The organism is Streptomyces sp. A18 (genome assembly GCF_059026065.1).
Genome location: NZ_JBWLKL010000006.1, coordinates 222,225 through 398,527 on the forward strand (window position 1 = coordinate 222,225; position 176,303 = coordinate 398,527).

General features: G+C 70.3%; 155 protein-coding genes, 1 tRNA gene and 1 pseudogene (1 of these 157 only partly in view). 58 read left to right on the top strand and 99 right to left on the bottom strand.

The features are described 5' to 3' along the window. Both AC5P1C_RS12990 and AC5P1C_RS12995 read right to left on the bottom strand, forming a co-directional pair. Positions 1-286, bottom strand: the start of a protein-coding gene (locus AC5P1C_RS12990; RefSeq protein WP_493865911.1) for an FUSC family protein. It extends 1,331 nt beyond the left edge of the window; 286 of the gene's 1,617 nt are visible here — the first part of the coding sequence; its start codon is at positions 284-286; its stop codon lies off the left edge, out of view. Positions 287-726: 440 nt separating this feature from the next. Then, positions 727-1,632 carry an NAD(P)-dependent oxidoreductase gene (locus AC5P1C_RS12995; RefSeq protein WP_493865912.1) on the bottom strand — a complete coding sequence of 302 codons (906 nt, stop codon included), beginning with the start codon at positions 1,630-1,632 and terminating at the stop codon, positions 727-729. A gap of 157 nt (positions 1,633-1,789) precedes the next feature. Between AC5P1C_RS12995 and AC5P1C_RS13000 the strand changes: the two genes are divergently transcribed. Both AC5P1C_RS13000 and AC5P1C_RS13005 read left to right on the top strand, forming a co-directional pair. Further along, entirely contained in the window at positions 1,790-2,125 is a 336-nt protein-coding gene (locus AC5P1C_RS13000; RefSeq protein ID WP_493865913.1) for a winged helix-turn-helix transcriptional regulator, read from the top strand. 73 nt (positions 2,126-2,198) lie between these two features. Continuing rightward, complete coding sequence (locus AC5P1C_RS13005; RefSeq protein ID WP_493865914.1) at positions 2,199-2,828, top strand: DUF4291 domain-containing protein; 630 nt, start codon at positions 2,199-2,201, stop codon at positions 2,826-2,828. Positions 2,829-2,873: 45 nt separating this feature from the next. Here AC5P1C_RS13005 and AC5P1C_RS13010 read toward each other — a convergent pair whose 3' ends face one another. Both AC5P1C_RS13010 and AC5P1C_RS13015 read right to left on the bottom strand, forming a co-directional pair. Then, entirely contained in the window at positions 2,874-4,187 is a 1,314-nt protein-coding gene (locus tag AC5P1C_RS13010) for an SWIM zinc finger family protein (protein WP_493865915.1), read from the bottom strand. A 200-nt stretch (positions 4,188-4,387) separates the two neighbouring features. Beyond that, a complete protein-coding gene (locus tag AC5P1C_RS13015) occupies positions 4,388-7,387 on the bottom strand; it encodes an SCO1167/SCO6262 family helicase (protein ID WP_493866063.1) in 3,000 nt (999 codons plus the stop codon). Between the two features lie 225 nt (positions 7,388-7,612). Between AC5P1C_RS13015 and AC5P1C_RS13020 the strand changes: the two genes are divergently transcribed. Continuing rightward, positions 7,613-8,029, top strand: a complete 417-nt coding sequence (locus AC5P1C_RS13020) for a RidA family protein (protein WP_493865916.1) — start codon at positions 7,613-7,615, stop codon at positions 8,027-8,029. Between the two features lie 3 nt (positions 8,030-8,032). On the opposite strand, the gene AC5P1C_RS13025 is transcribed toward AC5P1C_RS13020, so the two are convergent. The 3 genes from AC5P1C_RS13025 to AC5P1C_RS13035 all read right to left on the bottom strand — a co-directional run bounded on the left by AC5P1C_RS13025 (position 8,033) and on the right by AC5P1C_RS13035 (position 11,442). Beyond that, a complete protein-coding gene (locus AC5P1C_RS13025; RefSeq protein ID WP_493865917.1) occupies positions 8,033-8,995 on the bottom strand; it encodes a glycoside hydrolase family 6 protein in 963 nt (320 codons plus the stop codon). A 234-nt stretch (positions 8,996-9,229) separates the two neighbouring features. Beyond that, entirely contained in the window at positions 9,230-9,946 is a 717-nt protein-coding gene (locus AC5P1C_RS13030; RefSeq protein ID WP_493865918.1) for an aspartate/glutamate racemase family protein, read from the bottom strand. Beyond that, positions 9,946-11,442: an NCS1 family nucleobase:cation symporter-1 gene (locus AC5P1C_RS13035; RefSeq protein WP_493865919.1), complete on the bottom strand. Its 1,497-nt coding sequence runs from the start codon at positions 11,440-11,442 to the stop codon at positions 9,946-9,948. Before AC5P1C_RS13035 ends, AC5P1C_RS13030 begins: the two co-directional genes overlap by 1 nt. Positions 11,443-11,602: 160 nt before the next feature. On the opposite strand from AC5P1C_RS13035, the gene AC5P1C_RS13040 reads away from it, so the two are divergent. Next, complete coding sequence (locus AC5P1C_RS13040) at positions 11,603-12,259, top strand: GntR family transcriptional regulator (RefSeq protein ID WP_493865920.1); 657 nt, start codon at positions 11,603-11,605, stop codon at positions 12,257-12,259. A gap of 143 nt (positions 12,260-12,402) precedes the next feature. Here AC5P1C_RS13040 and pip read toward each other — a convergent pair whose 3' ends face one another. The 4 genes from pip to AC5P1C_RS13060 all read right to left on the bottom strand — a co-directional run bounded on the left by pip (position 12,403) and on the right by AC5P1C_RS13060 (position 17,578). Further along, positions 12,403-13,359: a prolyl aminopeptidase gene (gene pip / locus AC5P1C_RS13045; RefSeq protein WP_493865921.1), complete on the bottom strand. Its 957-nt coding sequence runs from the start codon at positions 13,357-13,359 to the stop codon at positions 12,403-12,405. Positions 13,360-13,467: 108 nt separating this feature from the next. After that, on the bottom strand, positions 13,468-14,682 hold the full coding sequence (locus AC5P1C_RS13050; protein ID WP_493865922.1) for an MFS transporter: 1,215 nt from the start codon (positions 14,680-14,682) through the stop codon (positions 13,468-13,470). Next, positions 14,679-16,205 carry a YfcC family protein gene (locus tag AC5P1C_RS13055; RefSeq protein ID WP_493865923.1) on the bottom strand — a complete coding sequence of 509 codons (1,527 nt, stop codon included), beginning with the start codon at positions 16,203-16,205 and terminating at the stop codon, positions 14,679-14,681. The genes AC5P1C_RS13050 and AC5P1C_RS13055 overlap by 4 nt, the downstream gene beginning before the upstream one ends. Then, entirely contained in the window at positions 16,202-17,578 is a 1,377-nt protein-coding gene (locus AC5P1C_RS13060) for a M20/M25/M40 family metallo-hydrolase (RefSeq protein WP_493865924.1), read from the bottom strand. Before AC5P1C_RS13060 ends, AC5P1C_RS13055 begins: the two co-directional genes overlap by 4 nt. Positions 17,579-17,787: 209 nt before the next feature. On the opposite strand from AC5P1C_RS13060, the gene AC5P1C_RS13065 reads away from it, so the two are divergent. Further along, positions 17,788-18,354, top strand: coding sequence for an RNA-binding S4 domain-containing protein (locus AC5P1C_RS13065; protein WP_493865925.1), 567 nt, complete (start codon positions 17,788-17,790; stop codon positions 18,352-18,354). Between the two features lie 37 nt (positions 18,355-18,391). Here the strand turns inward: AC5P1C_RS13065 and AC5P1C_RS13070 are convergent, their stop codons facing one another. The 3 genes from AC5P1C_RS13070 to AC5P1C_RS13080 all read right to left on the bottom strand — a co-directional run bounded on the left by AC5P1C_RS13070 (position 18,392) and on the right by AC5P1C_RS13080 (position 20,774). Next, positions 18,392-18,856: a DoxX family protein gene (locus AC5P1C_RS13070; protein WP_493865926.1), complete on the bottom strand. Its 465-nt coding sequence runs from the start codon at positions 18,854-18,856 to the stop codon at positions 18,392-18,394. A gap of 210 nt (positions 18,857-19,066) precedes the next feature. Further along, a complete protein-coding gene (locus tag AC5P1C_RS13075; protein WP_493865927.1) occupies positions 19,067-19,777 on the bottom strand; it encodes a class I SAM-dependent methyltransferase in 711 nt (236 codons plus the stop codon). A 58-nt stretch (positions 19,778-19,835) separates the two neighbouring features. After that, a complete protein-coding gene (locus tag AC5P1C_RS13080) occupies positions 19,836-20,774 on the bottom strand; it encodes an acyltransferase domain-containing protein (protein WP_493866064.1) in 939 nt (312 codons plus the stop codon). A gap of 239 nt (positions 20,775-21,013) precedes the next feature. On the opposite strand from AC5P1C_RS13080, the gene AC5P1C_RS13085 reads away from it, so the two are divergent. Beyond that, positions 21,014-21,277: a DUF6343 family protein gene (locus tag AC5P1C_RS13085; protein ID WP_493865928.1), complete on the top strand. Its 264-nt coding sequence runs from the start codon at positions 21,014-21,016 to the stop codon at positions 21,275-21,277. Here AC5P1C_RS13085 and AC5P1C_RS13090 read toward each other — a convergent pair. From AC5P1C_RS13090 to AC5P1C_RS13105, 4 genes are all read right to left on the bottom strand, one after another. Continuing rightward, positions 21,274-21,699 carry a tetratricopeptide repeat protein gene (locus AC5P1C_RS13090; RefSeq protein WP_493865929.1) on the bottom strand — a complete coding sequence of 142 codons (426 nt, stop codon included), beginning with the start codon at positions 21,697-21,699 and terminating at the stop codon, positions 21,274-21,276. The genes AC5P1C_RS13085 and AC5P1C_RS13090 overlap by 4 nt on opposite strands. A 183-nt stretch (positions 21,700-21,882) precedes the next feature. Then, positions 21,883-22,266 carry a hypothetical protein gene (locus AC5P1C_RS13095; protein ID WP_493865930.1) on the bottom strand — a complete coding sequence of 128 codons (384 nt, stop codon included), beginning with the start codon at positions 22,264-22,266 and terminating at the stop codon, positions 21,883-21,885. Between the two features lie 32 nt (positions 22,267-22,298). Continuing rightward, complete coding sequence (gene coaE, locus AC5P1C_RS13100) at positions 22,299-22,901, bottom strand: dephospho-CoA kinase (protein ID WP_493865931.1); 603 nt, start codon at positions 22,899-22,901, stop codon at positions 22,299-22,301. A 165-nt stretch (positions 22,902-23,066) separates the two neighbouring features. Then, entirely contained in the window at positions 23,067-24,005 is a 939-nt protein-coding gene (locus tag AC5P1C_RS13105; protein ID WP_493865932.1) for a PAC2 family protein, read from the bottom strand. A gap of 271 nt (positions 24,006-24,276) precedes the next feature. Between AC5P1C_RS13105 and AC5P1C_RS13110 the strand changes: the two genes are divergently transcribed. Then, a complete protein-coding gene (locus AC5P1C_RS13110) occupies positions 24,277-25,254 on the top strand; it encodes a right-handed parallel beta-helix repeat-containing protein (protein ID WP_493865933.1) in 978 nt (325 codons plus the stop codon). Positions 25,255-25,397: 143 nt separating this feature from the next. Here AC5P1C_RS13110 and rpsA read toward each other — a convergent pair whose 3' ends face one another. Continuing rightward, positions 25,398-26,924, bottom strand: coding sequence for a 30S ribosomal protein S1 (gene rpsA, locus AC5P1C_RS13115; protein WP_493865934.1), 1,527 nt, complete (start codon positions 26,922-26,924; stop codon positions 25,398-25,400). A 400-nt stretch (positions 26,925-27,324) separates the two neighbouring features. On the opposite strand from rpsA, the gene AC5P1C_RS13120 reads away from it, so the two are divergent. Together AC5P1C_RS13120 and hrpB are read left to right on the top strand one after the other, a co-directional pair. Next, positions 27,325-28,155: a class I SAM-dependent methyltransferase gene (locus AC5P1C_RS13120; protein ID WP_493865935.1), complete on the top strand. Its 831-nt coding sequence runs from the start codon at positions 27,325-27,327 to the stop codon at positions 28,153-28,155. A gap of 4 nt (positions 28,156-28,159) precedes the next feature. Beyond that, a complete protein-coding gene (gene hrpB, locus AC5P1C_RS13125; protein ID WP_493865936.1) occupies positions 28,160-30,733 on the top strand; it encodes an ATP-dependent helicase HrpB in 2,574 nt (857 codons plus the stop codon). Here the strand turns inward: hrpB and pgfA are convergent. The 5 genes from pgfA to polA all read right to left on the bottom strand — a co-directional run bounded on the left by pgfA (position 30,723) and on the right by polA (position 37,980). Next, positions 30,723-31,715, bottom strand: coding sequence for a cell envelope lipid trafficking protein PgfA (pgfA, locus tag AC5P1C_RS13130; RefSeq protein ID WP_493865937.1), 993 nt, complete (start codon positions 31,713-31,715; stop codon positions 30,723-30,725). The two genes, hrpB and pgfA, sit on opposite strands and share 11 nt — an antisense overlap. A gap of 93 nt (positions 31,716-31,808) precedes the next feature. Continuing rightward, positions 31,809-31,943, bottom strand: a complete 135-nt coding sequence (locus AC5P1C_RS13135) for an SPW_0924 family protein (RefSeq protein ID WP_493865938.1) — start codon at positions 31,941-31,943, stop codon at positions 31,809-31,811. 197 nt (positions 31,944-32,140) lie between these two features. Next, positions 32,141-33,868, bottom strand: a complete 1,728-nt coding sequence (locus AC5P1C_RS13140) for a lytic transglycosylase domain-containing protein (protein WP_493865939.1) — start codon at positions 33,866-33,868, stop codon at positions 32,141-32,143. A 137-nt stretch (positions 33,869-34,005) separates the two neighbouring features. Then, positions 34,006-35,025, bottom strand: coding sequence for a serine hydrolase (locus tag AC5P1C_RS13145; RefSeq protein WP_493865940.1), 1,020 nt, complete (start codon positions 35,023-35,025; stop codon positions 34,006-34,008). 213 nt (positions 35,026-35,238) lie between these two features. Then, a complete protein-coding gene (gene polA, locus AC5P1C_RS13150) occupies positions 35,239-37,980 on the bottom strand; it encodes a DNA polymerase I (RefSeq protein WP_493865941.1) in 2,742 nt (913 codons plus the stop codon). A 122-nt stretch (positions 37,981-38,102) separates the two neighbouring features. Between polA and AC5P1C_RS13155 the strand changes: the two genes are divergently transcribed. From AC5P1C_RS13155 to AC5P1C_RS13195, 9 genes are all read left to right on the top strand, one after another. Next, complete coding sequence (locus tag AC5P1C_RS13155; protein ID WP_493865942.1) at positions 38,103-40,382, top strand: FdhF/YdeP family oxidoreductase; 2,280 nt, start codon at positions 38,103-38,105, stop codon at positions 40,380-40,382. Between the two features lie 45 nt (positions 40,383-40,427). After that, positions 40,428-40,901 carry a PaaI family thioesterase gene (locus AC5P1C_RS13160; RefSeq protein WP_493865943.1) on the top strand — a complete coding sequence of 158 codons (474 nt, stop codon included), beginning with the start codon at positions 40,428-40,430 and terminating at the stop codon, positions 40,899-40,901. A gap of 85 nt (positions 40,902-40,986) precedes the next feature. Then, positions 40,987-41,370 (top strand): hypothetical protein, encoded by a 384-nt coding sequence (locus tag AC5P1C_RS13165; protein ID WP_493865944.1) that lies wholly within the window; start codon positions 40,987-40,989, stop codon positions 41,368-41,370. Beyond that, a complete protein-coding gene (locus AC5P1C_RS13170; protein WP_493865945.1) occupies positions 41,361-42,002 on the top strand; it encodes a Tat pathway signal sequence domain protein in 642 nt (213 codons plus the stop codon). The genes AC5P1C_RS13165 and AC5P1C_RS13170 overlap by 10 nt, the downstream gene beginning before the upstream one ends. Before the next feature lie 255 nt (positions 42,003-42,257). Next, a complete protein-coding gene (locus AC5P1C_RS13175; RefSeq protein WP_493865946.1) occupies positions 42,258-43,505 on the top strand; it encodes a branched-chain amino acid ABC transporter substrate-binding protein in 1,248 nt (415 codons plus the stop codon). A 149-nt stretch (positions 43,506-43,654) separates the two neighbouring features. Then, entirely contained in the window at positions 43,655-44,584 is a 930-nt protein-coding gene (locus tag AC5P1C_RS13180) for an ABC transporter permease subunit (protein ID WP_160504439.1), read from the top strand. Positions 44,585-44,589: 5 nt separating this feature from the next. Continuing rightward, entirely contained in the window at positions 44,590-46,434 is a 1,845-nt protein-coding gene (locus tag AC5P1C_RS13185; protein WP_493865947.1) for a branched-chain amino acid ABC transporter permease, read from the top strand. A gap of 3 nt (positions 46,435-46,437) precedes the next feature. Next, positions 46,438-47,307 (top strand): ABC transporter ATP-binding protein, encoded by an 870-nt coding sequence (locus tag AC5P1C_RS13190; RefSeq protein WP_493865948.1) that lies wholly within the window; start codon positions 46,438-46,440, stop codon positions 47,305-47,307. Continuing rightward, positions 47,304-48,020 (top strand): ABC transporter ATP-binding protein, encoded by a 717-nt coding sequence (locus AC5P1C_RS13195; protein ID WP_389914538.1) that lies wholly within the window; start codon positions 47,304-47,306, stop codon positions 48,018-48,020. Before AC5P1C_RS13190 ends, AC5P1C_RS13195 begins: the two co-directional genes overlap by 4 nt. Positions 48,021-48,105: 85 nt before the next feature. Here AC5P1C_RS13195 and AC5P1C_RS13200 read toward each other — a convergent pair whose 3' ends face one another. Further along, the gene (locus AC5P1C_RS13200; RefSeq protein ID WP_344526157.1) at positions 48,106-48,762 is read right to left on the bottom strand and encodes an ANTAR domain-containing response regulator; all 657 of its coding nucleotides are present in this window, start codon (positions 48,760-48,762) and stop codon (positions 48,106-48,108) included. A 103-nt stretch (positions 48,763-48,865) separates the two neighbouring features. Here AC5P1C_RS13200 and AC5P1C_RS13205 point away from each other — a divergent pair. The 3 genes from AC5P1C_RS13205 to AC5P1C_RS13215 all read left to right on the top strand — a co-directional run bounded on the left by AC5P1C_RS13205 (position 48,866) and on the right by AC5P1C_RS13215 (position 51,870). Continuing rightward, positions 48,866-48,938, top strand: a tRNA-Leu gene (locus AC5P1C_RS13205). Positions 48,939-49,063: 125 nt separating this feature from the next. Then, a complete protein-coding gene (locus AC5P1C_RS13210) occupies positions 49,064-49,819 on the top strand; it encodes a transcriptional regulator (protein WP_493865949.1) in 756 nt (251 codons plus the stop codon). Between the two features lie 143 nt (positions 49,820-49,962). Then, positions 49,963-51,870: an alkyl/aryl-sulfatase gene (locus tag AC5P1C_RS13215; protein ID WP_493865950.1), complete on the top strand. Its 1,908-nt coding sequence runs from the start codon at positions 49,963-49,965 to the stop codon at positions 51,868-51,870. A gap of 62 nt (positions 51,871-51,932) precedes the next feature. On the opposite strand, the gene pyk is transcribed toward AC5P1C_RS13215, so the two are convergent. Together pyk and AC5P1C_RS13225 are read right to left on the bottom strand one after the other, a co-directional pair. Beyond that, the gene (gene pyk / locus AC5P1C_RS13220; protein WP_493865951.1) at positions 51,933-53,369 is read right to left on the bottom strand and encodes a pyruvate kinase; all 1,437 of its coding nucleotides are present in this window, start codon (positions 53,367-53,369) and stop codon (positions 51,933-51,935) included. Between the two features lie 156 nt (positions 53,370-53,525). Continuing rightward, positions 53,526-54,245: an SIMPL domain-containing protein gene (locus tag AC5P1C_RS13225; RefSeq protein WP_493865952.1), complete on the bottom strand. Its 720-nt coding sequence runs from the start codon at positions 54,243-54,245 to the stop codon at positions 53,526-53,528. A 175-nt stretch (positions 54,246-54,420) separates the two neighbouring features. Between AC5P1C_RS13225 and AC5P1C_RS13230 the strand changes: the two genes are divergently transcribed. Then, a complete protein-coding gene (locus AC5P1C_RS13230; protein WP_493865953.1) occupies positions 54,421-56,223 on the top strand; it encodes a bifunctional metallophosphatase/5'-nucleotidase in 1,803 nt (600 codons plus the stop codon). Positions 56,224-56,238: 15 nt separating this feature from the next. On the opposite strand, the gene AC5P1C_RS13235 is transcribed toward AC5P1C_RS13230, so the two are convergent. From AC5P1C_RS13235 to AC5P1C_RS13255, 5 genes are all read right to left on the bottom strand, one after another. Next, complete coding sequence (locus AC5P1C_RS13235; protein WP_493865954.1) at positions 56,239-57,678, bottom strand: lysine N(6)-hydroxylase/L-ornithine N(5)-oxygenase family protein; 1,440 nt, start codon at positions 57,676-57,678, stop codon at positions 56,239-56,241. Beyond that, entirely contained in the window at positions 57,675-59,066 is a 1,392-nt protein-coding gene (locus tag AC5P1C_RS13240) for a pyridoxal phosphate-dependent decarboxylase family protein (protein ID WP_493865955.1), read from the bottom strand. The genes AC5P1C_RS13235 and AC5P1C_RS13240 overlap by 4 nt, the downstream gene beginning before the upstream one ends. A 303-nt stretch (positions 59,067-59,369) precedes the next feature. Then, a complete protein-coding gene (pepN, locus tag AC5P1C_RS13245) occupies positions 59,370-61,886 on the bottom strand; it encodes an aminopeptidase N (RefSeq protein WP_493865956.1) in 2,517 nt (838 codons plus the stop codon). 52 nt (positions 61,887-61,938) lie between these two features. Further along, positions 61,939-62,283 (bottom strand): chorismate mutase, encoded by a 345-nt coding sequence (locus tag AC5P1C_RS13250; RefSeq protein ID WP_493865957.1) that lies wholly within the window; start codon positions 62,281-62,283, stop codon positions 61,939-61,941. An 11-nt stretch (positions 62,284-62,294) separates the two neighbouring features. Continuing rightward, positions 62,295-63,203 carry a helix-turn-helix domain-containing protein gene (locus AC5P1C_RS13255; RefSeq protein WP_493865958.1) on the bottom strand — a complete coding sequence of 303 codons (909 nt, stop codon included), beginning with the start codon at positions 63,201-63,203 and terminating at the stop codon, positions 62,295-62,297. A gap of 136 nt (positions 63,204-63,339) precedes the next feature. Between AC5P1C_RS13255 and AC5P1C_RS13260 the strand changes: the two genes are divergently transcribed. Next, positions 63,340-65,118, top strand: a complete 1,779-nt coding sequence (locus AC5P1C_RS13260) for a glycoside hydrolase family 35 protein (protein WP_493865959.1) — start codon at positions 63,340-63,342, stop codon at positions 65,116-65,118. 112 nt (positions 65,119-65,230) lie between these two features. Here AC5P1C_RS13260 and AC5P1C_RS13265 read toward each other — a convergent pair whose 3' ends face one another. Continuing rightward, on the bottom strand, positions 65,231-68,305 hold the full coding sequence (locus tag AC5P1C_RS13265) for an endo-alpha-N-acetylgalactosaminidase family protein (RefSeq protein ID WP_493865960.1): 3,075 nt from the start codon (positions 68,303-68,305) through the stop codon (positions 65,231-65,233). 367 nt (positions 68,306-68,672) lie between these two features. Then, positions 68,673-69,554, bottom strand: coding sequence for a S1 family peptidase (locus AC5P1C_RS13270; RefSeq protein ID WP_493865961.1), 882 nt, complete (start codon positions 69,552-69,554; stop codon positions 68,673-68,675). A 164-nt stretch (positions 69,555-69,718) separates the two neighbouring features. Here AC5P1C_RS13270 and AC5P1C_RS13275 point away from each other — a divergent pair, with 164 nt between their 5' ends. After that, entirely contained in the window at positions 69,719-70,630 is a 912-nt protein-coding gene (locus tag AC5P1C_RS13275) for a hypothetical protein (RefSeq protein ID WP_493865962.1), read from the top strand. Between the two features lie 24 nt (positions 70,631-70,654). Here AC5P1C_RS13275 and AC5P1C_RS13280 read toward each other — a convergent pair whose 3' ends face one another. From AC5P1C_RS13280 to AC5P1C_RS13290, 3 genes are all read right to left on the bottom strand, one after another. After that, on the bottom strand, positions 70,655-71,512 hold the full coding sequence (locus tag AC5P1C_RS13280) for a pentapeptide repeat-containing protein (RefSeq protein ID WP_493865963.1): 858 nt from the start codon (positions 71,510-71,512) through the stop codon (positions 70,655-70,657). A gap of 87 nt (positions 71,513-71,599) precedes the next feature. Next, positions 71,600-73,186, bottom strand: a complete 1,587-nt coding sequence (locus tag AC5P1C_RS13285) for a DEAD/DEAH box helicase (RefSeq protein ID WP_493865964.1) — start codon at positions 73,184-73,186, stop codon at positions 71,600-71,602. Positions 73,187-73,280: 94 nt separating this feature from the next. Further along, positions 73,281-73,484, bottom strand: coding sequence for a cold-shock protein (locus AC5P1C_RS13290; protein WP_160504463.1), 204 nt, complete (start codon positions 73,482-73,484; stop codon positions 73,281-73,283). A 498-nt stretch (positions 73,485-73,982) separates the two neighbouring features. Here AC5P1C_RS13290 and AC5P1C_RS13295 point away from each other — a divergent pair, with 498 nt between their 5' ends. Next, on the top strand, positions 73,983-74,930 hold the full coding sequence (locus AC5P1C_RS13295) for a tyrosine-protein phosphatase (protein ID WP_493865965.1): 948 nt from the start codon (positions 73,983-73,985) through the stop codon (positions 74,928-74,930). A 28-nt stretch (positions 74,931-74,958) separates the two neighbouring features. Here AC5P1C_RS13295 and AC5P1C_RS13300 read toward each other — a convergent pair whose 3' ends face one another. The 3 genes and pseudogenes from AC5P1C_RS13300 to AC5P1C_RS13310 all read right to left on the bottom strand — a co-directional run bounded on the left by AC5P1C_RS13300 (position 74,959) and on the right by AC5P1C_RS13310 (position 77,400). After that, the gene (locus AC5P1C_RS13300) at positions 74,959-75,684 is read right to left on the bottom strand and encodes a vWA domain-containing protein (protein ID WP_493865966.1); all 726 of its coding nucleotides are present in this window, start codon (positions 75,682-75,684) and stop codon (positions 74,959-74,961) included. A gap of 184 nt (positions 75,685-75,868) precedes the next feature. Further along, positions 75,869-76,825, bottom strand: a pseudogene (locus AC5P1C_RS13305) (FAD-binding protein); the annotation flags it as partial. An 11-nt stretch (positions 76,826-76,836) separates the two neighbouring features. Further along, positions 76,837-77,400 (bottom strand): 2-keto-4-pentenoate hydratase, encoded by a 564-nt coding sequence (locus AC5P1C_RS13310; RefSeq protein WP_493865967.1) that lies wholly within the window; start codon positions 77,398-77,400, stop codon positions 76,837-76,839. 94 nt (positions 77,401-77,494) lie between these two features. On the opposite strand from AC5P1C_RS13310, the gene AC5P1C_RS13315 reads away from it, so the two are divergent. After that, positions 77,495-77,926: a flavin reductase family protein gene (locus AC5P1C_RS13315; protein WP_493865968.1), complete on the top strand. Its 432-nt coding sequence runs from the start codon at positions 77,495-77,497 to the stop codon at positions 77,924-77,926. Here AC5P1C_RS13315 and AC5P1C_RS13320 read toward each other — a convergent pair. Continuing rightward, complete coding sequence (locus AC5P1C_RS13320; RefSeq protein ID WP_493865969.1) at positions 77,896-78,546, bottom strand: helix-turn-helix transcriptional regulator; 651 nt, start codon at positions 78,544-78,546, stop codon at positions 77,896-77,898. The two genes, AC5P1C_RS13315 and AC5P1C_RS13320, sit on opposite strands and share 31 nt — an antisense overlap. A gap of 87 nt (positions 78,547-78,633) precedes the next feature. Here AC5P1C_RS13320 and AC5P1C_RS13325 point away from each other — a divergent pair, with 87 nt between their 5' ends. The 3 genes from AC5P1C_RS13325 to AC5P1C_RS13335 all read left to right on the top strand — a co-directional run bounded on the left by AC5P1C_RS13325 (position 78,634) and on the right by AC5P1C_RS13335 (position 81,495). Next, complete coding sequence (locus AC5P1C_RS13325) at positions 78,634-79,764, top strand: LLM class flavin-dependent oxidoreductase (RefSeq protein ID WP_493865970.1); 1,131 nt, start codon at positions 78,634-78,636, stop codon at positions 79,762-79,764. A 1-nt stretch (position 79,765) separates the two neighbouring features. Then, on the top strand, positions 79,766-80,506 hold the full coding sequence (locus AC5P1C_RS13330; protein WP_493865971.1) for an SDR family NAD(P)-dependent oxidoreductase: 741 nt from the start codon (positions 79,766-79,768) through the stop codon (positions 80,504-80,506). 95 nt (positions 80,507-80,601) lie between these two features. Next, positions 80,602-81,495 carry an alpha/beta hydrolase gene (locus AC5P1C_RS13335; protein ID WP_493865972.1) on the top strand — a complete coding sequence of 298 codons (894 nt, stop codon included), beginning with the start codon at positions 80,602-80,604 and terminating at the stop codon, positions 81,493-81,495. 89 nt (positions 81,496-81,584) lie between these two features. On the opposite strand, the gene AC5P1C_RS13340 is transcribed toward AC5P1C_RS13335, so the two are convergent. After that, entirely contained in the window at positions 81,585-82,685 is a 1,101-nt protein-coding gene (locus tag AC5P1C_RS13340; RefSeq protein ID WP_493865973.1) for a hypothetical protein, read from the bottom strand. A 15-nt stretch (positions 82,686-82,700) separates the two neighbouring features. Further along, a complete protein-coding gene (locus AC5P1C_RS13345; RefSeq protein WP_493865974.1) occupies positions 82,701-82,919 on the bottom strand; it encodes a hypothetical protein in 219 nt (72 codons plus the stop codon). 113 nt (positions 82,920-83,032) lie between these two features. On the opposite strand from AC5P1C_RS13345, the gene AC5P1C_RS13350 reads away from it, so the two are divergent. Then, complete coding sequence (locus AC5P1C_RS13350) at positions 83,033-83,932, top strand: chitosanase (RefSeq protein WP_493865975.1); 900 nt, start codon at positions 83,033-83,035, stop codon at positions 83,930-83,932. A gap of 21 nt (positions 83,933-83,953) precedes the next feature. Here the strand turns inward: AC5P1C_RS13350 and AC5P1C_RS13355 are convergent, their stop codons facing one another. The 6 genes from AC5P1C_RS13355 to AC5P1C_RS13380 all read right to left on the bottom strand — a co-directional run bounded on the left by AC5P1C_RS13355 (position 83,954) and on the right by AC5P1C_RS13380 (position 94,473). Continuing rightward, positions 83,954-84,787, bottom strand: coding sequence for a carbohydrate ABC transporter permease (locus AC5P1C_RS13355; protein ID WP_493865976.1), 834 nt, complete (start codon positions 84,785-84,787; stop codon positions 83,954-83,956). Next, complete coding sequence (locus AC5P1C_RS13360; protein ID WP_493865977.1) at positions 84,784-85,776, bottom strand: carbohydrate ABC transporter permease; 993 nt, start codon at positions 85,774-85,776, stop codon at positions 84,784-84,786. Before AC5P1C_RS13360 ends, AC5P1C_RS13355 begins: the two co-directional genes overlap by 4 nt. A 19-nt stretch (positions 85,777-85,795) precedes the next feature. Further along, positions 85,796-87,097: a sugar ABC transporter substrate-binding protein gene (locus AC5P1C_RS13365; protein ID WP_493865978.1), complete on the bottom strand. Its 1,302-nt coding sequence runs from the start codon at positions 87,095-87,097 to the stop codon at positions 85,796-85,798. Positions 87,098-87,369: 272 nt separating this feature from the next. Continuing rightward, the gene (locus AC5P1C_RS13370; protein ID WP_493865979.1) at positions 87,370-88,830 is read right to left on the bottom strand and encodes a glutamate synthase subunit beta; all 1,461 of its coding nucleotides are present in this window, start codon (positions 88,828-88,830) and stop codon (positions 87,370-87,372) included. Further along, positions 88,823-93,382: a glutamate synthase large subunit gene (gene gltB / locus AC5P1C_RS13375; protein ID WP_493866065.1), complete on the bottom strand. Its 4,560-nt coding sequence runs from the start codon at positions 93,380-93,382 to the stop codon at positions 88,823-88,825. The genes AC5P1C_RS13370 and gltB overlap by 8 nt, the downstream gene beginning before the upstream one ends. 359 nt (positions 93,383-93,741) lie before the next feature. Then, positions 93,742-94,473: a VIT1/CCC1 transporter family protein gene (locus tag AC5P1C_RS13380; protein ID WP_493865980.1), complete on the bottom strand. Its 732-nt coding sequence runs from the start codon at positions 94,471-94,473 to the stop codon at positions 93,742-93,744. A gap of 212 nt (positions 94,474-94,685) precedes the next feature. Between AC5P1C_RS13380 and AC5P1C_RS13385 the strand changes: the two genes are divergently transcribed. The 7 genes from AC5P1C_RS13385 to AC5P1C_RS13415 are packed head-to-tail and all read left to right on the top strand — an operon-like array spanning position 94,686 to position 102,571. Next, complete coding sequence (locus AC5P1C_RS13385) at positions 94,686-95,681, top strand: ADP-ribosylglycohydrolase family protein (protein WP_493865981.1); 996 nt, start codon at positions 94,686-94,688, stop codon at positions 95,679-95,681. Continuing rightward, positions 95,675-97,003 carry an ADP-ribosylglycohydrolase family protein gene (locus AC5P1C_RS13390; RefSeq protein WP_493865982.1) on the top strand — a complete coding sequence of 443 codons (1,329 nt, stop codon included), beginning with the start codon at positions 95,675-95,677 and terminating at the stop codon, positions 97,001-97,003. Before AC5P1C_RS13385 ends, AC5P1C_RS13390 begins: the two co-directional genes overlap by 7 nt. Further along, entirely contained in the window at positions 96,966-98,156 is a 1,191-nt protein-coding gene (locus AC5P1C_RS13395; protein ID WP_493865983.1) for an ADP-ribosylglycohydrolase family protein, read from the top strand. The genes AC5P1C_RS13390 and AC5P1C_RS13395 overlap by 38 nt, the downstream gene beginning before the upstream one ends. Continuing rightward, positions 98,153-99,631, top strand: a complete 1,479-nt coding sequence (locus AC5P1C_RS13400; protein ID WP_493865984.1) for an ADP-ribosylglycohydrolase family protein — start codon at positions 98,153-98,155, stop codon at positions 99,629-99,631. The genes AC5P1C_RS13395 and AC5P1C_RS13400 overlap by 4 nt, the downstream gene beginning before the upstream one ends. Continuing rightward, a complete protein-coding gene (gene rbsK / locus AC5P1C_RS13405) occupies positions 99,628-100,536 on the top strand; it encodes a ribokinase (RefSeq protein WP_493865985.1) in 909 nt (302 codons plus the stop codon). Before AC5P1C_RS13400 ends, rbsK begins: the two co-directional genes overlap by 4 nt. Next, positions 100,533-101,741, top strand: coding sequence for a CaiB/BaiF CoA transferase family protein (locus tag AC5P1C_RS13410; RefSeq protein ID WP_493865986.1), 1,209 nt, complete (start codon positions 100,533-100,535; stop codon positions 101,739-101,741). The genes rbsK and AC5P1C_RS13410 overlap by 4 nt, the downstream gene beginning before the upstream one ends. Continuing rightward, positions 101,738-102,571: an HpcH/HpaI aldolase/citrate lyase family protein gene (locus tag AC5P1C_RS13415; RefSeq protein ID WP_493865987.1), complete on the top strand. Its 834-nt coding sequence runs from the start codon at positions 101,738-101,740 to the stop codon at positions 102,569-102,571. Before AC5P1C_RS13410 ends, AC5P1C_RS13415 begins: the two co-directional genes overlap by 4 nt. A 60-nt stretch (positions 102,572-102,631) precedes the next feature. Here AC5P1C_RS13415 and lgt read toward each other — a convergent pair whose 3' ends face one another. The 10 genes from lgt to AC5P1C_RS13465 form a co-directional block, all read right to left on the bottom strand. Next, positions 102,632-103,588: a prolipoprotein diacylglyceryl transferase gene (lgt, locus tag AC5P1C_RS13420; protein WP_493865988.1), complete on the bottom strand. Its 957-nt coding sequence runs from the start codon at positions 103,586-103,588 to the stop codon at positions 102,632-102,634. Positions 103,589-103,688: 100 nt separating this feature from the next. Further along, positions 103,689-104,465: a DsbA family protein gene (locus tag AC5P1C_RS13425; RefSeq protein ID WP_493865989.1), complete on the bottom strand. Its 777-nt coding sequence runs from the start codon at positions 104,463-104,465 to the stop codon at positions 103,689-103,691. A 63-nt stretch (positions 104,466-104,528) separates the two neighbouring features. Beyond that, positions 104,529-105,344 carry a tryptophan synthase subunit alpha gene (gene trpA / locus AC5P1C_RS13430; protein ID WP_493866066.1) on the bottom strand — a complete coding sequence of 272 codons (816 nt, stop codon included), beginning with the start codon at positions 105,342-105,344 and terminating at the stop codon, positions 104,529-104,531. A gap of 14 nt (positions 105,345-105,358) precedes the next feature. Continuing rightward, positions 105,359-106,645: a tryptophan synthase subunit beta gene (gene trpB / locus AC5P1C_RS13435; protein WP_493865990.1), complete on the bottom strand. Its 1,287-nt coding sequence runs from the start codon at positions 106,643-106,645 to the stop codon at positions 105,359-105,361. A 99-nt stretch (positions 106,646-106,744) separates the two neighbouring features. Then, positions 106,745-106,966, bottom strand: a complete 222-nt coding sequence (gene trpM, locus AC5P1C_RS13440) for a tryptophan biosynthesis modulator TrpM (RefSeq protein ID WP_493865991.1) — start codon at positions 106,964-106,966, stop codon at positions 106,745-106,747. 8 nt (positions 106,967-106,974) lie between these two features. Beyond that, positions 106,975-107,784, bottom strand: a complete 810-nt coding sequence (gene trpC, locus AC5P1C_RS13445; protein ID WP_249590480.1) for an indole-3-glycerol phosphate synthase TrpC — start codon at positions 107,782-107,784, stop codon at positions 106,975-106,977. A gap of 185 nt (positions 107,785-107,969) precedes the next feature. Then, the gene (locus AC5P1C_RS13450; protein WP_493865992.1) at positions 107,970-108,413 is read right to left on the bottom strand and encodes a DUF2752 domain-containing protein; all 444 of its coding nucleotides are present in this window, start codon (positions 108,411-108,413) and stop codon (positions 107,970-107,972) included. Between the two features lie 106 nt (positions 108,414-108,519). Further along, positions 108,520-108,762 (bottom strand): HGxxPAAW family protein, encoded by a 243-nt coding sequence (locus AC5P1C_RS13455; protein ID WP_493865993.1) that lies wholly within the window; start codon positions 108,760-108,762, stop codon positions 108,520-108,522. Between the two features lie 87 nt (positions 108,763-108,849). Next, positions 108,850-109,545, bottom strand: a complete 696-nt coding sequence (locus AC5P1C_RS13460; protein ID WP_493865994.1) for a TIGR02234 family membrane protein — start codon at positions 109,543-109,545, stop codon at positions 108,850-108,852. Beyond that, on the bottom strand, positions 109,529-111,031 hold the full coding sequence (locus AC5P1C_RS13465; RefSeq protein WP_493865995.1) for an anthranilate synthase component I: 1,503 nt from the start codon (positions 111,029-111,031) through the stop codon (positions 109,529-109,531). Before AC5P1C_RS13465 ends, AC5P1C_RS13460 begins: the two co-directional genes overlap by 17 nt. 79 nt (positions 111,032-111,110) lie before the next feature. On the opposite strand from AC5P1C_RS13465, the gene AC5P1C_RS13470 reads away from it, so the two are divergent. Further along, positions 111,111-111,584: a hypothetical protein gene (locus AC5P1C_RS13470; protein ID WP_493865996.1), complete on the top strand. Its 474-nt coding sequence runs from the start codon at positions 111,111-111,113 to the stop codon at positions 111,582-111,584. On the opposite strand, the gene hisI is transcribed toward AC5P1C_RS13470, so the two are convergent. Next, entirely contained in the window at positions 111,565-111,945 is a 381-nt protein-coding gene (hisI, locus tag AC5P1C_RS13475; RefSeq protein ID WP_493865997.1) for a phosphoribosyl-AMP cyclohydrolase, read from the bottom strand. The genes AC5P1C_RS13470 and hisI overlap by 20 nt on opposite strands. A 139-nt stretch (positions 111,946-112,084) precedes the next feature. On the opposite strand from hisI, the gene AC5P1C_RS13480 reads away from it, so the two are divergent. Further along, positions 112,085-112,720: a TIGR03085 family metal-binding protein gene (locus AC5P1C_RS13480; protein ID WP_493865998.1), complete on the top strand. Its 636-nt coding sequence runs from the start codon at positions 112,085-112,087 to the stop codon at positions 112,718-112,720. Next, positions 112,720-113,115, top strand: coding sequence for a VOC family protein (locus tag AC5P1C_RS13485; RefSeq protein WP_493865999.1), 396 nt, complete (start codon positions 112,720-112,722; stop codon positions 113,113-113,115). Before AC5P1C_RS13480 ends, AC5P1C_RS13485 begins: the two co-directional genes overlap by 1 nt. A gap of 83 nt (positions 113,116-113,198) precedes the next feature. Here AC5P1C_RS13485 and AC5P1C_RS13490 read toward each other — a convergent pair whose 3' ends face one another. From AC5P1C_RS13490 to hisD, 10 genes are all read right to left on the bottom strand, one after another. Then, positions 113,199-114,464 carry an MFS transporter gene (locus AC5P1C_RS13490; protein ID WP_493866000.1) on the bottom strand — a complete coding sequence of 422 codons (1,266 nt, stop codon included), beginning with the start codon at positions 114,462-114,464 and terminating at the stop codon, positions 113,199-113,201. Positions 114,465-114,478: 14 nt separating this feature from the next. After that, complete coding sequence (locus AC5P1C_RS13495) at positions 114,479-115,117, bottom strand: helix-turn-helix domain-containing protein (protein ID WP_493866001.1); 639 nt, start codon at positions 115,115-115,117, stop codon at positions 114,479-114,481. Between the two features lie 120 nt (positions 115,118-115,237). Further along, complete coding sequence (gene hisF / locus AC5P1C_RS13500) at positions 115,238-115,993, bottom strand: imidazole glycerol phosphate synthase subunit HisF (RefSeq protein WP_493866002.1); 756 nt, start codon at positions 115,991-115,993, stop codon at positions 115,238-115,240. Then, positions 115,990-116,406 carry a RidA family protein gene (locus tag AC5P1C_RS13505; RefSeq protein WP_493866003.1) on the bottom strand — a complete coding sequence of 139 codons (417 nt, stop codon included), beginning with the start codon at positions 116,404-116,406 and terminating at the stop codon, positions 115,990-115,992. The genes hisF and AC5P1C_RS13505 overlap by 4 nt, the downstream gene beginning before the upstream one ends. Beyond that, entirely contained in the window at positions 116,403-117,131 is a 729-nt protein-coding gene (gene priA, locus AC5P1C_RS13510; RefSeq protein WP_493866067.1) for a bifunctional 1-(5-phosphoribosyl)-5-((5-phosphoribosylamino)methylideneamino)imidazole-4-carboxamide isomerase/phosphoribosylanthranilate isomerase PriA, read from the bottom strand. Before priA ends, AC5P1C_RS13505 begins: the two co-directional genes overlap by 4 nt. Before the next feature lie 17 nt (positions 117,132-117,148). Beyond that, positions 117,149-117,790 (bottom strand): imidazole glycerol phosphate synthase subunit HisH, encoded by a 642-nt coding sequence (gene hisH, locus AC5P1C_RS13515; protein WP_493866004.1) that lies wholly within the window; start codon positions 117,788-117,790, stop codon positions 117,149-117,151. A gap of 17 nt (positions 117,791-117,807) precedes the next feature. Further along, complete coding sequence (locus AC5P1C_RS13520; protein WP_249590466.1) at positions 117,808-117,972, bottom strand: hypothetical protein; 165 nt, start codon at positions 117,970-117,972, stop codon at positions 117,808-117,810. A 4-nt stretch (positions 117,973-117,976) separates the two neighbouring features. Beyond that, positions 117,977-118,570, bottom strand: a complete 594-nt coding sequence (hisB, locus tag AC5P1C_RS13525) for an imidazoleglycerol-phosphate dehydratase HisB (protein ID WP_361045394.1) — start codon at positions 118,568-118,570, stop codon at positions 117,977-117,979. Further along, positions 118,567-119,682, bottom strand: a complete 1,116-nt coding sequence (locus tag AC5P1C_RS13530) for a histidinol-phosphate transaminase (protein WP_493866005.1) — start codon at positions 119,680-119,682, stop codon at positions 118,567-118,569. Before AC5P1C_RS13530 ends, hisB begins: the two co-directional genes overlap by 4 nt. Beyond that, positions 119,679-121,004, bottom strand: a complete 1,326-nt coding sequence (gene hisD / locus AC5P1C_RS13535) for a histidinol dehydrogenase (protein ID WP_493866006.1) — start codon at positions 121,002-121,004, stop codon at positions 119,679-119,681. The genes AC5P1C_RS13530 and hisD overlap by 4 nt, the downstream gene beginning before the upstream one ends. Before the next feature lie 244 nt (positions 121,005-121,248). Between hisD and AC5P1C_RS13540 the strand changes: the two genes are divergently transcribed. The 5 genes from AC5P1C_RS13540 (at position 121,249) to AC5P1C_RS13560 (ending at position 125,343) form a co-directional block, all read left to right on the top strand. Beyond that, the gene (locus AC5P1C_RS13540) at positions 121,249-122,763 is read left to right on the top strand and encodes an oxidoreductase (protein ID WP_493866068.1); all 1,515 of its coding nucleotides are present in this window, start codon (positions 121,249-121,251) and stop codon (positions 122,761-122,763) included. Between the two features lie 136 nt (positions 122,764-122,899). Continuing rightward, entirely contained in the window at positions 122,900-123,916 is a 1,017-nt protein-coding gene (locus AC5P1C_RS13545) for a hypothetical protein (protein WP_493866007.1), read from the top strand. Positions 123,917-123,927: 11 nt separating this feature from the next. Further along, entirely contained in the window at positions 123,928-124,668 is a 741-nt protein-coding gene (locus AC5P1C_RS13550) for an LON peptidase substrate-binding domain-containing protein (protein ID WP_493866008.1), read from the top strand. Positions 124,669-124,715: 47 nt separating this feature from the next. After that, positions 124,716-125,228, top strand: coding sequence for a Cys-tRNA(Pro) deacylase (gene ybaK / locus AC5P1C_RS13555; protein ID WP_493866009.1), 513 nt, complete (start codon positions 124,716-124,718; stop codon positions 125,226-125,228). A gap of 40 nt (positions 125,229-125,268) precedes the next feature. Then, on the top strand, positions 125,269-125,343 hold the full coding sequence (locus tag AC5P1C_RS13560; RefSeq protein WP_467690357.1) for a hypothetical protein: 75 nt from the start codon (positions 125,269-125,271) through the stop codon (positions 125,341-125,343). Between the two features lie 2 nt (positions 125,344-125,345). Here the strand turns inward: AC5P1C_RS13560 and AC5P1C_RS13565 are convergent, their stop codons facing one another. From AC5P1C_RS13565 to AC5P1C_RS13580, 4 genes are all read right to left on the bottom strand, one after another. Continuing rightward, positions 125,346-126,002 (bottom strand): DUF2567 domain-containing protein, encoded by a 657-nt coding sequence (locus tag AC5P1C_RS13565; protein ID WP_493866010.1) that lies wholly within the window; start codon positions 126,000-126,002, stop codon positions 125,346-125,348. A gap of 34 nt (positions 126,003-126,036) precedes the next feature. Then, a complete protein-coding gene (locus tag AC5P1C_RS13570) occupies positions 126,037-126,855 on the bottom strand; it encodes an ABC transporter permease (protein WP_493866011.1) in 819 nt (272 codons plus the stop codon). Positions 126,856-126,895: 40 nt separating this feature from the next. Beyond that, positions 126,896-127,930 (bottom strand): ABC transporter ATP-binding protein, encoded by a 1,035-nt coding sequence (locus AC5P1C_RS13575; protein ID WP_493866012.1) that lies wholly within the window; start codon positions 127,928-127,930, stop codon positions 126,896-126,898. 121 nt (positions 127,931-128,051) lie between these two features. Continuing rightward, positions 128,052-129,335 carry an NYN domain-containing protein gene (locus tag AC5P1C_RS13580; protein WP_493866013.1) on the bottom strand — a complete coding sequence of 428 codons (1,284 nt, stop codon included), beginning with the start codon at positions 129,333-129,335 and terminating at the stop codon, positions 128,052-128,054. A gap of 258 nt (positions 129,336-129,593) precedes the next feature. Between AC5P1C_RS13580 and AC5P1C_RS13585 the strand changes: the two genes are divergently transcribed. Then, on the top strand, positions 129,594-129,779 hold the full coding sequence (locus AC5P1C_RS13585; RefSeq protein WP_493866014.1) for a hypothetical protein: 186 nt from the start codon (positions 129,594-129,596) through the stop codon (positions 129,777-129,779). An 88-nt stretch (positions 129,780-129,867) separates the two neighbouring features. On the opposite strand, the gene dnaE is transcribed toward AC5P1C_RS13585, so the two are convergent. Then, the gene (dnaE, locus tag AC5P1C_RS13590) at positions 129,868-133,410 is read right to left on the bottom strand and encodes a DNA polymerase III subunit alpha (protein ID WP_493866015.1); all 3,543 of its coding nucleotides are present in this window, start codon (positions 133,408-133,410) and stop codon (positions 129,868-129,870) included. Positions 133,411-133,658: 248 nt separating this feature from the next. Between dnaE and AC5P1C_RS13595 the strand changes: the two genes are divergently transcribed. From AC5P1C_RS13595 to AC5P1C_RS13615, 5 genes are all read left to right on the top strand, one after another. Further along, positions 133,659-134,987, top strand: a complete 1,329-nt coding sequence (locus AC5P1C_RS13595; RefSeq protein ID WP_493866016.1) for a DUF2252 domain-containing protein — start codon at positions 133,659-133,661, stop codon at positions 134,985-134,987. Between the two features lie 79 nt (positions 134,988-135,066). Beyond that, positions 135,067-135,753 carry a hypothetical protein gene (locus tag AC5P1C_RS13600; protein ID WP_493866017.1) on the top strand — a complete coding sequence of 229 codons (687 nt, stop codon included), beginning with the start codon at positions 135,067-135,069 and terminating at the stop codon, positions 135,751-135,753. Between the two features lie 44 nt (positions 135,754-135,797). Then, the gene (locus AC5P1C_RS13605; RefSeq protein WP_493866018.1) at positions 135,798-136,616 is read left to right on the top strand and encodes a thioredoxin domain-containing protein; all 819 of its coding nucleotides are present in this window, start codon (positions 135,798-135,800) and stop codon (positions 136,614-136,616) included. 125 nt (positions 136,617-136,741) lie between these two features. After that, positions 136,742-138,400: an alkaline phosphatase D family protein gene (locus AC5P1C_RS13610; protein WP_493866019.1), complete on the top strand. Its 1,659-nt coding sequence runs from the start codon at positions 136,742-136,744 to the stop codon at positions 138,398-138,400. 40 nt (positions 138,401-138,440) lie between these two features. Continuing rightward, entirely contained in the window at positions 138,441-140,018 is a 1,578-nt protein-coding gene (locus AC5P1C_RS13615) for a serine/threonine-protein kinase (RefSeq protein WP_493866020.1), read from the top strand. Between the two features lie 43 nt (positions 140,019-140,061). Here AC5P1C_RS13615 and AC5P1C_RS13620 read toward each other — a convergent pair whose 3' ends face one another. Continuing rightward, the gene (locus tag AC5P1C_RS13620) at positions 140,062-140,631 is read right to left on the bottom strand and encodes a dienelactone hydrolase family protein (protein WP_493866021.1); all 570 of its coding nucleotides are present in this window, start codon (positions 140,629-140,631) and stop codon (positions 140,062-140,064) included. A gap of 30 nt (positions 140,632-140,661) precedes the next feature. Here AC5P1C_RS13620 and AC5P1C_RS13625 point away from each other — a divergent pair, with 30 nt between their 5' ends. Continuing rightward, positions 140,662-141,753, top strand: a complete 1,092-nt coding sequence (locus AC5P1C_RS13625) for a mechanosensitive ion channel family protein (RefSeq protein ID WP_493866022.1) — start codon at positions 140,662-140,664, stop codon at positions 141,751-141,753. Positions 141,754-141,760: 7 nt separating this feature from the next. Here the strand turns inward: AC5P1C_RS13625 and AC5P1C_RS13630 are convergent, their stop codons facing one another. From AC5P1C_RS13630 to AC5P1C_RS13650, 5 genes are all read right to left on the bottom strand, one after another. Next, entirely contained in the window at positions 141,761-143,350 is a 1,590-nt protein-coding gene (locus tag AC5P1C_RS13630) for a Na+/H+ antiporter (RefSeq protein WP_493866023.1), read from the bottom strand. 123 nt (positions 143,351-143,473) lie between these two features. Further along, positions 143,474-143,944, bottom strand: a complete 471-nt coding sequence (locus AC5P1C_RS13635) for a GNAT family N-acetyltransferase (protein WP_493866024.1) — start codon at positions 143,942-143,944, stop codon at positions 143,474-143,476. Continuing rightward, positions 143,941-144,882 carry an RluA family pseudouridine synthase gene (locus AC5P1C_RS13640; protein WP_493866025.1) on the bottom strand — a complete coding sequence of 314 codons (942 nt, stop codon included), beginning with the start codon at positions 144,880-144,882 and terminating at the stop codon, positions 143,941-143,943. Before AC5P1C_RS13640 ends, AC5P1C_RS13635 begins: the two co-directional genes overlap by 4 nt. Positions 144,883-144,952: 70 nt before the next feature. Continuing rightward, the gene (gene lspA / locus AC5P1C_RS13645) at positions 144,953-145,576 is read right to left on the bottom strand and encodes a signal peptidase II (protein ID WP_493866026.1); all 624 of its coding nucleotides are present in this window, start codon (positions 145,574-145,576) and stop codon (positions 144,953-144,955) included. Positions 145,577-145,654: 78 nt separating this feature from the next. Continuing rightward, positions 145,655-146,551: a TraR/DksA family transcriptional regulator gene (locus AC5P1C_RS13650; protein WP_493866027.1), complete on the bottom strand. Its 897-nt coding sequence runs from the start codon at positions 146,549-146,551 to the stop codon at positions 145,655-145,657. Positions 146,552-146,856: 305 nt separating this feature from the next. Here AC5P1C_RS13650 and AC5P1C_RS13655 point away from each other — a divergent pair, with 305 nt between their 5' ends. Both AC5P1C_RS13655 and ileS read left to right on the top strand, forming a co-directional pair. After that, positions 146,857-147,048, top strand: a complete 192-nt coding sequence (locus AC5P1C_RS13655) for a DUF1059 domain-containing protein (protein ID WP_087883719.1) — start codon at positions 146,857-146,859, stop codon at positions 147,046-147,048. A 338-nt stretch (positions 147,049-147,386) separates the two neighbouring features. Beyond that, positions 147,387-150,527 carry an isoleucine--tRNA ligase gene (gene ileS / locus AC5P1C_RS13660; protein WP_493866028.1) on the top strand — a complete coding sequence of 1,047 codons (3,141 nt, stop codon included), beginning with the start codon at positions 147,387-147,389 and terminating at the stop codon, positions 150,525-150,527. 223 nt (positions 150,528-150,750) lie between these two features. Here the strand turns inward: ileS and AC5P1C_RS13665 are convergent, their stop codons facing one another. The 16 genes from AC5P1C_RS13665 to rsmH all read right to left on the bottom strand — a co-directional run bounded on the left by AC5P1C_RS13665 (position 150,751) and on the right by rsmH (position 168,410). Then, on the bottom strand, positions 150,751-151,863 hold the full coding sequence (locus tag AC5P1C_RS13665) for a DivIVA domain-containing protein (RefSeq protein WP_493866029.1): 1,113 nt from the start codon (positions 151,861-151,863) through the stop codon (positions 150,751-150,753). Between the two features lie 52 nt (positions 151,864-151,915). Then, positions 151,916-152,206 carry a YggT family protein gene (locus tag AC5P1C_RS13670; RefSeq protein ID WP_493866030.1) on the bottom strand — a complete coding sequence of 97 codons (291 nt, stop codon included), beginning with the start codon at positions 152,204-152,206 and terminating at the stop codon, positions 151,916-151,918. A gap of 70 nt (positions 152,207-152,276) precedes the next feature. Beyond that, positions 152,277-152,921: a cell division protein SepF gene (locus AC5P1C_RS13675; RefSeq protein ID WP_493866031.1), complete on the bottom strand. Its 645-nt coding sequence runs from the start codon at positions 152,919-152,921 to the stop codon at positions 152,277-152,279. Between the two features lie 124 nt (positions 152,922-153,045). After that, a complete protein-coding gene (locus AC5P1C_RS13680) occupies positions 153,046-153,765 on the bottom strand; it encodes a YggS family pyridoxal phosphate-dependent enzyme (protein WP_493866032.1) in 720 nt (239 codons plus the stop codon). A gap of 6 nt (positions 153,766-153,771) precedes the next feature. Continuing rightward, positions 153,772-154,503, bottom strand: coding sequence for a peptidoglycan editing factor PgeF (gene pgeF / locus AC5P1C_RS13685; protein ID WP_493866033.1), 732 nt, complete (start codon positions 154,501-154,503; stop codon positions 153,772-153,774). After that, positions 154,500-155,726, bottom strand: a complete 1,227-nt coding sequence (gene ftsZ, locus AC5P1C_RS13690) for a cell division protein FtsZ (protein ID WP_493866034.1) — start codon at positions 155,724-155,726, stop codon at positions 154,500-154,502. Before ftsZ ends, pgeF begins: the two co-directional genes overlap by 4 nt. A gap of 275 nt (positions 155,727-156,001) precedes the next feature. Then, on the bottom strand, positions 156,002-156,808 hold the full coding sequence (locus tag AC5P1C_RS13695; RefSeq protein ID WP_493866035.1) for a cell division protein FtsQ/DivIB: 807 nt from the start codon (positions 156,806-156,808) through the stop codon (positions 156,002-156,004). Positions 156,809-156,842: 34 nt separating this feature from the next. Continuing rightward, on the bottom strand, positions 156,843-157,937 hold the full coding sequence (murG, locus tag AC5P1C_RS13700) for an undecaprenyldiphospho-muramoylpentapeptide beta-N-acetylglucosaminyltransferase (protein ID WP_160504531.1): 1,095 nt from the start codon (positions 157,935-157,937) through the stop codon (positions 156,843-156,845). A gap of 6 nt (positions 157,938-157,943) precedes the next feature. Continuing rightward, on the bottom strand, positions 157,944-159,269 hold the full coding sequence (ftsW, locus tag AC5P1C_RS13705; protein ID WP_493866036.1) for a putative lipid II flippase FtsW: 1,326 nt from the start codon (positions 159,267-159,269) through the stop codon (positions 157,944-157,946). 79 nt (positions 159,270-159,348) lie between these two features. Beyond that, positions 159,349-160,773 carry a UDP-N-acetylmuramoyl-L-alanine--D-glutamate ligase gene (gene murD, locus AC5P1C_RS13710; protein WP_493866037.1) on the bottom strand — a complete coding sequence of 475 codons (1,425 nt, stop codon included), beginning with the start codon at positions 160,771-160,773 and terminating at the stop codon, positions 159,349-159,351. Next, complete coding sequence (gene mraY / locus AC5P1C_RS13715) at positions 160,755-161,825, bottom strand: phospho-N-acetylmuramoyl-pentapeptide-transferase (protein WP_160504534.1); 1,071 nt, start codon at positions 161,823-161,825, stop codon at positions 160,755-160,757. Before mraY ends, murD begins: the two co-directional genes overlap by 19 nt. Continuing rightward, complete coding sequence (locus AC5P1C_RS13720) at positions 161,822-163,234, bottom strand: UDP-N-acetylmuramoyl-tripeptide--D-alanyl-D-alanine ligase (RefSeq protein WP_493866038.1); 1,413 nt, start codon at positions 163,232-163,234, stop codon at positions 161,822-161,824. Before AC5P1C_RS13720 ends, mraY begins: the two co-directional genes overlap by 4 nt. 4 nt (positions 163,235-163,238) lie before the next feature. After that, positions 163,239-164,891, bottom strand: coding sequence for a UDP-N-acetylmuramoyl-L-alanyl-D-glutamate--2,6-diaminopimelate ligase (locus AC5P1C_RS13725; protein WP_493866039.1), 1,653 nt, complete (start codon positions 164,889-164,891; stop codon positions 163,239-163,241). Positions 164,892-164,910: 19 nt separating this feature from the next. Then, positions 164,911-166,866, bottom strand: coding sequence for a peptidoglycan D,D-transpeptidase FtsI family protein (locus tag AC5P1C_RS13730; protein WP_493866040.1), 1,956 nt, complete (start codon positions 166,864-166,866; stop codon positions 164,911-164,913). 5 nt (positions 166,867-166,871) lie between these two features. After that, complete coding sequence (gene ftsL, locus AC5P1C_RS13735) at positions 166,872-167,405, bottom strand: cell division protein FtsL (protein WP_493866041.1); 534 nt, start codon at positions 167,403-167,405, stop codon at positions 166,872-166,874. A 48-nt stretch (positions 167,406-167,453) separates the two neighbouring features. Beyond that, positions 167,454-168,410 carry a 16S rRNA (cytosine(1402)-N(4))-methyltransferase RsmH gene (rsmH, locus tag AC5P1C_RS13740; RefSeq protein ID WP_493866042.1) on the bottom strand — a complete coding sequence of 319 codons (957 nt, stop codon included), beginning with the start codon at positions 168,408-168,410 and terminating at the stop codon, positions 167,454-167,456. A 356-nt stretch (positions 168,411-168,766) separates the two neighbouring features. Here rsmH and AC5P1C_RS13745 point away from each other — a divergent pair, with 356 nt between their 5' ends. The 4 genes from AC5P1C_RS13745 (at position 168,767) to AC5P1C_RS13760 (ending at position 174,511) form a co-directional block, all read left to right on the top strand. After that, on the top strand, positions 168,767-169,390 hold the full coding sequence (locus tag AC5P1C_RS13745; RefSeq protein WP_493866043.1) for a beta-class carbonic anhydrase: 624 nt from the start codon (positions 168,767-168,769) through the stop codon (positions 169,388-169,390). A gap of 225 nt (positions 169,391-169,615) precedes the next feature. Beyond that, positions 169,616-170,635, top strand: a complete 1,020-nt coding sequence (locus AC5P1C_RS13750) for an AAA family ATPase (RefSeq protein ID WP_493866044.1) — start codon at positions 169,616-169,618, stop codon at positions 170,633-170,635. Further along, entirely contained in the window at positions 170,635-172,002 is a 1,368-nt protein-coding gene (locus tag AC5P1C_RS13755) for a DUF58 domain-containing protein (RefSeq protein WP_493866045.1), read from the top strand. Before AC5P1C_RS13750 ends, AC5P1C_RS13755 begins: the two co-directional genes overlap by 1 nt. 76 nt (positions 172,003-172,078) lie before the next feature. Then, positions 172,079-174,511 (top strand): transglutaminase TgpA family protein, encoded by a 2,433-nt coding sequence (locus tag AC5P1C_RS13760; RefSeq protein ID WP_493866046.1) that lies wholly within the window; start codon positions 172,079-172,081, stop codon positions 174,509-174,511. Between the two features lie 150 nt (positions 174,512-174,661). Here AC5P1C_RS13760 and AC5P1C_RS13765 read toward each other — a convergent pair whose 3' ends face one another. After that, complete coding sequence (locus tag AC5P1C_RS13765; protein ID WP_493866047.1) at positions 174,662-175,072, bottom strand: SCO2097 family morphological protein; 411 nt, start codon at positions 175,070-175,072, stop codon at positions 174,662-174,664. 274 nt (positions 175,073-175,346) lie between these two features. Then, positions 175,347-176,123 (bottom strand): class I SAM-dependent methyltransferase, encoded by a 777-nt coding sequence (locus tag AC5P1C_RS13770; protein ID WP_493866048.1) that lies wholly within the window; start codon positions 176,121-176,123, stop codon positions 175,347-175,349. Positions 176,124-176,303 lie beyond the last annotated feature (180 nt).

Consider the following 176,303-nt stretch of genomic DNA (forward strand, 5'->3'; position numbering starts at 1 on the left):
GAAGAACGATCAGCCACCCAGCCCCGGCGAGAAAGAACAGCGCACGCTGCCACCCGGGCTCGGGGAACGGCATCCCCGCCCCGATGGCGGCGGCGACGAGCAACTGAGTACCGGCGGCGGAGGCGACGGGCCCGACGGCGCTGAAGGCACCGGCGAGCAGCCCGAGCAAGGCGAAGAGAAGAGGCAGCAGATAAGAGACCCCACCGACCCCGTCACCGACGTACACCCCGAAAACAAGCCCACCCGCCCCGGCGACGGCGGGCACCCCGATCCGCCGCACGGCCACCCGCCGACTCCCCGGCCGGTCATTGATCCCGGCCAACATGGCCCCAAGAGCAGCCACCACCCCCACGGAAGCCCACCCGGCAACCACACCCGCGCACAACACGGGCCCAGCGGCCAGGGCCCCCCGCACCACGGAGTGCCACGGCACGGGCCCACGCTGCGCACGCAAGGCATGACCGAGCCAGGGCGGAAGGGAAGCCGCGCGCGGGAAAACTGCGCGCGGGGACGTGGCTCGCGGGGAAGTTGCTCGCGGGATCACCGGGCTCACCGTGTTCCTGTCGTCATCGGAAGGGGCATCGACGGGTACGTGCCGCCGGACGACATCGGCCTGGGCTTGTGATCCAGGCTAGGCGGTGTTCTTGGAGGGGAAGGGACGCGAGTATTTCCGCAATGTGACGTTTCCGCGGACACCGACGCGATCGGCGGGGTGTGTCCGACGGGCTAGGCGGACGAGCCGGACGTCACGCCCGGCTGCTTTCTCAGCACCTCCACCAGGGCGGAGATGCTGTGCTCACGGTGGCCGTCGGCGACGGCTCGCCGCAGGAGTTCGTTCATGGGCTCGTGCCAGGAGAGGTCGATGCCCGCTTCCTCGCCCGTCTGCTGCTCGTAGCCGATGGCGTCGTGGAAGAGGCCGACGGACGAAGCCGGTGCGCTGTAGTCACCGGAGTCGATCTCCTTCGCGAGTGCGGGGAGGATAGCGGCGATCATCTCCAGCCACTTCACGCTGTACCGCACCATCGTGCCCGCTTCCAGGCCACGAGCGGTGACGAGCGCGGCGCCCTCGAAGAAGCCGAGGAGCGCGGGCAGCAGGGTGGCGCCGACGGCTGACTCGTAGAGCGCGGCGAGGTCCACGTCGGTGCCGAGGTGGACGGTGTCGCCGCCCAGCACGCGCAGGGTCTCGGCATGCTCGTCGAAGACGGCCTTGTCGCCGCTGTAGTAGAGCAGCGTGTCCGGCTCTCCCACGGCCGCGGGTACGTTCTTCACCGCTCCGTCGAGGAACCGGGCACCGCGCGCCGCGGCCCAGGCGGCCATCTCGCGGGCACCGGCAGGGGTGCCGCTGTTGAGGGTCACGAGAGTATGTCCGGCCAGCGCGGCGGAGGCCGGTTCCAGACCCTGGATCGTGGCGTCGTAAGTGGAGAGGCACGCGATGACCAATGGACTCGCGGCCACGGCCTCCGCGATCCCCACCGCGTGGACCGCCCCCTTGGCGACGAGAGGCGTGGCTCTCTCGGGGCTGCGGTTCCATACGGTGGTCGGGTGCCCGGCATCGATGAACGCGTCGGCAAGCGCCCGTCCCATCGAGCCAAGTCCGATGAGTGTCACGGGGGTTGGGGTACGCGCAGGCATGAGTCGCTCCAGTCCGGAGTGGGTTGGTCGGGGATGCGATCCATGCTGGGCCTTCACAGACATTCCGACAAGTACCTACATTTGTGTCAGGTACCCACAGTTTTGTCAGTGAGAACAGTGAGAACAGTCAGATCAGTGAGAACGGGGAGGGGCGCGAATGCCGACGAAGAAGCGGGCGTACACGTGCGGCCTGGACGCCGCCATCGACCTCATGGGCGGCAAATGGAAGGGCCTCATTCTCTTCGCCCTCCATGAAGGCCCCCTACGTTTCGGCGAGTTGAGGCGAGCCGTGCCCGGCATCAGCGAACGGATGCTCATACTCCAGCTGCGGGAGATGGAGAACAGCGGCCTGGTGCACCGCGAGGCCTACCACCAGGTCCCGCCGAAGGTGGAGTACTCCCTGACGGAGTTCGGCCAGTCGCTCAACCGGGCGATGATGCCGCTCGGAGAGTGGGGCGAGGAGCACATGGGGCGGATCGAGGCGATCCCCTGAACGGGCCCGACGACGGACCCCAGGCCCGACAATTCGCTGGCGAACGGGTCCGTCAGAGCCGCAGGCTGACGCCATGAACCGCACAGACCCGGCCGACGCCACCACCATCACCGCACCGCCCACCCGCCAGATCCGCGCCCTGCACACGGAGTCGACGGTCACCGTCTACCAGGCGTACGCCCCCGGGATCGGCGAGCCCGCGGCCCGCACCGGCCGGTTCCCCGCCGCGTGGAAGCGCGACCGCATGACGTGGATCAAGCCGTCCTTCCTGTGGATGATGTACCGCTGCGGCTGGGCCGCGAAGGATGGCCAGGAGACCGTCCTCGCGGTGGAGATCACCCGCGAGGGCTTCGAGTGGGCCCTCCGCAACGCCTGTCTGTCGCACTACGAGCACGGGGTTCACCCCGACCAGGCCTCCTGGAAGCGGGAGTTGAAGCGCGCCCCGACCCGGGTCCAGTGGGACCCGGAACGCGACCTGCACCTGAATCCACTCCCCCACCGCTCCCTCCAACTGGGACTCGCGGGCGACGCCGCGCGCCGGTACGCGGACGAGTGGACGGTCTCGATCACGGACGTCACCGAGAAGGCCACGGCCATCCACAACCTCGTACGCGAGAACGACCTGGCAACCGCGGAGAGCCTCCTCCCCGTGGAGAGCCCCTATCCGGCAGGGGACGAGTTGCTCGCTCACCTGCGTGCGTGACGGACTGGTCAGCCCGACCGGTCAGCCGGACCGGCCGGCGCGGCGTCACGAACCGATCATCCCTGCCACCGCCCCCACCGGATCCACGTCCGCCTCCCCCTCCGGCCACCAGTCGTCCCGGCCCGGTTCGCTCCGGTACGGGTACCAGCGGCCGTCCCGGCCGTAGCGGAGTTGGAGGGAACCGGATGCGTTCGTCAGGTGGTTGCGGTGGATCGTCATGCGCGGGAGGTCTGCCGTGATCAGGGCGCCTCGGGCTCGGTCGAAGGGGCCCGCCGGGGGATCCCAGGGGGATTCCAGGACCGCCAGGCCCTCCTCGCCGCCCTGGCGCCAGGCCGCTGCCGCGCGGGAGAGGTCCGTGGGGGTGTGGTCCACCGACCTTGCCAGTTCCGCGAATTGGCGGCTGAAGGTGCGGCGGCCCGTCAGGCCGGGGTGGGATGCGGCCAGGCGCACCGCGTCGCGCCAGGGGTCGGCCGCGGGAAGAGGGTCCGAGCCGGTGGTCACGTACGCGTGGGCCCGGTTCGCCGTGTCCGTGGCCAGGAACTCCAGGGATGTGGGGTTCGGGGCGCCCGGGAGCGAGGGGAGCAGTGGGGGTTCGCCCGGGTGGGCGGGGGCGGGGAGCGGTGGCGGCAACGGGGGGCGGTAGTCCGTCGCCAGGGCGTCCCTCGCCAGGGTGCCGGGGAGTGACGCTTCGGTCGCTCCCCGCGTAGGAGTGGATTGTTCGCTGGCTGCCGCGTGCGCGTTGCGTTGGGCCAACTCGTCGAGCAGCGCCTGCTCGTCCCCGCCTCGCAGGAGGAGGAGTACGAAGGGGTCGGCGTCAAGGAGTCTGGCTGTTTGGTACGTGAGGGCCGCCGCGTGTTTACACGGGCGGCCGTGGTCCGGGCAGGTGCAGGAGGGGACCAAGTCGCCTGGACCCGGGAGGAGTTGGACGCCTGATCGCTCCGCCGCGTCCACCAGCGCGTGCGGCATGTCCTTGTCCAGGAGCGCCGCGATGTGCGCCGGTTCGGTCGCCACCGCGTCCAGGAAGTTGTTCCAGTCCTCCGGCGTGAGGGTGCGCATGCGGATCTCGGCGCGGTACGGGCGGGGGCGACTGCCGTGTACGTACGCCACGACGCGGCCCGGTGCGACCGTGATGGTGTCGACGTGGCCCTCACGGGCATAGGCCCGCCCGCGCGCGAGCCGTCCCGCGTCGAGCGATGTCCCCTCCAGCGTGCCGATCCAGGCGTTGCCCCACCAGGAGGTGGCGAACGGGGCCTGGGGGTCGGGGTGTTGAGGGAGCGGCGGAAAGACCCGGCCGGCGCCGGTGGCGCGGCTGACGGAGGTCATTCCGGGGCGGCCGGCGGTGCGGCCGGCGGGGCGCACGCTGCTTCGCTCGGCACGACTGGCGGGGTCCACACCGGACCGTCCGGCGCGACTGGCGCCGCCAGCTTCGGCGCGGTCGACTCGACCGTCATCATCCGCACTGCCCGCACCGCCCGCACGACCAGCACCGCCGACACTCCCGGCACCCCCGGCGCGGCCACCAGTACCGTCCTCGGCGCCCAGGCCAGAATCCCCGCCCCTCACGACACCCTCCGCAACGACACCAGATCCGCCAGCTCCGCATCCGACAGTTCCGTCAGAGCTGCCTCGCCACCGCCCAGTACCGCGTCCGCCAACGCCTGTTTCGCCGCCAGGAGTTCGGCGATGCGGTCCTCCACCGTGCCCTCCGCGATCAGGCGGTGGACCTGCACCGGCTGGGTCTGGCCGATGCGGTAGGCGCGGTCCGTGGCCTGTTCCTCGACCGCCGGGTTCCACCAGCGGTCGTAGTGGATCACGTGGCCCGCTCGGGTGAGGTTCAGGCCCGTGCCCGCCGCCTTCAGGGACAACAAGAACACCGGGACCTCGCCCGACTGGAAGCGGTCCACCATCTCCTCCCTGCGCGCGACCGGCGTACCCCCGTGCAGGAGTTGCGTGCCGATGCCGCGCCGCGCCAGGTGTGATGCGAGGAGGCGAGCCATCTCCACGTACTGCGTGAAGATCAGTACCGAGCCGTCCTCCGACAGGATCGTGTCCAGGAGTTCGTCGAGCAGCTCCAGTTTCCCTGAGCGGGAGCGGCCGTCGCGCCGCGCGATCTCGCCGTCCTTCAAGTACTGCGCCGGGTGGTTGCAGATCTGCTTCAGCGCCATCAGCAGCTTCATGACCAGGCCCCTGCGCGCGATCCCCTCGGACGCCTCGATGCGGGCGAGCGTCTCGCGGACGACCGCCTCGTACAGCGACGCCTGTTCGCGGGTGAGGGTGACCGGATGGTCCGTCTCCGTCTTCGGCGGCAGCTCGGGTGCGATTCCGGGGTCCGACTTCTTGCGGCGCAGGAGGAAGGGGCGGACCAGGCGCGCCAGGCGGGCCATCGCCTCGTCGTTCTCGGCGAACTCCCCGCCTTCCGCCAGGCGTGCATAGCGCGCGCGGAACGACTTGAGCGGGCCGAGCAGACCCGGCGTCGTCCAGTCCAGCAGGGCCCAGAGCTCGGAGAGGTTGTTCTCGACCGGGGTGCCGGTCAGGGCCACGCGTGCCGGGGAGGGGATCGTACGCAGTGCCTTCGCCGTCGCCGCGTGCGGGTTCTTCACGTGCTGCGCCTCGTCCGCCACCACCAACCCCCAGGCGTGGGAAGCGAGTTCGGGCGCACTCGTACGCATCGTTCCGTACGTCGTCAGGACGAAACCGCCCTCCAGATCGCCCGTCAGGCTGCGGCCCGTTCCGTGGAAGCGGCGCACCGGCACCCTCGGCGCGAACCGCTCGATCTCCCGCTGCCAGTTGCCGAGCAGCGACGCAGGGCAGACCACGAGCGTCGGCTCCCGGCGGGCCCGGTGCAGGTGGAGGGCGATGAGGGTGACCGTCTTGCCGAGGCCCATGTCGTCGGCGAGGCAGCCGCCGAGGCCGAGCGACGTCATCCGGTCCAGCCAGGCCAGGCCGCGGAGCTGGTAGTCACGGAGGGTGGCGGCGAGCGCGGGGGGCGGGGTGACGGGGCGCAGGTCGTCGGTGAGGCGTTCCCGCAACCGGGCCAGGGCGCCGATCGGGACCGCCTCGACCCGCTCACCCTCCACCTCCGCCGCACCCGTCAGCGCGACGGACAGCGCGTCCACCGGGTCCAGGAGGCCCAGATCCCGTTTCCGTGCCTTGCGTACGAGTTCGGGGTCGACAAGGACCCACTGGTCACGGAGGCGTACGACCGGGCGGTGCGCCTCCGCCAGGATGTCCATCTCCGCCTCGGTGAGGGGGCCACCGGCGCCGTCGCCTTCGCCCTCGCCTTGCCCGTCATGCGGACCCAGCGCCAACTGCCAGCGGAATTCCAGCAGTTGCTCGGTCTTGAAGAAGTCGAAGTTGTCGGCCGCCGTGCCGGGCGCGGGGCGTACGACGGCCGTCGCCGTCAGGCCTCGGGTCAGTTCCCTGGGCCAGTGCACGGCCACCCCCGCCGCGCCCAGTCTGCCCGCCGCCGCACCGAGGAGCTCGTACAACTCCCCCTCGCTCAGCGGCAGTACGTCGGGGCGCGGGCGTTCCAGGAGGCGGCTCAGCGGTGGCCATACGCGGGCCGCGCGCCGCACCGCGAGCAGCGTGTCCACGCGGGCGCGCGGGCCGAAGTGGTCGGCCGCCCCGGACCAGAGCTGGGCCGCGTCCGCGACCAGGGTCGGGTCGGCGAGGCTGTGGACCTGCACCACGGCAGCCGCCGGGCTCGCCGTGCTCCCGCGGGGGCCGCCGGGCACTTCATCGCCCTCGGGTCCGGGCGCGTCTCCCGTCGCTCCGTCGAACACCTCGTGCGCCTGCAGATCAAGCCGCAGCGACACCCGCACCCCGGCGTCCATCCCGGCCGCCACCTCCGCGGCCCACTCCCGCGCGCCCGGCAGCCGCTGCGGCTCCCGGGCCGCGAAGGGCGCGCCGACCGCGTGCGCGGCGGCGGGCGTACGCGGCAGGGTGTCCACGACCGCGTCAACGAAGGCCCTGACCAGGGCGAACGGCTCGGGCAGCAGGAGCGGCCCACTGCCGGGCAGCGGGACGGCATGCCCCTCCGCCGGTAGGGCCGCGGCGATCGCCCGCAGCTGCGTGACGTCGGCGGCGTCCAGTGGCCCGGCCCGCCACGCGTCCAGGTCCCCGCCGGTCAGGCCGGGCAGCAGCCTGCCCCGCGCGGCCAGGTGCAGGGCGTGCCGGGCGGCAGCGGCCCAGCAGGCCACCGCCGGGGACAGAGGCAGGGACCGGGGCGGTGACAGGAGCGGGCCCGGGGACGGGTGCGCGGACGGCGCGGCGCGCAGCAGGAGAGGGACCGCTTCCGTCACCGGCAGGATCAGCGCGGGGACGGTACGCGTACGGACGCCCTTGCCGTGTCGGCGTACGACGGCGAGCTCACCCTCGGTGGCCCCGGGGAGCCCGCCCCCGGCAGGACCAGCAGGCAGCTTCCCCTCGGGCGCCCAGAAAGCGATCCGCCCCTGCCTCGGCACCTCGGCCGGAAGGAAGACAGCCGCGCAGGATCGCAGGAGCTCCCCGAGCCCAGCGGGTACGACGGCGGCATCAGTGACCGCGCCGGCCCCCGCCATCACCGCCACCATCTCGTTCACCCGCACTACTCACCCGCACGCGACCACTCACCACTCACGACACCACTCACCACTCACCACTCACCACTCACCACTCACCACTCACCCAGAGGCCATTCCCGCACGCCAGCCTAGGTCAGCCGTCCAAGAGTAGATGCCGGGAGCCCCGCCCCACCGGCGAAAATCGGTGGCTCGCCACCGTCCCCGTCCCGCACGATCGGCGCCATGACCACCCCCAGCCGCACCGTCGTGCCCACCCTCTTCCCACCGCCCGGATACGCCCACGCCGCCGTCGTCGAGGCAGGCACCAGGCTCGCGTTCATGGCGGGCTCCGTGCCGCTCGACCCGGCGGGGAACCTCGTCGGGGAAGGCGACGTGGCGCGCCAGACCGAGCAGGTCATCGCCAACCTCGACGAGGCCCTGCGCGCCATCGGCAGCGACCTGACGCAGGTGGTGGCCAGCACGGTGTACGTCGTGGGCACCGAGCCCGGCCCGCTGAGCGAGGCGTGGGAGGTCGTCCGCGCCTCCGACCTGCTCGCGAAGGGCCCGCACACCTCGACGCTGCTCGGCACGACGTGCCTGGGCTACAACGGTCAGCTCGTCGAGATCACCGCGACGGCGGTCGTGCCCGAGACCACCTGATCCCTAGCCCCGCGCCCTGCTCGCGAGCCCCAGCGCGTACTGCGGCCACCACTGCCCCGCTCTCGGCCCGCCCCGGCAGGTTCCGTCGGACTCGCCGGGCCGCTTGATCCACAGGTAGGCGTCGAGCGCGGGGGCGCCGGTGGCGGTGGTGGGCGGGGTGCCGAGTGCGCGACCCGGCGGGTTGCACCAGGCCTGGTCGCCGCCGGTGTAGGGACCGTTGCCGTTGCGGCTGCTGTCGACGACGAAGTGTTCGGAGCCGCCGAGTGCCGTGGCGATGCGGTGTCCGTACTCCGAACTGACCTCATTCGTCTGGTAGTTGGATACGTTGACCGCGAAGCCGTCGGCCTGCACGATCCCGGCCTGCCGCAGCGGGGCGACGAGGCGGCTCTCGTCCGGGAGCCAGCCGGCGTTGCCCGCGTCGAGATAGACCCTGGTGTGCGGGCGCGCCTTGACGCGGTCGACGGCGTAGGCGAGCAGCCCGTACCGCTCGTCGGCGTCGGCCTTCTCGCAGCCCGCGATCTTCTGCGCCACGGCGTCCGGTTCGACGATGACGTACGCGGCGCGGTCACCGATGCCCGCGGCGAACTCGTCGACCCACTGCCGGTACTCTGCCGCGCTCGCCGCCCCGCCTCCGGAGTAGTCACCGCAGTCCCGGTGCGGGATGAAGTAGGTGACGAGCACCGGGGTGGTCCCCGCCGCGGCCGCCGCCTCCGTGGCCGCGCGGACCGCGGGGCCCGGCCCCGGGTCGTGCAGCCACAGGGCTTGGGGGCGTTCGGCGATACGCTCGATCAACTGGGCGTCGGCGGTGCGGCCCTGGCTCCGCCAGGCGGCGACCTGGCGCGCGGCGGCACTCTTCGGGTCTACCCAGAAGTCGGTGGCGGGGACGGTGTCCGCGTGCGCAGAGGCGTGGGCAGACGCGTGGGCAGAGGCGTGGGCAGCTCCACCCGACGCCGCCGTCGCGCCCATCAGGAGCGCGGCGGCGAGGAGCCGGGCGAGACTGCTGCGGAGACAGGCTCGCCCGGGTGATCGGAAGGGCGATCGGAAAGGCGATCTGAAAGGCGATCGGAAGGGCGGCTGCGACACCGGACGCCTCCAGTTGCTCGGCGCCGGATGGGCCCGGCGCGTTCCCCGGAGTCTGCGGTCGCCCGGCCACCGCGATTCCCCGCACACCGCCGATCCGGTGACAGTTCACCCGAAGAATCACTCCGACGGCGGCGCCCAAGTACGCGTCTTCGGAAGGGGTTTGGCGTAGCCACCGACGCGGCTAGTGGTCAGGCCGAGTCCGACGAGCGACTCGGCCAGCTTCACCGCGGCGGCCACGCCGTCGACCACCGGCATGTCGAGGGCCGCGCCGACCTTCTCCTGCAGCCCGCTCATTCCGGCGCAGCCAAGCACCAGGACCTCGGCCCCCGCGTCGCGGGCTCGCTCGGCCGCCGCGAGGAAGGCGCGGACGGTGACCTCGGAGTCCCCGAGGTCGAGTACGCCGAGCCCGGTCCCCACGACGGCGGCGCAATTCTGCGCGACGCCCGCCGCGTGCAGGCTGTCCTCGATCTGGCCGCGCGCCCGGTCGAGGGTGGTGATGACCCCGTATCGCCGCCCCAGCAGACAGGCCAGATGGGCCGCGGCCTCGGTGATGTCGACGACGGGCACGTCCAGGAGCTCCCGGGCTCCCTCACGTCCGTGCTCGCCGAACCCGGCCATGACCACGGCGTCGTACGACTCCTCGTGTCCGCGCAGCGTGTCGAGGACGGCGGCGGCCGAGAGATAGCTGTCGAGCCACCCCTCGGCGGACTCCGGCCCCCAGGCGGGGGTGAGCCCGACGATGGAGGTGCCGGGGGCCGCCGCGCCCCGCGCGCCTGCCACGATCTCCTCGGTCATCGCCCGCGTCGTATTGCAGTTGGTGACGACGATGCGCACTAGCCCTCCACTTCGGCGGTGAACGCGGCGGATGCGGCAGGTTCGGCGGATGCGGCGGTCCGCTCGGCGCGGCACAGGACCGCGTAGAGCAGCGCGGCCGTGGCCGTCCCGATGAACCAGGAGTACGGCGCGACGTAGTCGAAGAACGGCACGAGCGCGCACACCGCGGCGACACCGGCGGTCGGTACGAAGGCTCCCAGCGCCTTCGGGTTGACGCCCTTCTTGTAGTAGTACGGCGATCCCGGCTCGGCCTTGAAGAGCGCGTCGGCGTCGATGCGTCCGCGCTTCACCCAGAAGTAGTCGACCGCGATGATCCCGAACAGCGGTCCGAGGAAGGCTCCGAGGCCGCCCAGGAAGTAGTTCACGACGGTCGGGTTGGAGTAGAGGTTCCACGGCGTGACGAGCAGCGCGGCGACCGTGGAGATGATCCCGCCGATCTTGAAGGTGATCTTCTGCGGCCAGACATTGGCCAGGTCGTACGCGGGTGAGACGAAGTTGGCCACGATGTTCACGCCCATCGTGGCGACGGCGAAGGTGAGCGCCCCGAAGATGAGGACCCAGGTGTTGCCGATCTCTGCGACCAGTTCGGCGGGGTCCGTGATGGCCTTGCCGAAGACCTCCAGGCTGCCCGCGGTGACGATCACCGAGAGGATCACGAAGGCCGTGGAGTTGATGGGCAGGCCCCAGAAGTTGCCGCGCTTGACGGTGCGGTAGTCGGGGGCGAAGCGGGAGAAGTCGCAGAAGTTGAGCATCAGCGTGCCGTAGGTGGCGAGGATGAGACCGATGGCGCCGAACCACTGGCGCACCTGCTCGCCGGTGGAGACCGGGTTCGGGGTGCTGGTGAGCGAGATGGTCCAGCCGGCCTTCCAGAGGATCCACACGGCGAGGGCGATCATCACGACCCAGATCGCGGGCCCGCAGAAGTCCTGGAACTTACGTACGGATTCCATGCCTCGGGTCATGATCAGCCCCTGCACCAGCCAGAGGGCGACGAACGAGCACCAGCCGAGGGCGTGCAGCCCGAGGAAGGAGTGCTCGGTCCACGCGTCGAGGCTCGGGAAGGCGGCGATCAGCATCACGTTGACGGCGATGGAGGCCAGGTAGGTCTGGATTCCGTACCACATGATGGCGATCACGGCCCTGATCAGGGCGGGGATGTTGGCGCCCCAGACGCCGAAGCTGATGCGGCTGACGACGGGGAAGGGCACGCCGTGGCGCTGGCCGATGCGCCCCATCATGTTCATCCCGACGTAGATGAGCACGAAGCCGACGAGCAGCGAGGTGAAGATCTGCCAGACGTTCAGGCCGAGGACCAGCAGACCGGCGGCGAAGGTGTAGTTGCCGAGGTTGTGGACGTCGGACATCCACAGGGCGAAGAGGTCGAAGACCTTCCACTTGCGTTCGGCGGTGGGGGCGAGGTCCTCGTTGGTGAGGCGGGGATCGGGCACGAAGTCGGTCGCGGCGCCTGGGGCGTCGGCGCGCTGGGTGAGGGACACGGGGCCTCCTGCGAAGGGGGACGGAGGTGCGGCGCCCTTTGGTATCCCAAAATTTGGTATACCAAAGATTCCGTCATGCTCCCGCCGCCGAGTGCGCCCGGCAATATCCGTACGGTTACGAATCGGTAAATCGATCCGGGGTTCGGCAATGATGGACCTCATGACGACCGTGGAGCAGCCGCTGGCCGCCGTACGTGAACGCGTGCTCGCCGAGCTGCGGCAGGAGATCATCGCCGGACGCCTCGGACCGGGCGACCGCCTGGTCGAACGGGAGCTCGCCGAGCGCCTCGGAGTGTCCAGGGTCCCGGTCCGCGAGGCGATCAGGGCCCTGGTGGCCGAGGGCTTCGTCACCTTCGAGACGCCGCGCAGGACCGTGGTCCGCCGGCTCACCCGCACGGATGTGACCGAACTCTTCGAACTGCGCGAGGCGTTGGAGGTCTACGCGGCGGGCCGCGCGGCGGAACGCGCCACGGAGGAGGGCCTCGCGGAACTGTCCGCGCTGCTCGACAGCGCCGCGAAGGCGACGCGCACGGCGGACGGGGAGGCGATCACGGACATCAACACGCGCTTCCACGACCGCCTTCTGGCGATGGCGGGGAACGGTCTGCTGACGTCAGTCATGGAGCCGGTGGACGGCCGGCTGCGGTGGATGACACGGCGGAACGAGGAGTGGACGCATCTCCTCGCGGAGCACCGGGAGTTGTATGAGGCGGTTGCTTCGGGGGATGCGGGGCTGGCGCGGGAGCGGGCGTTGACCCACGTCCGGACCAATTACCGGTCCACGGTGCGGCACTTGTTCGGCGAGGAACAGGACTAGTCCCCGACCCCGCCACCCTGCCCCTGCCCCTGCCCCTGCCCCTGCCCCTGCACGAAAACCTGCTGCGCAGGGGCCTTGCGCACCCTCATCACCGGCTCCGCCGGGTTCGTCCTCAATCGCCGGACGGGCTGAAAGCCCGAACCTCAGCCCCGCCCCCGATACCGATCCGTCGCCGCCACCAGCTCATCCGCGATCCCCCGCGCCCCCGCGTCATGCCCCACACCCCCGACCAGGATCAACTCACTCCCCGGCCAAGCCGCTTGAAGCCGCCAGGGCACCCCCACCAGATTCCCGAGGTCAAGAACCCCTTGCACCAGCGTCCCGGGAATCCCGGCCAGCGACCCCGCGTCCCGCAGCACGACCTCGTCCCCGCCCAGCCAGTGGTCATGGGCGAAGTAGTGTGTGACGGTCCGGGCGAAGCCCGCGCGGAAGCTCTCGTCCTCGTACCGGGGAACAGACCGCGGCGCCCGCGACGCGAACGCCGTCTCCCAATCGGTCCACGCCCGCGCCGCCACCGCCCGGACCCCCGCATCAGGAGACTCGAGGAGCCGGTTGTACGCGGCGGCGAGGTCCCCGTCCCGCTCCCCCTCCGGGACCCCGTCCCGGAACGCCTCCCACGCCGAGGGGAAGATCTGCCCGAGGCCTCGGGTCAACAGCTCGACCTCGGCCCGGCTCCCCGTGGCGAGCCCCGTGAGCACCAGTTCCGACACCCGCTCGGGGTGCGTCTGCGCGTACCGGAGCCCTAGGACCGAGCCCCAGGACCCGCCCCACACCAGCCACCGCTCGATCCTCAGGTGCCGCCGCAACAGCTCCAGGTCGGCCAGCAGATGACCGGTCGTGTTGACGCTCATGTCGGTACGGGGGTCACTCGCGGGCGGCGTCGACCGCCCGCACCCGCGCTGGTCCAGGAGCACCACGCGGTACGCGTCGGGGTCGAAGAACCGCCGGAAGTACGGCGTGCACCCCGACCCCGGCCCGCCGTGCAGGACCACCGCCGGCTTTCCCAGCGGATTGCCGCAGGCCTCCCAGTACACGCGGTTTCCGTCGCCGACTTCGAGCATGCCGTGGTCGTACGGCTCGATCTCCGGATAAAGGCCCATCGGCCGAAGATAACCCGCTCACCACACGCCCCACAGACCGCACGCACCACAGGCCGACGCACCACAGGCCGCACGCATCACAGACCGCACGCCCCACAGACCGCTCGGCTACCCGGCCCGCAGACCCCGCATCCGCCCGTACGCGTACACGCACCCGGCGAGCGCCAGATCCGAGAGCAGCATGAATCCGATCGAGTACGAGTCCTTGGCGCTGTAGATCGCCCCCATGACCAGCGGCGGGACGAAACCGCCGAGGCCGCCCACCGCTCCCACGATGCCCGTCACGGACCCGACCTGTGCCTGTGGCGTGACCTGCGAGACGAGTGCGAAGACGCTGCCGCTCGCCGTGCCGAGCCCGGCCGCCATGACCAGGAAGCAGATCGTGCCGCCGGGATTCAGCGACGGTTCGAAGGCCTGCGCGATGGCGAAGACCGCGACGACGGCCAGCGCGAACGAGGTGACCGTGGCCGGGTGGATCCGGTCGGAGAGCCAGCCGCCGATGGGCCGGAAGATGACCGTGACCAGCGCGAACCCGGCCGCCTTGGTGCCCGCTTCCGTGGGCGAGAGGTCGTACCAGGTCTTCAGGTACGTGGGCAGATAGACCCCGAAGGCGACGATGCCGCCGAACCCGATCGCGTACAGCGCGGACAGCTCCCACGTCACCCGCAGCCGCCCGGCCTCGCCGAGACGGGTCGCGAGCGGGCTCGTCGGTACCGGACGGTCGGGTCGGTCGGTGATGAGCAGCGCCGCGATCACCGCGAACGCCGCGAGGGCGATCGCCACGACCAGGAACGGCAGGTTCTCGCCGTGCTTGGCGATGCGCGGCGTGAAGTACCCGGAGAGCGCCACGCCTCCCATGCCCATCCCGAAGACGCCGAGCGCGAAGCCGCGGTGCGCGGGCGGGAACCAGGAGTTGACCAGCGGGATGCCGATCGCGAACGTCGTACCGCCCAGGCCGAGCAGGAAGCCGACCGCGAGCATCACGACGAAGCTGTCCTTGGCCGGAATGATCAGCAGCACCGGCACGATCGTGAGCGCCGAGATCAGCGGGAACATCAGCTTGGCGCCGTAGCGGTCGGTGAGCGCACCGACCGGGACGCGGCCGAGCGAGCCGACGATGACCGGCACGGCGACCAGCAGGGACTGCGCGAACGACGTGAGCCCGAGCCGTTCTCCGAAGTCGCTGCCGAGGGGCGCGATCAGGTCCCAGGCCCAGAAGGTGAGCGTGAAGCCGACCGTGGCGACCGCGAGATTGCGGTACGCGGCGGCCGTGGGGCGAGCAGTTGCGTCTGAGGGGGTCGGGGTTGTCGAGGAAGTCGTCATGTCATCACCGCTCCGAGGGCCACGAACACGCAGATCAGTACGAACAAGATGGCGAGCAACGGCCAGACGAAGCGCAGGTACTTGTCGTAGCCGACTTTCGCGAGCGCGACGCCACCGATGGTCACGGCGGTGGTCGGCACCCACAGATTCATCCAGCCGCTCGCCGCCTGCCACGCCGTGACGACGACCGCCCGCGAGACGTCGGCGAAGTCGGCGAGCGGGGCGAGGATGGGCATGGCGAGGGTCGCGTGGCCGGAGGTGGACGGGATCAGGAAGGCCAGCGGCAGGTTCACGACGAAGACGATGACCGCGAAGACGCCGGAGGACGTGCCCTTCACGACGCCCTCGATGGAGTGCAGGACGGTGTCCGTGACCTTCGAGTTGTTCATGATCACCGTGACGCCGCGCGCGAGCACGATCACCAGGGCGGGCGAGATGAAGTCGGCCGCGCCCTGGATGATCGTCGAGCTGAGCTTCTGCTCGCCCATCCGCGCCACGCACCCGACGAGCACGGCCGCGCAGAAGAAGAGCGCCGCCAACTGCGGGAAGGACCAGCCGAGTTCGAAGCCGTACGGCTTCGCGTCCGCGTTGCCCGTGAGCGCGCTCGCCCAGGGCACCACGGAGAAGATCATGAAGGCGAAGACGAGTGCGACCAGGACGAGGACGGACTTGTGCAGGCGCGTCAGCTCCGGCACGTCTCCGGCGTCGGCGGCGGTCTGCTCGCGGTCGCCGGGCAGGAAGCCGCTGAGGGAGCGTTCCGGGTTCTTCTGTACGCGCTTCGCGTAGCGGATGACGTAGGCGATGGTGACCGCCGTCAGGACGATCCACATCACGAACCGCAGCACGATGCCGTCGCCGAGCGAGATATCCGCTGCGGAGGATGCGACTCCGGTCGCGAACGGGTTGACCGTCGAGCAGAGCACGCCGATCCCCGCCCCCAGGATGATCGCGCCGACCGCGACCATCCGGTCGTAGCCGAGGGCGAGCATGAGCGGCACGATCAGGCCGTAGAAGCCGAGCGTCTCCTCCGCGAACCCCTCGACCGTGCCGAGGACGGAGAAGACGAGCATCACGCCAGCGATCAGCATCGCGCCGCGGTCGCGCAGCCGGTGCGCGAGGCGGCCGATGCCCCGGTCGAGGGCGCCGGTGGCGAAGACGACGGTGATGAACGCGCCGATGGCGAGCACGAACAGGAACACGCCCGCGCTGCCGTACAGCTCACCGGCCATGTCGGGCCCGACGACGCCCGACTTCTCGTCCTGGATGCCGTACAGGCCGTTGACCGGGGCGAGGAAGAGGTCGTTGAGCCGGTCGACGAAGCTCTGGTCCGATGCGACGCGGTGGTAGCTGCCCTCGACGGGAGCACCCTCGGCATTGCGGTCGTAGGCGCCGGAGGGGATGAGGAAGGCCAGCAGCCAGACGGCCACAGTGACGATCGCGAGGATGGTCAGGGCGCTGGGGAAGGCGAACTTCCGTTTGTGCTGCGGCTCTTCGGTGCCGGGATCCGTCGCGGTACTGCTCATGCGCGGCTCTCCGCTGCGCCATCGGATCCGTCGAAGTCGGCGGCGTACTCGCGCACGAAGGCCGCCATGGCGACGACCGTGTTGCGCAGCTCGGAGAAGAGGACGCGTTCGTTCGGGGCATGCAGATTGCACATGCTGTCCTGGGCGCCGAAGAGCAGGACCTCGGCGCCGGGAGCCGCCTTCGCGAGGCCGTTGACCAGGGGGATGGAGCCGCCGGTCGCCACGAACGAGGCGTCCTCGCCCCAGGCTTCCTTGAGCCCGGCGCGCGCGGCACGGTAGGCGGGACCGCCGGTGGCCGCCTCGTATCCGGGGCCGGTGTCGCCGGGTGTGACGGTGAGCGGGACGCCGAACGGCGTGAGCGAGCGCAGGTGGTCGACCAGCCTGTCCTGCGCCTCCTTCGGGTCCTGGCGGGGGTGGAAGCGGAGGTTCAACTTGGCGCGTGCGTACGGCACGACAGCCGACGCCGCGTGCTCGACGGTCGGCGCGTCCAGGCCGATCACCGTGATCGCGGGGCCACTCCAGAGCCGCTCGCCCAGGCTGCCGCTGCCGATGAGCGGGACCCCGTCCACCACCCCGGCCAGTTCGCGGAACTCCTCCTCGGTGTAACTCGTGCCGCTCCAGTCCTCGCGCCGCAGCCCCTCGACGGCCACGTCCCCGTGTACGTCGTGCAGGGTGGCCAGGGCCTTGAGGAGCACGAGCAGCGCGTCGGGTGCCGCGCCCCCGAACTCCCCGCTGTGGCGCGGCTCGTCGAGGGTGCGCACCTCCACGACCACTTCGGACGCGCCGCGCAGGGCGGTGGTGAGGGTGGGGGTGCCGGGCCGGAGGTTGCCGAGGTCGGCGACCACCATGGCATCGCAGGCGAACCGCTCCGGGTCGGTGGGCGGATAGTCGTCGAAGGCGCTGCCGTACTCCTCCTGCCCCTCGATGACGATCTTGATCCCGACTGGCGGCCTGCCTCCGTAGGCCCGCAGCATCCCCAGGTGCGCGATGACGTTGGACTTGTCGTCCGCGATACCGCGGGCGCGCAGGCCGCCCCCCGCCTCATCGATGGGGGTCGGCTCGAAGGGCGGCGACTTCCACAGGCTCTCGTCGCCGGGCGGCTGGACGTCGTAGTGGCCGTAGAGCAGGACGGTCGGCGCGTCGGGGGTCGGCGGCGGGATCTCCCCGTAGATCACGGGTGCGGTGTCGGGCAGGTCGATCCGCTCGACGGTCGGCACCCCCGCATCGCGCAACAGCTCGACCAGCAGATCGTGCGCCTCCTGCACCGGCGCGGCTGGGAAGCCGGGGAAGGCGATCGAGGGGATCGCGGCCAGCCGTTCGAGGTCGGCGCGCAACGTGTCCATCAGGTCATCGACAGTGGCTTCGAGCTTCATAGGCGGCACCCCTGGGTCTACATCAGGCTTTGTAACGATTAGCCCGAATTATCAGACTCCGAGGGGAACGGTTCCCGGACGGCTCGCCGTGCGGCCTGGGATAGCACTGCTGCCCCAGCGCTGACCCGCTGCTGTCGCGCAGTGCCCGCCCGGCTGTCGCGCGGTGCCTGCCCGGCCCTGAACCGCCGGGCAGGCACTAAAGTCGGGCCATGGCTTCGGAGACTTCAGGCGGTCGCGGCAGCGACAACGGGGCCGGCGGTGCTCCGGCAGATGCGGGTACGGGTGCGAGCGCGGCCGGGGGTTCAAACGCGGCCGGGGGCGCGCACAGTGGTCCCGGTGCGGGTGCGGGTGCGAGTGCGGGTGCGGGCGCGGGCGCGGGTGCGGGTGCGAGTGCGAGTGCGGGCGGGGGATCCGTGCGGGTCGACGCCTGGATCTGGTCCGTACGCCTCGTCAAGACCCGCTCCATGGGCGCCGCGGCCTGCAAGGGCGGCCATGTGCGGGTCAACGGCGTGCGCGTGAAGCCCGCTTACGGCGTGCGCGTCGGCGACGAGGTACGCCTGCGCCACGCGGGCGGACGCGAACACGTCGTCGTGGTCAAGCGCCTCATCCGCAAGCGCGTAGGCCCTCCGGTGGCCGTCGAGTGCTACATCGACAACAGCCCTCCTCCGCCGCCCCGCGAGGCCGTGGCCCCCGCAGGCGTACGCGACCGGGGAACGGGCCGCCCCACCAAACGCGACCGCCGCGACATGGAACGTCTGCGCGGCCTCGAGGGCTAGCTCCTGGCTCCGCTGCCCCGCCCCGGTAGGCCGGCCTTCATTCCCCGCGTCGCGCGAGGAAACGGCCGAGTTCCGCCGTCTGTCCGCGCCGCGCCCAGGCGATCCACGCCAACGGCAGGATCAGGACGAGCGGAGTCGCGGCGTTCTCCCCGCCGAGCGCGGCGACGCTCGCCACGAACGCGCCGATCATCAGCCCGATCAGCGCGGTCGCGCCGACGGAACTGAGCACCGGCACCAACAGCGCCACCCCACCGAGCACTTCCAGCACACCGATCACGTACATCCCCGGATCGCCCCACCCGAGTCTCTCGAAGATCTCGACAGCCGTCGGGTGCGCGAACAGCTTCGGCCCTCCGCTGGCGACTCCGAAGAACAAGGCGAGCAGCACCTGGAGAGCGCGCAGCCCGATACGGACGGAAGAACGGCGACCGGCGGTGCCGGCGGAATCGGTGGGGGCTGTCGGAGCTGTGGGGTCTGTGGGGGCTGCGGCGGCCGTGGTCATGGTGATCTCCTCGGTGAGCAGGGGGCGTTGGGCCGTTGGGCCGTTGCACTGTCACCGAGATAGACCGGACCGCCCCGCGGAACTCATCGCCCGACGAGACTCATCGCCCGGCGGAACGCATCGCCCGACGAGACTGATCACCCCACGCAACTCATCGCCCATCGAGACTCATCACCTGACGGCCTACCACCTCCCCCTCCGACGCCCGCGTCAGCGACCCGGCACCGGCACCGCCCGCACCCAAATACCGTCCTCCGTCAGGTACTTGTCGACCCTCAGCCCCGCCTCCTCCAGCGCCTGCTCGAACTGCTCCTTCGTGAGCGGCCGGGCGCGGAACGTCTGGGTCCAGACGGCGTCCGGGAAGACATACTCCGCGCGCACCTCGTTCACCCCGTCCCCGACCGGCTCCGCCGACAGGATCCGCACCGTGTACCCACCGGGGTCCACCCGCTCCCTCGGCAGGTTCGTGTGGTATTCCGCGCCCTCCCGCTGGATCAGCACACAGCCGTCGTCCGTCACATGGCTCCGGCAGGCCCGCAGCATCCCGCGCCGCACCGACACGTCGCCGTTGTGCACGAGGAACGACGCGAGCATCACCACCTCGAAACGCTCTCCCAGGTCGAGCTTCTCGATCGGGCTCTGGATCGTGCGCACCCGCCCGCCGATCGCGGAGACCTTCTCCAGCATCTCGGCGGACTCGTCCACCGCCGTGATCCGGAACCCCCGCTCCAGCAGAGGACGCGTCACCCGCCCGGCACCGCTGCCCAGCTCCAGAATGTGCGCCTCGGCCGGCACCGCACCGGCGATGACATCGGGTTCGTCCCCGGCGGACAAGCGCGCGTACAGATCCACCGCGCAGCCGTCCGGCGTGATCGCTCCAGGGCCTGTCCCCTCGTATCCCTCACGCATCTCAGTAGCCATGCCCCGTCAACGAAGCGCTCCGAGGGCTCGTTCCCACTCCGCCCGGTGACCGCTCGCTCTACAGCGGGAACCAGCCATGCCCGCCATACCAATGGCCTCCCGCCCGCAGATGGTCCCCCACGGCCCTCTCCACCTTTGTCCGCCTCGGCAGTTCGGCCACGGGCAGGTCCTGGTCGCCGAAGACGAAGGCGATGGGGACGCCGTCCTCGGGTTCCTGCTCCGGCTCCGGCTCCTGCTCCTGCTCCTGTTTCCGCTCATGGCCGTCCGCCAGGCGGAAACGCTCCTGGAAGCGGACGATGTTCGAGTCCGCCGGGAGATACCGCTTCAGCTGCGGATCGAGCAGCCAGGAGTGGCACACGGCTGTCTCATACCGCTCCTCCGGGAAGTGCCGCGCGAAGAACTCCCGCGCGAGCGCCATCGACCGATCGCAGGCTTCCGGGGACAGCGGCCCCCGGAAGTCGGTTATGTGGAGGTCCAGGCAGGGGTCGTCTGGACCCGCGGGATGCCCGGCCGCGGCCACCGCCCCGCCCATCCGATCCCCCAGCACGGAGCGCTGGAACTGCAGCCGCCCCAGTTGATAGAGCTCGCCCCGGAAATGCAGGGAGTTCCAGCTCGGGTGCAGCAGACCGGGGCCGCCGCGCGCCCTGCGGTGCACGGCCATGTGCCGCCCGAGGTCGGCGAGCGTACGGCGCGAGACGTCGTCCGGGATGCCGCGGCTGCGGTGATACGCCCTTACGTACGGCAGCGCCGCCACGAAGACATACACATAGAAGCAGGCCCCGATCGCTCCCAACTCCACGGGCAGCGGAGCGAACTTGGGGCCCGCGCCGGGCTTCCCCATGTCCCGCACCGTCCCCGCGACGCTGCGGTCCAGCAGCCACCGCGCCTCCGGATCCGCCGCGAACCGCCGGCGCAAGGCCACCAGGTCGTTGATGTCCTCGTGCGGAACGGCCAGGTCGAGCAGCACGTCCGGCAGCTCGTCCGCCGAGGGCAGGATCGCCTCGCCGGTGGGCGTCTCGTCCCCTGGCTCCTCCGCGCCCCCGAGATCCTTCAGCCACGCGGCGAGCCGCTCGTCCGTCCTCGCCCTGTTCCTCAGTACGTCCAGCACAGCCATACCCCCGATCGACACATCTACGATCTTGAAGCCTCCAGCCCTTCCGGTCCACCACCCACAGGTGGATCCTGGAAGGTGGAGATCTGGAGGCAACAGGGTGGAGAGGGAGGAGATGACCTCTCATGTTGCGCACAGGCAGTGAACCGGTGACCGCGCGCAGTCCGCTGCGCATGCGCTTCTGGTTCAGCGTGTGGGGCCTGATCTGGGCCACGTTCGGCACCATCGCCTTCGCCCTCGCGGGACGCCCCGAATGGGCGGTGGCCTGCGGGGTGCTCTGGCTGATCGTCACCGCCGACATGGCGATGATCCTGCGCCACATCCACCAGGGTCCGCACTACCAGCCGGGCCGCGACATCCCGCCGTACGAGCCGCCGAGGGCGAGCTAGCCCCCGCCGTCGCCACCTGCCGCACCATCGCCGCCCGCCGCATCATCGCCGCCCGTCTCGCCGTCGTCGAAGCGCGCCGCCGCCAGATACGACGGCTGCGGGTCGAGCGCCGCGGCGAGGCGGAAGTGGCGGCGGGCCTGGTCGGGCCGCGCCGCGCGTTCGTAGGTGCGGGCGAGCGCGAAATGGGCGAACGCGTTGTCCGGCTCGCGCTCCAGGACGATGCTGAACTCCAGCTCCGCGGCGCGCAGTTGAGCTGCGGCGAAGAAGGCACGGGCCCTCAGCAGCCGCGCGGCCGTGTTCTCGGGGTGGGCCGCGATGACCGTGTCGAGCAGCTTCACCGCGCCTCGGGGATCCCGCGCGGCAAGGAGCTGCTCCGCCGCACGGAAGTCGATGACATGGGTCTCCGGGGTAATTTCGGGCACGCGTCACTCCTTCCCTCGCTGCTCTGTGTCAACGCCCGTCACGCCGACGCCTATTCCGCCGATTCTCACCGTGACGCGCCACCCACACTCCGGCACCCGCCACGCACCGCCGTCCTGCCACTCACCGCCCCGCCACGCACCGTCGACCACCCACGGTCTCCGCACGGCCGCACCGCCCGTCCCTCACAGCGCAAGGACCGTCAGCACCAGCCCCAGCACCAGGACCGCCGCACCCGCCACCACGAACCCCCGGTCGACGCCCCTGCGCTCGCGCCCGAGGACCACGGTCTCCCGGGGATCTCCGGTGTCGTACGCGATGGGCACCCGGTCGCCCGCCGCGAGCGGGCGCTTCCTGTTCGGTGGCACAGGCGACACCACCTCGACGACCCGCCCGTCCCCCGTCTCGAACTGCAGCATCGGCCGCTCGGCGCCCGGCTGCACCGCCTTGACCAGGGCCTGAGCTACCTCGCCCGCGGCTGTGATGCGCCGGGTCTGCCGCAGGCCGTACGCACCGGCGAGCAGCGCGACCAGGCCGCCCAGAGCGGTGAACACCGCCAGTACGACCACTCCCCCGCCTCCCCTCAGACCCCCTCAGACCTTCAAGCCGCCCGCGCCCGACGCGCGAGGTCCGCCCATACGGCGCCGACCCGCTGCTCCAGGCCTTCCAGCGGGCCGTCGTTGTCGATCACGACGTCGGCGATCTCCAGACGCTTCTCGCGGGTCGCCTGGGCGGCCATCCGCGCGCGGGCGTCCTCCTCGCTCATGCCGCGCAGCCGCACGAGACGGTCCAGCTGGGTCTCGGGGCTCGCGTCGACGACGACCACGAGGTCGTACAGCGGCGCCAGGCCGTTCTCGGCGAGGAGCGGCACATCATGGATGACCACCGCGTCCTCGGAGGCCGCTCCCTCCAGCTCGGCGGAGCGGGCGCCGACCAGGGGGTGCACGATCGCGTTCAGCACGGCCAGCTTCTGGGGGTCGGCGAAGACGATCGAGCCCAGCTTCGGCCGGTCCAGGGTGCCGTCCGGAGCGAGGATCTCCCGTCCGAAAGCCTCAACGACCTTCGCAAGACCCGGAGTTCCCGGCTCCACGACTTCCCGCGCGATCTTGTCGGAGTCGATCAGCACGGCTCCGGACGCGACGAGCAGCCGCGATACTTCACTCTTGCCGGCGCCGATACCGCCGGTCAGGCCCACCTTCAGCATGACCGGCAGCTTAGGGGGTGGCGTCACGCTCCGCCCTCTCGGCTACGGGTTCCCTACGCGGCCACTCATGGCCAGCTGAGGTCACCCGTGACGCCTCACGCCTCACCCGTGACGCCTCACGCCTCACGCCTGACGCGTCACGCGTCACGCGTCACGCGTCACGCGTCACGCGTCACCCTCACGCTCGGCGAGGAAGCGTTCGAATTCCTTGCCGATCTCGTCGGCCGACGGGATGTCCACGGGCTCCGCGAGCATGTTGCCGCGCGCGTCGGCGCCTGCCGCGGCGTCGTACTGGTGCTCAAGTCCCTGGACGAGGGCGACCAGTTCCTCGTCGCCCTCCTGGATCTGCCGGTCGATCTCGGTCTGGGTGCGGTGCGCCTCGGTGCGCAGGCCGTGCGCGACGCTCGGCAGCACGAGGCCCGTCGCGGCGGTGATCGCCTCGAGGACCGTGAGGGCCGCGTCCGGGTAGGCCGAGCGCGCGATGTAGTGCGGGACGTGCGCGGCCACACCGAGTACGTCGTGGCCCGCCTCCAGGAGGCGGTACTCGACGAGCGACGCCGCACTGCCGGGCACCTGCGCCTCGTCGAAGGGGCTGCGGTGCCCCGGCACCAGGTCGGTGCGGTTGCCGTGCGGCGTGAGGCCCACCGGGCGGGTGTGCGGCACGCCCATGGGGATGCCGTGGAAGTTCACCGAGAGGCGTACGCCGAGCCGCTCCACGATCTGCTGGATCGCGGCCGCGAAGCGCTCCCACTCGACGTCCGGCTCGGGGCCGGAGAGCAGCAGGAAGGGGGCGCCCGTGGCGTCCTGGAGCAGCCGCACCTCGAGCGTGGGCACTTCGTAGTCAGCCCAGCGGTCGCGCCGGAACGTGAGCAGCGGGCGGCGGGCGCGGTAGTCGACCAGCCGGTCGTGGTCGAAGCGCGCCACCACCTGGCCGGGCAGACTCTCCGTGAGGCTCTCGACGATCTGGTCGCCGGTCTCGCCCGCGTCGATGTATCCGTCGAAGTGGTAGAGCATGACCAGTCCGGCCGACTCCTGGGCGAGCGCCATGTCGACGACGCCGAGGCCCTTCGGCTCCCATGCGTACAAACCCTGCGGATCAAGCACTGTGACCGCTCCTCGCCCTCTTCGTCGTGACTCGTACAGCAGAACGCCCGCACGGGCGCGGGCATTCCCTCCGGTCTGTCTTCGCGACGGCTTCTTACGTCACCTAGACCCTGGGGTTCGTATGCATGAACGCCCTTAAGGGGACGCCGAGTTCACCGGCAACAGGCGAGCCCGTACCGGACCTGGTCCAGACCTTGACGCGGACATGCCCCACCTCTACGTTCAGATGCACACCCAGTGTTCACGTACAAGAACCGGAGGGTCACCCCACATGCGTACCCGACGCACCCTGCTCATCTCCATCTCCGCGCTCGTCACGACGGCCGTCACCGGAAGCCTGGCCGTCTCGGCCACCGCCTCTCCCGTGTCGACGGCGGCCGAGACCATCGAGGTCTCCACGGCCGCCGAGCTCAAGTCGGCGCTCACCGGCGCATCCCCGGGCGACACGATCCACCTCGCCGACGGCACGTACACCGGGAACTTCAAGACGAGCACGGCCGCGGGTCCAGGCTCCCGCATCACCCTGACCGGCTCGTCGAAGGCGGTACTCACGGCGGGCGGCGGATACGGCCTGCACCTGAACGGCGCCTCCTACTGGACGGTGAAGGGCATCACCGTCACAGGCGGCCAGAAGGGCATCATGATCGACTCCGCGAAGGGCGTCGTCGTGGACACGGTCACGGTCCACGGCCTCGACATGGAGGGCGTCCACTTCCGGAAGTCGAGCACCGACGGCGTCATCAAGGGCTCGAAGATCTACGACACGGGGAACGACGGCCGCGGCATGGGAGAGGGCGTCTACGTGGGCAGCGCCAACACGCTCTCCGACAAGAGCGACAACGTACAGATCCTCGGCAACACGATCGGCCCCGACGTGGGCGGCGAGGCCATCGACCTCAAGGAAGGCACCACCGGCGGCAAGGTCACCGGCAACACCTTCGACGGCAAGGGCCTGACCGGCAACAACTACGACGACTCGTGGATCGACGTGAAGGGCAACAACTACGTCGTCGAGAACAACACCGGCAAGAACACCACGAACAATGGCTACGAGACCCACAGCCAGCAGTCCGGCTGGGGCTGCGGCACGGTGTTCCGCGGCAACAGGTCGAACCTGACCGGCGCGACGGGCTCCAAGCAACTGGCCATCAACGTGACCAACAACAGCGGCAGCTGCAGGACCACGGTGTACGCGAGCAACACGGTGACGGGTGGCAAGGGCCTGACAAACATCCCGGTGACGCCCTAACTCCGGCCAGGGCGCCCCGTCAGGGGCGCGCGGGGAACTGCGCGACCAGCCCCCACCGGCCCCGCACCCGAAACAGAACAACGGGCCCGCACCCCCGAAGGGATGCGGGCCCGCAGCGTTCAGCTACCGCCTAGGGGCGAGCCTCAGCTCTGGCCACCCGCGAGCTTCTCGCGAAGAGCGGCAAGCGCCTCGTCCGACGCCAGGGCGCCGGAGTTGTCGTCCGACTCCGAGGAGTACGAACCGCCGCCGCCACCGCCACCGGTGCCACCGGCAGCCGGGGCGCCGGTCGAGGAAGCGGGAGCCGCAGCGCCCTCGGCCTCGGCCTGGGCGTCCGCCTCGCGGGACTTGATGACCTGGGCCTGGTGCTGCTCGAAGCGCGTCTGCGCCTCGGCGTACTGACCCTCCCAAGCCTCACGCTGGGTCTCGAAGCCCTCGAGCCAGTCGTTCGTCTCGGGGTCGAAGCCCTCGGGGTAGATGTAGTTGCCCTGGTCGTCGTAGGACGCGGCCATGCCGTACAGGGTCGGGTCGAACTCGACGGCCGACGGGTCGGCGCCGAAGGACTCGTTGGCCTGCTTCAGCGACAGCGAGATCCGGCGACGCTCAAGGTCGATGTCGATGACCTTGACGAAGATCTCGTCGTTGACCTGGACGACCTGCTCCGGGATCTCCACGTGGCGCTCGGCCAGCTCGGAGATGTGGACCAGGCCCTCGATGCCCTCGTCGACGCGCACGAACGCACCGAACGGAACGAGCTTGGTGACCTTACCGGGAACAACCTGCCCGATCTGGTGCGTGCGGGCGAACTGCTGCCACGGGTCTTCCTGCGTCGCCTTGAGCGACAGGGACACGCGCTCGCGGTCCATGTCCACGTCGAGAACCTCGACGGTGACTTCCTGGCCGACCTCGACAACCTCGGAGGGGTGGTCGATGTGCTTCCAGGAAAGCTCGGAGACGTGCACGAGACCGTCGACGCCGCCGAGGTCCACGAACGCACCGAAGTTGACGATCGAGGAAACGACGCCGGAGCGGACCTGGCCCTTCTGCAGGGTCGTGAGGAAGGTCTGGCGGACCTCGCTCTGGGTCTGCTCGAGCCAGGCACGGCGGGAAAGGACCACGTTGTTGCGGTTCTTGTCCAGCTCGATGATCTTGGCCTCGAGCTCCTTGCCCACGTAGGGCTGGAGGTCGCGGACGCGGCGCATCTCGACGAGGGAAGCCGGCAGGAAGCCACGGAGGCCGATGTCGAGGATGAGACCACCCTTGACGACCTCGATGACGGTACCGGTGACGATGCCGTCTTCTTCCTTGATCTTCTCGATCGTGCCCCAGGCACGCTCGTACTGAGCGCGCTTCTTGGACAGGATCAGACGGCCTTCCTTGTCCTCCTTCTGGAGAACCAGGGCCTCGATCTCGTCACCAACAGCGACGACCTCGTTCGGGTCGACGTCGTGCTTGATGGAGAGCTCGCGGCTCGGGATGACGCCTTCGGTCTTGTAACCGATGTCGAGCAGGACCTCGTCCCGGTCGACCTTCACGATGACGCCGTCGACGATGTCGCCGTCGTTGAAGTACTTGATCGTCTCGTCGATCGCGGCGAGGAAAGCTTCCTCGTTACCGATGTCGTTGACCGCTACCTGCGGCGTGGTGGCGGTGGTCTCGGTGCTGCTCGTCATGTGGGAAAGGGCTCCGGTACGGACGGTGAGTCGTAGGTACTGCTAGCGCCGGAGCCGATTTCGCTCTGAAGAAGCCGGACAGCCTGGGAAGCGCCGATTCCTGAGTTTCCGAAGAAACGGAAGGCGCCTCGACAACCGAGGGGACATACAACAGACGCGAGCGCATCCTGCTAGGTCTGAGGAGGGCAGGCTCGCAGCGCAACTTGTAGCATACGGGGGCAGCCGGACACGGTCAATGCGCGAAGGCGCACACCCGGGGCGGAACGCCGCATACCCGGCACAAATGCTGTCGCATGAGGCCACACGGGCCGCACAGCGCCCTGTCGCGGCCGCTTTCGGCCCACCCTCGCCCCTGTCACGCTGCGACGAGCCGCGACAAGCCAGACGGAAGAGTACGACGATGGAGCCGATCATCCAAGAGTCCGAGCTGCCCGAGACGCCCGAACCGGAAGCCACCCGCCGTGATGCCGACGTCACGGAGAGCAGTCGCGCGAACCGCGGCTGGTGGGACAGGAACGCGGACGACTACCAGATCGAGCACGGCACCTTCCTGGGTGACGACCGGTTCGTGTGGGGTCCCGAAGGACTCGACGAGGTGGAGGCCGAACTCCTCGGTCCGCCCGAGGAACTGAAGGGCAAGGACGTCCTGGAGATCGGCGCGGGTGCGGCGCAGTGTTCGCGATGGCTCGCCGCGCAGGGCGCGCGTCCGGTCGCGCTCGACCTCTCCCACCGGCAGTTGCAGCACGCGCTGCGGATCGGCGGCGGGGTGCCGCTGGTGGAGGCGGACGCGGGGGCACTGCCCTTCGCCGACGGCAGCTTCGACCTGGTGTGCTCGGCCTACGGAGCGATGCCGTTCGTGGCGGACCCGGTGCGGGTCCTCAAGGACGTGCACCGTGTGCTGCGGCCCGGCGGCCGGTTCGTGTTCTCCGCGACCCACCCCATGCGCTGGGCCTTCCCCGACGAGCCGGGCCCCGAGGGTCTCTCGGTGTCGGCCTCCTACTTCGACCGCACTCCTTATGTGGAGCAGGACGAGAACGGGAACGCCGTCTACGTGGAGCACCACCGCACGATCGGCGACCGGGTGCGGGACGTGGTGGCCGGCGGTTTCCGCCTGGTCGACCTGGTCGAGCCGCAGTGGCCCGCGTGGAACACCCAGGAGTGGGGCGGCTGGTCCCCGTTGCGCGGGAATCTGATCCCGGGGACGGCGATCTACGTCTGCGTACGAGACTGAGGGCGTGATCCGTCTCCGTAACGACGCCCTGGACCTGCCCGTACGCAGCGCGCTGCCCGCGCTGCGCTCCGCTCTGGAGGGGCCGGGCAGCGCCGTGCTGTGCGCGCCTCCCGGTACGGGCAAGACGACGCTGGTGCCCCTCGCCCTTGCGGGGCTGCTCGGGGACGGGCCCGTACGGCGTGTGGTGGTCGCCGAGCCGCGGCGCATCGCCGCTCGGGCCGCCGCGCGGCGGATGGCGTGGCTGCTCGGCGAGAAGGTCGGGGAGAGCGTCGGGTACACGGTGCGCGGTGAGCGGGTGGTGGGCCGCCACGCGCGCGTGGAGGTCGTCACCACGGGTGTCCTGTTGCAGAGGTTGCAGCGGGACCAGGAGCTGTCGGGTGGCGGCCCAGGCGGCCCAGGCGGCCCAGTCGACGTAGTGATCATCGACGAGTGTCACGAGCGGCATCTCGACGCCGACACCGTGGCGGCGTTCCTGGTCGACGTGCGGGCCGCGCTCCGGCCCGAGCTGCGTCTTGTGGCCGCGTCCGCGACGACGGACGCGGAGGGCTGGTCGCGGATCCTCGGGGACGCTCCGGTGGTGGAGGCGCGGGGCACCTCGCATCCGGTCGAGGTCGTCTGGGCGCCGCCCGTGCGTCCGGTGCGGCCGCCGCACGGGATGCGGGTGGACCCCGCGCTGCTCACGCACGTGGCATCGGTGGTGCGGCGGGCGCTCGCCGAGCGGGACGGGGACGTGCTGTGCTTCCTGCCCGGGGTCGGTGAGATCGCGCGGGTGGCGGGGCAGCTGGGGGACGCGCCCGCGGAGGTCCTTCAGGTGCACGGGCGGGCACCGGCGGCGGTGCAGGACGCGGTACTCGCGGGCTCGGCGGGAGGCACCCGGCGCGTGGTCCTCGCGACGTCAGTGGCGGAGTCGTCCCTGACGGTGCCCGGGGTGCGCGTCGTCGTCGACTCGGGGCTCGCTCGTGAGCCACGCGTCGACCACGCGCGCGGGCTGAGCGCGCTGACGACGGTACGGGCTTCGCAGGCGGCGGGCCGGCAGCGGGCCGGGCGTGCGGGGCGTGAGGCGCCGGGGGCCGTGTACCGGTGCTGGGCGGAGGCGGAGGACGCCCGCCTGCCGCGCTTTCCGGCGCCGGAGATCAAGCTGGCGGACCTCGCGGCGTTCGCCTTGCAGACGGCCTGCTGGGGGGATCCTGACGCCTCTGGGCTCGCCCTGCTCGATCCGCCGCCGGCCGGCGCGATGGCGGCGGCGCGTGCCGTCCTGACGGCGGTCGGGGCGGTGTCGCCGGAGTCGGGGCGGGTCACGGAGCGGGGCACGCGGATGGCGCGGGTCGGGCTGCACCCCCGCTTGGCGCGGGCCCTGCTTGACGCGGTCCCCCTCGTGGGCTCGCGCCCTGCGGCCGAGGTGGTGGCCCTCCTGAGCGAAGAGCCGCCGCGTGAGTACGGGGACGACATCGCGGCGGCGTGGCGCTCCGCGCGGCGTGGCGGGGACGGGTACGCGGCGCGGTGGCGCACGGAGGTGCGGCGGCTTGCCGCTGCCGCAGGGGCATCGCCGCCGGATGCCGGTGCGCAGCCTCCGGCGGCTTCTGCGAACAGCAAGGGCGACGAGCACGTCGCCGGTCTCGTCGCCGCGCTGGCCTTCCCCGAGCGCGTTGCCCGGGGGCGAGGGGACGGCACGTATCTGATGGTGAACGGGACCCGCGCCGAAGTGCGGCCGGGGTCCGGACTCACCGGCGCGGAGTGGATCACCGTGGCGGTGGCCGACCGGCCCGTGGGCGCCGGGCACGCGCGCGTGCTGCTCGGCGGGCACATCGACGAGGACGTCGCCCGCAGCGCGGCCTCCCCTCTGCACAGCGAGGGGGACGAGGTCGCCTGGGCCGACGGGGATCTCGTGGCGCGGCACGTCGAGCGGCTCGGCGCCGTGGAGTTGACGGTTCGGCCCCTCAAGAAGCCCGCCCCCGGACTCGTACGAGAAGGGCTGCTCGCGGGACTCAAGGCGGAAGGGACCGCGCTTCTGCACTGGTCCCAGGGCGCGCGGGAGCTGCGGGAGCGGCTCGCCTTTCTGCACCGGCATCTTGGGTCGCCCTGGCCCGACGTGTCCGAAAGCGCCCTGCACGCGCGCGTGGACGAGTGGTTGGAGCCCGAGTTGTCGAAGGCGCGGCGGCGGGCCGACCTGCGGCGCATCGACGCGGGGCAGGCGCTGAACAGGCTTCTGCCGTGGGCGACCGGTGAGGCCACCCGCCTCGACGCGCTCGCTCCGGAGCGGGTGGCCGTGCCCAGTGGGTCCAGGATCCGGATCGACTACTCCGACCCCGAACAGCCCGTGCTCGCCGTGAAGTTGCAGGAGATGTTCGGGCTCGCCGAGACCCCGCGCATCGCGGACGGCAGTGTGCCCGTCCTCGTCCATCTGCTGTCCCCCGCCGGACGCCCCGCCGCCGTCACCGCCGATCTCGCGTCCTTCTGGCGGGACGGCTACCGGGCCGTGCGGGCGGAGCTGCGCGGGCGCTATCCCAAGCATCCGTGGCCGGAGGATCCCGCCGCCGCCAAGGCCACGCGGTACACGAACGCGCGCCTCAGGCGTTGACCGGCTCCGGTTCGGGCGCCGCCGTGGCCTCCGGATCTCCCGGCCTGCGGCTGCGGGCCTCCAGCCAGAGGGAGAGCGCGAGCAGGAGCAGGCCGAGGCCCAGGAAGCCCCAGGGCAGATAGGACGTCAGGAGGAGCACCAGGACGCGCTGGGACTTGACCAGGTCGACCGTGCTCTCGATGTAGTCCTCGCGCATCTTCACGTGTCCGGCGAACACGGTGACCTTGTCGCGTCCGCCCAGCAGCGTGCCGCCGCGCAGCTCGTTCTTCTGGATCTCCTCGCCGTAGACCGGTGCCCCGGTGGTCGGGTCGACCCAGAACTTGCGGACCGTGGTGTACCAGCGGGTGGTGCCCGTCTTGGCGAGGGACTCCGGAGTGATGCCCTTGACCGGCATGGTCTTGGGGAAGGGCACCTTGGTCCAGGGGATGGTCTGCTCGAAGTAGTAGACCTCCACGCCGCGGAACGTCTGCGTGCCCTTGTAGTGGATGGGCTTGGTGACGCGGGCCTGGGCATCGAAGTACTCGTAGTCCCGCTTCTCGGTCAGGAAGGGCCACTTGAACTCGATGCCCTCGCGCTTGACCGCGTCGCCGTCGACCATCTCGCCCTTGGCGTGCACCGGTTCCTGGCTGTGTGCGTCGAAGATGTAGCGCTCGGGGACCTTGGAGACCATCTTGCCGTCGGCGTCCTGGACGTACGACAGGGCGTCCCAGACGACGACGTCGCGGTCCGCCGACTTCTCGATCTTCTCAGAGGCCTCCACGTTGCCTTTGAGTGTCTGCACGATGGTGACCTTGTCGACCTTCTTGGCCTTCATGGAGCCGTAGTCGATGAGGGTCGGGTTCTTCGCCTCGAGGACCGCCTCCTGGTACTGGCTCGGCGGGATCTTGGCGAGGCGCGGGAAGGCGTACCAGCGCATGAGCGGGGACATCGCCGTGAAAAACACGGCGAAGGCGAGCAGGATCAGGCTGGCCTTGCGGCGCATCGCGGCGGCCCTCCCTACGGAGACGGGCGGTTGGCGGTCATGGGTGCACGATCACGGGTGCACGGTCATGAGTGCACGGTCACGGGTGCACGGTCACGGGTGCTTGGGGACGGTGGTGAGCAGCGGCTCGGGCGATGTCTCGCCGGGCGGGGCCCCGATCGCCGTGATCGTGAGGACCAGGGCGAGGGCGACGGCAAGACCGGTCGCGGCGGCGACGAGAGCACGCATGCGGATCCTCCCGAGACGGGAAAGCTGATGATGCGGGTGACACGGGTGACACGGGCCCTGAACTGACAGAGCGTCAGGGTTTGAGGCTGGGGCACCGTAGCAACGCGGCGGCCAGATGAGAACACGTTGCACACACACGAACGCCCCTGCACCGGGAGGGCGCAGGGGCGTTGCGTTCAGGAGGTACGTGCGTGCGGCTAGGCCGCGGGCGCCGCCACCTTCAGTTCGACCGTGAGCGTCGCGCCGCCCGCGGTGGTGATCCGCAGCAGGTACGTGCCCGCAGCGTCGTCGGCGTACATCTTGGGGAGCTTGAGCAGGCCGTTCGCGTCCGTCTTCAGGGCCTTGAGGGTGCGGACCGGCTTGCCGTCCGCGCCCTTGAAGTACGGGCCCTTGTCGTTGGCCGTGGCGTCGGTCGCCGACTTGACCATCGTGGCGGTGGCCGCGACGCGGTCGGCGGCCTCCCCCTTGTACGTGGCCTTGACCTCGACCTGATCGGCGAACTCCCCGCCCGGCGCGCAGGTCAGCGCCTTGTCGCTGGTCCTGGCCAGGGCATCCGCCTTGCGCGCGGTGACCGTCGCCGTGAAGTCGAGGCCGGGCAGCGAGCGGCCGACGACCGTGGCGCGGACCGTGAACTCACCCGACTCCTCGCCCGCCTCGAGCACCGGGGCGGTGGCCTTGCCCGAGGCGCTCGTGGTGACGGTCGCGCTGGTCGCGCCGCCCGGGAAGCGGGCGTCGGTGCCACCGACGATCGCGAACTTCACCTTGGCCTTGGCCACGCCCGAACCCGAGGTGGACTGCGCGCGCACCTCGACGCGCTCGGCGAAGGCGTCGCCCGCCGTCGCGGAGAGCTTGCCGGTGCCGGCGTTCTCCAGGCGCGCTACCCGGTCGGTGGGCGAGGGGTCGGGCTTGGAGGGCTCGGAGGGGCCGCCGCTGCTCGGCGGCGGTGTGGTCGAGCCGCCGCCGTTGCCGTTGCCCGGGTCGGACGGCTTGGACGGGTCGGACGGCTTGGACGGGTCGGACGGCTTGGACGGGTCGGACGGCTTCGGCGAGGGCGACGGCGAACCGGACCCCGGGGTCGTCGGACTCGGGCTCGCGCCCGGACCGTTGCTGTCGCTCCGGTCGTCCGGCAGGACTCCCGTGCCGTCGGGGACCTCGTGGGTGCCCTTGCGGTAGTACTCCAGCCACGACAGGACCGTGTTCAGGTAGTCCGTCGAGCGGTTGTAGCTGAGGATCGCCTGGCGCAGATCGGCGTCGACGGACAGGTCGCGGTCGTTCGCGCAGAGATAGCTGCCCGCGGCGAGCGCGGCGTCGTAGATGTTGTTCGGGTCCTTCTCGCCGTCCGCGTTGCCGTCCTGTGCCCAGGTCGCCCATGTCGAGGGGATGAACTGCATGGGGCCGACGGCGCGGTCGTGCGTGGTGTCGTCGTCGTACGCGCCGTTGTCGGTGTCGGTGATCTTCGCGAAGCCGTTGCCGTTCAGGACCGGGCCGAGGATCGGTGTGAGCGTCGTGCCGTTCGCGTCCACGCGACCGCCGCGGGCCTGGCCCGACTCGACCTTGCCTATCGCGGCGAGCAGTTCCCAGGGGAGGTTGCAGCCCGGCTTGGAGGTGCCCAGGGACGCCTCCGCCTTCTTGTACGCGTCCAGGACGGTGGCCGGGAGGCCCGCCTCGGTCTCCTTGTCGCCGCCGTTGGGCGCGCCGGTCGGCGGGACCGGGGTGTTCAGGGGCGGCAGGTCCGTGTAGTACGGGGAGTTGCCGGTCGCGGAGTCCTCAGGCGGCGGTGTGGCGCCGGACGCGCCCGCCCGCTCGTCGCGAGGGACGTCCGTCACGCCCGGGGCCTGGGACGCCGCGAGCGCCGCCACCGCCGCCGCGGCCACCGCGGTGGTCACCGCTCCCCTGCGCAACCGCCTGCCGAATACCGCCGCCATGACCGTGAACCCCTCCCCTTGACGACTGTGCCTTGCGCCGCCCGCCCTGTCGTGCTCCCCGTCGTGCTCCCCAGCGGTCCGGCTCAGGCGACACTACGACAACTTCCGGCGCCCAGGCACCCGTTCGTGCCCGATTTTCACCGGTTGGCCGTGTCCTGTTCGGGCGGCGCCTCCGGCGGGCCGTCGCTCGCGTCCTCGGCCGGGGCATCGGCCGGGACCGAGCCGTCGGGCACTTCGCTGATCTCGTTCTCCGGGGTGAGCCCCTGCCCTGCGACGCGGCCCTTGTTGAGCGCGCGGTGCACGGCCTGGGCAACGCGTTCGATGGTACGGACTCCGTACTTCATCGTGGGGTTGTCGTGGGAAAGGACGACGATCCGGTACATGCGGTCGCCGTCGTCCTTCTTGGCCCTGGCTCCGGTGAACGCGCCGATGCTGTGCACTCGCCAGCCGTGCGTGGACCGGGGCAGCCAGCCGTTCTTGAGGTACGCCCTGGTGCCGCGCGGCATTCCGGCGGGCACGCCCCAACGCTGGTCGCGCCGCACCTCGTTCAGCTGCTTCAGGCCGTATGCGCGTGAGGCCGGGCTCAGCAGGGCGCGGGCCCGGGCTCCGGTGAGGACGCCCAGGAGGCGGAGTTGGTCGGCCGCGGAAGTGCGGGTCAGGCCCCAGAGTCCGTAGGGGTTGAGGGTGGTGGCGGTGGTGCCCGCGCGGCGCAGGAAGCGGGCGATGTAGGACTGGCCCAGGTCGTCCCAGAGGCGCCCGGCCGCGGTGTTGTCCGAGCGGATGATCATGGGGCGGATCTTGCGGCGCTCCCAGCCGGTGAGTCCGCGGCCCCAGTCCTGTGCGCGGCGCAGCGCGGCCTCCATGATCAGGACCTTGGCGACGCTCGCGGTGTCGTAGCGGTAGCTGCTGCCGAGGGCGCAGCTCAGGCCCGTGGCGGGGTCGTGGACGGCGACGGAGACGGTGCCACGCCGGGCGACCAGGACGGCGCGGATGTCGCGGGAGAGCTGGGCGGCTAGGGCGGGGTCGCTGCGGGCCGTGCAGGCGGTCGCGCGTTGCGGCGCGCTGGCTCGGGCGGCGGTCGCGGGAAGCGGGGTGAGGAGGGTCGTGACCAGTGCCGTGGCGATCGCTATTCGGCGCTTGCGCAGGTGAAGGGCCATGCGGTCATCGTGGCGGGGGCGTCCTCGCCAGGCTCGGGGGCGAGGGCCACAAGGGTGAGGGGCCCTGCGGGATGCGGGCCGGGACCTGGTGCACCCGCAGGGCGCGCACCGCCCCTGGGGCTCCGCCCCGGACCCCGGTACTCAAACGCCGGGCGGGCTGAAATCGTGCAGCCCCGGGCCACGAGATCTCAGCCCGGGGCTGCGCAGCAGGGACTAGTGCGCGGCGGACTCCCAGTCCGCGCCCACGCCCACCGACACGTCCAGCGGCGCCCGCAGCGACACCGCGCCCGCCATCTCGCGCCGGACGAGCTCCTCGACCTTGGCACGCTCGCCCGGAGCGATCTCCAGGACGATTTCGTCGTGGACCTGGAGCAGCATGCGCGAGTCGAGCTTCGCGTCCGTCAGCGCGCGGTGCACGTTCAGCATGGCGATCTTGACGATGTCCGCCGCCGTGCCCTGGATGGGCGCGTTCAGGGCCATCCGCTCGGCCATCTCGCGGCGCTGGCGGTTGTCGCTGTTGAGGTCGGGGAGATACCGGCGGCGGCCCAGCATCGTCTCCGTGTACCCCGTCGCGCGGGCCTCGTCCACGGCTCGGCGCAGATAGTCGCGTACGCCGCCGAACCGCTCGAAGTACGTGTCCATCAGCGCACGGGCCTCGCCCGCCTCGATGTTCAGCTGCTGGGAGAGGCCGAACGCGGAGAGGCCGTACGCCAAGCCGTACGACATGGCCTTGATCTTGCGGCGCATCTCGGCGTCGACGGCGGAGCCCTCGACGGAGAAGACCTGGGAGGCGACCGTCGTGTGCAGGTCCTCGCCCGAGCTGAACGCCTCCAGGAGGCCCTCGTCCTCGGAGAGGTGAGCCATCACGCGCAGTTCGATCTGGCTGTAGTCCGCGGTCATCAGGGACTCGAAGCCCTCGCCGACCACGAAGCCGCGGCGAATCGCCCGGCCCTCGTCCGTGCGGACCGGGATGTTCTGGAGGTTCGGGTCGGTGGAGGACAGGCGGCCCGTCGCCGCGACCGTCTGGTTGAAGGTCGTGTGGATGCGGTTGTCCGCGGCGATCGACTTGATCAGGCCCTCGACCGTGACGCGGAGCTTCGCCTGCTCGCGGTGGCGCAGCATGATGACCGGCAGTTCGTTCTCGGTCTGGGCCGCGAGCCAGGCCAGCGCGTCCGCGTCCGTGGTGTACCCGGTCTTGGTCTTCTTCGTCTTGGGGAGGTTCAGCTCGCCGAAGAGGACTTCCTGGAGCTGCTTGGGCGAGCCGAGGTTGAACTCGTGGCCCGCGGCCTCGTGCGCCTCCTTCACCGCCTGCTGTACCGCGCCCGCGAACTGCTGCTCCATCGCCTCCAGATGGGCGCGGTCCGCCGCGATGCCGTGCCGCTCCAGGCGGGCAAGGAGGATGGACGTCGGCAGTTCGATGTCCGTCAGGAGATCGCCGGCGCCGACCTCCCGCAGCTTCTCGCCGAAGGCCGTGCCCAGGTCGAGGATCGTGCGGGCCTGCGACATCAGTGCGTCGGCCTCGGCCTGGTCGTCCTCTTCTGTACCGAAGGCGAGCTGTCCGTCGGCCGCCCCGGCGGGGGCGAGCTCCCGGCCCAGGTACTCCAGGGACAGGGCGTCCAGGGCGAAGGAGCGGCGGCCCGGCTTGACCAGGTACGCGGCGAGCGCCGTGTCCATGGTGACGCCGTCCACCGTCCAGCCGTGCTCGGGGAAGACCCGCATCGCGGCCTTGGCGTTGTGCAGGACCTTGGGCTTGTCCGGGTCGGCGATCCAGGCCGCGAACGCGTTCTCGTCGGCCTCGTCCAGGCCGGCCGGGTCGAACCAGGCCGCCGCCCCCCCGGCCGCCGCGAGGGCCACCTCGGTCACCGAGCCCGTGCCGAGCTGCCAGGTGTCGACCGTGGCGGCGCCGAGGACCGCCTTGCCGTGCTCGGCGAGCCACGGCGCGACCTCGCCCGCGCCGAGCACCGAGCCGTCCAGCTCCACGCCCGGCTCGGCCGGCGTCTGGTCGGCCTCCTCCGCGCCGGGGTCGACGGCGAGAAGGCGCTCGCGCAGGGAGGGGTTGCGGATCTCCAGGGTGTCCAGGACCAGGGCGAGGGCCGTGCGGTCGTACGGCAAGCGCTCCAGGTCCGTGACCTGCTTGGGGAGCTCTACGTCGCGCACCATCTCCGTGAGACGGCGGTTCAGCTTCACCGCGTCCAGGTGATCGCGGAAGTTCTGTCCGGCCTTGCCCTTGACCTCTTCGGCGCGCTCGACGAGGTCCGCGAAGGAACCGAACTGGTTGATCCACTTCGCGGCGGTCTTCTCGCCGACACCGGGGATGCCGGGGAGGTTGTCCGAGGGGTCGCCGCGCAGGGCCGCGAAGTCCGGATACTGGCTGGGCGTGAGGCCGTACTTCTCCTCGACCTTCTCCGGGGTGAAGCGCGTCAGCTCCGATACGCCCTTGGTCGGGTACAGGACGGTCACGTGGTCGGAGATCAGCTGGAAGGAGTCGCGGTCGCCGGTGACGATCAGGACCTCGAAGCCGGCTTCCTCGGCCTGGGTGGCGAGCGTGGCGATGACGTCGTCCGCCTCGAAGCCGTCCACCGCGAAGCGCACCGCGTGCATCGCGTCGAGCATCTCGCCGATCAGCTCGACCTGGCCCTTGAACTCGTCCGGGGTCTTGGAGCGGTTCGCCTTGTACTCCGGGAACTCCGAGGAGCGCCACGTCTTGCGCGAGACGTCGAAGGCCACCGCGAAGTGCGTGGGCGCCTCGTCGCGCAGTGTGTTCGCCAGCATCGACGCGAAGCCGTAGATCGCGTTCGTCGGCTGGCCCGTCGCTGTCGTGAAGTTCTCCGCGGGCAGCGCGAAGAACGCCCGGTACGCCAGGGAGTGCCCGTCCATGAGGAGCAGGCGCGGACGCTGCTCGCCACTGGGCTTCGTCGCGGTCTCGGACTTCTTCTTCGCTGCTTTTTCTGCCACGTCCCCGATCCTGCCACGCCCCACTGACACTCAGGCCCAACCCTCACCCGCCACCGTGCCGTCACCGCCGCGTGGGAGGATCGGAGACGTAGCTCACGCACGTGCTCGAAGGGGAGCCGATCATGGCAAGGAAGTCGCCCAAGGCTGATCCGGTCCAGGACGCGCCGCAGGTCGCCGAGGTCCAGCACGCCGCGGCGGGGCTCCCCGCCATCGGGCACACGCTGCGCATGGCCCAGCAGCAGATGGGTGTGCGCCGCACGGCGCTGACGCTGCTGCGGGTCAATCAGAAGGACGGCTTCGACTGCCCCGGCTGCGCGTGGCCCGAGCCCGAGCACCGGCACGCGGCGGAGTTCTGCGAGAACGGCGCGAAGGCGGTCGCCGAAGAGGCCACGCTGCGTCGCGTCACCCCCGATTTCTTCGCCGCGCACTCCGTGGCCGACCTCGCCACCCGCAGTGGGTACTGGCTGGGCCAGCAGGGCCGCCTCACCCAGCCGATGTATCTGGCTCAGGGCGCCGAACGCTATGAACCCGTCCCCTGGGAGCGGGCCTTCGACATCATCGCCGAGGAACTGGCCGCGCTGGACAGCCCGGACGAGTCCGTCTACTACACGTCGGGCCGCACCAGCAACGAAGCGGCGTTCCTGTACCAGCTGTTCGCCCGTGAGCTGGGCACGAACAACCTGCCCGACTGCTCGAACATGTGCCATGAGTCGTCCGGCTCCGCCCTCACGGAGACGATCGGGATCGGCAAGGGAAGCGTCCTCCTGGAGGACCTCTACAAGTCGGACCTGATCATCGTCGCCGGGCAGAACCCGGGCACGAACCACCCGCGCATGCTCTCCGCCCTGGAGAAGGCGAAGAACAACGGCGCGAAGATCATCACGGTCAATCCGCTGCCCGAGGCGGGCCTGGAGCGCTTCAAGAACCCGCAGACCCCGCAGGGCATGCTCAAGGGCACCGCCCTCACCGACCTCTTCCTGCAGATCCGCCTCGGCGGTGACCAGGCCCTGTTCCGGCTCCTGAACAAGCTCATCCTCGACACGGACGGGGCGGTCGACGAGGAGTTCGTCCGCGAACACACCCATGGGTACGAGGAGTTCACCGAGGCCGCGCGGGACGCCGACTGGGACGAGACCCTCGAAGCCACGGGCCTCACGCGCGAGCGCATCGAGGAAGCCCTCGCCATGGTGCTCGCCTCGAAGCGCACCGTCGTGTGCTGGGCGATGGGCCTGACCCAGCACAAGCACGCCGTGCCGACCATCCGCGAGGTCGTCAACTTCCTTCTGCTGCGCGGCAACATCGGCCGCCCCGGCGCGGGCGTGTGCCCGGTGCGCGGGCACTCGAACGTGCAGGGCGACCGCACGATGGGGATCTTCGAGCGGCCCGCGCCCGCCTTCCTCGACGCCCTGGAGAAGGAGTTCGGCTTCGCGCCGCCGCGCGAGCACGGCCTGGACGTCGTCCGCGCGATCAGGGCACTGCGGGACGGCGACGCGAAGGTGTTCTTCGCGATGGGCGGCAACTTCGTTGCGGCGTCGCCCGACACGGAGGTGACGGAAGCGGCGATGCGCAGGGCCCGCCTGACCGTCCACGTGTCGACGAAGCTGAACCGCTCGCACGCCGTCACGGGAGCCCGTGCGCTGATCCTGCCCACCCTCGGCCGTACCGAGCGGGACCTCCAGGGCAGCGGCGAGCAGTTCGTGACCGTCGAGGACTCCATGGGCATGGTGCACGCATCGCGCGGCCGGCTGGAGCCCGCGAGCCCGCACCTGCTCTCCGAGCCCGCCATCGTGTGCCGCCTCGCCCGCCGCGTCCTTGGCCCCGAATCGGCCACGCCCTGGGAGGAGTTCGAGAAGGACTACGCCACGGTGCGCGACCGCATCGCGCGCGTGATCCCCGGCTTCGAGGACTTCAACGCCAAGGTCGCCGACCCCGCGGGCTTCGCCCTCCCGCACGCGCCGCGCGACGAGCGCCGCTTCCCCACGGCCACCGGCAAGGCCAACTTCACCGCGGCGCCGGTCGAGTTCCCCGCCCTCCCGAAGGGACGGCTGCTGCTGCAGACCCTGCGCTCGCACGACCAGTACAACACCACGATCTACGGCCTGGACGACCGCTACAGGGGCATCAAGAACGGCCGCCGGGTCGTCCTGGTCAACCCCGAGGACGCCCGCGAGCTGAACCTCGCCGACGGGTCGTACGCCGACCTCGTCAGCGAGTGGAAGGACGGCGTCGAGCGGCGCGCGCCCGGCTTCCGGATCGTGCACTATCCGACGGCCCGGGGCTGCGCCGCGGCGTACTACCCGGAGACGAACGTCCTGGTCCCGCTGGACGCGACCGCCGACACCAGCAACACCCCCGCCAGCAAGTCCGTCGTCGTACGCCTGGAACAATCAGGGACCGACTGAGCGTTCGCTCAGCGACAGGTGAGGACGACGAACGGAGCCGGGCCCATGGGCGAGCAGCACAGCGTGAAGTTCCCGCAAGAGGTCATCGACGAGTACGCGGCGCTCGGCGTTGACCTGCCCGCCCTCTTCTCGGCCGGCGACCTGGGCACCCGGATGGGCGTCGAGATCGTCGAGGCCTCCGCCGACCGTGTCGTCGGCACCATGCCGGTCGAGGGCAACACGCAGCCGTACGGCCTGCTGCACGGCGGCGCGTCCGCCGTCCTCGCCGAGACCCTCGGTTCGGTCGGCTCGATGCTGCACGGCGGGAGCAAGAAGCTCGCCGTAGGCGTCGACCTGAACTGCACGCACCACCGCGGGGCGCGTTCGGGCCTGGTCACCGGCGTGGCGACGCCCGTGCACCGGGGCCGCTCCACGGCGACGTACGAGATCGTCATCACCGACGAGCAGGACAAGCGGGTGTGCACCGCGCGGCTGACCTGCCTGCTGCGCGACGTGGAGCCCAACGGCTCCGCCGGATAAGGCGGTTGAGGGCGGGCGCGCCCGCGCAGGTCCAGGTGCGGCGCGTGCATTGTCGGAGCGTGTGGCCCCGGTCTAGCGTCTGTCCATGAGGCACCGGAATCCGCTCTGTGCGCTCGCCCTCACCGCCCTCCTCGGCACTGCCGGATGCGCGGACCCCCCTTCCGCCGACGCCCCCCGTGGCGAGACCCCCTCCCTCTCCACCACGCCCCCCGAGGACCTGTGCACGGCCCTGATCGTCACGTGGGGCCGGCAGATCTACGACTCGGGCAAGGAGACCTACGGCGACTACCAGTCGATGGGCCTGTCCAACGGGCAGTACATGATCCTGCGGGACACCCTCGACCTGGCCCGCGCCGAGCGTGCGCGCCACGGAGCCGACGCCGGACGGAAGTTGATCTCCCGGGAGGCACGCGAACGGTGCGTGGAGCGCTACCGCCACGGTGAGCCGAGCGGCGGGCCGTGGGTGTGAACGCCATCGGCCCCATCGAGCCCGGGGACGACACCTACGAGACCCGCGCCACCCCGGTGGACGAGGTCGCCGTGCACCCCGTCCGGCCCCGCCCGCTGCTCACCCCGCTGCTCACCCGTCACCGCCGCACGGCCCTGGCCCTCGCCACGGCCACGGTCGTCGGGGCCGCCGGACTCAGCCTCTATCTGACCCGCCCCCGGCCCCCGGCGCCCCCGCCGCCCCTCTATCCGTCGCAGACCGTGTCCGTGACGTACGAGGGGAGGATGACGCAACCCCGGGCCGGAGACCGGGCGTTCAGCTTCACCGTCAGCCTCGCCCAGGACTCGGGGCCGCCGGTGTCCATCAGACGGATCGCCCAGGCGACCACGGCGCTGTCGGTGACCGTCGCCCCCCATACCCCATTCACCGTGAAAACGGGAACCCCTCGTACGGCACGCATCACGATGCACATTCGCGAATGCGGGAATGTGCAGCGGAATGCCGGACTCCCTTTCCTGGTCGTAACACTGCGTAATGCGCGCGCAATGCAGATACAGACCTTCATCCTCGGCTCGAGGTACGCAAAAGATCTTTCCGCGGCCCTGACAGCCGCATGCCCCCCGAACACTGATGTCATGAGTAAAACACCCTGACAGTCCTGCAAGTTCTCAGCATGCGGGATGCACCGAAGGTGGCGTATTCCGCCCCAACCACCCCCTGAGTTCCAGCCCGGAATACTCCGTGGCATAACAAGAGCGTCACACCTTTGGCCTGACCACTCCACCAGGAACAAAGCGGCCCTTAGAGTCACGGCCAGTCACCGCGCCCACCGGATTCCTGTCAGTTCGGTTCCGCGCTCGACTCGGCCACCCAACAGGGGACGGCCGTGCCAGGGGAAAGGACTGATCGTGCGTCAACGTTCGCTCATAGCCATCACCGCTGCATTCACCGCGGGGGCACTCACCCTCACCGCCTGTGGCTCACGCGACGACAAGGACAAGGGAGACTCCGAGGCCGGTGGCACCACCGTCGTCATCGGCGTCGACGCGCCGCTGACCGGTGACCTGTCCGCGCTGGGCCTCGGCATCCGCAACTCCGTGGACCTCGCCGCCCAGCAGGCCAACGAGAAGAAGTACGTCGACGGCATCACCTTCAAGATCGAAGCCGCCGACGACCAGGGCCAGCCCGCGTCGGGCCAGACCAACGCGACCAAGTTCGTCGCCAACAAGGAAATCCTCGGCGCCGTCGGCCCCCTGAACTCCTCGGTCGGCGAGTCGATGCAGAAGGTCTTCGACGACGCGAAGCTCGTCCAGGTCTCCCCCGCCAACACCAACCCGGCCATGACCCAGGGCCAGGACTGGAACGGCGGCAAGAAGGTCCGCCCGTACAAGGCCTACTTCCGCACGGCCACCACGGACGCCATCCAGGGCCCGTTCGCCGCGCAGTACCTGTTCAACAAGGCCAAGAAGAAGAAGGTCTTCGTCGTCGACGACAAGAAGACCTACGGCGCCGGCCTGGCCGCCACCTTCAAGGACGAGTTCACCAAGCTCGGCGGCAAGGTCGCAGGCACCGAGCACGTGAACCCGGACACCAAGGACTTCGGCGCCGTCGCCACCAAGATCAAGAACTCGGACGCCGACGTCGTCTACTACGGCGGCGAGTACCCCGCCGCCGGCCCGCTCAGCAAGCAGATGAAGAAGGCCGGCGCCAAGATCCCGCTCGTCGGCGGCGACGGCATCTACAGCGCCGACTTCGTCAAGCTCGCCGGCAAGGAAGGCAAGGGCGACTACGCCACCTCCGTCGGCCAGCCCGTCGAAGAACTGCCCTCCGCCAAGGAGTTCATCGCGAACTACAAGAAGGCCGGCTTCAAGGAGGCGTACGAGGCCTACGGCGGCTACTCCTACGACTCCGCCTGGGCGATCATCGAAGCAGTCAAGAAGGTCGTCGAGGACAACGACGGCAAGCTGCCCGACGACGCCCGCGCCAAGATCGTCGACGCCATGCAGGACGTCTCCTTCGACGGCGTCACCGGCAAGGTCTCCTTCGACGAATACGGCGACGCCACGAACAAGCAGCTCACCGTGTACCAGGTGAAGTCCACCGAGGACCCGACCAAGGGCTGGGAGCCGGTCGAGTCCGGCACCTTCACCGGCTGATCAACCCCGCAGCACGACACCACCGCGCGGGGCGCTGCCTCTGCAGCGCCCCGCGCGGCGTCGCATCCGTCACCTAAGCCGTCCGGCCCGCGGGGCCCACAGCCACCGCACGCAGGCCGCACGACACCGAAAGACTCGGAGGACCTGCGGTGCACGAACTGCCGCAACAGCTGGTCAACGGCCTGCTACTGGGATCCATGTACGGCCTGATCGCCATCGGCTACACAATGGTCTACGGCATCGTCCAGCTCATCAACTTCGCCCATGGCGAGATCTTCATGGTCGGCGGCTTCGGCGCCCTCACCGTCTGGCTCTGGCTGCCGGGCGGCACCAGCATGTGGCTCGCCCTGCCACTCATGCTCATAGGCGCCGTCATCGTCTCCACTCTCATCGCGGTCGGAGCCGAACGCTTCGCCTACCGCCCCCTGCGCGGCGCACCCCGCCTCGCACCCCTCATCACAGCCATCGGCCTCTCGCTCGCGCTGCAGCAGGCCGTCTGGGCCTGGTACCCCAACGCGAAGTCGTCCCGCACCTTCCCCGAGATGCCCGGCGACTCCATCCACATGGGCTCCATCACCATCCAGCCCGGCGACATCTTCCTGCTGATCACCGCCCCGATCTGCATGTTCGCCCTCGGCTACTTCGTGATGAAGACCCGCGTCGGACGCGGCATGCAAGCCACCGCACAGGACCCCGACACCGCCAAACTCATGGGCGTCAACACCGACCGCGTCATCGTCGTGGCCTTCGCGATCGGCGCCGCCTTCGCCGGCATCGCCGCCGTCGCCTACGGCTTCCGCTACGGAGAAGTCCAGTTCCGCATGGGCTTCCTCTGGGGCCTCAAAGCCTTCACCGCCGCCGTACTCGGAGGCATCGGCAACATCTACGGCGCGATGATCGGCGGCCTCGTCCTCGGCATCGCCGAAGCCATGGCCACCGCCTACATGAACGACATCCCCGGCATGAGCCAGCTCGGCGGGCAGTCCTGGGCCGACGTCTGGGCCTTCGTACTCCTCATCGTCGTACTCCTCGTCAGGCCACAAGGCCTCCTTGGCGAGCGCGTCGCGGACAGGGCGTGACAACCATGACCACACAGACCACCGCGGCCGACGCGCCCGCCCCCAAGCACGACAACACCCCCACCGGACTCATCGCCATCCCCGTGGGCCCCGCCCGCGCCCTGGCCACCGGCGGCGGCATCCTCACCGTCATCTCCACATTCCTCGCCTGGACCTGGACCTCCGCGTTCCCCGGTGACCTCACCGTCTACGGCTACCCCGGCGGCCTCCAGGTCCTCGTCCTGATCGCCGGCCTCCTCACCACCCTCTTCGGCCTCGCCTCCTACGGCGTCAAGGGCATCAGCGCCCTGACCCCCGGCGGAGCCGACGCCGCCCTCAAATACGCGGCACTCGCCGCCTTCGCCACCACCTGGTACACGATCATCTCCATCAGCTACCAGCTCGGCGGACTCGCCAACCTCGAGGTCGGCGGCTGGGTCGCCGCCATCGCCACCCTCGGCGCCTTCATCGGCGCCCTCGCCCTGCCCTTCGAACGGCCGCACACCTACGCGGTCGACCCCGAGGACACCGCCGGGGAACAGTTCAAACACCGCGCACGCAACGCGATGATCATCTTCAAGGGTGCCTTCGCCGCCGAAGCACCACCCACGCCGCGCAAGCTCCCCAGCTACGTCGAAATCCTCATCATCGTCGCCGCACTCGCCGTGGGCCTCCTGGTCTTCACCTACGGCATCGGCACCGAGTACGACGAACTCTTCGTCGGCTTCCTGATCACCGTGGCGTTCAGCTTCGCCGCACTGTCCAAAGCCGGACTCGTCGCCCAGGTCTCCACGTACACCGCACGGCACCGCAACATCACACTCGGCGGTGCCTTCGCCGCCGCCGCGGCCTTCCCGTTCACGCAGAGCGACGACCAGTACGCCACCATCGGCGTCTACATCCTCATCTTCGCCACCGTCGCACTCGGCCTGAACATCGTCGTCGGCCTCGCCGGACTCCTCGACCTCGGATACGTCGCCTTCCTCGGCGTCGGCGCCTACGCGGCATCCATGGTCTCCGGATCGCCGTCCTCGCCCTTCGACGTCCACCTGCCGTTCTGGGGCGCCATCCTCGTCGGCGCGAGCGCATCACTCATCTTCGGCGTGCTCATCGGCGCCCCCACCCTGCGGCTGCGCGGCGACTACCTCGCCATCGTGACCCTCGGCTTCGGTGAGATCTTCCGCCTCGTCGCGATGAACTCCGACGGCACATCCGGCCCCGACATCACCAACGGCTCCAACGGCATCTCCTCGATCCCGAACCTCAAGATCTTCGGCTTCGACTTCGGCATCGCACACAACATCTTCGGCGTCACCATCGGCCGATTCGCGAACTACTTCTTCCTGATGCTGCTCATCACCCTCGTCGTCGTCCTGGTCTTCAGGCGCAGCGGCGACTCCCGCATCGGACGCGCCTGGGTCGCCATCCGCGAAGACGAGACCGCGGCACTCGCCATGGGCATCAACGGCTTCCGCGTGAAGCTCATCGCCTTCGCACTCGGCGCCACCCTCGCCGGACTCGCCGGCACGGTGCAGGCACACGTCACCTACACCGTGACACCCGAGCAGTACCAATTCGCCAACACCGTCCCACCCAACTCGGCGTTCCTGCTCGCCGCAGTCGTCCTCGGCGGCATGGGCACCATCAGCGGGCCCCTCGTCGGCGCGGCACTCCTCTACCTCATCCCCAGCAAGCTCTCGTTCCTGGGCGACTACCAGCTCTTCGCCTTCGGCCTCGCGCTCGTCCTGCTCATGCGCTTCCGCCCCGAAGGCCTCATCCCCAACCGCCGCCGCCAGCTCGAGTTCCACGAAGCCGAACTGGCTCCCGGTGACACGCCGCCACCCACAGTCCTCAGCAAGACAGGGGCCTGAGCCATGACCACCGACACCACCACCAGCAAGGACAGCTCCGCCGCCTCCCCGGCCGGAGAAACCGTCCTCGACGCCCGGGGCGTCACGATGCGCTTCGGCGGCCTCACCGCCGTACGCTCCGTCGACCTCACCGTCAACAGCGGCGAGATCGTCGGCCTCATCGGCCCCAACGGCGCAGGCAAGACCACCTTCTTCAACTGCCTCACCGGCCTCTACATCCCCACCGAGGGCGAAGTCCGGTACAAAGGCAAGGTCCTGCCCAGCAAATCCTTCAAGGTCACCGCGGCCGGCGTGGCCCGCACCTTCCAGAACATCCGGCTCTTCGCCAACATGACGGTCCTGGAGAACGTCCTCGTCGGACGCCACACGCGAACCAAGGAAGGCCTCTGGTCCGCCCTCCTGCGCGGCCCCGGCTTCCACAAGGCAGAGACCAAATCCAGGGAACGCGCCCTGGAACTCCTCGAATTCGTCGGCCTCGCCGAGAAGGCCGAACACCTCTCCCGCAACCTGCCCTACGGCGAACAGCGCAAGCTGGAGATCGCCAGGGCCCTCGCCAGCGAGCCGGGTCTGCTCCTCCTGGACGAGCCGACCGCAGGCATGAACCCGCAGGAAACCCGCGCCACCGAGGAACTCGTCCTCGCCATCCGGGACATGGGCATCGCCGTCCTCGTCATCGAGCACGACATGCGCTTCATCTTCAACCTGTGCGACCGCGTGGCCGTACTCGTCCAAGGCGAAAAACTCGTCGAGGGCGACAGTGAAACCGTCCAGCAGGACGACCGCGTCATCGCCGCCTACCTGGGCGAACCCTTCGAAGGAGCCCCCGGCAGCACAGAAGCCGACGCCACGGGCAACGAGGAGAACAACCGATGACCGCACTGCTCGAAGTCGAGGACCTCAAAGTCGCCTACGGCAAGATCGAAGCCGTCAAAGGCATCTCCTTCAAGGTCGAGGCCGGCGAGGTCGTCACCCTGATCGGCACCAACGGCGCAGGCAAGACCACCACCCTGCGCACGCTCTCCGGACTGCTCAAGCCGGTCGGCGGCTCCATCAAATTCAACGGAAAAGCCCTGCGGAAATACCGCGCCGACCAAATCGTCGCGCTCGGCCTCGCCCACTCCCCCGAGGGCCGGCATATCTTCCCGCGCATGACGATCGAGAACAATCTGCGGCTCGGCGCATACCTGCGCAGCGACAAACCGGCCATCGAAAAGGACATCGCGCGCGCCTACGAACTCTTCCCCATTCTCGGAGAGCGCAGAAAGCAGGCCGCCGGCACGCTCTCCGGCGGTGAGCAGCAAATGCTCGCCATGGGGCGCGCGCTCATGTCCCAGCCGAAACTGCTCATGCTCGACGAACCCTCCATGGGACTTTCGCCGATCATGATGCAGAAGATCATGGCGACCATTTCCGAGCTCAAGTCCCAGGGCACGACCATTCTGCTCGTCGAACAGAACGCCCAGGCGGCGCTCTCGCTCGCCGATCACGGCCACGTCATGGAGGTCGGCAAGATCGTCCTGTCCGGTACCGGGAACGACCTGCTGCACGACGAGTCCGTACGCAAGGCGTACCTCGGCGAGGACTAGGACCCCGCCCCGGCATACGAGAAGGCCCGCACCCCGGCTTCGGGTGGTGCGGGCCTTCTCGTACTTCTCTTACACGAGCCGGGGGCTACTGCCCCTTCGCCGCCTTCTTCTCGTCGGCGTCCTCGATGACCGCCTCCGCGACCTGCTGCATCGAAAGACGCCGGTCCATCGACGTCTTCTGGATCCACCGGAACGCGGCAGGCTCCGTCAGGCCGTACTCCGTCTGCAGGATCGACTTCGCGCGGTCCACCAGCTTCCGCGTCTCCAGACGCAGGGTGAGGTCCGCGACCTCCTTCTCCAGCGTCTTCAGCTCCGTGAAGCGCGAGACGGCCATCTCGATCGCCGGGACGACGTCGGTCTTGCTGAAGGGCTTCACGAGGTACGCCATCGCGCCCGCGTCCCTGGCCCGCTCGACCAGGTCACGCTGCGAGAACGCGGTCAGCATGAGCACCGGGGCGATGGACTCCTCGGCGATCTTCTCGGCCGCCGAGATGCCGTCCATGACCGGCATCTTCACGTCCAGGATCACGAGGTCCGGCTTGTGCTCGCGGGCCAGCTCGACGGCTTTCTCACCGTCACCGGCCTCGCCGACGACGGTGTAACCCTCTTCCTCGAGCATCTCCTTGAGGTCGAGCCGGATAAGAGCCTCGTCCTCGGCGATGACGACACGGGTCGTCAGCGGAGGCACGTGCGACTTGTCGTCGTCATCGGCTACGGGCTGGGGCGACTCGGGGGAAGTCACGGGGGCTCCTAGGTACGGGGCAGGTTACTGCTTGCCTTGAGCCTACCTAGCTCCTGTATGTTTGAGGCACGGCGGGTCTCCGCTAACCTTCGTTCTGAAGGATGCCCCGGTAGCCCAGTGGCAGAGGCAGTGGTCTCAAACACCATCCAGCGTGGGTTCGAATCCCACCCGGGGCACTTTACCTTCGATTCGAAGGAACCTGCAGGGGTTGGCGATCTTCACTCGTCGCAGTGAACGCACCTTCGAATCCACGCAAGGCAGGCAAGATCCAGCCAAGCTCGGCCAGATGTACGACATCGGCGTGCGAAAGCGAGCCCTCGCGCTGGTCGGCCAAGGCCGCAGCCTGAACTCCGTCAGCAAGGAAGGCGGCATATCGCGCGCCGCGATCCGCTCCTGGCAGAGCCGCATCGAACCGCTCGACCGAGCGATGAGTCGGGCAGCTCCATGCGAAAGATGCTGCGACGTTCCCGGAAAGCCACAAGTCCCGGCCGCCTACTCCTACTTGCTGGGCCTCTACCTCGGCGACGGCTGCGTCAGCCTCCAGCGGCCAGGTGTCTACTCCCTGCGGATCGCCTGCGCCGACGCGTGGCCCGGTCTCATCGAAGCCTGCGCTGACGCCATCCAGTCCGTACGTCCGGACAACAAGGTCTGTCGCGTCCAGAGCGAGGGCTGCCAGTACGTCACCTGCTGGAGCAAGCACTGGCCCTGCCTCTTCCCCCAGCACGGCGCCGGCAAGAAGCACCACCGCACCATCGCGCTCGAACCCTGGCAACAGGAGATCGTCGACGCCCATCCCTGGGAGTTCATCCGCGGCCTCATCCACTCCGATGGCTGCCGCGTCAACAACTGGACGACCCGCCTCGTCGGTGGCGAGCGCAAGCGCTACGAGTACCCCCGGTACTTCTTCACCAACCTGTCCGGCGACATCATCCGGCTCTTCACCGACACCCTGGACAGCGTCGGCGTCGACTGGAAGGCGGCGAACCACCGCAACATCTCCATCGCCCGCAAAGCCTCCGTAGCCCTCATGGACACCCACGTAGGCCCCAAGTACTGACCGAAGTGCCGCCCCGGAGTACCGCCCCACCCCCACCCGCGCAATAGGACGCATCACTCCCCTCCCCCGCCCTCCCTGGGAGCTGCCCCAAATCCGCGGTGAACCCTTGCCCCGTCCCGTACCCCGCTGCGATCTTCGGCCGCATGACTCCTCCCCTGAACCGGCGTAGCTTCGTTGCCGCCGCCGCGGGTGCCGCTGCGGCGGCCGTGGCCATGAATCCGCAGACCGCCTCAGCGACCGACCGTGAGGGTACGAGCAAGGGCGGGGACGACTTCGCCGATGCCGACAAGGGGTTCATCGCCGCCCTCACGCCGGGGGTCGTGAAGAACTCCAAGGGGCAGGTCGTCTGGGACGGCGACGCGTACGACTTCCTCGAGGGCGACCCGCCCGCGTCCGCGCACAAGAGCCTGTGGCGACAGTCGCAGCTCGTGTCCAAGCAGGGGCTCTACAAGGTCACTGACCGTGTCTACCAGGTGCGTGGGCTTGATCTGTCGAACATGACGCTCGTCGAGGGTGACACCGGCGTCATCGTCATCGATCCGCTGATCTCGGCGGAGACCGCTGCCGCCGCGCTCAAGCTCTACCGCGCGTACCGCGGCGACAAGAAGGTCACCGGGCTCGTCTATACCCATCCGCACGTCGACCACTTCGGCGGCTGCCGAGGTGTCCTCCAGGACGGGGCCGGCGACGTGCCGATCCTCGCTCCCGACGGATTTATGGAGCACGCCGTCTCCGAGAACGTGTACGCCGGGACTGCCATGCAGCGGCGCTCCGGGTACATGTACGGCGCGCCGCTCCCCAAGTCCCCTGCGGGGCAGATTGGTTGTGGGCTCGGGCAGACCATTTCGGTGGGGTCGATCGGGTTGATTCCGCCCACCAAGGACATCACCGGGACCGGGCAGGTCGAGACGGTCGACGGGGTGCGGTTCGAGTTCCAGATGACGCCGGGGACCGAGGCGGCGGCCGAAATGAACTTCCTGCTCCCGGAGTTGCGTGCCGTCTGCATGGCGGAGAACGCGACGCACACGATGCACAACATCATCACGTTGCGCGGTGCGCAGGTGCGGGACGCCCGGCAGTGGGCGCGCTACCTGGACGAGTCGGTGGTGCTCTTCGAGGGGCGGGCGGATGTCGCCTTTGCCTCGCATCACTGGCCTACGTGGGGTGGGGAGGCCATCGTGGAGTTGCTGGAGCAGCAGCGGGATCTGTACGCGTATATGCACGATCAGACCTTGCGGATGATCAATAGGGGGATGACGGGGCGGGAGATCGCCGAGGAGATCGAGTTGCCGCCCGCGCTGGCCGGCGTGTGGGCGAACCGCGGGTACTACGGCTCCCTCAGTCACAACGTGAAGGGCGTCTACCAGCGTTACATGGGCTGGTTCGACGGTAATCCCGCGCATCTGTGGGAGCACCCGCCGGTCGAGGAGGCGAAGCGGTACGTGAAGGCCATGGGGGGCCGTGCGGCGACGGTCGCGAAGGCCAAGGCGTTCGCGCGGGGTGGTGACCTGAGGTTCGCGGTGACGTTGCTCAATCACGTGGTGTTCGCGGATCCGGGGCATAGGGCCGCCAGGTCCGAACTCGCCACGTTGTACGTGAGGTTGGGGCAGGCCGCGGAGAACGCCGTGTGGCGGAACTTCTATCTGATGGGCGCTCAGGAGCTGCGTGAGGGCGTCAAGGAGTCCCCCACCTCCGTGGCGAGTGCGGACATGCTGATGGCGCTTTCCGTGGATCAGCTGATCGATTCGGTGGCGATCCGTGTGAACGGTCCGAAGGCGTGGGATCTGAAGCTGCGGATGGACTGGAGTCTGCCGGCTCTGGGGAAGGTCTGGCATCTGGGCCTGCGGAACGGGGTGTTGACGTATCGCAGCGACACGAAGAGGGATCCGGGCGCCGGTGTCACGCTGACGATGACCAGGTCTCAGCTGCTCGCGATGCTGGGTGGCAAGGGGCTGGGTGACATCGAGGTCGAGGGGGATGCCTCGGTCCTCGCGGAGCTGCTCGGCGTGGTGGAGAAGCCGGATCCGAGGTTCGCCATCGTGACGCCCTAGGCGCGCACGCACCGAGGGGCCGCTCCCCCCGGAGCGGCCCCTCGGTCACGTACGGAATCCGCCTACTGGGGGCTGTCGTCCTCGCCGATGTGGTGGATGCGTACGAGATTGGTGGAGCCCGCGACTCCGGGCGGGGATCCCGCGGTGATGACGACGACGTCGCCCTTCTCGCAGCGTCCGTACCGCAGGAGCAGCTCGTCGACCTGGCGGACCATGGCGTCGGTGGATTCGACGTGGGGGCCGAGGAAGGTTTCGACGCCCCAGGTGAGGTTCAGCTGGGAGCGGGTGGCCCGGTCGGGGGTGAAGGCGAGCAGCGGGATGGGTGAGCGGTAGCGCGAGAGGCGGCGGACGGTGTCGCCGGACTGTGTGAAGGCCACGAGGAATTTCGCGCCGAGGAAGTCGCCCATTTCGGCGGCGGCGCGGGCCACGGCGCCGCCCTGGGTGCGGGGTTTGTTCCGTTCGGTGAGCGGCGGGAGGCCCTTGGCGAGGATGTCTTCTTCGGCGGCTTCGACGATGCGGCCCATGGTGCGGACCGTCTCGATGGGGTATTTGCCGACGCTGGTCTCGCCGGAGAGCATCACTGCGTCTGTGCCGTCGATGACGGCGTTGGCGACGTCCGAGGCCTCGGCGCGTGTGGGGCGGGAGTTGTCGATCATCGAGTCGAGCATTTGGGTGGCGACGATGACCGGTTTCGCGTTCCGCTTGGCGAGTTTGATGGCGCGCTTTTGGACGATCGGCACCTGTTCGAGGGGCATCTCGACGCCGAGGTCGCCGCGGGCGACCATGATGGCGTCGAAGGCGGCGACGATGTCGTCGATGTTCTCGACGGCCTGCGGCTTCTCGACCTTGGCGATGACGGGGAGGCGGCGGCCTTCTTCGTCCATGATGCGGTGGACGTCTTCGATGTCGCGTCCGCTGCGGACGAAGGAGAGGGCGATGACGTCGAATCCTGAACGCAGGGCCCAGCGCAGGTCGGCCTCGTCCTTGTCGGAGAGTGCGGGGACGGAGACGGCGACGCCGGGGAGGTTGAGTCCCTTGTTGTCGGAGACCATGCCGCCCTCGACCACGGTGGTGGTGACGCGGGGGCCATCGACCGCGGTGACCTCCAGGGTCACTTTGCCGTCGTCGACGAGGATGCGTTCGCCGGGGGTGACGTCCTGGGCGAGGCCGTCGTAGGTGGTGCCGCAGGTCTGGCGGTCGCCTTGGACGCCTTCTTCGACGGTGATGGTGAATTCGTCACCGCGTTCAAGGAGTACGGGTCCTTCACTGAAGCGGCCGAGGCGGATCTTCGGGCCTTGAAGGTCGGCGAGGATGCCGACGCTGCGGCCGGTCTCGTCGGAGGCCTTCCGTACGCGCTGGTAGCGCTCCTCGTGTTCGGCGTACGTGCCGTGGCTGAGGTTGAAGCGGGCTACGTCCATTCCGGCTTCGACCAGTGCCTTGATCTGGTCGTACGAGTCGGTGGCGGGGCCCAGGGTGCAGACGATTTTTGCTCGGCGCATGGTTCGAGCCTAGGCCTTACCGGCCGGTAGAGAATTGGCTGGGCATGACTACTCAACAACCTTTGCGTGAAAGGTTATTGACAAGTGTTGAATTGTGCGGGGCGCTGCTCTGATGAGCGATTTACGGGCGCCCCGCAACGTAAAGCCACTCCGTGACTACAGCCGCGGGGGTGTCATGGTGAAGCGCGCGTTGACCTGTGCGTAGACGTGTTGCCGTTGGGGTTCGAGGTCGAGGGGGGCGGCTTCCTGGGTCATGTCCGCGGCGCCTCCGTAGGCGACGGTGCGCATCGCGGGCGTCGGGCCTCCGTAGCCGAACGGCTGGGCGTTCTCGGCGCCGATGTCGGCGAGCTCGACGAGGGCGGCGAGCGTGGTGCCCAGCGCTTGCGCGTACTCGCGGCCCCGCTGTACCGCTTCCCTGACGGCCTCCTGCCGGGCCTCGCGGTGGGTGGGCGAGTCGGGGCGCAGGGCCCAGTAGGGGCCGTCGACGCGGGTCAGTTCGAGGTCCGCGAGGCGGGTGGTGAGTTCGCCGAGCGCGGTGAAGTCGGTGAGTTCGGCGGTGATGTGGACCCGGCCGTGGTAGGCCCGGATGCGTTCGCCGCGGCCGTGCTTGGTCAGTTCGGGGCTGATGGAGAAGGCGCCGGTCTCGAGCGTCTCGACGGATTCGCCGTAGGTTTTGACGAGGTCGATGACGGTGGCGTTGCGGCGCGTGAGGTCGTTCAGGGCGTCGCGCCGATCGGTGCCGCGTGCGCTGACGGTGATGCCGATGCGGGCGATCTCGGGGTCGACTTCGAGGTGTGCTTCGCCCTTGACGGCCAGGCGGGGGGCGCCAGGGGTGCCGTAGGGGGTGGGGGTGGTCTCGGGGGTGGTGTCGTCCATGCGGCCCACTCTCGCACTGAGGCGGGGCGCCGGACAGTCGTCGGGGCGCGGCACCGGACAGTCATCGGATCGAAACCTGCGGGGTCTGTTGCCGGTGGTGTGGTCGGGGTCAGAATCTACGCGCGTTATCTACGCGCGTTACACCGGTCGACCACAGGTACAAGGGGAGTACGAAATGCCGCTGAACCGCCGGAAGTTCCTGGGCAAGTCCGCCGTCACGGGCGTGGCGCTGGCGGGCGGTGTGGCCGCCGCCCCCGCCGCGTCGGCGCAGGCGCCCGGGAGGCCCGCCAAGCGGAGGAAGCGGTACTCGTTCACCGTCATGGGCACGACGGACCTGCACGGCAATGTCTTCAACTGGGACTACTTCACGGACAAGGAGTTCGACGACAAGGACCACAACGACGTGGGCCTGGCGAAGATCTCCACTCTCGTGAACGAGATCCGCGAGGAGAGAGGCCGCCGCAACACGCTTCTCATCGACGCGGGCGACACCATTCAGGGCACCCAACTCTCGTATTACTACGCCAAGATCGACCCGATCACGGCGGAGCGCGGCCCGGTCCATCCGATGGCGCAGGCGATGAACAGCATCGGCTACGACGCCGCGGCGCTCGGGAACCACGAATTCAATTACGGCATTCCGGTGCTGCGGAAGTTCGAGGAGCAGTGCGACTTCCCGCTCCTCGGCGCCAATGCCCTCGACGCGAAGACGCAGCGGCCCGCTTTTCCGCCGTACTTCATGAAGCGCCTGCGCACCCCGCACGGCCGTGACGTGAAGGTGGCGGTCCTGGGGCTGACGAATCCCGGCATCGCGATCTGGGACAAGGCGAATGTCCAGGGCAAGATGACGTTTCCGGGGCTTGAGGAGCAGGCGGCGAAGTGGGTTCCGAAGTTGCGTTCCATGGGCGCGGACGTCGTGATCGTGTCGGCGCACTCCGGGTCCAGCGGCACGTCTTCGTACGGTGACCAGCTCCCGTACGTCGAGAACGCGGCGGGTCTGGTGGCCGAGCAGGTGCCTGGCATCGACGCGATCCTGGTGGGGCACGCGCACACGGAGATCGCCGAGTACTTCGTGGAGAACAAGGAGACCGGCAAGAAGGTCGTCCTGTCCGAGCCGCTGAAGTGGGGGCAGCGCCTGACGCTCTTCGACTTCGACCTGGTGTGGGCCAAGGGCCGTTGGACGGTGGAGAAGGTCGGCGCGCAGGTCCTCAACTCCAATACGGCCGCGGAGGACAGGAAGGTCACCCGGCTCCTGGCCGACGAGCACAAGAAGGTCGTCGCGTACGTCAACCAGGTCATCGGTACGTCGACGCAGGCGATGAGCACGGCCGAGGGCCCGTACAAGGATGTCGCGATCATCGACCTGATCAGCCATGTGCAGGCGGAGACGGTCAAGGAGGCGCTGAAGGGCGGCCAGTACGCGGCGTTGCCCGTGCTCTCGCAGGCTTCGTGCTTCTCGCGCACGGCGGGTATCCCGGCGGGCGAGGTGACGATCAAGGATGCGGCGGGGCTCTACCCGTTCGAGAACACGCTTGAGGCGCGGCTGATCACAGGCGCGCAGCTCAAGGAGTATCTGGAGTTCTCGGCGCGCTACTACGTGCGGACGGCGGCCGGCGCTCCGGTGGACCCGGCGAAGCTGACGAACGCGGACAACATCCCGGACTACAACTACGACGCGTTGTACGGCGTGACGTACGAGATCGACATCGCGAAGCCCGCGGGTTCCCGGGTCGCGAAGCTGAGCTTCGACGGCAAGGAGGTCGACCCGAAGGCCGAGTTCGTGCTCGCGGTCAACAACTACCGTGCGAGCGGTGGCGGGAACTTCCCGCACGTGGCGGGCGCCAAGCAGCTGTGGGCGAACTCGGACGAGATCCGCAACACGATCATCCAGTGGGTGCAGGCGAAGGGGACGGTCGACCCGGCCCAGTTCGCGTCGGTGGACTGGAAGCTGACCCGGGACGGCACGCCGGTCTTCTGACCGGTCTCCTGACCGTCAGCTCTTGAGGGGCACCAGGTTGCCGCGCTGCTCGCCGATGAGGCCGGCGGCGGTGCGGGCCTGGGGCTCCTGGAGACCGAAGCTGGTGAACGCGGTGCGCTGCGGGAGCGGGTAGGGGGACGCCCCCGTCAGGGTGTTGAGGATGGTGGCGCTGCGCCAGGCGGCGAGGCCCAGGTCGGGGGCGCCCACTCCGTGGGTGTGGCGTTCGGCGTTCTGTACGTAGACGTTGTTGCCGGATGTGACGGAGGGGTCGAGGACGAGGCGGTACTGCTCGTCGATGCGGGGGCGCTCCGAGGAGTCCCGGCGGATGTAGGGGTCGAGGCCCGCGAGGAGTTCGTCGAGGGGGCGCTCGCGGTGGCCCGTGGCGAGGACGACCGCGTCCGTGGTGAGGCGGGAGCGGGTGCCCTGCTGGAGGTGTTCCAGGTGGAGTTCCACGCGGGTGGTGGCGACGCGTCCTGCGGTGCGGACGCCGACGCCCGGGGTGAGGACGGCGTCGGGCCAGCCGCCGTGCAGGGTGCGCCGGTAGAGCTCGTCGTGGATGGCGGCGATGGTGTCGGCGTCGATGCCCTTGTGGAGCTGCCACTGGTGGGGGACGAGGCCGTCGCGCACGGGTTCCGGCAGGGAGTGGAAGAAGCGGGTGTAGTCCGGGGTGAAGTGTTCCAGGCCGAGCTTGGAGTACTCCATGGGCGCGAAGGCCTCGGTACGGGCGAGCCAGTGGATCTTCTCGGCGCCTACGGGGCGGTGCCTGAGCAGGTCGAGGAAGACCTCGGCGCCGGACTGTCCCGAGCCGATGACGGTGATGTGGTCGGCGGCGAGCAGCCGGTCGCGGTGCAGGAGGTAGTCCGCGGAGTGGATCACGGGGACGGTGGGGGCGTCCGCGAGGGGCTTGAGGGGCTCGGGGATGTGGGGCGCGGTGCCGACGCCGACGGCGATGTTCTTCGTGTACGTGCGGCCGAGCGCCTCGGCCTCTCCCTCGGCGTCGAGCTGTGTGAAGTCGACTTCGAAGAGGTTCCGTTCGGAGTTCCAGCGCACGGCGTCGACCTGGTGCCCGAAGTGCAGTGCGGGGAGGTTCTCGCTGACCCAGCGGCAGTAGGCGTCGTACTCGGCGCGCTGGATGTGGAACCGCTCGGCGAAGTAGAAGGGGAAGAGCCGTTCGCGGGTCTTGAGGTAGCTGAGGAAGGACCAGGGGCTCGCCGGGTCGGCGAGGGTCACCAGGTCGGCGAGGAAGGGCACTTGGAGGCTTGCGCCGTCGATGAGGAGCCCGGGGTGCCAGTGGAAGCCGGGCCGCTGTTCGTAGAAGGCGGCGTCGAGTCCGGTCAGGGGCTGGGCGAGGGCGGCGAGGGAGAGGTTGCAGGGGCCGATGCCGATGCCGACCAGGTCCCGGGGTTCGTCGGGGGTGGTGAGCGGCGGGGCGGGCGTGTCGTTCTGGCCGGTCATCGGGGGGTGGTTCCTTCCACGAGCTTCAGGAGCTCGGCGAGGTCGCCGGGCCGGGTGTGGGGGTTGAGCAGGGTGGCCTTGAGCCAGCGGCGTCCGTCGACCTTGGCCCGCCCGAGCACGGCGCGCCCTTGGGCGAGGAGTTCTCGCCTGACGTACGCGATGTGGTCGTCGTCGGCGCCGACGGGACGGAACAGGACCGTGCTGATGGCGGGCGGGTCGTACAGCTCGAAGCCGGGGTGTGCGGCGACGAGCGCGGCGAACTCCTGTGCCTGTGCGCAGACTTGGTCGACGAGTGCGCCGATCCCTTCGCGTCCGAGTGCCTTGAGGGTGACGGCGATCTTGAGTACGTCGGGGCGGCGCGTGGTGCGCAGGGAACGGCCGAGGAGGTCGGGGAGGCCCGCTTCGGTGTCGTCGCCCGCGTTGAGGTAGTCGGCGTGGTGGCCGAGCGCGGCGAGGTCGCGGCCGGCGCGGACCAGGATCAGCCCGGCGGCGACGGGCTGCCAGCCGAGCTTGTGCAGGTCGAAGGTGATGCTGTCGGCGCGTTCCATGCCGCGCAGGAGCTCTCTTCGTACGTCGCTGAAGAGGAGCGGGCCGCCGTAGGCGGCGTCGATGTGCAGTCGGGCGCCGTGCTCCGCGCAGAGGTCGGCGATCTGGTCGAGGGGGTCGATGAGCCCGGCGTCGGTGGTGCCCGCGGTGGCGGCGACGAGGAACGTGCCGGGCGGGCCGGAGAGTTGGGTCAGGGCTTCGTCGAGCGCGGTCGGGTCGAGGACGCCGGCGGGCGCGGGGACGGTGACCGGTTCCGGCATGCCGAGGAGCCAGGCGGCGCGGCCGAGGGAGTGGTGGGCGTTCTCGCCGGTGATGAGCTGGACGGGGCCGTGCGCGGCGGTGCGCTCGCGGGCCAGGAGCAGGGCGACCTGGTTGGACTCCGTGCCGCCGGTGGTGACCAGGGCGTCGCCTTCGCCGGCGCCGTATGCCTCCGCTGCGAGGGTGCGCGTGACCAGGTTCTCGATCTCCGAGGCTGCGGGGGCCTGGTCCCAGGAGTCCATGGAGGGGTTGAGCGCGGACGCGGCCAGGTCGGCGGCGACGGCCAGGGCGAGCGGGGGGCAGTGGAGGTGGGCCGCGCAGAGGGCGTCGGCGGGGTCGGCGGCGCCTTCCGCGAGCGCGTGGACGAGTCTGCGCAGGGCCGCTTCGGCGCCTTCGCCGCGGGCGGGCAGGATCTGGCCGGTGGCCTCGCGCACGCGGGCGGCGACGGCGGTGGGGCCGCCCGCGGGGAGCGGTCCGCCGCGGGCGGTCGCCCCGGTGCGCAGGGCGTCGAGGGTGGCGGTGAGCAACGGCCGCAGCGAGTCCGGGCCTTGGGCTCCTCCGGCGAGGGGCGGCGGAGTGCTCATGGGGCGACGTCCTTCGGTGCGCACGGGCGGGGACAACCAGCCTGTCCGCCGACCGGACGGCACGCCCGGAGAGCTCAACGATCCGAACCCGAAAGTGGTACTGGCACGCCGAGGGGGCGTGTTAGGGCGAGCGGGGCTGCTAGGCGCTCCGGCCGGGGGGCCGGGGGGCGGGAATCGAGTGCGGGTGCGGTTGTGGCTGATCGCGCCGTTCCCGCGCCCCTTGCGGGGCGCCCCCGTCGAAGGATCGTCGGCAGGGACCAGGTCCGCGTAGGCCGACGGACCCAGTCCTCGTGCCGGCGCGTCCTAGGCCCCTGTCGCCTCACGCACCCGCAACGCCCTGGCCAGGTCGTCCAGTTGGTCGGTCAGCTTGCGGCGAAGGGCGGGGATGGGGTCGGCGGCGCGCAGGCACGCCTCGCCCAGGCGGAGCGTCTCGGCGTCCACGGCGGACGCCGGGAAGGCCCACCGTCCAGCGACGTCGGCGATGGCGGGGCCGCGTCGGGCCGCGACGGCTACCGCGTCCTCGTAGTAGCGGGGTACGTACTCCCGTACGAGATCGGCCTGTTCGGGCTGCCAGAAGCCCTGGGCGGTGGCGGTGAGGAGGTAGTTCGAGAGGTCGTCCGAGGCGAACATGGCGTCCCAGGCCCGGCGCTTGGCCGCCGGGTCGGGCAGCGCGGCACGGCAGCGGGCCGCGCCTTCCTGGCCGGTGGCACTGGGGTCGCGCTCCAGCTCGGCGCCGATCGCGGACTCGTCGGCGGCGCCGAGGACGGCGAGACGGGTCAGGACGCGCCAGCGCAGCTCGGGGTCGAGTTCGGGGCCGCCGGGGACGGTGCCCTCGGCGAGCCACTCCTGGAGCGGGTCGGGGCGCGTCGCCACGTCGATGAAGCCGCGTACGGCGGTGAGCCGCAGGCCGGGGTGTGAGCCGTCCTCTGTGCGCCGGATGAGGTCGCGGCACAGCTCGGTGAGGGTGGTGAGGGCGAAGGGCCGCCGGTCCTGGGGCAGGAAGCGGCCCGCGACGTGGGTGGTGGCGAAGGCGAGGACGCCCTGGACGAGGGCGAGGTCGGTCTCGTCGGGGAGGTGCGCGCGGGCGGTCTCCAGGTAGGTGGTGCCGTCCAGTTCGCCGTCGCGGACCATGTCGCGCAGGCTGTTCCACAGGACGGCGCGGGTGAGGGCGTCGGGGACGCGGGAGAGGCTGCGCAGGGCCGTCTCCATGGAGACCTCGTCGAGGCGGATCTTGGTGTACGTGAGGTCCTGGTCGTTCGGGACGATCAGGGCGGGGCGCCCGCCGTCGCGCGGCGACGTGGTGGGCCCGGAGCGGGGGATGTCCGTCTCGTACCGCTCGCGCAGGAGCAGGCCCTGGCTGTCGGTGAGGTCGCGGTCGTACACGCCGACGGCGACGCGGTGCGGGCGGCTGCCTTCGCGGTCGACGTCGAGGGTCCACTCGCGGGCGTCGTGCGTGACCGTCGAGGTGAGCGTGTCGACGCCGGTGGTGCGCAGCCAGGCCTCGGCCCATCCGTGCACGTCGCGGTCGGTGTTGTGCGCGAGGGAATCGATGAAGTCGGCGAGGGTGGCGTTCGCGAACTTGTGCCGGGCGATGTGGGTGTTGATGCCGGCGAGGAAGTCCTTCTCGCCGAGCCAGGCGACGAGTTGGCGCAGGGCGGACGCGCCCTTGGCGTACGAGATGCCGTCGAAGTTGAGCATCGCGGACGCGGTGTCGGGCACGGCGTCCGGGTCGGGCGCGACGGGGTGGGTCGAGGGGCGCTGATCGGCGTCGTACCCCCACGCCTTGCGGGCGACGCCGAAGTCGGTCCAGGTGTCGGTGAAGCGGGTGGCTTCGGCGGTGGTCTGGAAGCCCATGTACTCGGCGAAGGATTCGTTCAGCCAGATGTCGTCCCACCACCGGAGGGTGACGAGGTCGCCGAACCACATGTGGGCCATCTCGTGGGCGATGACCATGGCGCGGGTCTGCCGCTCGGTCTCGGTGACGGCGGAGCGGTAGATGAACTCGTCGCGGAAGGTGACGAGTCCGGGGTTCTCCATCGCGCCCGCGTTGAACTCCGGGACGAACGCCTGGTCGTAGGAGTCGAAGGGGTAGGGCTCGTCGAACTTCTCGTGGTACCGGTCGTAGCACGCGCGTGTGACGTCAAGGATCTCGTCGGCGTCGGCGTCCAGGAAGGGGGCCAGCGAGCGGCGGCAGTGGATGCCGAAGGGCAGGCCTCGGTGTTGGGTGCGGACCGAGTGCCAGGGGCCCGCGGCGACGGCGACGAGGTACGTGGAGATCAGCGGGGTGGCCGCGGCCCGCCAGGTCCCGCCGCCCACGTGCTCGGTCACGCCGTTCGCGAGGACGGTCCAGCCGTCGGGGGCGGTGACGGTCAGCTCGAAGACGGACTTCAGGTCGGGCTGGTCGAAGGCGGCGAAGACGCGCTGCACGTCCTCCATGAACAGCTGCGTGTACGTGTACGTCTCGCCGTCCGTGGGGTCGGTGAAGCGGTGCATGCCCTCGCCCGTGTGCGAGTAGCGCATGGCCGCGTCGACGCGCAGTTCGTGCTCGCCCGCGGTGAGTCCGGTGAGCGCGAGCCGGTTCTCGACCAGGTCCGCCGGGTCGAGCGGCTGTCCGTCGAGGGTGACGGAGCGCAGCTCGGCGGGCTTGACCTCGACGAAGGTGTCCACCGTGGCCGCGGGCTCCCCGAGCGCCGTGAACCGGATGACCGTGCGGGAGTCGAAGGTCTCGGCTCCCCCGGTCAGGTCCAGCTCCACCGTGTACCGGTGGACGTCGATGAGGCGGGCTCGGGTCTGCGCTTCGTCGCGCGTCAGTACGGGCATGGGTCCATGCTGCCTGATGCCATCGGCTCGGATGCGGGGTGCCCGGAGATCGTCAGGAAGATTTGGCGATCGTCTCGTGGTGGCGGATGACCTCGGCAATGATGAAGTTCAGGAGCTTCTCGGCGAACGCCGGATCCAGCTTCGCGTTCTCGGCGAGTTCGCGCAGCCGGGCGATCTGGCGGGCCTCGCGGGCCGGGTCGGCGGGCGGCAGGTGGTGGTTGGCCTTGAGGTGGCCGACCTGCTGGGTGCACTTGAAGCGCTCGGCGAGCATGTGGACGACGGCCGCGTCGATGTTGTCGATGCTGTCGCGCAGGCGGGACAGCTCGGCGCGCACGGCTGCGTCCGTGGCGTCCCTGGCCTCGGCGCCGTTCGCGTCACTTGTGTGGCTGGTGGTCATGGTCCACGAGCCTACGTTGCCGGTCCTTCGCCGCCGACGGCGGAAGAGCGCAGAATCGGCGGGTGCTCGGGGTCGGGAATCTGTTGCGACCAGCCGCCGGGGACGGTGCGTCCCTGCTGCTCACGGAAGCGGACGGGTGCCATGCCCACGCGGCGCGTGAACAGCCGCGAGAAGTACGCGGGGTCGTCGTAGCCGACCCGGCGGGCGACGGCCGCCACCGGGAGCTCCGTGGCGGCGAGCAGCTCCTTGGCGCGCCCCAGGCGGATGCCGAGGAGGTAGTCCTTGGGGCTGCAGCCGGCGCCCCTGCGGACCGCGGTGCGCAGTTCCGCGGGTGTCATGCCGTGCCGTGCCGCGTGCCCGGCGACGGAGAGTGGCTGGAAGGCGTCGCGGGCCAGGGCCTGGAGTACCGGGTCGCCGTCGGGGGCGATGTCCGCGCGGGCCCGGCGCAGCGCGACGAGGAGTTCGTGGACGGCGGCGCCCGTCTCGACCTCCAGGAGCGGATTGCCGCGCCGTGCCGCGCGCGCGATGCGCCCGACGGCGGCGCGCGCACCGGTCGCGTCGGAGAGCGGCACGACGGGCCGGGTGGGTTCGATGTAGCCGAGTTCGGTGTACGTCGTCGTGGCGGGCCCCGTGAAGTCGACGAAGCACTCGTCCCAGCCGGTCTCCGGGTCGGGGCCGTAGTGGTGGCGCACTCCGGGGGTGAGCCAGATCAGCGCGGGCGCCGTCACCGTCGTACGTCTGCCGTCGGGCCCCAGGAACCAGCCGCCGCCCGCGCTCACGACCACGGCGACGTGGTGGTCGAGGGTGCGCGGGCCCACGGTCGGCAGCAGGCCGTGCTGGAGGCCGACCCCGAGGCAGGCGAGGCCGAGGCGGTGGTGGGCCGGGCTCGGCGTGAAATACCGCATCCACGTGTGGTACATCCGCTGGTGCCCCTTCCGTCCGGGCCGCGGCCCGCTCGCTGCGTCCAACCCGCCTAGATCTTTGTCCATGGACCCTGCTGCCCGCCAGAGGTGATCGTGGCTGATCAGTGGTGAGCGAGAGGGACTCAGGGACACGATGAACGGCTTCAGGGTGGGCGAGGACGATTTCGAACTGGACGGGCGGCCCGTACGGCTGCTCTCCGGTGCACTGCACTATTTCCGGGTGCACGAGGCGCAGTGGGGCCACCGCCTGGCAATGCTGCGCGCGATGGGGCTCAACTGCGTGGAGACATACGTCCCGTGGAATCTGCACGAGCCGCGCCCCGGGGAGTTCAGCGACGTCGGGGCGCTGGGCCGTTTCCTGGACGCCGCCCACGAGGCGGGGCTGTGGGCGATCGTGCGGCCCGGTCCGTACATCTGCGCCGAGTGGGAGAACGGCGGTTTTCCGCACTGGCTGACCGGGGCGGTGGGGACACGCGCGCGCACCCGCGACGCGGAGTATCTGGGGCATGTGGACCGCTGGTTCGGCCGCCTCATGACGCAGGTCGTCCCGCGCCAGCACGACCGGGGCGGCCCAGTGATCATGGTGCAGGTGGAGAACGAGTACGGCAGCTACGGCTCGGACGCCGACTACCTCCGTCACCTGGCCGATCTCCTGCGCTCCGAGGACGTGAGCGTCCCGCTCTTCACCTCCGACGGCCCCGAGGACCACATGCTCACCGGCGGGTCCGTCCCCGGTGTCCTGGCGACGGCCAACTTCGGCTCGCAGGCCGGCGCGGGCTTCGAGACGCTGCGCAGGCACCGCCCCAAGGGCCCGCTGATGTGCATGGAGTTCTGGTGCGGCTGGTTCGACCACTGGGGCGCGGAACACGTCGTGCGGGACGCGGCGGATGCCGCGGAGGCGTTGCGCGAGATCCTGGAGTGCGGGGCGTCGGTCAACCTCTACATGGCGCACGGCGGCACGAACTTCGCCGGGTGGGCGGGGGCGAACCGGGGCGGCGGCGCGCTGCACGACGGCGCCCTGGAGCCGGACGTCACGTCGTACGACTACGACGCCCCCATCGACGAGTTCGGGCGCCCCACGGAGAAGTTCTGGCGCTTCCGTGAGGTGCTTGCGCCGTACGCACAGGGGCCGGTTCCGGAGCTGCCCGCGCCGCTGCCTTCACTGACGGAGCACGCTCCGGCCGACCTCACGGACTGGTCGCCCCTGCCCGCCGTCATGGAGTCGCTCGGCGGCCCCGACGCGGAGTACGCCCTGCCGCCCACCTTCGAAGAGCTCGACGTGGACCGCGGCCTGGTCCGGTACACGCTGACGGTGCCGGGCCCGCGGCGGCCGTACCCACTGCGTGTACGGGGGCTGCGTGACCGGGCGGTGGTGTACGTGGACGGGGAGCGGGCCGGTGTCCTCACCGAGGAGGAGCCTGCCCTGCCCGAGCCTGTCGCGGGGCACGCGCGCGTGGAGCTGTGGGTGGAGTCCCTGGGGCGGGTCAACTACGGGCCGCGGACGGGCGAGGCGAAGGGCATCACCGGTGGGGTGCTGCATGAGCGGCAGTACCTGCACGGGGTGCGGGCCAGGGGGCTACGGCTCGACGCGTTCTCCTCGGCGGAGGCCGTGCGGGCGGTTCCGGCGGCCGGGGAAGCGGCGTCGGGGCAGCCGGGCCTGTACCGCGGCACGGTCGCTGTCCAGGGGCCCGGTGACGCCACGCTCGAACTGCCGGACTGGACGCGGGGGTTCGTCTGGGTGAACGGCTTCAATGTGGGCCGTTACTGGTCGGCGGGCCCTCAGACCTCGCTGTTCGTCCCCGGCCCGGTGCTGCGGGAGGGCACGAACGAGGTGTGGGTCCTGGAGTTCGAAGGGGCGGGAGCAGGGACGATCCGGCTCGCCCCGCTCCCGCCCCTGTCCCTGCCCCGCTGATCCGCACATGCGCAAAGGCCGGAGAGGCTGCTGAGCCTCTCCGGCCTTCATGATCTCTCGGGCCTCTCGGGCCTCTGGGGCTTCTCCGGCCCCTCCGCCCTTTTCGGCTCGCTCAGATCTCGCGCACCTCGAAGGCGTCCAGGACGAACTCCGCGGTCCCGTCGTCCCCGCTCTTGCGCAGCCCGACCCACGCATCGCCCTTGGCGGGGGCGGTGAACTCGTAGGTCAGGACGGTCGGTTCGGTGGCGACGGGCAGCTCCTTGCGGTCGACCTCACGGGCGCCTGGCTCATCGACGGCGGTGATCCACGCGTACTGCCCCGCCTTCTCGTTCTCGTACCGGAAGGTGACGCGGTAGCGCTTGCCGGGCGCGAAGCGGGCCGTGTGCGGGACCGTGCGGTAGACGAGCCCCTTGTTCTCACCACGGGACTTGAGCGACTGTCCGCCGTCGATGACGTCGTCGATCGCCTTGCCGTTCCAGCCGCGCTGCGTGTACGGGGCGTGCCGCTGCGCGATGTGTGTACGCGGGTCGGTGACATCCCCCGCGTCGCCCTTCACGAACGGGCCCCAGCCCTGCGGCACATGCTCGAAGTCCTCGGACGCGATACCTTCGGGGGCTCGCCCCCGCTCGGCTGAGACGATGCGTACGTTGTCGAAGCGCACGCGCGCGTGGCCCGCGTCGGCCCGGAGCGTCAGCTCGGCCGGGCCGCCGCCCTCGGGGACGGTGAACGGCACGAACATCCGCTGGAAGCGGGTGCCGTGCTTGCGGTCGGCCGCGACGTAGTTGCCCGCCGTGGAGGTGCGCGTCCAGTTCGCGGCGGTGACGCCGTCGGCGGTGCGTACTTCGAGGGCTGCCTTCCGCTCCTCGCCGGCCTTCTCGCCGACCTCGACCTGCACGGAGGCGACGTACGCTCCTGCCTTCAGACGGCTCAGCCGCTGGCCGACGGCGGCCTTGCCGCCCGAGGCGATGACGAGTTCGTAGTCACCGAGCTTGCTGAGCTCGACGGTGGCGGATCCGGAGACCTTCCACCCGTCCAGGGAGCCGGAGTTGAACCCCGGGTCGTGCAGCGGCGTGGCCTGCCCCCAGTCGGGGTCCGGCATGGCGGAGGGGCGCCTGCGATACAGGACGTAGGGCTGCTTGGCCTCGGCGTCGAGGGTCACCTTGCCGCCGCGCACCGGAACATCGGCGACGAAGACCCGCCCTTGATCGGTGAGCCGGTACAAGGCGACTTTGCCGGACCCGGACCACCCGCGCGGCAGCTCCCAACTTCCCTTTCCACCACGGGGGTTGTAGTGGTAGAGCTTGCCGGGGTCGGTGGCCTTGCGGGGCTCCCAGGGGAGCAGATAGCTCCCCCCGTCATAGACGACGCGGCCGTCGGTCACGATCCGGCGAGTGCCACCCGCGTCGGAGACCTTCGTCGACCCGTCCCCGAAGAAACTGATCTCGTGCTCGCCCCAGGACTTGATGGGATAGGCCTGGAGATATTTGGCGGGCAGCGAGTCGGTCCAGATCAGATCGTAGAAGTACGCCCAGTCGGTCTTGCCGACCCACCCCTCGAAATTGCCCATGCGGGCAATGCCGAGAAGGGTCGGCCACTTGTCGGCGAAGACGTCCTTCTGATGGTTCCGGATGAAGCGGATCAGCCGGGAGTTGATGCCCCGGGATGTGTCGGGCCCGTAATCCGGTTCCGTCGCCCAGTGCGACCAGACGGACGAGCGCTCGAAGCCGTGGCCCCACTCGCTGGTGACGATCCAGCCCTGCCCCCGCAGCGCGCGCTGAAGCCGGTCGGAGGTCCACCCGGACTCACGGAACACGTCGATGTAGAGAGCGTTGAGCGCTCCATCGGCCTCGTCCCGCAGATCGGCGAATCGCTTGATGATGTCGCCGGACACGAGATCCCGACGCTGGTCGATGCGGTAGCTCTGATCCAGCCAGTCCCACTGCTCATCGGCCTTGTCGACGAGCTTCTCGGAGAAGGCGTTGGCGACGGGATAGGACTCCGTGGCATTCACATGCACGCTGAAGTCGCTGTTCCACTTCTTGCCTTCCCTGACCAGGGTGTTGAGGTCGTCGAGTCCACCGGCGCGAGCGTTGTAATTCCCCGCATAGTCGGGGTGGGCGGAGTCGTGCCCCTCGGACTGATAGCCCTTGAGCAGGGTGTACTGCCGCAGGCCGTCCGTGGCGAGATGGATCCGCTTCACGTTGTCGAGGGTCGCCAGGAATGGATTCGTGGCCTGCGAGGCGAAGTTGAACGGAATGTGCGGGACGACACGCAGATGCTGCTCGTCCGCGCCGAGCGGCTTCACCATGATGTCGCGGAACGCGATGGCGGCGTCCTGCCAGTCGACCTTGCCGTCTCCATTGCGGTCACCGGTGACGATGACGGTGGCGTACGGAAGGGGCTCGGTGTCGCCGACGGCCGCGGTGGCCGCGCGGTGCGTCCACTGCCCGGGTGCGAGCCGGGCCTCCACGTAGCCGCTCTTCCTGACGGTCTCCCGCCAGAGCCGCCCGTTGTCCCAGGTGGTCCCGGCCTCGGTGGTGGGCTTGTCGTAGACGGTGTTGGTCTCGACGGCACCGCCGAGCGCGTCGTGCGCGACGACGGCGTAGGCGCATCCGGTGGCCGCCTCGGCGGCGGTGTCCGGGGCCGGCTTGACCTCGGTGTCCCCACTCTTGGCCTTGTCGAGCTGGATCTTGGCGGCGAGGAGGGTGGCGCCTGGCTGATCGCTGCGTACGGAGAGGAGGGCGAGTCCGGGGATACGAAGGGTCCCGACGCGCAGGGCGTCAGTGTCGTCGATGCCGGTCACCCGCCACTGGACCTGGCGCCCCTTGAGGGCGATCTCGACGGTGAGGGTGGTGCCGCCGCCAAGGCGCAGGACGTACTCGACGCGATCGTCCCCCTTGAGGGTGCTGGTCACCTCAGGGGTGTGCGTCTTGTCGTCCACCAGGAGTGTGGTGACGGCTTCCGACTGTGCGTGCAGGACCGCTTTGGAGGCGCGGTCCGTGTACGAGATGACGCGGGGGAAGTCGGTGGCGACGCGCACGTCGAGTTCGGCGGAGCGAAGGACGGCTTCGCCCGGCGCGGCGGTCGCGGTGCCCCCGAGGCCGATGGCGGCGCTTACCCCGGCCAGCGCGCCCGTGGCGACTACGGCTCTGCGGCTCGGGCCGGACGTGTCTGACGGCTGCTGCATGGCACCCCTCCGTGGGACGGATCTCGGTGCGGTCACCCTGCGCCGGAAGGGACACGCGGGCCCATGGACAAAGGGACCCCAGGACTTGGACTCTCCCATCCGCCCGATTTCCCCGCAGCGACCATCGATCGGCAGCGGTCGGCAGCGCGTGCGAGGGGACGTACCGGTATGTCCGCCCCGGAGCACGGCTCGCGGCGCTCCGGAGCCGGTGCAGCCCCACGGCCACCGGACGATGGCGAGGACGGACACACCGGCGCGGCCCCGCCCCACAGCCGAACCAGCAGCCGGACCAGCCCCGCGACCCGCACAAGCGAACGCGGGGCCCGACCAGTAGCCGGTCGGGCCCCGCGCAGCGTCCAGCGGAAACTCAGAGCTCCGAAGCCGCCTTCTCTATGTCACCGGCGAACGTCGACACCTCGGTGTAGACCCCGGGGAACTTGGGCTGCGCGCACCCGTTGCCCCAGCTGACGATGCCCACCTGGATGTACTCACCGGCCTCGTCCTTGCGGAACATGGGGCCACCGGAGTCACCCTGGCAGGTGTCCACGCCGCCCTCCGCCAGCTTTCCGGCGCAGAGCTCCTCGCCGGGCGTGAGGTCGGCGCCGTACGCGGCCTCGCAGTCCGCGTCGCTCACGAAGGGAACCTTCGCCTTGAGGAGGTAGCGCTGCTGCTCGCCACCCTCCTTGTCGGCGCCCCAGCCGGCGATGTCGAACTCGCCCTCGTTGTACTTGGTGTCCTTGGCGATCTTCAGCGTGGGCTGGTCGATCGGCTTCTCGAGCTTGATGAGCGCCCAGTCCTTGCCCTTGCCGTTGTAGCCCGGCGCCTGCAAGACCTTCGTGGACTTCACCTTGATCGCGTCCGGGCTCTCCAGATCCACGACACCACCGGTGGCGGTGATGCTCGTGTTGTCGCCCGAACCGTCCACACAGTGGGCGGCGGTCAGCACGATGTCCTTGGCGTACAACGCACCGCCACAGCCCATCGACAGACGGACCATGAACGGGAATTCACCCTGCTCGGCGGGGGTGCCGCCGACCACGCGCTCCCCCGGCGTGGGGCCGGGGTGCGGGGCCGCGGAGGCGGCGACGGGCTGGAGACTGACGACGGCGAGGGCGATGGCACCGAGGGTGGCGGCTCTCTTGACTCCACGCAGCTTGGTGTTCAACGGGCTTCCCTTCGTGGGGGGTTCGTGGGGGGTTGCGCGCGTCCGCGGGCCCACTCCCTCCCGCCGAGAGCACGAGAATGGCATGAGCCCGCCAAAGCGTTGGATCGGATTATGGAGATCGGTGTCCGCATAGAGCAAGGGGCGGTTTTCGGCCACGGGTCCGCGCGTGGACTGGTTCCGGACGCGGGGGCGCGGCTTACAGTGGAAGCGAGTTGAGACGACTCGGACCGTCTTCTGGGGGTGCGCACGTGACGGACGGCGGGCCGGTGGTGCACGGCTACCCCCACCTGGAGACGGTGCGCTCGGCGATCACCGCGCTCTACAAACGCCTGTCGTACGACACCGTCCACACCTTCGACACCAGCATCATCCCCGCCGCCGTCGCCTTCTCCGACCAGGACGACCTGCATCTGGGCGTTCAGCGGGTGGCACGCGAGATGGTGCGGCACTTGCGCCTGCCGGACGCCCGCATGATCGTCAGCTTCCGCGAGATGGAACACGCGGCGTACGTCGAACTCGCCGCGGGGCCCGAGTACTTCATCGAACTCAACGACCGGTTCCGCACGCATCGCAGGGACATCGGCGCGGCGCTCGCCCACGAGGTCATGCACGTGTATCTGCACCGGCTCGATCTGGCGTTCCCCGGCACACGCGACAACGAGATCCTCACGGACACCGCCACCACGTACCTGGGGGCAGGTTGGCTCCTCCTGGACGCCTACCGCGAAGACGGCGCCTCGTCACAGAAGCTGGGCTATCTGACGCCGGAGGAGTTCGGGTACGTACTCGCCAAGCGGGCCATCGCCTTCGGTGAGGCGCCGGAGACGTGGTTCACCAGCGCGCAGGCGTACACGGCGTACACGAAGGGGCTCGCGCAGGCCCGACGCGACGAGCAGCAGCCGCCGCTGACGGCGGCGGGGTGGGCGGGGCGGCGGCGGTACGCGAAGGATCGGCGGTATGCGCAGGAGCATGGCTCCGGTGGAGCGGGGGCGGCGCCCCGGGGTGGGGCGTACTCGTTCTCCCACGAATCCGGCGGGGCCGGGCCGCTGCGGGTCTCGTTCCCCTGCCCCACGTGTCAGCAGCGGATCCGTCTGCCGGCTCGGGGGCGGGTGCGGGCGCGGTGCACGTTGTGCCGGACGGTGCTGGAGTGCGATACGTGACCGGGCGGGGCGGAACGGCAGCCCCTAGCTCCAGTGGGCGGGGCGGGTCAGGGACGGGGGCAGCTTCGTATCGGCGTCGCCCTTCGCCGCGTTCACCTGCGACTGGGTCAGGAAGATGCTGCCGGTGAGGTCCGCGCCGCGCAGGTCCGCGTCCCGGAAGTCCGCGCCGATCAGGTCGGCCTGACGGAGGTCGGCGCCGCGGAGGTCGGCGGCGATGAGGTAGGCGCCGCGGAGGGTGACGCCGCGGAGGTCGGCGCCCTTGAGGCGGGCGCCGAAGAGATCGGCTCCCCGGCGGTCCTTCTTCTTCTGGCGGATGCCTGTGCGCACGAGGTCGCTGGTGCGGAGAAGGAGGACGTTGACGTCGGCACGGTGGGCGGCCACGTCCGTATCGGCGACGGCGGCGGGGGCCCCCTGGGTGAGGTGCTCGGTCTTGTCGAGGGCGCGCTGGAGCTCGGCGCGGATGGGGCCGGTCTGCGGCAGGGCGAGGGCCTCGGTCAAGTACCAGAGCAGTTCGTGGAGTTGGCGCATCACCGGGAACACGTCGAACATCTGCCGGGCGGTGTCGGGGTCCTGCCGCCAGTCGGTGCCGCCGTATGTGGCCCGGGAGACCTTCTGACCGGCGCCGAAACAGTCGTAGACCGTGCAGCCCGAGAAGCCCTTCTGCCGCAGCTTCTGGTGGATGCCGCAGCGGAAGTCCTGCTGGAGGTTGGTGCAGGGGGTGCCTGCGGCCTTGTCGACGGGGAAGTCCGAGGACTTCGAGAAGGTGAGGGCGACGCAGCAGAGCCCGAAGCAACTACCGCAGTCGGCCCGCAGATGCTGCCGGTCGTCGCCCTCGACGAGGGGCAACAGCTGACTCCGGGGCTGCTTCTCGTTTTCAGTCATCAGATCCTGGGCGGGAAGGCGTGTTCGGTCAGGGGTGGATGCGGGGCGCCGGCCCGGCAGGGGTATGCCCCCCGCCGGGGCCGCGCACTAGGCCGCCCGGCGCCCGGCGCCCCCGCTGGGACGACCGCCGCCACGCCTGGCACGGCCACCACCGGTGCCGGTACCGCCGCCCCCGGAGGGCCTGCCGCCCTGGCCGCCGCCCTGCGACTGCCCCTGCGGGCGAGCCCGACGCTGGCCGCCACCCTGCCCGCCCTGCCCGGCGGGACGCCTGCGCCCACGCTGGGGCGAGGCCTGCTGCTGCTGGGGGACCTCGATGACCACCGGCACACCGGACGGCTCCCGCGCACCGGTGATGCGCGCCAGCTCCTCGTCCGTGGACTTCACTCGCGCCGTCTTCGGGTTGATCTCCGCGTCGGACATGAGACGCGTCATCTCCCGCTTCTCGTCCGGCAGGACGAGCGTGACGACACTGCCGGACTCACCGGCACGGGCCGTACGCCCGCCACGGTGGAGGTAGTCCTTGTGGTCGGTGGGCGGGTCGACGTTCACGACCAGGTCGAGGTCGTCGACGTGGATGCCGCGCGCCGCCACGTTCGTGGCGACAAGCGCGGTGACCTGGCCTGTCTTGAACTGGTCCAGGGTCCGGTTGCGCTGCGGCTGCGAACGGCCGCCGTGCAGACCGGAGGCGCGTACGCCGTTGGCGAGCAGCCGCTTCGTGAAGCGGTCCACCGCGCGCTTGGTGTCCAGGAACATGATCACCCGGCCCTCTCGGGCGGCGATGCGGAGGGCCACTGCCTTCTTGTCCGTCTCGTCGGCGACGTACAGGACGTGGTGCTCCATCGTCGTCACCGCGCCCGCGGACGGGTCCACCGAGTGCACGACCGGGTCCGTCAGGAACATCCGGACCAGGCGGTCGATGTTCTTGTCCAGCGTCGCCGAGAACAGCATCGTCTGGCCACCCCGCTCGACCTGCTTCAGGAGTGCGGTGACCTGCGGCATGAAGCCCATGTCGGCCATCTGGTCGGCCTCGTCGAGGACCGTCGTACGCACCTGCGAGAGATCGGCGTCGCCGCGCTCGATGAGGTCCTTGAGACGGCCGGGGGTCGCGACCATGATCTCGGCGCCCCGGCGGAGCGTACCCGCCTGCTTGGTGATGGACAGGCCGCCGACGACCGTCGACATGCGGAGGTTCACGGACGTCGCGTACGGCGTCAGCGCGTCCGTCACCTGCTGCGCGAGCTCACGCGTGGGGACCAGGACCAGGGCGAGGGGCGAGCGCGGCTCGGCGCGGCGGCCCGCGGTGCGGGCGAGCAGCGCGAGGCCGAAGGCGAGGGTCTTGCCGGAGCCTGTGCGGCCACGGCCGAGGATGTCGCGGCCCGCGAGGGAGTTGGGGAGCGTGGCCGCCTGGATCGGGAAGGGCTCGGTCACGCCCTGTGCGGCCAGCGTCTTCAGGAGGGCCTCGGGCATGTCCAGGTCGGCGAACGCCTCGACGGCGGGCAGCGCGGGCTCGATGCTCTCGGGCAGTGCGAATTCACCGCCAACGGGCCTCGGCTTGGCGCGGCCGGGCTTCCTCGCGGCGCCCTTCGCCTGGCCGCCGCCGGCCACCGGGGCCTTTCCGCGTGCGTTCGTGGAGCGCCCGCGGGCAGGACGTGCGGGGCGTTCGGAGCGATTCATACGGAAATGCCTTCCTGGACCTGGTGACAGCACAAGCCGGGACCCGCACCTTTCGGGTGCGGGCCCCGGCTATGAGGTTCGCGTGCTACGAACGTCAGGCGGGAACGATGTTCTCGGCCTGCAGGCCCTTCTGGCCCTGCGTGACGTCGAAGGAGACCTTCTGGCCCTCGAGGAGCTCGCGGAAGCCCGAGGACGCGATGTTCGAGTAGTGGGCGAAGACGTCGGGGCCGCCGCCGTCCTGCTCGATGAAGCCGAAGCCCTTTTCAGCGTTGAACCACTTAACGGTGCCAGTTGCCATGTCAATCTCCTCAACAGGGGCAGAGTAAGGAAAACCACGGAATTGCGGATTTCCAAGCGCTGCAATGACCCCCATCCCGGAGAGACCGGAAAAAAACAATAATGCGCCCTCGGAGCATTCCCGTCAGGCGCACATAAAGTTCATGGGTACCAAAACTGCGACGCATAAGCCTAACACGGACGAGGGACCCCCTGTTCCCGGACCCCTCGGGCCGCACGGGGCCGGGGCCGCACCCCGTTACTCCACTCGCACCAGAGCCTTGCGGGGCCGAACCGCACCGGGCCGCCGCCCGCCTCTCCGAGCAGCGGACGGCGCGCCGCCGCCACGGGGCGCCGTCGCCCCACTGATGACACCTGTCACCAGACGGATCGACGCTCGGTCGAAATCCTTGCGCACACACCTTCCACGGCGCCGCAGCACCCCGCTACCTTCGACCAAACAATCGCTTGGTTGATAGACGTGTGGCCATGGCGACCGCTACCGAAGGGAAGGCGGCCAATGCGCATCACCCGCACACGCACGGCAGTCGGAGTCGCGATCACCGCCCTCGCCCTGGGCGCCCTGCCCACCTGGGCCGCCCAAGCCGAGTCCAGCGCCCCCGCGCGCGGCACGGCACAGCACGCCCCGCACCATCCCCACCGGGCACACGACGGCGTACGCCAGATACCCCTCCAAGGCGCCGTGAACGTCAGGGACCTGGGCGGCTATCGCACCTACGACGGGGACCGGGTCCGCTACGGGCAGGTCTTCCGCGCCGACGCCCTGTCGAAGCTCACCGACGCCGATGTCGGCTCCCTGGCGAAGCTGGGCCTGAAGAAGGTCGTCGACTTCCGGGTGCCCGCCGAGGTCCAGTACGACGGGCCCGACCGGCTGCCCGCCGGGCTCACCCCGACGTCCCGGGCGATCAGCGACAACGGCCTCTTCACGACGCTGATGACCGCGATCGGCTCCAAGGACCCGGCCAAACAGGAGGAGATGCTGGGCAACGGCAAGGCGGAAGCCTTCATGCGCGACGTCTACCCGACCTTCGTGAACGACGCCGCCAATCGCGCGCAGTTCGGGGCGACCCTGCGCGACATCGCCGGCGGAGGCAAGAAGGCACCGCTGCTCTACCACTGCACGTCCGGCAAGGACCGCACCGGCTGGACCAGTTACCTGCTGCTGCGCGCCATCGGTGTGCCCGAGCGCACCGCCGTACGCGACTTCCTGGCGTCCAACACCTACCGGGCCGCGCACGACGCGAAGGTGCGCGAGGGACTGAAGCAGAGCGGCATGATGCAGGACCCGGACCTGCTGATCCCCCTCCAGGAGGTCCGCACCAGCTATCTGGAGGCGGCGCTCGACGAGGTGCGGAAGGAGTACGGAAGCCTCGACCGCTACCTGAAGAAGGGGCTCGGGCTCGACACGCGGACCATCATCGCGCTCCGCGAGCGCATGGTCGACTAGACCCTGGGACCGCCGCGTACGGCGCGGGTCAGGGGGCGACGATCCCCTGCTCCCGCGCTGCCGCGAGCCACTGGGGGAACTCCCCGAGCAGGTGGTCGTAGAGCTGCTCGTCCGGCACCGCCCGGGGCTTCTTGCCCGCGTGGAAGAAGCCCGCGTTGTCCACGATGCGCTGGGCGGGGACGGCGAGTTCGTCCAGCTTGCGGAGGTAGTCGAACTGCTTGCTCTTCGCGTTGCCGAAGCCGATGAACTGCCAGAACAGCGGGAGCTTCGCCGCCTTGCAGAGATACCGCTCGGCTGCGGACTTGCTGCTCGGACCGCCGTCGGTCTGGAAGACGACCAGGGCCGGCGCCGTGGAACCGCTGTCCAGGTAGTGGTCGATGACGGCGTCCATGGCCAGGTGGTAGCTGGTCAGGCCCATGTGACCGAGCCCGGAGACGATCTCGTCGATCCTGCCGTGGTGGCGGTCGAGGGCGATGTCCGTGACGGCGTCCACATCCGTGGAGAAGAAGACCGTGGGCACGACGCCGTCGTCGTCCAGGTGTGCGGACAGGCCGAGCACGCGCTCGGCCAGGGCCTGGACGCTGCCGTTCTTGTAGAACGGCCGCATGGAGCCGGAGTAGTCGACGACGAGATAGACGGCGGCGCGCTCGCCTTCGAGGCCGTGCTTGCGGAGGCTGACTCCGGCGCTCTTGTAGAGGCTGACAAGAGCGGGCGCCGTCTCCTCCACCTTGCTCAGACTGATCGCCGGTCGCATGTGCCGCTCCGCTCTCCCGTCCGTCGGCCCCAGCAGTGGGCGGGCCCGCTCCAGGGGCCGAGGGTACGGGAGAGCGGAGCGGCACCGCGTCAGCCGGCTGCCGCCGCGATGTCGGTCCCCTCCTGGCTGATCCTGGACGCCAGGTCTCGGCGGCGTACATCGCGTCCACGAACGCGTGGTACGGCGCGGCCTCGTTGGCGTACCGCTCCCCCGCCGCGTTCACGATCACCATGCCGGGGATGCCGCGGTCGGCGACCAGGAAGAACGGCTTCTCGCCGGGCGGGCAGAGCGACGGCGCGCCCCACACCTTGTCCAGCAGGTCGGTGGCGGCGCCCAGTTCACCGGCCAGGCGCAGGGCGTCGCCGACCTGGCCCTCCGAGGCGTGGGTCCAGGCGGTCGATGTGGGCGCGGGGAGGTGCTTCTCACGCAGCTCCTGGTCGTGCGAGAAGCCGCCGGACGCGAGGACGACGCCGCCTTTCGCGCGGATCGCCAGGGTCTTGCCCGCCCGGGTGACGCGGATGCCGGTGACGCGGTCCGCGTCCTTGGCCCAGCCCGTGAGCGGCGTCCCGAGCCACAGGTCGCCTCCGAGCTTCTGGGTCGACATCCGCAGGCGGGCGATCAACGCCTCGCCGAGGGACAGGGGTTGCTGCCCCGACATCAGGGCCTTCGCCGCTCGCGCGCCGACGCGCAGGGAGCGCCGCCGCCCCGCCCAGGTGCGGCTGACCATGTTCAGGAACCGGAAGTCGTACGAGGTCATGGTGAGCCCGTACGTGGGCAGTCCCGCCCTGCGCATGGAGTGCCGCAGCACGCCCAGCTTCTTGAAGTCGACGATGCACGGCTCGATGGAGCGGCCCTGCGCCATGCCGCCGAGCGCCTCGGGGAAGTAGTCCGCGTACCCGGGGGTGTACATGAAGCGGACGTCGGTCCTGTCGTGGAACTCCCGGACCATGCACGGTCCTTGGTCCAGATAGGCGTCCGTGCGCTCGGCCGGGACGCGGTCGCCGACCGTCGCGTCGAGATAGGCGCGTGCCTTCTCGCGGGTGTCGCCGAGCCCCGCCTCGTCGAGGTGGAAGTTGTCCGGCACCCAGATCGCGCCTCCGGAGAGGGCGGTCGAGCCTCCGTAGAGCCCGGTCTTCTCCACGACCAGGGCGCTCAGACCGCGCAGTCCCGCGGTGACGGCGGCGGCGAGGCCCGCGGCGGGTCGCGCCCTTCCCCGATGACGTATCCGGCGGACGAGGCGTTGTCGGCGATCGTGTCGGCGATGGTGATGCGCCAGTCGGCGATCCGGCTGTCGATCAGCTCGAGGGCGGGCACGACGCGCTCGGTGGCGGCGAGCACGTCGGCCACCGTGCAGTCCTCGCCCGGCAGATCGTCACCGAGCACGAAGCCGACCTCGACCTCGACGCGGGGCGCGCAGTAGCGGTCGACCGGCACGGGCTGACCTTCGGCCAACTCCATCTCGTCGAGCAGGTGGCCGTAGTCCGGCTCGTCGACGCCCATCATGCGCTGCATCACGGGGGACGAGAGGCCGACCTTGTGCCCGTTGACGCGGGCACCTCGGGCGGTGCGCCGCCCGATGTTGATCAACTGGATCTCGTACGCGTCCTCGGTGCCGATCCCCGGAAAGGCACCGCCGAGCGGCGCGACCGGCATCCGGCTCCGCTCGGCGGCACGCAGCATCGCGGCGGCCTCCTGCCTCCGGTGATCCGTGAGCATGGTGGCTCCTCCAGGGGGCGGTGGGTGATGCGACCGACCGTAGGTCGCGCCGGCCGATGCCCGGGAGCCCGGATTCCCGCTGAGCGGGAACGCCGTGATCACGGCCGTCGCCGACGACGGACGCCCGGCCGGGATGGCCGTCCAGTCCTTCTCATCGGTCTCGCTGACCCCGCCGCTGATCTGCTTCTGCCCGGCGCACACCTCGTCGACCTGGCCACGGATCCGAGCGGCGGGCCGCTTCGCGGTCAACATCCTCAGCGCCGAACAGGAGCCGCTCAGCCGCCGGTTCGCGGTGACGGGCGGCGACAAGTTCGACGGGGTCCGCTGGACGCCGGGCACGCACGGGGCGCCGCTGCTCGACGAGGTGCTCGCCACCATCGAGTGCGACCTCGACGCCGTACTCGACGGCGGCGATCACGCGATCGCGCTCGGCAGGGTCACCGCCCTCGCCGCGCACCGCACGGCCACCGACCCACTCGTCTACTTCCGCCGCAGCTACGGACGCGTGCCGCGCGCACCGCGCTGACGGCCGCCGCTCCCCCGCCGCTCAAGCTCCTCGATGTCGGCCAGCATGTCGTCGGCCAGATCGCGCTCGGAGCGGTAGTAACGCTCGGCCCACTTGAGGGTGAGGGTGGGGTACGCCCACGCCTCCTCACCCTTGGCGCCCTCGACGTCGACCTCGGCGCGCACCCGCATCGTCTCGGCGAACTCCCGGTGCCCGGCGAGGACTTCGCGCATCTGCTCCGGTTCGAGGAGGTGCCCGAGCCAGAGCCGCAGCATCGGGCCGTGCTTGAGGACGGGCGGATCGACGGGGGCCTCGCGCGCCCACGTACGGACGGCGCCCATCCCCTCTTCGGTGATCCGGTAGACCCGCTTGTCGCGGGAGCCGGTCTCCTGCGCGATCATCCGCGAGGTCGCGAATCCGGCCTTCTCCAGCCTCTTCAGCTCGCTGTAGATCTGGCTGAAGGACGGGCTCCAGTAGAAGAAGCGCAGCGACCAGTCCGACCACTTCTTGAGGTCGTAACCGGACAACTCCTCGCCGAACGAGAGCAGTCCGAGCACCGCCCAGCTGGTCGCGGGCAGCGCGGACAGCTCCGCCCCGCGCTCGGGGGCGCCCTCTTTCGCCTTGCTCTTCTTCTCCGCCACACCCGCAGTCTACGGACCCCCTTCCCCGATCCCGCGTATGCCTGCTAGAAGTATTCCTATTAGAAATAGCTATCCGCGGAGGAGCCCATGAAGTTCTCCATGATCTTCGAGGCCCAGCTGGCCGACCCCACCCCCGAGCGCGAGCGCCAGGTCCTCACCGACTGCGTCGAACAGGCCGTCCAGGCCGAGGAGATGGGCTTCGACCGCGTCTGGGCGGTGGAGCACCACTCCCTCACCCAGTACGCGCACATGAGCGCGTCCGAGATCTTCCTGACGTGGGTCGCCGCCCGCACATCGAAGATCCGCATCGGGCACGGCGTCGTGACCATGCCGTTCGGCTACCAGCACCCGGTGCGTGTGGCCGAGCGCGCCGCGATGCTCGACGTCCTCTCGGGCGGCCGCGTGGACATCGGCGCGGGGCGCGGGGCGACGAAACAGGAGATGTCGATGTACGGCGTCCGCCCCGAGGACACCTACCCGCAGATGGAAGAGGCCCTGCGGATCTTCTCCTCGGCCTGGCGCGAGGAGCAGTTCGAGTGGCACGGCTCGATCGACGTCGGCCCGGGAGCGATCCTGCCGCGCCCCGTCCAGGACCCGCATCCGCCCCTGTTCATGGCCTGCTCCAAGCACGACACCCTCAAGCTCGCCGCCGAACTCGGCATCGGCGCCCTGGTGATGGGCTTCGCGGGTGCGGACGACGTACGCGAGATGCGCAAGGTGTACGACGAGGCCATCGCGACCCGCACCGGTGACCGCTTCGTGTCGACGGAGGTGAACAACCACCTCTCGGCCCTCTGCCCGACGATCGTCCTGGACGACCCGGACCTGGCCCTGCGGCTCGGCACGCGCGGGCAGCGATTCTTCGCCGAGTCGATCGCGCACTGGTACGGCAACGGGCCGGCCCCGGCGTCGTACGCCGAGACCGACGACGCGGCCGACCACGTGGCGGCCCTGGCCAAGGACCGCGAGGAACTGGTCGCCAAGCTGCACGAGGCGAACATCCCGGCCCGCCCGGTGGACACCGGCACGTACAACGCCGAGCACGCGTACGGGACCGCCGATACCGCGATCGCGTACGTCGAGCAGCTGCGCGCGATCGGCGTGGACGAGGTGACGTGTCTGATCCAGATGGGCACGGTGCCGCAGGAGGCGTGCATGGAGACCATCCGCCAGTGGGGCGAGAAGGTCATCCCGCACTTCAGGGCGTTGGAGGCGTGACATGAACTCACTCGGACTCGACGGCAGGACGGTACTGATCACCGGCGCGGGGCGCGGCCAGGGCGCGGCGGAGGCGCGGCTCTTCGCCGATGCGGGGGCGCGGGTCGTGGTGACGGACGTGAGGGAGGAGGAGGGCCGGGAAGTCGCCGGCTCCCTCGGCGGACAAGGGGTGTTCGTACGTCACGACGTCACGGACGCGGCGAGCTGGGCAGCGGCCGTGGACCAGGCGCTCAAGGCCTTCGGCCGCCTCGACGCGCTCGTCAACAACGCCGCGCTGTGGCGCACGGCGTCGGTGGAGGACGAGACGTACGAGAACTTCGAGACGCTGATCCGGGTCAACCTCCTCGGCCCCTTCCTGGGGATCCAGGCGGTGCTTCCCGCGCTGAAGGAGGCGGGCGGCGGCTCGATCGTGAACGTCTCGTCGACGGCGGGCCTCGTCGGGATACCGGGGCACGCGGCCTACGGGTCGACGAAGTTCGGCCTGCGCGGGCTCACGCGGTCCTCCGCCCTGGACCTGGCGAAGTACGGGATCCGGGTCAACTCCGTGCACCCCGGGGCCATCGACACCCCGATGATCGCCAACGTGTCCGGGGCCGCAGGCAAGGACTGGTCGCATCTGCCGCTGGGCCGGATGGGGCGGCCCGAGGAGGTCGGGGAGCTGGTCCTGTTCCTCGCGTCGGAGGCGTCGTCGTACATCACGGGGACGGAATTCACGGTGGACGGGGGGTCGACGACGGGATGAGTTCTACTGAGCCTGCTGAGCCGACCTCGGCTGAGCCTGCTGAGCCGACTTCGCGCGACCCGTTGACTCCGCTCGCCCGGAAGGTGTGCGACGCGATGGCGGCCGGGTTCCCGGACCCCGCCCACGGGCCGCTGGACCCGGACGCCCTGCGGGCGGCGTCGCGGGCCGGGCTCGGCCTGCGGCCCGTGCTGCCGATCCGTTCGGTGACGGAGCGGGTCGCGGCGGGGGCGGTACCGGTGCCGGTGCGGATCTACGACGACGGGGGCGAGGACGAGGGGCGGGCGCTCATCGTCTTCTTCCACGGCGGCGGATGGGTGCTGTGCGATCTGGACACCCATGACCGGCTGTGCCGTGAACTCGCCGTCAGGACCGGGGCGGTGGTGGTCTCCGCCGACTACCGCCGGGCGCCCGAGCACCGCTTTCCGGCCGCCGCGGACGACGCGTTCACGGTGCTCGAGTGGGCCACCGGGCACACCGGTGAGCTGGGCTGCGATCCGGCGCGGGTCGTCGTCGCCGGGGATTCCAGCGGGGGGAACCTGGCGGCTTCCTGCGCGCTGCGGGCCCGCGACGGTGCGGGGCCCTCGATCGCCGCCCAGCTCTTGATCTATCCGGTGCTCGATCATCGGCTGGCCGGTGATTCGGCGTCCGCGTACGCCTCCGGCTTCTTTCACACCACCGCGCACATGCGCTGGTACTGGGAGCAGTACGTCGGGCCCGGCGGGCTCCCGGGTCATCACGCCGCGGCTTCGCCCGGCCTCGCGGACGATCTCGCGGGGCTGCCACCCGCGTTGGTCGTGCTCGCGGACTGTGATCCGTTGCGGGACGAGGGGCTCGCGTACGCGCGACGGCTCGCGGGGGTGGGCGTCGCCGCGGAGGTCCGGTTGTATCCGGGGGTATTCCACGGGTTCCTGGGAGCGGTGGGGGTGTTGCCGGAGGCGGAGGGGGCGCTGGCGGGGGTCGGGGAGTGGGTTCGCGGGGCCGGACGCTGACACTCCCCGCCCCGCCCCTCCCGGGCCGTATGCATGTGCGGCCCCCGGCACGCCAAGCTCGGGCAAGGCGCCCCCGCCAGGGCCCGCTCCTACTCCGCCTGTTCCTGGAATGCCGGCAGCGTGAAGATCCGGGTCTTGGCGGCATCGTCCATCAGTTCCACCAGCGGCATCACCAGCTCCCAGAGGCCCTGCTTGTCCACCTCCAGGGCAAGTGCGTCCAGGTCGGGCGCGGGCAGCGCTCCCGCCGCGTCGGCGACCACCTTGCGGGATTCCTCCGGGAGCAACTCCACCAGCGGCAGGAACTCCGCCCACAGGCCGGTCGCCACCACTGCCCGTACGACCCCACCCAGCACATCCGCGTCCCGCAGGGACGGCAGCACAGCGACCGCCCGCCGCTCCTCGTCCCCGAGCAGCGCGACCAGCGGCAGCAGTGACTCCCACAGGTCCTGTTCGCTCACCGTCACGACGAGGGAGTCCAGTTGCTCCGGCGGGCGCGCGGCGGCGAGCGAGGCGATACGGGCCCGCTGCTCCCCCGTCACCATTCCGGCGACGGCCAGCGCCTCCGGCCACAGACCCTCCCCGGCGGCCGAGGCGATGACCGACGCGAGCCGTTCCTCGCCCATCAGCTCGATGATCTGGCCGAGCCGTTCGGGCAGGTCGATCGTGAAGCCGGTCCGCAGGACGGCCGCGTCGTCCACCTGCGGCAGGATCCGTTGGAGCGAGGAGTCCCTGAGGTAGCCGACGAAACGGCCCATCGTCAGGTGGTCGCCCCGCGCGGCGAGCGCCACCGCGATCCGCACCATCAGGCCCTCGTCGAGCCGGTCGACGATGGCCTTGATCCTGCGCGGGTCGAGATGCCCGCACGACTCCGCCGTGAACGGCACCGGCAGCTTCTCGATGATGTCCGCGGCCCGCGTCGGTTCGAGGCGCCCCGCGACCCCGGCGGCGAGCCGCGGGCCCAGTGCCTTCTGCGAGATCGCGGCGGCGACCCCGGCCGGCACCAGCTTCGTCGCGGACGCGATGCGGTCCAGCATCTCCGGCGTACGGTCGAAGAGCGCCGCGACGCAGCTCTCGCGGAAGCGGCGTACATCCTCGACGGGAAGCGCCGCCAGGAAGGCGAGCTCGTCCGGCCCGACGTCGAGGAGACGCGCGATCTTCAGGGTTTCCGCCCTGCTCCGGAGCTTGTCCATGGTCCGCTCCCCTCCCTATCGGAACAGAATCCGGCGCACGGGACCCCGCGCCAGCGACGGCACCAGTTTCAGCGCCTCCTCGGCGGCCTCGTTCAGGCCGGACGCCCTGCTCTCGCGTTCCCGCTTCAGCGCGTCGGCCAGCAGCGTCAGCTGCTCGGGCGCCAACTGGCGGAAGGATTCCGGTGGTTCGTCCCGCAGCTCCTTGCTCAGCCGCTCCCGCGGTTCGGTGCTCATAGGGCCTCCCATGACCGGGTACGGCTCCCGAGACTGATGCGAGATTGACTATTAGTCAATAGCGCCGGATCCGGAAGGCGCGCTACCGCGAAACCACACGTAATCTTGTGCGAATGAAACGTGCAGGCCTCCTCTTTCTCGCCGTCGCCCCGGTCGCCACGATCGCCGTCTACCTCATGGGCGGCGACTCGGACAGTGCGGACGCCGGAGCCGATGGGATGCCCTCCGGCACCCAGCGTCCTTACGACAAGGACAAGTCGGCGGCCGAGATCAAGGCCGACGACGAGCTGATCGCGGACCTGCCCGCCGGCCTCGCGTCGCCCGCCAAGAAGGAGCTGGCGCAGAAGCTGGTGACGAGCGCGGAGAACTCCACGCTGAACTGGCGCGGCCAGTACGGCTACATCGAGGACATAGGCGACGGGAACGGCTACACCGCGGGCATCATCGGCTTCTGCACCGGCACCCATGACCTGCTGACCCTCGTCGAGCGCTACACGAAGGACCACCCGGACAACGGCCTCGCCCGCTATCTGCCCGCCCTGCGCAAGGTCGACGGCAGTGATTCCCATGAGGGACTCGACCCCGGCTTCACCAAGGCCTGGAAGGCGGAGGCCGCGAAGCCCGCGTTCCGGAAGGCCCAGGACAGGACGCGCGACCGCGTCTACTTCGACCCGGCGGTGCGTCTGGCCAAGCTCGACGGCCTCGGCACGCTCGGCCAGTTCATCTACTACGACGCGATGGTCCTGCACGGCCCCGGCACGGGACCGCGCGGCTTCTACGGCCTGCGCGAGGCCGCACTGAACGAGGCGAACACGCCCGCGCAGGGCGGCAAGGAGAAGGCGTACCTCGACATCTTCCTCGACATCCGCACCAAGGCGATGAAGGAGAAGAAGGCCCACCGCGACACGAGCCGCGTCGAGACGGCCCAGCGCCAGTTCCTCTACGACGGCAATCTGGGCCTGAAGACCCCGCTGACGTGGAAGGTGTACGGGGAGACGTTCAAGGTTCCGTAACCCTGAACGCCCCCCACTCGCTCAGCCCTTGACCGCTCCCGCCGCCAGGCCCGAACCCAGCTTCCGGTGCACGATCACGAAGAAGATCATCACCGGCACGGTGATCAGCGTGGAGCTGGCCATGACCGGGCCCCAGGCCGTGGAGTTCTCACCGAAGAACTGGTAAATGCCCACGGCTGCCGTGTACTTGTCGCTGCCCTTCATGAAGGTGTACGCGAAGACGAACTCGTTCCACGCCGTGATGAAGGCGAAGATCGAGGTCGCCACGAGTCCGGGCGCCACCAGCGGAAGCAGCACCGACCGGAACATCCGGAACCAGGACGCTCCGTCGATGTACGCCGCCTCCTCGACCTCCTTCGGCACGGTCTGGACGAACCCGCGCAGGGTCCAGATCGCGAAGGGGAGCGAGAGGGCGATGTAGACGATCGTCAGGCCGAGCAGCGAGTTGAGCATGTCGTAGTCCCGCATCTGGATGAAGAGCGGAATGACGAGCGCCTCGAGCGGCACCATCTGCACGATCAGAACCATGATCAGTACGGAGGTGCGGAAACGGAACTTGAAGCGGGCCACCGCGATCGCCGCGAAGAGCGAGAGCAGTCCGGCCGCCAGGATCGTGCCGAAGCCGACGAGCGCCGAGTTCAGCAGATACGTGCCGAAGTTGCCCTTCTCGAACACGTAGGTGAAGTGCTCGAAGCTGATGCCGCTCGGCAGCACGTCCGAACCGCGGGTGATCGCCTTCGGATCGAGCGCCGTGGAGATCATCCAGTACACGGGGAAGAGCGCGAAGAGCAGCAGCGCGGCGACCGCGACGGGCAGCCCGATGCGTGCGGCGGGTGTGGTGCGACGGGCGCTCACAGGTCCTCCTCCCCCTGCCGGAACAGCGTGCGGATGTAGACGATCGTGATGGCCAGGAGCAGGAGCGTGAGCAGGACGGCTGCCGCCGCGCCCGTGCCGTAGTCGTTCTTGGCGAAGGCCTGGATGTACGAGAAGACGCCGAGGTTGTAGACCTCTTCGTTGGCGCCGTCGCCGCCCGGCATCAGATAGATCTGGGTGAAGACCTTGAAGTCCCAGATGGTGGAGAGGATGGTCACGACGAGGAAGACCGGCTTGATCGTCGGCACCGTGATCTTCCAGAACCGCTGCCAGGCGTTGGCGCCGTCCAACTCCCCTGCTTCGTAGAGCTCCTTGGGGATCGTCATCAGGCCCGCGAGGACGGTGATGGCGACGAACGGGAAGCCGTGGTGGACGACGTTCAGGGTCGCGATCGCGTAGAACGGTCCGCGCTCGGTGAACCAGTTGGTGGTCTCCGGGTCGATCAGTCCGATCGAGCCTGCGATCTGGCTGACCATGCCGTCCTGCGGCTGGAAGAGCCAGATCCAGACGTAGGTACCGGTGACGGCAGGCATCGCCCAGGCCGCGAGGATCGCGATGGAGCAGATGAGGCGCCAGGTCGGGCCGAGACGGTTGAGCAGCAGCGCGACGAGCGTGCCGAGTGCGACGGTGAGACCGACGCAGGCGATCGCGAAGAACGCCGTGTTGGGCAGGACCGTCTTCCACAGGAGTGCGCTGCCGAGCAGGTCGGCGTAGTGGTCGAATCCGGTGTACGTCCCCACTCCGCCGCCGAACTTGACGACGTAGTCCTGCATCGAGAGCTTGCCGACCTGGATCAGCGGCCAGAGCAGCAGGCCCGCGAGGACGACGAGGGACGGGGCGAGGAGCAGCCACGGCCGGGTGAGACCGACCAGTTTCTTCTTGCGGAGGGCCGCTTCGTGTTCCGGCCGGGGGGCGGGGCGGCGGGCCGTGGTGTCTTCCTCGGGCCTGCCGCCGACGAGCGTGTCTTTCACAGTGCCGACTCGCCCTCGCCTACTTGTCCTTGGCGAAGATCGCGTCCATGTCCTTGGCGGCCTTGTCCGCCGCTTCCTGGACGGAGGACTTCCCGGTCAGGATGGACTGCACCATGCCGGGGATGACCTTCGAGGCCTGGATCTCGCCGTACGCCTTGGTCTTGGGGACGGTCGCGCCGGCCTCCAGCATCTGCTTGGCGAACGGCTCGACCAGCGGGTCCTTCTTCGCCTCGATCTTCTTCAGCTCGGAGTTCTGGCCCGGGAAGTAGTTGGTCTCGGCGGCCCACTTGGCCGCGAAGTCACCCGTGGTCAGCATCTTCACGAACTCCCAGGCGAGGTCCTTCTTGTCCGTGTTGAACGTGGACAGGTAGGAGCCGCCGAGGAAGGACTTGCTCATGCCGCCGGTCTGGCCGGGGATCGGCACGGCGCCGAGCTTGCCCTTGAGGTCCGGGTTGGCCTCGACGATGGCCTTCGGGGTCCAGTTGCCGTTGACCGACATCGCGACCTGGCCCTTGCCCCAGGCGTCGCCGACCTCCTTCTCCGTCCAGGTGTTCACCTTGGCCGGGGAGACCTTGTCCTTGGTGGCGAGGCCCGTGTAGAACTCGATGCCCTTGACGGCCTCGGGCGAGTTGATGCCGGACTTCCACTTGCCGCCCTGCTCGGTGGCGAGTTCGCCTCCGGCGCCCCAGATGAAGGGGGTGGCGAACATTTCGGCGCCGCCCGCGACCGGGAAGGGGATCATCCCGGGCTCCTTGTCCTTCAGCGTCTTGGCCGCGGACTGAAGCTCCTTCCAGGTGGTCGGCGCTTTCAGCTTGTGCTTCTCGAAGACGTCCTTGCGGTAGACGATGCTGCGTACGCCCGCGTACCACGGCATGCCGTACTGCTTGCCGTCGAGCGTGCCCGCGTCCGCGAGGCCCTCGACGAGGTCGTCGTTGAGGCCGGACTCCTTGACCTTGTCCGTCACGTCGACGAGCGCGCCGGTCTCCGCGAACTGCGGCACCCAGGTCGTACCGACCTCGGCCACGTCCGGGACCTGGTCCTCGCCGCCCTCGATGGCGGTGGTGAACTTCTTCTGCGCGGTGGCCCACTGCTGGTACTCGACGTGGATCTTGGCGCCGGTCTTCTTCTGGAACGCCTTCTCGGCCTCCTTGAAGAAGGGCCTGGCGTCGGGGTTGGTCCCCTCCATGATCCATACGGTGAGGGTCTTGCCCTTGCCGTCGGTCGCGTTGTCGCCGCTGTCGCTCCCGTCATCGCTGCCGCATGCCGTCGCGGTCAGTCCGAGCGTCATGGCGATACCTGCCGCGATGACCCGTCGCTTCATACCGGCCCCCTCATGGGTATGTGCTGTAACTGCGCCGATCCGTTTGTGGGAGCGATTGTGGACGCAGGCTCAGGGCGCGGTCTAGACCCATTCGGCTAAGGGGTCCGAAACGTGATTTGCGTTGCAAGCAATGCACGTTGCATTGCTTGCAACGCGGGGGATACGCCGCCGTGGTCTGGAAACGCCACGGCGCCCGCCCCAGTCCGGTCGGGGACAAGGCGGGCGCCGCATCAGTTCCGTACGCCGTTGTACGGGACGTATGAGGGGGCGTGCTAGACCATCAGAGATCGGTCCGTGGGGCGGATCGGCGACGGCAGGTCGCTCGCTCCGGTCAGGAATCGGTCCACGCCCCGCGCAGCGGAACGACCCTCGGCGATCGCCCAGACGATGAGCGACTGGCCGCGGCCCGCGTCACCGGCGACGAAGACGCCGGGCACGTTCGTCTGGAACTCGGCGTCACGCGCGACGTTCCCGCGCTCGTCCAGGTCCAGGGAGAACTGGTCGACCATGCCGTTCTCGCGGTCCGTACCCGTGAAGCCCATCGCCAGAGTGACCAGCTGGGCGGGGATCTTGCGCTCCGTGCCCGGCTTCTGGGTCAGCTTGCCGTCGATGAACTCGACCTCGATGAGGTGCAGGAACTGCACGTTCCCGTCCTCGTCGCCCTCGAAGTGCGTGGTCGAGACGGAGTAGACCCGCTCGCCGCCCTCCTCGTGCGCGGAGGTCACCTTGTAGAGCATGGGGAAGGTCGGCCACGGCTGATGCGGCGCACGGTCCTCGCCCGGCTTCGGCATGATCTCCAGCTGCGTCACGGAGGCCGCGCCCTGACGGTGCGCCGTGCCCACGCAGTCCGCGCCGGTGTCGCCGCCGCCGATGACGACGACGTGCTTGCCCTCGGCGGAGACGGGCGTGGTGACGTAGTCGCCCTCCTGGACCTTGTTGGCCAGGGGCAGGTACTCCATCGCCTGGTAGACGCCCTTGAGCTCACGGCCGGGGACCGGGAGGTCGCGTGCCATCGTGGCGCCCGCGGCGATGACCACCGCGTCGTACCGCTTGCGCAGCTTCGCCGCGTCGATGTCGCGGCCGATCTCCACGCCCGTACGGAACTTGGTGCCCTCCGCGCGCATCTGCTCGATGCGGCGGTTGATGTGGCGCTTCTCCATCTTGAACTCGGGGATGCCGTAGCGCAGGAGGCCGCCGATGCGGTCCGCGCGCTCGTACACGGCGACCGTGTGACCGGCCCGCGTCAGCTGCTGGGCGGCGGCGAGACCCGCGGGGCCCGAGCCGATGACGGCGACGGTCTTGCCGGACAGGCGGTCGGGCGCCTGCGGAAGCACGTCACCCGTGTCCCACGCCTTGTCGATGATGGAGACTTCGACGTTCTTGATGGTGACGGCCGGCTGGTTGATGCCGAGCACGCACGCCGACTCACAGGGCGCCGGGCAGAGGCGGCCGGTGAACTCGGGGAAGTTGTTCGTGGCGTGCAGCCGCTCGGACGCGGCCGACCAATCCTCGCGGTACGCGAAGTCGTTCCACTCGGGGATCAGGTTGCCCAGCGGACAGCCCTGGTGGCAGAACGGGATGCCGCAGTCCATGCAGCGCGAGGCCTGCTTGGAGATGATCGGGAGGAGGGAGCCAGGAACGTAGACCTCGTTCCAGTCCTGGACGCGCTCGCCGACCGGGCGGGTCTGCGCGACCTCACGGCCATGGTTCAAAAAGCCCTTGGGATCAGCCATTGGTCGCCGCCTCCATCATCTTCTCGGTGATCTCGTTCTCGGAGAGACCGTCTCGCTCGGCGGCGTCCTTGGCGGCGAGCACTGCCTTGTACGTGCTGGGGATGATCCTGCTGAAGCGCTCCACGGCGGTGTCCCACTCGGCGAGCAGCTTCTCGGCGACGGTCGAGCCCGTCTCCTCCTGATGGCGGCGCACGACGTCGTGCAGCCACGTCTTGTCGGAGTCGTCCAGGGCCTCGACGGCGCCCAGGTTGCCGGAGTTGACGTTGTCCCGGTCGAGGTCGATGACGTACGCGATGCCGCCCGACATACCGGCCGCGAAGTTACGGCCCGTCTCGCCGAGGACCACCGCGTGGCCACCGGTCATGTACTCGCAGCCGTGGTCGCCCACGCCCTCGGACACGACCGTCGCACCGGAGTTGCGGACGCAGAACCGCTCGCCCGTGCGGCCACGGAGGAACAGCTCGCCGCCCGTCGCACCGTACGCGATGGTGTTGCCCGCGATCGTCGAGTACTCGGCGAGGTGGTCGGCGCCGCGGTCCGGGCGCACGATGACACGGCCGCCGGAGAGGCCCTTGCCGACGTAGTCGTTGGCGTCGCCCTCCAGACGGAGGGTCACGCCGCGCGGCACGAACGCGCCGAACGACTGGCCCGCCGAGCCGGTGAAGGTGATGTCGATGGTGTCGTCGGGCAGGCCCGCGCCACCGAACTTCTTCGTCACCTCGTGGCCGAGCATGGTGCCGACCGTGCGGTTGATGTTACGGATCGCGACCTGCGCGCGGACCGGCTGGGCGTCGGTCGCGCTGGAGGCGGAGAGCGCGTCGGCGGCGAGCTTGATCAGCTCGTTGTCGAGTGCCTTCTCCAGGCCGTGGTCCTGGGCGACGATCTGGTGGCGCACGGCGCCGCCGGGCAGCGACGGCACGTGGAAGAGGGGCTCGAGGTCGAGGCCCTGCGCCTTCCAGTGGTTCACGGCGCGCTCGGTGTCGAGGAGTTCGGCGTGGCCGACGGCCTCCTCGATGGTGCGGAAGCCGAGCTCGGCGAGGATCTCGCGGACCTCTTCGGCGATGAACTCGAAGAAGTTGACGATGTACTCGGCCTTGCCGGAGAACCGCTCGCGCAGCGCCGGGTTCTGCGTGGCGATGCCGACCGGGCAGGTGTCCAGGTGGCAGACGCGCATCATGACGCAGCCGGAGACGACGAGCGGCGCGGTCGCGAAACCGAACTCCTCGGCGCCGAGCAGCGCGGCGATGACGACGTCACGGCCGGTCTTGAGCTGGCCGTCGGTCTGCACGACGATGCGGTCGCGCAGGCCGTTGAGCAGCAGCGTCTGCTGGGTCTCGGCGAGGCCGAGCTCCCAGGGACCGCCCGCGTGCTTGAGCGAGGTGAGCGGGGATGCGCCCGTACCGCCGTCGTGACCCGAGATGAGTACGACATCGGCGTGCGCCTTGGAGACACCCGCGGCGACCGTGCCGACGCCGACCTCGGAGACCAGCTTCACGTGAATCCGCGCCTGCGGGTTCGCGTTCTTCAGGTCGTGGATCAGCTGGGCCAGGTCCTCGATGGAGTAGATGTCGTGGTGCGGCGGCGGGGAGATCAGGCCCACGCCCGGCGTCGAGTGACGCGTCTTGGCGACCCACGGGTAGACCTTGTGTCCTGGCAGCTGGCCGCCCTCGCCGGGCTTGGCGCCCTGGGCCATCTTGATCTGGATGTCGTCCGCGTTGACCAGGTACTCGGAGGTCACACCGAAGCGGCCGGAGGCGACCTGCTTGATGGACGAGCGGCGCGCCGGGTCGTACAGGCGGTCCGCGTCCTCGCCGCCCTCACCGGTGTTGGACTTGCCGCCCAGCTGGTTCATGGCGATGGCGAGGGTCTCGTGCGCCTCGCGGGAGATCGAGCCGTACGACATGGCGCCGGTCGAGAACCGCTTGACGATGTCGGCGGCCGACTCGACCTCGTCGACGGAGATCGAGGGACGGTCCGACTTCAGGTTGAACAGGCCGCGCAGCGTCATGAGGCGCTCGGACTGCTCGTTCACGCGGTCCGTGTACTTCTTGAAGATGTCGTAGCGGCGGTTGCGCGTGGAGTGCTGCAGGCGGAAGACCGTCTCCGGGTCGAAGAGGTGCGGCTCGCCCTCGCGGCGCCACTGGTACTCACCGCCTATGTCGAGCGCGCGGTGCGCCGAGGGGACGCCCGAAGCGGGGTACGCCTTGGCGTGCCGGGCGGCGACCTCCTGGGCTACGACGTCGATGCCGACTCCGCCGATCTTGGACGTCGTACCGACGAAGTACTTCGCGACGAAGTCCTCCTGGAGGCCGACGGCCTCGAAGACCTGCGCGCCGCGGTAGGAGGCGACGGTCGAGATGCCCATCTTGGACATGACCTTCAGGACGCCCTTGCCGAGCGCGTAGATCAGGTTCCGGATGGCCTGCTCGGCCTCCATACCCGGCAGGAACGTGCCTGCCCGGACGAGGTCCTCGACCGACTCCATCGCGAGGTACGGGTTGACCGCCGCGGCGCCGTAGCCGATGAGGAGGGCCACGTGGTGGACCTCGCGGACGTCGCCCGCCTCGACGAGCAGGCCCACCTGGGTGCGCTGCTTCGTGCGGATGAGGTGGTGGTGGACGGCCGCGGTGAGCAGCAGCGAGGGGATCGGCGCGTGCTCGGCGTCCGAGTGCCGGTCGGAGAGCACGATCAGACGGGCGCCGGCCTCTATGGCGGCGTCGGCCTCGGCGCAGATCTCCTCGATGCGGGCGGCAAGGGCGTCGCCGCCGCCGCTGACGCGGTAGAGGCCGGAGAGGGTCGCGGCCGTCATGCCGGGCATGTCGCCGTCGGCGTTGATGTGGATGAGCTTGGCGAGCTCGTCGTTGTCGATCACCGGGAAGGGCAGCGTGACGCTGCGACAGGTCGCGGCGGTCGGCTCCAGGATGTTGCCCTGCGGGCCCAGCGAGGAGTGCAGCGAGGTGACGAGCTCTTCACGGATGGCGTCCAGGGGCGGGTTCGTGACCTGCGCGAACAGCTGCGTGAAGTAGTCGAAGATCAGCCGCGGGCGCTCGGAGAGCGCCGCGATCGGGGTGTCCGTGCCCATGGAGCCGAGCGGCTCGCCACCGGACTTGGCCATCGGCGCGAGGATGATGCGCAGCTCTTCCTCGGTGTAGCCGAAGGTCTGCTGGCGGCGCGTGACGGAGGCGTGCGTGTGCACGATGTGCTCGCGCTCGGGCAGATCGGAGAGCTCGATCTCGCCGGCTTCCAGCCACTCCTGGTACGGGTTCTCGGCGGCGAGGGCGGCCTTGATCTCGTCGTCCTCGACGATGCGGTGCTCGGCGGTGTCGACGAGGAACATCTTGCCGGGCTGCAGGCGGCCCTTGCGGACGACCTTCGCGGGGTCGATGTCCAGGACGCCGACCTCGGAGCCGAGGACGACGAGGCCGTCGTCGGTGACCCAGTAGCGGCCGGGGCGCAGGCCGTTGCGGTCGAGCACGGCGCCGACCTGGGTGCCGTCGGTGAAGGTGACGCAGGCCGGGCCGTCCCAGGGCTCCATCATCGTGGAGTGGTACTGGTAGAAGGCGCGGCGTGCCGGGTCCATCGAGCCGTGGTTCTCCCACGCCTCGGGGATCATCATCAGGACCGAGTGCGGGAGCGAACGCCCACCGAGGTGCAGGAGTTCGAGCACCTCGTCGAAGGAGGCGGAGTCGGACGCGTCCGGCGTACAGATGGGGAAGACGCGGTCGAGCTTGTCGGTGCTGCGCTCGCCGGCGGAGGCACTGTGCTGGTTGTCGGCGAAGCCGAACAGGTCGGAGGCGAGCTGCGACTCGCGCGCCCGCATCCAGTTCCGGTTGCCCTTGACCGTGTTGATCTCGCCGTTGTGCGCGACGAAGCGGTAGGGGTGCGCGAGCGGCCAGCTCGGGAACGTGTTCGTGGAGAAGCGCGAGTGGACGAGCGCGACGGCCGTGGCGAAACGGCGGTCGGACAGGTCGGGGAAGAACGGCTCCAGCTGGCCGGTGGTGAGCATGCCCTTGTAGACGATGGTCCGGGCGGAGAGCGAGGGGAAGTACGTCCCTGCCTCACGCTCGGCGCGCTTGCGCAGCACGAAGGCCTTGCGGTCGAGCGCGACGCCGGAGCTCTCGCCGTCGGCCACGAAGATCTGCCGGAAGACCGGCATCGTCGAGCGGGCGGTGGCTCCGAGCAGCTCGGGGGCGACGGGAACGTCGCGCCAACCGAGGACCGTCAGGCCTTCCTCGGAAGCGATCGTCTCGATCTGTGAGACGGCGGCGTCGGTCGTGCCCGCCGTGTCGACCGGCAGGAAGGCGATACCGACGGCGTAGGCACCCGCCGCGGGGAGCGCGAAGTCGGTGACCTCGTGCAGGAAGGCGTCCGGGACCTGGAGCAGGATGCCGGCGCCGTCGCCGGAGTCCGGCTCGGAGCCGGTGGCACCACGGTGTTCGAGATTGCGCAGTACGGTCAGCGCCTGTTCGACCAGCTCATGGCTGGCTACACCGGTGAGGGTGGCCACGAACCCGACACCACAGGCATCGTGCTCGTTACGGGGGTCGTACATGCCCTGGGGGGCGGGGCGACCGTCCATGGGCGACCAGGCGTGCGTACGCATTGGCTCTCCCGTCGTCGTCGTGGCATAGGCAAAAAGCGAGGGACGACGTTGGCCCAGGCGAAATTTCGTGCAGGTTACATGATGGAACGCTTCTCGAAAAGCGGATACTTCATTCCACCATGTGGACACCGCTCGTAAGGTGGAGAGCGGCAGGGAGGGGACACATGCGGACAGATCCTTGACCGAAGGCCCGAGAGCGGCACAGGCCTCATTGCCCGCAGCGCTTACGGCTCATGCCCGGTGGTTAAGGACTCGAAACCGCCGAGTAACGGCTACTTATGCGGAGACCCGCATAGGACTGCAAGCGTTCATCCTACGGCGGTACCGAACAAGCTGCCCAGGGCGTACGTCACACCAGCCGCGGCACCACCGAGAGCCAGCTGCCGAAGTCCGCTGAACCACCAGGACCGGGCGGTCACCTTCGCCACGACGGCACCGCAGGCGAAGAGCCCGATCAGCGCGAGCAGCAGCGCGGGCCAGAACGTGTCGGCGCCGAGCAGATACGGCAGCACGGGAAGCAGGGCGCCGAGTGCGAAGGCGCCGAACGAGGAGACCGCGGCGACGGTCGGCGAGGGCAGATCGCCGGGATCGATGCCCAGCTCCTCGCGCGCGTGGATCTCCAGGGCCTGCTCGGGATCCTTGGACAGTTGCTTGGCGACCTCACGGGCGAGCCCCGCCTCGACACCGCGCGACACGTACAGCGCGGCGAGCTCCTCCTCCTCGTCCGCGGGGTGCTTGCGCAACTCCCGCCGCTCCACGTCGAGTTCGGCCTGTACGAGCTCACGCTGCGAGGCGACGGAGGTGTATTCGCCCGCGGCCATCGAGAAGGCGCCCGCGGCGAGGCCGACCAGACCCGTGACGACGATGGTCTGCTGCGCGACGGCTCCGCCCGCGACACCGGTCATCAGGGCCAGGTTGGACACCAGACCGTCCATCGCACCGAAGACGGCAGGCCGCAGCCAGCCGCCGTTGACATCGCGGTGGGTGTGGTTGTCGCGATGCGCCTCGTGCAGCGTCGCTTCGGTCTCGATGATCGCCATGGTGGGCCCCCTCAGTGCTTGGACGATCTCGAAAGTACGCGCGAAAAATCGCTCTCGCCAGCAAGGAAGGCCGTACTTACCTGCAAGAACGCGGGTCCCTCGAACTGGTGATCGCACGTGCCGGAGGGGTGACTTCGGCGGTCCGGATGCTCGCGTCAGGGGTGCCGCGTGGCAGGGATATCCGCAACGTCTCGGCACCATGGAGGCATGGCATGACGAGCTTGACCGGTGTGACAGGAGTGACGGGCGCAGGCCTGAGCGAACGGGCGCGTGGCGCGCTCCTCGGCCTGGCCGTCGGCGACGCGCTGGGCGCGCCCGCCGAGAACATGAAGCCGTCGGAGATCCGCCGCCGTTGGGGACGCATCACCGGATACGTCGCCGAACATCCGTCGGGCACGGACGACACCGAGTACGCGATCTTCTCGGGGCTCCTGCTGGCTCGGCACGGCTCGGCGCTCACCGTCGCGCACGTGGAAGCGGCCTGGCACGAGTGGATCGCGGACCTGGACGAGGGGCCCTCCCGGGGCGCGGGCTTCAGCGAGCGCGGCACGCTGGAGAACCTGCGCCGCGGCCTCGCGGCGCCCATCTCGGCCCAGCACCGGCACGCGTGGAGCGACGGCCTGGCGATGCGGGCCGCGCCGTTCGGGGTCTTCGCCGCGGGCCGGCCGGCCGAAGCGGCCCGGCTCGTCGCGATCGACGGCTCCGTCAGCCATGACGGGGAGGGCATCTACGGCGGGCAGGCCGTGGCAGCCGGGGTCGCGGCGGCGATGAGCGGGGCGTCGGTGAACTCCGTGGTGGCAGCGGCCCTGTCCGTCATCCCGATGGACTGCTGGACGTCCCGTTCGCTGCGGCGGGCGGTGGCGGTGGCGCATCGGGGGGAGCGGGCGGTGCGCTCCGCCGTGGTGATCGGCGGCTACCCCTGGACCGACCTCGCCCCCGAGGCGGTGGGCCTCGCCTTCGGCGCGTATGCCTCGTCGGCGGGCCGCTTCCCGGACGCGGTGTTGACCGCGGTCAACATGGGGCGGGACGCGGATACGACCGCCGCGGTAGCTGGCGCGCTGGCCGGAGCGACGTGCGGTGCGTCGGCGATTCCACCGCCGTGGGCGGCGGCTATCGCTCCGGCGCGGGGCAGCTGCCTTCCTTCGATGCGGGGCCACCACGTCCTGGACATCGCGGAATTGCTGGTGCCTGACCTGGAGGCATGGTGACTGCTGTGGGCAGGCGTTCCGCACGGCGATGGGAGTCCCCCCGCTCGAACGCAGTTGAGAGTGGGGGAGGGTGGGTACAGCCCCCACCGCCGGGTGCTGATGAACAAGGCGGTCAGCAAGGCGGGCCCTGGCACCCGCAGCCTCCGGGCACCGGATCCCGCATCGAGGGCCTGCTCCTGGGCCTCGCCGCAGGCGATGCCGCCGGGTGGCCCGCAGCCAAGCACCGCGCAGCCCGCATGCCCGAGTGGACCCGCAGACTCACCCGCGAACTGGACACCTTCGCCGAGCAGAACGCCACCACCACCCTCCCCGTCCCCATCGCGCTCAACCAACCCCCGGAACCCCTCCGCCTGGGCCCATCGGACGACGCCGAATGGGCGGCCTTCACCGCCGAGGCACTGCTCAGCGCAGCGAAGGGGACACGCGACCCCAAGCCGCTGCCGCCGGACCGCCGGGTCCGCGCAGCCCTGGACCGGGCCTGGAACAACCTGGCAGGGGCCATCGCCGCCGCAGCGGCCCGCGCCCCCGAGGTCGAGTCCGCCGTACTCCCCCTGCGCGCCCGCATCTCCGTCCGCGCGGGCCTCGGCAACCTCGCCGCGGGCCTGCGCCCACCCGCCACCGGCCACGACAACCCCCACTTCTTCGACGACGCCGCCTGCGTACGCGCCTGCGTCCTCGCCCTGGTACACGCGGGCGACCCCGAACAGGCCGCCGCACTGGCCGAGTTCGACGCCTGCTACACCCAGGACGGCGACGGTGTGCACGGCGCACGCGCCATGGCCTCGGCGATCGCGGCGGCGCTCGGCGGGGCGGACGTCGACGCGACGGTGGACGCCGCCCTCGCCCAGCTCCCCGAGCACACCGAGATCGGCCGCAACGCCTGGCACGCCGTCAAACTCGCCCGCACCCAGGCCGAGGAGGACGGCGCGTTCGGCCTCGTCCCCCTCCTGGAACACCAGATCGTCGACCACGTCTACAGCTACGGCATCGCCGCCGCGGAGACCGTCCCGGTCGCCCTCGCCCTGACCACCGCGGCCCGCGGCCGTATCCGCGACGCGGTGCCCGCCGCCGCCTGCCTCTCCCGCGTCGCCGACTCCGCACCCGCCCTGACCGGCGCCCTGACCGGCGTCCTTGGCACGGCATCCGCCATCCCCGAAGCCTGGCGCGACGCCTGCCGCACCCTCTCCGGCTGCGCGCTCCCCCGCCTCGCGGGCACCGACCTGGTGGAACTCGCCGGGCTCCTGGCAGCCACGGAACTGACCACTCCGGGAGGACAATTCCGGCATGACTACACCAAATCACCCCCGGACACGGTCCGCTGAGCTCCGCCCCACCGATCTACCCCTCCCCGACCGCATCACGGCCTGCCTGGTCGGAGCAGCCGTCGGCGACGCCATCGGCGGCCCGGTCGAGGGCTACTCCCCCGAGCAGATCGTCGAACGGCACGGCGGTCGCGTACACGGCATCGTCGGCCCCTGGAACGGCGACCGATGGCGCACCGCCCGCCCCATCGCGCCGTACCACAAGGGCGACGGGCACGTCACCGACGACACCTTGATGACGCACGCGCTCATCCGCGTGTACGCCACCGTCCGCGACCACTTGGACGCCTACGCGGTCGCCGACCACCTGGTCCCCGACCTCATGCGGACCCCCCGCTGGATCCCGGAGCTGGAGACGGAGGCCATCCCCCTCCAGCGCCTCTTCCTCGCCGAGAAGTGGATCGTCGCCCGCATCCACTACGGCCACGTCGACCCGCGCGAGGCGGGCACCGGAAACATCGTCAACTGCGGTGCGGCGATGTACATGGCGCCGGTCGGCCTGGTCAACGCGGCGAACCCGGAGGGTGCGTACACCGAGGCCCTCGACGTCGCGGGCGCGCACCAGTCGTCGTACGGACGTGAGGCCGCCGCGGTCTTCGCGGCGGCGGTGGCCGCGGCGTGCGCACCCGGCGCGACGCCCACCTCGGTGATCGACACCGCGCTCTGTCTCGCGAAGGACGGGACGCGGGCCGCGATCGAGTCGGTGGCCGAAGTGGCCGCCCATCACCACGACTTCGAGTCGGCGCTCGATCCCCTGCGCACCGCGGTCATCCCCTTCGACACGGTCGGCACGGACTACCGCGCCCCGTCACTCGGCGCCCGCCGCCCCTCACGCCTGCACGCCATCGAGGAACTCCCGATCGCACTCGGCATGCTCCTGGTGGGCGACGGCGACTACCGCCACACGGTCCTCGGCTCGGTCAACTACGGCCGTGACTGCGACTCGATCGCGACCATGAGCGGCGCGATCGCGGGCGCACTGGGCTCGGGCGCACCGCCCGAGTGGTCCAAGACGGTCGCGGAGGCGAGCCGCCTGGACCTGCACGCCCCCGCGAGGACGCTGACGGAGGTCACCCAGGAGATCTTCACCCGCGACGTACGCCGCCGCCGCGCCCACGAATCGGCGTACGCGGCCCTGACGGCCACCCGATGATCCGCCTCACCTGGGTCCAGCCGGAGGACTTGGTGGGCCACGAACTCCGCCAGGCGGAGGAGGAGGGCAATGACGTGCGTTCCGTACGTTCACGCTGGCTGACAGCAGGCGGCCACTTGGCCCCGCCACGAGCGGGCGCGTCCCCAACGCCACCTTCCCCCCAGCTACGAGCCCTGGCTGTACAGCTCATGCATGAACTGGCCGCGCCGTTGTGGGCAGGCGTTCCGCAAGGCGATGGGGGTCCCCCCGCTCGAACGGAGTTGAGAGCGGGGGAGGGTGGGCACAACACCACGAACCGACCCGCGCCCGAGAACAAGGCCCCGCTGCAGGCGGTTTCGGGAAGGGGCGGAACTGGGGAAAAAGAAGCCCTACGTCACCGCCTCCACGCGGCCTGGCTGGGCAGAGCCGCAGGCTGCCTCCTGGGCAAGCCAGTGGAGAAACTCCCCCTCGAAGCCATCCGCAGCCTGGCCAAAGCAACAGGCAACTGGCCCCTCACCACCTGGTTCACGGAGAAGGGCCTCCCCCCGGAGCTGAGGGAAGCCCACCCCTGGAACAAGCGCTCCGCGCAAACCTCCCTCGCCGAGAACATCAACGGCATGCCCGAGGACGACGACCTCAACTACCCCCTCCTCAACCTCCGTCTCCTCCAGCGCCACGGCAGGCACTTCACCACCACGGACGTGGCAAAGCTCTGGCTGGACGAGCTCCCCGCGGCCCGCACCTTCACCGCCGAACGCATCGCCTACCGCAACCTCCTCAACGGCATCGAGCCCCCGCACACCGCCACCCACCACAACCCCTTCCGCGAATGGATCGGCGCCCTGATCCGTGCCGACGTCCACGGCTGGACAAATCCGGGCGCACCCACGGCCGCCGCCGACCAGGCCCGCCGCGACGCGAGCCTCAGCCACACCGCCAACGGCGTGTACGGCGCGATGTTCGCCGCGGCCACCATCGCCGAGGCGGCGGCAGCCACCGGAGACGTCCACCACTGCCTCCGTACGGGCCTCACCGTCGTACCCGCGGACTCACGCCTGGCCCGCGCGATCCGACACGGCATCCAACTGGCCGCCTGCACACCGGACTTCGACCAAGTGGTGGACGACCTGCACGCCGCCTACGGCCACCACCACTGGGTCCACGTCATCCCGAACGCCGCCCTCCTGTCCGCGGCCCTCACCCACGCCGAAGGCGACTTCACCGGCTCCATCACCCGCGCGGTCTCCGGTGGCTGGGACACCGACTCGAACGGCGCGACGGCGGGATCGATCGCGGGCCTGCTCGCGGGCCACCCGGACGCGCTGCCCGACCGCTGGACGTCGCCGCTCAAGAACCGCCTCGCCAGCTCCGTCCCGGGCTTCGACGGCACCGGCTTCGACACCCTCGCGGACCTCACCACCGAACTGGCGCTCGCCACCGAACTCACTCTCACCACCGATCCCGTCCAGGAGATCCAGGAGACCCCCCGCCCATGACCCACATCGCCGTGCTCGGCAGCACGAACATGGACCTCGTCGCGTACGTCGCCAAGGCCCCGCAGCGCGGAGAGACCGTCACCGGCCGCGAGTTCCGTACGCTCCCCGGCGGCAAGGGCGCCAACCAGGCCGTCGCCGCGGCCCGCGCGGGCGCCGACGCCGTGTCGATGATCGGCGCGGTCGGCGCCGACGCCTTCGGGGCGCAGCTGCGCGCCGCACTCGAGCACTCCGGAGTCGACACGGACCTGCTGCGCACCGTCGACACCGCGCCCACCGGCACCGCGCACATCGTGGTCGACGACGAAGGCGGCAACGCGATCGTCGTCATCCCCGGCGCCAACGGCACGCTCACCGCGCTCGCCCCCGGAGACGAAGGCCTGATCACCTCCGCCGACACCCTCCTGCTGCAGCTGGAGATCCCCGTCGAAGGAGTGCTCGCCGCCGCGCAGGCCGCACGCAGGCACGGCGTACGCACCATCCTCACCCCGGCTCCCGCGCAGCCGCTGCCCCCCGAACTCCTCGCCACCATCGACCTGTTGGTGCCGAACGAACACGAGGCCGCCACCCTCACCGGCCTGACCGACCCGCGGACCGCCGCCCACGCGCTCCTCTCCCAGGTCCCCGAAGTCGTCGTCACCCTCGGTGCCCGCGGCAGCCTGTACGCGGCCCGGGGAGCCGAGCCGGTCATGGTGGAGGCCCCGCACGTCACCGCCGTGGACACGACCGGCGCGGGCGACACGTTCGTCGGCACCCTCGCGGTGGCGCTCGCCGAGGGCGGCTCCGTGCCGGAGGCGCTCGCGTGGGCGTCGTCGGCGGCGGCGCTCTCCGTCCAGCGCCCGGGTGCGTCGGCGTCCATGCCGTTCCGCTCCGAGATCGACACCCAGACGAACGGAGCCGCATCATGACGGCACCCCTCACCGACACCACCGCACCCCTCACCGGCCTCCGCGTCCTGGACCTCGCGACGCTCTTCGCGGGGCCGCTCGCCGCCACGATGCTCGGCGACTTCGGCGCGGACGTCATCAAGGTCGAGCACCCGCGCAAGCCCGACCCGTCCCGTGGGCACGGCCCGTCGAAGGACGGCGTCGGGCTCTGGTGGAAGCTCCTCGGCCGGAACAAGCGCACGATGACGCTCGACCTCTCCACACCCGGCGGTCGCGAGACCCTCCTGCGTCTGGCCGCCACCGCGGACGTGGTCGTCGAGAACTTCCGCCCGGGGACCCTGGAGAAGTGGGACCTCGGCTGGGAGGAGCTGAGCGGGGCGAACCCCCGCCTCGTCCTGGCCCGCGTCACGGGCTTCGGCCAGTTCGGCCCGTACTCCCGACGCCCCGGCTTCGGCACGCTCGCGGAGGCGATGAGCGGCTTCGCCGCGATCACCGGCGAACCGGACGGGCCGCCCACCCTGCCGCCCTTCGGCCTCGCCGACTCGATCGCGGGGCTCGCGACGGCGTACGCGGTGATGACGGCGCTCGCGGCCCGTGACCGGACGGGCCAGGGCCAGGTGGTGGACATGGCGATCATCGAGCCGATCCTCACGGTCCTGGGCCCGCAGCCGCTCTGGTACGACCAGCTGGACCACGTCCAGCCCCGCACCGGCAACCGCTCCACCAACAACGCGCCCCGCAACACCTACCGGACGGCGGACGGCAGTTGGGTCGCCGTCTCCACCTCCGCCCAGTCGATCGCCGAGCGCGTGATGCGCCTGGTGGGCCGCCCGGAGCTGATCTCCGAGCCCTGGTTCGCGACGGGCGCGGACCGCGCGGCCCACGCGGACGTGCTCGACGGGGCGGTCGGCGACTGGATCGCCCTGCACAGCCGCGCGGAGGTGATCGAGGCCTTCGAGAAGGCGGAGGCGGCGGTCGCCCCCATCCAGGACGTACGCGACGTGATGACCGATCCCCAGTACGCGGCCCTGGACACCGTCACCACGGTCGACGACCCGGAGCTCGGCCCGCTGCGCATGCAGAACGTCCTCTTCCGCCTCTCCGAGACCCCGGGCTCGATCGGCTGGGCGGGCCGCCCGCACGGGGCGGACACGGACGAGGTCCTGGCCGAACTCGGCCTGACGGAAGGGGAGATCGAGGGCCTTCGCAAGGAGGGCGCGCTGTGAGGGACACCCCTCTGACCTGGCTGTACGCGCCCGGAGACCGGCCGTCCGTGGTGGCGAAGGCCCTGCTCGCGGGCGCCGACGCGGTCATCGTCGACCTGGAGGACGCGGTCGGCCAGGACCGCAAGGAGTACGCGCGATCGGCGACGGCCGAACTGCTCACCCAGACTCCCGCAGTCCCGGTCCACGTCCGCGTGAACGCGCTGGACGGGCCCTTGGCCGAGGCCGACCTCCGGGCGATCGCGCATCTGCCCGGGGTCACCGGCCTGCGCCTGCCCAAGGTGACCTGCCCCGCCGACGTCGTGCGCGTCGCGGAACGGGCGGCCCCCGCGGACGGCGGCGCTCCGGCCCTGCACGCCCTCATCGAATCGGCCGTGGGCCTGGAGCACGCCTTCGCCATCGCCACCGCACACCCGGCCCTGCACGGGCTCTCCCTCGGCGAGGCGGACCTCCGTGCGGACCTTGGCGTACGTGACGACGCGGGCCTCGACTGGTCCCGCGCGCGCGTGGTGGTGGCTGCCCGAGCGGCGGGGCTCGCACCGCCCGCGCAGTCGGTCTACCCGGACATCCGTGACATCGAGGGCCTGACGGCATCCTGCGCGCACGGCCGTTCCCTGGGCTTCCTGGGGCGCGCGGCGATCCACCCCCGCCAGCTCCCGGCCATCGAGCGCGCCTACCTCCCCACTCCGGAGGAGACCGACCGCGCCGAGCAGATCGTCAAGGCGTCCACGACGGAGTCGGGCGCCCTGGCACTCCCGGACGGCACGTTCGTGGACGAGGCCGTGGTGGAGGGCGCGCGGCGGGTCCTCGACCTCGCGCGACGGCGCCCATAGCGATGGGGCCGCCGGATCGGTGATCCGGCGGCCCCGTCGACGTACGAAGCAGGGAGCGTGTCAGCCCTTCTTGGCGGACTCGGCGCCGTCCTTGTCCTTGTCCGCTTCCTTGTCCCCTGAGTCCTCGGCGGCGTCGTCCTTGGACTTGGGCTCCGTGTCCTCGTCCGCGTCCTCCGCGGCGTCCGAGGGGCCGTCGCCGTCGGGCGCGGGCTCGACGACCTCCTCGCGGCCGGGGCGGGACCTCGCCGAGAGCACGAAGTACACGACGGCGAGCACGAACACGGCGATGGCGGTCCACACGTTGAGCCGCAGACCGAGGACGTGGTGCGCGTCGTCCACGCGCATGTACTCGATCCAGCCGCGCCCGGCGCAGTACGACGCGACGTACAGCGCGAACGCCCGGCCGTGTCCCAGCTTGAAGCGGCGGTCGGCCCAGATGACCAGGAAGCCGACGCCGATGCACCAGAGGGATTCGTAGAGGAACGTCGGGTGGTACGTGCCGGGCACCCGGCCGTCCTCCGCCGACGTGATCTTCAGCGCCCACGGCAGATCCGTGGCCTTGCCGTACAGCTCCTGGTTGAACCAGTTGCCCCAGCGGCCGATCGCCTGGGCGAAGGCGATGCCGGGGGCGAGGGCGTCGGCCCAGGCCGGCAGCGGGATGCCCCGCCGGCGACAGCCGATCCAGGCGCCGACCGCGCCGAACGCGATCGCGCCCCAGATACCGAGGCCCCCCTCCCAGATCTTGAAGGCGTCCACCCAGTCACGGCCCTCGCTGAAGTACAGCTGGTAGTCCGTGATCACGTGGTAGAGACGCCCGCCCACGAGGCCGAACGGCACGGCCCAGACGGAGATGTCGGCCACGGTGCCTGGGCGGCCCCCGCGAGCGATCCACCGCTTGTTGCCGAGCCAGACGGCGACGAAGACGCCGATGATGATGCAGAACGCGTAGCCGCGCAACGGAATGGGTCCGAGTTCGACCACACCGCGCGACGGGCTGGGAATGAAGGCAAGGTCCATGGCAGATCCGACGCTACCGTGCCGGGCGGTGCTCAAGGCAACCAGCCCGGCTACGTCTCCATAACAGGGGCTTGGAACGAGGGCTCACGCCCTGCCACTGCTAGCCCCTGTTGGCCTCCTCCACCTTCGCCTTCAACTTCGCCGGGGTCAGCGGGTTCTTCTGGTCGCCGAAGATGTTCTTGCCGTCGAGCAGCACGCTCGGCGTGCCCTGCAGGCCCGCTTCCTGGAACGCCTTGTTCGACTCGGTGGCCCAGCTGTCGTGCTTGCCGTCGTCCACGCACTTCTTGAAGGAGTCGGTGACGAGGCCGTCCACCTTGCCCGCGAGCTCGATCAGCTTGCTGTTCTTGCTGAACGCGTCGTCCGTCTCCGCGGGCTGGTTCGTGAACAGCACGTCGTGGTACGGAGTGAACTTACCGGCGTCCTGGGCGCAGGCCGCGGCGTTGGCCGCGCGCAGGGAGCCGCTGCCGCCCATGTTCCCGTCGATGATCGTCGCCAGGTGATACTCGACCTTGAGCTGGCCCTTGGCGGTGAGCTCGTGGATCGTCTTGCGGTACATGTCCTCGAACTGCTTGCAGGCGGGGCAGCGGAAGTCCTCCCAGATGGTGAGGGTGGACTTGGCGCCGGCCTTGCCGACGGGGATCGCGAGCTGATCCTCGCCGCTCGCCCCCTTGGGGGCTGACAAGGGGCCCGAAGTCTCCTTGTCGTCACCTGAGTTGGCGGCGACGAGACCGGCCACGGCGGCGAGCCCGAGCACGCCCACGACGGCGGCACTCACGATCAACACCCTGCGCTGCTTGTCCCGCCCCTTCTGCCGCTCTCGCTCTTCCGCCAGCCGGTCGCGGGCCGCACGCTTTCCCTCACGGTTCTTCTCGCTCACACCCCGCCAACGAACCGGGGAGGCACGAGCATGCCTCCCCGGTCCCAGGTCCACCCGTACGAGTTACGCGTTGCCGCGGACCCCCTGGGCGAGATCACCCGCGAGCGCGCGGACGGCGGCCAGGCCCGAGGCCTCGTCCTCGGCGTCCAGCAGCCGCTGCACGAAGGCCGACCCGACGATCACGCCGTCGGCGAAGCCCGCGACCTCGGAGGCCTGCTTGGCGTTAGAGACGCCGAGGCCGACGCAGACCGGCAGGTCGGTGGTGGCCTTGGTGCGCCGGACCAGTTCCTGCGCCTGCTCCCCGACGGACTCACGGGTGCCCGTGACGCCCATCAGCGACGCCGCGTAGACGAATCCCGAGCCGGCCGCCGTGATGGTGGCGAGCCGCTCGTCCTTGCTGCTCGGCGCGACGACGAAGACCGTCGCGAGGCCGTGCTTCTGGGCGTGCTCCCTCCAGAGCGCCGACTCCTGGACAGGCAGGTCGGGCAGGATGCACCCGGCGCCGCCCGCCTCGGCCAGCTCGGCGGTGAAGCGCTCGATGCCGTAGCGGTCGATCGGGTTCCAGTACGTCATGATCAGCACCGGCTTGCCGGTCGCCTCGTGGGCCTCGCGCACCGTGCGCATCACGTCGGCGATCTTCAGGCCCGCCTTGAGCGCGATGTCGTCGGCGGTCTGGATGACGGGGCCGTCGAGGACGGGGTCGCTGTGCGGCAGCCCGACCTCCACGACGTCGGCTCCGCCGTCGAAGACGGCCTTGATGGCCGCGATGCCGCCGTCCACGGTCGGGAACCCGGCCGGCAGGTAGGCGATGAGGGCCGAGCGGCCCTCGGACTTGGCCGCGGCGAGAGTCTCGTCCAACAGCCGGCCCTGACCACCGATAAATACAGTGCCGCTCACTTGGCGTCCCCCTCGATCTCCGCGCCGGTGCCTGCCGCGTCCGCCTCGACGGCGGCGTCCGTGTCGTACAGGCCGAAGTAGCGCGCGGCCGTGTCCATGTCCTTGTCGCCGCGCCCGGACAGGTTGATGATGATCAGCCCGTCCTTGCCCAGCTCCTTGCCGACGTCGAGCGCCCCGGCGAGCGCGTGGGCGCTCTCGATGGCCGGGATGATGCCCTCGGTGCGCGACAGGAGACGCAGGGCCTGCATGGCCGCGTCGTCGGTGACGGCGCGGTACTCGCCGCGGCCGCTGTCCTTGAGGAAGGCGTGCTCGGGGCCGATGCCCGGGTAGTCGAGTCCGGCGGAGATCGAGTAGGGCTCGGTGATCTGCCCTTCCTCGTCCTGGAGGACGTACGACCGGGAGCCGTGCAGGATCCCCGGCTCTCCGGCGGTCAGCGTGGCCGCGTGCTCGCCTGTGTCGATGCCGTGGCCTGCGGGCTCGCACCCGATGAGCCGGACGTCGGCGTCCGGGATGAAGGCGTGGAAGAGACCGATGGCGTTCGAGCCGCCGCCCACGCAGGCGACGGCGGCGTCGGGCAGCCGTCCCGCGCGCTCCAGGATCTGGCGCCGCGCCTCCACCCCGATGACACGGTGGAAGTCACGCACCATGGCGGGGAAGGGGTGCGGGCCCGCGACGGTCCCGAAGAGGTAGTGCGTGCGGTCGACGTTGGCGACCCAGTCGCGGAACGCCTCGTTGATGGCGTCCTTCAGGGTCCTGCTGCCGGACTTCACGGCGATGACCTCGGCGCCGAGCATCCGCATGCGGGCCACGTTCAGGGCCTGGCGCTCGGTGTCGATCTCACCCATGTAGATGGTGCATTCGAGGCCGAAGAGCGCGCAGGCGGTGGCGGTGGCGACGCCGTGCTGTCCGGCGCCGGTCTCCGCGATGACACGGGTCTTGCCCATGCGCTTGGTGAGCAGGGCCTGGCCGAGCACGTTGTTGATCTTGTGCGAGCCGGTGTGGTTCAGGTCCTCGCGCTTGAGGAAGATCCGTGCGCCTCCCGCGTGTTCCGCGAAGCGGGGCACTTCGGTGAGGCTGCTGGGCCTGCCGGTGTAGTTGACGAGCAGGTCGTCGAGCTCGGCGGCGAAGGCGGGGTCACTCTTCGCCTTGTCGTACTCGACGGCGACCTCGTCCACGGCGGCGACCAGCGCCTCCGGGATGAATTTGCCGCCGAACGCGCCGAAGTAGCCCTCGGCGCTGGGGACTTGACCCTCGGGGTCGGGGTGGAAGTACTCGCTGGACATGCCTCTACCTCACATGGCGGGAATGGGTGATCTGCGATGCGATCGCCCCCGCCAGGGGCGCGGGAACCGCGCGAGCAAGCCCCACCGGGGTGAGGACGGCTACGCGCCGTGAAGGACGGACGATTCGTCCGGCCGACGCGACGCCGTGGCTGGTCGCGCAATTCCCCGCGCCCCTGACGGGGCGCTCGGCCATCGCATCCCGTTCACCTGACCCGGTTCATCGCCGATGACGTACCGCACCCTGCGGCCATGCACACGCCGCGCCGGCGCCCGGCAGCCGCGAGGGCGGCAACCGGGTGCGAGGCGGACGGCGATGGACATGGGCGGGGTCAGCTCCGCCCGTGCCGCAGGGCCGGGTGCGCGCCCGCGGCGACCAGGTCGGAGACCGCGCCCTTCGGGTCGCGGCCGGTCACGAGGGACTCCCCGACAAGGACCGCGTCGGCGCCCGCGTTGGCGAACGCGATGAGGTCGTGCGGCCCGCGCACACCGGACTCGGCGATCTTGACGACGCTGTCCGGCAGCTCGGGCGCGACGCGCTCGAAGGTGGAGCGGTCGACCTTCAGGGTCTTGAGGTCGCGGTTGTTGACGCCGATGACCCGCGCGCCCGCGTCCACGGCCCGCTCGGCCTCGTCCTCGTCGTGCACCTCGACGATCGGCGTGAGACCGATCGAATGGGCGCGCTCGATGAGCGACTCCAGGGCGGGCTGCTCCAGGGCGGCCACGATCAGGAGGGCGAGGTCGGCGCCGTACGCGCGGGCCTCCCACAGCTGGTACGAGGTGACGATGAAGTCCTTGCGGAGCACCGGGATGTCGACCTTGGCCCGGACGGCCTCCAGGTCGGCGAGCGAACCGCCGAAGCGGCGCTCCTCGGTGAGCACGGAGATGACGGCGGCGCCGCCCGCTTCGTAGTCCGCGGCCAGGCCCGCCGGGTCGGCGATCGCGGCGAGCGCACCCTTGGACGGGCTGGAACGCTTGACCTCGCAGATGACCTTGACGCCGTCGCCGCGGAGCGCGGCGACCCCGTCCTTGGCCGCAGGAGCCTTCGCCGCGCGCTCCTTGAGCTCGTCGAGGCTGACGCGCGCCTGCCGCTCCGCGAGGTCGGCACGGACTCCGTCGATGATCTCGTCGAGCACACTCACGCGAGCGGCCCCCTTCCCTGACGGTGAAGCTTTTGTTTGAACCTCAAGCTGTTCGGCTGCCTCATCAGGCATTCCGATGGTCACTGCGATGGTATCCGCAGGAGGGCGAAGGCCCCGCATCCGGTTGACGCCAGTCCCGCGATCTGGACACTCTTCACCCCTGCGGCCTGCGGTTTCGCCGCGTGTCACGGATGCAGCCATGCCCCGAACGGCAGATTGCGTACGAGGGTGAACACCGCGACGAGGACCCCGATCCCGTACAGCTGTGCGGGCCCCAACGCGATCCGCAGCCGACGCCCGCGCACCGCGTGCGCCGCCCAGAGGGTCCACACGACCGCGAAGACGGCGTACCCGACGACGGCGAGCGCGTTGGCACCGAGGGCCGCGGTGAGATCGCCGTGGATGAAGGCGTGGGCGCTGCGCAGGCCGCCACAGCCGGGGCAGAACACGCCGGTGAGCTGCAGCAGCGGGCAGGTGGGGTAGTGGCCGGGCTCGTTCGGGTCGACCGTCCCCACGTAGGCGAAGGCCGCGACCACCGAGCCGAGCACGCCGAGGGGCACGGCGAGCCGCCGCAGTACGGGGCCGACGGGTGGTGCCGCGCTCTCGGGTTCAGCGTTCACCCGATGCATTCTGCCCTTCCGCGGCGGCCCGTGCCCGACAGGGAGACGCGAAAGGAGGCCGCCCCGGCGCCTGCCGGGACCGCCTCCCACGTACGTCGGTGAGACTCGGCCTCGCTCAGCCCTCGGAGTGCGCGAGCTGGCCCTGGCCCTGCGGCTGCGGGCTGCGCTTCGCCTGGCCGAGGCCCGCGGCACGCATCGCCATGCCCACGACGCCACCGGCGGCGATGACGACCATGCCGGCCCAGAAGCCCAGCGGGTTGGCCAGCACCATGAAGGCACCCGAAATGCAGAAACCGATGAAGGCGATGATGACGCCGGTCCAGGCGGCCGGGGTGTGTCCGTGGCTTGTGCCCGCCATGACTTGCTCCTCGTTGCTGTATGCGTGGGTGAGTCGAGCGCTCACCGGTCCATTGTCCCGTACTCGCGCGCGGCGTGAGCGCGGGGGTCACGCCTCGCGCGTCGGGTCCTCGCCGCGGTCGAGGGCCTTCCACAGGTCCTCGGGCCGGTCCGGGTCCACCTTCGGCGGCGCCTTGCGCGGGCGCGGGGCGCCGTCGCGTTCGTAGCGTCCCGACATGGCGGGCCAGGACCTGCCGTACGTCAGGGCCAGCAGACCGGCGATCAGGATCAGCGCGCCCGCGGCGGCCGCGGCGTACGGCCAGGCGGTGTGGCTGAGATCACCGATCGTGGCTGCGGCGTCGCCGGAGGCCTCGGCGGCCTTCTCGTCGAGCGCGCCGCTGTCGTTCGCGGCGAGGAGGGCGGCGGCCACGGTGCCCGCGCCGCTCAGCGCGAGCAGCAGCGAGACCAGCACCCGCCCGGCCTTGCGGACGGCGAAGACGGCCACGAGCGCGGCGAGCCCCACTATCGCCAGGGCCGCGGGCACGCCCGTGACATCGCTGCCCGTGGCGCTCAGCGGCAGCTCGCCGCCGGCCACGGAAGCGGTGCCCTTCGCCCAGGTCTGGCGGGACGCGAGCAGCGCGAGGGCCGCGCCGACCGCGCCGAACAGGAGGGCCACGGCGATGCTGCGACGACCGCTGCGCTGGGCCCGGGTCTCGGGCTCGGCGTCGGCCTCGGGGGCGTCGGCGGCCTGGGTGCGGGGCGGTGGTACGGCAGAAGTCACCCCTCCACTATCCCTCACGTCCATCGGGACGCCGCAGCCGGTTCGCCGTGTGGACCGCCCGCAGGACCGCCGCAGCCTTGTTGCGGCACTCGGTGTCCTCGGCCACCGGGTCGGAGTCGGCGACGACCCCGGCCCCGGCCTGGACATATGCCGTGCCCTCGCGCAGGAGCGCCGTACGGATGGCGATGGCGGTGTCGGAGTCGCCCGCGAAGTCGAGATATCCGACACAGCCGCCGTACAGGCCGCGCCGGGAGGGTTCGAGCTCGTCGATGATCTGCATCGCCCGGGGCTTGGGAGCGCCGGAGAGGGTTCCGGCGGGGAAGCAGGCGGTGAGGACGTCGAAGGCGGTGCGGCCATCGGCGACCTGTCCGGTGACCGTCGACACGATGTGCATGACGTGGGAGTACTTCTCGATGGACATGAAGTCGACGACCTCGACCGAGCCGGGCTCGCAGACGCGGCCCAGGTCGTTGCGGCCCAGGTCGACCAACATCAGGTGCTCGGCCCGCTCCTTGGGGTCGGCGAGCAGTTCGTCGGCGAGCGCCTGGTCATCCTGCGGCGTCGCGCCGCGCGGCCGGGTGCCCGCGATGGGGTGCACCATGGCGCGCCCGTCCTCGACCTTGACGAGCGCCTCGGGGGACGAGCCCACCACGTCGAAGCCGTCGAAGCGGAAGAGGTACATGTACGGCGACGGGTTGGTGGCCCGCAGCACGCGGTAGACGTCCAACGCGCTCGCGTCACAAGGGGTTTCGAAGCGCTGCGAGGGGACGACCTGGAAGGCCTCGCCCGCGCGGATGCGCTCCTTGATGTCCTCGACGGCTTCCTGGTACTGCTCGCCGCCCCACAGCGCGGTGTACGGAGGGAGCTCGGACGGCGGCAGCGCGGCCGGGGGCTGGGAGACGGCCCGCGACAGGTCGGCCTCCATGGCGTCGAGCCGCGCGACCGCGTCGGCGTACGCCTCGTCGACGCCCGTCTCCAGGTCGTTGTGGTTGATCGCGTTGGCGATCAGGAGCACGGAGCCGTCCCAGTGGTCGAGGACGGCGAGGTCGCTGGTGAGCAGCATGGTCAGCTCGGGCAGCTTGAGGTCGTCCCGCTCGCCGGGGCCGATCTTCTCCAGGCGCCGCACGATGTCGTACCCGAGGTACCCGACCATCCCGCCGGTGAAGGGCGGCATCCCGGACGCCAGGTCGTGCGGCGTGTGCAGGGCCTGGACGGTGGCGCGCAGGGCGTCGAGGGGGTCGCCGGACGCGGGGACGCCGACGGGCGGGGTGCCGAGCCAGTGCGCCTCGCCGTCGCGGGTGGTGAGAGTGGCGGCGCTGCGGACGCCGACGAAGGAGTAGCGGGACCACGAGCGGCCGTTCTCCGCGGACTCCAGGAGGAAGGTGCCGGTGCGCTCGGCGGCGAGCTTGCGGTAGAGCCCGACAGGAGTGTCGCCGTCCGCGAGGAGCTTGCGGCTGACGGGGATCACTCGGCGGTCGCTCGCGAGCTTGCGGAAGGTCTCGAGATCCATGGGGAGGAGCTTACGGCCGTGTGGGTGGGCCGCTGTGTTGCTGGTCGATCCGTGGAACGCGAGCCACTAGAAGGGGACGATGACGACCACCAAGCGCCGCAGGCTGCCCGCCCTCGCCCTCCTCCTCGTCTCGACCGCGTTCGCGGCCTCCGCCCCCGAACCGGTGGTGTGGCCCGCCCCCAAGGACGTACCCGAGAGGGTCCGGGCGGCGGGCCTTCAGATGCTCGACTCCGAGGCGATGGACATGCACATCCACACCACCCTGAAGGTGTACTCCGGCACAAACCCCGTCACGGTCCCCGCGGACATCGGCATCGACCGCTCGGGCCCGAAGCCGCGCTACAGCCCGCTGCACACGCATGACACGACCGGCACCCTGCACGTGGAGTCGGAGGAGTGGCGGGACTTCACCCTGGGTCAGTTCATGACCGAGTGGGGCATCAGCGGGGTACGGGAGAAGTGCCGTGCCGATGTCGCCGGCCGCGCCTGGGCCGGCGACCCGTCCCGCATCGTGCTGCGGGACGGGGAGACGATCACGCTTCGGTGCCGGTGAAGGTGACCGGGAGCGAGTCGGCGTCGAAGCACGTGCGGGAGCCCGTGTGACAGGCGGCGCCGATCTGGTCGACCTGGACCAGGACGGTGTCCGCGTCGCAGTCGAGTGCCACGGACTTCACGTACTGGAAGTGGCCGGACGTGTCGCCCTTGACCCAGTACTCCTGGCGGCTGCGCGACCAGTAGGTGCAGCGCCCTGTGGTGAGCGTGCGGTGCAGCGCCTCGTCGTCCATCCAGCCCAGCATCAGTACCTCGCCGGTGTCGTACTGCTGGGCGACGGCGGGGACGAGGCCGTCCGCGTCGCGCTTGAGGCGGGCGGCGATCTCGGGGTCGAGGCTGCTGGGCGGGGGCGAAACGGTCATGGGGCCATTGTGCCGCGCCTCGGGGAGCTGTCCTGGCCATGTCCACTGGATGAGAGGGGCGGCTCGGATGCGCCTCCATGAGGGGTGGCGGCCGGGTGACGGGTGGGCGGACCAGGTACCGAGTCGTAGGCTGGGTGGTATGTCGACCCATGCCAAGCGTGAACGACTTCTCCTCGCCGATCTGTTGGAGGCGCAGGGACCTGACGCCCCCACCCTCTGCGAGGGCTGGAACACCCGTGATCTCGCGGCCCATGTGGTGGTCCGCGAGCGCCGCGCGGACGCCGCGGGCGGGCTGCTGATCAAGCAGCTGGCCTCGCGCCTGGAGCGAGTGCAGGCCGAGTTCGCCGCGAAGCCGTACGAGGAACTGATCCAGCTGATCAGGACCGGGCCGCCGCGCTTCTCCCCCTTCTCCCTCAAGCAGATCGACGAGGCGTCGAACGCCGTCGAGTTCTACGTCCACACCGAGGACGTGCGCCGCGCCCAGCCCGACTGGACGCCGCGCGAGCTCGACCCGGTCTTCTCGGACGCCCTGTGGTCCCGCCTGGAGCGGATGGCCCGCCTGGTGGGCCGCAAGGCCCCGGTGGGCGTGGTCCTGCGGCGCCCGGACGGCCAGACGGCGGTGGCGCACCGCGGCACTCCCGTGGTGACGGTGACCGGACAGCCGTCCGAGCTGGTGATGTTCGCCCACGGGCGGCAGGACGTGGCCGACGTCGATCTTGACGGGGACAAGGACGCGATCGCCCGACTGCACGAGACGAAGCAACTGGGCATCTGATGATCAGGGTCGCGATGACCGGAGTGTACGTGGACGACGTGGCCAAGGCCCACGCCTTCTACACGGACGTCCTGGGCTTCGAGACCCGGCATCACGTGGACATGGTGGCCGGACAGGTCTTCGTCACCGTGGGGGCGGCCGGCGCGCAGCCGGACGTGGAACTCCTGCTCGAACCGGGCGAGGGCCCCATTGCGGAGCCCTATCGCAAGGCGCTGCACGAGGCGGGGATCCCCTGCATCGTCTTCGGCGTCGATGATGTCCGGGCCGAACATGAACGGCTGGTGGGCCTCGGGGTGCGGTTCACTCAGGGGCCCGAGGAGCAGGGACCGGTGATCACCGCGGTGCTCGACGACACGGTGGGGAACCTGGTGCAGCTGATGCAGGCCGCGGGGTAGGCCCGTCCCCTCACCCGGGGGGGTGCGGGCTTCCCCGATCCAGGGCGGGGTCGCTCGGGGGCAGGCCGGTGGTGGCGTGTGTGTCAGAGCCGGGGTGGGGCAGTCGGCAGTTCGGCCGCCCGCAGCCCTCGCGAGCTCAGGCCGTATACGCCGGCCAGCACGCACGTCGCCGCACTGGCGGTGAAGACGGGGGCCGTGCCCCACATCCCCACGGCCCATCCCGTCAAGGGATACGTCAGCGGCGCCACGCCCAGGCTGACCAAGCCGCCGACGGACGCGACCCGACCGATGTACGCGGGGTCCGCCTCCGTCTGCATCAGCGCCGCGGACAGCGCGCCGGTGAGCCCCACCAGGAGACCGACGAGCAGTGCCACCCCGGCCGCTACCGGCAGACTCGGCACGTACGCCACGACTCCGATCCCCACGGCTCCCACGGCGCACGTCACGGACAGCACGAGCCCCGCCCTCGGCAGCCGCCCCCGCACGGTCAGCAGGAGCGCCGAGCCCCCGGCCCCCGCGCCGAACCCGGCGATGACCAGGCCCACTCCCGAGGCGCCCCAGCCGCGCTCGTCGGCCAGCATGGTGAGCCCGATGTTCAGCGGCCCGACGAAGCCCAGGTCCGCCAGGGCCACGACGACCATCAGTGGGCCGAGGATCCGGTGCCGCCTGATGTACCGCAGCCCGTCGCCCAGGTCGTCCCACGCGGTGCGCCCACGGCCCTCCGCCCCTTCGTCAGGGGGCAGCTTCCCGATACGAACGGACACGAGCAGCGGCAGCGACACCGCGAAGAGCAGCCCGGCGATACCGAACGCCGTGGCCGATCCGCCGAGTGCGACGCCGAGGCCGCCGAGCGGCGCCCCCACCACGTTGGCGAGGCGGATCACCAGGCCCCGCATGCCCTGTACGCGGGCCAGTTGATGCCGTTCGGTGATGCGTGCCGGAAGCGCACCCACCGCCGGCATGAACAGCGCGTCGACCACGCCGAAGACGAAGCCGAGCGCGGCGAGCAGCCACACTCCGGGGCTCGTCCCGATCAGCGTCGCCGCTACCGCGAACACCGCGACGCACCGCACAGCGTCACTGCCGATGACGACCCGGCGCGGCCCGAACCGGTCGGCGAAGACTCCCCCGCCCAGCATCAGGAGCGCACGTGGCACGGCACTGACGGCCATGACCACACCCGCCTGGGCGGGGCTCCCGGACTGGATGGCCGCCCAGGACAGGGCGAGGAAGAAGACGTTGTCGCCGACCGCGGACGCGCTGTACGCGCTCAGCCAGCGCAGCACATTGCCGTCCCGATGCGCCGGTTTCCCGGTGACGGAAGCTGTACGTATACCGGTCGTGGTCACGTGGGGCAGCCCTCTCAGAGCCGGAAGGGAAAACTGGCCAGGTGCAGCGCGACGTTCTCGCGCCCCTCGGTGTCGCCCGCCGCCTCGGCGGCCTTGCCCTGCGCCTCGTACGTCTTGATCAGGGCGTGGATCTCGGCGTTGAGCCGGGTGAGTTCGGCCGGGTTCAGGCGGGCGAGGAAGTCCGACTGGTCCGCCGCCATGCGCCACTCGGCGCCCCAGGCCCCCTGCTGGGCGAGATAGGTCTCGTACTGCTCTTCCCGATGAGCGATCAGAGTGCGGATGACGGCCGTGTGCGTGGCCGCCCCCTCCGGCGTGTCCTTGAAGTCCTCGTGCCGGAAGCTCAGGGTGTCCTGCGCCACCTGCCACCACCGCTCCCGCGCGTCCCCGCTCTGCACCTCGGCTTCCACGATCAGGCCGTGCTCCGCCAGCTTGCGCAGGTGGTAGCTGACCAGCGAGACCGCCTCGTCGACCTGCGCGGCCAGTTGCGACGCGGTCGACGGGCCGGCCACCCGCAGCGTGCCGTAGACCTTCAGACGCAGCGGATGGCCGAAGGCCTTGAGCGTGCCGACGTCCGTGATGCGGCGAAACTCTTCGGGCTTGGAGGGCTTGGAGGGCTTGGAGGGCCTGGAAGCCTTGGGCTGCTTGTCGTTCATGGCTTCACCGTAGGTACGAAAGAAAACTTGCGCAATATAAATTGCGCAACTTTCCCTTCGCATCTCGGCGGCAATAAGCCCTGGCCACCCAGTGACCAGGGCCTACGCAGAAAGACCGCCTCAGCGGACGGGGTGTCCCGCCCCCCGAAGCTCGTCCTTCACCTCGCCGATCCGCAGATCCCCGAAGTGGAAGACCGACGCCGCGAGCACCGCGTCCGCGCCCGCCGCGATCGCGGGCGGGAAGTGGTCCAGGCGGCCCGCGCCGCCGGACGCGATCACCGGGACGGTGACGTGACGGCGTACCGCCGCGATCATCTCGATGTCGTAGCCGTCCTTCGTGCCGTCCGCGTCCATCGAGTTGAGCAGGATCTCGCCCGCGCCCAACTCGGCGGCCTGGTGCGCCCATTCGACGGCGTCGATCCCGGCGGACTTGCGGCCGCCGTGGGTCGTGACCTCGAAGGACCCGGACGCGGTGCGCCGCGCGTCGACCGAGAGGACGAGCACCTGGCGCCCGAACCGCTCCGCGATCTCGCGGATCAGTTCCGGCCGTGCGATGGCGGCCGTGTTCACGCCCACCTTGTCCGCGCCCGCGCGCAGCAGCTTGTCGACGTCCTCGGCCGTGCGGACCCCGCCACCCACCGTGAGCGGGATGAAGACCTGCTCGGCGGTGCGGCGGACCACGTCGTACGTCGTCTCGCGGTTGCCCGAGGACGCGGTGATGTCCAGGAAGGTGAGCTCGTCGGCGCCCTCGGCGTCGTACACCTTGGCCATCTCGACGGGGTCGCCCGCGTCGCGCAGGTTCTGGAAGTTGACGCCCTTGACGACCCGGCCGTTGTCCACGTCCAGGCAGGGGATCACGCGTACGGAGAGAGTCATTCCGTCTCACCTGCCCGTGGGCGGTACGCCTCCACCTCGACCTCGACCACCAGACTCGGGTCGATGAAACCGGAGACGATGATCATCGACGCCGCGGGGCGGACGTCGTCGAACAGCTCCTTGTGGGCCCGGCCGACCTCTTCCACGTCCCGCGCGTGGGTCAGGTACATGCGGGTGCGTACGACGTGCTCGCGGCCGAGGCCCAGCTGCTTCAGCGCCTCGACGGCGGTGTGGAAGGCGTTGGCCGCCTGTTCGTAGGGGGTCCCGGCGTCTATGACGCCGTTCACCACCGACGTACAACCCGACACCAGGACAAGGCCGTTCGGCAGCTCGACGGCGCGGGAGTAGCCGATGGCCTCCTCCCAGGGTCCGCCCGAGCTCACCCTGCGGACGACGCCCCCGTTGTCACTCATGACGACGCCACCGCGGCGAGGGCCTCTTCGAGCGTGAAGGCCTTCGCGTAGAGCGCCTTGCCGACGATCGCGCCCTCGACGCCCTGCGGGACGAGCTCGGCGATCGCCCGCAGGTCGTCCAGGGACGAAACCCCGCCGGACGCGACCACCGGGCGGTCCGTCGCCGCGCAGACGTTGCGCAGGAGCTCCAGATTCGGGCCCTGCAGCGTGCCGTCCTTGGCGATGTCGGTGACGACGTAGCGGGCGCAGCCCTCGGAGTTGAGGCGCTCCAGGGTCTCGTAGAGGTCGCCGCCGTCGCGGGTCCAGCCGCGGCCGCGCAGCGTCGTGCCGCGTACGTCGAGGCCCACCGCGATCTTGTCGCCGTGCTCGGCGATGACCTTGGCGACCCAGTCCGGGGTCTCCAGGGCGGCGGTGCCGAGGTTCACGCGGGTGCAGCCGGTGGCGAGGGCCGCGGCGAGCGTGTCGTCGTCGCGGATGCCGCCGGACAGTTCGACCTTGATGTCCATGGCCGCGGTGACCTCGGAGATCAGCGCGCGGTTGTCGCCGGTGCCGAACGCGGCGTCCAGGTCGACGAGGTGCAGCCACTCGGCGCCCGACCGCTGCCAGGAGAGGGCGGCCTCAAGGGGGGAGCCGTAGGAGGTCTCCGATCCGGACTCGCCGTGGACGAGGCGTACGGCCTGGCCGTCGCGGACGTCGACGGCGGGGAGGAGTTCGAGCTTGCTCACAGAAATCCCTGACATCCCTAGAGGGTTCCGATCCAGTTGGTGAGGAGCTGGGCGCCGGCGTCGCCGGACTTCTCGGGGTGGAACTGCGTGGCCCACAGCGCGCCGTTCTCGACGGTGGCCACGAAGGGCTCGCCGTGCGTGGTCCAGGCGACCTTGGGCGCGCGGAAGGAGGGGTTGCCCGCCTCGAAGTCCCAGTGGTGCACGGCGTACGAGTGCACGAAGTAGTAGCGGGCTTCGGCGTCGAGGCCCGCGAACAGTTCGGAGCCCTCCGGCGCCTGGACCGTGTTCCAGCCCATGTGCGGGACGATGTCGGCCTTGAGCGGCTCGACGGTGCCGGGCCACTCGTCGAGGCCCTCGGCCTCCACGTCGTGCTCGATGCCGCGCGCGAAGAGGATCTGCATGCCGACGCAGATGCCCATCACGGGACGGCCGCCCGCGAGCCTGCGGCCCACGATCCAGTCGCCGCGCGCCTCCCTGAGCCCCTGCATGCAGGCGGCGAAGGCGCCGACGCCGGGGACGAGGAGGCCGTCGGCGTTCATGGCCGTTTCATAGTCACGGGTGATCTCGACCTCCGCGCCCGCGCGCGCGAGGGCGCGCTCGGCGGAACGGACGTTCCCGAAGCCGTAGTCGAAGACGACGACCTTCTTGGGAGCGGTCATACGTGGATCAGCTCCCCTCAGTTCCAGTAGTCGAGCCGCATGATCCCCGCGACCAGGCACATGGCCGCGCCGATGGAGAGCAGCGTGATCAGGCTCTTGGGCATCCCCTGCTTGACGAAGGAGATGATGCCGCCGATCAGGAAGAGACCGACGACGATCAGGATGGTGTTGAGACCGGTCATGGCTTTACAGCGCGCCCTTCGTGGAGGGGAGGATCCCGACGGCACGCGGGTCGCGCTCCGATGCGTAGCGCAGCGCGCGGGCCAGGGCCTTGAACTGGCACTCCACGATGTGGTGGGCGTTGCGGCCGTAGGGCACGTGCACGTGCAGGGCGATCTGGGCCTGCGCGACGAAGGACTCCAGGATGTGCCGGGTCATCGTCGTGTCGTACGTGCCGATCATCGGCGCCATGGTCTCGGGCTCGGTGTGCACGAGGTAGGGGCGGCCGCTCAGGTCGACGGTCACCTGGGCGAGCGACTCGTCGAGCGGGACCGTGCAGTTGCCGAAGCGGTAGATGCCGACCTTGTCGCCGAGCGCCTGCTTGAAGGCGGCGCCCAGGGCGAGGGCGGTGTCCTCGATGGTGTGGTGCGTGTCGATGTGCAGGTCGCCCTCGGTCTTGACCGTGAGGTCGAAGAGGCCGTGGCGGCCGAGCTGGTCGAGCATGTGGTCGTAGAAGCCGACACCCGTCGACACCTCGACCTTGCCGGTGCCGTCGAGATCGATCTCGACGAGGACCGACGTCTCCTTCGTGGTCCGTTCGACCCGTCCAACCCGGCTCATGCCTGCTGCTCCTTCTTCAGTTCGCGTACCGCATCGAGGAACGCGTCGTTCTCTTCGGGGGTTCCGGCGCTGACGCGCAGCCAGCCGGGCACTCCGTTGTCCCGGACCAGGACGCCCCGGTCGAGGATCCGCCGCCAGACGGCGTGGGCGGCCCCTTCGCCCTCGAACCGCCCGAACTGCACGAAATTGGCGTCCGAGTCGGTCACTTCATAGCCGATCGCCCGCAGCTCGCTCACCAGCCGGTCGCGCTCCTGCTTCAGCTGCTCGACGTACTTCAGGAGCGTGTCGGTGTGCTCCAGGGCGGCGAGCGCGGTGGCCTGGGTGACGGCCGACAGGTGGTACGGCAGGCGTACGAGCTGCACCGCGTCGACGACCGCCGGGTCGGCGGCGAGGTAGCCGAGGCGGAGCCCGGCCGCTCCGAAGGCCTTCGACATGGTGCGCGAGATGACGAGGTTCGGCCGCCCCGCGAGCAGCGGGAGCAGCGAGTCGCCGTGGCTGAATTCGACGTACGCCTCGTCCACGACCACCATCGACGGCTTGGCGGCCTGCGCGGCTTCGTAGAGCGCGAGGACCGTGTCGGCCGAGACGGCGTTGCCCGTGGGGTTGTTGGGCGTGGTGATGAAGACGACGTCGGGCTGGTTCTCGGCGATGGCCTTCGTCGCCACTTCGACGTCGATCGTGAAGTCGTCCGTGCGGGGGCCCGAGATCCAGCCGGTGCCGGTGCCGCGCGCGATGAGGCCGTGCATCGAGTACGAGGGCTCGAAGCCGATGGCGGTGCGGCCGGGCCCGCCGAAGGTCTGCAGGAGCTGCTGGATGACTTCGTTCGAGCCGTTGGCCGCCCACACGTTGGCGAGGGTGACCTCGTGGCCGCCGGTGTTCGTGAGGTAGCGCGCGAGCTCGGTGCGCAGCTCGACCGCGTCGCGGTCGGGATAGCGGTTGAGGTCGCGGGCCGCCTCGCGCACGCGCTCGGCGATGCGCTCGACGAGCGGCTCGGGGAGCGGGTAGGGGTTCTCGTTCGTGTTCAGGCGTACGGGTACGTCGAGCTGGGGGGCGCCGTAGGGGGACTTGCCGCGCAGTTCGTCGCGTACGGGGAGGTCGTCGATGTTCGTCACTTGTTCTCCGGCACCTTCCATCCGAACCGCGCCTTGATCGCGGCCCCGTGCGCCGGCAGGTCCTCGGCCTCGGCGAGCGTCACCACGTGCTGGGCCACATCGGCGAGCGCGTCGCGGGTGTAGTCGACGATGTGGATGCCGCGCAGGAACGACTGGACGCTGAGCCCCGAGGAGTGGCAGGCGCAGCCGCCGGTCGGCAGGACGTGGTTGGAGCCCGCGCAGTAGTCGCCCAGCGAGACGGGGGCCCAGGGGCCGACGAAGATCGCGCCCGCGTTCTTGACCCGCTCCGCGACGGCGGCGGCGTCCGCGGTCTGGATCTCCAGGTGCTCGGCGCCGTACGCGTCCACGACACGCAGGCCCTCATCCAGGCCGTCGACCAGGACGATCGCGGACTGCCTGCCCGCCAGGGCGGGGGCGATCCGGTCCTCGACGTGCTTGGTGGCCGCGACCTGCGGCTCCAGCTCCTTGGCGACCGCGTCGGCCAGGGCCACGGAGTCGGTGACCAGGACGGCGGCGGCGAGCGGATCGTGCTCGGCCTGGCTGATCAGGTCGGACGCGACGTGCACGGCGTCGGCGGTGTCGTCCGCGAGGACCGCGATCTCCGTCGGCCCGGCTTCGGTGTCGATGCCGATGCGCCCGGTGAAGTAACGCTTGGCGGCGGCGACCCAGATGTTGCCGGGCCCGGTGACCATGTTGGCCGGGGCGCAGGTCTCGGTGCCGTACGCGAACATGGCGACGGCCTGGGCTCCGCCCACCGCGTACACCTCGTCGATGCCGAGGAGGGCGCAGGCGGCGAGGATCGTCGGGTGCGGAAGGCCGTCGAAGTCGGCCTGCGGCGGGGACGCGAGCGCCATCGACTCGACGCCGGCCTCCTGCGCCGGGACCGCGTTCATGATCACGGAGGACGGGTAGACCGAGCGGCCACCGGGCGCGTAGAGCCCGACGCGCTCGACCGGCACCCACTTCTCGGTGACCGTGCCGCCGGGCACGACCTGGGTGGTGTGCGGGGCGCGGCGCTGCTCGCGGTGGACGATGCGGGCACGGCGGATCGACTCCTCGAGCGCCTCGCGCACGAGCGGGTCGAGGCCGGTCAGGGCGTCGGCGATGGCGGTCGCGGGGACGCGGACCTGCGTAAGGCGTACCCCGTCGAACTTCTCCGCGTATTCGACCAGCGCCGCGTCGCCACGATGATGCACGTCCTCGCAGATGGGCCGCACCTTCTCCAGGGCGGCCGCGACGTCGAAGTCGGCACGGGGCAGCAGGGCGCGCAGGGCGGGGCCCTCGGGGAGGGCGTCGCCGCGCAGATCGATTCGGGAGATCACAGGCCCAATTCTCTCAGACCCGGATTCCGGTCCGGACGTCCGTATCACTGGCTGATATAGATCCCGGAAGACCACGTTCACCACTAGCGTTCAGCCCGTCACTGAGCGGGCATGAACAGGTGTACGAGCGCCAGAACATCGCAGTAGTCGCAGCAGCCGCAGCAGTACGGGGAGGACAACAGCAGTGGTCGACGACACCGGCACCGGTGACCCGCCGGACGGACTGACCGCAGCCGAGATCGGCATGTGGCAGGCCTTCCGCAACGGCAGCGTCTACGACCTCCGGTCGGGCGACGCCATGGCGGACGATCCGCACGGCGGCCACCCCTGGGGTCCCGAACGCAGCGTGCGGGCGCGCATCGTGTGCTGGCTTCTCCTGGAGGGCCCGCCCGCGCTCTCGGGGCGGGTCTCGTCGCTGAAGCTCTCGGGCCTGCAGATCACGGACGTACTCGATCTGGCGGGCGGCGAGATCCTGCCCTACGCCGAGATGAAGCACTGCCGCTTCGAGAAGGAAGTCCTCGTCCCGGAGGCCAAGTTCACCACCCTGCGCCTGGTCAACTGCTCGATCCCGCGCGTGGAGGCGGCCCGCGTGCACACCGAGGGCGACCTGCATCTGCCGCGCTGCCGCATCCACAACGGCATGCGGCTCACCGACGCCCAGATCGGCACCGACCTGCTGATCAACCAGGCCGTGGTCTACCGCGACCGGCGCGGCAACTCGATCATGGGCGACGGGCTCTCGGTCGGGCAGGACCTCCAGGCCGAGATGATGGAATCCCACGGCCAGCTCAGCCTGCGCGGCGCGAAGGTCGGCGTCTCCTTCAGCCTGCGCGGCAGCAAACTCGCCAACCCCTACGGCCAGCGCGCCCTCAACGCCCCACAGATGACCGTGGAACGCACCCTCTACATGACACCCGCCGCACTCGGCGATCCCCCCATGACCAGCGGCACCACTCCCCCACGCGGCACCCGCGTCCAGCGCTTCGAGTGCCAGGGCGGCATCCGCCTCGACGACGGCCGCTTCGGCGACGCCGTCGACCTGGCCCAGGCCCGCTTCACCCTGGAGAACGACCAGGAGGTGTCGCTGCGCCGCGTCCAGACCCCCGAGCTGCGCTTCCTCGGCGAAGCCCCACAACGCGGCAAGATCATCCTGTCCGGCGCCAAAGTCGTCACCCTCATCGACAAGTCGACCAGCTGGCCGGGGCCCGGCGGCCTCCAGATGGGCGGCTTCAGCTACGAGAGCCTCGTGCCGCAGGGCAGCTTCCCGCTCTCCCGGCGGCTGAGCTGGGTGGCGGCGGCGACCGCCGAGTACAGCCCCGAGCCGTACGAGAAGCTGGCGACCGTCCTGCGCGACAGCGGCGAGGACGCCGACGCCCGCGAGGTCCTGCTCGCCAAGCAGCGCCGACGCCGCGAGACCCTGCCGCTCGCGGCGAAGCTCTGGGGCTTCGCCCAGGACTGGACGGTGGCGTACGGCTACCGGCCGGGCCGGGCCGCGCTGTGGATGGCGGTGCTGTGGGCGGTGAGCGCGTACGCCTTCTCGCACGCCGACCATCCGGCGATCAAACCGGGCGAGCACCCGAACTGGAACCCCGCGCTCTTCGCCCTCGACCTGCTGCTCCCGGTCATCAACCTCGGCCAGGACAGCTACTGGCAACTGCGCGGCGGCTGGCAGTGGTTCGCGGCCATCCTGATCCTGCTCGGCTGGGTGCTCGCGACGACGGTCGCCGCGGGGGCGACGAGACTGCTGCGGAGGAACTGAGCGGCCTCACGTGGCCACCGGGGGCAGAGATTTTACCCTCCCTTGACCAGGCTCGAGGCAACCGAACGACCGATGCGAAAGCGTCACCACCCACCCCCTGGTACTGCCCCGACCTGCGGTTTTCAATGACCTCACGATGGCATTCCTGCGCGCCCTGATCCGCACCGCCCGCATGGTGAGAAACACCCCGCTCCTGGCCGCCGGCCTGACCCCCGACGACGAGGTGCTCCTCGACGCGCCCGACGACCGGCTCGGCCCCGCGCTCGTCGCCGCCGGCCGGGGCGACTACGACCCCGCGGCCAAGCTGCTCGCCATGACCCGCGAGGGCAACGAGTGGGAGAACCGCGACCGCTACACGACGCGCCTGGCCACCTTCGCCCGCTCCCGCCCCGAGTGGTTCGACGCCTGGCAGTCCGCGGCGCCGCACGACCCGGACGCGCTGCTCGTCAAGGCCGAGCTCGCGGTACTCCGCGGCTGGGAGTCGCCCGCCCGCGCCGAGCTGCTCCGCGAGAGCGCGCCCCTGCTCACGGCTGCCGCCGAGGCCGACCCGCGCGACCCCGTGCCGTGGCGGATCGCCCTGGACCACGCGCGCGGCACCCACGCCCCGCAGTCGGTCTTCGACGAACTCTGGGCCGAGGCGGTGCACCGCTCCTCGCACCACTACGGCTGCCACGCCTCGGCGCTCCAGTACCTGTCGGCCGCCTGGTACGGCTCGCACCAGCAGTGCTTCGACTTCGCCGAGCGCGCCGCACGGGACACGCTGCCCGGCTCGCTGATCCAGGCGCTGCCCGCGCGGGCCGCGTTCGCCTACCTCACCAGCGCTTCGGGGAGCGTGCCGCGCGACCGTCTGGACGCCGCGGCCGACCTCGGGATCACCGCGTCACAGGAGTACGAGGCCGGGGACCTCTGGCCCGCCGAGGTCCGCAACCTCCTCACGTACGTCCTCGTACGCCTGGAGCGATGGAGCGACGCCCTCGAACAACTGCGCCTCATCGGGCCCCACGCCACGTCCTTCCCCTGGGACCGCATGGCCGACGACCCGCTCGGCCAATTCCTGGAACTGCGCGACGGCATACGCATCGAGGTGGCCTCCGGGACCCCGCTGCGCACCGGCGGCGGACGCCCGCGCTCCGACGACCATGACGACCATTAGGCTTGAGGCTCGTGACCACCGTCCGGCTTCCGCTCTTTCCGCTCAACTCGGTGCTGTTCCCGGGACTCGTGCTCCCGCTGAACGTGTTCGAGGAGCGTTATCGCGCCATGATGCGCGACCTTCTCAAGACTCCCGACGAGGAGCAGCGTCTCTTCGCGGTCGTCACGATCCGCGACGGCCAAGAGGTGGCACCGAGCTCTCCGGGCCTCCCGGACCCCACGTCGCAGCCCGAGCAGGGACCGACCGCCGGCTTCGGCGAGGACCCGCTCAAGGCCTTCCACGCGGTGGGCTGCGTGGCGGACGCGGCGACGATCAGGGAGCGCGCCGACGGCGGCTTCGAGGTCCTCGCCACCGGCACCTCACGCGTGCGCCTGCACTCGATCGACGCGTCGGGCGCCTTTTTGACCGCGGAGGTCGAGGAGCTGCCCGAGGATCCGGGCGAGGAGGCCGGCGCGCTGGCCGCGGGCGTCCTGCGGGCGTTCCGCTCGTACCAGAAGCGGCTCGCGGGGGCGCGCGAGCGGTCCCTGTCCACGGGCGCCGAACTGCCGGACGACCCGTCCGTGGTGTCGTATCTGGTCGCGGCCGCGGCCGTCCTTGACACCCCCACCAAGCAGCGGCTCCTGGAGGCTCCGGACACGGCGTCGCGCCTGCACGAGGAGCTGAAACTCCTTCGCGCCGAGACCGCGATCATCCGTAATCTGCCGTCGTTGCCCGCGACGGACCTCACGCGCGGCACGACGAGCCTCAACTGAACAGGCCGCAACTGAACGAGCCACAACTGACGTAGGGCGCGTGCGCTTTGGCGAAAAAGCAGAAGAAACAGCAGAAGCAGTCGGGCACGGGCGGCACCCCGGCGACGGTCGCCCTCACCGCGGCGGGCGCCGACTACACGGTGCACGCCTACGAGCACGACCCCGCGCACCCTTCGTACGGCGACGAGGCGGCGCAAGCCATGGGCGTATCGCCTGACCGGGTCTTCAAGACCCTGGTCGCGGAGGTCGACGGCGAGCTGACGGTGGCCGTGGTCCCGGTGGCGGGCACCCTGAACCTCAAGGCCCTGGCCTCGGCGGTCTCCGGCAAGCGCGCGGTGATGGCGGACCCGGCGGCGGCCGAGCGCACCACGGGTTACGTACGGGGCGGCATCTCACCGCTCGGCCAGCGCAAGAAGCTCCGCACGGTCCTGGACGACTCGGCCTCGTCGCACGCCACGATCTGTGTGTCGGCGGGCCGCAGGGGCCTGGAAGTGGAACTGGCCCCCGGCGACCTGGCGCGTCTCACGGGCGCGGTACTGGCCCCGATCGGGCGTGAATAGGCCCTCGACGAGGGGCGCGGCCTCGACTAGTACCACCCTCATGTCGAAGAAGACGCGCAAGAGGAAATGGCGGGTACGCAAGGGCAAGGCGAACCACGGGAGGCGCCCCGCCTGACGTCAGCCGCCGTCGGGCCGCCCGGGTTCCCCGTAGGGAAGGGGGTACGGCTCGGGGTCCCGCGGCCCGAAGAGCGCGGTCAGGCCGAGGTGGACCAGCAGGGCCGCCACGGGCCAGGCCAGGAGCGAGCCCTTGGCGTTGAGCTCCAGGGGCGCGTCGAAGGCGACACCCTTGCCCACGGACTTCGCGTGGGCGACGACGTCGGTCTCCGGCCCCAGGAAGATCCCGAGCCGCCACCCGATCACCGCGGCGAGCAGTCCCCCGGCCGTGAGGCCGACGACCAGCGGAATCCCGCCGCGCCTGCGCAGCAGGAACACGACGGCGCCACTGACCGCGCCGAAGGCCAGTGCGAGCAGAGTGAACGTTCCGTCGACGCCGATCGCCTGCTCGCCCTCGGTGTCCTTGAGGTACACCGCGTCGTTGTCGGCCACCAGCGGGACCCGCGGCGCGAGCCACATCCACAGAAGGCCGAGCAGGACGCCACAGACAGCCGTCGCGACCACGATCACAGCGGCCTGCCGCACTTCGGTCTTCATGCCGGGACCGTCCTCCTCGTACGCCGACAGGGGAACGGCTCCGGACGGCTGAGCGGCTTGCTGCCAAGGGTCGTGCGAAGGTTGGCCGTGGGGCGGCTGGGAGGGCGTCAACGGTGCAGTCACCCACACATGGTGCCAGTCCTGCCTGAGGACCGCTTCACCGCACAGCAGCACGGCGGTAGGCCCAGGTGGCGATCGCCAACGAGGCGACGCCGACCCCGGCGCAGACCGCGAGGTCCAGGGCGACGGCCGCCCAGTCCGGGTGCGGCCCGAAGGTGCGGGCGAGAGCCTCGACCCCGTACGTGGAGGGCAGCAGGTCACGGGCGTACTGCAGGAAGCCGGGCAGCCGCTCGGCCGGGAGCACGCCGAGCAGCAGCGCCGCCGACATGCCCAACTGACCGAGCAGCGTGGCCAGTTCGGGCCGGGGCGCGAGCAGCCCGAGGGCGGCACCGAGTCCGGCGAGGGCGGCACCGGCCAGCGGGATCACCGCGACGAGTACCCACAGGTTCGCCATCGGAAGCCCGAAGAGTCCGCACCCGACGACGGCGGTGACGAGGGTGCCGGGCACGGTGAAGGAGGCGTAGGCGGCCGCGGCGCCGAGGACCACCGACGCGGGCGGCACGGGCAGCGTCGCGTAGTGGTCGAGGCCGCCGTCGGCCCGCAGCTGCCCGAAGTACTGTGCGAGCAGGTTGAGCGCGACGAACGCGACGACGAGCACGGAGGACCCGGCGACGACGGCCCGCGCCTCGTCGCCGCCGTCGACGACGCCCCGCATCAGGATCATGATCCCGACGGACTGGAAGGTCGCCACGAAGAGCAGCGGGATCCGCGCGACCCGCGCCCGGGACAGCTGCGCCCGGTAGACGGCCGCGAGCGCGGGAAACAGCCGCGCGCGGGGCCCCAGAGGCTCGGCGGCATCGTCCTCCCGCTGACGGTCGTCGGCCCGCACCGCGGTTTCCAGGGGAACGGCACTCACCGAACGGCCCTCCTGTTGCAGTTCATCCGCCCGGCGAAGGTCACGCCTTCACCAGCCCTTCCCCGTTCCCGCCCAAGGCGAGATACACGTCCTCCAGGCTCGGCGTGGCCAAGGTGAAATCGTCCAGCGAGGCAAAGGCGTCGCCGCCGGTCACCGCAGCGACAGCAGCCCGAGCCTCGTCGGGCGCGAGCCGCAGGGACCACCGGCGTCCCGACTCGACCGCGGACGAGCGAAGCGCCACGACTTCGGGGACGTCCAGCGGCGCCCGCTCCCGCCAGACGAGCTCCACCCGCACCTCGCCCGCGACCTGCTCCTTGAGCCCCAGCGGGCTGTCGCAGGCGATGACCTTGCCGTGGTCGAGGACGGCGACGCGGTCCAGGACCGTCTCGGCCTCGATGACGTTGTGCGTGACGAGCAGGACCGTCGTGCCGCGCTCGGCCCTGCGCCGGTCGACGGCGCCCCACACGGCGCGCCGCGCGATGGGGTCCATGCCGGTCGTCGGCTCGTCGAGGACGAGCAGCGGCCGCTCCCCCACCAGGGCGGTGGCGAAGCAGGCGAGCCTGCGCTGGCCGCCGGAGAGCTTCTTCAGGGGCCTCGACGCGAGCGGGGTGAGCGCGAGTTCTTCGAGTACGGCGTCCCGCTCGACCCGTGCCGCTCGCAGATCGAGGCCGCGCAGCCGCGCGGTCGTCTCGACGGCGAGCGAGACGGTCAGCTCGTCGAGCGCGGTGGACTCCTGCCCCAGGTACGCGAGGATCCGCGCGGCCCGCTCGGGGTGGCGCAGGATGTCGTGCCCGAGGATCTCGACGCTCCCGCTGTCGGGCCGCATCAGGCCGGTCAGCTGGCGTACGAGGGTGGACTTGCCTGCGCCGTTGGGCCCGAGGAGGCCGAAGATCTCGCCGCGCCTGACCTCCAGGCTGATGCCGTCGGTGGCGCGCACCTCGGGCGTCGCGGGCGTGCCGCGCCTGCCACGGGCGGCGGGATACGTCTTGACGAGGTCGCGCACCGCGCAGACGGCATCACTGCCGTGACCCTGTCGGAGCCCTTGTCGGACTGCCTGTGCCGAGCGCGTACTCACGAAGGACGAGGGTACGGGGTCGCGTGCCCGCCGCGACGCCCGGGGCGCCCCGTACGCCCCGTATCAGTCATCTGCGGACGTCTGCCGACGTGTTCCGTCACTCGTTCGCGAATCCGTTCGGTCACTCGCCCGAACGGTCGCCCACCGGCGCGTGCTCGACCGCCGTGTGGACGTCGATCTCGCGCCAGAAGCCCGCCCGGATCGCGTACCGGTCGTGCTCGTCGATCTGGTCGTCCTTGTGGGCGAGCAGACCGAAGCGGGCCGCGTACCGCAGGAGCTCTCCGTCGACGCGGTGCGGGATGCGCGGGTACATCGTCGAGAGCTTCTGCAGGTTGTGCTGTTCCGGCAGGCGTGCCATCCAGCGGCGCGCGAACACCTGCCCGACCTCGAAGGGATCACCGCCGACGGTGGTGATGTCCTCCTCGCGGTCGGCCCAGCGCTGCTCGGCCGTCGTCAGCTGGGCGAGCGTCGGCAGGGCGGCGGCCTCCGCGCTCTCGGCGGCGCCGCCGGGGCGCTCGACCCAGCCCTTGTCGGAGGACCAGCGCAGCGTGGCGTTGGTGGGGTGCGGGGCGGGGGCCTGGGTGCCGGGGCCGCGCAGGGCGGCCAGGTCCTTGGGGGTGGGGACGCCCTTGCCGGGCGGGTGGTGGGTGCCGACGCTGTCTCCGTTGGCCCCGGCCCCTGCCTCGGCGTGCTGGCCGTGTTGGCCGTGCTGGCCGTGCTGGCCGGGGTGCACCCCGGCGGCCTCGTCGGCCGCCCGCTGGGCGCTGGCCGCGAGCGCGGACTCGGGCAGCGGCGCGGAGAGGATCGCGGCGATCTCCGGGCGCGGGACGGGAGAGGGCGCGCAGACGCCGGTGAGCTCCTTGGGGCGTACGGCCTTGGTGATCCAGGCCCGGTCCAGGACGCGGCGCTCGTCGGCCTCGGCGACGAGGTCCTCGGACTGGTTGTAGTCCCCGTCGGCGGCCTGCACGGCCCACAGGTGGACGGCGACGCCGTGCTCCTTGGCGGCCATCATGCCGGGCAGCAGGTCTCCGTCGCCGGTGACGAGCACGATGTCCGAGCAGGCGCGGTTGCGGGCCAACTCCGTCAGCTCGGCGTGCATGGCGGCGTCCACGCCCTTCTGGGCCCACCGCCCGTCGCTCCGGGTCAGGGCGCCGAGCCGGACCGTCACGCGCGGCATGACCCGCAGCCTCCGGTGCTCGGGCTGCGGTACGCGGTCGGGGGCGCCGTCGAACCAGTAGATCCGGAGCAGAGGGCGCTCGGTGTCGGATTCGGCGCGCTCACGGATGCCCTGGATCAGGGCGGTGTGATCGACGGTGATCCGGGAGCGGGACGGCTCGCCGGCGAGGAGACTCGCGGCGGCACCCAGCAGATACCCGGCGTCCACCAGGACGATGCAGCGGTCCACGCGATCCACCCTCTTTCCCTGGAGATTCCCTGGAAGTAAAGCTTCGGGTTTCCTTCGAGTCTGCCCGACCCGGCGGAGGTTAACGGCCGGAACTCGATCTTCGGCGTGGCGTAGCGCGACTTCGCTTTCGACCGGGGCCACGACCGGGCTCCGACAGGGCCTATTACGCACGGTAATTCTCTGAAATGCGCAGCTTGCCGCCATATGTGAATCTGGTCGCGTCCTGGCCCCCAGATCCCCCTCAGGAGGAAGATCACCATGGCCAAGAACAAGAACCGCAAGCAGGGCGGCGATCAGAACCGTGCTTCGGCCGCCGAGCAGGCGCAGGAGCAGGCCAAGTCCTCTGCGGAGCAGGCCGAGCAGCGGATGCAGGACTCCGTGCAGTCGCAGGGCAGCCCGGCCGAGGTCGCCCGCAAGCACCAGCGTCGCTTCGGCCACAACTGACGCCCCCGCAGGCGTATATGCGCGAAGGGGCGCACCCTGGAAGCACAGACTTCCGGGTGCGCCCCTTCCCTGCGCTTGGCGCCGTGGCTTACCCGGCCAGACAGGACGGGCCCAGCAGCACCTTCAGGTCACCGAAAAGGGCGGGATCCGGTTGTACCCGGTGACGGTCGAGCCGCAGCACCGTCGTCTTCTGGGAGCCCTGGAGCTTGATCCGCACCTCGCTGTTGCCCCGGTGGTGGCTGAGGATCTCACCGAGGCGGCTGACCATCGGCGGGGTCACCTTCACCGTCGGGATGGTGATCAGGACGGGCGCGTTGGTGCCCGCGTTCGACAGGTCGGGGACCTGGAGCTCCATCGCGACCAGGCGCGGTACGTCCTCGCGCTTGTCGAGGCGACCCTTGACGAACACCACGGCGTCCTCGACGAGTTGGGTCGAGACGAGCTGATACGTCGCCGGGAAGAACATGCACTCGATGGAGCCCGCGAGGTCCTCGACGGTCGCGATCGCCCAGGCGTTGCCCTGCTTGGTCATCTTGCGCTGGAGTCCGGAAATGATGCCGCCGATGGTGACGATCGAACCGTCCGAGTAGTCACCGCCGGTGAGTTGCCCGATGCCCGCGTCGGCCTTGTCGGACAGGACGTGCTCCAGGCCGAAGAGGGGGTGGTCGGAGACGTACAGACCGAGCATCTCCCGCTCCTGGGCGAGCAGATACGTCTTCTCCCACTCGTCGGTGGAGAACTCCACGTCGAGACCGAAGCCCGGTTCGTCACCGCCGGACTCGTCGCCCATCCCTCCGAAGAGGTCGAACTGCCCTTCCGCTTCCTTGCGCTTGACCTGCACCACGTTGTCGATCATGGGCTCGTACTGCGCGGTCAGGCCCTTGCGGGTGTGCCCCATGGTGTCGAAGGCGCCCGCCTTGATGAGCGACTCCGTGGTCCGCTTGTTGCAGGCGGCGGCCTCGACCTTGTCGAGGTAGTCCGGGAAGGAGGCGAACTTCCCCTTGGCCTTGCGCGAGCGGACGATCGACTCGACCACGTTCGTGCCGACGTTCCGGACGGCCTCCAGGCCGAAGAGGATCACGTCGTCGCCCTGCGCGGCGAAGTTGTGCACGGACTCGTTCACGTTGGGCGGCAGGACCTTGATGCCCATGCGCCGGCACTCGTTGAGGTAGATGGCCGACTTGTCCTTGTCGTCCTTCACCGAGGTGAGCAGCGCGGCCATGTACTCGGCGGGGTAGTTCGCCTTGAGGTAGGCGGTCCAGTACGTGACGAGGCCGTACGCGGAGGAGTGCGCCTTGTTGAACGCGTATCCGGCGAAGGGGACCAGGACGTCCCACAGGGCCTGGATCGCCGCGTCCGAGTAGCCGTTCTTCCGGGCGCCCGCCTGGAAGAGGACGAAGTTCTTCTCCAACTCCTCGGGCTTCTTCTTGCCCATCACGCGGCGCAGGATGTCGGCTTCGCCGAGCGAGTAGCCGGCGATGATCTGCGCGGCCTTCTGCACCTGCTCCTGGTACACGATGAGGCCGTAGGTCAGGCCGAGCGTCTCCTTCAGGGGCTCTTCGAGCTCCGGGTGGATCGGCGTGATCTCCTGGCGGCCGTTCTTGCGCTCCGCGTAGTTGATGTGCGAGTTCATGCCCATCGGGCCCGGCCGGTAGAGGGCCGAGACGGCGGAAATGTCCTCGAAGTTGTCGGGCTGCATCTGGCGGAGGAGCGAGCGCATCGGGCCACCGTCGAACTGGAAGACACCGAGCGTGTCACCGCGGCAGAGCAGTTCGAAGGTCTTCGGGTCGTCCAGCGGCAGCGAGAGCATCTCCAGGTCGATGCCCTTGTCGTTCCGCACCATCTTGACGGCGTCGTCCATGATGGTGAGGTTTCGAAGCCCCAGGAAGTCCATCTTGAGCAGGCCGAGCGACTCGCACTGGGGGTAGTCCCACTGCGTGATCGTCACGCCGTCCGTGTGCCGCACCCAGATCGGCGCGTGGTCCACGATCGGCTCGCTGGACATGATCACGCCGGCCGCGTGCACGCCCATCTGCCGGACCAGGCCCTCCACACCCTTCGCGGTGTCGATGACCTTCTTCACGTCCGGTTCGTTCTCGTACATCCCCCGGATCTCGCCCGCCTCGCTGTAGCGCGGGTGCTTGGGGTCCGTGATGCCGGAGAGGTCGATGCCCTTGCCGAGGACGTCGGCGGGCATGGCCTTGGTGAGGCGGTCGCCCATCGCGTACGGGTATCCGAGCACGCGTGCGGAGTCCTTGATGGCGTTCTTCGCCTTGATCTTGCCGTACGTGCCGATCATGGCGACCTTGTCGGCGCCGTACTTCTCGGTCACGTACCGGATCACTTCGACGCGCCTGCGCTCGTCGAAGTCGATGTCGACATCAGGCATGGAGACGCGCTCGGGGTTGAGGAACCGCTCGAAGATCAGGCCGTGCGTGATCGGGTCGAGGTCGGTGATGCCCATCGCGTACGCGACGATCGATCCTGCCGCGGAGCCACGGCCCGGACCCACCGCGATGCCGTTGTTCTTGGCCCACATGATGAAGTCGGCGACCACGAGGAAGTACCCCGGGAACCCCATCTGGATGATGATGTCCATCTCGTACTCGGCCTGCTTCTGCCGGTCCTCGGGGACACCTCCGGGGTAGCGGCGGCCCATGCCGACCCGGACCTCCTCCTGGAACCAGGTGACCTCGGTGAACCCGTCCGGGATCTCGAACTTGGGCATGAGGTCGCGCTTCTCGAACATCCCGGTGGTGTCGATCTGCTCGGCGACCAGGAGGGTGTTGGCGCAGCCCTCCTGCCAGGCGTCCGAGGAGTCGATGGCGTACATCTCGTCCGTCGACTTCAGGTAGTAGCCGGTGCCGTCGAAGCGGAAGCGGTCGGGGTCCGAGAGGTTCTTGCCGGTCTGGATGCAGAGCAGGGCGTCGTGCGCGACGGACTCGTGCGCGTACGTGTAGTGCGAGTCGTTCGTCACCAGCGGCGGGATGCCGAGCTTCTTGCCGACCCGCAGCAGGTCGTCGCGGACCCGGCGCTCGATGTCGATGCCGTGGTCCATCAGCTCCAGGAAATAGCGGTCCTTGCCGAAGATGTCCTGGTACTCGGCGGCTGCCTTCACCGCCTCATCGAACTGACCGAGCCGCAGCCGCGTCTGGAGCTCTCCGGAAGGACAGCCGGTGGAGGCGATCAGGCCCTCCGACCACTGGGAGATCGTCTCCTTGTCCATGCGCGGCCACTTCTGCAGCCAGCCCTCCGCGTACGCGTCCGAGGAGAGGCGGAAGAGGTTGTGCAGACCCGTGCTGTTCGACGCCCAGATCGTCTTGTGGGTGTAACCACCCGAACCGGACACGTCGTCACGCTTCTGATGCGGCTGGCCCCACTTGATCTTCCGCTTGTTGCGGCGCGACTCCGGGGCCACATACGCCTCGATGCCGATGATCGGCGTGACGCCCGCCTTCTGTGCCGAGTGGAAGAAGTCGTACGCCCCGTGCAGATTGCCGTGGTCGGACATGGCGACGTGCGTCATGCCCATCTCATTACACGCGTTGAACATGTCCTTGAGCCGCGCGGCACCGTCCAGCAGCGAGTACTGGGTGTGGACGTGGAGGTGCGTAAAGGGCGGCTTGGTCACGGCGGGAGGCCTCCGGGAAACTAGCGGCGACGGACTGCGGGCAGTCTGGGGGGACAGCGTGGAAGTCTAATCCGGAGCACTGACATCGAGGACTAATATGGTGGCGCGCAGCGCCTCGATGAGGGGCGGTGGTCGGGCGACGGGCGGGCGGGCACTCGGGGGTACCGTCGTGCGTTGGACAGGTCGGAACACCTGTCCCAAATGTCATGCACGACCTGGCACCACCTGTTACCTGGAGGCACCCCGCGATGTCGGACCCGCAGCCCACCGCTGAGCAGCGCGGCGAGCAGATCCTCTCCGTGTTCGACACCGCGTTCGGCGAGCTGCTCGCCGCGGACCCCGCGGCGTTCCGGGTGAAGTTCCGGAAGATGGCCGCCTCCGCCTTCGCGTTCTACCGCGGCACGGCCTGCCTCTTCTACGGGGACCTGGAGCGCGAGCAGCATGGCGGTCCGTACCTGGACGAGCGCACGGGCCGGGTGTGGATCCACGGCGACCTGCACGCGGAGAACTTCGGCACGTACATGGACTCCCAGGGCCGCCTGATCTTCAACGTGAACGACTTCGACGAGGCGTACGTCGGCCCCTTCACCTGGGACCTGAAGCGCTTCGCCGCCTCCGTGGCCCTGATCGGGTACACGAAGGCGCTCAGCGACGAGCAGATCACCGACCTGGTGCGGATCTACGCGGCGGCGTACCGCGAGCGGATCCACGACCTGGCGACCGGCGCCAAGAGCGACGAGGTCCCGCCCTTCACCCTGGACACCGCTCAGGGCCCGCTCCTGGACGCCCTGCGCGACGCGCGCTCGCTGACCCGCTTCGGGCTCCTGGAGTCGATGACGGAGATCCGCGACTTCGAGCGCCGCTTCGCCCCGGGCGGCGGCTCCATCGAGCTCGACGCGGCCACGCGCTACAAGGTGCTCGCCGCCTTCGACGGCTATCTGGAGACGCTCCCCGAGTCCTCCCTGACCCGCCCCGACTCGTACCGCGTGAAGGACGTCGTCGGACGCCGCGGCATCGGCATCGGCTCGGCGGGCCTGCCCTCGTACAACATCCTCCTGGAGGGCAACAGCGACGCCCTGGAGAACGACGTCGTGATCTACCTCAAGCAGGCCCAGACCCCGGCCGTCTCGCGGCACATCACGGACGGCGCGGTCCGTGACTACTTCCAGCACGAGGGCCACCGCACGGTCATCTCGCAGCGCGCGCTCCAGGCGCACGCCGACCCGTGGCTGGGCTGGACCGAGCTGGACGGCGCGGGACAACTGGTCGCCGAGGTCTCTCCGTACGCCGTGGACCTGGACTGGTCGGACATCGACGACTGGGACGAGATCGCCGCGGTCATCGCCGACCTGGGCCGCGCGACCGCCACGATGCACTCCGCCGCCGACGACGAGAGCGGCCACTCGGACCTGGTGCCGTTCTCCACGGAGCGCGCCATCGACGCCGCCATCGCGGCGGACGAAGAGGGCTTCGGGGACCTGCTCGTGGACTTCGCGCACGACTACGGCGCGCGGGCCCGCAAGGACCACCAGATCTTCGTCGACCTGTTCCGTAACGGTCGGATTCCGGGTCTGTAGGCACGAAGACGAGGCCGTGCAACTCATAGGCAGCCTTTAGGGCTGCCTTATGGGAGCACATGGCACACTCAACTGCGCGATGGACATATCCGGGACCCAGCTCAGAGCCGTGCGCGCGGCGCTCTTCACGGCGCTCGTCGTGACGCTCTCCGCCGCGTCGCACGTCGTGCTGTCCCGCGCCCCGCTTCCGCTGACCACCGTCGCCGTGATCGCCGCGGCGGTCTTCGTCATCGCGTACGCCCTGGCGGGGCGCGAGCGCGGCTACGGCCGCATCGCCGCCCTGCTGATCCCCCTGGAGCTGGCCGCCGACACGGTGTTCACCACGGGGCAGCACGTCTGTTACGGGCAGGCGGGCGGTCCCGTCGCGGGCCCGCTGCGCTCCGTCGGCTTCGACGTGCTGTGCGGTGGCGCGAGCGTCGGCACACCGCTGGCCCAGATGACCGGCGGCGAGGGACACCGCGCCGCGGTACTGCTCGCCGACGCCGATCCGGGCGCCGCCTGGCTGCTGCTCGGCGCGCACATCGGGGTCGGTCTGGTCGCGGCGGCCTGGCTGGGACGCGGCGAGCGCGCCCTGGCCCAGCTCCTGCGCGCGGTGGGCGCCTCCACCTTCCGGCCGCTGCTCATCGCGGTCGCAGCGGTCACGGTCCGCCCGCGGTCCGTGCGCCGCGCCCCGCGGCCCGCGCGCCGGGTGCGGGCCGCGCGTTCGCGGCTTCTCGTGCACTTCGTGGGACGGCGTGGACCGCCGTGCTCGGCCGTCTTCGCCTGAGCACCACCGTCCCCACGCATGTCACCCCTACGGAGAACATCATCATGAGCAAGCGCAACAGCCAGGCGGCCAAGTCGGCGGCCCGCGAGCGGATCCGCGCCCAGCAGGAAGCCGAGCGCAAGCGGGAGAAGCGGAAGCGGTCGATCATCGTCGGCGTCTCCGTCGTCGCGGTCCTGGCGATCGCGGGCGGCATCGGCTACGCCGTCATGCAGTCCAACAAGCCCGGCCACTGGGAAGCCGCCGCGGACGAGAAGCTCGTCAAGCCGGCGAACTCCTCCGGCACGGACGGCACGACCGTCGTCATCGGCAAGGACAGCGCCAAGAAGACCCTCAAGGTCTACGAGGACCCGCGCTGCCCGATCTGCGCCAGCTTCGAGCAGACGGTCGGCCCGACGGTCGACAAGGACGTCGAGGACGGCAAGTACAAGATCCAGTTCATCGGCGCCTCGTTCCTCGACCGCAACCTCACGGGTGAGGGCTCCAAGAACGCGCTCAGCGCGATGGGTGCCGCCCTGAACGTGAGCGACCAGGCCTTCCTCGACTACAAGAAGGCGCTGTTCTCCAAGGAGAACCACCCCTCCGAGACGGAGGACAAGTTCAAGGACGACGCGTACCTGACCAAGATCGCGAACGAGGTCCCGGAGCTCAAGAAGAGCAAGACCTTCGCGAAGGACGTCAAGGACGGCACGTTCGACCGCTGGGCCCTGGAGATGTCGAAGAAGTTCGACGACAACAAGGACGGCGTCGACGGCACGCCTTCCTTCGTCATGGACGGCAAGAAGCTGACCGGCTCCGACAAGAAGAACGCTCCCTCGACGGTCGAGGACTACAAGAAGGCCATCGACGCGGCGCTGAAGGGCTGACCGGCCACCGGCCACCGGCCACCGGCCTGGAAAGCCGCGCGCTGAGCGGCATGTAGCGGAAGAGCGGGCGAACGTTTCACGGTTCGCCCGCTCTTGGCGATTACTGATCAGTAAGGTAATCGCCCGTGACCAGTCGAAACAGCGCACACAGACCGCTCAACTCCCCGGCCCCGAGCCGCCGTACGGTCGTCAAGGCCGCTGCCGCCACCGCGGCGCTCGCGCCGCTCTCCGCGGCTCCCCTCGCCCACGCTGCCGAAGGGCCCGCGTTCCACCACGGAGTCGCATCCGGCGACCCCCTGCCCGACGGCGTCCTGCTGTGGACCCGCGTGACGCCGGTACCCGAGGCCTCGCCGGGTTCCGGCAAGGGGCCGGACACCGAGGTGAGTTGGCAGATAGCCAAGGACAAGGGCTTCACCCAGGTCGTCGGCCACGGCAGCACGACCGCGCGGGCGTCGGCCGACCACACGGTCAAGGCCGACGTAAGGGGCTTGAGCCCTGCCACCACCTATTACTTCCGCTTCTCCGCGGGTGACACGCACTCCTCCGTGGGCCGCACCCGCACCACTCCCGCCCACGAAGCGGCCTCCCCCGGCGTCCGGTTCGGCGTGGTGTCCTGCGCCAACTGGGAGGCCGGCTACTTCTCCGCGTACCGCCATCTCGCGGCCCGCACCGAACTCGACGCGGTGCTGCACCTCGGCGACTACATCTACGAATACCCGAGCGGCGAGTACCCGGCCGCCGAGTACGGAGTACGGCAGCACGAGCCGCGGCACGAGATCATCGGCCTCGCCGACTACCGCACCCGGCACGGCGTCCACAAGACCGACCCGGACGCGCAGGCGATGCACGCCACGCACCCCCTGATCGCGATCTGGGACGACCACGAGTTCGCCGACAACACCTGGTCGGGCGGCGCGGTGAACCACTCCCCGGAGACCGAGGGCGGCTGGGCACAGCGCATGGCGGCCGCCAAGCAGGCGTACTTCGAGTGGATGCCCGTACGTCCCTCCACCGAAGGCACCGTCTACCGCCGCCTCCGCTTCGGCAAGCTGGCCGATCTGCACCTGCTCGACCTGCGCTCCTTCCGCTCCGAGCAGGCCGGATTCGGCAGCGGTGACGTGGACGACCCAGGCCGTACGATCACGGGACGCGCCCAGCTCGACTGGCTGAAGGCGGGGCTCGCCTCGTCCGACGCCTCCTGGAAGCTGGTCGGCACCTCGGTGATGATCTCGCCGGTCGCCTTCGGCTCCGTACCGGCCCATCTGCTCGAACCCATCGCGGAGTTGCTCGGCCTGCCCAAGGAGGGCCTCGCCGTCAACGGCGACCAGTGGGACGGCTACACGGACGACCGCAAGGAGCTCATCTCCCACCTGGTCGACAAGGCCGTCCGGAACACGGTCTTCCTCACCGGGGACATCCACATGGCCTGGGCGAACGACGTGCCGGTCAGGGCCGCCACATACCCCGGATCGTCCTCCGCGGCCACGGAGTTCGTGGTCACGTCCGTGACCTCCGACAACGTGGACGACATGCTGCACGTCGCCCCGCACACCCTCTCGCTGGTCGCGGTGGGCGCGGTGAAGGCGGCCAACCGCCATGTGAAGTGGCTCGACATGGACTCACACGGCTACGGCGTCCTCGACGTCACCGCCGAGCGCTCGCAGATGGACTACTACGTCCTGTCCGACCGCAAGGACCCCAAGGCCACGTCCTCGTGGGTCCGTTCGTACCGCACCCTCAGCGGCACCCAGAAGGTCGAGCGGGTGTCGTCGCCGGTGCGCTGACCGCCTCACGCCTGTCGGTGGCGCCCTCTACGCTGGTGACATGAGCGGCCAGGGGGACATGGTGGACGGGCGCTTCGAGCTGCTCGAGCGGCTCGGCAGCGGGGGCATGGGCACGGTGTGGCGGGCGCGCGACACCGTGCTGCACCGCGAGGTGGCCGTCAAGGAAGTGCGGCCCTCGGGCCGTGAGCTGACGGACGAGGAGTCGCGCGTCCTGCGGGAGCGGGTCCTGCGTGAGGCCAGGGCGCTGGCCCGGCTCAACCACCCGCATGTGGTGACGATCCATCACATCGTGGACACGGGCCCGCACCCCTGGATCGTGATGGAGCTGCTGCCGGGCCGCACGCTCCAGGACCTCCTGGAACAGGGCACGTTGCCGCCCCACGAGGCCGCGCGCATCGGCCGCGAGCTGCTCTCGGCGCTGCGCGTCGCCCACGCGGCGGGCATCCTGCACCGGGACGTGAAGCCCGCCAACGTACTGCTGCGGGCAGAGACCCCCGGTGTTCCGGGCATCTCCGTGGTCCTCACGGACTTCGGCATCGCCTCGCTGCGGGGCTCCACGCAGCTCACCGCCACGGGCGACCTGATCGGTTCGCCGGAGTACATCGCGCCCGAGCGCATCCGCGGCACGGACGAGGGCCCGGCGGCCGACCTCTGGTCGCTCGGCCTCGTCCTGTACGTCGCGGTGGAGGGCGTCAGCCCACTGCGCCGCGCCTCGACGCTCGCCACACTCGCCGCCGTGCTCGACGAACCGGTACCTCCGCCCGTGCGCTCCGGGCCGCTCGCCCCGGTCCTTGGCGCCCTCCTCGTGCGGGACCCGGCGCTGCGTCCGGACGCGGAGCGCCTGGACGCGATGCTCGCCGCGGTGGCGAACGGCATCGCCTGGCAGCCGACGGAGACCGCGGAGCGGCCTCCGGTCCCGGCGGAGCGGCCTCCTGTCCCGGCCGAGCGGCCCGCCGTCACGGTGGGGCAGCCGTCTCCGGCCGCCGATCCCCGCGGTCGTACGCCGGTGATCGTCGCGGTGATCGCCGTGGCGCTCGCCCTGGTGGCCGGCGCCGCGCTGGTCCTCGCGCTGCGGGGCGGGGACGGCACGGGCGGGGACGAGGGCAAGGGCGACGGGAGCACCGCCGCGGGGACTCCGTCCAAGGAGTCGCCCGAGCCCTCGAAGGAACCCACGGAGAAACCGAAGGAGCCCACGAAAGAGCCCACGAAGGCGTCCAAGAGCCCCACACGGAGCGAGAGCCCCGACCCGACCACACCACCGGCGTCCTCCCCCGGTGTCCCGCCCGCATCGGGCAGCTGGGTCGCCCAGCTCTTCTCCGAGCCCGTCGGCTCGGGAGCGGACACCCGCGACCGCAGACTCGCGGCGGTGCGCAAGGACGTGCCCGAGGCGGAGTACCTGCGCAGTGACGACTACGCGTCGCTGCGGCCCGGCTTCTGGGTGATCTACGCTCCCGGGCCCTTCGCGGACGGCCGGGCGGCCCTGCGGTTCTGCGCCGAGCGCGGCAGGACGACCGGCAACGAATGCGTCGGGCGCTATCTCAGCTCCAACGGCGGGGACTACGGCCTGCAGTGCAAGCCGCCCGCGAGCGCCCCGGTGGGACGCTGCACGCGCGCGTGAAGCTCTGCGGGAGCACGCCGGGAGGCATGCCCACTGTGCGCGGTCAGAGGGTTTCCAGGAAGCCGATCGCCGTCCGCCACGTCGTCTCCGCCGCCTCGGCGTCGTAGTCGTCCAGGTCGGGGTCCGTGTAGATGTGGCCCGCTCCCGCGTAGCGGTAGACCTCGACGTCGGCGCCGGTCCTGCCCATCTGCAGGTACCACGCGCTCAGCCAGTCGTCCGTCTCGAACGGGTCCGGCTCGGCCACGTGCAGCTGCACCGGCAACTCGTCCACGGTCGTGTTCTCCGCGATGTCGGACGTGCCGTGCAGGAGCAGAAGGCCGCGCGCCTTGTCGTCGCCGAGCGCGAGGGTCTGCGCGGTGGCGGCGCCGAACGAGAATCCGGCGTAGACGAGGCCCCGCTCGGAGTAGGGCGCGGCGGCCAGAATGGCCCGCTTGAGGAGCTCGTCCTTGCCGAGCTCGTCCTTGAAGGCCATGCCTTCCTCGACGGTGTCGAAGGTCCGCCCGTCGAAGAGGTCGGGCGTCCACACCTCGTGCCCCTCGGCGCGCAGCCGGTCGGCCGCCGCGTGCACCGCGGGCCGCAGCCCGTACGTCGAGTGGAAAAGCATGATGTTCATGAGGCCATCGTGCCACCTACCCTCGAGGGCATGGAGAACGTACTGCGTCCGTTGATCGTGGTCGGCGGCTCGGTCGTGCTCACGCTGGCCGTGGGATGGCTTGCCGACGCGCTGCTGCGCCGGGCCGACGACCGCCACCCCGACAACCCACTGTGGGGTCTGCTGCGCCGTTGCCGGCTGCCCCTCCAATTCGTGCTGTGCGCCGCCCTGCTGCGCGGCTTGTTCGAGCACGCGGAGATCGCCGCGGACCATTCGGCCGGCATCGGTCAGACACTGACCCTGATCCTCATCGGGTCGGTGGCCTGGCTGCTCGTCCGCATCGCCACGGCGATCGTCGAGTCCACGTACGCGCGCTACGCGGGCGCACACCGGGATCCGGCCCGGGTCCGCCGGGTGCGTACGCAGGTCACACTCATCCAGCGGGTCGTCACCGCGATCGTCGGCGTCGTGGCCGTCGGGGCGATGCTGCTCACCTTCCCCGCCATGCAGGCGGCCGGGACGTCCCTGCTGGCGTCGGCGGGCGTCCTCGGCATCGTCGCGGGCGTCGCCGCCCAGTCCACGCTCGCCAATCTCTTCGCGGGGCTGCAGATCGCCTTCGGCGACATGGTGCGGATCGGGGACACGGTCGTCGTGGACGGCGAGTGGGGCACGATCGACGAGATCACGCTGACCTTCCTCGCCGTACGGACCTGGGACGAGCGCCGGATCACGATGCCCGTGTCGTACTTCGTGTCGAAGCCCTTCGAGAACTGGTCGCGCGGCGGCACCCAGATGACGGGGACGGTCTTCTTCCAGCTGGACCACACGGCGCCCATCACCGAGATGCGCGAGAAGCTCCAGGACATCCTGCGCGAGTGCGCCGCGTGGGACGGCAGGGACTGGGGACTTGCGGTCACGGACACGACGCCGACCACGATCGAGGTCCGCGCCCTGGCCACCGCCAAGGACGCGGACGACATCTGGACGGTGCGGGTCACGGTGCGCGAGCACCTGGTCCGCTGGCTGACCGAGCACCATGCGTACGCGCTGCCGCGGGTCAACACGGCCTGGGCCGAAACGCCGCCGGACGGCGACCGTCCGCATCCGCCGCCGCCGATCGTGCCGCGCACCGGCCGGGGCTGAGCCGCCGTCAGGACCGCAGGCTGCGGACGTCGAGGTGGTGCAGGACCCGGTCGACGATCTCGGGGTCGGCGCCGGGTTCGCTGCGCGCGGCGAGGATCTCGTGGCGGGCGGCCGACATCATGTCGCGCTGGATGCGCTGGACCGCCTTGAGACGGTCGGCGCGCTTGGTGTACCGCTCGCGCCGTTCGTCGTCGACGATGTCGGGGCTGATCCTGGCCCCGATGTCGAACGCCCCGCGCAACAGCCGCTCCGAGAGGTCCTCCGGCAGCTCCTCGACCTCTTCGATCTCCTTGAGCCGGCGCTTGGCGGCCTTGGCCGCCCGGATGGCGAGGTCACGCTCGATGGCCCGCTCGGCGTCGGTGTCGGCGCGCACCCCGAGCTTCTTCACCAGCCAGGGCAGCGTGAGCCCCTGGACGACGAGGGTCGCCATGATGACGCAGAAGGCGATGAAGATGATCTCGTCCCGGGCGGGGAAGGGCTCGCCGCTGTCCGTCTCCAGCGGAATGGCCAGGGCGAGCGCGACCGACGCCACGCCACGCATCCCCGACCACCACATGACGACGGTCTCACGCCAGGTCGTCGGGATCTCCTCGTCGACGTCCCGCAGCTTGTGCAGCCGCTTGGCGAGCCAGGTAGCGGGCAGCAGCCACATCAGCCGTACGCCGACGACGACCGCGACGACGACCGCGCCCCAGCCGAGCATCTGTGCCTCACGGCCGCTCGCCGTGCCGAAGACGTTGTGCAGTTCGAGCCCGATGAGCCCGAAGGCGACGCCGGTGACCAGGGTGTCGACGATTCTCCAGAACGTCTGCCCGGTGATCCGCCCGAGCACGTCGTCGGCGTCGGCCGCGTGCTCCGCGAGATAGAGCGCGGTGGTCAGCACGGCGAGCACGCCGGAGCCCATCAGCTCCTCGGCGAGGACATAGCTCACGAAGGGCACGAGCAGCGTCAGGCCGGTCTGCAGGGTGGCCTCGCCGAGCAGCCCCATGAGCTTGTTGGTGAGCCAGCCGAGCGCGACTCCTATGGCGATGGCGACCACCGCGGAGAGCACGAGCTGCCCCACCGCCGAGGGCCACGAGAACGTCCCGCTGACCGCCGCCGCGATCGCCACGTGGTAGAGCACGATCGCTGTCACGTCGTTGAAGAGCCCCTCGCCCTCCAGGATCGACACGAGCCGCCGCGGCAGCCCGAGCGACCCGGCGACGGCGGTCGCCGCGACCGGGTCGGGCGGCGCCACGAGCGCGCCGAGCGCCACGGCGGCGGCGATCGGCAGTCCGGGGACGACCGATCCCGCGACCGCGGCGACCGCGGCGGTCGTCACGAAGACGAGGGCCACGGCGAGCAGGAAGATGGGGCGTCTGTTGGCCGCGAACTGCCGCCAGGAAGTGCGCTGGACGGCCGCGTACAGCAACGGCGGGAGGACCAGCGGCAGGATGTAGTCGGGCGGGATCTCGACGTTCGGGACCCAGCTCACGAAGGCGAGCACGATCCCGACCAGCGTCATGAGCACGGGTGCGGGCAGCCCGATCCGCTCGCCCAGCGGCACCGTCACCACGGCGCCGAGCAACAGGACGAGCAGCAGCGCCAGTTGGTCCACGGTGCGCCCTCCGGCGAATCGAGACGGTTCAGGACTCGGACGATCAAGACCTCAACCCTGCCACGATTCACCGCGAACCGGGCCAATGCCCCTCCGGCACCCCGGGCGGTGACGACCCGAGCGTCAGCCCAGCGCCTTGCGCATCGCCCGGTGCGCTATCCCCGCGTCGGGGAACTCGGGGCCGTAGACCTCGTATCCCAGGCGTTCGTAGAAGCCGAGCGCATGGGTCTGCGCGTGCAGGTCCACCGCGGTGAGGCCGAGCGCGCGTGCCGCGTCCTCGATCGCCCGGACCAGGGCGGCACCGACACCGAGCCCGCGCGCGGCCCGCGTCACCGCGAGCCGGCCGAGCGCGCCCACGTCGGGGTCCCCGCCGTTCTTGGCCGCGGCGGCCTCGCCGGACAGCAGGCGGCCCGTGCCCAGCGGCGTCCCGTCCTCACGGACCGCGAGGACGTGCAGCGCCCCGGCGTCGTACGCGTCGTACTCGAGGTCCTGGGGGACCTGCTGTTCGACGACGAAGACTTCCTTGCGGACCGCGAAACAGGCCTCCAGGTCGTCCGCCTCGACCGCGACCCGGCAGGTGACCTTGGCGCTCATGAGCTCTCGGCCCGCACGCGGTCGAGCGCCTGCTGGAGGTCGTCCGGATACGTGCTCTCGAACTCCACCCACTGGCCGTCGCCGGGGTGCTCGAAGCCGAGCCGCACCGCGTGCAGCCACTGGCGCGTGAGACCGAGGCGCTTGGCGATCGTGGGGTCCGCTCCATACGTCAGGTCGCCCACGCACGGGTGCCGATGCGCCGCCATGTGCACGCGGATCTGGTGCGTGCGGCCCGTCTCCAGCTTGATGTCGAGCAGCGAGGCCGCCCGGAACGCTTCGATGAGGTCGTAGTGCGTGACGGAGGGCTTGCCCTCGGCCGTGACCGCCCACTTGTAGTCGTGGTTCGGGTGGCGGCCGATGGGGGCGTCGATCGTGCCGCTCATCGGGTCGGGGTGGCCCTGCACCAGCGCGTTGTACCGCTTGTCGACCGTGCGCTCCTTGAACTGGCGCTTCAGGGAGGTGTACGCGCGCTCCGACTTGGCGACCGCCATGAGGCCGGAGGTGCCCACGTCCAGGCGGTGCACGATGCCCTGGCGCTCGGCGGCGCCGGACGTCGAGATGCGGTACCCGGCGGCGGCGAGGCCGCCGATCACCGTGGTGCCGGTCCAGCCGGGGCTGGGGTGCGCGGCCACGCCCACGGGCTTGACGATCACAAGGATGTCGTCGTCGTCATGGATGATCTCCATGCCCTCGACGGGCTCGGCGACGATCTGCACCGGAGCGGGCGCCTGCGGCATCTCCACCTCCAGCCAGGCGCCGCCGTGCACACGCTCGGACTTGCCGACCACGGAGCCGTCGACCATCACCTTGCCTGCCGCCGCGAGGTCGGCGGCCTTCGTGCGGGAAAAACCGAACATGCGCGAGATGGCGGCGTCGACGCGCTCGCCCTCCAGGCCGTCCGGCACGGGCAGGGTACGGATCTCGGGAATCGTGCTCACCCATTGAGTATGCAGGAGGCCACTGACACTCCCGCACCACGAGGTCCCGCCGCGCACCCCGCCGGCCGGGTCAGTCCTTGTGGACGGTCCCGTCCGGGTCCAGGCCGCGGAAGGAAAGAATCACGATCAGGAAGCCACCGCAGACGATCGCCGAGTCCGCGAGGTTGAACACCGCGAAGCCCTTCGGCGCGATGAAGTCGACCACCGCGCCCTCGAACACACCGGGGGCACGGAAGATCCGGTCGGTGAGGTTCCCCAGGGCGCCGCCGAGCAGCATGCCGAGCGCGATCGCCCACGGCATGCTGTAGAGCTTGCGGGCCAGGCGGACGATCACCACGATCACGGCCGCCGCGATGCACGTGAAGATCACGGTGAAGGCCTCACCCATCCCGAAGGCGGCGCCCGCGTTCCGGATGGCGTTGAACTGGAGCCAGTCGCCGATGATCTCGATCGGCTCGTGGTGCTCGAGCTTCGCGACGACGATCATCTTGCTGACGAGGTCCAGGGCGTACGCGAGCACGGCCACCGCGAACAGGGCGAGGATCTTGCGCTTGCCCTTGGGCCGCTGCTCGTCCGTAGCGGCCTGCTCCTCGGAGGAGGTCCGCTCGTCCTTGGCGGCCCGCTCGCCCTGCTCGTCCTGCCCCGCCGCCTCAGGGTTGTCCGGCGTACCGATGATGCGCTCCGCCTCTGCCACGTGAGTCCCTCGACCTAGGTACCTGACTGGGGACGAGGGTACGGCACACACGTGCGGCTCCAGGTGGTCAGGCCGTGTTCAATAGCGCCGTTCCTGCTTCTGCTTGCAGTCCATGCACAGGGTCGCGCGGGGGAAGGCCTGCATCCGCGCCTTGCCGATGGGATTGCCGCAGTTCTCGCAGATGCCGTACGTCCCCGCGTCCAGCCGCTCCAGGGCGCGCTCGGTCTGTTCGAGCATCTCGCGCGCGTTGGCGGCCAGAGACATCTCATGTTCCCGCGTGATGTTCTTCGTGCCGGTGTCCGCGTCGTCGTCGCCCGCGCCGTCCCCGGAGTCCCGCATCAGGCCCGCCAGGGCGTTCTCCGCGGAGGAGATCTCGCTGCCGAGCCGCAGCGCCTCGCTCTGGAGCTCCGCGCGGGCCTCCTCGACCTCCTCCGGGGTCCAGGGGTCCTCACCGGGCCGGACCGCAAGCTCGCCCGGCTCCGCGGCGGCGGCACGCGCCTTGGGCACCGCCGTCGGCTTCTTCGCCGCTGTCGCCGTGCCCGGAGTCTTCTTCGTAACCACGGTCGTGGCTCCCGTCGTCTCCGCGGCCTGAGCCGCATCCTCGGCCGCTGTCGCAGCCGTCTTCTTGGCCGTGCTCTTCTTGGACGCGCTCTTCTTGGCAGCTGTTTTCTTCGCCGGGGCCGTCTTCTTGGCCGCGGTGGCCTTCTTCGCCGGAGGGGCCTTCTTCGCGGCGGCCTTCTTGGCGGCGGGCTCCTTGCCCACCCCTTCCCCGTCCGTGGTCTTCTTGCCGGCGTCGGCGACCTTGACGACCGCTTTCTTCGCGACGGCCTTCTTGGCCGCCGCCTTCTTCGCCACGGCCTTCTTGACCACCGCCTTCTTCGTGGTCTTCTCGGCCACGGTCTTCTCGGCGGCGGCCTTCTCCCCCATGGATCTGCCTGACGCCGAACGCTGTACGGCGGTCTTCTTCGCCACCATGGCCGCGGCCCCTTCACATTTTGTGATCTTGCTCGCGAATCGTGCTGGGACGATAAATCGACTCAGGGCCCGCGGCAACGGGGCACGCCGCCCGATCCGCCCGCCCCACGGGTGCCGCGCGGCGAGCATGCATGCGTTGTGCCCAGCTCCCAGCCGGGTAATCCGGCCGGTATCCGGGGTCAGGATCCGGACGCTCCCGGTGTCGCCATTCGGGTCAGTCACCGCGGCTTCGGTGCCACCGGGGCCGCGGCCGATTCAAGACCGAAATCAGGCATAAAATGGGACATGATCCTAGAAGGTGCACCATGCGCAAGACAGCGGACTGCCGCGAATTCCCGAGCGAGACCAACTGCACCCTCGCCATCTCCGGCGAGGAAGAGGAAGTGGTGCGCGCCGCCAGCGAGCACGCCGTGTCCGTCCACGGGCACACCGACAGCCCGGAGCTGCGGAAGATGGTCCGCGACTCCCTCAGGGACGAGGTCCCCCAGCACGCCTGACGAGACGCCCGAATAACCGGTCGGCCCCGCCCCGCCCGGCCCCGTACACTGGGCGGTGCGAGAAGCGTGGATGGGGACGAGTAGCGGCGTACGCGGCCATGAGCGACCCGGGGACGGTGTGAGCCCGGGGGCAGGCGCGACGCGAAGATCACCCCGGAGCCGCCGGAAGAAAGCCGAAGCCCAGGCAGCGGCCAGTAGACCCGGCATCGCGACCCCAATGAGGGGGCTTTCCCGTACGTCACACGCGTGGGGAAGGCCAAGGAGGGTGGTACCGCGGGAGCGCGACAAGCGGCTCTCGTCCCTCCGACGGAACGGAATCGTCCGCCGGAGGAAGCGCGTTGAACACGCAGCCGCAGTACCGCCAGGTGCCCGCCCAGGTCGACCTGCCCGCCCTTGAGCACGCCGTGCTCGACTTCTGGCGCGAGCAGAAGATCTTCGCCAAGAGCCTGGAGCAGTCCGAGGGGCGCCCCGAGTGGGTGTTCTACGAAGGTCCGCCCACCGCCAACGGCATGCCGGGCGCCCACCACATCGAGGCCCGCGTCTTCAAGGACGTCTTCCCGCGCTTCCGCACCATGCGGGGCTACCACGTCGCCCGCAAGGCCGGCTGGGACTGCCACGGCCTGCCGGTCGAGCTCGCGGTCGAGAAGGAGCTCGGGTTCAACGGCAAGAAGGACATCGAGGCGTACGGCATCGCCGAGTTCAACGCCAAGTGCCGCGAGTCCGTGACCCGGCACACCGACGCCTTCGCCGACCTCACGACCCGCATGGGCTACTGGGTCGATCTCGACGACGCGTACCGCACGATGAACCCCGAGTACGTGGACTCCGTCTGGTGGTCCCTGAAGGAGATCTTCAACAAGGACCTCCTCGTCCAGGACCACCGCGTCGCCCCCTGGTGCCCGCGCTGCGGCACCGGCCTCTCCGACCACGAGCTGGCGCAGGGCTACGAGACGGTCGTCGACCCCTCCGTCTTCGTCCGCTTCCCGCTCACCTCCGGCCCTCTCGCGGGCGAGGCGGCCCTCCTGGTGTGGACGACCACTCCGTGGACGCTCGTCTCGAACACCGCGGTCGCCGCGCACCCGGACGTCACGTACGTCGTCGCGACGAACGGGGAAGAGAAGCTCGTCGTCGCCGAGCCGCTCGTCGAGAAGGCCCTCGGCGAGGGCTGGGAGACCACGGGCCAGACCTTCACCGGCGCCGAGATGGAGCGCTGGAACTACCAGCGCCCGTTCGAGCTCGTGGAGTTCCCGGCTCCGGCCCACTTCGTGGTGAACGCCGACTATGTGACCACCGAGGACGGCACCGGTCTGGTCCACCAGTCCCCCGCCTTCGGTGAGGACGACCTCAAGGTCTGCCGCGCGTACGGCCTGCCGGTCGTGAACCCGGTGCGTCCCGACGGCACCTTCGAGGAGGACGTCCCGCTCGTGGGCGGTGTCTTCTTCAAGAAGGCCGACGAACAGCTGACCGCGGACCTCCAGGACCGCGGCCTGCTCTTCCGTCACATCCCGTACGAGCACAGCTATCCGCACTGCTGGCGCTGCCACACGGCGCTGCTCTACTACGCGCAGCCGTCCTGGTACATCCGCACGACGGCCATCAAGGACCGACTCCTCCAGGAGAACGAGAAGACCAACTGGTTCCCGGACTCGGTCAAGCACGGCCGCTTCGGCGACTGGCTGACCAACAACGTCGACTGGGCACTGTCCCGCAACCGCTACTGGGGCACCCCGCTGCCCATCTGGCGCTGCGAGGAGGGCCACTTGACCTGCGTGGGCTCGCGCGCGGAGCTGTCCGACCTGACGGGCACCGACCAGTCGGAGCTCGACCCGCACCGCCCGTACATCGACGCGGTGACATTCCCCTGCCCGACCTGCCAGGAGACCGCGACGCGCGTCCCCGAGGTCATCGACGCCTGGTACGACTCCGGTTCGATGCCGTTCGCGCAGTGGGGGTACCCGCACAAGAACAAGGAGCTCTTCGAGAGCCGCTACCCCGCGCAGTTCATCTCGGAGGCCATCGACCAGACCCGCGGCTGGTTCTACACGCTGATGGCCGTCGGCACCCTGGTCTTCGACAAGTCGTCGTACGAGAACGTGGTCTGCCTCGGCCACATCCTCGCCGAGGACGGCCGCAAGATGTCCAAGCACCTGGGCAATACCCTGGAGCCGATCCAGCTGATGGACCAGCACGGCGCCGACGCCGTGCGCTGGTTCATGGCGGCCGGCGGCTCCCCGTGGGCGGCACGCCGCGTGGGCCACGGCACCATCCAGGAGGTCGTCCGCAAGACGCTCCTCACGTACTGGAACACGGTCGCCTTCCAGGCCCTGTACGCCCGTACGTCGAAGTGGGCCCCCAGCGACGCCGACCCGGCGCCCGCCGACCGCCCGCTCCTGGACCGCTGGCTGCTCAGCGAGCTGCACGCGCTCACCGACCAGGTCACCCAGGCCCTGGAGGGCTACGACACCCAGCGCGCGGGCAAGCTCCTGTCCACGTTCGTCGACAACCTCTCGAACTGGTACGTACGCCGCTCCCGGCGCCGCTTCTGGCAGGGCGACAAGGCGGCCCTGCGCACCCTGCACGAGGTCCTGGAGACCGTCACCCGCCTGATGGCCCCACTGACACCGTTCATCGCGGAGCGCGTCTGGCAGGACCTGGTGGTGCCGGTCACCCCGGACGCCCCGGAGTCGGTCCACCTGACGTCCTGGCCCGAGGCCGACCTGTCGGCGATCGACCCGGACCTGTCCCGGCAGATGGTGCTCGTGCGCCGCTTGGTGGAGCTGGGCCGCGCCACGCGCGCGGAGTCGGGCGTGAAGACCCGCCAGCCCCTGTCCCGCGCCCTGATCGCGGCCACGGGCTTCGAATCGCTCAACCCGGAGCTGCACGCCCAGATCACCGAGGAGCTCAATGTCTCCTCGCTGGCGTCACTCTCCGAGGTCGGCGGATCACTGGTCGACACGACCGCGAAGGCGAACTTCCGCGCCCTGGGCAAGCGGTTCGGCAAGGGCGTCCAGGCGGTCGCCAAGGCGGTCGCCGACGCCGACGCGGCCGCGCTGTCCCTGGCCCTGCGCGAGGGCACGGCGTCGGTCGAGGTCGACGGCGAGAAGGTGACCCTGGCCCCGGATGAGGTCATCATCACGGAGACCCCGCGCGAGGGCTGGTCGGTGGCGTCCGACTCCGGTGCCACGGTCGCCCTCGACCTGGAGATCTCCGAGGAGCTGCGCCGGGCGGGCCTGGCCCGTGACGCGATCCGCCTGATCCAGGAGGCCCGCAAGAACAGCGGCCTGGACGTCGCGGACCGGATCACCCTGCGCTGGACCTCCACGGACCCGGCCGTGATCACGGCCCTGTCCGACCACGCCGACCTCATCGCGGACGAGGTCCTCGCCACGGACTTCCAGCAGGGCGAGGCGGACGACGCGTACGGCGAGACGTTCACGGACGAGTCCCTGTCCCTGACGTTCCGCCTCCGCAAGGCGTAACGGCCGAGAACCGGAAAGACCCGAAGGCCCGGTCCCGCCAAAGATCTTGGCGGGACCGGGCCTTCGGCGTTGTGTGCCCACGCACAGATGAACGTTTCTGCAAGCACGCGCCGACAGGCACACAACAAGAGGCCGACCCGCACACGACAAAAGGGCGAGGCCCCCAGAAGAACTGGGGGCCTCGCCCTGAACGCTGCCGACGCCTAAGGCGTGGAAACGGCCGTCAGTTGTCGTCCTCGTCGATGAGGAAGCCACGCATCGGCGACGGAGCCTGCTGCATGGGCTGCGGGGCCTGCGGCCGCACCGGCGCCATCGGCTGGGTCATCGCCGGCGACATCTGCTGCTGGCCGCCGTAGGACGGACCGGCGGTGGGCTGGTTGCCGCCCATGGACTGCTGACCGCCGTACGACGGGGCGCCCGCGCCGGCCGGTGCCATGGAAGGCGCCGGGGACGGCGGAAGGGAGGCCGTCGCCGGGGTCCGCGGCGGGGCCAGCGAGTCGTCGGCCTGGGTCTCCAGCTGACGGAGCTGCGACTCCAGGTAGGACTTCAGACGCGTGCGGTACTCGCGCTCGAAGCCGCGCAGGTCCTCGACCTTGCGCTCCAGCGTGGCGCGAGCGGACTCCAGGGAGCCCATCGCGACACGGTGCTTCTCCTGCGCGTCCCGCTCCAGGGCGTCGGCCTTGGCACGGGCGTCACGCTCGAGGCCCTCGGCACGCGAACGCGCCTCGCCCACGATCTTGTTGGCCTCGGAACGGGCCTCCGCGATCGCCTGGTCAGCGGTCTGCTGCGCCAGGGAGAGCACGCGCGCGGCGCTGTCGCCGCCGGGGCCCTGACCGGGCTGGGGCATCTGCGGACCGTGGCCGCCCATGGGACCACCCATGGGGCCGCCCATCGGGCCGCCCTGACCCATCGGGCCGGGGCCCTGGGGGCCACCCTGCTGACCGTGCTGCTGGCCGTGTCCACTGGGGCCCGCGGGCAGCTGCGGCGCACCACCGGGCAGCTGCGGCGGACCGCCCATCTGCTGCTGGTGCTGCGGGTGCTGCTGCTGCGGCGGCACCGGCTGCGGGCCCGATATTGCGGCGGGCACCGGGGCACCCGGACCGCGCTGGTCCTGGGGTTCCGGAGGCTTGCGCATCCCGCCCTGCTGCTGGTTCTGCGCAGCGGCGCGGGTCGCTGCGGCCAGTTTGGCGCGCAGGTCCTCGTTCTCTCGGAGCAAGCGAGTCAGTTCGGCTTCGACCTCATCGAGGAAGGCATCGACCTCGTCCTCGTCATAGCCTTCTCGGAGGCGGACGGTCGTGAACTGCTTGTTCCGCACGTCCTCGGGGGTCAACGGCATCTCTTCACCTCAACGTAGTCATCGGCAGTCGGCAAGACCGTATCGTCCACAGTCACCTCGCGAGATTGTTCACGACGGTGATCAAGATGTAGACGATGATCATCAGTACGAAGAAGGACAGGTCAAGTGCCACGCCCCCGAGACGCAGCGGCGGAATGAACCGCCGCAGAAGCTTGAGTGGTGGATCAGTGACAGTGTAGGTGGCCTCCAGAACGACCACCATCGCCTTGCCGGGTTGCCATGAGCGGGCGAACTGGAAGACGTAGTCCATGACCAACCGGAAGATCAGCACGATGAGGAAGCACATCAGCGCGATGTAAAGCACCTGCCAGACCACGCTCATGTTCGCGGTTCCCTCTCCCCTGTTACTCGTCCTGCGTTTGCCGGTTGTGCGTTACTGCGTCACTTACGTCTCAGCTCTGGTTGAAGAACCCGCCCTCTGCGATGCGAGCCTTGTCCTCCGCCGTTACATCGACGTTAGCAGGCGACAACAGGAACACCTTCTGCGTCACTCGCTCAATGCTGCCATGGAGACCGAAGACGAGTCCGGCGGCAAAGTCGACAAGTCGCTTCGCATCGGTGTCGTCCATCTCGGTCAGATTCATGATCACCGGGGTGCCCTCGCGGAAGTGTTCCCCGATGGTACGGGCCTCGTTGTACGTCCGCGGGTGCAGCGTGGTGATGCGGTAGGGCTCCCGCTCGGACACGACCTTGGGCATGATCACCGGTGCGTTCTTCTCCAGACTCTGGCGTTCAGGTGTGATGGATGCCACGGGGGCGATTCGTGCCGGACGTCCGGATTCCGCGCCTAGCGAAGCGGAATGGGCGACCGGCTCACGCTGTGCGGGGGGCTGCACCACTCGTACCGATTCGTCCCTTTCGGGCGCGTGCGCCTGACGGGACTGGTGCGACTGGTGGGGCGGCTCGTGCCGCCTGCGGTCCCGCTCGGGCTCCGGCTCGGGTTCGAACTCGTCATCGGGGTCGAACCCCGGACCGTCGTACCCGTCGTCCTCCACGAGGCCGAGGTAGACCGCCATCTTGCGCATCGCGCCGGCCATGCTCTGAGTCCTCCGCTCTGTGGTGGATCGGCTGTCGTCACCAACTGCCCGCGATCCACTAGGTCTCCCCGCCCAACAGCGAGAATGACCATATTTTCTGCTGTGGTCCGACTTCTTGGCGACGTTACCCGAGCCCGGGTCGGACTCCGAGTACCGCCGTACCGACGCGCACATGTGTCGCCCCGGCCGCAACGGCCTGTTCGAGGTCCGCACTCATCCCTGCCGATACCATGTTCGCAGCCGGATGAGCCGCGCGCATGAGGGTTGAGAATTCCATCAGCCGCTCGAACGCCGCCTGTTGCCGACCCGCGTAGGGACCGGTGAGCGGCGCCACGGTCATCAGACCGTCGAGCCGCAGCCCCGGAGCCTGCGCCACGAGTCCGGCCAACTCTTCGATTCCGCCGGGGCCCACGCCCCCGCGCTCGCCCCGCCCGTTCTCCTCGGCGTCGAGGGCGACCTGGATCAGACAGCCGAGCTCCCGCTCCGCGCGCACGGCGCCCGTCGACAGGGCAGTGACGAGCTTGGGGCGGTCCACGGACTGGACCACGTCGGCATAACTGACCACAGAACGGACTTTGTTGGTCTGCAATTGACCGACAAAGTGCCAAGTAAGGGGAAGGCCCGCGCAGTCGGCGGCCTTGGGGGCCGCGTCCTGGTCGCGGTTCTCGGCGACATGGCGCACACCGAGTTCCGAGAGGATCCGCACATCGCTCGCGGGGTAGGTCTTGGTGACCACGATCAGGGTCACCTCCTCCCGCTTGCGCCCGGCCGCCGCGCACGCCGCGGCGATGCGCTCTTCGACCTGCGCCAGATTTGCGGCGAGTTGAGACTTACGGTCCGTCATGCCCTATCAGTCCAGCCAGACATAGCCCGCGAGACGACCGGTGGTCCGGTCGCGGCGGTACGAGAAGTGGTCACCGGATTCCAGCGTGCACACCGGCGACTGCTCCCGGTCGTGCACCCCGAGCCGCTCGAGCTGGGCGTGCACCCCCGCGGTCACGTCGACCGCCGGAGTGCCCCAACTCGTCTCGGCGTACGCCGCCGGCTCGATCGCCGCGGCATCGGCGCGCATTGCCTCCGGCACTTCGTAGCACCGGCCGCAGACGGCGGGTCCGGTGCGGGCGATGACGCGGGCCGGGTCGGCGCCCAGCTTCACCATCGCCTCGACGGCGGCGGGAACGACTCCCGCCAGCATGCCGGGGCGCCCCGCGTGAGCCGCCGCGGCCACCTTGGCGACCGGGTCGGCGAGCAGGACAGGCGTGCAGTCCGCGGTGAGGACCGCCAGGGCCAGGCCCCGGCGGGCGGTCACCACGGCGTCGACCGCCGGGATCTCGGCGTCGGAGCCCCAGGGCCCGTCGACCACGACGGCGTCGGGGCCGTGCACCTGGTTCATCCAGACGACCCGCTGCGGGTCGAGGCCGAGCGAGGTGGCGGTGAGCGAACGATTCGTCCGCACCGCCTGAGGGTCGTCGCCGACCGCGCCGCCGAGATTGAGCTCTTCGTACGGAACGGCGCTCACCCCGCCCCACCTGTCGGTGAAGGCGAAGTGCGCGCCGCTCACAGTGCTGTGCTGGCTTATCACTTCAGGAAGTCCGGCACGTCCAGCTCTTCGGCCTGGCTGTCCTGGTACGGACGGGCCGGCGGCACCTGCGGCGGGGCCACGGGCGCCGACGGGGTCTCGTTGACCGGAGTCACCTCGACGGGCTCCGGAGCCGACGGCTCGTCGTGCGACGTGACGCTGCCCAGGCCGCCGTACGGCGAACGGGACTCGGCGGGACGGCTCGTGGCCGCCGGCTGCTCGTCACGCTGCTTGGTCGACGACGCCGAGCCGAGGACGGTGTCCCGCTTGGACGGCGGCTGCCCGCCGTCGAAGCCCGCCGCGATGACGGTGACCCGGACCTCGTCGCCCAGGGCGTCGTCGATGACGGCGCCGAAGATGATGTTGGCCTCGGGGTGGGCCGCCTCGCTGACCAGTTGGGCCGCTTCGTTGATCTCGAAGAGGCCGAGGTCGGAGCCGCCGGAGATGGAGAGCAGGACGCCCCGCGCTCCGTCGATGGACGCCTCCAGGAGTGGCGAGGAGATCGCCATCTCGGCGGCGGCCACCGCGCGGTCGTCGCCGCGCGCCGATCCGATGCCCATGAGGGCCGAACCGGCCTCGGACATGACCGACTTGACGTCGGCGAAGTCGAGGTTGATCAGACCCGGGGTCGTGATGAGGTCGGTGATGCCCTGAACACCGGAGAGCAGGACCTGGTCCGCCGACTTGAAGGCGTCCAGAACGCTGACCTGGCGGTCCGAGATGGACAGGAGCCGGTCGTTGGGGATGACGATGAGGGTGTCGACCTCTTCGCGCAGCTCCGCGATCCCGTCCTCGGCCTGATTGGCGCGACGACGGCCCTCGAAGGTGAACGGCCGAGTGACGACGCCGATGGTCAGGGCGCCCAGGGAGCGAGCGATGTTGGCGACGACAGGTGCGCCGCCGGTGCCGGTGCCACCGCCTTCACCGGCCGTGACGAAGACCATGTCGGCCCCCTTGAGGACCTCCTCGATCTCCTCGCGGTGGTCCTCGGCCGCCTTGCGGCCGACTGCCGGGTTGGCTCCGGCGCCGAGGCCACGGGTGAGTTCCCGGCCGACGTCGAGCTTGACGTCGGCGTCGCTCATCAACAGGGCTTGCGCGTCGGTGTTGATGGCGATGAACTCGACGCCCTTGAGACCGACCTCGATCATCCGGTTGATGGCATTGACACCACCGCCGCCGACACCGATGACTTTGATGACTGCGAGGTAGTTCTGCGGTGCTGCCACGTCGAAGGCCTCTCGCCTCGAGTTACGTGTCGCCGCCTCGCGGTCAAGCGCCGCGACGACTGATGCCGAATGGGACGGTCCGAACGCCGACCCGAACCCTAACGCTGAAGTTTAGGGTTACCAGTGTGTCTGTTCCTTGGACTCTTCCGAACAGGACACTAAGTCGACAAGTGGCGCACGTTCAACGAACACGCCGAACCTCCCGTTTTTCTTTTCACCCTATGTGATCAGCCGTAGCGCTGCCGAACCAGGGTGCTGGCCTGCGGCGATATGCGTCAACTCGCCGATGAAGCAGGGGCGGTGGGGACACTCACATCGAAGTGCCGTGCCTTGGGCGCGGCTTTCATCAGCGCGGTGAGTGTGCTTGCCTTCGTTCGACCCTTCTCGCTGCTGCCCCACGCTACGGTGCGTCCGCCGCTCAACTCCAGCGAGATCGAGTCGTACGAACGGACCTTGACGGCCCGTGTATCGCGGGCCACCGCGGCCGGCAGCGCGCCCGCGACCCGTACCGCTTCGCGCCGCAAGCGGTGGGAGTCGAAACGGCGAAGACTCGCGGCTGCGTTCTCCTGATCCGGCGTCAATTCCAGGAGTGGAACGCCCTTCGGCGCGTGTCCGACCGTGGCGAATCGCACGCCCTTGGCGTCCACTTCGACGAACTTTCCGCCCTTTTCGATAAGGAGAACCGGCTTGCGTTCGGTCACTTTCAGACCGATTCCGTGCGGCCAGGATCGGACGACGTCCACCGAGTCGATGCGCGGCAGTTTCTTCCGCAGCCGGTCCTCGAGAGCGTCGGTGTCGACCGAAATCAGGGGCGCACCGACCGGGGCCGCGGCGGCCTCGCGCACCGCGTCGGGGGTCAGGATCCGCGTCCCGGACGTCGTCACGCGCTCCACGCGCAGATACTGCGAGCCGTAGAGCAGCCAGACTCCGCCCGCCCCGAGGAGCACGAGCGCGATCAGCGAGAGGATCAGGGTGCGCGGTCGCGGCATGCGCAGGCGGGAGCCCCGAGAGCGCGGAGGACGGGGCGGGCGGGACCCACCAGAAGCGGGCTTCTGCCGTTCGGCGGTGGTCGGTCCGGCCACGGTCCCCTGCCTTCTTCTGCCTGCTAGTGCCGTCTCACCCGTTGCGGCGTGAGGCGATCGCCTCGTACACCATGCCGACGAGGAGGTCGTCGGCATCCCTGCGGCCGAACTCCGAGGCGGCACGCGACATCTCGTACAGCCGGTGCGGGTCGGCGAGCACCGGGAGTACGTTGCCCTGCACCCACTCGGGCGTCAGTTCGGCGTCGTCCACGAGGAGTCCACCGCCCGCCTTGACCACCGGCTGGGCGTTCAGCCGCTGTTCGCCGTTGCCGATGGGCAGCGGGACGTAGGCGGCCGGAAGCCCGACGGCGGAGAGTTCGGCGACGGTCATCGCGCCCGCACGGCAGAGCATCATGTCCGCCGCCGCGTACGCGAGGTCCATCCGGTCCACGTACGGTACCGGGATGTAGGGCGGCATACCGGGCATGTTCTCGACGTACGGCATTTCGTTCTTCGGGCCGACCGCGTGCAGGATCTGGATCCCGGCGCGCTGGAGCACCGGAGCGACCTGCTGGACGACCTCGTTGAGCCGCCGGGCGCCCTGCGAGCCGCCGGAGACGAGCAGCGTCGGCAGGTTCGGGTCGAGGCCGAAGGCGGCGCGCGCCTCCGGCCGGACCCGGGCCCGGTCGAGCGTGGCGATGGTGTGCCGCAGCGGGATGCCGATGTAGCGGGAGTTGCGCAGCTTGCTGTCCGGGGTGGCGACGGCCACCCCGTGGGCGTACCGCGACCCGATCTTGTTGGCGAGGCCGGGACGCGCGTTGGCCTCGTGCACGACGATCGGCGTCCCGGTCCGCTTGGCCGCGAGGTACCCGGGCAGCGCGACATAGCCGCCGAAGCCGACCACGCAGTCCGCCTTCGTCCGCTCCAGGATCTGCTCGGCCGCCTTGATCGTGCCGCGCAGCCGTCCGGGGACGGTGATCAGCTCAGGGGTGGGCTTGCGCGGCAGCGGTACGGCCGGGATCAGCGCGAGTTCGTAGCCCCGCTCCGGTACGAGCCGGGTCTCGAGTCCACGCTCCGTGCCCAGGGCCGTGATGCCCACGGTCGGGTCCTGCCTCCGCAGGGCGTCCGCGAGGGCGAGCGCGGGCTCGATGTGGCCGGCGGTCCCCCCACCGGCGAGTACGACATGCACCGAAATTCACCGCTCTCCGGACGAACGCGCCTTGACGCGCCGTCTCATCGTGTTCCATCTCACCCGAGGTTGCCGCATGGCCAGGGCCGCCTTTGCCGCCGGATCCTCCCGCGCGAAGGCGATGAGGAGTCCGATGGCGAACATGGTCGGCAGCAGGGCCGAACCCCCGTAGGAGAACAGCGGGAGCGGGACACCGGCGATCGGCAGCAGACCGAGCACCGCACCGACATTGATCACGGCCTGCGCCGTGATCCAGGTGGTCACGCCTCCCGCGGCATACCGTACGAAGGGGTCCTCCGTGCGTCCGGCCACGCGGATACCCGCATAGCCTAGAGCCGCGAACAGAGCGAGCACCGACAGTGTCCCCGCCAGGCCGAGTTCCTCCCCGGTGATGGCGAAGATGAAGTCGGTGTGCGGTTCCGGCAGTTGACCCCATTTTTCCACACTCGCGCCCAGACCGGAACCGAAGAATCCGCCGGAGGCCAGGGCATAGATCCCGTGCACGGCCTGCCAGCACTGGTCGCCGGGACCGGGATCGGTGGCACCGATACAGGCGAGCCGCGCCATGCGGTTGGGGCTGGTCTTGATGAGGATCACGCCGAGCAGGGCCGCCACCGAGAGCACTCCCGCGAAGAGCCGCGTCGGCGCCCCCGCCAGCCAGAGCAGGCCGAAAAGGATCGCCGTGAGAATGATCGCGGTGCCCATGTCGCCGCCCAGCATGATGAGTCCGAGCAGCATGAAGGCGACAGGGACGAGCGGGACGAGCATGTGCTTCCACTGCGTGAGCAGGCGCTTGTCCTGTTTGCGTGCGAGCAGGTCCGCGCCCCACAGGACGAGGGCGAGCTTGGCGAACTCACTGGGCTGGAGCTGGAACGGGCCGCCCAGGTAGATCCAGTTCTGGTTTCCGTTGACGCTGCGCCCTATCCCGGGGACCTGCACGAGCACCATCAGGAAGACGGTCACCGCGAGGATCGGGTAGGCGAGCGCCCGGTGCAGCTTGATGGGCATGCGCATCGCCACGAGCAGCAGGATCGAGCCGAGTACGGCGGCGACGAACTGCTTGCGGAAGAAGTACGCGGCGGGCAGGTCGAGCTGCAGCGCCTGGATCATCGACGCCGAGTAGACCATCACCAGGCCGAGCACGGTGATCAGGAGGCTGGAGCCGAAGATGAGGTAGTACGCGGTCAGCGGCCGGTCCCAGGCGCGCTTGGCCCGGGTGTAGAACCGCCGCACCGCGCTCTCCCGCGGCGGGCGCGGCGCGCCGCCCGCGGAACGGATCGGCGCGGGCCTCTTGGCCAGGCGCGTGGGCGCGCGCCCGCTACCACCGGCCATCAGGACCCCCGCCCAGCCACCAAGACGCTGCCACGTGCCCTCCTAAGGGTGCCGGGCGCCCCGGACCACTGGGCCCGCGTCAGGCGCTCGCGCCGAGTTCGCGGACCGCGTCCGCGAACGCGTCACCACGCTTGTTGTAGTTGGTGAACATGTCCATCGACGCACAGGCCGGGGCCATCAGTACGGTGTCCCCCGGCTCGGCGAGCCGTGCCGCCTGCTCCACCGCCTCGGACATCGCCCCAGTGTCGGTCCGGTCGAGGTCGACGACCGGGACCTCGGGGGCGTGTCGCGCGAGGGCTTCGCGGATCAGCGCGCGGTCGGCGCCGATCAGGACGACGCCCCGAAGTCGCTTCGCCGACTTGGCGACGAGCTCGTCGAAGGTGGCTCCCTTGGCGAGCCCGCCCGCGATCCAGACGATCGATTCGTACGCCGCCAACGAGGCTTCCGCGGCGTGGGTGTTGGTGGCCTTGGAGTCGTCGACGTACGCCACACCGGCCACGTCCGCGACGTGCTCGATGCGGTGGGCGTCCGGACGGAAGGCGCGCAGACCGTCGCGTACGGCCGTCGCCGGGACGCCGTAGGCGCGCGCGAGAGCGGCGGCGGCCAGGGCGTTGGCGATGTTGTGCGGTGCGGGCGGCTGCACGTCGGAGATCTCGGCGAGCTCCTGGGCCTGCTTCTGGCGGTCCGGCACGAAGGCACGGTCGACCAGGATGCCGTCCACGACGCCCAGTTGCGAGGGTGCGGGCGCGTTCAGCGTGAAACCGATGGCGCGGCAGCCCTCTTCGACGTCGGCGCCGCGGACGAGGTCCTCGGTGGCCTTGTCCGCCACGTTGTAGACACAGGCGACCTGATTGCCTTCGTAGACACGGCCCTTGTCGGCGGCGTACGCCTCCATGGAGCCGTGCCAGTCCAGGTGATCGGGCGCGAGGTTCAGGACGGTCGCGGAGTGGGCGCGCAGCGAGGGCGCCCAGTGCAGCTGGTAGCTGGAGAGCTCGACGGCGAGCACGTCGTACTCCTGGTCGCCGGTGACGACGTCGAGCAGCGAGACCCCGATGTTGCCGACGGCGGCGGTCCGCAGCCCTGCCGCCTCCAGGATCGAGGCGAGCATGCGCACGGTCGTGGTCTTGCCGTTCGTGCCGGTGACCGCGAGCCAGGGCGCGGCGTCGGGGCCGCGCAGGCGCCAGGCCAGCTCCACGTCGCCCCACACCTCGACACCGGCAGCGGCGGCGGCCGCGAAGAGCGGCTTGTCCGGCTGCCAGCCGGGCGTGGTGACGACGAGTTCGGTGCCTTCGGGCAGGGTGGCCCCGTCGCCGAGGCGGACGCTGATGCCCTCGGACCTCAGCTCGTCGGCCTGCGTACGGGAGCGCTCGTCGTCGCCGTCGTTGACGACCGTGACGACGGCGCCCAGGCCGTGCAGCACGCGGGCCGCCGGGATCCCGGAGACGCCGAGCCCGGCGACGGTGACGTTCTTCCCCTGCCAGCTGGTCACTTCTTGGCTGCCCATCCTGCGTAGAAGAGGCCGAGTCCGACGATCACGCACATGCCCTGGATGATCCAGAAGCGGACCACCACAAGGACTTCGGACCACCCCTTGAGTTCGAAGTGGTGCTGCAGTGGCGCCATGCGGAAGACGCGCTTGCCGGTCATGCGGAACGAGCCGACCTGGATGACGACGGACATCGTGATCAGGACGAAGAGGCCGCCGAGCAGGGCGAGGAGCATCTCCGTGCGCGAGCAGATCGCGAGTCCGGCGAGCGCGCCGCCGAGGGCGAGCGAGCCGGTGTCACCCATGAAGATCTTGGCGGGCGAGGTGTTCCACCACAGGAAGCCGAAGCAGGCGCCCATCAGGGCGGAGGCCACCACCGCGAGGTCGAGTGGGTCTCTGACCTCGAAACACGCCTGTGGGTTGGTCAGCGTGACCGCGTTGGCGCAGGACTCCTGGTACTGCCAGACACCGATGAAGGTGTACGCGCCGAAGACCATCACGGAGGCGCCCGTGGCGAGGCCGTCGAGGCCGTCGGTGAGGTTCACGCCGTTCGACATCGCGAGGATCATGAACAACGCCCAGACCACGAAGAGCACCGGGCCGATCGACCAGCCGAAGTCCGTGACGAACGACAGCTTGGTGGAGGCCGGGGTCTGGTTGCGGTTGTCCGGCCAGTTCAGCGCGAGCACGGCGAAACCGATGCCGACGATCAGCTGTCCGGCCATCTTCGCCTTGGCGCGCAGGCCGAGCGAGCGCTGCTTGACGATCTTGATGTAGTCGTCGAGGAAGCCGACGAGGCCCATGCCCGCCATCAGGAAGAGCACGAGGAGCCCGGAGAGCGTGGTCTCCGTGCCCGTGATGATCTTCGTGAGGAAGTACGCGATGAGCGTGGCGAGGATGAAGGCGATGCCACCCATGGTCGGCGTACCGCGCTTGCTGTGGTGCTCGCGCGGGCCGTCGTCCCGGATGAACTGCCCATAGCCCTTGCGGGCGAGGAACTTGATAAGGAGCGGGGTTCCGACCAGGGTCAGGAAGAGCCCGATCACACCCGCGAAGAGGATCTGCCTCATCGGCCGGCGACCTGCCCCTCGGACGACGCGGAGTCATCGAGCAGCGCCGTGGCGACCCGCTCGAGACCGACCGATCTGGAAGCCTTCACCAGCACGACGTCTCCCGGGCGCAGCTCGCTGCGCAGCAGGTCGATCGCCGCCTGTGCGTCGGACACGTGCACCGACTCCTCACCCCACGAACCCTCGTTGTATGCGCCCAGTTGGAGCCAGGACGCTTCCCTGCCCCCAACTGCCACGAGCTTGCTCACGTTCAGCCGGACAGCGAGCCGTCCGACCGCGTCGTGTTCGGCGAGCCCCTCGTCACCGAGCTCGGCCATGTGACCGAGCACCGCCCACGTACGACGTCCCTTGGCCATGCCCACGAGCGCGCGCAGGGCGGCTCGCATGGACTCGGGGTTCGCGTTGTAGGCGTCGTTGACGACCGTCACGCCGTCCGGGCGCTCGGTGACCTCCATCCGCCAGCGGGACAGCGTGCCCGCCTCGGAGAGCGCGCGGGCGATCTCGTCTGCGGACATGCCCAACTCATGGGCGACGGCGGCCGCGGCAAGCGCGTTCGACACGTGGTGCTCACCGTACAGCCGCAAGGTCACGTCGCTGCACCCGGAGGGTGTGTGCAGCGTAAAGGCAGGCTGTCCGATCTCCGTGAGCCGGACATTCTCGGCACGTACGTCGGCGTCGGCGGCCTCTCCGAAGAGCAGGACGCGCGCCTTCGTGCGCGAAGCCATGGCGCGCACCAGCGGGTCGTCGGCGTTGAGGACGGCGGTGCCGTCGGCGGGGAGGCTCTCGACGAGTTCACCCTTCGCCACTGCGATCTGCTCGCGTCCGCCGAACTCGCCGATGTGGGCGGTGCCGACGTTGAGCACGAGGCCGATCTTGGGCGGGGTGAGGCCGGTGAGGTAGCGGATGTGGCCGACGCCGCGGGCGCCCATCTCCAGGACGAGGAAGCGCGTCTCGTCGGTGGCGCTGAGGGCGGTGAGCGGCAGGCCGATCTCGTTGTTGAGCGAGCCAGGCGTGAAGACCGTGGGCGCCTTGCTCCGCAGGACCTGGGCGAGCAGGTCCTTGGAGCTGGTCTTGCCGACGGAGCCGGTGAGCGCGACGAGCGTCGCGCCGAGCCGCTCGACGACGTGCCGCGCAAGGGCGCCGAGCGCCGCCTGCACGTCGTCGACGACGATGGCGGGTACGCCGACGGGGCGCGAGGCGAGGACGGCGGCGGCGCCCGCTTCGACCACCGCGGACGCGTAGTCGTGGCCGTCGACGCGCTCGCCGACGAAGGCGACGAAGAGGCTTCCGGGCTCCACTTCACGGGAGTCCCTGACGACCGGTCCGGTGACCTGGACGGACGGATCCGGTATGTCGTACGTCTGCCCGCCGACGACAGTGGCGATCTCGGCGAGGGAGAGGGCGATCACAGATTCATCCCTGGGTTTGCTGGATAGCTTCGCGAAGTACCTGGCGGTCGTCGAAGGGGCGTACCACCCCGGCGATGTCCTGTCCCTGCTCGTGGCCCTTGCCCGCGACGAGCACCGTGTCGCCCGGTTCCGCGCGGGCGACCGCCGCGCGGATGGCGGCGGCGCGGTCCTCGAACACGGCGACCTCGCCGCGCTCGTGGGCCGGCACGTCGGCGGCGCCGGCGAGCATCGTGGCGAGGATCGCGAGGGGGTCCTCGCCGCGGGGGTTGTCGGCGGTCAGTACGGCGGTGTCGGCGAGCCGGGCGGCGGCGGCGCCCATCGGCATCCGCTTGGTCTTGTCCCGGTCACCGCCGCAGCCGAGGACGATGTGCAGCTTGTTCTCTGTGACCTTGCGCAGGGCGCGCAGGACCGATTCGACGGCGTCCGTCTTGTGGGCGTAGTCGACGACCGCGAGGTAGGGCTGGCCCGCGTCGACGCGCTCCAGGCGGCCGGGGACGCCCGGCACCGCCGCGACGCCGTCGGCGGCCTGCTGCGGGTCGATGCCCGCGACGGCCAGCGAGACGATCGCGGAGAGCGTGTTGGCGACGTTGAAAGGACCGGCGAGCGGGGACTTCGCGGTGATCCGCTCCCCCTGCGGGCCGACCACGACGAAGGTGGAGTCGAACGGCGTGACCTCGACGCCCTCCGCCCGCCAGTCGGCGTCGGGGTGGCCCTCGGCGGAGAACGTGGTGACGGGGACCTCGGACTCGGTGATGAGCCGACGCCCGTACTCGTCGTCGAAGTTGACCACTCCGAGCCTCGAACGCAGCTTGGTGAACAGCTGCGCCTTGGCCTGGAAGTAGTCCTCCATGTCGGAGTGGAACTCCATGTGCTCCGGGCTGAGGTTGTTGAAGACGGCGACGTCGAAGACGCAGCCGTCCACCCGGCCGAGCACGAGGGCGTGCGAGGAGACCTCCATGGCGACGGCCTCGACGCCGCGCTCGCGCATCACCGCGAACAGCGCCTGGAGGTCGGTCGCCTCGGGGGTCGTACGTTCGGACTTGATCCGCTCGTCGCCGATGCGCATCTCGACCGTGCCGATGAGGCCGGTCGCCTTCACGCCCTTGAGGCCGCCCTCGACGAGATAGGCCGTCGTGGTCTTGCCGGACGTGCCGGTGATGCCGATCTGCAGCAGATCGCGCCCCGGATGGCCGTACACCGTGGCCGCGAGCTCCCCCATGGAGCCGCGCGGGTCGTCGACGACCAGGACCGGCAGTCCCGTGACGGCCGCGCGTTCGGCGCCCGTCGGGTCGGTGAGGATCGCGGCGGCGCCGAGGTCGGCGGCCTGCGCGACGAAGTCGGCGCCATGCAGCCGGGCGCCGGGAAGGGCGGCGTAGATGTCGCCCGGCCGGACCGCGCGGGAGTCGTGCGTGATGCCGCTGACCTCCCCCGTGCCCGGGGCGGCGACGCCCAGCTGATCGGCGATCCTGGCGAGCGGCGTCGCGGAGACCTGGACCGGCCGCGGCGGTCCCGGATATGTCACGGGAACGCCCTTCTGGGTGGTTTGGGACTGATCGGCGTGTGGCACGGCGGTGAGCGTACCGGGCGCACCGGGCTCAGGGCGAAGCGGGCGGTGTGGCGGGGGCTGGTTCCCCGGCTTCGGGGTGATCGTTGTCACGAGTTTGTCCTGGTGGGGCTCAGGGTTCGAAGGTGACGGGGAGCCGGGCCGCGCCCTTGCCTGTGGGCGGGACCTGGAGCGTCTTGAGGGCGAACTGCATGACTTCCTTGTAGATGGGACCGCAGATCTGGCCGCCGAAGTAGCTGCCCTTGGTGGCGTTCTGGATCGCGCAGTAGACGGTGACGCGGGGGTTGTCGGCGGGCGCGAATCCGGCGAACGACGAGGTGTAGCCCTTGTACTTGCCGGTCTCGGGGTCGACCCGGTTGGCCGTACCCGTCTTGCCCGCGACCCGGTAGCCGGGGATGCGGGCCTTGGTGCCCGTGCCCTCTTCGTCGTCGACGACGGACTCGAGCATCTGCGACACCGTCTTGGCGGTCTTCTCGCTCACCACGCGGGTCTTCTTGGGCTTGGGCGCGGGCGTGAAGCGGCCGTCGGGACCCTTTATCCCGCGCACCAGCGTGGGCTCGACGCGCACGCCGTCGTTCGCGATGGTCGAGTAGACGGAGGCCGCCTGCATCGCGTTGATCGAGAAGCCCTGGCCGAACGGGATCGTGTACTGCTGCGAGGTGGACCACTTCTCGGGCGGCGCCAGGATGCCGGACGTCTCGCCGGGGAAGCCGAGCCCGGTCTCCTTGCCGATGCCGAACTTGCGCAGGTACGAGTAGAGCGACTTGTTGGCCTCACGCTGGGTCTTGCCCAGCTCGCCGGTGGCCAGGATCGTGCCGATGTTGCTGGACTTGGCGAGCACGCCGTTGAGCGTGAGGTGCCAGGTCGGGTGGTCGATGTCGTCCTGGAAGAGCCGGTCGCCGCGGTGCAGCCGGTTGGGGACCGTCACGCGGGTGGCGGGGGTGGCCACCTCCTCCTCGAGGACGGCGGCCATCGACATGACCTTGGCGGTCGAACCCGGCTCGAAGGCGTCCTGGAGCGAGGCGTTGCCCATCGCGGTGCCGTCGGCCTGCGAGAGGTCGTTCGGGTCGAAGCCCGGGGCATTGGCCATCGCGAGGATCTCGCCGGTCTTGTTGTCCTGCACCATCACGTAGCCGCGGTCCGCCGCGGACTTCTCCACCTGCTTGCTGATGGCGCTCTGCGCGGCCCACTGGATGTCGCGGTCGATGGTGAGCTCGACGTCGGACCCGGGCACGGCGGGCGTCTCCGTGCTGCCCGCGGTCGGCACCTGGTGGCCGCCGGACTGGGCGTACCTGATCTTGCCGTCCTTGCCCGCGAGCTCCTTGTTCAGCTGCTGCTCCAGGCCGCCCCCGCCCTTGCCCTCGGCATTGACCCAGCCCAGTATCCCGGCGGCCAGGGTGTCGTTCGGGTACACGCGCTTGCTGCTGGGGTCCTGGAAGACTCCGGCCAGGACGTTGGCGCTCTTCTTGTCGGTGCTCGCCTTGTCGTCGAGCGCCCCGCGCAGGTCCTTGATCTGCTTCCAGACCTGGGGGGTCTGCCGGCGGGCGAGCAGGACGTAGCGCGTCTTGGGGGTCTTGAGCTGTTTGGTGAGCCGGCCGACGTCCTTGTCGAGGATCGGGGCGAGGAGCGCGGCGGCCTGTTCGGGCCCGTCCTTGATGCCCATCTCCTTGGCCGTGAACATCGTGGGGTCGGCCGTGATGTCGTACGCGTCCACGCTCGCGGCCAGTTCGACACCGCTGCGGTCGGTGATGCCACCGCGCTCGGCGGTGAGGACGTGGCTGAAGTAGCGGTTCTTCTCGGCCTTGGTCGTGTACACGCTCGCGTCGACCGCCTGCACCTGGAGGAGGCGTACGACGAAGGCCAGCATCACCAGGGTCAGACCGAGGCTCACCATGCGGAGCCGGGGCCGCGGGCTGCCGAGCCGGATGGTGCGGGCCTTGGATGCGGGGCGCGGGCGGCGGGCGGGCCCGGCCCCCCCTCCTGTGCGGCGCTGCTGGCCGGGGCGGGCGGGGCGCGAGGGCCGCGCGGGACCCGGGACCCTGCGTCGCGGGGGTTGGCGGTCCGTCACTTACGTCACCTGCCGGAGGTCGTGGGGCCGGGCATCGCGGAGGGGGTGGGCGTGGGCGCCTGGGGCGGTGCGGGCGACGGCGTGGGCGGCACCGGGGTCGCGACCGGGATCGAGACCGACGGGGCCGGGGACGCCACCTCCTGCGGGCGCGGGTCGGGCCGCAGCGCGGAGGACTGCTCGGCGGCGCCGGGCACGCCGCGTACGGTGCCGTCGGGGTTCAGGAAGGCCGGGTCGCCGCCCGGCACCATGCCGAGCTCACGGGCGCGGCGCTGGAGGGCGTCGGGAGCGGCGTAGGCGTCCACGTCCCGCTGGAGCTCCTGCTCCTGGTCGGTGAGCTCCGTCGTCTCCTTCTTGAGCTCGCTCAGCTGGAACGAGCCTTCGTTGAGCGAGGAGTTCAGGATGAGCAGCGTGATCAGACCGCCGCCGAGGAGCAGCACGACGAGCAGGACGAAGGGCGTGCGCGCGGCCTGGCTCGGCCCCGACGGCAGCAGCCGCGCGAGCCGGGCGGCCCTCCCCCGCAGCTCGGGCTTCTTGCTCATGGGGCCTCCTCAGGGACGCCGTTCACGGGTGCTCCTGGCGGGCGCACTTCACGGGGCCTCCTCGCGGATGCGCTGCGCACCCCGCAGCCGTGCCGGGGCCGCCCGGCGGTTCTCGGCGACCTCTTCCTCGGTGGGGAGTTCGGCGCCGCGCGTGAGCAGCTTGAGCCGGGGCTGGTAGCGCTCGGGGACGACGGGCAGGCCGGCCGGCGCGGTCGTCGCGGCGCCGGCCGCGAAGACCTGCTTGACCAGGCGGTCCTCGAGCGAGTGGTACGACAGGACGGCGATGCGGCCGCCGACGGCGAGCGTCTTCACGGCCGCCGGGATGGCGGCTTCCAGGACGCTCAGCTCGCCGTTGACCTCGATGCGCAGGGCCTGGAAGGTGCGCTTGGCGGGGTTGCCGCCGGTGCGCTTGGCGGCCTGCGGCAGGGAGTCGCGGATCAGCTCGACGAGCCGCGCGCTGTTGCTGAACGGCTCCTTCTCGCGCTCGCGGACGACCGCGCCCACGATCCGCTTGGCCTGCTTCTCCTCGCCGTACTGGCGCAGGATCCGCACCAGTTCGCCCGGTGCGTACGTGTTGAGGACCTCGGCGGCGCTCATGCCGGTCGTCTGGTCCATGCGCATGTCCAGGGGCGCGTCCTGCGCGTAGGCGAAGCCCCGGTCCGCCTCGTCGAGTTGCATGGAGGAGACGCCGAGGTCGAAGAGAACGCCCTGGACCTTCGCGATGCCGAGCCGGTCGAGCACGTCGGGGAGTTCGTCGTAGACCGCGTGCACCAGATCGGCCCGGTCGCCGAAGGGGGCGAGCCGCTCCCCGGAGAGCCGCAGGGCCTCCTTGTCGCGGTCCAGGCCGATGAGGCGGGCCGACGGGAAGGTGGAGAGCAGCGCCTCGCTGTGGCCGCCGAGTCCAAGGGTGCAGTCGACGACGACCGCGCCCGGCTCGGCGAGCGCGGGAGCCAACAGGTCCAGGCATCGCTGGAGCATCACCGGGACGTGTCGGGTGTGGCTCAAAGGGCCCTCTCAGGTCCGGCACGAGCGACGTGCGCACGGCCGGGTCCCCGCCCGCTCGGAAAGGAAAGGGCCTGCTGGCGCCGGGGAAGTGGCGTCAGCCGACCGGGAGCGGGAGGAGGCCGAGCCGTACGTACGCGCCGCGCACGTGGGGGGATTCAGGGAATCCCCGGGTGAACAGTCCAGCGGGGAGCAGGGTCACGGCTCCCACTTCGCGTCACTTTAGTCCACCGTGTCGCCCGGTCAATCAACTGGCCTGCGCGTCGCGGACGGGTCCTCACCGGTGCCACGGGTCCGGCTCCGTCACCCGTTCGGACGAGGCGACGCCACCCCTGTGGGTTGCCTCACAACAAGAGTCTTTGACGTTCTTTGTCCCTTCTCACAGCGGGCCCGAGCGATCAGTGCCTACTAACGTCATACCCATGTCGACTTCCGCATCCTCCACGGGCCAGTTCCCCGCTGAGCCGACCGGCGGCATAGCCGCGGGCGGCACGGTCACCGATCGCCTGGTCGAGGCGAACACCAAGTACTCCTCCGCCTTCACCGACCCCGGCATGGACGCCCGCCCCGTCCTGGGCGTGGCCGTCGTGGCCTGTATGGACGCCCGCCTCGACCTCCACGACGCGCTCGGCCTCGAACTGGGCGACTGCCACACGATCCGCAACGCGGGCGGCGTGGTCACCGACGACGTCATCCGCTCCCTGACGATCAGCCAGCGCGCCCTCGGCACGAAGAGCGTCGTCCTGATCCACCACACCAGCTGCGGTCTGGAGAGCCTCACCGAGGAGTTCCGGCACGAGCTGGAGCTCGAGGTCGGCCAGCGGCCCGCGTGGGCCGTGGAGGCCTTCCGCGACGTCGACCAGGACGTGCGGCAGTCGATGCAGCGCGTGCGGACCTCTCCGTTCCTCCTGCACACCGACGATGTGCGGGGATTCGTCTTCGATGTGACCACGGGTCTGCTGCGGGAGGTCGACCCTGGGTGACCGGGTCCGGACCGGACCTTTCCGGACCGGCTCGGCGGTCAAAAGGCCGTAAGACCCGACATATCGCCGCCAGTTATCCGCGGGCGAGTGACACAACCCGCTATGCCCAACAAGAATGCGGGGTGTGGCATCGCGCTGAACCATTCACGCGTGGTGTCCGTGATTCGGGGTGGGCCGGGCCGCACACACAGCGTCGGCCCGGAGAACGTGTCCGAGGAGGGCCGGGTGACGACCTATGACGATCGAGCGAGCCTCACAGATCTGACCGCCACAGCGGAGCGTGTCCGCAGGTCGGTCGAGGGTGTGATCGAGGGCAAGCCAGAGGTCGTACGGCTTTCGCTGACCGTGCTCCTCGCCGAGGGGCATCTGCTGATCGAGGATGTACCGGGCGTGGGCAAGACCATGCTCGCCAAGGCGCTGGCGCGGTCCATCGACTGCTCGGTGCGGCGCATCCAGTTCACGCCTGATCTGCTGCCGTCGGACATCACCGGTGTGTCCATTTTCGACCAGCAGCGCCGGGACTTCGAGTTCAAGCCCGGCGCGATCTTCGCGCAGATCGTGATCGGCGACGAGATCAACCGCGCGTCTCCCAAGACGCAGTCCGCGCTCCTGGAGTCCATGGAGGAGCGCCAGGTCACCATCGACGGGCAGACCTACGAACTGCCGAGCCCCTTCATGGTGGTGGCGACGCAGAACCCCGTCGAGATGGAGGGGACCTATCCCCTGCCCGAGGCGCAGCGCGACCGCTTCATGGCGCGCGTCTCGATCGGCTATCCGAGCGCGGAGGCCGAGCTGCAGATGCTGGACGTGCACGGCGGAGTCTCGCCGCTCGACGACCTCCAGCCGGTGGCGCACGCGCACGACATGGTGAAACTCATCGACGCGGTCCGCACGGTCCACGTCGCCGACTCCGTGCGGCGGTACGCCGTGGAGCTCGTCGGGGCGACCCGCAACCACCCGGACCTGAGACTCGGGGCGTCGCCGCGCGCGACACTGCACCTGCTGCGGGCGGCCAAGGCATCGGCGGCGCTCAGCGGCCGTGAGTTCGCGCTGCCGGACGACGTCCAGGCCCTCGCCGTGGCGGTGCTCGCGCACCGGCTGCTGCCCACGGCACAGGCCCAGTTGAACCGTCGTACGGCCGAGTCGGTCGTCCTGGAGATCCTCCAGCGCACGCCCGTCCCGGCCGCCGTCCAGCCGGGCAGCGGCTACTTCAACCAGCAGCCGCCCGGCGCTCGGAGGCTGTGATGGCGGCCGGGGGGCCGCAGCCGGCGCAGGACGAGGAGGGCAAGGGCGGACTGCGGACCGCGCTCGCGGGTCTCACGACGCGCGGGCGTTCGTTCCTCGCGGCCGGGATCGCCGCCGCCATCTGCGCGTACGTCCTGGGGCAGAGCGATCTGCTCCGGGTCGGGCTGCTGCTCGCCGTCCTTCCGCTGGTGTGCGCGACGGTGCTCTACCGCACCCGCTACCGCGTCGCGGGGAGCCGCAGGCTCTCCCCCGCGCGCGTGCCCGCCAGTTCGGAGGCCAGGGTCCATATGCGGATGGACAACGTCTCGCGGCTGCCCACGGGGTTGCTCATGCTCCAGGACCGGGTGCCCTACGTCCTGGGGCCGCGCCCCCGGTTCGTGCTCGACCGGGTGGAGGCGGGGGGCCGCCGCGAGGTGTCCTACCGCGTCCGCTCGGACCTGCGGGGGCGCTATCCGCTGGGCCCGCTGCAGCTGCGTCTCACCGACCCCTTCGGGATGTGTGAACTGACCCGCTCCTTCTCGACGTACGACACCTTGACGGTCATCCCGCGGGTGGAGGCGCTGCCTCCGGTGCGGCTCACCGGTGAGGCCAAGGGGTACGGGGACGGGCGGCACCGCTCGCTGGCCCTCGCGGGCGAGGACGACGTGATCCCGCGGGGCTACCGCCACGGCGACGACCTGCGCCGCGTCCACTGGCGCTCCACGGCGCGCTATGGCGAGCTGATGGTGCGCCGCGAGGAGCAGCCGCAGCGGGCCCGCTGCACGGTGCTCCTGGACACCCGGGCGCACGCCTTCCGGGGCGCGGGTCCGGACTCGGCCTTCGAGTGGGCGGTGTCCGGCACGGCCTCCGCCTTGGTGCACATGCTCGAACGGGGCTTTTCGGTACGGCTGTTGACCGACACCGGCAACTCCGTGCCCGGCGAGGGCTCGGACGGCTTCGCGGGCGCGAGCCAGGAGTCGGCCGACGCGGCGGGACTGATGATGGACACCCTCGCGGTGATCGACCACTCGGACGGCGCGGGGCTCTCCCCCGCGTACGACGTGCTGCGCGGGGGCAACGAAGGCCTGCTGATCGCCTTCCTCGGCGATCTGGACGAGGAGCAGGCGACGGTGGCCGCCAAGATGCGACAGCGCAGCGGCGCGGCCGTCGCCTTCGTCCTGGACAGCACGGCCTGGGCCCAGGGCCCCGGCGGCGCTCCGTCGGGCCCCGGCGACGAGCGGGTCCGGATGCTGCGCGAGGCGGGCTGGACGGCCGTGGCGGTGCCTCCGGGGGTCGCTCTGGTGGACCTGTGGCGGCAGGCGGACCATCTGCGGGCCAGTACGGGCCCCGCTCCGGCTGCGGGGACGACGACGGGGGGCTGGGGATGAGCGGCCGGGCCCGCGCCCGTACGGCGACACGTACGACAACCCGTACGGCGACACGTACGACAACAGGGGGACCCTCATGAGTGGGCGCGCGCGACTCGCGCTCTGCGCCACGGCGGCCACGCTGATGGCGTCAGGGGCGCTGCTGCCGCTCGTCGATCCGGCGACGTGGTTCATCCAGGCGGCGATCCTGCTGGCGCTGCAGAGCGGCACGGGCGCGCTCACCCGGCGGATCCCGCTGGCCCGGCCGGTCACGGTCGCGGTGCAGGCCCTGGTGACGCTCCTGCTCCTTACGCTGGTGTTCGCCCGCGAGCAGGCGATCGCCGGAGTGCTCCCGGGACCCGACGTGTTCCGGGAGTTCGGCCTTCTGCTGGAGGCCGGTGGCAACGACGTCGGGCAGTACGCGATACCGGCGCCGCTCAGTGACGGCATCCGGCTGATGCTGGTCGGCGGCGTCCTGGTGATCGGCCTCGCGGTGGACGCCCTCGCGGTGACGTTCCGTACGGCGGCGCCCGCGGGCCTTCCGCTGCTCGCGCTGTACTCGGTCGCCGCGGGGCTGTCCGGGGACGGGGCGGGGTGGCTGTGGTTCCTGCTCGCGGCCGCCGGGTATCTGCTGCTGCTCCTGGCGGAAGGCCGGGACCGGCTCTCCCAGTGGGGGCGGGTCTTCGGGGGCGCGGCGCGTGCGCCCGGCAGGATCTCGGGGGGTCTGGAGACCGACAGCGGCGCCGTCGCACCGGTCCGCACGGGGCGGCGCATCGGCGCGGTCGCGCTCGGCATCGCCCTGGTGGTGCCGCTGGCGCTGCCCGCCCTGGACGGCGGGCTCCTGGACGGTTCCGGCGGCGGCGGAGGCTCGGGTTCCGGTGGCGGCGGCACGATCTCCGCGGTGAATCCGCTGGTCGCGCTCCAGGACAGCCTGAACGAACCGGACGACCGCGAGGTCATCTCGTACAAGACGAACGCCAAGGAGACCGAGAACCTCTACCTGCGGATCGTCTCCCTCGACCAGTTCGACGGCACGACCTGGAAGACCACCGTCCGGAGCATCGAGGACGTACCGCCGCGCCTGGAGGACCCGCCGGGGCTCTACCCCGACGTCAGCAGGAGCGAGATCCAGACGAACATCTCGGCGGCCGACAGCTACGCGCAGAACTGGCTGCCGATGCCCTACCCGGCGAGCGAGGTGAAGATCAACGGCCGCTGGCGGTACGAGCCCGTGGGGCGCGCCCTGGTGGGTGACCGCGGCCAGACGACGCGCGGCGCGCAGTACGAGGTCAAGAGCCTCATCGTGCAGCCGACGGCCGAGCAGCTCGCGGGCGCCTCCGAGCCGCCGAAGCAGCTCGCCGACGAGTTCACCAAGGTGCCCGACACCTTGCCGTCCGTCGTGGCCTCCGAGGCCCGCAAGATCACCAGGGGCTCGTCGAACGACTACGAGAAGGCGGTCAAGCTCCAGGACTGGTTCGCATCGGAGGGCGGCTTCACGTACAACACGCAGGTGCGGGCCGGCAGCGGCCCGGCGGCGATCGCCCGCTTCCTGGAGCAGAAGGAAGGCTTCTGCGTCCACTTCTCGTTCGCCATGGCCTCGATGGCGCGGACGCTGGACATCCCGGCGCGCGTCGCCGTGGGCTTCACGCCCGGTGCCGCGCAGGCAGACGGTTCGATGTCGGTCGGTCTGCGGGACGCGCACGCCTGGCCCGAGCTGTACTTCGAGGGCGTGGGCTGGACCCGCTTCGAGCCGACCCCGAACCGCGGCACGGTGCCGGACTACACCCGTCCGGACACCCCGTCCGACGGCGCGAGCGACCCGGAGTCGCCCGAGCCGACCGCGTCGAGCGCGCCGTCCAGTGAGCCGTCGGCCTCCGCGAGCTGCCCGCCCGACCAGCAGAAGCAGGGCGGCTGCGCGAGCACGGCCCCGGCGATCGCGGGCGGCTCGGGCGGCGATGGACCGCCGATCGGCATGATCGTGACCGTGGCCCTGGGAGCTGTGGTGGTCATCGGCCTGCCCTTGCTGCCGATGCTGTGGCGCAAGCGGATCCGTGCGCTGCGCCTGGGCTCTTCCGGCCGCACCGAGGCGGACGCGGCCGCGCGGACCCTTGCCGCCTGGCTCGAAGTGACCGACACGGCCTGGGACCACGCGATCACGCCGGACGAGTCACAGACCCCGCGCAAGGCGGCGGCCCGGATCGTGCGCATCGGACAGCTCGCCGCGGGTCCCGCGGAGTCCGTCCATCGCCTGGCCGCCGCGGTCGAGCAGGTGCTCTACGCTCCGCGGCCCCAGCCGACGGCAGGACTCGCCGACGACGTGCGCCGTGTCTCCGAGGGTCTGCGGGCCACGTCGAGCCGTTCGGCCCGGCTGCGGGCAACGCTTGCGCCGCGTTCGGCCGCACGGGTGGTCTGGGCGGTCTCGGACCGCTGGACGGGGCTCAAGGAGCGGTCGTCCGAGCGCGTCGCCAAGCGGTGGGCGGCACTGCGGAGGTCTTCGCGGCCGTCGCAGCCTTCCCAGCAGGAGGGCTGAGCAGCCCATGCGTAAGGGGTGACCGCCTGGGCGGTCACCCCTTACGTCCAGCAGTACGCACCGCGTCAGTACGCACCGCTGTCAGTGCGCCCTGCTGTCAGTGCGCCCTGCTGCGAAGAACGCAAAGCCAAGGAACGAAAAGCTAAGAGCTCACTGGCCCTGTTCGTCACGGCGGCGCTGCCAACGCTGCTCGATCCGGTCCATCATCGACCGATGCTGCTTGGTCTTCCGACGGGCTGGGGCGCTGCCCTGGGCCGTGGGCGCACCAGCCGCCGGTTGTTCACCTGGCTTGGGCGCTTTGCGCCATCCGGTGACGGCGAGCACCGCACATCCCAGCATGACGAGGAATCCCACCACGCTCACCCAAATCTGCTGGGCGACCATTCCGGCCATGAGAAGGGCGATACCCACAAGGAAGCCCGCGACCGCTTGGTAGACCCGTCGCCGGGTGTACGTACGCAGCCCGCTTCCCTCGAGCGCTGTCGCGAACTTGGGATCTTCGGCGTACAGCGCTCGCTCCATTTGCTCGAGCATGCGCTGCTCGTGCTCCGAGAGCGGCACGGAGTCCTCCTCATCGTGCAGTCGCCGGGGCGACCGGGGGTCCCCTTCAGGATAGGCAGGGAATCGCCCCCGTGAAACCCGCCCCTCTGCGCCAACTTCGCCAAACCGGACCACCCTGCCGCTCCGGCTCGCTGAAGCGTGCATTCCCCAGCGGCCGGTCCGGCATGCCGGACGGTCTGCCTCGATCATACGGCGCCCATAGCCCGTTCGGGGGGTGTGTGCCGTACTCCATGTGCGGCTGCGTTGCTGATCAGCGGGGCAGCCAGCGGGAACGTCAGGCCTCGTCGGCATCCCGGGTCTCACCGAGCACATGCAGCTGGGTGGCCACGGAGTGGAACGCGGCGAGCTCCGCGGCGGCCGCCTCCAGCTTGAGGAGGGCCTCCAGGGCGCCCGGCTCGGTGTCCACGAGGACGCCGGGAACCAGGTCCGCGAAGACCCGCACCCCGTGCACGGCGTCGACCCTGACGCCGGAGGCCTCGACCAGATCGGTGAGCTGTTCGGCGGTGAAGCGCCGGGGCACGGGGTCGCCGTCGCCCCAGCGCCCCGCCGGGTCGCCGAGCGCCTGCCTGGCCTCGGTGAAGTGCCCGGCGAGCGCCCTGGCGAGCACGGCTCCGCCGAGTCCCGCGGCGAGCAGGCTGAGGGTGCCGGAGGGGCGCAGCGCGCCGACCGCGTTGCGCACGCCCTCGGCGGGGTCGTCCACGTACTCCAGGACGCCGTGGCACAGGACGGCGTCGAACCCGGCGCGCTCCACGACGTCGAAGAGGCCGTGCACGTCGCCCTGGACGCCACGCACGCGCTCGGCGACGCCCGCCTCGGCGGCCCGACGCTCGAGCGCGAAGAGGGCGTTCGGGCTGGGGTCGACGACGGTGACACGGTGGCCCAGACGGGCGACGGGCACGGCGAAGTTGCCGCTGCCGCCGCCGGTGTCGAGCACGTCGAGGGAGTGTGACTCCCGGCCCGTGGCCTTGACCCGGCGGTCGAGGGCGTCCTTGAGGACCTCCCAGACCACGGCGGTACGGAGAGAAGCGCGGGGGCGCATCGGGTCCGACACGGCAGTTGACTCCTCGGCGCGTCCACCGCATGTCCGCGGCGGAGCTAGGGGGATTCCCTCCGCCTGCTCGTGCGGCAGTCAGGAGGGTGCGGGCGCTCCCACCCTAATGGGAAGCGAAGAGGCGGTTCGCCAGCCCTGTTCCCACCCGGCGCCGTGAGCGCTAGCAATAGAGCGGGCGGG

What these genes read in the sequence shown, in the direction of transcription:
- AC5P1C_RS13185 (WP_493865947.1), top strand. Translation starts at nt 44,590, where the DNA reads ATGACCACACAGACCACCGCGGCCGACGCGCCCGCCCCCAAGCACGAC.
- AC5P1C_RS13135 (WP_493865938.1), bottom strand. Translation starts at nt 31,943, where the DNA reads ATGCGTGCTCTCGTCGCCGCCGCGACCGGTCTTGCCGTCGCCCTCGCC.
- hisB (WP_361045394.1), bottom strand. Translation starts at nt 118,570, where the DNA reads ATGAGCCGGGTTGGACGGGTCGAACGGACCACGAAGGAGACGTCGGTC.
- lgt (WP_493865988.1), bottom strand. Translation starts at nt 103,588, where the DNA reads ATGGACCTTGCCTTCATTCCCAGCCCGTCGCGCGGTGTGGTCGAACTC.
- AC5P1C_RS13265 (WP_493865960.1), bottom strand. Translation starts at nt 68,305, where the DNA reads ATGCAGCAGCCGTCAGACACGTCCGGCCCGAGCCGCAGAGCCGTAGTC.
- AC5P1C_RS13225 (WP_493865952.1), bottom strand. Translation starts at nt 54,245, where the DNA reads ATGGACGACACCACCCCCGAGACCACCCCCACCCCCTACGGCACCCCT.
- AC5P1C_RS13675 (WP_493866031.1), bottom strand. Translation starts at nt 152,921, where the DNA reads ATGGCCGGCGCGATGCGCAAGATGGCGGTCTACCTCGGCCTCGTGGAG.
- AC5P1C_RS13000 (WP_493865913.1), top strand. Translation starts at nt 1,790, where the DNA reads ATGCCGACGAAGAAGCGGGCGTACACGTGCGGCCTGGACGCCGCCATC.
- AC5P1C_RS13025 (WP_493865917.1), bottom strand. Translation starts at nt 8,995, where the DNA reads ATGGGCGCGACGGCGGCGTCGGGTGGAGCTGCCCACGCCTCTGCCCAC.
- AC5P1C_RS13605 (WP_493866018.1), top strand. Translation starts at nt 135,798, where the DNA reads ATGAGCAAGCGCAACAGCCAGGCGGCCAAGTCGGCGGCCCGCGAGCGG.
- AC5P1C_RS13310 (WP_493865967.1), bottom strand. Translation starts at nt 77,400, where the DNA reads ATGCTCACGGATCACCGGAGGCAGGAGGCCGCCGCGATGCTGCGTGCC.
- AC5P1C_RS13145 (WP_493865940.1), bottom strand. Translation starts at nt 35,025, where the DNA reads ATGGCCCTTCACCTGCGCAAGCGCCGAATAGCGATCGCCACGGCACTG.
- AC5P1C_RS13665 (WP_493866029.1), bottom strand. Translation starts at nt 151,863, where the DNA reads ATGCCGTTGACCCCCGAGGACGTGCGGAACAAGCAGTTCACGACCGTC.
- AC5P1C_RS13680 (WP_493866032.1), bottom strand. Translation starts at nt 153,765, where the DNA reads ATGACGGACCGTAAGTCTCAACTCGCCGCAAATCTGGCGCAGGTCGAA.
- AC5P1C_RS13650 (WP_493866027.1), bottom strand. Translation starts at nt 146,551, where the DNA reads ATGGTGGCGAAGAAGACCGCCGTACAGCGTTCGGCGTCAGGCAGATCC.
- AC5P1C_RS13335 (WP_493865972.1), top strand. Translation starts at nt 80,602, where the DNA reads ATGGCGGCCGGGTTCCCGGACCCCGCCCACGGGCCGCTGGACCCGGAC.
- AC5P1C_RS13480 (WP_493865998.1), top strand. Translation starts at nt 112,085, where the DNA reads ATGTCGACCCATGCCAAGCGTGAACGACTTCTCCTCGCCGATCTGTTG.
- AC5P1C_RS13670 (WP_493866030.1), bottom strand. Translation starts at nt 152,206, where the DNA reads ATGAGCGTGGTCTGGCAGGTGCTTTACATCGCGCTGATGTGCTTCCTC.
- AC5P1C_RS13380 (WP_493865980.1), bottom strand. Translation starts at nt 94,473, where the DNA reads ATGGCGATCATCGAGACCGAAGCGACGCTGCACGAGGCGCATCGCGAC.
- AC5P1C_RS13585 (WP_493866014.1), top strand. Translation starts at nt 129,594, where the DNA reads ATGGCCAAGAACAAGAACCGCAAGCAGGGCGGCGATCAGAACCGTGCT.
- AC5P1C_RS13295 (WP_493865965.1), top strand. Translation starts at nt 73,983, where the DNA reads ATGCGCATCACCCGCACACGCACGGCAGTCGGAGTCGCGATCACCGCC.
- AC5P1C_RS13140 (WP_493865939.1), bottom strand. Translation starts at nt 33,868, where the DNA reads ATGGCGGCGGTATTCGGCAGGCGGTTGCGCAGGGGAGCGGTGACCACC.
- AC5P1C_RS13005 (WP_493865914.1), top strand. Translation starts at nt 2,199, where the DNA reads ATGAACCGCACAGACCCGGCCGACGCCACCACCATCACCGCACCGCCC.
- AC5P1C_RS13455 (WP_493865993.1), bottom strand. Translation starts at nt 108,762, where the DNA reads ATGGCGGGCACAAGCCACGGACACACCCCGGCCGCCTGGACCGGCGTC.
- AC5P1C_RS13760 (WP_493866046.1), top strand. Translation starts at nt 172,079, where the DNA reads ATGAGTGGGCGCGCGCGACTCGCGCTCTGCGCCACGGCGGCCACGCTG.
- AC5P1C_RS13395 (WP_493865983.1), top strand. Translation starts at nt 96,966, where the DNA reads ATGACTACACCAAATCACCCCCGGACACGGTCCGCTGAGCTCCGCCCC.
- hisF (WP_493866002.1), bottom strand. Translation starts at nt 115,993, where the DNA reads ATGACTCTCTCCGTACGCGTGATCCCCTGCCTGGACGTGGACAACGGC.
- AC5P1C_RS13460 (WP_493865994.1), bottom strand. Translation starts at nt 109,545, where the DNA reads ATGGACGTGAGGGATAGTGGAGGGGTGACTTCTGCCGTACCACCGCCC.
- AC5P1C_RS13290 (WP_160504463.1), bottom strand. Translation starts at nt 73,484, where the DNA reads ATGGCAACTGGCACCGTTAAGTGGTTCAACGCTGAAAAGGGCTTCGGC.
- AC5P1C_RS13240 (WP_493865955.1), bottom strand. Translation starts at nt 59,066, where the DNA reads ATGAGCACTCCGCCGCCCCTCGCCGGAGGAGCCCAAGGCCCGGACTCG.
- AC5P1C_RS13040 (WP_493865920.1), top strand. Translation starts at nt 11,603, where the DNA reads ATGACGACCGTGGAGCAGCCGCTGGCCGCCGTACGTGAACGCGTGCTC.
- AC5P1C_RS13195 (WP_389914538.1), top strand. Translation starts at nt 47,304, where the DNA reads ATGACCGCACTGCTCGAAGTCGAGGACCTCAAAGTCGCCTACGGCAAG.
- AC5P1C_RS13255 (WP_493865958.1), bottom strand. Translation starts at nt 63,203, where the DNA reads ATGTACCACACGTGGATGCGGTATTTCACGCCGAGCCCGGCCCACCAC.
- trpB (WP_493865990.1), bottom strand. Translation starts at nt 106,645, where the DNA reads ATGTCCAGCGAGTACTTCCACCCCGACCCCGAGGGTCAAGTCCCCAGC.
- ftsL (WP_493866041.1), bottom strand. Translation starts at nt 167,405, where the DNA reads ATGAGCAAGAAGCCCGAGCTGCGGGGGAGGGCCGCCCGGCTCGCGCGG.
- AC5P1C_RS13060 (WP_493865924.1), bottom strand. Translation starts at nt 17,578, where the DNA reads ATGAAGCTCGAAGCCACTGTCGATGACCTGATGGACACGTTGCGCGCC.
- AC5P1C_RS13165 (WP_493865944.1), top strand. Translation starts at nt 40,987, where the DNA reads ATGAGGCACCGGAATCCGCTCTGTGCGCTCGCCCTCACCGCCCTCCTC.
- AC5P1C_RS13410 (WP_493865986.1), top strand. Translation starts at nt 100,533, where the DNA reads ATGACGGCACCCCTCACCGACACCACCGCACCCCTCACCGGCCTCCGC.
- AC5P1C_RS13390 (WP_493865982.1), top strand. Translation starts at nt 95,675, where the DNA reads ATGGTGACTGCTGTGGGCAGGCGTTCCGCACGGCGATGGGAGTCCCCC.
- AC5P1C_RS13260 (WP_493865959.1), top strand. Translation starts at nt 63,340, where the DNA reads ATGAACGGCTTCAGGGTGGGCGAGGACGATTTCGAACTGGACGGGCGG.
- coaE (WP_493865931.1), bottom strand. Translation starts at nt 22,901, where the DNA reads ATGCTGAAGGTGGGCCTGACCGGCGGTATCGGCGCCGGCAAGAGTGAA.
- AC5P1C_RS13075 (WP_493865927.1), bottom strand. Translation starts at nt 19,777, where the DNA reads ATGGCTACTGAGATGCGTGAGGGATACGAGGGGACAGGCCCTGGAGCG.
- rbsK (WP_493865985.1), top strand. Translation starts at nt 99,628, where the DNA reads ATGACCCACATCGCCGTGCTCGGCAGCACGAACATGGACCTCGTCGCG.
- AC5P1C_RS13350 (WP_493865975.1), top strand. Translation starts at nt 83,033, where the DNA reads ATGAAACGTGCAGGCCTCCTCTTTCTCGCCGTCGCCCCGGTCGCCACG.
- AC5P1C_RS13155 (WP_493865942.1), top strand. Translation starts at nt 38,103, where the DNA reads ATGGCAAGGAAGTCGCCCAAGGCTGATCCGGTCCAGGACGCGCCGCAG.
- AC5P1C_RS13520 (WP_249590466.1), bottom strand. Translation starts at nt 117,972, where the DNA reads ATGACCGGTCTCAACACCATCCTGATCGTCGTCGGTCTCTTCCTGATC.
- AC5P1C_RS13190 (WP_493865948.1), top strand. Translation starts at nt 46,438, where the DNA reads ATGACCACCGACACCACCACCAGCAAGGACAGCTCCGCCGCCTCCCCG.
- AC5P1C_RS13755 (WP_493866045.1), top strand. Translation starts at nt 170,635, where the DNA reads ATGGCGGCCGGGGGGCCGCAGCCGGCGCAGGACGAGGAGGGCAAGGGC.
- hisH (WP_493866004.1), bottom strand. Translation starts at nt 117,790, where the DNA reads ATGACCGCTCCCAAGAAGGTCGTCGTCTTCGACTACGGCTTCGGGAAC.
- ftsW (WP_493866036.1), bottom strand. Translation starts at nt 159,269, where the DNA reads ATGGCCGGTGGTAGCGGGCGCGCGCCCACGCGCCTGGCCAAGAGGCCC.
- mraY (WP_160504534.1), bottom strand. Translation starts at nt 161,825, where the DNA reads ATGAGGCAGATCCTCTTCGCGGGTGTGATCGGGCTCTTCCTGACCCTG.
- AC5P1C_RS13340 (WP_493865973.1), bottom strand. Translation starts at nt 82,685, where the DNA reads ATGGACAAGCTCCGGAGCAGGGCGGAAACCCTGAAGATCGCGCGTCTC.
- AC5P1C_RS13505 (WP_493866003.1), bottom strand. Translation starts at nt 116,406, where the DNA reads ATGAGTGACAACGGGGGCGTCGTCCGCAGGGTGAGCTCGGGCGGACCC.
- pip (WP_493865921.1), bottom strand. Translation starts at nt 13,359, where the DNA reads ATGGGCCTTTATCCGGAGATCGAGCCGTACGACCACGGCATGCTCGAA.
- AC5P1C_RS13330 (WP_493865971.1), top strand. Translation starts at nt 79,766, where the DNA reads ATGAACTCACTCGGACTCGACGGCAGGACGGTACTGATCACCGGCGCG.
- AC5P1C_RS12995 (WP_493865912.1), bottom strand. Translation starts at nt 1,632, where the DNA reads ATGCCTGCGCGTACCCCAACCCCCGTGACACTCATCGGACTTGGCTCG.
- AC5P1C_RS13300 (WP_493865966.1), bottom strand. Translation starts at nt 75,684, where the DNA reads ATGCGACCGGCGATCAGTCTGAGCAAGGTGGAGGAGACGGCGCCCGCT.
- pepN (WP_493865956.1), bottom strand. Translation starts at nt 61,886, where the DNA reads ATGCCCGTACTGACGCGCGACGAAGCGCAGACCCGAGCCCGCCTCATC.
- murD (WP_493866037.1), bottom strand. Translation starts at nt 160,773, where the DNA reads ATGGGCAGCCAAGAAGTGACCAGCTGGCAGGGGAAGAACGTCACCGTC.
- AC5P1C_RS13270 (WP_493865961.1), bottom strand. Translation starts at nt 69,554, where the DNA reads ATGCCATTCTCGTGCTCTCGGCGGGAGGGAGTGGGCCCGCGGACGCGC.
- AC5P1C_RS13345 (WP_493865974.1), bottom strand. Translation starts at nt 82,919, where the DNA reads ATGAGCACCGAACCGCGGGAGCGGCTGAGCAAGGAGCTGCGGGACGAA.
- pgfA (WP_493865937.1), bottom strand. Translation starts at nt 31,715, where the DNA reads ATGCGCCGCAAGGCCAGCCTGATCCTGCTCGCCTTCGCCGTGTTTTTC.
- AC5P1C_RS13635 (WP_493866024.1), bottom strand. Translation starts at nt 143,944, where the DNA reads ATGAGCGCCAAGGTCACCTGCCGGGTCGCGGTCGAGGCGGACGACCTG.
- AC5P1C_RS13545 (WP_493866007.1), top strand. Translation starts at nt 122,900, where the DNA reads ATGGCATTCCTGCGCGCCCTGATCCGCACCGCCCGCATGGTGAGAAAC.
- AC5P1C_RS13400 (WP_493865984.1), top strand. Translation starts at nt 98,153, where the DNA reads ATGATCCGCCTCACCTGGGTCCAGCCGGAGGACTTGGTGGGCCACGAA.
- trpM (WP_493865991.1), bottom strand. Translation starts at nt 106,966, where the DNA reads ATGTCCATCGCCGTCCGCCTCGCACCCGGTTGCCGCCCTCGCGGCTGC.
- AC5P1C_RS13485 (WP_493865999.1), top strand. Translation starts at nt 112,720, where the DNA reads ATGATCAGGGTCGCGATGACCGGAGTGTACGTGGACGACGTGGCCAAG.
- pyk (WP_493865951.1), bottom strand. Translation starts at nt 53,369, where the DNA reads ATGCGCCGAGCAAAAATCGTCTGCACCCTGGGCCCCGCCACCGACTCG.
- AC5P1C_RS13285 (WP_493865964.1), bottom strand. Translation starts at nt 73,186, where the DNA reads ATGAATCGCTCCGAACGCCCCGCACGTCCTGCCCGCGGGCGCTCCACG.
- AC5P1C_RS13540 (WP_493866068.1), top strand. Translation starts at nt 121,249, where the DNA reads ATGTGGCAGGCCTTCCGCAACGGCAGCGTCTACGACCTCCGGTCGGGC.
- AC5P1C_RS13250 (WP_493865957.1), bottom strand. Translation starts at nt 62,283, where the DNA reads ATGACCACCAGCCACACAAGTGACGCGAACGGCGCCGAGGCCAGGGAC.
- rpsA (WP_493865934.1), bottom strand. Translation starts at nt 26,924, where the DNA reads ATGACGAGCAGCACCGAGACCACCGCCACCACGCCGCAGGTAGCGGTC.
- hisI (WP_493865997.1), bottom strand. Translation starts at nt 111,945, where the DNA reads ATGACCGTTTCGCCCCCGCCCAGCAGCCTCGACCCCGAGATCGCCGCC.
- AC5P1C_RS13465 (WP_493865995.1), bottom strand. Translation starts at nt 111,031, where the DNA reads ATGGATCTCGAGACCTTCCGCAAGCTCGCGAGCGACCGCCGAGTGATC.
- AC5P1C_RS13235 (WP_493865954.1), bottom strand. Translation starts at nt 57,678, where the DNA reads ATGACCGGCCAGAACGACACGCCCGCCCCGCCGCTCACCACCCCCGAC.
- AC5P1C_RS13365 (WP_493865978.1), bottom strand. Translation starts at nt 87,097, where the DNA reads ATGAAGCGACGGGTCATCGCGGCAGGTATCGCCATGACGCTCGGACTG.
- AC5P1C_RS13120 (WP_493865935.1), top strand. Translation starts at nt 27,325, where the DNA reads ATGGAGCCGATCATCCAAGAGTCCGAGCTGCCCGAGACGCCCGAACCG.
- AC5P1C_RS13215 (WP_493865950.1), top strand. Translation starts at nt 49,963, where the DNA reads ATGACTCCTCCCCTGAACCGGCGTAGCTTCGTTGCCGCCGCCGCGGGT.
- AC5P1C_RS13020 (WP_493865916.1), top strand. Translation starts at nt 7,613, where the DNA reads ATGACCACCCCCAGCCGCACCGTCGTGCCCACCCTCTTCCCACCGCCC.
- AC5P1C_RS13160 (WP_493865943.1), top strand. Translation starts at nt 40,428, where the DNA reads ATGGGCGAGCAGCACAGCGTGAAGTTCCCGCAAGAGGTCATCGACGAG.
- AC5P1C_RS13470 (WP_493865996.1), top strand. Translation starts at nt 111,111, where the DNA reads ATGACGACCACCAAGCGCCGCAGGCTGCCCGCCCTCGCCCTCCTCCTC.
- AC5P1C_RS13230 (WP_493865953.1), top strand. Translation starts at nt 54,421, where the DNA reads ATGCCGCTGAACCGCCGGAAGTTCCTGGGCAAGTCCGCCGTCACGGGC.
- AC5P1C_RS13015 (WP_493866063.1), bottom strand. Translation starts at nt 7,387, where the DNA reads ATGGCGGGGGCCGGCGCGGTCACTGATGCCGCCGTCGTACCCGCTGGG.
- AC5P1C_RS13625 (WP_493866022.1), top strand. Translation starts at nt 140,662, where the DNA reads ATGGAGAACGTACTGCGTCCGTTGATCGTGGTCGGCGGCTCGGTCGTG.
- AC5P1C_RS13325 (WP_493865970.1), top strand. Translation starts at nt 78,634, where the DNA reads ATGAAGTTCTCCATGATCTTCGAGGCCCAGCTGGCCGACCCCACCCCC.
- AC5P1C_RS13620 (WP_493866021.1), bottom strand. Translation starts at nt 140,631, where the DNA reads ATGAACATCATGCTTTTCCACTCGACGTACGGGCTGCGGCCCGCGGTG.
- AC5P1C_RS13050 (WP_493865922.1), bottom strand. Translation starts at nt 14,682, where the DNA reads ATGACGACTTCCTCGACAACCCCGACCCCCTCAGACGCAACTGCTCGC.
- AC5P1C_RS13070 (WP_493865926.1), bottom strand. Translation starts at nt 18,856, where the DNA reads ATGACCACGGCCGCCGCAGCCCCCACAGACCCCACAGCTCCGACAGCC.
- AC5P1C_RS13065 (WP_493865925.1), top strand. Translation starts at nt 17,788, where the DNA reads ATGGCTTCGGAGACTTCAGGCGGTCGCGGCAGCGACAACGGGGCCGGC.
- AC5P1C_RS13085 (WP_493865928.1), top strand. Translation starts at nt 21,014, where the DNA reads ATGTTGCGCACAGGCAGTGAACCGGTGACCGCGCGCAGTCCGCTGCGC.
- AC5P1C_RS13110 (WP_493865933.1), top strand. Translation starts at nt 24,277, where the DNA reads ATGCGTACCCGACGCACCCTGCTCATCTCCATCTCCGCGCTCGTCACG.
- AC5P1C_RS13655 (WP_087883719.1), top strand. Translation starts at nt 146,857, where the DNA reads ATGCGCAAGACAGCGGACTGCCGCGAATTCCCGAGCGAGACCAACTGC.
- AC5P1C_RS13495 (WP_493866001.1), bottom strand. Translation starts at nt 115,117, where the DNA reads ATGAACGACAAGCAGCCCAAGGCTTCCAGGCCCTCCAAGCCCTCCAAG.
- AC5P1C_RS13450 (WP_493865992.1), bottom strand. Translation starts at nt 108,413, where the DNA reads ATGCATCGGGTGAACGCTGAACCCGAGAGCGCGGCACCACCCGTCGGC.
- AC5P1C_RS13385 (WP_493865981.1), top strand. Translation starts at nt 94,686, where the DNA reads ATGACGAGCTTGACCGGTGTGACAGGAGTGACGGGCGCAGGCCTGAGC.
- AC5P1C_RS13280 (WP_493865963.1), bottom strand. Translation starts at nt 71,512, where the DNA reads ATGACTGAAAACGAGAAGCAGCCCCGGAGTCAGCTGTTGCCCCTCGTC.
- AC5P1C_RS13370 (WP_493865979.1), bottom strand. Translation starts at nt 88,830, where the DNA reads ATGGCTGATCCCAAGGGCTTTTTGAACCATGGCCGTGAGGTCGCGCAG.
- AC5P1C_RS13595 (WP_493866016.1), top strand. Translation starts at nt 133,659, where the DNA reads ATGTCGGACCCGCAGCCCACCGCTGAGCAGCGCGGCGAGCAGATCCTC.
- AC5P1C_RS13600 (WP_493866017.1), top strand. Translation starts at nt 135,067, where the DNA reads ATGGACATATCCGGGACCCAGCTCAGAGCCGTGCGCGCGGCGCTCTTC.
- AC5P1C_RS13055 (WP_493865923.1), bottom strand. Translation starts at nt 16,205, where the DNA reads ATGAGCAGTACCGCGACGGATCCCGGCACCGAAGAGCCGCAGCACAAA.
- gltB (WP_493866065.1), bottom strand. Translation starts at nt 93,382, where the DNA reads ATGTACGACCCCCGTAACGAGCACGATGCCTGTGGTGTCGGGTTCGTG.
- AC5P1C_RS13615 (WP_493866020.1), top strand. Translation starts at nt 138,441, where the DNA reads ATGAGCGGCCAGGGGGACATGGTGGACGGGCGCTTCGAGCTGCTCGAG.